A 230,214-nucleotide genomic window follows, 5' to 3' on the forward strand; every position below is an offset into this window, starting at 1 on the left:
GCGGGCAACGTGCTCCACGGCGGCACGCCGCGCGCCGAGGGCGCGACGGTGAACCTGCCCAAGTCGGTGTTCGTGCGGGTCAGCGAGGACGTGGCGCGTGAGCTCGGCGTGCTGCCGAACGTGTCGCCGAACGTGCCACCGCCCGCGTTCCCGCGGATGGCCCCGCCGAAGACGCTGGCGACCGGCGAGCCCGGCTCGCTCGGGCTGTCCACTGTGGACAAGGTGCCGGACCTGTCCGGCGTGGTGAACGACCTGATCGCGGACGTGAACCAGAAGACGTCCAAGCGCTTCGGCGACCCGCTGGTGCCGGACTCGGTCCTCGAGGACTCGATGAACAACCTCCAGCGGCTGGTCGACTTCAGCTCGCCGACCAGCGTCAAGGCGATGATCGACAGCGCCCTGGACAGCGGCGTTCCGCTGCTGGTGCACCAGCCGGGCACGTTCGGCAAGGACACGTTCCAGGTCACGCTGCGCGCGAAGACCACCGGCGACCCCCGGTTCGACCGGGTGGTCAACGACGGTGTGGACATGGAGCACACCATCGCGGCCGCGCGGAAGGTCACCGACGGCCAGGGCCGCGGCAAGGGCTGGGGCGTCGGCGTGAAGGCGCCGGGCCTGGCCCAGCCGGGCAGCGCCAACCCGAACGTGTCCGGCACGGCCGGCGTGATCGCGGCGGCGAACTTCAACCACGCGCAGAGCAGTTCGACCACCGACTCGACCACGCGGCAGTTCGGCCACCTGCGGGCGGGCGGCGGTCCGGCGGTGAAGTACACCGTGCCGGTCGAGTTCGAACTGGTGGTGGAGAAGGGCGACCAGGTCGTCTCGACGGCGACCAGCGGCCCGCAGGAGATGGGCGTCCGGCTGCACGCGGACAACCAGAAGGTCGCGGGCGGCCCGCCGCCGAACCAGCCGTACATGGCCGCGGCGATCAAGCGGGGCCCCGAGCTCGGCACGCCCACCGCCGCCCTGGCGTGGCAGCAGGCGAACACCCCGTCCGACCTGCCCGCGTCCGCGTCGGTGGAGAGCCTGCGCGGCGCGGCGGACCTGCGTGCCGCGGCGATCCGGGCGCTGGCCGACGCGGGCGCCAACCAGGGCATCACCGGCAAGGGCACCGGCCCGCTCAACACGCTGCTGTCCACGCTGAGCTCGGAGAACCTGCAGCCCAGCCTGCCCGGGATGCTGGACGGCCCCCTGGAGGTGCCCGGCCTGCACGAGGCGGCGCTCACGTTCGGCCAGGACGCGGACGTGAAGGTGTACGCCAAGCTGGTCAACCCCCGGTTGGGCGGCCTGAGCGACGGCGTGAACCTGGAGAACCCCGAGTCCACCGTGAGCACGACCAGCGGTGAGGCGAAGGTCAGCGAGAACGCCGACGTGTCGGTGGGCTTCGCGACCGGCGGCGCGGGCGTGAAGCAGCACGGCGACCCCAAGGACACAGTCAACTTCAGCACCGGCGGCGTCGAGGTGCGGCACGCGTCCAACGACGCGCAGGCGGTGTCCGGCGGTGTGACCGACAACAAGGTCAACAACCTCAAGCCGCAGGGCCGGTCCGGGCTGGTCGAGTTCGACGTCGAGTACCGGGTGGTCGCCACCATCGGCGGCAAGACCGGCGTGGTCGACCTGGCGGTGCCCGGCTCGGCCGCGGTGCGGATGCCCGCGCCGGAGGCGGAGACCGTGCTCGGCCGCGAGTTCGACGCCGCGCTCAGCGACGCGCAGAACGACGTGAAGACGACGGCGAAGGCGTGGCGGGACGCGGAGATCGCGGTCGACAAGGCCCGCAACGACGCGCAGGACACCATCAACGAGGTGGCGGCCGAACTCGCCAAGACCGACAACGCGCTGACCGACGCCCAGATCGCGTTGAACGACGCGATCGAGGCCGACGTCGCCGAGTCCGGCAAGGTCCCCGACCTGGAGACCGGCGTCGAGACCGCCACCGACGGCGTGACCGAGGCGCAGGAGACCTACAAGAACCTGACCAGCCGGGTCGCGGAGCTGGAGATCGAGGCGCAGAACGCCGACGGCGTGGTAGGCGACCGGGCACACGACGTGACGGAGAGCGCCGATGTCGTCACCGACCTGGAAGGCAGGCTGTCCGACGCCGACGCCCGCCTGACCGAGGCGGACAAGGCCGTCGACCTCGCCGAGCAGAACCTGGCCGCCCACCAATCCGCGCCCCCGCCCGCCGAGGGCGCGCCGCCGGTGGACCCGGCCGTGGCGCAGGGCCTGCAAGCCGAGATCACCGACGCCGTCGCGGTCCGGGACGGCATCAAGTCCGAGGTCGACGGCCTGACGGACGAGCTGGGCAAAGCGCGGACGCAGCACGAGACGGCCGTCAAGAACCACAAGCAGGCCGAGGACGCCGCCGCGAAGGCCCTGGAAGACCTGAACGGCGTGAAGGACGCCCAGGCCAAGGCGCGCGACAACCTGACGGACGCGGGCAAGAACCTCAAGACGGCCAAGGACGACCTCCGCGACCAGCAGAAGAGCATCCGCGACGCCCAGACGGCCCGCAACGACGCGCAGAAGCAGTACGACGGCCTGGTCAGCGCCCGCGACGCCCAGGACGCCCGCATCACCGCGGCCGAGGTGGAGCTGGACGCCAAGCGGCGCGAGGCGGACGCCCGTCAGCAGGAGTGGTGGAACGCCAAGATCGCGGTGGACCGGCAGATCGACACCTACAACACCACCGCACCCGCCCCCGCCCCTACCCCCACGCCCACCAACGGCACCCCGCCCACCAACGACACCCCACCGACCAACGGCACCCCGGAGATCGTGGTCACGCCGCCGAACCCGGCCCCGTCGACCACGAACGGCAACCCTCGCACCGCACCGCCGAACGTCCCCACCCCGGCCCTCCCCGAGCACGTCAGCGAGGCCATCCGGCACCTGAAGTTCACCACCACCGACCTCCTCCCGACCGCCCCACCACCGGCCATCGGCGGCCTGTACGCGGCCATCGGCCGGGCCACCGGCATCCCGCCGGCGACGCTGCGCCAAGAAGTGGTGACCACCGCGGGCGGCATCCCGCAGCACGTCGCGGACTTCACCGTGACGCACCCCATGCGCAAGAGCCACCTGTACGGGGCGCTGGTGGAGAACCTGAACTGGTCGCTCAAGGACGCGCCGGAGAACACCAGGGCGGGCAACGCCCGCGACCTCGCCGGGCGGCTCATCGCGACCCGGTTGGGCGCGAACCTGGTCATCCACCTCCCCGGCACACCCCAGCCGGTGTGGCTCGCACCGTTCACCGGGCAGGTCCAGCCGGAGATCCACATCGACCTCGTCATCGTCAACGGCGTGGCCACCTACCGGTCGCGCTGATCCGCAGTGGACGGCGTCGACCACTCGAAAGAGTGATCGGCGCCGCACTTCGGGCCAGGAACGACGGTGAGGAGAATCGATCCAGCGCACACCCGGTGTCTCGTCGCTCACAGAGGCGTCAGGCCGTTGGGTCGGGTGCCGCGCGCGGGTCTAGCATCCGAGGGTCAAGGTCCGAGTACACACGTACCGGAGACCAGTCCACCACTGACGCTGGAGGCCGTTGCGCATGGCCGGCACCACCGCACCCGAGCGGGCGGGCACCTCTAAAGGGGGCGGAACGCTCTACCGCGGCGACCTGGGGATGTGGTCCTGGGTCGCCCACCGCATCACCGGTGTGTTGACGTTCTTCTTCCTGTTCGCACACGTCCTGGACACCGCGCTGGTGCGGGTGTCCCCGGACGCGTACGACAAGGTCATCGAGACCTACAAGAACCCGATCGTCAACCTGTTCGAGGTCGGCCTGGTCGGCGCGGTCCTCTACCACGCGCTCAACGGCATCCGCGTGATGCTGGTCGACTTCTGGGCCAAGGGCCCGCGCTACCAGCGGCAGATGTTGTGGGCGATCCTCGGTGTCTGGGTGCTCGTCATGATCCCCGGCACCTACTTCATGATGGTCCGCACGGTGTCCGATCTGTTCGGGGGTCACTGATCATGAGCGAGCTGACCCTGGCCAGGCCGCGCACCCCGCGCCGTCCCGCCGCACGCCGCAACAACTTCGAGCTGTACAGCTGGCTGTTCATGCGCATCTCGGGTGTCGCGCTGGTCGTGCTGGTGCTCGGGCACCTGTTCATCATGAACATCCTCGACGGCGGCGTGCACCGCATCAACTTCGGCTTCGTCGCGGGCCGGTGGGCCTCGCCGTTCTGGCAGTTCTGGGACCTGGCCATGCTGTGGCTGGCCCAGATCCACGGCGGCAACGGCCTGCGCACCGTGATCAACGACTACGCCCGCAAGGACGCGACCCGGTTCTGGCTCAAGGTGCTCCTGTACTGCTCGATGGTGCTGATCATCGCCCTCGGCACGTACGTGATCTTCACCTTCGACCCGAACATCACCGACTGACCCGCCGCGGGGAGTACTAGAGCCATGCAGTTCCACAAGTACGACGTCGTCATCATCGGCGCGGGTGGCGCCGGGATGCGCGCGGCGATCGAGTCCGGCCAGCGGGCCCGCACGGCGGTGCTCACCAAGCTCTACCCGACCAGGTCCCACACGGGCGCCGCGCAGGGCGGCATGTGCGCCGCGCTGGCGAACGTGGAAGAGGACAACTGGGAGTGGCACACCTTCGACACGATCAAGGGCGGTGACTACCTGGTCGACCAGGACGCCGCCGAGATCATGGCGAAGGAGGCCATCGACGCGGTCCTCGACCTGGAGAAGATGGGCCTGCCGTTCAACCGCACGCCCGAGGGCAAGATCGACCAGCGGCGGTTCGGCGGCCACACCCGCAACCACGGCGAGGCGGCCGTGCGCCGGGCGTGCTACGCGGCCGACCGCACCGGCCACATGATCCTGCAGACGCTGTACCAGAACTGCGTCAAGCACGGCATCGAGTTCTTCAACGAGTTCTACGTGCTCGACATCTGCATGACCGAGACCGCCGACGGTCCGGTGTGCACCGGCGCGGTGGCCTACGAGCTGGCGACCGGCGAGATCCACGTGTTCCAGGCCAAGTCCGTGGTGTTCGCCACCGGCGGCTTCGGCAAGGTCTTCAAGACCACGTCCAACGCGCACACGCTGACCGGCGACGGCATGGGCATCGTGTTCCGCAAGGGCCTGCCGCTGGAGGACATGGAGTTCTACCAGTTCCACCCGACCGGTCTCGCGGGCCTGGGGATCCTCCTGACGGAGGGCGCGCGCGGTGAGGGCGCGATCCTCCGCAACGCCGCCGGCGAGCGGTTCATGGAGCGGTACGCACCCACCATCAAGGACCTCGCGCCGCGCGACATCGTGGCCCGCTCCATGGCGTTGGAGGTGCTGGAAGGCCGCGGCGCCGGTCCGAACAAGGACTACGTGCTGCTGGACTGCACGCACCTGGGCGCCGAGGTGCTGGAGAGCAAGCTCCCGGACATCACCGAGTTCGCCCGCACGTACCTCGCGGTCGACCCGGTGAAGGAGCCGGTGCCGGTCTACCCGACCGCGCACTACGCGATGGGTGGCATCCCGACCAACGTGCACGGCGAGGTGTTGCGGGACAACGACAACGTCGTGCCCGGCCTCTACGCCGCCGGTGAGTGCGCGTGCGTGTCCGTGCACGGCGCGAACCGCCTCGGCACCAACTCGCTGTTGGACATCAACGTGTTCGGCCGCCGTGCGGGCATCGCCGCCGCCGAGTACGCGTTGGCGCACGAGCACGTGGAGCTGCCGGAGAACCCGGCCGCGCAGGTCGAGGCGCAGGTGGCGCTGGTGCTGTCCGAGCACGGCCAGGAGCGCGTGGCGGACATCCGCACCGAGCTGCAGGCCACGATGGACGCGAACGCGTCGGTGTACCGCACCGAGGACACGCTCAAGACAGCGTTGCACGACGTGCAGGCGTTGAAGGAGCGGTACCAGCGGATCACCGTGCAGGACAAGGGGAAGCGGTTCAACACCGACCTCCTCGAAGCCGTCGAGCTGGGCTTCCTGTTGGAGCTGGCCGAGGTTCTGGTCGTGGGCGCGCTGGCGCGCAAGGAGTCCCGCGGCGGTCACGCGCGCGAGGACTACCCGAACCGCGACGACACGAACTTCATGCGCCACAGCATGTACTACAAGCAGGGCGACGGCTTGGCGGCCGACATCCGGCTCGACTACAAGCCCGTGACGTTCACCCGGTACCAGCCGATGGAGCGCAAGTACTGATGACCGCTACCGCTGAAGTGTCCACCGGCTCGCGCGGGAACCAGCCCCCCGTGCCGGACGGCGCGATCACCGTCACCCTGAAGATCCGCCGGTTCAACTCGGAGTTCGACGACGAACCGCGCTGGGACTCGTTCGAGATCCCGGCCCTCCCGTCGGACCGCGTGCTGAACCTGCTGCACTACGTGAAGTGGTACATCGACGGGACCCTGACGTTCCGCCGGTCGTGCGCGCACGGCATCTGCGGCTCGGACGCCATGCGCATCAACGGCGTGAACCGGCTGGCGTGCAAGGTGCTGCTGAAGGACCTGCTGGCGGGCGGTGACAAGCCGACCACGATCACCATCGAGCCCATCAAGGGGCTGCCGGTCCACAAGGACCTGCTGGTCGACATGGAGCCGTTCTTCGAGGCGTTCAAGGCGGTCAAGCCGTACCTCATCACGTACGGCAACGAGCCGACGCGTGAGCGCGTGCAGTCCATCGCCGACCGCGAGCGGTTCGACGACACCACGAAGTGCATCCTGTGCGCGGCGTGCACCACGTCGTGCCCGGTGTACTGGACCGAGGGCTCCTACTTCGGCCCCGCGGCGATCGTGAACGCGCACCGGTTCATCTTCGACAGCCGTGACGAGGGCGCCGAGGAGCGGCTGGACATCCTGAACGACATCGACGGCGTGTGGCGCTGCCGGACGACGTTCAACTGCACCGACGCCTGCCCGCGTGGCATCCAGGTCACGAAGGCCATCCAGGAGGTCAAGCGCGCCCTCCTGTTCAAGCGCGTCTGACCACCGGTCTCCACACCGCCAGAGGGCCCCTGAGCCACGCTCAGGGGCCCTCTGGCACGTCCTGAACGTTGAATTCAGGTGTTCCGAACGTAGGACTCTCGCAACGCGAACGTAGGACTCTCGCGAGAGTCCTACGTTCAGGTGCCGAGAGTCCTACATTCGCGTACCCCGAATTCAACGCTCAGACCTGCGTTTGCTGACGGGCTTGGGCGGCTGCTCGGGCTGCTCGGGCGGCCTTGGCTCGGCGGTTGCGGAGGTACATGAACATGGCGAGGACCAGGCCCAGGCCGGCCACGGCGGTGATCGGGCCGCCCACGTTGCCGAAGGCCGTGTGCATGGCCGAGGGCTGGCTGCCGTCCGGCGTCGTGTTGGCCACCTCGCCAACACCCGCGCTGGTCGGGGTGGGCTCGACGGTCTTCTTCTTCGCCTGAGGCGCGCCCTCGACCAACCGGCCGACGGGGTTGCCGGACGCCGCCGGCTCCAGGGCGAACCCGTAGTCCAGCAGGCGAGCCGCCTGGTCGGTCATCCGGAGGGGCTGCTGCTGCCCCCGCAGCAACACCACGACCAGCTTCTTCCCGTTCCGCTCCGCCGCGCCGACGTAGGTGTTCTGGGCGTCGTCGGTGAAACCGGACTTACCGCCCAGCGCACCCTGGTACGTGGTCAGCAGCCGGTTGTCGTTGACGATCGGGATGGTCCCGTTGCCGTCGGCCCTCGGGAAGTCGATGCGCTGCGTCATCACGGCCTTGACGAAGTCCGGGTACTTCATCGCCTCGCGGAAGATCAACGCCACGTCGTAGGCCGACGTCGACGTGCCCGGCGCGTCCAGCCCGGACGGCGTCACCGCCCGCGTGTCCGACGCGCCCAGCTCGGCGGCCAGCGCGTTCATCTTGCGGATCGCCGACGGCACCCCGCCCAGCCGACGGGCCAGCGCGTGCGCCACGTCGTTGCCCGACGCCATCACCAGCGCCTGGAGCAGCTGCTCGACGGTGTACTGGGCGCCGTTGCGCAGCCCGATGCAGGTGCACTCCTGCGCGATGTCCTCGGGCGTGGCCGCCACCGTCGCGTTCGGGGCCAGCTCCTTGGCCACCACCGTCGCGAGCAGCACCTTGATCACCGAGGCGGGCCGCTGCCGACCGTGCGGGTCGAGCGCCGCCAGCACGGCGCCGCTGTTCATGTCCGCCAGGAGCCAGCTCTTGGCGGTGATGCCGTCCGGCGGCACCGGCGCGTTCGGCGGCAGCACGAGGCCGCACTCGCCGAGCCTCTGTCCACCGACCGGGTTTTCCGGGACCTCGATCGGTGGAGGTGGCTTCTCACCCGGTGCCACCTGTTCGGATGTGTCGACCGCGGGTGGCGGTGACACCTTGTTCTCGCAAGCCGGCTGGGCCACCGCGACCGGCGCGGCCGCGAAGACCGCGGTGGCCATCAGCGCGCAGGCAGCCAGGACCAGGGCAACGGGCCGTCGGAACGCGGAGGAACGCACCCGCCCAGGCTATCCACCCCGGATGAGTGACCTGCACCCGCCACGTCCGATACTGCTCAGGTGAAGCTCTCCCGCGGCATGTCCGTGTTCCTGCTTGCCTTCGGGGTGTGGTCCTGGGTGATCTGGCCGACCTTCCTGCGCAACATCTGGAAGGACACCCGTTCGTGGGACAGCGGCCCGACCGCGTTCTTCACCGTTCACCTGCTGCTCGTTGTCGCGTCGCTCACATTCGGCACGGTCATCGGCGTGTTGGGCGTGCGCGGCCTGCGCGCCACCCGAAGCACCCGAAGCACCCGAAGCAAATAACCCAGCAACAACCCCACCACACCTGGAGGCTCCGCCGTGGAGTTCGTGCGCCTACTGCTGGTGTTCCTGCACCTGCTGGGCATGGGCATGCTCGTCGCGATGTTCTTCGTCCAGCGCCGGGCCGGGGCGGACGCCCCGCTGAACAAGGGTTGGCTGCACGGCAGCGCGCTCCAGCTGTTGACCGGCGTGGCCCTGGTCGGTTTGGCACCGTTGACCGACCAGGACTACAACCACCTCAAGATCGGCGTGAAACTGCTGGTCGTCGTCGTGATCGCGGGTCTGGTCGCGGTGAACCTGAGCAAGCCGAAGCCCGCCACGTGGCTCACCCCGGCGCTCGCGGGCCTGGTGGTCCTCAACACCGGCGTCGCGGTCTTCTGGACGTAAGAGCCCGCTGTCAACGCCGCCGGAACAACGACCCCAGCAGCAGCCCCGCACCGACCAGCCCGGCGGCGGTGCGGGTGCTGGGGCCCGACCGCACCTCCACCACGGGCCGGATCACGGCGGGCGGTGGTGGCGGCGGCGGGTCCTTCCGCAGGTTCTCCCGCGCCGTGGCCGTCCAGGCGGTGATGAACAGCAGGAACTGGGCCACCAGGTTCGCGAACACCAGCACACCGATGATCGGCCCGAACGCCGCGCCGGCCGGTGACGTCGTGACCGTGCTCAGGTAGATCGTCGCGACCTGCTTGAGGGTCTCGAACCCGATCGCCGCCGCCGCCGCGCCCTTGATCGCGCTGCGCCACCCCACGGGCTCGCGCGGCAGCTTCGCCAGCACCCACAGGAACACCAGCCAGTTCGCGACCAGGGCCAGCACGATCGTGCCGACCTTCAGCATCGCCTCGGCCCACCCCACGCCGTCCAGGCCCATCCACCGCAGCACCAGCTCGGCGAACCCGCTGCCGACCGCCGTGAGGCCGAACGACACCACCAGGGCCACACCGAGGCTGATGAGCGCCAGCAGGTCCTTCAGCGCCGTCTTCAGGAACGGCAGGTCGGCCTTCGCGTGGCCCCACTGCGCGGTCAACGCGTCACGCAGGTTGCTCATCCAGCCGAGACCGGAGTAGGCGGCGGTCAGCAGACCGAGCACACCCACCGTGCCCTTGGACGCGATCGCCTGCTCCACCACCTCGTTGATGGTGCTGCCGAGCGTGCCGGGCACCGCCTCGGTGATGCCCGCCTTCAGCTCGTCCAGCATCCCCGGCTGCGAGGACAGCACGAAACCGGCGATGGCGAAGCCGATCATCAGCATCGGCACCAGCGACAGCACGCTGAAGTACGTCACGGCCGCCGCGTAGTGCGCCCCGTACTGCTCGCTGTACCGCTGGGCGGCGCGGAACAGGTGGTCGAGCCACGGCCGTTCCCGACGCATCCGGTCGAGCTTCGACCCCGCACCAGCATCCCGCGCCCCAGAGCCTTGCGCCCGAGCCTTTTCCGCCACACGGAAAAGCTAGTCCGTCAAGTGATCACTCGCCAGTCGACAGGAAGCCGATCCGGTCGTACACCCTGGCCAGCGTCTTCGACGCCACCGAACGCGCCCGCTCCGCACCGCGCGCCAGCACCTTGTCCAGCTCGGCGGTGTCGTCCAGGTACTCGGCCACCCGCGCCCGCACCGGCGTGACGAACTCGGTGAACACCTCGCCGAGGTCCTTCTTCAGGTCCCCGTAGCCCTTGCCGTCGTAGTCGGCGACCAGCGACTCGACCGACCGGCCCGTCAACGCCGAGTAGATCACCAGCAGGTTGCTCACGCCGGCCTTCGCCGCCGGGTCGTACACGATCTCGCGCCCGGTGTCCGTGACCGCCGACCGGATCTTCTTGGCCGACCGCTTCGGGTCCTCCAACAGCTCCACCACGCCCGCGGGCACCGACTTCGACATCTTCGACGTCGGGTCCTGGAGGTCGTAGATCTTGGCGGTGTCCTTGACGATGTACGGCTCGGGCAGCCGGAACGTCTTGCCGTACCGGGTGTTGAACCGCTGCGCCAGGTCGCGGGTCAGCTCCAGGTGCTGGCGCTGGTCCTCGCCGACCGGCACGTGGTGCGCCTGGTACAGCAGGATGTCCGCGGCCTGCAGGATCGGGTAGGTGAACAGGCCCACGCCGACGGAGGCCTCCTGCCGCGCGGACTTGTCCTTGAACTGGGTCATCCGGCTCGCCTCGCCGAACCCGGTCAGGCACTGCATGACCCAGGCGAGCTGGGCGTGCTCGGGCACGTGCGACTGCACGAACAGCGACGCGCGGTCCGGGTCGATGCCCAGTGCGAGGAGCTGCGCGGCGGACACCCGGGTGTTCTGCCGCAGCACCTTCGGGTCCTGCTCGACGGTGATCGCGTGCAGGTCCACGACGCAGTAGAACGCGTCGTGCGTCTCCTGCAACGCCACCCACTGGCGGATCGCGCCGAGGTAGTTGCCGAGGTGGAACGAACCCGCGGTCGGCTGGATGCCGGACAACACGCGGGGACGGCTCACCGGAGCCGCGTTCTCGGCGGGCTGTCCAACGGACGCGCCCACGGCGTTCTCAGCGGAGTTTTCGACGACCACGCGGGTGATTCTCCCAGGCGGATCAGACCCCGGTGGTAGCGGGCCGCACCTCTGCCTGATTGTCGCCTGCGGCGACGGCCGTCCGGCTGTCGACTCCGCCGACTGTCGTCCGGCTGTCGACTCCGCCGACTGTCGTCCGGCTGTCGACTCCGCCGACTGTCGTCCGGCTGTCGACTCCGCCGACTGTCGTCCGATTGTCGGCTCCGCCGACGGCGATCTGATCGTCGCCTCCGCCGGCTGTCGTCCGATTTTCGGCTCCGCCGAGGGCAGGCTCGTCGGCCGCCGCCCGCACCACCGCTGCCCTGTGGCGGCGGACCAGGCCGGCCACCAGACCGACCACGCCGAAGGCCACCGCGGCGATGCCGACCGGCGCCTCGAGCGAGACCGGAGCCGCCACCGAGCTGTCGGCTGCTGCCACCGCGACACCTTCGACGACCAGGGATGACGCCGCGCCCAGGACCAGACCCAGGACCACACCGCGACCGCGCAACTGCCCAGCCTCCTCACCAACACCGTGTCACCCACGAAGGAGTGAACCTTGTTGACGGACGGCCGCGAACCTACCGAAGCTGTGGGGCTGGGGTGTTCAGTTCAGGTAAACGCGACCGGCGGCAGAGTAACGACTGACGATCACACCCCCGAGTCCAGGGGGTCAGCTGACGACGTCCACTCGCCCATACGTCGTAGTGCGCTGCCTCGCCGGCCGACCGGCCAGGGCCGCCGTCGCGTGCAGCTCCTCGGTGGTGCGCGCGGAGCCGTGTTCGGAGCCCGCCATGCGGCTGATGGTCTCCTCCATGAGCGTTCCGCCCAGGTCGTTGGCGCCGCCGCGCAGCACCTCGGCGGTGCCCTCGTCGCCGAGCTTGACCCACGAGCACTGGATGTTGTCGACCCGCCCGTGCAGGGCGAGCCGGGCGAACGCGTGCACGGCCCGGTTGTCGCGCCGCGTCGGGCCGGGACGGGCCACGCCCGCCAGGTAGATCGGCGCGTTGCGGTGCACGAACGGCAGGCCGACGAACTCGGTGAGGCCGCCCGTGCGGTCCTGGAGGGCCGCCAGCGTCCGGAAGTGCCCCAGCCAGTGGCCGGGGTGGTCGACGTGGCCGTACATCATCGTGGACGACGAGCGAATGCCCAGCTCGTGCGCGGTGCCGACCACGTCCAGCCAGGTCGCGGTGGGCAGCTTGCCCTTGGTCAGCACCCAGCGCACGTCGTCGTCGAGGATCTCGGCGGCGGTGCCGGGGATGGTGTCCAGGCCGGCGTCGCGCAGCTCGGTCAGCCACTCGCGCACGCTCACGCCCGCCTTGGCCGCCCCGCTGACGATCTCCATCGGGCTGAACGCGTGGACGTGCATGCCGGGGACCCTGGTCTTGATCCCGCGCACGACGTCCGCGTAGTAGGTGACCGGCAGCTTCGGGTCGATACCGCCCTGCATGCAGATCTCGGTGGCGCCCGCGTCCCACGCCTCCTGGGCGCGGTCGGCGACCTCCGCCACGGACAGCCGGAACGCGTCCGCGTCCCGCTCACGCTGGGCGAACGCGCAGAAGCGGCAGCCGACGTAGCAGACGTTGGAGAAGTTGATGTTGCGGTTGACCACGTAGGTGACGTCGTCGCCGACCACCTCGGCGCGCAGTTCGTCGGCGAGCCTGGTCATGGTCTCCAGGGCCGCGCCGTCGGCCGTGAGCAGCGCCATGGCGGCGTCCGTGTCGTCCAGGAGCTTGGCCGGGTCCGACGCGGCGAGCTTGAGCGCGCGTGCCGCGTCCTCGGGCAGCCTCTCGACGGCCTTCGGCACGCTCAACGACGCCCAGTCGCCGTAGACGCTGTCGAAGTCGCTACGACGGTCCTCGGTGCGCCCCTCGGTGTCGATGGCGGTGTTCAGGTCGGCCCGGCCGTAGGTGTCGAGCCCGCCGTCCGGCTCCTGCCACTCGCGGCCGACGACCGGGGCGTCCGGCTCGGCCAGCCCGTCCTCCCGCGCCAACGCGGAGACGTGCGCGGTCAGCCGGGTGTCGATCCACTGCCCGGCGGTCGCGGTCACGTACCGCGGGTAGACGGCGAGGCGTTCTCGCAGGTCGAACCCGGCTTCCCGGGTGTGCTCGGCCAACGCGTCCACCTGCGGCCACGGGCGTTCGGGGTTGACGTGGTCCGGCGTCACCGGCGACACGCCGCCCCAGTCGTCGATGCCCGCGCGCAGCATCAGGCCGAACTCGCCGCCGACCAGGTTCGGCGGCGCCTGCACGCTCGTGGACGACGGCATGACCAGCCGCGCCACCGCGATCGTGGCGGCCAGTTCGTGCAGGTCGGCGTCCGGCATACCGCGCATCGCGGTGTCCGGCTTGGCCCGGAAGTTCTGGATGATCACTTCCTGGATGTGCCCGTACTGGCGGGCGACACCGCGCATGGCCAGCAGCGACTCGGCGCGTTCGGTGATCGTCTCGCCGATGCCGATCAGGATCCCGGTGGTGAACGGCACGTTCACCCGGCCCGCGTCGGTGAGCACCCGCAGCCGGACCGCGGGCTCCTTGTCCGGGCTGCCGTAGTGCGCGCCGCCCTTCTCCGACCACAGCCGCTCGGCCGTGGTCTCCAGCATCATCCCCATGCTGGCCGCGACCGGCCGCAGCCGCTGCAACTCCTCCCAGCTCAGCACGCCGGGGTTGAGGTGCGGCAGCAGGCCGGTCTCCTCCAGCACGGCGATCGCACTGGCCCGCACGTAGTCGAGCGTCGAGGAGTAGCCGCGCGCCTCCAGCCACTCGCGCGCCTGCGGCCACCGCTCCTCGGGCCGGTCGCCCAGCGTGAAGAGGGCTTCCTTGCAGCCCTGGGCGGCGGCCTGGCGGGCGATGTCCAGCACCTCGTCCCGCTCCAGGAACGCGGCGGGCAGCTTGTGCGGGACGGTCGCGAACGTGCAGTAGTGACAGCGGTCCCGGCACAGGCGGGTCAGCGGGATGAACGCGTTGCGGCTGTAGGTGACGACGCCCGGCCGCCCCTCCGCCAGCAGGTGGGCGTCACGCACCCGGCCCGCGGCCTCCAGCAGCGCGTCCAGGTCGTCACCGCGCGCGTGCAGCAGCACGGCGGCTTCGGTGACGTCCAGCACGGCGCCGTCTGCGGCACGGCGCAACGCGCGTCGCATCGCCGACGGGCTCGGCGTCGGTTCGGGCGGGGTGATCGAGATGTCCACGGCCACGACAACGACCCTATGTGCCGAAAATTCCTGATCACGCCGGAAGTGATTTCGAGCACTGCGGGCTTTCCGGCTCACCGCCGCCGCTTCAGCGGACCGGCGCCCTCCCCGCGACGAGGAGTTCGGTGTTGCGGTCGGTCACCGCGCCGACCGCGTTCGGGTCGGCGTGCGGGTCGTTGAACGCGAACTCGCGGGCCAGTGCGGCGAGGCCGCGCGGCGAGAAGTCGTCGTAGTCGGCCTGGTAGGGCGCGTCACCCTCGACCAGGGTCGTGAACAGGGACAACGTGCCGTCGCCGTTGTCGGCCAGCTCGATGATCCGGGCGTGCTGCGGGTGGTCGACGTGCGCGGCGGTGTTGATCTCCCAGAACGCCCGGTCGCCCGTGCCGTGCGCGACGATCCGGTTCTGGTGGGTGTGGCCGTTGACCCAGGCCACCACGTTCGGGAACCGGCCGAGGAGGGTGACCAGCGCGTCGCCGTCCAGGCGCGGGTCGAGCGGGCGGCGGCGGTCCGGGAGGACGTTGCCCATGGTCCAGCTGGTGTGGTGGCTGAACAGGATGAACAGCTCGTCGGTGACGTCCTGGCGGTGCTGGAGGCCGAACACGTCGTAGTAGCGGGAGCTGCTGCGCTTCAGCGTCCGTTCCAGCCAGAGGTACTGGTGCAGGCCGATCGAGCCGTCGGCGAAGCCCGCGGTGGTCGTGGTGTCGAGGCTGACGCCGGTGACGCCGGGTGCGATGCGGAAGGTGTAGAAGACGTCGACGCCGTCGGCGTTGTCCGGGGTGAAGCCGTGGCCGTGCGGGCCGGGTCCGGTGTGGCGCGGGTCGAGGTGGGCCTGGACGAACTCGGCCGTGCTGAACGGCCGGCGGCGGGCGTCCGGGGTGACCGTGCGGACCAGCCCGCCCTGGCTGATCACCGTGGCCGCGTCCAGCACGTGGGCCGGGTCCGTCATGGCGCGGGCGACGCGCTGCGCCGCGTCGGCTTCACTGAAGCCGAAGATCTTGCGGTTCGAGGTGTAGAGGTCGTCGACCAACGGGATGCCGTCGGGCAGCGAGCCGACCACGCTGTCGTCGTGGTTGCCGAAGGTGCAGTACCAGGGGATGCGCAGGCCGGGGCTGCCGAACGGGCGGATCGCGGCGTCGAGCAGGCCGGGGACCTGCGGGAAGCCCTTGGCCTTGTAGTCGTCCGGCAGGGTGGAGTGCGGGTTCCAGTAGGCCTTGACGCCGGAGTCCTGCACGCCTTCGTACCGGCTCGGGTCGCCGGTGTTGGCGGTGATCCGGCCGCCGTTGAGGACGGTGAGGAACCAGTCCAGCTCGACCAGTTCGTGGTTGTCGGTGTTGTCGCCCGTGGTCATCATGAAGTCGATCGGACGGCCGGTGAACGGCCCGGTGCGGATGTCGTTCATCTTCTGCACGAGCGCGGTGGACGTGTGCTGGGCCAGCGTCTCGTGCGCCCGGAACGCTCCGGCGCCCAGCAACGGGTGCGTGTACTCGAAGCGGGCCGGGCTCTGCGTGTCGACCATGTGCATGTCGGTGAACTGGACGAAGCAGGCCAGCGACGTGCGCCGATCAGCCCGCCCCGCACCGGGCGTGGCCAGATCCGACCGCACCACCACCGGCCACCCGGGCCCCGCCTGAAGCCTCCGGTACCCCGCGGTGCCCGCCGCTGTCGCCGCGGTGTCCAAGGTGGTGCCGGTGGTGGCCGCCCAAGCGGGCCCACCCCACACCAACACGGCGCCCGCCGCACCCGCCGCCTGGAAGAAACGCCGCCGGCTGATCCCCATCGACCGCTCCCCGTGTCTCGGTTGGTGAAAAGTTCTCACGAACCGCGGAGCAGGTCACGAACTCGGGGTGAAGTGCGGCCGAACGAGCGAAGTCGATCGTCGTGTTGATCGGTTCCGTTGACGGGTAAGGCTTTTCAGTCGCTTTCAGTCCCCGTAGACCACGGTCACCGGCGCGTGGTCCGACCAGCGCTCGCCGTACGTGGCGGCGCGCTCGACCACGGCGGTCTTCGCGGTCTGGGCCAGACCCCCGGTCGCCACGTGGAGGTCGATCCGCCAGCCGGAGTCGTTGTCGAACGCCTTGCCCCGGTACGACCACCACGTGTACGGCCCGGTCACGTCGGGGTGCAGCGACCGCACGACATCGACGTACCGCGCCTCACCGAACACCCGGTCCATCCACGCCCGCTCCTCGGGCAGGAACCCGGACGACTTCTGGTTCGTCTTCCACGCCTTCAGGTCCTCGGGCCGGTGCGCGATGTTCCAGTCACCGCACACCAGCACCTCACGCCCGTCGGCGGCGGCCTTGTCGCGCAGTTCCACCAGGTACGGCAGGAACGCGGCCATGAACCGGTCCTTCTCGTCCTGCCGTGGCGTGCCGACGTCACCGCTGGGCAGGTAGAGCGACGCCACCACGACGTCCGCCAACTCGACCTCGACGTACCGACCGGAGTGCTCGAACTCGGCCACCCCGAACCCGATCCGGACGGCCTCCGGCGCGACCCGCGTCAGCACCGCGACCCCGTTGCGCCCCTTCACCTCGGAGTACGCGTGCGCCACGTGCCACCCCTCGGGCGACCGCACCTCGTCGGACAACTGCCCCGGCTCGGCCCGCACCTCCTGCAGGCACACGACGTCGGCGGACGTGGCGGCGAGCCACTCCAGGTAGCCCTTCTTGGCGGCCGCACGCAGCCCGTTGACGTTGATCGTCGAGACAGTCAGCACCGGCGCAGCCTATCGGCGCTCGGCGACCGCCCAGCCGTACGGGTAATCCGCGCCGCACCCGGTGCAGGACGCGTCCAGCCGCAGCATGAGCACCAACGGGCTGCTGCCTTCCGGCGACGGCACCCCGGCCACCTCGTGCCCGTCCACCGAAGAGCGCAGCCCCGGCCACTCCGGCTCGCACGCGCACGTCACCACGTCACGGCGGAACGACCGCCACAGGAAGAACATCCACCAATCACATCACGTGCAGTTGCTGTCCGACGTGGGCGTCACGAACTCGTCCTTCACCCACCGCCCGTCGGAGAGCAACCGGAACCCGTTCTCGACCCGCCGCTCGGCCTCCACCACCGCGTCGCGGCGCATGGTCGCCACGATCGGCTGGGTGTCGGCGGGCCCGGACCGCACGTTCAGGATGTCGGCGATCACCGTCACCCTGCAGTCGCGGGCGGCCATCTCCTCCACCCCCAACTTCTTCGCCTCGTTGGTGACGTACATGAACCCGGCCGCCGCCAGCACCCCGACGACAACCAGGCCGCGCGTAGGAATCCCGAACATCACGCCTCCCCGGCACCTCTTCTGAAGTGCAGATATAGCGCGCCCGGCGCCGTCGCACACCGGCCCGGACCACAATCCACTCCGCAGGGAAACCGAACGGGTGAGCCCGCTACCCAGACGGACCCGACCAGACCCGACCGGACCCCGAACGACCCTGGAAACGGATCAGGGGACCGCCCGGAAGCGGTCCCCTGATCAACCTCGGAAGAGCGGGCCTCAGCCGGCCATCTTCTTCTGGAGGTTCTCGTCCAGCGTGCCGAGGAAGTCCTCGGTGGTCAGCCAGTCCTGGTCCGGGCCGACGAGCACGGCCAGGTCCTTGGTCATCCGGCCGCTCTCGACGGTCTCGACGATGACCTGCTCCAGCGTCTCCGCGAAGCCCGTCACCTCCGGCGTGCCGTCCAGCTTGCCGCGGTGCTTCAGGCCACCCGTCCACGCGAAGATCGACGCGATCGGGTTGGTGGACGTCGGCTTGCCCGCCTGGTGCTGGCGGTAGTGCCGGGTGACGGTGCCGTGCGCGGCCTCGGCCTCGACGGTCTTGCCGTCCGGCGTCATCAGCACCGACGTCATCAGGCCCAGCGAGCCGAAGCCCTGCGCGACCGTGTCGGACTGCACGTCACCGTCGTAGTTCTTGCACGCCCAGACGTAGCCGCCCTCCCACTTCATCGCGGCGGCCACCATGTCGTCGATCAGGCGGTGCTCGTAGGTGAGGCCCGCCGCCTCGAACTGCGCCTTGAACTCCTCCTCGAACACCTTCTGGAAGATGTCCTTGAACGCACCGTCGTACGCCTTGAGGATGGTGTTCTTGGTCGACATGTACACCGGGTAGTTGCGCTGCAACCCGTAGGAGAACGAGGCGCGCGCGAAGTCCTCGATGGACTTGTTGAAGTTGTACATGCCCATCGCCACGCCGCCGTCGGCGCCGTAGTTGGCGACCACGTGCTTGATCGGCTCGGAGCCGTCCTCGGGCGTGAACGTGATGGTCAGCTGACCCGCGCCGGGGACCTTGAAGTTGGTCGCCTTGTACTGGTCGCCGTGGGCGTGACGGCCGATGATGATCGGCTTCGTCCAGCCCGGCACCAGCCGCGGGATGTTCGAGATGATGATCGGCTCGCGGAACACCACGCCGCCGAGGATGTTGCGGATCGTGCCGTTCGGCGAGACCCACATCCTCTTCAAGCCGAATTCCTCGACCCGCGCCTCGTCCGGCGTGATGGTGGCGCACTTCACGCCGACGCCGTGCTTCTTGATGGCGTGCGCGGAGTCGATCGTGACCTGGTCGTCGGTCGCGTCCCGGTGCTCGATGCCCAGGTCGTAGTACTCGAGGTTGACGTCCAGGTACGGGTGGATCAGCTTGTCCTTGATGAACTGCCAGATGATCCGGGTCATCTCGTCGCCGTCGAGTTCGACGACTGTCCCCTGAACCTTGATCTTGCCCATACTCAGGGCGCTCCTCTCGCGACAATGCAAGCAAGACAAGCGTACTGCTATGTCGGGTTGCTTGCGTCCACCTCGGCTGAAAAAGGGAACGGCGTCACACCGGCAGGACGCCGCGGACGGGGTGGCACATGTGTTCTCCCGCCCAATACAACCAGCCGTGCCGCCGGCCCGCCGCACGGGGAGGACCCCACGGCGACACTCGAACACGCGTTCGCGGGTTGCCACCGCCACCCGCGTCGGTCCGGCTAACCTCACACCCGGACGAGTGATCGAGGGGGCAGCGTTGTCGACGGGTCCGACCCACGCCATGAGCGGTCTGCTGGCCTGGGCCGCGGTGACCGCGATAGCCGAGAGCCACCCCATCGGCCAGCTCAGCCCGCAGAGCTGGGCGGTCGGCGCGGTGCTCGCCACCGGCGCCGCCCTGCTGCCGGACCTGGACCACCCGTCGTCCACGATCTCGCGCACGTTCGGGCCGGTCAGCGCGGGCGCGTCCGCCCTGATCAACACGATCAGCTCGTTCGTCTACCGCACCACCCGCACCCGGAAGGACTCGAACCGGGACGGCGGCCACCGCGGGCTCACGCACACGCTGGCGTTCGCGCTGGCCGCCGCCCTCGGCACCACGGCCGTGGTCCAGCAGTCGCAGAAGTGGGCGCTGCCGGTGCTGATGTTCGTGTTCGCGGGCCTGGCCGTGCGCGGGATCATGAACGACTGGTGCCCGCAGAAGGACGCCCTGCTGATCACCGGCGTCTCGGCCGCCATCACCGTCGCCTGCGTGGCCTGGACGGCACAGACACCGGCCAGCGCGGCGGCGTGCGGTGTGGCGGTCGGCGTCGGCTGCGTGGCCCACTACCTGGGCGACGCGATCACCGAACAGGGCTGTCCGATCCTGTGGCCGATCCCGCTGATGGGCAAGACGTGGTTCCCCGTCGCGCCGCCGAAGATCATGCGGATGAAGACCGGCGGCAAGGTCGAGATGGCGGTCGTCGGCCCGCTGATCACGATCCTGAGCGTCTGGCTGTCCGCCGCCGCGCTCCAGCACGCCGGCGCGCTGCCGTTCCTCGAAACTTTCGACCTGCTACCGATCTAGATTTCAGATGACGGCCATTCGGCGGCTACCACCCCATCACCCGATCGGACTAGCCTCCACGAAATCCCGTCCCGCGCAGACCCCCGCGTCGAGGAGGACTTCGTGCCACACCACACGCACGACAACGTTGTCGAGGCGGCCTGATGACCACCTGGCTCGGCCTGAACGCCGGTCATGAGGATCCTGTGACCGCCGACACCGTCGCGGTGTCGCTCTACGAGACGCTGCTCTTCCACGCCCAGGTCGTGTGCGTGCACGACGTGGAAGGCGGGCACGCGCTGTCGTTCCGGCTCACCGACGAGCCGTCGGAGAACACCGTGTCGACGCTGCTCGAACGCGGCTACGGCGTGGCCGTGCACAACGGCTCCCTGCAACGGCTCGCCGGACCCGAATCGCTCACCCGCGGCGCGCTGTGCGCGGCGTTGGCCCACCGCGACCGGCGTGAGGGCCGGGCCCTGCGGTTCCCCGGCCAGCGCACGCTGCGCGGTCGCTACGGCGTGTCGGACATCATCGCGTTCAGCGCGATCGAAGAGGTCCTGCCGCACGGCATCAAGAGCGTGGACGCGCGCGGCGACCTCCAGCCGAGGTTCGTCAACGGTCGCCTGGTGCTGAACTGCGGTTGACGCTGAACCGCGGTTGACGCCGGGCTGCGGTTCAACCCGGGTGCGAGCCGACGGTGTCCCTGATCTCCGCCCCGAGGCTGTCCGCGCTGCGCGCGCAGTGCGCGCAGCAGAAGAACCGGCCCTGCACCTCGACGCCGTGGCCGAGGATGCGGCAGTCGCAGTGCTCGCAGCGCGGGGCCAGGCGTTGGATCGCGCACTCGAAGCTGTCGAACGTGTACACACCACCGCCGACCGTGCGGACCTCGAAGGCCATCCAGTAGTCGTTGCCGCAGACGTCGCAAGTCGCCATGGGCGAAGCCTGCGCCTGCCGGTGGACCCCGGCAACTCGGGTTACTCCAGCAGTGCGACGAGTCGTTCCGGTGCGACCTGGCAGTAGGCGTCCCGGACGACCTCCGCGACCCCCGGGCACAGCTCCCGCAACCGCTCCAGCGATCCCATGCCACAGCACGCGCCGCAGACACGTGCCGCCGCGGACACATGCGCTGCGGACACGCCGAGCGGACCAGGCCGGACTCGAACCGGCGTACTCCCCCCACGCAGGAGGGCGCGTCAACCACTGCGCTACATGGTCCCGAGCCGGGCCGGATTCGAACCGGCGTCCTCCCCCCGTGCAGGGGGCGCGACAACCACTGCGCTACCGGGCTCTTGCCCCAACACTAACCATGACCACGGGCCCGTCGACAGTGCCGCTAAGGTCTGCCGCGTGCGCGGGGTCGACTACTACGAACTCCTCGGGGTCGGTCGCGACGCGTCCGAGGCGGAGATCAAATCCGCTTACCGCTCCCTGGCGAAGGTCATGCACCCCGACGCGGGTGGGTCCTCGGGCACCTTCCGCATGCTGCAAGAGGCATATGACACCCTGCGTGACCCCTCCCGAAGACGTGATTACGACCGGGGGTGGGGGTTCACCCGACCGGGTGCACGTCCGACGTCGCCGACCCGTCCGCCGCGCTCCGGCAGGACCGGTCGGTTGCGCAACTTCGGCGAAGATCCCGACTTCGTACCTCCGAAGCCCGCGGTCGATCTCGGGGGCCTCGCGTGGTGGCACCTGGTCGACGTGGCGCAGCGGGTCCGGTACGTGCCGGCCGTCGGTCCCGGCCACGCGCCCGCGTTGGCCGCCATGTGCGGCTGGTTCTTCCTCCTGCTGCCCGTGGTCGTGTTGGACTTCTCGCCGCTCGCGTTGGGCGTGTGGCTGCTTCTCATCGCCGCCGCGGCGGCCGTGGCGTTCCGGTTGGTGCGGCGGTACCTCTCGGCGATCCGGACCGACCGGTCGTTCACACAGGACCACGACACCGGCGTGGTGCACGGGACCACCGACGACCGGGTCTGCGAACGGCTCACCGCCGACCTGCTCAGCCAGTACCTGACCCGACTGCCCGGCGTGCGGATCTTCCACGGGCTGGCCTGGCCGGGTTCGGTGTTCGCCGACGTCGACCACGCCGTGCTGTGCGGGCGGCGGCTGGTGCTGATCGAGTCGAAGTCGTGGCTGCCGGGGCACTACGAGGCCGAGGACGACGGAACCGTGTGGCGCAACGGCCACCCGTTCCGGGGCGGCGGTATGCGGATGCCGCGCAGCCTCGCGGTGTACCGGAAACTGCTGCCCTGGCTGGACATCCGGACCGCGCTGCTGGTGTACCCGAGCCGCGCCGGTGAGGTGACCACCGAACAACCGGCGGACGCCGTCGTGCCGCCGATGACGCCCGCGCAGTTCGTCGAGGAGATCGGCGACTGGCTGGCCGAGGACCCGGCCACGGTGGACCGGGAGGCGTTGCGCCTGCTCATCGGGCAGGTCGTGCCGATCGTCCGGCAGTGACCGCCCGGCGGTGATCGCCCGGTTGCGATCAACCGTCTCGGTCAACCGAATGGCTCATGTCAGCCGGCCCGCCGGAGGGCTACGTTTCGGCGAATCCACCGGGGAGGAGCGGGGCGGATGAAGGTCGACGTCTTCAACGAGGTCCAGGACCCGCGCCCGTGGCAGGAGGGGCACCAGAACGCGCGCATCACGGAGGCGTTGGAGCAGGCGCGGCTGGCCGATTCGCTCGGCTACGGCTGCTGGTGGCAGGTCGAGCACCACGGTGCGGACGAGTTCAGCCTGTCGTCCGCGCCCGAGCTGATGCTGGCGGCGATCTCGCAGCAGACGTCCCGCATCCGGCTCGGCCACTCCGCGGTCCTCGCGCCGGCGGCGTTCAACCACCCGATCCGGGTAGCCGAGCGTGCCGCCGTGCTGGACCACCTCAGCGGCGGCAGGCTGGAGTTAGGCCTGACCAGGTCGACGGCGCCGGAGTGGCGGCTGTTCGGCATCGACCCGGCGGACGCGCGCAGGCAGACCCAGCAGGCGTTCGAGATGATCCCGCGGATGTGGACGTCGGAGCGCTTCTCGCACTCCAGCGAGGACTTCGAGATCCACGACGTGCCGATCGTGCCCAAGCCGCTCCAGAAACCCCACCCGCCGCTCTGGCAGGCCGCGGCGAGCCCGGCGTCGTTCGAGGAGGCGGGGCGCCGAGGCGTCGGTGTCCTGGGGACGACCATCTGGGAGTCCGTCGAACGCGTGCGCCGCATGATCGCCCTCTACCGCGCCGCGGCGGACGCCTGCACGTCCCCGGTCGGCTCGTACGTCAACAACCAGGTCGCGTTCTTCACGTTCGTGCACTGCGCCGAGACCGACGAGAAGGCGATCCGCAACGGCGCCGTCGCGGCGGCGGCCTGGTACACGGTCAAGGCCCTGACCTTCTTCGAGGCCGCGGACGCCTTCGTCGAGACCGTCCGACGCCAAGAGGAACTGATGAACGACCCGTCCGGCGGCGGCCTGACCGGCGAGTTCCTCCGCGAGGAAGCCTCGACCTCCACCGGCCCGAACCGCGCCCAGCTGGTCATCGGCCGAGTCCTGCAAGGCGACGACGTGGCCCCGGAGGAGATCTTCGAAGCGCTGAACGAACAGGACTCCCTGATCGTCGGCAGCCCCGAAACGTGCCGCAAGAAGCTGCGCGCCTACGCGGACCTGGGCATCGACCGCCTGATGGCCTTCCACCAAGTGGGCAGCCTGAAGCACGAGGACGTCATGCAGAGCCTCCGCCTGATCGGCGACCTGATCCCGGAGTTCGACAACTGACCGCCACCGATCCGGGTCCCTTGCTCAGAGCAGGCATCCCCCACCCGCCATGGGATGCTTCCGCCCATGACGCGGAAGGTGTGCCTGGCCCAGAACCCCGAGGCGGACGAACTGCTCGCCGAGGACATGTTCGCGCTGCTCGTCGGCATGATGCTGGACCAGCAGATCCCGATGGAGAAGGCGTTCAGCGGGCCGAAGGTGTTGGCTGACCGGCTCGGTGCGTTCTCGCCCCGGGTGATCGCGGACGCTGAGCCGGAGGCGTTCGCGGCGGTCATGGCCACGCCGCCCGCGGTGCACCGGTTTCCCGGGTCCATGGCCAAGAGGGTGCAGGCGTTGGCACAGGCGGTGGTCGAGGAGTACGACGGGGACGTTTCGCGGATCTGGGCGGACGGGGGCGACGGGGCTGTGGTGTTGAAGCGGCTCAAGGGGTTGCCCGGGTTCGGGGAGCAGAAGGCTCGGATCTTCCTCGCGTTGTTGGGCAAGCAGTTCGGGGTTCGGCCGGACGGGTGGCGGGAGGCCGCCGGGGCGTACGGGGAGGACGGGTCGCGGCGGAGTGTCGCCGATGTCGTGGACCAGAAGTCGCTGCTTGAGGTGCGGGACTTCAAGAAAGCCGCCAAAGCCGCCGCCAAGGCGTGAAGCAGGGGCGGTCACACAGGCGGTTCGGTAGACAGTGCCGGTGAGAATCAGAGGGTTCTTGATCGCACTCGCGCTGGGCCTGACAGCCGCCACCGTCGTCCCCGCCACCGCCAACGCCGCCGCATCCTGCTACGCCTCCGGCGTGCACGCCGGGTACTCGACGGCCACCTGCCACATCTACCGGACCAACCACCCGTGGTACATGTACGGCTCCGCCACCCTCAAGCTGGTGGGCAACGTCGACGGCATCCTGTACGCCGGGAACAGCTGGTTCGTCTGCCAGCGCCGCTTCGGGGTCCGGATCGACTACGGCGCCGTCGAGAACGACTGGTTCGCCTACACCCTCAGCGACAACGGCTACTGGGGCTGGGTCAGCGCCACCCACTTCTCCGCCGGTGGCAACTGGCAGCCGGTGCCGGGCCTGGCCACGTGCCCCTCCGGATTCGGCGATTCGAGCACCTACCCCGGTGACAGGCCGCGCCCGGAGTCACGGCTCGAACTGCCCGGACCCGACGGCGGGACTGTCACCATCAACTGACCTCGCACGGCTAGAGTCCCGGCGTGCAGTTGCCGGGACTCGCCGATCTCACGCCGCTGGGCCAGGGCGGTTTCGCCACGGTCTACCGCGCCCGCCAGGTCCAGCTGAACCGCGAGGTCGCGGTCAAGATCGACAACCGGGTGCTGCAGACCGAACGCGACCGGCGGCGGTTCCTGCGTGAGGCGCACGCCGCCGCTCGGCTGTCCGGGCACCCGCACGTCGTCTCCGTGCACGACGCCGACTTCACCCCGCAGGGCACGCCCTACCTGGTCATGGAACTGTGCACGGGCGGGTCGCTGGCCGACGTGATCCGGCGTGACGGGCCGCTGTCCGCGGAACGGGTGCGGCAGCTCGGCGTGCAGCTGGCGGACGCGTTGGCCGCCGCCCACGCCGAAGGCGTGCTGCACCGCGACATCAAGCCCGGCAACATCCTGCTGGACCGGTACGGCACGGCCAAGCTCGCCGACTTCGGGCTGGCGGCGCTGTTGGACGCCGAGGGCTCCAGCACGGTCACGCGTGACGCGTTGAGCCCCGGCTACGCGCCGCCCGAGGCGTTCGCGATGGCCCAGCCGACGGCCGCCGGGGATGTCTACGCGCTGGCCGCGACGCTGTACGACCTGCTCGCGGGCAAGCCGCCTCGGCCCGTGCCGTGGCCGGTCGAGTCGTTCGACCACCTGGGCGAGGTGCTGCGGTCGCCCGTGCCGCCGGTGCCCGGTGTGCCGCAGGAACTGCACGACACGTTGGTGCGGGCGCTGGAACCGGATGTCGCACGTCGTACGCCCAGCGCGGCCCGGTTGCGGCAGGAGCTGAGCCGGACACCCGGCCAGAGCGCGGCACCGCACGTCGTCCAGTCGCCACCCCGGCACGACTCGGCCCCGAGGTACAGCGATCACACGCGGCCACCCGCCAAGAAGCCGTGGGCGCTGGTGATCGGTGCGGCGGTGCTGGCGACGGTCGTCGCCGCCGGTACCTGGTGGTGGGCGACGCGCGCCCCGGGCACCCGCGTCAACGACTCGGGCACCCCCACCGACACCACCGCGCAGGACGCCGTGACGCCGCCCCGGCTGGCGGCCTGCGACACGGGCTACTGCGTCGCCGAACCCACCTGCTACCACGGCATCAACAACGTGGGCGGGCAGCCGGCGACGGCACGACGTGCCGGAGACTGCTCGATCGAGCACTACTGGGAGGCGTTCGCGGGCGGCTGGCTGTCCGGCGCCATCCCCAAGGTCGGCAGTGACGAGCTCGTGAAGGCGCCGGAAGTCGCCAACGTGTGCACGGCCGAGGCCATGACGGCCAACACGCGACCGACCGTGGACACGTCGACGTGGGAGATCACCGCCGTGGCGTTCGCGGACGGCGACCGGAACTACTTCCACTGCTTGGCGAGCGAGCCCGGGGTCGGCGAGGTCACCACCAGCGCGTTCGGGTCCTGAGGGTTCGGAAGGTCCTGAGGGGCCTGGGGCTTCAGCGCGAAGATCAGCATCACCAGCGCCACCAACGCGAGCAGCGCGGCGATCGGCGCCAACGGCAGCAGACCGACCCAGCTGATCACCAGTCCGCCGACCACGCCGGACAGGCCGACGCCGAGGTAGATCGCGGACGCGTTGAGCGACAGCAGCAGGCCGCTGTTGGCGGGCGCGAGCTCGATCAGCCAGCTCTGGATCGGCGGGTTCGACGCCCACGTCAGCGCACCCCACACGAACAGCGCGATGGCGGCCGACACCGGGGTGGCCGTGGTCAGCGGCAACGTGGCCAGCACGACGGTGAAGCAGCTGAACAGCACGACGAGCAGCTTGCGGGTGTCGAAGCGGTCGGTGAGGCGGCCCGCGGCCCAGTTGCCGACCGCGCCGCCCAGCCCGTACGCGACGAGGAGCGCACTGATCACGGCACCTTCCACGCCGGCCGTTTCGGTGAGCAGCGGCGCGATGTAGTTGAAGACGCTGAACACGGAGAGGCACGCGAGCACGGTCAGCCCGAGCACCATGAGGACGCGCCGGTCGGCGGCGGGGGCGAAGCGCTCACGCAGGCGGACGACCGCCGGAGCCTCGACGCGGGGCAGCCAGAGCCGCACGGCGACCGCCGCCAGTGCCGAGACGACCGCGATCAGCGCGAACACGCCCTGGTAGCCGAGGGGTCCGCCGAGCAGGTTGCCCGCCGGGACGCCGAAGATCAGTGACAACGTCAGCCCGCCGAACACGAGGGCGACGGCTCGGCCGCGGTGCTCCGGCGGGGTGAGGACGGTGGCGACGAGCGTCGCGCCGGGTGTGTAGACGGCCGCACCCAGAGCGCTGATGACCCGTGCGACCAGCAGCAACGGGTAGTTGGGCGCGAGCGCGGCGAGCAGGTTGCCGAAGGCGGAGACGCCGAGGGCGGTGACGAGGAGCGTGCGGCGTTCCCACCGGCCGGTGAGCGCGGCGAGCAGCGGTGACGAGATCGCGTAGGCGATGGCGAACGCGGTGAGCAGCTGTCCGGCGGTGGCGTGCGAGACGTGCAGTTCCTCGCTCACGGCGGGCAGCACGCCGGAGACGATGTACCCGCTCGTGCCGATGGCGAACGCGCCGGCAGCGAGCAGGTAGGTGCGGGCGGACATGCGCGCTCCCCCGATCGAGTGTTGATTCGACGGAGACCGTACTACGACACTCATCAAAATTCGACCGACATCGTAGTATGGGAGGTATGACGACCTTGCTCGCCCACCCGGAGCGGGAGGAGATCCGCATAACGTCGGTGCTGCACGCGCTGGCCGACCCGGTGCGGCTCCGGATCGTGCGCGCGCTCGCCGCGCACGAGGAGGGCATTTCGTGCGGCGTGCTCGACCTGGGTGTGACGGCGTCGACCCTGACGCACCACGTGCGGACGTTGCGCGAGGCGGGTGTGGTGCGCGTTCGACCGCAGGGGACGTCGCGGATCAGCTCGCTGCGGCGGGACGACCTGGACACGCTGTACCCCGGTCTGCTCGACGGAGTGCTGGCGGCGCAGCGGTGAGCGACGCCAACGACTGGGAGTGGGTCCGCGTGCTGGCGCAGGGCCGGGTGTACGACGAGGAACGGCCCGCCGCGAACCGGTTGGCGTGGGCGGCGGTGGCGCTCGCGGCCTCGCACGGCGGTGAGCGGAGCGGGGTGCGGCGGTCGCGGGCGGTCGCGGACCGGTTCGCGTTGCGGGCGCGGTTGGTGCGGTCGTTGGGGCCTTGGGCGGCGGATCCGGACGCGTTGACGGCGGAGGTGTTGGCCGAGGTGTCGGGGGAGACCGACGTTCCGGATCGATATCAGAAGCTCGTGGCACGTGCCATGGAGCCGGTTGTGCCGCACGTGCGGGACGGCGGGTTGCGGGAGCGGGCCGAACGCTGGCTGGCGGCGCGGGGGTCCGGTTCGGTTTGACCGCGCGGGTCCGGCCCCGTGACGGCGCAATTCAACACGGATAAATCGGTTGCCGCCGGTGCCTAGGGTGGGTAGACGTGCGCGCTTATGCCCGTCTAGCGCTGGCCGGATTCCGCAGGTACTCCACCTACCGACAGGCGATGGTCGCCGGAATGGCGACTAACGTCGTGTTCGGGCTGCTCAGGATGGCTGTCCTGGCCGTGGCCGTCGCGCCGGGCCCCATCGTCGGCTACGACATCGCCACCGTGGCCACGTACGTGTGGCTCGGCCAAGGGCTCATGTCCGTCGTCGTCCTCTACGCCGACAAACACCTCGCCGAGCGCATCCGCAACGGCGACGTGGTGGTCGACCTCTACCGCCCCTGGCACCTCCAACGCGCGCTGTTCGCCGACGACCTCGGCCGGACCGGGTACGCGGTGCTCGTGCGGCTCGTGCCGCCCGTGGCCTTCGGCGCGCTGTTCTTCCCCTTCCGGTGGCCGGACGTGAGCGCCGTGCCGCTGTTCGTGGTCAGCACGCTGCTCGCGGTGACGGTGAGCTTCGGCATGCGGTTCATGGTCAACGCCATCACCTTCTGGCTGCTCGACAACCGGGGCGTCCACAGCCTCTACACGGTCACCACCTGGCTGCTGTGCGGCCTGTCCGTGCCGCTCACGTTCTTCCCCGACTGGGCGAAGCCCATCCTCTGGTCCACTCCGTTCCCCGCCATGCTCCAAGCACCGATCGACGTCTTCCTCGAACACGGTTCGCCGTGGCCGATCCTGGCCAACCAGGCGTTCTGGGCCGTCACGGTCTTCGTGGCCGGCCACGTCCTGCTCGGCCGCGCCGTGCACAAGGTGGTGGTCCAGGGTGGCTGAACGCGTCTACGCCAAGCTCGTCGGCGCACGCCTGCGCGGCCAGATGTCCTACCGCACCTCGTTCGTCCTGCAGTGCGTCGCCCAAGCCGTCGCGCAGCTCACCGAACTGGTGATCATCCTCGTCCTCTTCAGCCGGATCAGCGCCCTCGGCGGCTTCTCCGTCCACGAGGTCGTGCTGATGTACGCCATCGCGGGCACCGCGTTCGGCATCGCCGACATGGTCGCGGGCCAGCTGGACGAACTGCCGACCTACATCCGCACCGGCACGTTCGACGTCCTCCTGCTCCGCCCGCTGGGCACGCTCGCCCAGATGATGGCCTCGGACCTGCACCTGCGGAAGATCGGCCGGGTCGTCGGGGGCGTCGCGGCGCTGGCGTACGCCCTGAGCCACAACGACATCGCGTGGTCGCCGTTCACCGCGCTGCTGGTCGTGGTGGCGCCGATCAGCGGCGCGGTGATCTTCGCCGCGATCTGGGTCGTGGCCAACGCGGTCTGCTTCTGGGTGGTCGACGGCCAGGAACTGGCCAACACGGTCACCTACGGCAGCAACGCGTTCACCTCCTACCCCACCACGGTCTACGGTCCGTGGCTGCGCCGCTTCTTCGCGTTCGTCATCCCCGGCGCGTTCGTCGCCTACTACCCGAGCCTCGCCCTGCTGGACCGCCCCGACCCGTTGGGCGGTCCGGCGCTGCTGGGCTGGATCTCACCGCTGGTCGCCGCGGCCGCGGCCGTGGTCGCGGGCCTCGTCTGGCGAACGGCCGTCCGGCACTACCGAGGGACTGGATCATGATCGAGGTGCGCGACCTGCGTCGCGAGTTCACGCTCACCACGAAAGTCGGCCGCTTCAAACGAAAGAAACACACCGTTCGCGCGGTGGACTCGGTGAGTTTCGACATCGCGGCGGGCGAAGCCGTCGGCTACGTCGGCCCGAACGGCGCGGGCAAGTCCACCACCATCAAGATGCTCACCGGCATCCTGGTGCCGACCTCCGGGCACGTCCGGGTGTCCGGCGTGGACCCGTCACGGGCCAGGCGGGACCTGGCCAGGCGGATCGGCGTCGTCTTCGGCCAGCGCAGCCAGCTCTGGTGGGACCTGCCGCTGCGGGACAGCTTCGACCTGCTCCGCGCCATCTACCGGGTGCCGCGGCCCGATTACGAGACCCGGCTGCGGGAGTGCGTCGACCTGCTCGAACTCGGCCCGTTCCTGGACACCCCGGTCCGCCAGCTCTCCCTCGGCCAGCGGATGCGCGGCGAGGTCACCGCGGCCCTGCTGCACGGCCCCGAGCTGCTGGTCCTGGACGAGCCAACGATCGGCCTCGACCTGGAGTCGAAGGAACGCCTGCGCGAGTTCCTGGCCGAGCTCAACACCCAGCGCGGCACCACGCTCCTGCTCACCACGCACGACCTGGACGACATCGAGCGGCTGTGCCCGCGGCTGGTGGTGATCGACCGCGGCACGGTCCTCGCCGACGGCCCCCTGGACGAACTGCGCGCCGAGGTCGCCCCGGAACGCGTCCTCGTCGTGGACCTGGAGAAGCCGACCGAGGGCCTGGACGACCTGCCCGGCGTCACCACCACCCGGACCGAGCTGAACGGCCTGCGCCACCACCTCACGTTCCGCCGCGCCGACACCACGGCGGCGGCCCTCATCTCGGCCGTCGCGGCCCGCGCCGAGGTGCACGATTTGGTGGTCGTCGAGCCTGAAATCGACGACGTGGTGCGTCGTCTGTACGCGCGTCGGTAGAGTCGGACGAAACGGTCAACGTAGAACGGGAGCTCCTCATGCGTGCAGGTCGTCCGGTAGCCACCCTCCTGCTGGCAATGGGGCTCGTCGGCGCGGTGTCCGGCTGTGAGGCCGTCCAGCAGGCCTCGGACACGGCCAACCAGGTCGGCCAGGCCGCGGACAAGGCAACGCTGTGCATCGAAGCGCTCAAGCTCGCGGGCTTCACCCCCGACGCCACCGACCCGCAGAAGGCGCTGGAAGAGACCCAGAAGAAGGCCCAGGAGCTGAACGACCTCGCGGCCAAGGCCGGCGACGCCACGCTCCAGGACGCCATCACCGGCGTCTCCGACACCATGGCCAAGGTGACGCTGGAAGACCTGAACCCGGCCAACATCGCGACCTGGTCGCAGCAGAAGTTGGACCAGGTGGCGAAGTTGTCAAGCGCCTGCGGCTGAGCGGAAACGTCAGGCTGTCGGTACCTTCGGAACAGTCCTACGCTGTGACGCACCGGAGGTGTTGCAGATGCACGCGACAGTAGGCGACCGGTTGCACGTCCACAGCCGCACGGTGGGTCTCGACGACACGATCGGCGAGATCCTCGAAGTCCGCGGTACGGAAGGTGCACCCCCATATCTGGTCCGGTTCCCCGACGGCCACGAAGGGCTGGTCTACCCCGGCCCCGACAGCCTGGTCGAGCCCCGGACCTCTTCTGAATCACCCAGCAGGACCAAGGATTCGAGCTCGACGCGGTAGAGCAGCGCCGGATCGATTCCCATCGGCCCGAACTGACCGGAAACCTCCAGGCTGAGCACCCCGTGCAGCCTGGTGAACCCGCGCAGGCCGGTGAGCAGCACGGCGGGGGGCACGCCCCCCTCGCCGCGCGAGTTCGCCCACGCCACGAGCTGAGCGTCCAGTGTGGACGGCTCAGCCGTGGCGCCCGCGCGGCCCTCGTGCGGTAGCACGCTCAGGAACGCGCTCATGGTGCGGTGCGCGGCCATGATGGTGTCGTCCGGCGCCTGGTAGCCCGGCAGCGGCGTGCCGAACAGCAGCAGGTACCGGTGCGGCTGGCCGACGGCCCACGACCGGAAACTCTCCCCGAACGCACGCACCCGATCAGGCGGTTCCGCGCCCTCCGACGCCGCGACCGCCGCCTCCACCGCGTCCGCGAGGTCGTGCCACGCGTCCCGGACGAGTTCGTTGAGCAGGTCGTCGCGCCCCTTGAAGTACCGGTAGAGCGCGGGACCCGTCACGCCCATGCGCTTGGCGATGGCGTTGACCGAGACCCCGGCGATGCCCTGCTCCGCCAACTGCTCCAGCGCGATGCGCTTGGCTTCGACCTTCGTCTCCTCGCGGAACCTCTCGCGACGAACGTTGACCACTTCCCGACCTCCTTGACAAACACACCCTAACTTGTGTTAGAACTTCTAACAGCAGTAAGAAGCTAACACGAGGAGGAGCCATGACGGTGGTCGTTCTGGGAGCGGGCCGGGGCATCGGGCGCGAGATCACCCGGCAGCTGGTGGCCGCCGGCAGAGAGGTCCGGGCTGTCACCCGATCGGGTGGAGTTCCGGAGGGTGCGCAGGACGTGCGCGGCGACCTCATGGACCGGGCGTCGACGATCAAGGCCGTCGAGGGCGCGTCGGTGATCCACCTGGCCGCGAACGTGCCGTACCCGAACTGGCAGGAGATGTTGCCGACGATGGTCGAGAACACCATCGCCGCAGCTGAGGCCGTGGGCGCCAAGATCGTGTTCGCGGACAACCTGTACGCGTACGGCCCGGTGTCAGGGCAGTTCGACGAGACCACGCCGGAACGGCCGGTCGGCCCCAAGGAGAAGCTGCGCAGCGAGCTGGGCAAGCGCTTGCGGCAGGCGTCCGTGCCGGTCACGACCTGCCGGTCGTCGGACTACTACGGGCCGGGCGGCATCGGCTCGCTGCCCGGCGAGCTGGTGATCAAGCCGATGACCCGGGGCAAGGCGGCGATGTGGTTCTGGTCGCTGGACATCCCGCACACGTTCGCCTACCTCGCCGACACCGCGCGGGCGCAGATCGTGCTGGGCGACGACGAGCGGGCCGACGGGAGGATCTGGCACACGCCGGCCGCCGAGACGCTGACCGTGCGGGAGTTCGTCGCGCTGACCGGACGGGTGCTGGGCAACGCGCGCAAGCCGATGCGGCTGCCTGCGGCGGCCGTCACCGTGACCGCGCTGTTCGACAAGAGGCTGCGCGGCGCGCGGGAGATGGACCACCAGCGGACCAGCCCGTGGGTGGTGGACCACTCCGCCTACGAGGCCACGTTCGGGCCTCTGCCGGTCACCCCGCACGAGCAGGCGATCGAGGAAACCGTGCGGTGGTACCGATCCGCGTGACCGCCGGCGCGGCGGCGTGAGCGAAACGGCAACCCGGTGACGCTCCCGCCTGCCGCAGGCAATGAGTCAGCCGAGGATCGTGCTGATCAACTCGTCGGCCAGCGCGGGCGTCGCCGCGGCGATGCCCGACCACCGGCGGGACAGGTCCAGGTCGAAGGTCAACGGCCGGCCGCGCAGGTCCAGCAGTGCTCCCCCGGCCGCGGGCACGGTCACCAGGGCGGCGATGAGGTCCATCAGCCGGTGGGTGTCCGAGCCGGGGTCCGCGAAGGCGTCCACCGAGCCCTCGGCGACCAACGCCGTCTCCAGGCACGTCGTGGACAGGATCCGGACCCGGTCGGCCTCGTTCGCCACCCGCATCCAGGCCTCCTCGGTGCCCCGCTTCGGCCGCATCATGCAGACCGAGGCGCCCTTGAGCGCGGTGCGGCCGGTCGTGCGGAACGGCGTGGGCCTGCCCGCGTGCGCCGACCACGCGCGGCCGGTGTCGAACCAGACGGTGAGGGCTTCGACCGGCTCGTCGTCGATCACCAGGGCGCCCGCGAAGCACGACAGCGGCACGCCGAGGGCGGCGTTCGCGGAACCGTCCACCGGGTCGATCACGAGCGTGGCGGCCGAACCGTTGTCGATGAACCCGGCCTCCTCGGACAGCAGGTTCGCGCCCGCCTGCGCGGCGGCCTCGGCGATCGCGGCCTCCACGATCGCGTCCACCCGCATGGTCGGCGTGCCGTCCGCGCCGTCGGCGACCTCCTCGCGCAGCTGCACGCGGGTGAACTCACGGCGTGCTCCGCCGTAGGCGCGGGAGGCGGCGAGCGCGGTGGCGGCGAGGGCGGGGTGCACGTCGGCGGGCAGGTCGGGCGTGGGCACGGGCCACTGGTTCATGACCCCAAACATGCCACGAGAGGGCCACCGGTGGCGGCCCTCTCGTGGGGTACGACTCAGATCAGGTACGGGCTCGGATCAGGTACGGCTCAGATCAGGCCGAGGGCCTTCACCGCGTCGCGCTCCTCGACCAGCTCGGCCACGGAGGCGTCGATGCGGGCGCGGGAGAAGTCGTCGATCTCCAGCCCCTGCACGATCGAGTACTTGCCGTCGGTCACGGTGACCGGGAACGACGAGATCAGGCCCTCCGGCACGCCGTAGGAGCCGTCCGACGGGATCGCCATGGAGACCCAGTCGCCCTCGGCGGTGCCGTTCACCCAGTCGTAGACGTGGTTGAGCGCCGCGTTCGCCGCCGACGCCGCCGAGGACGCGCCGCGCGCCTCGATGATCGCCGCGCCGCGCTTGGCGACGGTCGGGATGAAGTCGTTCTCCAGCCAGGCCTGGTCGTTCACGGCCTCGGCCGCGATCTGCCCGTTGACCTCGGCGTGGAACAGGTCCGGGTACTGGGTGGCCGAGTGGTTGCCCCAGATGGTCAGCTTCTTGATGTCGGTCACCGACACCCCGAGCTTCTTGGCCAGCTGCGACAGCGCCCGGTTGTGGTCGAGGCGGGTCATCGCGGTGAACCGCTCGGCGGGCACGTCGGGCGCGTGCTGCTGGGCGATGAGGGCGTTGGTGTTGGCCGGGTTGCCGACCACCAGCACGCGCACGTCGTCCGCCGCGCCCGCGTTGATCGCCTCGCCCTGGGGCTTGAAGATGCCGCCGTTGGCCTCCAGCAGGTCGCCGCGCTCCATGCCCTTCGTGCGCGGGCGGGCGCCGACCAGGAGCGCCACGTTGACGCCGTCGAAGGCGGTCTTGGCGTCGTCGGTGATGTCGATACCGGTCAGCAGCGGGAACGCGCAGTCGTCCAGCTCCATCGCGGTGCCCTCGGCGGCCTTGACGGCCTGCGGGATCTCCAGCAGGCGGAGGCGGACCGGGACATCGGCGCCGAGGAGGTGGCCGGAGGCGATGCGGAACAGGAGTGCGTAGCCGATCTGGCCGGCCGCACCGGTGACGGTGACGTTCACGGGCGTGCGGGTCATGAGCCTTCCCGAATGTTGTGGCTTCAGTCCTCGGGCACGACCACTAGGCAGGCTGACGACCTGTCAGCGGCGGTCTCTACTCCGGGACCGCGCACCGGGCGGGTTACCCGGCAGGTCGGAGGTTACCAACTGGCGAACGATGACAAGGTGTGACAGTGGACATCATCGGCGAGGACTACTCGGACGCGGTCATGTACGGGCAGAAGTGGGAGGGTCGGTCGTTCGTCGGGTGCGACTTCACCGAGGCCGACATGCGGGGGCTGGTGACGTCCGGGTGCACGTTCACCGAGTGCACGTTCGACCGGACCGACCTGGGCGAGTCCTCGCACACGGCCACCGCGTTCCGGTCGTGCCGGTTCGACCGGGCGGTGCTCGCGTCGACCAGGTTCACCTCGTGCTCGTGGCTCGGGTCGACGTTCGTGGACTGCGCGATGCGGCCGATCACGTTGGAGGAGACCGATCTCACGCTGGCCGGGCTGTCCGGCGCACGGCTGCCGAAGGCGTCGCTGCGCGGGATGCGGTTGCGCGAGGCCAACCTGCAGGACGCCGACCTGCGCGACGCGGACCTGCGCGAGGCCGACCTGACCGGCGCCCGGTTGCTGGGGTGCCGGCTGGAGGGGACCGACCTGCGCGGGGCGCGGCTGGACGCCGACGGGCTCGTCCAGGCCACCCTGCGCGGTGCGCGGGTGGACCTGGACACGGCCGTCGCCTTCGCCGCCGCGCACGGGTTGCGCGTCGAGTAGCGCCGGCGGGCTCGGGCCTCAGTGGGTCGGTGCCTCCTGGTTGGCGACCTCGACCAGCACACCGTCGGCGATCATCTCGTCGATCGTCTTCGGCATCAGGTAGGCCGTGCCGCCGCCGGGCTGCTCGAACCACGGCACCGCGACACCGGTCAGCACCTCGACCGGTCGGCGCAGGCGGTAGACGTGGTAGGGGCGGTTGACCCAGGACGGCACCAGCGAGCGCTGGGCGAACGGGGTGCCCGCCGCGTAGACGAGGTTGCCCTCGCCCTCGCCGAAGCGGTCCACCTCCATGCCCGGCGGCAGCTCCACCATCTTCTTGTGCCGGAACAGGGTGAGCGGCGGTTCGCCGTTCATCGGGCTGATCGGCCAGCTCCGCTGGGGCTTGGCCTCCTGGGTGGACGTCGCGGCGCCCGACGACTGGGCCGCCTGCACCGGGATCGGGGCCTGTGCGGGCGGTTCGACCGGCGGGCGCTGCGGCGGCGGCCCGGGACGACGCGGCGGTTCCTCGCGGAACCCGTTGTTCATCGGCGGACGCGGGCGCTGCTGGGGCGGCGGTGGTGGCATCGGGGCCGGGCGGGGTGCGCGGCGGTTGGTCAGCATCAGCTTGCCGACCAGGTAGGCGGCGGCGTCGTCGAGGCGGTCGAAGCGGACCGGGTTCGTGGGGCCGTGGTCGAACCACGACACCTCCCAGTCCTGGCCCTCGGTGCGCAGCAGCCAGGTGCGGTCGGCGGGCTCGCCGAACCGGTAGGCGGCGGGCGGCACGTCGAGTTCGTCCAGCGCGCGGCGGATGCCGGACAGCTCGCGCTCCTCGTCCGGCGTGACCTGGCGGGGCTCGACGGGCTTCGGCTGCTGGACCGGTGCCGGTGCCGGCGGCGGCGGCGGTGGTGGCGGCGGGGTCAGGCTCGGGGCCGGGGGCGGGGTCGGCGTCACGTCGTCGAACAGCTCGATCGCGGCGGCGAACTGGGTCGCCTGATCCGCGAACGGCGGCGGCACCTGCTCGACGAAATGCTGCTCGTCACGCTCGGCGCGCTCGTTGCGCTCGGCGAACTGCGACTCGTTCCGCGATTCGTCGCGGGACTCCTCGCGGGACTCGAACCTCGTCTCGTCCTGCTCACCGAACGGCGGCTCGTTCGGGTCGCCGAACGCCTGCTCGGCGTGCTCCTCGAACCGGGAGTCGGCACGGCCGTCGGCTCGCCCGTCGAACCCGGCTTCGTCCCGCTCGACCACGCCCTGCTCGGCGTGGTCACCGAACGGCGAACCGCCCGGCTCGGAGAACTGCGACTCGTTCGCCTCGCCGAAGTGCGAGGCGAAGCGGTTGTCGTCGTGCTCGGCGAACTGCTCGTCGTTCCGCCCCGCGAAGTGCGGATCGGTGTGCTCGGTGTGCTCGGCGTGCCCGGTGAACTGCGGCTCGGCGTGCTGGTCCTGCTCGGTGAAGTGCGCCTCGGCCCGTTCCGGCGCGTACATCCGGCCCTGGTCGACCTCGAACTCGGCGGTGACCTCCGCCTCGTCGGCTTCGTCGGCCTCGTGCCGCACGTCGGCCTCGGCGGCCGGTTCCTCGACCGGTTGCGGCTCGTGCTCGGCCGGCTGCTCGTACGCGGGCTGTTCGTAGGCCTGCTGTTCGTAGGCCTGCTGCTCGTGGGCCTGCTCGTGGGCCGGCTCGTCGGTGACCGCCTCGACCTCGGTGGTCTCCTCGGCGGGCTCGGTGTCCGGCTCCTCTTCGTCGAACGGGCTCCAGGTCTGGGTGTCGTTCAGCTCCCGCTCGTACGCGGCGGGTGCGAACAGGTCCATCCCGTCCACGTAGGACTCACGCCGGTACCGGTCGTCGATCACCGGGCCGTCCTCGTCGAACCGCACCCGGTACGGCGGGCCCTCCTGGGCGTACTCGATGACGTCCGGCTTCAGCTCGGCGAGGTTCGCGGTCTCCTCGACGCCCACCGGCGAGCCGTGCTCCTCGGCCGACTCCGGCGCGCTGTCCGCGGCCGGCTCCGGCAGCGGCGCGGGTACCGTCGCGCCGACCTCGACCGGAGGCTCGACCGGCGTCACGACGGGCTCGACCATCGGCAGCGGGGTGCCCTGCGGCGCGGCGGGCGCACCCAGGTTCGCCGCCGCGGCGACCCGTGCCTCCTCGGTCACCTCGGGCAGCACGAAGTCCTGCGCCTTGGCCCGCTCCACCAGCTCCGGCTCCGGCGGCACGCCGTAGATCCGCAGGTAGTAGCCGACCGCGGCGGGCCAGATCCAGTGACCGTCGGTCTGGAACGCCACCGGCACCACCGCCGGCGCGTCCGGGTTCAGCACGTCCGCGTCGAACCCGCGCCCGATCACCGCGACCGGCGCCCGGTCCAGGTAGTTCAGCAGCAGGTCGTGGTCCGCCTCGTCGACCGGCGGCCGGTTCACCGACGGACGACCACCCGGACCCGCGCCGTCGAACACCCGGGCCGTGCGGAACGCCCGCGGCGGCTGCGGCTGGTCACGGGGCGGCTGCGGCTGCGGTGACTGCTGCGGTGACTGCTGGAGGCGTCGACGCAGCCAGTCCGGCACGTTCTCGTCGGTGCGCGGGAAGAACCGCATCTCGTCCAGGTACGCCTGCTGCGGCGGTGGCGTGGTCCAGGTCGGCTCGGCGCGGTCGAAGTCCAGGTTGTAGCTGGACGGGTGGTCGAGCTGGTACCGGGCGTTGGACCAGCTGCCACGGCCCTCCCGGTACATGCCCGCGCGCAGCCGCGAGAACAAGCCGGCCACCTCGTGCGGCGGCGACCACGGGCGCATGGCGCCGTCGACCGTCCGCACCTCGGCGGCCAGCTCGAAGTACCGGCCGGTCGCGCGGTACTCCGCCGTCACGTGCCGCCACTCCTCCGGAGCGGCTCTCATCAGCGTCAGGCCGATCTGCTTGACCAGCGCATCCTGCTCGGTCGGGTTCAGCGGCTTCAGCTCGGACACGTGCAACATCTTCCCCCGCGACTCCCCGTGGCCGCACGGTACCCCGCTGCGCCGAACGGACTAATGACGCGGCGCGACGGCCACTAGACGCCCGGTTGGGGTGGCTGGACCGCCGCCGCGGGCACCTCGACCAGCGCCCCATCGGCCAACAGATCACGAACGGAGCTCGCCAGGAAGTAACCCGTACCCCCGCCGACCTGACCGAACCACGGCACCGCGACGCCCTTCAGCGCGGGCACCGGCTTCTGCACCCGGTACACGTGGTAGCGGCGGTTCAGCCAATCCGGTGGCAACGATCGGTTGCCGAACACGGTCCCGGCGGCGTAGACGAGGTTGCCCGCCTCGGCCCCGAACCGGTCCAGCTCGGTGCCGACCGGGATCACCACGTTCTCGCGGTCCCGGAACAGCGACAGCGGCGGCTCGTCGGGCAACGGCTGGATGTCCGCGACCGGCAGCACCAGGGCACCCGTGTCCGCCCGCGCCTGGTCCAGGTCCGCCCGCCACAGCAGCTCGGCCAGCAGCACCTTCGCCGCGTCCACCGCGTGCTCGTACACGCGCGGCCGACCGTGCGGGCCGCGGCTGGCGTCCCAGAACTGGACCTGCCAACCGGACCGGCCGGGCGCGGGTTCGATCACGAACGCGTCGGGCTTCGGCTCGACGATGCCGTACTGCGACTCGGGGACGCCGTAGTGGTCGAGCCGCGCCTTGAGCTGGTCGAGCGCGTGCTGGTCGGCCTCGGGGATCACCCGCGGCTGGTACTCGGGCAGCGGCGCGCCCTCGGCCTGACCGGTGGCGACGGCGGTCGCCGCGTTCTCCGCCTCCGGCGAGACCTGCGGCACGGTGTAGTTGTTGTCCCGGATGTGCTGCACGAGCTGCGGCACCGGCGGCACGTGGTGGTTGCGCAGGTAGTAGGCCACGCCGCCCGGCCACACCCAGGTGCCGTCGGTGTGGAAGGACAGCGGCACGGACGGCGTCGCGTCCGGCTTGAGCGCGTCCGGACCGTAGGACCGCGCGGACAGCACGATCGGCGCGTTCTCCAGGTAGGCGAGCACGTCGTCCAGCTCCTGCGGGTGCACGCCCGGCCGATTGTGCACCGGGTTGCCCTGCGGGTCGACCCCGTCGAACAACGGCGCCGCGAACACGCTCACCGTCGCCGGGCCCAGCCCCGCGCGTTCCCGCAGCCACGCCGGGATCACGTCGTCGTCGCGCGGGTAGGTCTCCAGCTCCTCGGCGTAGTACTGCCGAGCGGGCGGCTGCGTCCAGTCCGGCTCGTTGTCCCGGTCGAACTCCGCCGAGTACGTGTCCGGGTGCACGAGGTGGAACTTCATCGAGAACCACGTGCCGCGACCCGGCCGCGCCATGCCGTCGCGCAGCTGCACGAAGAACGGCAGCGCCTCCGGCGGCAGCTCCCAGTCGAACGACGCGCCGAACATCGTCAGCCCGGAGACCTGCGTCTCCAGGTAGCGGCCCATCATCCGGAAGTCGACGAACAGCTGCTCCCAGTCGCCCGGGAGGCGCTGCACCAGCAGGGTGGTGACGGAGCCGAGGATGGCGTTCTGGTCCTCGACGTCCAACTGCGGTGCGGTCATGCGTTCTGCTCCTCGGTGCTCGCGCTCGCGCTCGCGCTCGTGCTCGTGCTCGCCTCGACCAGCTTGGCGCGCAGCCAGTCGGGGATGTAGGCCTCGTCGCGGGGGAAGGCTTGGAGGTCACGGGCGAAGTCCGCCGCCGGCACCGGCGGGTCGAACCGCGGGTCGTGGTCGAAGTTGTAGGTGATGTCGATGCGGGCCGGCGCGTTGACCACGCACCGCGCCGAGAACCACGCGCCGCGGCCCGGCTGGTACAGCACCTGCCGCATCTCCTGGAACGCGGCGTTCAGCCCCTCCGACGGGACCACCTCGGGGGTGCTCCCGTCCGGCATGTAGACCTTCAGCGCCGCGTCCTGCACCGCCACGGTCATCCGCACCAGCAGGTCGATCCGCCGGAAGCCCTCCGGAGCAGCGTCCAGCAGCATGCCGCCGATGTGCTGGAGCAGCTCGTCGTGGCGCTGCTCAGAAGTCGGCCGGCCAGAGGGCTGCGTTGTGCTCATTCGGGTAGCTCCTGACGTAGATCTCGGTGGTGCCGTCGGCGAGCGTCACACGCCACCGCGTCTGGTAGGTGTGCGGGTGGCGTTGCAACGGGTCGCGCAGTGCGAACGTGTCGATCATCTCGACCGTACCGCCGGATTTCATGAACTTCGCGCGGTCCCGCTCCATCCGGTGCCAGGTCTCGGCGGTGACGAACGCCGGGCGCGCGTTGCCCTGGTTCTCGTCGCGCTGCTGGCTCGACTGGTTCGCCGCCTCACCGGGGCCGCCCGTCTCGTTGCCCTGGTGGTGGCCGCCGTCGGACAGCTTATTGCCGTCCGCGTCGACCTCGCCGTGGCCGCCGACCTCGACCTGCGCGCTGCCGTCACGCCGGATCGCGCCACCCGACGCGAGGTCGGGCCTGCCGGTCGTGGCGACCGTCTCGCCGTCGCCGTTCGTGCGACCGCGCCACGAGTCGTTGTCCGCGACCAGCACCGCGTTCGGCAGCGGGTTGTTCAGGTCCGGGCTGAACGGCCGGAACGTGTGGACGTGCGAGGCCGAGCCGTCGTCACCGGTCTGGAACGTGCCGTAGCCCTGCTTCTTGTGGTCGTCCAGCACGAACCGGGTGTTCGGCGGCAGGTCGGTGCGCGCGGCGAACGGGTCGGAGTTGTTGAACGGTCGCGTCACCGCGTCCCGCTGCTCCGGCGTCCAGCCGCTGGTGTCGCCGCTGACGACCTTCACCGAGTACGCGTACCCGTTGTCGGTCTTGGTGCGCTGCACGGCCAGCTGGACCTCGCCGTTGGCCGGCGTGGGCCAGTTCCGGGTGGGCTGCTCGGCGCGGCCGAGGCCGTAGAAGCCGTCGGACGTGACCTGCGCGTGCGCCGGGGCCTGGGTGATCTCGCTGTTGACCCGGCTGCGCTGGCCCGAGTGGGTGTCCTCGAACACCACGTGACCGGACTCGTCGGTGAGGAACCGGCCGCGGCGCCGGCCGTGCTCGTCGGAGACCAGGTACTCGGTGTTCGGGTCGTGCACCTGGCCGGGTCGGCTGAACGGCTCGCCCTGCCGGACGTCGTCGACCGGGGTCTGCCTGGTCGTGGTCGGCTCGGTGCGCTCGACCGCGTTCTGCGGGTGGCCCTCGGAGTTCGTGGTGAACTCCTGGTGCAGCGGGCCGCGGTCGATGTTGTAGTTCGTGCCCTGCGAGGTGTGCATGACCTCGGGGTTGCGGGTGTCGGTCGACAGGTAGTCGGGGGCGGCCACCCACTTCGGCTTGCCGTCCGCGTCGGTCTGGACCGTGCCGCGGTAGGTGCCCTCGGTGTCGTAGACCTCCATCCGCGTGTTCGGCGGCAGGTCCGTGCGGGCGGTGAACGCCTCGTTCGGCCGCGGTGCCAGCGGGTGGTCCGCGCCGATGGTCTGGCGGCCGTTCGCGGGCTCCGGGATCGGCTCGATGAGCACCGTGCGGTCGATCGGGACGACCCGGTCGCCGATCTTGATGCTGTCCTGGGTGGTCTGGCGGGTGCCGTCGGCGTTGGCCACGAACACGTCGTGGCGTTGACCGAGCTCCACCCGGTAGTGGGCGTTCGGCGCGGGGTGCCTGACCTCGGGGTTGTCGCCGTGGCGGGTGTTCGGCGCGATCGCGTCGACGTGGACCGCGCCGTTCGCGTCCACGTGCACGACGGTGCGGACGTTGCCGTCCTCGCCGCGGATGTTGATCCGGGTGTCGGCCGGCAGGTCCTGGCCGCTGCGGAAGTACGACTCGTTGTCGCGGAGCCGGACGTTCTGCTCGTGCGTGGTCTCCGGGGCCGCCCACGGCTGCTGCACCTGCGGCTCGATGTCCTGCCGGCCGCGGTGCGCCTGGTCGTCGGTGACGGCCAGGTCGCCCTTGGGCTCGTGGCCGGGCGGCATCCCGTTCTCGCCGGTCGGGGCGTGCGTGCCGTCCGGTTCGAACGCGTGCCAGCCGCCGTCCGGCGGGATCTTGGGGCCGCCCGCCTCGTTCGGCGAACTGGAGTAGACGTTGCCGTGCTGGTCGGACCAGGCCAGGTTGTCCGGCGCGATGACCCGCTGCCCGGTCTCCCGTGCCACGTGCGCGGCCAGGCTGTTCTCGCCGCCCGCGCCCGCGTCGCAGCCGACGAACACGATCGGCCGGCCCGCGAGGTCCGGGTGGTTGGTGATGAGCTCGACCAGCTCGGCGCGGGTGTAGTGCGTGTCGCCGATGCGGACGCCGTCGCCGTCGGTGTGGACGTCGAGGACGACCTGGCTGTTGCTCGGCGGGATACGGCTGGACAGGTCGCGCAACCGTTCCTCGGTGTGCAACGCGACGCCCGAGTCGGAGATGTGGCTGTTGCGGATCGCCTGGTCGACGCGCTGCGACACCTCGCCGAGCGGGACCGGGCCGGTGTGCGACACCGGGCCGAGCTCGGGGTTCGGCGTGAGGTTGGCCGGCGGGTCGGCAGGCGTGTAGTTGTCGAACGCGCCGTTCTGGGCGTCGGCCACGCTCGCGGTGTCCGGCCTGAGGACGTTGCCGTCGCGGTCGAACGTGCCGAAGTCGGGCGGCAGCACGCGGCCGTCGGCGGGTGGCACGTCGACCTCGCGCATGACGCGCATGTCGATCAGGCGTTGGACGCTCATCTGGCCGGTGGCCGGGTCGGCGAGGTCGAAGTTGAAGACGGGCTGGAGCTGGCGCGCGCCGCCGTTCTGGTCGAACGCGGGGGCGACCGGGGCGAGTTCGACGGTGAGCGGGGCGTTCAGGACGTAGACGTGGTAGCCCTTGCCGAGGCTGTCCGGCATGATCGCGCGCTCGCCGAACCCGTAGGCCTGGCCGTCCGGGCGCAGCGGTGAGAGGAAATCGCCGTTGGGGCTGCCGAACCGGTCGAGCACGGTGCCGGCGGGCAGTTCGACCACGACTCGGGGACCGTCCGCGCCCTGGTTCGGGGGCCAGGCGATGTCGCCGTTCGGCTTGGAGTGGGCGTCGCGGAAGGTCTGGTAGTCGCCGTAGGGGCCGTAGGGCTGGTAGGTCGGCTCGATGATGGCGGCGGCGCGCTGGTCGTAGGTGCCGACGGACTGGTCCGTGGGGCCGGTGCTCTCGTGGACGGAGTGGTAGGGGCCGTCTTGGGAGAAACCCTCGACGACGCCCGCGGGCAGGTTCCAGACGTTCTTCTGGGGGAACGGATCCGTGCCGGTGTCGGTGGTGGTGTCGGCCGCCGCGTCGGTGTCGGCGGGCCACTCGTGGCTGGACGCCGGGGAGTGCTCGTCGCCGGGCGCGCCGACCGTGTCAGCCGGCCCGTCGGGTGCCGTGCCGTCAGGTGTGTTGTCGGGTGTGTTGTCGGGTGCCGTGCTGTCCGGGGTGGGGCTGTCCGGCTTCGGTCCATCCGTCGCTGGCGTCGGCGCGTCGGTGGTCGGCGTCGGACGATCCGTACCGGGAGTCGGCCCGTCGGTGCCACGCGCTGCCGGGGCCGGGGCGTCGGTGCGAGGCGGAGCAGTCGACGAATCCGTGCCACGCGACGCGGGAGCCGGACCGTCCGTGCCGCGAGAGGCGGGAGCGGGCCCGTCAATGCGGGGCGGGGCAGTGGGCGACGCCGCGACGGGTCGCGCCGTGGGCTCCGGAGCACGTGCCGGGGCCGAACCTTCCGGCCGGACCGGCGCGGCCGGACCTCCGGGTTGCTGACCGGTCGGCCCGAACCCTCCGGGCTGCGGCCCGAAACCACCAGGCTGCGGTGTGGACGACGACGGCGGCGGCGTGGTCGTCGCGGGACCACGCTGTTCGGGCATCGGCACGGGCCCGGCGTCGTGCAACGGCTGAACGGGCATCCCGGTCAGCGAACTCGCGTTGACCGCATCGTTCCCACGAACGTTCTGGTCCCGCCCGGGAGAAGAGGTATCGGGCGTGAACCCACTGGCCGGCGGCGCAGCAGGCCCACGCCCACCCCCGCCACCACCAGGCGCACCACCGACCGGAGGCGCGACCCCGCCGGCCGCGCCCGCCATCGGAGCGCCGTTCCCGGAAGTCCCGGTTCCAGCAGGTGCGGACCCCGCACCAGGAGCCTGCCCACCGCCGGCGGGCGCCGGCGGAGCCGCCCCACCGGAAGGCGCGGCAGCCGTGGGCGCGGCACCAGGCGTAGGCCCACCAGTAGCCGCGGGCCCACCCGGCGTCGAGCCACCAGGCATAGCCCCGCCAAGAGGCATGCCGCCCGCGATCACACCGCCCGCAACAAGCCCACCAGTCGCCGAGCCGCCCAAGGGCGCACCACCGGGCACAGGCCCACCAGCGGTCGCCCCACCCGGCACGCCGCCAGGCATGGCCCCACCAGGCACTGCGCCACCGGGAGGCATCGACCCACCGTGAGGCATCGCCCCGCCGGGCATCGATCCACCGGGAACCGGCCCGCCAGGAGTGGCTCCACCACCAGGCATCGACCCACCCGGCACAGCACCGCCAGGCACAGGCCCACCGGGAACCGCACCACCCGGCGTCGGACCACCCGGCGTGGCACCACCGTGACCAGGCAGAGCCCCACCAGGCATACCGCCACCAGACGTGCTCCCACCGAACGACGAACCACCAGGCACAGCCCCACCAACAGCAGGACCACCCGGCATCGCACCACCCGGCATCGCACCACCCGGCATCGACCCACCAGTCGGCATCCCACCGGGCATCCGAGCAGCCGAACCACCGGGAGAAGCCGACCCACCGGGAGTAGTCCCACCAGGGGCACTCGCCGGAGCCGGACCACCGGACGGCGCAGAACCACCGGAAGGCGAACCGAGCCGGCTGCCAATAGAAGGCCCGGTCCCACCACCAGGCGACGTCGGCACCGAAGCACCACCCCGTCCGGAAGTCCCGCCAGGAGCCCCACCAAAGGCCGAAGGCGCCGGAGCACCACCGGACGAAGACCCACCGGGCGAAGAGTCCCCACCGACCGAAGGCGGCGCGCTCACCGTCGGACCGGGAGCCGGGGGCGCGGCCACCGACGACGCCGCGGTCGTCCCACCAGGCGGCCGGTTCAACCCGTCACGGTTCACCTGCGGCCCACCGGTCCCACCCGGCACACCGCCGGGCGAACCACCCGGAACACCGCCTGGAACACCGCCGGGAGTCGGCCCGAGGTTCGGCGGCCCACCGTCCGGCCCACCGGCGTTGATCCGCGGCGGCTCGACGGAGATGCCGTCCTTCGCCCCACCGATCCCACCGGACACCGCACCGGCCGACGCGCCCATCAGCACGTCCCGCGCCGAGATGTCCTGCCCCATCGCCGCCGCCGTGCCCACAGTGGACACCGCGCCCTCGACCGCACCGCGCGTTGCGCCGACGGCCATCTGCCCGGCCAGCCCGCCGCCCTCGAACTTCAGCCCACCGGAGACACCGCCGACCAACCCGGACACCGCACCCGAGACCGCCGCCTCGGTCGTCTTGCCCCAGTCCCACGACTCCCGGTCGCCGCGCGCCATCTGCACGGCCTGGATGGCCGCGTCGATGCCGACCGAGATCGCGACCTCCTTGAGGATCGCGATGATCAACTGCCGGAACGTGAACTGCACGATCAGCCGCGTGGCCTGCTGAGCGATCGGGATACCCGCCGTGGACGCGCCGAACGTGCCGAACGCCGCGGCGATCAGCGCGGCGATCTCGATCGCCAGCGCGATCAGCGACGCGATGATCGACAGCTTGGTGTACTCCACCTCCAGCGCGGTGTTGTCGCAGCTCTCCGCCAGTTGCTCGCAGATCTTCTGCAGCTTCGGCAGGTACGACTCGTCGCCGTCGGCGAACTTCTTCCAGTACTCCTCGAACTTCTGGACCGCCTCGCCGGTCTGGCTCGAGACCACGGTGGACGCCGCGCCGTTGCCCTCGTCGATGACGGACTTCACGCCTTCGGCGGCAGTGCGGTAGGCGTCGGCCATCCGCCGAAGCGCCGTCTCGTCACCCTCCGGCCAGCTCTGCCCGACCACGATCGGGAAGAGCCAGGTGACCTCGCTCGGGATCTCGATACCCACCGCAGTGCCCCTCAGTAAGTCCGGGAGATCCCGGTCGCGTTGCCCTGGTCGGACCCGTCGTACGCGTCGGCGGTCTGCTCCACGCCGACGCGGATGTCGTCAAGAGCCTTCGCGAGGTTCTTGAAGGCCTCCAACGTCGCCTGGGAGTTCGGCACGTACTCCTTGGCGAACGCCTGACCGGACTCGTCGCCACCCCAGCACTGCCCCTCGGCCTGTAACGCCGAGTTCAACGCCTGCATCACGCCGTCGAGCGAGTCGCCCGCCGTTCCGAACTGGCCCGCGCCGCGACGCAGGCCGGGCACGCTGACATCGAACCCGCTCACCAACCACTCCTGTCCATGATGCTGCCGGTGTCGTCATCGTCCGAGGGAGGAGCGGGCCGCCGCGGCTGCGCCGACGGCTGCGGCACGACGGGCGGTTTGGGGATGAGATCGGCCAGCGACGGCACGCCGGGCAGCATCTCCGACAGGTCGATGCTCGCGCCCTGCTGCGCCGGCGCCAGCACCTCGTTCAGCTCGGTCCGCGCCTTGGCGATGGCCTGCTGCACGGTCTCGGTGGCGAGCCGGGCCAGCTTGTCCGGCGTGGAGCGCTCGAAGGCGTTCGGGGAGAACTCCAGGGACGTCAACGCGCCGGCGGAGTCGACGGTGGCGCGGACGGATCCGTCCTTGGACACCGCGGTCGCCGTGATCGCCATGGCCTGGGCCTGGGTCTCGCGCAGTTCGGCGGTCTTCTTCTGCAGCTCGGCCAAGAGGGAGTCGACCTGCTCGCGCATGGCCGCGTTCCGCGCCTCCAGCTCGGCCCGTCGTCCTGTCGGATCGGTCACAGCTGTCCCCTCGTATGCGCCATCCAGAGGTGCTGACGCTAATCGAGGCCCGCGGGTTCCCGTGGATATTCGGCACCGGATTGTCGGGGGGGGTGCGGGCAGAGTGTCACCGTGCTCCGTCCGTACCGGGAACTCGCCGCGATACCCCACCTGCCCTGGCTGCTGCTGTGGTCGATGGTGGGCCGCATCCACCTGCCCGCGACGCCGTTGGCGGTGTCGTTCCTGATAGCCGGGTGGACGGGGTCGTACGCGTTGGCGGGTGTGGTCGGCGGCGCGTTGACGTTGGGCATGGGTGTGGCGGGGCCGGTGCGCGGTCGTGCCGCGGACCGCAGTCCGGCCGGGCGATTACTGCTGGTCACGGCTTCGGGTTACGGCGTGGGCATCGCGGTGTTGGGTCTGCTGCCGGCCGTGGTGCCCAGCTCGATGTGGCCGTTGGCGGCGGTGGTGGCGTTCCTGACGGGGTTGAGCACGCCACCGGTGACGGCGATGAGCAGGGCGGGTTTCCCCCGGCTGGCGACGGGTACGGCGCAGTCGGCGGTGTTCACGGTCGAGGCGTCCATGCAGGAGGTCATGTACATCGTCGGCCCGGCGTTGGCCGCGACCGTGGTGGCGGTGTGGAACGCGCAGGTCGCGCTGTGGCTGTGCGGTGCGCTGGCGGTGTTCGGCGCGATCGGGTTCGGTGGTGCGCTGCGGCGAGCGGGTCTGGACCAGCCGGTGGGGCGCACGACCAAGGGCGCCGGGCGGACGTTGCTGCGTGACGGTTCGCTGGTCCTGGCGCTGGTGACGGCGCTGTGCATGGTGGCGTCGCTGGTGTCGATCGACATGGTGATCATCGCGTGGGCGCGTGACCTGGGCACGCCCGCGATCGCCGGTGTGCTGGCGGCGGTGTGGGGCATCGGGTCGACGGTCGGCGGGCTGATCGCGGGCGGCCTCAGCGGGCCGGCCCGGTTCACCCGGCGGATGATGTTGATGGCGCTCGGTGTCGCGCCGCTGGTGCTGGTGCTGCCGCCGGTGCTGGAACCGTCGTCGGTGTGGTTGATCGGCCTGGTGCTGGGGGTGGGCGGGATGGCGATCGCGCCGGCCATCGCGGCCGGCAACCAGCGGATCAGCGGGCTCGCGCCGGACGACCGCAAGGCCGAGGCGTTCGGCTGGATGGGCACGTTCACCACGGCGGGTTCGGCGTTGGCGCTGCCGTTGGCCGGGACGCTGCTGGACCACTTCGGACCGGCCGCGGCGGCCGGTGCGAGCACGGCGGCGGCACTGCTCGGCGCGTTCCTGGCGAGTCGGGTGCGCGACCGGAAGGCTGCTCCGGTTGAGTGACGGGGTTCGGCTCTTCGGTGCGCTGATCGCGTTCGTGGGCGGGGCGTTCCTGGCCGTTCAGGGGCGGTTGAACGGCGAGCTGGGGCACGTGTTCGGTGACGGGTTCCTGGCCGCGTTGGTGTCGTTCGGCGGCGGGTTGGCCTTGTTGTTGTTGGGCGTGCCGACGACGGCTTCGGGGCGTGCGGGGCTGGCTCGGCTGCGGGCGTCGCTGCGTGCCGGGCGGATCCGCTGGTGGCAGTGCATCGGCGGGGCTTGCGGCGCGTTCTTCGTGTCCACGCAGGGGTTGACGGTCGCGGCGCTGGGCGTGGCGGTGTTCACCGTGGCCGGGGTCGGCGCGCAGGCGGTGAGCAGCCTGCTGGTGGACCGGGCGGGACTCGGTCCGGCCGGTCGGGTGACGTTGACCGTGCCGCGCGTGGCGGGTGCGGGGTTGGCCGTGGTGGCGGTCGCGGTGGCCGTGTCGGACGAGATCGGCGACCCGTCCGCGCTGTGGCTGGCGTTGCTGCCGGCCGCGGCCGGGATCGGTCTGGGCTGGCAGCAGGCGGTGAACGGGCTGGTGCGTGAGGCGGCGCAGAGCACGCGCGTGACCACGTTGGTGAACTTCAGCACCGGGACGGCCGTGCTGCTCGTCGTGTGCGCGGTGGACGTGGCGGTGCGCGGGTTGCCGTCCACTGCGCCGGCCGAACCGTGGTTCTACGCGGGCGGCGTGCTCGGGATCGTGACCATCGGCACGGCCGTGCTGGCGGTGCGCTGGCTCGGTGTGCTGCTGGTGGGGCTGTGCCAGGTGGCCGGCCAGCTGGTCGGCGCGCTCGCCGTGGACGTCGTCGCTCCCGCCGAGGGTGAGCAGCTGTCCGCGGTGACCGTGGTCGGCACGGCGTTGGCGCTGCTCGCGGTGGTGGTCGCCGCCCGTCCCCGACGACGGTGATGAGCAGCCCGGACGGCGGTGATGAGAGGATGAGGCACGTGACTGCGACGATCCTCAACGGCAGGGCCACCCGGGACGCGATCTTCGAAGACCTGCGCGCGCGTGTCGCCGCGTTGGGCGAGCGGGGGGTGACGCCGGGGCTGGCCACCGTGCTGGTCGGCGACGACCCGGGCTCGCACTCGTACGTCCGGGGCAAGCACCTGGCGTGCGCGAAGGTCGGCATCACGTCGATCCGCCGCGACCTGCCCGCGGACATCACGCAGGAACAGCTCGAAGAGGTCATCGACGAGCTGAACGCCGACCCGGCGTGCACCGCGTACATCGTGCAGCTGCCGCTGCCCAAGCACCTCGACCCGAACCCGATCCTGGAGCGCATCGACCCGCGCAAGGACGGCGACGGGCTGCACCCCGTCAACCTGGGCAAACTGGTGCTCGGTGACGAAGGCCCGCTGCCCGCCACGCCGCGCGGCGTGGTGGAGCTGCTGCGCCGCTACGACGTGCCGATCGCCGGGGCGAACGTGACCGTGGTCGGTCGCGGTGTGACGGTCGGCCGGCCGATCGGGCTGCTGCTGACCCGGCGCACCGAGAACGCCACCGTGACGTTGTGCCACACCGGCACCAAGGACCTGGCCGCCGAGGTGCGGCGGGCGGACATCGTGATCGCGGGCGCGGGCAGCCCCGGCCTGATCACGGCGGACATGGTGAAGCCCGGCGCGGCCGTGGTCGACGTCGGCATCACCCGGACCGAAGCAGGTCTGGTTGGCGACGTGCACCCGTCCGTGGCCGAGGTGGCGGGGTTCCTCGCACCCATTCCGGGTGGCGCGGGTCCGATGACCATTGCGATGCTGCTGACCAACACGGTCGAGGCAGCCGAGCGCACTGTGGCGACGGCCTGAAGGCGGAAGCGGTGGAGTTGTTGCCGGAACAGCGCTGGCGGTCCGCAGCAGGTCGACACCTGCCGTTCGCGCTGGTGCTCGGTGTCGTCGGGGTCGGCCTCCTGCGGATCGTGCAGTACCACTGGCGACAGGGCGCGGTGCTGATCGGCATCGCGCTGCTGGTCGCGGCGGTGCTGCGGGTGCTGGTGACCGACGAACAGGCAGGGCTGATCGCGATCCGCAGTCGCAGCGTGGACGCGTTGTTGTACTCGGGTTTGGGGTTCGCCGTGATCGGGGTCGCGATGACCATCATCGGCGGCCCGCTGGACCGCTAGACCCACGTAGGTCTGGGGCGGAGCGCCCCAGACCTACGCACGGTCGACCAACGCCGTGATCAAGTTCGTCATCTCCTCCTCCGGCAGCACGTCCGGCAGGGTCAGGTGCTCGACCATCAACCCGCTCATCGCCAGGTAGAGCGACACCACCGTGGTCCGGTCGCCGGGCAGGCCCGCGTCCAGGTGGAAGCGAACGTCCCTCTCCAAGTTCTCACGGATCGTCTTGGTCAACGCGGCCTGCAACTCCGGCCGCCGAGTGGCCTCCAGCCGCAGCTCCAGCAGCGCCAGGTAACCCGTCCGGTCGACCTCGAGCCGCTCCAGGAGCTCCCGCAGCAGCCGCTCCACGAGGCTCTTGTCCGGCGGCGCGGCCATCGTCTTCGCCAACCGCTGCGCACTCGGCGCGAGCCGGACGTGGATGTGCTCACCGACCTGCCGCAACAGCTCGTCACGGTTGGCGAAGTAGTTGGACGCGGTGCCGCTGGGCACCCCCGCCTCCTTGTCCACCGCGCGGAACGTCAGACCCCGGGCGCCCTCTCTCGCCAGCACTTCGATGGCCGCGTTGACCAGCGCCGTTCGCCTGGTCGGGTTACTCCTCATGATCCCTCCTTGACAACCACTCCAACCATAGTACTACAGTCAGAGTGGTCACACACAAAAGGAGATTCCGATGCGAAACCTGACCTACTTCGTCGCCACCTCGCTCGACGGCTTCATCGCCGACCCGAAGGGCGGCTTCAGCGATTTCCTGTTCGAAGGCGACCACATGACGGCCATCTTCGAGGAGTACCCCGACACCCTCCCCGCGCAGGCGCGCGAGGCCATGGGCATCGACGCACCGAACCACAACTTCGACACGATCCTGATGGGCCGCGCGACCTATCAAGTCCCAGGCGGCATACCGAGCCCCTATCCACATCTACGCCAATACGTAGTGTCGACCAGACTCAGCACCACACCGGTCGACGTCGAGGTGATCGCAGATCCCGTGGCCAAGGTCCGCGAACTGAAAGCCGAGCCAGGCCTGGGCATCTGGCTGTGCGGCGGCGGCAGACTAGCCGCCACCCTGCTACCCGAGATCGACGAACTGATCCTCAAAGTCCACCCGATCGTGTTGGGCAAGGGCATCCCCCTATTCGCCGGCGAATTCCCCACAACCCGCTTCGCCAAGGCCACAACCAGAACCTTCGACACCGGCGTCGTCTTCACCACCTACACAAAAACAGAAACCCCATAACCACCCCCTAACCACCGGTCTGCCGAACCCACCGCACGCCCACTGCCTCAAGGAATACCCGACCTAACCGCCGGCGACCGACGAGGCCACCGAACCCACCTCGCCCCACCGCAATCCGGCGGTGGCCGACGAGGCTCGATTTGACATGGGTTCGGGTGCCATAGGCTGGTCGGAGCCGGCAGGCTTGGCGGGCGCTCTTTCCGCCAAGCCTGCCGGCTGCGGCCTGCCTCCGGTGCCCGTAAGGGCCCCATGTCAAATCGAGCCGGACTGGACCCCAGGCCTAAACCACCCTGAACCCGCCCACCACCCCACAGCTCACCGGAAATCCCGGGACCGGGAAGGAATCCGCAGGTCCAGGTGTTGCAGCCGTTCCGCACGGATGCTGATCACGCCTTCCGCCGACTCGACCACCCCTCGAACCAGCAGCGCGGGACTAGTCCGGGCGACCCGGCGGTAGCGGGCCCACAGGCCCGTCGTGCACACGACGTTGACCATGCCGGTCTCGTCCTCGATGTTGAGGAACGTGACACCGCCCGCGGTGCCGGGGCGTTGGCGGTGGGTGACGGCACCACCGATCAGCACCCTGGTGCCGTTGGGCACCTCGGCCAAGTCGGCGGTGGCCAAGGCACCCAAAGCAGTAAGGCGGTCGCGCACGAACTCGGTCGGGAAGCTGTTCGGGGACAGGCCCATCGCCCAGACGTCGGCGACGGCGAGTTCGACCTCGTCCATACCGGGCAGGGCGGGGGCACCGGTGCCGACCACGGTGCCGGGCAGGCGGTCGGGGCGGATCTTCGCCACGGCTCCCGCCGACCACAGCGCGGCGCGCCGGTCCAGCCCGAAACAGCCGAGCGCGCCGGCGGTGGCCATGGCCTCGACCTGTGCGGTGGTCAGGCGGACTCGGGCGCCGAAGTCCGCCATGTCCCGGAACGGGCCGCCCGCTTCCCGTTGCGCGACAACGCTTTCGGCAACCTTCTGGCCGATGGTCCGGATACCGCCCAGGCCGATGCGCACGGCTTGGGCGCCACCCACCTCGCCGTCGACCAGTTCGAGGGTGGCGTGCGGGAGGCTGGCGTTGACATCAGGACCGAGCACGCGCACGCCGTGACGGCGGGCGTCCGCAACCAACGACTGAGGGGAGTAGAAGCCCATGGGCTGAGCACGCAGCAGCGCCGCGCAGAACGCAGCCGGGTGGTAGAGCTTGAACCAGGCGCTGACGAACACGAGGTGCGCGAAGCTGAGCGCGTGGCTTTCCGGGAAGCCGAAGTTGGCGAACGCCAACAGCTTCGCGTAGATCTTCTCGGCCAGTTCCTGACCGATGCCGTTGGCCTTGACACCTTCGTAGAAGCGATCACGGAGGCGTTCCATGCGGTACGTGGAGCGTTTGGCGCCCATGGCGCGTCGCAGTTCGTCGGCCTCGGCGGGGCTGAAGTCGGCCACGTCGACGGCGATCTGCATGAGCTGTTCTTGGAACAGCGGCACGCCGAAGGTCTTCTTGAGCGCGCCCTCCAGCAGGGGGTGGTCGTAGTCCCACTCCTCGTGACCATTACGGCGGCGGATGTAGGGGTGGACCGAGCCGCCCTGGATCGGGCCGGGGCGGATCAGGGCGACCTCGACCACCAGGTCGTAGAACGTGCTCGGCTTGAGCCGGGGCAGGGTGGCCATCTGGGCGCGGCTCTCCACCTGGAAGACACCGACGGAGTCTGCGCGCTGCAACATCTCGTAGACGCCTTCGTCAGCCAGGTCGAGGTTGCCGATGTCGACCTCGACGCCCTCGTGCTCGCGCACCAGGTCGATGGCGTAGTGCAGAGCCGAGAGCATGCCCAGACCGAGCAGGTCGAACTTGACCAACCCGATGGAGGCGCAATCGTCCTTGTCCCACTGCAACACCGTGCGGTCGGCCATCCGGCCTTTCTCGACCGGGCACACCTCGCTGACCGGCCGGTCGCAGATGACCATGCCACCGGAGTGGATGCCCAGGTGGCGCGGGAAGTTCTCCAACTCGGCGGCCAACTCCAGCACCGGGCGCGGTATACCGTCTTCGTCCACTGTGGACCGCAGTGGGCCCCAGCGGTCGATCTGCTTGCTCCACGCGTCCTGCTGGCCGACCGAGTAGCCGAGCGCCCGCGCCACGTCCCGGATCGCCGACCGGCCGCGGTAGCTGATGACGTTCGCGACCTGCGCGGCGTGCCGTCGTCCGTACTTGCGGTAGACGTACTGGATGGCCTCCTCGCGGCGGTCGGACTCGATGTCGAGGTCGATATCGGGTGGGCCGTCGCGGGCCGGGGCGATGAAACGCTCGAAGAGGAGGTCGAACCGGACCGCGTCGACGTTGGTGATGCCGAGGGCGTAGCAGACCGCGGAGTTCGCGGCCGAGCCGCGGCCCTGGCAGAGGATGTTGTTGCGGCGGCAGAAGTCCACGATGTCGTGCACGACGAGGAAGTAGCCGGGGAAGCTCAGCTCCTCGATGATCTTCAGCTCGTGCTCGATCTGCCGGTACGCCCTGGGGTTCTCGCCGATCGAGCGGTAACGGCGGGCCGCGCCGTCGTAGGTCAGCTTGCGGAGGTGGCTGTTCTCGTCCTCTCCCGGCGGCACGTCGAACGGCGGCAGTTCCGGCGCGATGAGCTTCAGGTCGAACTGGCACTGCGTGCCGAGCACGGCCGCGCGGTGCACCACGCCGGGGAACCGGGCGAACCGGCGGGCCATCTCCTCCCCCGACCGCAGGCACGCGGTGCGGCCGGGCGGCAGCCAGCCGGTCATCTCGTCCAGACTGCGCCGCGCCCGCACGGCCGCCATCGCCGCCGCCAACCGGCCGCGCGCGGGCACGGCGTAGTGCACGGCGTTCGTCGCCACGGTCGGCAACCCCAGGTCGTGGGCCATGCCCCACAGCAGGTCGTTGCGCGGGCCGTCCTCGGGATAGCCGTGGTCGGTCAGCTCCACGAACACCCGGTCCGCGCCGTACAGGTCGACCAGCCGGCGCAGCTGCGCGAACGCCGCCTCGGGCCCTTCCCGCGTCAACGCCCGGCGCACCGCGCCCTTGCGGCAGCCGGTGAGCACGACGCAGTCGTCACGGGTGTCCGCGACGACCTGGTCCAGCCGGTAGACCGGCCGTCCTTTCTCGCTGCCCTCCGCGAGCTGGCCGGTGGTGATCGTGCGGCACAACGCGTGGTAGCCGTCGGGGTTGGTGGCCAGCAGGAGCAGGTGCTCACCCTCCGGGTCGGGCTCCCCGTTCTGCGGTGCGGACAGCCCGAGGCTCAGCTCGGTGCCGAACACCGTGCGCACGCCCAGTTCCTTGGCCGCCTCGGCGAACCGCACCACGCCGTACATGCCGTCGTGGTCGGTCAACGCCACCCCGTCCAGCCCGAGCTGCTGCGCCGCCTCCACCAACTCCTCCGGGTGGCTCGCGCCGTCGAGGAAGCTGAAGTTGGAGTGGCAGTGCAGTTCGACGTACGGGACGCGGGCGCGGGTCGCGCCGAGCTCGTCCACCTTGACCGCGAAGTCGGGCGGCGTCTCGTAGCGTTCGCGCTGACGCGTCCACGCCGGGCTGTCGCCGCCGTCGGGGACCGGTGCGTCCCTCGACAACGCGCGCCCCGACAGCGCGCGCTCCAGCTCCGACCAGCGGACCGGCGGGTTGTTCCAACCCATCAGCGCAGGTCGTCCCGGAGCAAGTCGTCGCCGGCCTGCCGAGGCGCCGGGATCAGCGGCGCCGGGGGCAGTCGCGACGGGAGCCAGCCGAAGCTCACCACGTAGGCCGGTCCACCGCGCTGGTCCGGAACGTCGCAGGCCTCCAGCCAATCGGCCAGACCACGACTATCCAGACCACCGCTATCCAGGCCACCACGATCCGAGCCACCACGATCCTGCTCGGAAAAGGAAAAGTCACCGCTCATCAGTCGTACACCCCTTCCACCGCCCACTTCCCACCCGCGCGGATCAGCAGGAACGCCAGTTCCTCACCGTCCGGCGCGGTACCCAGCACTTGCAGTCGCGCCCCGCGCATCGCGGTCTCTTCGTCCCACCAGCGCTCGTCCACCGGCCACGGCCCCGACCACGCCACGACCTGCCGCGCCCGACCGGCGTGCACGATTCGGTGCGGTTGGACGACCAGCTCGGCGTAGCCGGTGACCACGACGTCCGCGCCCGACTCGTCGAGCAGCGCGACGGGCTCGGGTTCGGCGAACACCGTCGCCGGCGACGGCGCGGGCAGCTGCCCCGGCCACGGCTGGTCCGGGTCCGCCGCCGGGGTGCGTTCGTCGCCCCACGGCACCAGCCGTACCCGTTCGACCGGCCCACGCCCGCCGCCGAGCACCGGCGTGAGCACGGCGTCCGGCCCGAGCAGGCCTTGGACGTGCACCATCGCGCGCGCCGCCCGTTCCGCCGCCTCGCCCTGGTCCTGCCCGGCGCCCGGCCACAGGCCCAGTTGCAGGGCGGTGGCGTCGACCACCTCTTCGGGGTCGAGTCGGAGCTGGTGGATGCCGGAGGTGAGCCGGACGCGGGTGAGCCAGCCGTCGAGCTGCCAGCGGACCCGGTCCGCGATGCCCTGCGGGGTGAGCGGGTCGGCGCAGCGCCACACCCGGTGCAGTTCCTCGCCGTTCTCGGTGGTGGCGCGGATGCCGAGGCGGGTGCAGGCGAGGCCGCGGTCGGCGAGGCCCGTGTGCAGGCGTTCGGCGAGGCTCTTGGCCGCGAAGGCCGCCGCGTCGACCCGGTCGATCGGCGGGTCGAGGTGCCGGGTGACCGACAGCTCGGGTGGCGGCCGGCGACGTGAGCGGGGCCGTTCCTCCAGCCCGGCGGCCAGCCGGTGGGCCGGCACGGCCGCGCGGCCGAAGCGGGTGGCGACGTCCCGCTCGGGGATGGAGGCGAACGCGCCGAGGGTGCGCAGACCGAGGCGGCGCAGGAGGTCGACCAGTTCGGTCCGGTCCTCACGGTGCTCGGCGGGTTGGTCGAGTTCGTGGATACCCAGCGGCGCGAGGAATTCGGCGGCCCCACCGGGCGGCACGATCAGCCCGCGGTGTGCGGCCAGGGTCGCCGCGAACAGCCCGTCGGCGAAACCGACCTGCGCCTCGACCCCGGCGCGAACCGCGACGTGGTCGACCAGCCGTTCGGCGGCCTGCTCGGCGGACTTGTAGTACCTGACGGGTCCTTGAGCCGCGACGACCACCAGCCCGGGTCGAACCACCTCGATCCCGGGCGCGAGCTCCTCCACCGCCGCCGCGACCGGCTCGAAAAGACGGGCGTCGCGCACCTCGTCGTACTCGAAGACGGCCAACTCGGGACACTGCCCCTGAGCCGGGCGCAGACGCATCCGCCGCCGAACCCCCTCCGCCCGCGCGACCGCCGAACAGGCAACAACTTCACCCGATCTGACGACGGCAGCAGGCACGTGCGGCAGCAGCGAGGCCTCGGCGGAGGCCGCCACCACCGGCCAGTCAGGACACCAGACGGCAAGCGTGTACAGGAGATTCACCTCTTCGACGGAGTCGGCAGGTTCGGAAGGTTCAGCAGGCGTTCGTGGGTGGACAGCACCGGTCACACCGCCTCGGCCGGCGACCGGGCGGACGCCGGCGCGGGTGCCGGTAGGGGGATCAGAGTGGGACGCCGGGTCGGCGCATCGCCGGCACCCGGGAGGGGCACGCGAGCTTGCCTCGGCCTTGCGGCTGCGCCTCGGCCCGTCGCCCGGACCGTGACGGTTCTGGTGGACAGGACGCCGTGACCTGCGTTCAGGCCGGTCCACGGGCCTGGGGTCGCCGTCAGTTCCACGTCGGCGCCTGGCCACGGGACCGCGAACGGCAACAGGACCGCTTTGCGGTGGCGGGCTCTGGCGATGAGTTTGCGCGAGGTCGCACGGGTTACCGACGTGGCCACCGCGACCAGGTCGAAGCCGTCCAGGAGGGCCGCCACGGTCTTCTCGACCTCGCTCTGGCCCCTCCCAGGACGAGGGACCAGAGCGAGCCGATGGACGGCCACCCCCAGTTCGGCCGCCGCGAGTGCCCCACACCGCGGCAGGCCCACCACGGCCGCCCAGCACCCTTCCGCTGTCGCCGCGGCCAGCAGCGCGAGCAGCAACGATGTCGACCCGCGCACCGACACCGTGCTGCCCCGCCGCAGGCCGCCCCACGGGAGGAGCTCTGCCAGTTCCCCGCGAACCGGCAGAGTCCGGGCCAGTGCCGTGGTCAGCTCGCCCGCCGCGCCTACCCCGAGCGCGGTCAGCGTCGCCGTTGCCGACCTTGACACCCGCCCTCCTCCCCACTGATCCGCGCGCACCCCTGTGCGCGGATCGCCGTGGGAAGTCAGCGACCTGTCTGTCGAACGTGTGTTCGAACGACAGAGTGATCTTATCCCGAAGGAGCCACCCGGTGTCAATGCTGTCGGCGTTCCCGATCGGGTGGCCGGCAGACTGCTCCGCGCGCACCGACCGGCAACACGGGGGGGAACCGTGAACGCACCTCAGAACCCTCAGCACTGGCCCCAGCAGCCCCAGCAACAGCCGGGCTTCGGGAACCCGCAGCAGCCCGGTTATGGGCCCCCGCAAGCCGGACCGCCACAAGCCGGGCCGCCGCAAGCCGCGCCGCCCGCCGGTCCACAGCAAGCGGGGCCTCAGCACCCCGGGCAGCCGGGCGGGTACGGCCCGCCCGGTGGGTACGGCCCGCCTCAGCCCCAGCCCGCGAACCAGCAGCCCGGATTCGCGCACCCCGGCGGGTACGGGCCTCAGCAGCCGCCCAAGAAGAAGCGGACCGGGCTGGTCATCGGGGTCCTGATCGCGGTGGTCCTGCTGGTGGTGGCCAGTGTCTTCGGCAGTTTCTACCTCGAATACACCGACGACCCCGGCGGCGGTCCCGGCGCCGAGCCGATCGCCCAGTGCGAGCTGAGCGCCGAGCTGAGGTCACAGGCTCACGTCAGCAGCTTCCGCCTCATCCAGGCGCCCACCGAGGCCGAGAAGGGCATGAAGCTGAGCCATTGCGCGTGGGAGCAGACCAAGGGCAAGGACGGCCCCAACCCGCGCAGGCTCAGCTTCCTCGTCTACGACTTCACCAAGTTCAACACCAAGAACGACGTCAACCTCAGGCAGGCCGAGGGCAACTACGACAGCTTCACGTCGGAGGCCGCCGGCCAGCAGGCCAAGACCATCGACGGCCTCGGCGACGAGGCGATCATCTCCATCCCGTCCTCCCCGACCGACCTGACCGAGGTGACCCTGGTGGTCCGCAAGGGCGCGGTGGTGTGGAACATCCACTACCAGGGCCGTGACAAGGGTTTCTTCACCGACTCCGAGTTCCCGATCGCGGACGCGGAAGCCGTGGCGCGCAAGACGGCCGAAGAGCTGACCTCGAAGTAGGTCGCCGGAAAAGCAGCGTGGGGGCTCCTCGCCCGCAGGCGAAGAGCCCCCACACCGGCGAAGAACCTAGTGCGCGAAGTGCCGGGTACCGGTCAGGTACACCGTCACGCCCGCCGCCTCGGCCGCCGCGATCACCTCGGCGTCGCGGACCGACCCACCGGGCTGCACGACCGCCCGCACACCGGCCTCCAGCAGCACTTCGAGCCCGTCCGGGAACGGGAAGAACGCGTCCGACGCGGCCACCGAACCCCGCGCGCGGTCACCCGCACGGGCGACCGCCAGCCGAGCCGCGTCCACCCGGTTGACCTGCCCCATGCCCGCACCGACGGTCGCGCCGCCGGACGCCAGCAGGATCGCGTTCGACTTCACCGCCCGGCACGCCCGCCAGGCGAACGCGAGGTCGGCCAGCCCCTGCTCGTCCAACGGCTTGCCGCACGCCAACGTCCACTTGGCCGGGTCGTCGCCGTCCGCCTCGATGGTGTCCGAGGTCTGGAGCAGCAGCCCGCCCGACACGGCACGCATCTCGACGCCACCGCGCGTCGGCTCCGGCGCCACGAGGATGCGCACGTTCTTCTTGCGCGTCAGCACGTCCACCGCACCGTCGGCGTACGACGGCGCGATGACGACCTCGGTGAAGATCTCCGCGACCTGCTCGGCCATCTCCACGGTGACCTCGCGGTTCGCCGCGATCACCCCGCCGAACGCGCTCACCGGGTCGCACGCGTGCGCGTTGCGGTGCGCCTCGGCGATCGCACCGGGACCGTCCACCCGGGACACCGCGATACCGCACGGGTTGGCGTGCTTGATGATCGCCACGCACGGCAGCTCGTGGTCCCACGCCGCCCGCCACGCGGCGTCCGCGTCGACGAAGTTGTTGTAGGACATCTCCTTGCCGTGCAGCTGCGACGCCGTGGCCAGCCCGGAACGCCCGTCACCCTGCGTGTACAGCGCCGCCCGCTGGTGCGGGTTCTCGCCGTACCGCAGCACCTGCTTGCGGTTCCACGTCGCGCCGACCCAGCCGGGGAAGCCGGAGCCCTCGTCGTCCGGCGCGACCGCACTGCCCAGCCAAGACGCCACGGCCACGTCGTAGGACGCGGTGTGCCGGAACGCGTCCACGGCCAACCGCTGCCGGTCGGCCAGGGTGAACCCACCGGCCGTGACCTGCTCCAACACCCACGAGTACCGCTCCGGGTCCACCACGACGGCCACGCTGGCGTGGTTCTTCGCCGACGCCCGCACCATGGCCGGCCCGCCGATGTCGATCTGCTCCACGCACTCGTCCGCCGACGCGCCCGAAGCCACCGTCTGGGTGAACGGGTACAGGTTCACCACGAGCAGGTCGAACGGCTCGATGCCCAGCTCGCGCAGGGTCTCCAGGTGCGCCTCACGCCGGGTGTCGGCGAGCAGACCCGCGTGCACGCCGGGGTGCAGCGTCTTGACCCGGCCGTCCAGCGCCTCCGGGAACCCGGTGACCTGCTCGACCGGGGTGACCGGCACACCCGCGTCGGCCAGCGTGCGCGCCGTGCCGCCGGTGGAGACGATCTCGACTCCGGCCGCGTGCAGGCCGGTGGCCAGTTCCAGCAGCCCCGACTTGTCGGACACCCCGATCAGGGCCCGACGAACCGGTCGCCTCTCGGCAGGAGTGGTCACGGAATGCTCACCTTTCGTCCGTTCACGGTGCAGCCCTCGCGGGCCAGGCGGGCGACCACGTCGACCAGCAGCCGCCGCTCCACCACCTTGATGCGCTCGTGCAGGCTTTCGACGTCGTCGTCATCGGCGACGACGACCGCCTCCTGGGCCAGGATCGGCCCGGTGTCCACACCACCGTCCACCAGGTGCACGGTCGCACCGGTCACCTTCACGCCGTAGTCGACGGCGTCGCGGACGCCGTGCGCGCCGGGGAAGGCGGGCAGCAGCGCGGGGTGGGTGTTGACCATCCGGCCGCCGAAGCGGGCCAGGAAGGCGGGTCCGAGGATTTTCATGAACCCGGCGGAGACCACCAGGTCGGGTTTGTGCGCCTCGACGGCGTCGGCCAGCGCGGTGTCCCACGCGGTGCGGTCGGCGTGGTCGCGCAGTTTCACCGCGAAGCCGGGGACGCCGGCGCGCTCGGCGCGGCTCAGGCCCTCGATGCCGTCGCGGTCCGCGCCGACGGCGACCACCTCGACCGGGTATCCGGGGTCGGCCGCCGCGTCCAGCAACGCCTGCAGCAGGGTGCCGGAACCGGAGACGAGGACGACGACCCTGGCGGGGACGGGAAGCCGGAGTGTGGTCGCGGCGCTCAGCGTGCTCTCCTTGCTGGGGACTGTCACAGCAGCTCAAGAGCAGCCTAGGCGTTGCCTACCGGGGCTTGTCGGCCAGGTCCGGGTCGGCCTGGTCCCCTTCGTCGGAGTCGTCTCCGGACTCCGGTTCCGGCTCGTCGCCGGGGTCTTCGACCAATTCCTCTTCGAGGTCGTCGTACTCGTCGAGGTCGTGGTCGTACTCCTCCTCGTCCTCTTCTTCGGCTTCCTCTTCCAGCTCTTCGACGTCTTCCACGTCGTCTTCTTCGTACTCGGCTTCGTCGTCGTACTCGTCGTCGTCAGCCAGATCCTCGGCCGTGTCCTCGGCCACGTCCTCGTCCTCGTCCTCGGGGACGGTCTCGACCACGCGCGGCGGCCGGGGGCCGGAGAACCAGGCCACGACCGCGCCCGGCACGGTGATCCACCCGAACGTGAGCACGGCCAGCAGCCCGGCCGGGATGGTGACCGGGTTGAACACCCCACCGCCCAGCGCGCCACCGGCGATCGCGGCCAGCACCAGCGTGCCGACCCCCGCCGTGACGGCCGCGACCAGCACCGCGCGCACCCGCGACCGGGGCGTCTCGGCGGCGTCGCGCAACGACAACCCGACCAGCACGCCCACCACACCCGGCAGCACCAGCACCAGCGGCAGGTAGCTCAACTGCTCCTCGGGCAACGCCGCCAGCAGCGGCACGGCGGGCACCGGACCGCCGGTGAACTCCAGCGGGCCGACCACCACCGAGCCGATCGAGAACCCGGCGCCCACCACGTACGACAGCGCGCCGACCACCGCGTTGGGCAGGTACGCCAGGCACAGCAGCCAGATGCCGAGACCGGTGCCGATGGTGCCGCCGCTCTGGTCGAACAGCACGGCGGTGGTGGACCAGGAGAACGCCAGCCCCAACGCCAGCAGCAACGCACCCGCCGCCGTCAGCGCGAACAACGCCAGCGCACCGGCGCGCAACCCGCGCCGCGCCACCGGGTCGACGCGCTCGAACACGACCTCCACCAGGCCGCAGCGCTGCGCGACACCCGCGACCGCCGCCACCCCGGACACCGCCGCACAGCCGAAGAACGCCACCGCCGGCGTGGCGCGGACCGAGCCGTCGTCACCCATCAGGAACGCGATCATGCCGCCGACCACGGCGTGCGCACCGGCGATGCTGAACACCACCGACCGCGCCTGCAACGGCTCGAACAGCCCCAACCGGTCCGCCGCGCCCGCCGCCGCCCGGTACACCAGCAGCATCACCAGCGCCGTCGGCAGCAACGGCAGCATGCCGAGCTGCCCGCCGTCGAAGCGCAGCGGCACGTGGTGCGCGACCAGCCAGCCGGGCGCGGCTGCGGTGAGCACACCGGTGGTGGAGAACGACGCGTGCGCGGCCGTCGAGGAGATCAGCGCGAGCAGCGCGGCGACGGCGGCGTAGCCGATGACCACCGACCCGGCGGCGGTCATGGTGAGCACCCGCACCCGTTCGGCACGGGAGAACTCGGGCGGGCGGACGGAGTCCGTCACGACACCGTGCGAAGTCGTTTGCAGCACCGACATGCTCCCACTGTCTCAGTCGCACTGGGCTGTTCGGGCGAGGCTCGCCGGGTACGCGAAGAGGGGTGGCACCGCAGTTGGCGGTGCCACCCCTCTCACGACGTCGACTCAGCCCTGCTGCTGGCCGCCGAACCCGCCGGGCGGGGTGCCCTGGCCGGGCTGCTGGCCGGGCTGGCCGAACTGGCCCGGCTGCGGCATGTAGGACGTCGGCTGCGGCTGGTTGGGCTGCTGGCCCGGCTGCGGCTGCTGCATCGGCTGGCCGAACTGGCCGGACGGCGGGCCGTACTGCTGCGGCTGCGGCTGGCCCTGCTGCGGGAACGCGCCGGACTGCGGGTTCCAGCCACCGGGCTGGCCGTAGACGTTCGCCGCCTTCGGCTGGAACTTCACGATGCCGGTCTCGAGCAGCAGGCTCAGCACGACGGCCGCCGACAACAGCAGCGACACGATCAGCAGCACGATCTGCATGCCCTGGACGTCGGCCTCGCTGCTGATCAGCCCCTGGAGCAGCCCGAGCGTGGGGATCAGCGCGAACGGCACCGCCGCGTACAGCAGGCCCTTGGGCGCCTTCGGCAGCACGGACAGGCCGGCGAGGATGCCCGCCGCGTACAGGTACTCCGACGACGGCACGTCGTCGGCGAACGCGAGCAGGAACGCGATCAGCGCCAGACCGGCGGCGACCAGCGGAAGGATGAAGTTCAGGTTCACGCCAACCGCCGGCTGCGCCGGACCCGGCTGCTGCTGAGGGGCGCCGTACGGCTGGGACATGATGCGGTCTCCTCCACCTGCGGGAACTGATTTTCGGGTCAACAGAACGCTAGCCGATGCACACTCTCCGACGACGACCGGACTCCCGCGGTTCCCCCGGATGTGCGCATCGACTCATCCAGGAACGCCACGAGGGCCACCTCCCCGTGGGAGGTGGCCCTCAGTGTGTTCCACGAACGGACGAATGTCAGCCGATGGACTGCATGATCTCCCGCATCAGCCCGGCGGTCTCGCTCGGCGTCTTGCCGACCTTGACGCCGGCGGCCTCCAGGGCCTCCTTCTTCGCCTGCGCGGTGCCGGCCGAGCCGGACACGATCGCGCCCGCGTGGCCCATCGTCTTGCCCTCGGGCGCGGTGAAGCCCGCCACGTAGCCGACGACCGGCTTGGTGACGTTCTCCTTGATGTAGGCCGCGGCCCGCTCCTCGGCGTCGCCGCCGATCTCGCCGATCATCACGATCGCCGCGGTCTCCGGGTCGGCCTCGAAGGCCGCCAGCGCGTCGATGTGGGTGGTGCCGATGATCGGGTCGCCGCCGATGCCGATGGCGGTGGAGAAGCCGAAGTCACGCAGCTCGTACATCATCTGGTAGGTCAGCGTGCCGGACTTCGACACCAGACCGATCTTGCCCGCGCCGGAGATGTTGGCCGGGATGATGCCCGCGTTGGACTGCCCGGGGCTGATCAGACCGGGGCAGTTCGGGCCGATGATCCGGGTCTTGTTGCCGGTCGCGACGGCGTGCGCCCAGAACGCGGCGGTGTCGTGCACCGGGATGCCCTCGGTGATCACGACGGCCAGGCCGATGCCGGAGTCGATCGCCTCGATCACGGCCGCTTTGGCGAACGCGGGCGGGACGAAGATCACGGTGACGTCGGCGCCGGTGGCCTCGATGGCCTCGGACACCGAGCCGAACACCGGGAGCACGTTGCCGTCGAAGTCGACCTTCTCGCCGGCCTTGCGCGGGTTCACGCCGCCGACGATGTTCGTGCCGGAGGCCAGCATCCGCTTGGTGTGCTTGGTGCCCTCGGCGCCGGTCATGCCCTGGACGATGACCTTGCTGTCCTTGGTGATGAAGATAGCCATCGTCAGACCCCCGCAGCCGCGAGCTCGGCGGCCTTGTCGGCCGCGTTGTCCATAGTGTCCACCACGGTGACGAGCGGGTGGTCGGCCTCGGCGAGGATGCGCCGGCCCTCCTCCACGTTGTTGCCGTCGAGGCGGACCACGAGCGGCTTGGTGGCCTCGTCGCCCAGGATGCCCAGCGCGGCCACGATGCCGTTGGCGACCGCGTCGCACGCGGTGATGCCGCCGAAGACGTTCACGAACACGGAACGCACGTCCGGGTCGTGCAGGATGATCTCCAGGCCGTTGGCCATGACCTCGGCCGACGCGCCGCCGCCGATGTCGAGGAAGTTCGCGGGCTTGACGCCCTTGTGCTTCTCACCCGCGTACGCCACCACGTCGAGGGTGGACATCACGAGACCGGCGCCGTTGCCGATGATGCCGACCTGGCCGTCCAGCTTGACGTAGTTGAGGCCCTTGGCCTTGGCCTTGGCCTCCAGCGGGTCCTCGGCCTGCTTGTCCACCAGAGCCTCGTGCTCGGGGTGGCGGAAGCCGGCGTTCTCGTCGAGGGTGACCTTGCCGTCGAGCGCGACGACCTTGCCCTCGGGGTCGCGGACCAGCGGGTTGACCTCGACCAGCGTGGCGTCCTCGGAGACGAAGGTCTCCCAGAGCTTCACGATGACGTCGGCGACCTGGTCGGCCACCTCCGCCGGGAACTTGGCGGCGGCCACGATCTCGTCGGCCTTCGCGCGGTCCACGCCGGTGATCGCGTCGACCGGCACCTTGGCCAGGGCCTCGGGCTTGGTCGCGGCGACCTCTTCGATGTCCATGCCGCCCTCGACGCTGGCCATCGCCAGGAAGGTGCGGTTGGCGCGGTCGAGGAGGAAGGAGAAGTAGTACTCCTCCGCGATGTCGGACGCGGGCGTCACCAGCACGCGGTGAACGATGTGCCCCTTGATGTCCAGGCCGAGGATCGCCTCGGCCTTGACCTCGGTCTCGTCCGGGGTCTCGGCGAGCTTGACGCCGCCCGCCTTGCCGCGGCCGCCCGTCTTGACCTGGGCCTTGACCACGACGGTCTGGCCGAAGCGCTCGGCGATGGCCTTGGCCTCGGCGGGGGTGCTCGCCACGTCGCCCGGAAGTACCGGGACGTCGTGGGCGGCGAAGAGGTCCTTCGCCTGGTACTCGTACAGGTCCACTCGGGTCTCCTGCGACGTCGGTGTCGGACACCACGTCAGTTCGTGCGGTCCTCTGAGGTCCGGCGCTCCAGGCTGGGGCCTGGTGCCCACACGTACCAGGCATCACCTGGAACGCCGGCATAGCCGTGCGGGGACCGGCTCGACGCGGCTGCGCACGACCCTATCGACCTGCCCGGACTCCTCGTCATCCCACGCCCGTGAAGTCGGTCATAGAGGTGGTGAGGTCGATCACCACACCGATTCAGCGCGCCGTCCGGAGAGCCGCCGAGACGAGGAACGCGGCCGTCGCGGCGGCGGCGAGCCAGAGCCCCGGACCTGGTGCGGACTCGGCGGCACGGGCGGCGGTGAGCGGGTACTCGAGCGCGCGGACCGCCGTGACGAGGGCGGCACCGAGCAGCAGCGCCGCACCCCGGCCCGGCCGGGCTTTGAGCGCGATCACGGCGGCGGCCACGACGGTGACCAAGGCCACCAGGAGACCCGACGAGCCGACCCGCAGACCGAACGCGCCGATCGGCACGAGGTCCGGGGCCTGGATGACGGGGAGGCCGAACGCGCCGAACGCGAGCAGCGCGGCGATCAGGGCGGCGCCGACGAGCGGGAGCGGCGGTTGGGTCCCGGCAGTGCCCACTTCGTCCCGTTCGACCGCGCCGGCCAGGGCGGCGGTGACGGCGGCGGCCGCCGCGGCGACGACGGACCCGGCGGTGAACCAGACACCGGGGCCCGGCTGGATGGCGGCGACCCGGGTGGCGGCGAAGACGGCGTCGAGCGCGCCGCCCGCCGCCAGCGGGATCACGGCGGTGGCGACGGTGAAGGCGGGGCGGACGGCGGCCTTGGCGAGCAGTGCGGCGGCGAGGGCGGCGGTGACGATCGCGGCCGGCCAGAGCAGGCGCGCGGCGTAGTCCGTGGGCGCCGGGAGGCCGGCCGGGAGGACCAGCTGGTCGGTCGACGCGCCCGCAGCGGCTGCTGCGGCGGCGATCAGGCCCAGCGTGGCCGCGATGACGTGGAGGCGGCGCAGGCCCGGCAGTTCGACGCCGGATCGTTCGAGACCGCGCTCTTCGCTGTCCTTCTCCTCACCGGCTTTGGCGGCGCGTTGCGGCCAGGCGAGGGCGACGGCGGCGGCGAGGACGAGGAACGGGCCGACGGCGAGGCCCACTCGGTCGACGGTGAGAGCCGTGGCGATCGGCGGGAGCGCGAAGGTGAGGAGGACGGCGGCGAGGCCGAGGAGACCGCCCTTGCGGGCTTCGTTCGTGGTGGCGCTGGCCGCGAGCACGGCGAGTGCCGGTGCGGCGAGCGTGATGACGAGGCCGCCGACCATCGGGAGGGTGGGTGATTCGAACGGGCCGCGGGCGGGGATCAGGGCGTCGGTCGAGGTGAACGGCGCGGTGAAGAGGCCGATGCCGGCGACGATGCCCGCCGTGGCGGGCAGGACGAAGCTCGCGCGTTCGCTGCGGACGTCCGGTTCCTGGCCGAGGGTCGCCAACGCGCCCGCGGCGATGAGGAGGACGTGCCCGGCGATGAGCAGCCACACGCCGGCGGTGGGGGTCGGCGCGTCGAGGGTCGTGGGGCGGAACAGCTCGGGGCGTGAGGCGTCGACGGGGTCGACGGCGAGTTGGAGGTCGTTGAGGAGGCGACCCGCGGCGAACACGGCGGGTGCGACGAGAGCCGCCGCGGCGGTCAGCTCCTGGCCGCGCACCAGGAAGATCGCGGCGAGGGCCGTGGGCAGCAGGGCGAGCAGCGCCAGCAACGGCCAGGCCGTGAACGCGGGGGGCGCGGAGGCGTCGACCACCCCGACAGTCGGGGCCACCGCGGTGAGCAGCGAGCCCAGCACGGCCACCCCAACCGCCGCCCGCAGTCTCGTGGGGGCCGGTGAGACCGGTTCAGCGGTTCGGATCACCGGTTGGACGCTAGCAAAACGGGGAGGACGACGAGGGCCGGCCGGCTCCGTGTCAGGGGTGGCCGCCCAGGGCCGGGGTTCAGCGCGGGGTTCAGGGCCGGGGTTGTGAAGATCGGGCGTTGGGTACTCCTAGTTGGTGAGGGCATCACTTACCTTCAGCCTCATGGGTGGTGGTGCGCGGCGACTCGTCGAGGCCTGGGCAGGTCGGGTCGGAGCCGGTGTGGGTGCGGGGCTGGAGGTCGCCGGGGAGGTCCTCGGCGTTTCCGGGGCGGTGCTCCGCGCCGTCGCTTCACCCGGCGGGGTGCGCGGCGTCGCCGTCGAGGCCGCCTGGCTGGCGGCCCACACCGTTCTCTACCCCTGGGGCGTGCTGGAAGAGCAGCTGAAGACCGACGGGCACTTCCGCGCCTACCGCACCGACCGGCTCCCACCCCGCCAACGCGGCCTGGTGGTTTCAGCCATGGACGCCGCGGGTACCCCGATCGTGCTGGTGCACGGCATCGGGGACAACCGGTCCGCCTTCGCAGTGCTGTCGGGGGCACTGCGAAGGCGTGGCTTCGGAGTAGTTCACGCGGTGAACTACAGCGTGCTGACCGCCTTGACGGGGGACGTCAGGCGGTCAGCCGCGCTGCTGGGTGAGCACATCGAGCGGATCTGTGAGCAGACCGGATCCGACCGGGTGCACGTCGTCGGGCACTCGCTGGGCGGCCTGATCGCCCGTTATTACGTGCAGCGCCTGCGCGGGGACTCCCGGGTGCGCACGCTCGTCACCCTCGGCACCCCGCACGGCGGCACGCTGGCGGCCTACCTGCTGCCCACCTCGCTGACCAGGCAACTCCGGCCCGGTTCGGAACTGCTGTCCGAACTGGCCGAACCGTCCCGCCCTTGTCGCACGAGGTTCGTGGTGGTGTGGAGCGAGATGGACCAGGTGATCATCCCGCAGCGGAACGCCCGTTTGGAGCACCCCGCGTTGGTCGTGGAAGAGCACCAGATACGTGATTCAGGTCACCTCTCACTACCCGTGGACACCCGCACCCTTCACGCAGTGGTGACCGCCATCACACGTTTGGATGGCAACCAGAATCACCCCATAGTGCCTGTACGCGAGGGGTTTAAGTAGCTCGCACATGACGCAGCGTCACGACAGATACCCCTGACAGTCGCACTGACCCCTATTCGGCAGACGTCGTGATCGGGGATTGCCCTTAAGGGCTCCGCGCCGTTATCTTCCCCCGGTCCGTTGTCACGGTCTGGTCACAAGCAGGACGAAGAGTCGGTACCCCGACCGGCTCAACCGGGATCCCCCGCCCGGTGTCCGACCGGACTCCCCGAAGACGGAAGGCCAGGTTTTGTCTCAACACCGCTCCCCCGGCGGCCATACGAGTTCAGCTGTGCTCGAAGCGGCGGTAGACCGCGCCTCGACTCGCACGGTGAGCACGCACCGGCTTCCGCCTCCGCCTTCGGCGCTGCGCGGACGGATCGTGGTCGCCGCGGTCGCCGTAGGCGCTTTCGCCGCCGCCGGCGCAGGGCAGACGCTCCACGCGCTGGGCACCGACTCGCCGTCCGCGGCCGACGAGGTCACCCCGCTGGCGAACCCGTCCGACGGCGCCGCCGCGTTCGGCGTCGGCGGCAACGGCCCCGCGTCACCGCAGGTCCTGCCCGTCGCCAAGGTGGTCGACCCGGCGGCCGAGGCGCAGAAGCTCGTCAAGAGCCAGCAGATCACCGAGGACCGCCAGGCCGCCGAGGCCGAGGCGAAGCGCCCCAAGTTCGCCCGTCCCGCCGCCGGCGGCAGCTTCACCTCCGGTTTCGGCGGTCGCTGGGGCGAGATGCACTACGGCATCGACATCGCCGGTCCCATCGGCACGCCGCTCTACGCCGCCGCCGATGGTGTCGTGATCGAGGCCGGTCCGGCAAGCGGTTTCGGCCTGTGGGTCAAGATCGAGCACGCCGACGGCACGGTCACCGTGTACGGCCACATGGACACCTTCTCGGTCCGCAAGGGCCAGCGGGTCCAGGCGGGCGAGCAGATCGCCCGGATGGGCAACCGCGGCTTCTCCACCGGCTCGCACCTGCACTTCGAGGTCTGGAACCCGGAGGGCAAGAAGATCAACCCGCTGACCTGGCTGAACTCCAAGGGCATCAGCGTCTGACAGTCCGCAGCCAAAGGCCCTGCACCGGCGATTCCGCAGTGCAGGGCCTTTGGCGTGCCCGGAGGTGGCGTGTGCCGACATGGCGTGCGGGGACGTGGGAATGCGAAAGGCCGGGCCGCGTGAGCAGCCCGGCCTTTCCACTGTGGAACCGCCCCCCGAAGGTGATCCCCTCCTGCGGTCACCGCCCCGACACGGATCCCGCCCCACTACTTCCCTAACTTCCCCCCGTTGCCGCCAAGCGGCTCCCCGATGACCGGTTCACCCCGAATGACCCGCTCATCCCGCTTGTGACACCCCTAAAGACGCACGACGGTGATTCGGGTTGCACGGGAATCAGGACACGATCAGGTGAACGAAAACCGAATAGAACGTAAAACGACGAACTACGGCTCAGCGGCCCTCAGAGCTTCACGAGGGGCACGCCGCCGATGAGCATCAGCCGCACGGTCCCCGCGCCGCCGAAATCGATCGTGGCGGTCGCACGGGGCCCTGAGCCGTCCACGGCCACCACCCGACCGAGCCCGTACTTGTCGTGGCTCACCCGGTCGCCCACGTCCAGCTTCACCGCGGGCGTGTCCTTCCAGGCCGTGTTCGTCGGCGCCGGACGGGGTGAGGACGACCCGCGACCCCACGACGTCGGCGCGGACGGCGCGGAGCGCTTCGGCTCCACCCGCCGCCACTCGACCAGGTCGGCCGGGATCTCGTCCAGGAACCGCGACGCCGGGTTCGCCGACGGCTGGCCCCACGCCGAGCGCACCAGCGCCCGCGACAGGTACAGCCGCTGCCGGGCCCGGGTGATGCCCACGTACGCGAGCCGCCGCTCCTCGGCCAGCTCCGCCGGGTCGCCCAACGCCCGCATGTGCGGGAAGACGCCGTCCTCCCAGCCCGTGCAGAACACCACCGGGTACTCGAGCCCCTTGGCGGTGTGCAGCGTCATCAGCGTGACCACGCCGTCGGACTCCGCGTCCGGCACCGAGTCGGCGTCCGCGACCAGCGACACCCGCTCCAGGAACGCCGCCAGCGAACCCTCCGCGGGCAGGCCTTCGCCCTCGCCCTCCTCGGGCACCGGCACCGCCGAACCCAGGTCGGTGAACTCGCGGGCCACCGTGACCAGCTCGTTCAGGTTCTCCACCCTGGTGTGGTCCTGCGGGTCCTCGCTGGCCTCCAACTCGGCCCGGTAGGCGGTCTTCTCCAGCACCGCCTCCAGGATGTCGGCCACGTCGTCGCCGCGTTCGACCAGCACGCCCAGCTCGTCCATCAGCTCGACGAACCCGACGATCGCGTTGCGCGAACGCGGGTTGAGCAGCGGCACCTTGCCCGCCACCGCGTCACGCAACGCCGCCGCGAAGCCGATCCGCTCGCGCTCGGCGTACGTGGACACGCACGCCTCCGCGCGGTCGCCGATACCGCGCTTGGGCACGTTGAGGATGCGCCGCAGCGACACCGTGTCGTCCGGGTTCGACAGCGCCCGCAGGTACGCCAACGCGTCCCGCACCTCGCGCCGCTCGTAGAACCGGACGCCGCCGACCACCCGGTAGGGCAGGCCGAGGCGGATGAAGATCTCCTCGAACACGCGCGACTGGTTGTTGGTCCGGTAGAACACGGCGATCTCGCCGTTGTTCGCGTCACCGCCGTCGACCAGCCGGTCGATCTCGCCCGCGACGAACGCCGCCTCGTCGTGCTCGTTGTCCGCGACGTAGCCGACGATCTTCTCGCCCTCGCCCAGGTCGCTCCACAACCGCTTGTCGCGGCGGTCGGGGTTGCGCGAGATGACCGCGTTCGCGGCGCTCAGGATGGTCTGCGTGGACCGGTAGTTCTGCTCCAGCAGGATCGTGGTGGCCTGCGGGTAGTCGCGCTCGAACTCCACGATGTTGCGGATCGTCGCGCCGCGGAAGGCGTAGATCGACTGGTCCGCGTCGCCCACCACGCACAGCTCGCCCGGCGGCACGCCGTCCTTGCCGGTGCCGATCAGCTCGCGGACCAGCGTGTACTGCGCGTGGTTGGTGTCCTGGTACTCGTCGACCAGCACGTGCCGGAACCGGCGGTGGTAGTGCTCGGCCACGTCCGGGTGGTTCTGCAGCAGCTCGACGGTCCGCATGATCAGGTCGTCGAAGTCCAGCGAGTTCGACTCGCCGAGCCGGCGCTGGTAGCTCTCGTAGACCTCGGCGACGCGGCGCTCCAGGTCGTTCGACGCCCGGTCCTTCGCGGTGGCGGCGTCGACCAGCTCGTTCTTCAGGTTCGAGATGTGGATCGCCAGCATGCGCGCCGGGTAGCGCTTCGGGTCCAGGTCGAGGTCGCGGGCCACCAGCGTGATCAGCCTGCGGGTGTCGTCGGAGTCGTAGATCGAGAAGTTGGACGACATGCCGAGGGTCTTGGCCTCGCGGCGCATGACCCGCACGCACATGGAGTGGAACGTGGACACCCACATCGAGCGGGCCCGCGCGCCGACGAGGTCGGCCACGCGTTCCTTCATCTCGGCGGCGGCCTTGTTGGTGAAGGTGATCGCCATGACCTCGCCGGGGTGGACGTTGCGCTCGGCGAGCAGGTAGGCGATCCGTCGGGTGAGCACGCGCGTCTTGCCGGAGCCCGCACCCGCCACGACCAGCAAAGGCGCGCCCGAGTGCTCGACGGCCCGGCGCTGGGACGGGTTGAGGTCGTCGAGCAGCCGCGCGGACCGGGAGGCGGGGGGACTTGTGGGCAAGTCGAACAAGGCGCTCATCGCCTGTCCACGTTACCGGTTGCCACCGACAGTCCGTGGCTGTGGCATGATGAGCCGGTGCGCATGGCCCACTTCGAGTTTTTTTACGGGAACCGGACTCCGGCTCCCGTGGAGTGCTAGCGCCGACCAAGCCACCACGAAGCCCCGGAGTCCTCGGACCCCGGGGCTTCGCTGCTGCCAGGGCTGGGACTCCCGCCAGAGAGTCGAGAGGTCGTCACGATGAACAGCACCGAAACCGCCCCGGACATCGACGCGTTGCGCCAGGAGATCGACCACCTGGACGCCGAGCTGCTGCGGCTGGTCAAACGGCGGGTCGAGGTCTCCAAGATCATCGGCGCGGCGCGGATGGCCGCCGGCGGCACGCGGATCGTGCACAACCGCGAGATCGACGTGATCAACCGGTACAAGGAGCTCGGCCCCGAGGGCCGGGACCTGGCGATGATCCTGCTCAAGCTGGGCCGCGGCCCCCTCGGGCGGTGACATGGCCGCTGCTCCGCAGACGGCGGCTCGGTCGCCGGGCTGTGATCGAATTGCGCCGCTCCGCGGCTGGGGCAGACCGCTCGCGCCTGATTTTCCGACGATCGAAAAGCGTGATCGCCGGAAAATGAGTCGCGAACGATCGACGCGACCTCGCGGGGCGGTGGGCCTGTGCTTCGTAGACGCCAGAGCGGCGCAATCAAACACAGGCGAACTTCCAGTTGGTGGTGAGCGTGGACTTGGCACTGGCCAGGTCCACGTCCACCAGCTGGGTGTCGTCCGGCACGTAGGCCAGCGGGTCCTCCAGCAGGTCAAGGCCGAGCAGACCCTCCACCAGGGTGTGCAGGCACAACGCCGAGTAGCCGCGCAGGTAGCCGCCCTCCTGGGTGAGCACGGTCGGCAGGCCGAGTCCCGACACGGCCCGGCCGATGGCGCGGTAGCCGTCGGCGGTGAGGTTGTGCCTGCCGTTCGGGTCGAACGCGGACCCGTCGAAGCCGGAGGCGCAGACCAGGAAGTCCGCGCCGAACTCGGCCAACGCCGGGAACGCGATCTCCTCCAACGCCCGCCGGTAGGCGATGTCGCCCGCGCCCAGGGACAGCTCCACGTTGATGTTGGACGGGCCCGACTCGGCCGGCGCGCCGGTCTGGGCGTGGTTGACGCCCCACGGGCCGTGGCGCATGTGCACTGAGATGGTGAGCACGCCGTGGGTGTCGCGGAACACCTCCTGGGTGCCGTTGCCGTGGTGCACGTCCCAGTCCAGGACGGCGACCCGGCGGCCCGCGCGACGGGCCGTCTCGGCGACCAGCGCGGCGTTGTTGACCAGGCAGTACCCGTCCGGCACGGTCGGCTGGGCGTGGTGGCCGGGCGGGCGGACCAGGGCGTACGCCAGGCGCGTGCGGCCGGCCGCGACCGCCTCGTACGCCGCCAGCGCGGTGCCGGCGGCGGCGCGGATCGCGTCCCACGAGCCGGGGCCGACGACCGTGTTCACCTCGACGGCGGTGCGCTGCTCGCACGCCAGCCGAAGATCATCCAGGTAGGACCGCGCGTGGACGCGGGCCAGTTCCTCGTCGGTCGCGAACCGGCCGGTCGACCACGACAGGTGCGGTGCGACCGGTCCGTGCTCCAAGGCGTGCCGGAACGTGCGCAGCCGGGCCGCGTTCTCCGGGTGCGGTTCCGCCGCGTCGAGCCAGTCCCACCGGCCGGGCAGCTCCCACAGGCCCGTGCCGGTGTCGTGCTCGAGGCAGGCGTCGTGCCAGAAAAACTCCACCTCAGGGGGATATCAGGGCGATCACGGATGGTCCAGCGCGTTTGACCGGGTGCACACTGGTCACATGGTCATCGGTCTCATCACGGGCCTCATCGCGATACTGGGAGTGCTCGCCGCGCTGGCGCACGACGGTTACCTCGCGATGCTCGGTTCCGCCGCCAAGTCCAAGCGCGCCGCGGGCGCGCCCATAGCGCAGTACGTGCGCAGTCGGTGGACCCTCGCCGGGGTGACGACGATCATCGCGCTGGTGGGTCTGCTGATCACGGCAGGAGGCTCCGTCTCGGGCGACATCATCGGCGCGCTGATCGCCGGCGGCGCCGGTCTGGCCGCCACCAACGCGCTCCAGAGCACCCGGAAGCGGCTCGACAGCGGCAGCTAGGAGATTCACTCTTACGTGTGGCACAAGGCTGATCTCCGCAGCTCTACGTGGACCCTGCACCTACCCTGAGGTAGTTGCGGGGTCCTCGACGTCCCACCCCCACGTTCCCCCGCGCCACTCGGCCCAAACAGGGCTGAGCCCAACAGGTGAAAAGGCCGCGAGGGCCGTAAGGCCCGGGGGCGGGAGGGGTCTGCACAGCATGGACATCGCGGAACCGGAACGGTCGGGCCGGCATCGACTGGACGACGGGGCGGCGATCTGGCTGCCCATGGGCGGCGAGTTGGTGCACACGCCGCACGAACGCGTGGTGGTGCGACCGCTGCCCGCGGAACCACCCCCGCCCGACCCGTACGTCGACACCGACGCGATGGGTCTGCGCAAGTTCAACATCGGCCTGGTGCCCGCCTCGGTGACGCCGCCCCGGACGTGGAAGCGGGCCGCGTGGTTCACGGTGCTGTCCTCGGCGGGCGTCCTGGTCGGCCTGGCCATCGCGGCGGCCAAGCTGGTCGGCTCGAACCCGGTCGAGCGGATCGGGATGCCGGGCTACCCGACGGACGTGCCGCTGCTCACCGGTTTCGCCACCACCGGGCCGCCGTCGACCACCTCGGCCGCCTGGGGGACGGGCCGCCGGACGGCCGAGGTCGTGGCGGACGGCGTGATCGCACCCACCGACGACGGCACGGCCGCGGGCGGCACTTCCTCGACCGGGGACACCACCAGCGCGCCAGGCCCCTCCACGTCCGCGCACGTCACCACCGTTCTCGCGGAGTCACAGCCGGTGGTCGACGCGGAGGCGATCGCGATCAGCACGGAGCGTTTCTACGAAGAGGTGGCGGTGAACGCGGACACCGCGTTGACCATGGTCTCCGACTCGTTCCGGTCGAACGGTGAGGCGCTGCTGGCGCAGCGGTTCGCCGACGTGTCGCTGATCGAGGTGACGGAGATCAGCGTGGACCCGGCGAACGGCATCACGGTCAGCACGATGCAGGTCACGCGCAAGGACGGGACCACCACCACGGAGAAGCGCGAGCTGGTGTTCACCACCGCCGACGTCCCGTTGATCGACGACGAACGGCCGGTGGACGACGCCTAGCCCAGTCCGCGTACACCGAACCAACCCGACCAGGGCATCTTTCCGTAATCTTTCATCCGTTCGAGCGACGACATTTGACCACTGGTCGCCACGAACGAGTGAACTCCCCCGCTGAGCTGGCTTCTCGTCGGTCGACCACGGTACGAGTCTTGGCGACGACACGACGAGGGAGTCGCCAGTGCAGTGCCCTACGCCAGTACAGCGCCCCACGACGAGCGGTCGCAGGCACACCCGCGCGGGTTCGGTCTCGGTGGCCGAGCTGATCAGGAAACAGCGGACACCGGTGCGAATCCCGTACCGCGAGCAAGCGGCCACCCACGCCCTGGTGGCCGATCTGCCGGGTGAGGAGAGGGAGCCGACGGCCAGGCGACCGCCCAACCGGGTGGCGAAGTTCGCCGGTGTGGCCACCGGGGCGATCGTGCTGCTGGCGTCCGTCGTGGCCGCCTCGATCCTGGCGGGGAACCGCCCCGGCGGTCCCGACCCGGCGCGCGCCGACACGCCCGTGCCGATCAGCGGGGCGTCCGCGCTGCGGCCGGACGTGCTGTCGTCGGAACTGGGCGGCGGGCGGCTCGACCGACCTCCCGTCGCGGCGCAGCAGGCCGTGCCACCGGCCGCCGACGTGCCACCGGCCGCCGACGCGCCGCCGGCCACCGACGCGCCGCCAGCCGCCGACGTGCCGCCGGAGCCGCCCGTCCTGGTACCGCCACCCGTGCTGACCGTCGGGCCGGAACCGCAGGTGGACGTGGTGCGGCGGTTCTTCGAGCTGCTGCCCGCCAAGCCGGCCGACGCGTCCCGGCTGCTGTCACCGGAACTCCTCGGCGAGGACGCGCGCGATTTCGTCGCGTCCTGGGGCCAGGTGCAGGCGATCGCGATCGAGTCGACCACCCTCCGGCCGGACGGCGCGGTGCTCGCGGTGGTGTCGATGCAGGAGCGCACCGGTCGGTGGATGCGCGTCGAGCAGGTTTTCCGGTTGACCGACACGACCGTCCCGCACATCGTGGCCACCGAGGTCCTCTCGGCTCAACGCAGCTGACTCTCCGTAGTGATCATGCCCTGAAGCTCACCGAACGTGGACAAAGCACAGGATCACTCGGAAAACTTCGGCCAAAGGGGTTACGTAGACGGTCACGATTCGGTATCCATGATCCCGGTCAGTAGCGCAGTGCACTCCCCGGGAGAGGTGTCCATCGGTGTCGAACGACGACAAACGCCGTCGGCAGGATGGCTCGACGGCCAAGCTGTCGGTCGCGGACCTGCTAGCCAGGCGCGAGGCGGAGACGCAGCCGATCCCGCGGATCACCGAGCGGATCACCGACGACGAGGAGACCGTGCGCTTCTCGACCGCGGGCCTGGCGGCGGCGATCGAGGCGTCGAACGCGGCCGGCGCGGCGAGCGCCAAGGGCGCCACGAACCTGTCGGGCCGTGAGTTGCACATCACCGAGTTGCTGCGCCGCGAGGGGCGCGCCGGTGAGGAAGAGCGCGGCGGCGGCGGGTTCTCCGTGCCGAAGCTCGTCGCGATCGCCAGTGGTGGCGTGGTGCTCGCCGGCACCGTGGCGTTCACCGCGACGAACCTGCTGTCGTCCCCGGACGACCGACCGCCGGCCGAGGTGCGCTTCGACGCCCGTCCGGCCGCGCGGGCCACCAACACGCTCACCAAGGACCTCGGCGCCGCCGCTGCCCAGCAGCAGGCTCAGCAGCAGGCGCAGGCCGAGACCACCACGACGACGCCCGAGCAGACGACGACCCAGCGCCCGCCGCGGCCCGCCGCGCAGCAGCCGACGACCACGACGCCGCAGCAGCAGGCGCCGACCACGACGACGCCGGGCACGAGCAACCCGCAGACGACGACCCCGGCGCCGAGCACGACCACGCCGCCCGCGCCGCCGAGCGACAGCACCCCGCCGCCCTCGTCGACCGCCACGCCGCCGTCGTCCAACCCGAGCACGCCGCCGGACGAGGACGCGGGCACCGGCATCGGCCTGGAACTCGACCTGGGCGGGATCCTGAACCCGATCGGCGGGTTCGACTTCTTCGCTCCGGCCAGCTGACGGCTCGCGGACCGCACCGACCCACCCGGGACGCCCGGGTGGGGGTTTCGAGGTGGCCGGGTGCGGGACTCGGGGTGCCTGAGGGCGTGACCCACCAGGCGATTGGGCCGTTCGGCCGCAAAACTCGTGATCTTCGTGCGAACGGGTGTCCTTACGCCCCGGTATCGGGTATCCCTTCCCGGTCACCCCTCGGCTCAGGTGACCTGCGCGACGGCTCGAAAGTCGTAGTCACGGCCGGGGTAGGCTCTGCGGGCGAGCGGTGGCCTAGCCTGTTCCGCGCACCGATCCGCACGACGAGGAGCCCGAGCGTGAGACCTGCTGCCCTTGCCGCGGTCACGCAGCGCCCCAGCGAGGTGGTCCGGTGAGCAACGACGGTCGCGTCATCGCCGAGCGCTACCGGTTCTTGGACCGAATCGGCAGCGGCGCCATGGGCGTCGTGTGGCGAGCCCAGGACGAGCGCCTGGGCCGCATCGTGGCGATCAAGCAGCTGCTGCTCGCGCCGAGCCTGGACGAGCGCGAGCGGGACGAGGCGATCCAGCGCGCCATGCGCGAGGGCCGCATCGCCGCCAAGCTGCACCACCCGAACGCCATCGCGGTCTACGACGTGGTGGAGGAGAACGGCGCTCCGTGCCTGGTCATGGAGTACCTGCCGTCCTACAGCCTGGCCGACACGATGGTCGAGCACGGCCCCCTCGACCCGATCGAGGTGGCCCAGATCGGCATGCAGGCCGCCGCCGCGCTGGCCGCCGCGCACACGGCCGGGATCGTGCACCGGGACGTGAAGCCCGGCAACGTGCTGCTCGCCGACAACGGCCTGGTCAAGATCACCGACTTCGGCATCTCCCGGGCCAGCGACGACGTCACGGTCACCAAGACCGGACTGATCGCGGGCACCCCCGCCTACCTGGCGCCGGAGATCGCCCGCGGTCAGGACCCGTCGCCCGCCTCGGACGTGTTCTCGCTCGGCTCGACGCTCTACGCGGCGGTCGAGGGCGAGCCGCCGTTCGGGCTGTCGGAGAACACCCTGGGCGTGCTGCACGCCGTCGCGGCGGGCCGGATCAACCCGCCGACGGTCGACCACCCGTTGACCGACGTGCTGCTGCGGTTCCTCAGCTACGACCCGGCCGACCGGCCGACCATGGCCCAGGCCCGCGACCTGCTCAGCGCGGTCGCGCACGGCCGCAACCCGAGCCTGACGGGCCTGCTGCCGGCCAGCTCACCGGGGTTCCCGCCGGTGGCACCCGCCGGCGCCACGGCCGTCCTGGACGCCGACCGCACCCGCGTGGTGCGGCCCGGCCCGCGCACGACGGGCGCCCACCCGCCGGTCGTCGCGCCGCCGCCTTCGTCGTCGAGCAACAACCGGCCGCTGGCGATCGCCGCCGTGGTGCTGGGCTCGTTGCTGCTGCTCGGCTTCCTGCTGGTCGCGCTGGACGTGTTCGACAGGCAGAACCAGGTCACGCCGCCGGCCACCGAGTCGAGCACGTCGTCGACCAAACCGACCACGAAGACCACCACGCCTGTGATCGTGACCACGGAGGTGGTGCCGACGACGACCGAAGAGCCGGAGCCGACCACCACCACACCCCCGCCCACGACCACGACCCCGCCCCCGACCACCACGACCCCGACCACCACCTCGCCGACGCCGACGAGTTCGACGACGACGGCCCCACCGTCGGTCTCTTCGGTCCCGGGCACCACCCAGCCCGGAGGGTGACCTCGTTAAGGTGGGAGCCGAACCCGATCGGGTGACGCAACGTTCTTGTCCTAGTGGCGGCTTGCCGTTCGCCACTGAATGAAGCCCTAGCAGCTACTGGAGCACGCCGTGAGCGACGATGGCCGCCTGGTTGCCGGCCGCTACCGACTTGGCCGGCGGATCGGCAGCGGTGCGATGGGCATCGTCTGGCAGGCGCACGACGAGCGCCTGCACCGGACCGTGGCCGTCAAACAGCTGCTCCTCCAGCCGGGTCTGGCCGAGGCCGACACGGACGAGGCGAAGCGCCGCGCCATGCGCGAGGGCCGGATCGCGGCCCGCCTCCAGCACCCGCACGCGATCGCGGTGTACGACGTGGCGGAGGACGACGGCCAGCCGTGGCTGGTGATGGAGTACCTGCCGTCCAAGAGCCTGTCCACGGCCCTCTCCGAGCGCGGCACGCTGCCGCCCCGTGAGGTGGCCTCGATCGGCTCCCAGGTCGCCTCGGCGCTCGCCGCCGCGCACAACGCGGGGATCGTGCACCGCGACATCAAGCCGGGCAACATCCTGCTCGGCGACGAGGGCACGGTGAAGATCACCGACTTCGGCATCTCCCGGGCCACCGGCGACGTCACGGTCACCGCGACCGGGATGCTCGCGGGCACGCCCGCCTACCTCGCGCCCGAGGTGGCCAAGGGTTACGACCCCGGCCCGCCGTCGGACGTGTTCTCGCTGGGCTCGACGCTGTACGCGGCGATCGAGGGCGCGCCGCCGTTCGGCCTGAACGAGAACACCATCGCGCTGCTGCACCAGGTCGCGTCGGGCAAGGTGGTGCCGCCGAAGCAGGCCGGTCCGCTGACCGCGCTGCTGATGCGCCTGCTGCGCGCCGAGCCGGAGGACCGGCCGACCATGGCCGAGGCCCGCGAGGCGTTGGCCGCGGTGGCGGCGGGACGTGCCGCGCCCGAGTTCCCGGTGGCGATGCCGAAATCGCATCCGCCGTCGTGGCAGGGCGCGCCCGTGCAGGCTCCGGCGACCCGTGCGCTGAACCCGGTGCCCCCGGCCACCCCGAACAACCCGCCGCACGCCGCGACCCGCGTGGCGCCCGTACCGGCCCAGGCCCAGGCTCCGGCTCCGCAGCGGCAGATGAGCAACGGCAACCCGCCGCCGCCCGATCGCCCGTTCGGGCGATCGAGACCGATCGCCGCCAGGGGCGGACCGATCAAGAGCAAGCGGTCCGCGGCCGTCACCGCGCTCGCCATCGCGGGCGCGGCCGTCGTGGGCATCCTGCTGGCCAGCATGCTGTCCGGCGGCGACAACCCCTCGGACGACCAGGCCACCGGGCCGACCACGTCGACCACCGCGCAGGAAGCGGGTGGCGAGGCGTCGGTGACGCCGCCGAAGAAGCCGGTCAACCCGCCGTTGACGATCACCGTCGACCCGACGCCGCAACAGCAGGAACAGACGGTCCGGGACTACTTCAGCCTGCTGCCGGAGAACGTGGACGAGGGCTTCAGCCGCCTCAGCGACAAGATGAAGGCGGCGTCCGGCGGGATCGCCGGCTACAAGAGCCGGTGGGACCAGGTGAAGTCGGTGAGCCTCGACGAGGTGAGCCAGAACGCGGACTACGCGTACATCGTCGTGATCAGCTACCAGATGAAGGACGGCTCGCGCACCAGCGAGCGCAAGCTGGTCGGCCTGGCCTGGAGGGGCCAGAGCCTGTTCATCGACAAGGAAGACCCGCTGGGCCAGCCGTGACCGCTGGGCCTGCCGTGACCTAGCCGGTCGCGGACTTCAAAGCCTCCAGCAGGGTGGTGACGGCGGGTGAGCCGACGCCGTCCTCGCGGATCGCGGCGCAGATGGTCCTGGTCGGCTCCGGGTGGCGCAGTTTGCGGATCACCACGCCGGGGTGGATCACACCGAGGCTGAGCTTGGGCACGATGGTCACGCCGAGCCCTGCCGCGACGAACCCCTGGGCGGTCGGGTAGTCGTCCGCCTCCACCACGACGTTGGGCGCGAACCCCGCGCCCGCGCAGCCGTTGAGCACGATGTCCCGGCACGGTCCGGGCGGCGTCACGGCGTCCACCCACTGCTCCTCCGCCAGGTCGGCGAGGTCCAGCACCCGTTTGCGGGCCAGCTCGTGACCGCGCGGCAGCACGGCCAGGTACGGGTCGTCGAGCAGGTGCACGATCTGCACGCCGCGCGGCAACTCGCTGCCCCGGTGGTGCACCACGATGGCCACGTCGGCGCGACCCGCCGCGACCTCCACCATCGGGTCGTCCGGCTCGGTCAGCTTGAGGTCGAGCTGGACGTCGGCGTGCTTGGCCCGGAACAGGGCCACGGCGGGCGGCACGAGCGCCGCGCCCGCGGTGGCGAAGTAGCGCACCCGGAGCCGCCCGGTGCGGCCCTCGCGCAGGTCGGCGAGCGCCGACTCGGCCTCGACCAGCCGGTCGGTGATGTGCGCGGCGTGCTCGGTGAGCAGCCGGCCCGCCAAGGTCGGCCGCACGCCCCGCCCGACGCGGTCCAGCAGCGGCAGGCCCGCCTGCTTCTCCAGTGCCGAGATCTGCTGGCTGACGGCCGAGGGCGTGTACCCGAGGTTCACCGCGGCGGCGGTGATCGAACCGGTGGTCACCACGGCCCGGAGCACCTGCATGCGTCGCACGTCCAACATGACGTCACCGTACAGCGCTGCTTAAAGGTTGTGCAGTTCTATTTACTTGTGCTGATGCTTGACGTGCGCGCAAAGTGGGCTCGTGAACAAGCCCGGCACGCTGATCAGAATGGGTGTCCTCGCCCTGCTCTGGGGTTCCAGCTTCCTCTGGATCAAGATCGCCCTGACCGGCCTCTCGCCGATCCAGATCACGCTCATCCGCACCACGCTCGGCGCGCTGGTGCTGGTCGCGCTCGTCTACTGGAGCGGGCAGCGACTGCCCCGCGACAAGGCGTCCTGGCTGCACCTGGGCTTCGCCGCGATCTTCGGCGCCGCGCTCCCGTTCGCGCTGTTCGCCCTGGGTGAGCAGACCGTGGACTCCGGCGTCGCCGGTGTGCTCAACGCCACCACGCCGCTGTGGGCGCTGGGCATCGGCCTGGTACTGGGCACCGAGCAGCGGCGGAACCCGGCGCGGTTGGCGGGCCTGGTCCTCGGTTTCGTGGGCGTGCTGCTCATCTTCGCCCCCTGGGGGAAGGCGGGCCTGGCCAGTTGGGGCGCGCTCGCGTGCCTGGCCGCCGCGGCGTCGTACGCGGTCAGCTTCACCTACATCGGCCGCATGGTGTCCGGGCGCGGCCTGACCCCGATGCAGATCTCCTCGACCCAGCTGGTGGCCGCGGCGGGCATGACGGCGGTCGCGCTGCCGGTGGCCGGGCTGCAGCCGGTGCACCTGTCCTGGCAGCCGCTGGTGGCCGTGGCGATCCTGGGCGTGTTCGGCACGGGCATCGCGTTCGTGCTGAACTACCGCATCGTCGAGGACGAGGGCGCGACGAACGCCACCATGGTCGGCTACCTGCTGCCCGTGGTGTCCGTGCTGCTGGGCGCGCTGTTCCTCGGTGAAGCGCTCAACCTCCGCGTCGTCATCGGCATGGTGGTCGTGCTCGTCGGCGTCGCGCTGACCCGCAGGCAGCCCGCCGCGGCGATCGTGCCGGTGACCGCGGAGCCCGTGACTACGCTCAAGTGACCAGCGATAACGGAGTGTTACCGACCGGTACGGCCTAGTGAGACGGCGGTCCTGGGCAAACGGGTGGTCTTGAGACACAGGTCTCCCCCGATCGCGTGGTGTTCAGGCGAAGCACGTCCTGATTCGCCCTCTCGGACGTCTCCTCAGATGAGAGGGACGACTTCGGAAGGGAACCCACAGGCCATGAGCAACGAGAGCATCACCATCGCGACGACGTTCCACCTCCTGGTGCCGGGCGTGGCTCCGGCGCCGGTGGAGGCCGAACTCCACTACGAACCCGAGGACCCGTACGCGGTCGCCGTCCTGTTCCACACCGGGCAGGGCAAGGTCGAGTGGATCTTCGCCCGGGACCTGCTGGCCGACGGCCTGCTGACCCCGTCCGGCGAGGGCGACATCCTGGTCCGACCGGCCGCCGACGACCCTGAGCGGGTCCTGGTGGAGCTGAACGCCCCTACGGGCTTCGCGATCCTGTCCACCGACGCCGAGGACATCGCCGAGTTCCTGGACCTCACCTACGACGTGGTCCAGCCCGGCGAGGAGGACTTGTGGATCGACTTCGACCGCGAGCTGGCCAAGTTGGTCTCGACCAACTGACTTCATCGCCTAACCTGCTGGGCGTGGCGGAGTCCGGGGGGACGGTAGGCGGTCGGTACGCGCTGGTCGAGCGGATCGGCAGCGGCGCGATGGGCGTCGTCTGGCGGGCGCGGGACGAGTTGCTGGACCGCGAGGTGGCGGTGAAGCAGCTCCGCGGGCCGGACCTGACCTCCGAGGAGGCCGAGGTGGCCGGGGCGCGGGCGATGCGCGAGGCGCGCAACGCCGCACGGCTCCAGCACCCCAACGCCGTCGCGGTCTTCGACGTGGTGGTGGAGAACGACCGGCCGTGGCTGGTCATGGAGTACCTGCCCTCGCGCAGCCTGGCCGGGCTGCTGGCCGAGCAGGGCAGGCTGAGCCCGGCCGAGACGGCCCGGATCGGCGGTCAGGTGGCCGCCGCGCTGGCCGCGGCGCACGCGGCGGGCATCGTGCACCGGGACGTGAAGCCGTCGAACGTGCTCATCGGCCACGACGGCGCGGTCAAGCTCACCGATTTCGGCATCTCCCGGGCCACCGGCGACGGCACGCTCACCGACAGCGGCATGATCACCGGGACCCCCGCGTACCTGGCGCCCGAGGTGGCGCGCGGCGAACAGCCGGGCACGGCCTCGGACGTGTTCTCCCTGGGTGCGACGCTGTACGCGGCGACCGAGGGCCAGGCGCCGTACGGGGCCAGCGACAACAGCTTCGGCCTGCTCTACCGGGCCGCCGCGGGCCGGATCGAGCCGCCCACCGGATCGGGTGAACTCACCGGACTGCTGACCAGGATGCTCGCCACCGACCCCGAAACCCGTCCGACCGCCGCGCAGGCCGTGGAACTGCTGGCCAAGCCGCCCGTCGAGGGCAAGCCGCACGTCGAGCCGGTGGCGAAGCCGTCCGCCGAGCGCAAGCGGCGTCGGTGGCTCGTGCCCGCGGTCGTGGCGGCCGTGATGCTGCTCGTCACGGGTGTCGCCGCCGCCGTGTTCCTGCTGCCGGAGCTCAACCTCAACCTGAGCCGGAACGTCAGCACCTACCCCACGCCCGTGCCCACGCCCTCGTACACGACTGACCAGGCCGTGGAGCTGGTGCGCTCCCACTACGAAGCGCTGCCGGAGAACATGGAGGTCGCCTACGAGAACCTGGCGACCTCGTACCGGCAGCCCTTCCCCGAGTACCAGAAGTTCTGGAGTCAGTACGACGACGTCCGGGCCGGCGAGTTCGAGGCCGCGCAGGCCCACCGGACCAGGTTCATCGTCCGGGTGCGGGTGACGTTCGTGCAGGGCCCGTCCGAGGTGTCCGGGCTCTACCAGCTCGTGGTCGAGGCCGGTGACGGCCGGCTGCGGATCGCCGCGTCCCAGCCGTTGACCTAGGCGGGCGTGGTCCGTTCAGACCAGCCTGCGGTCCGACGCCCAGCGCGACAGCTCGTACCGGTTGGACAGCTGCGTCTTGCGCAGCACGCTCGACACGTGCGTCTCGACCGTCTTCACCGAGATGAACAGCTCCGACGCGATCTCCTTGTACGCGTAGCCGCGCGCCAGCAGCCGCAGCACGTCCCGCTCGCGCGGGGTCAGCAGGTCCAGCTCCGGGTCGCTGATCGGGGCCGCGCCGGGCCGGTCGGCGAACGCGTCCAGCACGAACCCGGCCAGCCGGGGGCTGAACACCGCGTCGCCCTCCGAGACCCGCACCACCGCGCGCACCAGCTCCTGGCTGGAGATGGTCTTCGTCACGTACCCGCGGGCGCCCGCGCGGATGACCGCGATGACGTCCTCGGCCGCGTCGGACACCGACAGCGCCAGGAACACCACCTCGGGCAGCGCCGTGCGGACCTGCCGCAGCACCTCCGCGCCGCCGCCGTCGGGCATGTGCACGTCCAGCAGCACCACGTCCGGGCGGTGGTGTCCGATGCCCGCGACCGCCTCACCGACCGAACCGGCCTCGCCGACGACCTCGATCTCGTCGGTGATCGAGTCCAGCTCGGCCCGCACCCCGGCGCGGAACAGCGCGTGGTCGTCCACCAGGAACACCCGAACCGTCATGCCCTGGCCCCCGTCTCTCGCTTGTCTGCGGTTTTCCTCGGCATCATCAGCTGCACCTCTGTGCCCTCACCCGACTTGGTGCGGATCCGGACTTCGCCGCCGTGCCGTTCCATCCTCCCCCCAATCGAGTCGGCGAGGCCATGCCGGTCCTCCGGGATGGCCTTCGGGTCGAACCCCTTGCCCCGGTCCCGGACGAACACCGTCACCCGTTCGGGCTCAACCTCGCCGTACACGCTGATCTCGCCGACGCCCGCGTGCTTGGCCGCGTTGACCATCGCCTCACGGGCCGCCTGCACCAGCGCGTACAGGTTCGGGTCCAGCACGCAGTCGCCGACCACGACCTGCTGCACGACCAGCGCGAAGCTGTCCTCGACCTCGCCGGAGGCCTTCGCGATCGCCGCGGACATCGTCGCGGGCTCGCTGTCGTCCTCCACGATCCGCCCGTACAGCCACTCCCGCAGCTGCCGTTCCTGGCCGCGGGCCAGGCGCTTGACCTCGCGCGGCTGCTCGGCCTGCTTCTGGATCAACGCCAACGTCTGGAGCACGGAGTCGTGCAGGTGGGCGGCGATCTCGGCGCGTTCCTCGGTGCGGATGCGGACCCGGCGCTCCTCGCCCAGGTCGTTGATCAGCTTGATCCACAGCGGCACGGTGAGCACCGCGACACCGCCCAGCGTGGCGACCACGGCCAGCAGCGCGAACCGCAGCTGGTCGATGCCGTAGCTGTTGACCAGCAGCACGCCGATGCCGATGGCGACCAGCGCGACACCCGCCAGGACCCGCACGATCGTGCTGCGGCCGGCGCCGAGGAAGCCGGACTTCGCGCCGTCGCGCCAACGGCGGCGCTGCGCCTCGTCCGCCTCGCGCCAGACCACGGCCGCGCCCACCAGGGCCACCGCGAGCGGTCCGGCGATCCAGCCGCTCACCGGTCCGGAGAACAGGCCCGCGAGCACGGCCGCCGCGATGCCCAGGGCGACCAGGCCGAGCGCCTGCTGCCGTTCCCTGGGGTTCGAGGGCTCCTCCGGTTCGCTCGCCGCGCGTTGCGGCACGAACAGCCACAGCAGGCCGTAAGCGATCACGCCGACGCCGTTGAGCGCGGTCAACGCGGCGAACGCCGCCCGCACCCAGAACACCTCGATGCCGAGGTGGTCGGCGACACCGCCGGCCACGCCCGCGACCACCCGCCCCGTCCGCCTGCGGCGCACGGGTTCGACGGCCTTCGTCTCCACACTCACCCCTTGATGGTCACACGGGGGTCGGGGCAGGTCATCAGGGTTCCACCCGATGCACGGTTCAGGGTGGGTCCCCGATGTGCCGGCGGCGCGGCTTGAGCAAGCTGGTCGACGTGAGCGGGAACATCAGCGCAGCGAACGTCGAAGAGACGTTCAAGGACTTCTGGGCCAGCAGGCCCAGGCGGCCTCACGACGGTCGCAAGATCGCCGGTGTCGCCGCCGGTATCGCCCAGCGGTACCAGATCGACCCGGTGATCGTCCGGGTTGCGTTCGTGGCCTTGGCGCTGTGCAACGGCGCCGGGCTGCTCATGTACCTGCTGGGCTGGTTGTGGCTCGCCCAGGCCGACGACGAGGTGTCGGCCGCGGAGGCGTTGCTCGGGCGTGGCCGCAGCTCGACGCCGACCGCGTTGACCGTGGTGCTCGGGCTCGCGGTGATCCCCGCGACCGGTGTCTTCATCGACGGCGGCTTCACCATGGTCGGCGGCGTGCTGCTGTCCGCCGGCGCGGTCTACCTGCTGCACCGCAACCGCGGGCAGCTCAACCGGCCGGACGCGCCGGCCTTCGCCGTGGGGGAACCGGTGCCGGCCGACGACCAGACGACCGCGCGGGTGACGCCACCGGCCTGGGACCCGCTGGGCGCGGCGCCGTTCGCGTGGGACCTGCCGGAGCCGGGGTCGGCGCCGGAACCGGTGGCCGCGGCGCCGCCGCCGGAGCGCCGCCGCAGGTCGCGGGTCGGTGTGGCGACGTTCGGGGTGGCCTTGCTCGTGCTGGCCTCGTCCCTGGTGGCGTCGTCGTACTGGGACTGGTTCGACGCGCAGCACATCCTCGGGCTGCTGGTCGCGGTGCTGGGCGCGGGGATGGTGCTCGGCGCGGTGCGCGGCAATGGGCGCGGCAGCGGGCGCGGGCTGATCTGGCTCGTCGTGCCGATGTCGGTGATCGGGGTCGGACTGACGACGGTCGACTTCGACGGCATCGACTCGGACCGGATGGGCAGCACCCAGGCCCGGCCGACCTCGGTGGAGCGGGTCGACTCCCGGTACTCGACGCGGATCGGCGAGGTGGACCTGGACCTGACCGGGCTGCCGAACTCCGGGTCCGTGACCACGGAGGTCGAGGTCGGGTTCGGGAGCACCCGGGTCAAGGTGCCCAGGGACGCGGACGTGACGGTGACGTGCCGGTCCGACCTCGGCGGGGTGAAGTGCCTCGACAAGCAGTCAGATGGCCGGAACCTGCACGAGGAGGTCACCGACAACGGCCCCGACGGGCCGGGTGGGCTGACGATCGTGCTGGATGTGCGGAGCGAATTCGGAGAGGTGGAGGTGAGTCGTGGCTGACCAGGATTCGATCGAGAAGCGTGGCGTTGACGTGGTGGGGCTGGTGTTCGGGGTCGCGGCCCTGGTCGCCGCCGCCTACATGCTCTCCGACGGTGCGTCGTGGCCGGACTTCCTCGACCTGAGGTGGGCGTTGGCCGGCGGGGCGGTGGTGATCGGGTTGGGACTGCTGGCGGGGGCCGCGCGGCGGCACCGCTAGCCGGGGGGGATGAAAAGGGGTTCGGAGAAAGCGAAAGGCCCGTCCTGGGGAGGGCGGGCCTTTCGCGTGCTCGGGGACTACTCCCACTCGATGGTGCCCGGCGGCTTGCTCGTCACGTCCAGGACCACCCGGTTGACCTCGTTCACCTCGTTGGTGATGCGGGTCGAGATGCGCTCCAGCACGTCGTACGGCAGGCGGGTCCAGTCCGCGGTCATGGCGTCCTCGCTGGACACCGGGCGCAGGACCACCGGGTGGCCGTAGGTGCGGCCGTCGCCCTGCACGCCCACGCTGCGCACGTCGGCGAGCAGGACCACCGGGCACTGCCAGATCTGGCGGTCCAGGCCGGCGCTGGTCAGCTCCTCGCGGGCGATGGCGTCGGCCTTGCGCAGGATGTCCAGGCGCTCCTGGGTGACCTCGCCGATGATCCGGATGCCCAGGCCGGGACCGGGGAACGGCTGGCGCTGGACGATCGTCTCGGGCAGGCCGAGTTCGGTGCCGACGCGGCGGACCTCGTCCTTGAACAGCGCGCGCAGCGGCTCGACCAGGGTGAACTGGAGGTCCTCCGGCAGGCCGCCGACGTTGTGGTGGCTCTTGATGTTCGCCGTGCCGGCGCCGCCGCCCGACTCGACCACGTCCGGGTAGAGCGTGCCCTGGACCAGGAACTGGTAGTCGCCCTCGGCCTTGAGATCCCGTTCGGCCTGCTCGAAGACCCGGATGAACTCGCGGCCGATGATCTTGCGCTTCTCCTCCGGGTCGGTGACGCCCGCGAGGGCGTCGAGGAAGCGCTCGCGGGCGTCGACCGTCACGAGGTTGACGCCGGTCGCGGCCACGAAATCGCGCTCCACCTGGGCGCGTTCACCTGCACGGAGGAGGCCGTGGTCGACGAACACGCAGGTCAGGCGGTCACCGATGGCGCGCTGCACGAGGGCGGCGGCCACCGCCGAGTCGACGCCGCCGGACAGGCCGCAGATGGCCTTGCCGTCGCCGACCTGTGCCCTGATGAGGGCCACCTGCTCGTCCACGATCGAGGACGTCGTCCACTGCGGCCGGATGCCCGCGATCTCGTGCAGGAACCGGCGCAGCACCTCCTGGCCGTGCGGCGAGTGCCCGACCTCGGGGTGGTACTGGACGCCCGCGAACCGGCGCTGGGTGTCCTCGAACGCGGCCACCGGCGCGCCTTCGCTGGTCGCCGTCACGGTGAAGCCCTCGGGTGCCTTCGTGACGCAGTCGCCGTGGCTCATCCACACCGGGTGGCTGGCGGGCAGCTCCTCGTGGAGGAGGCCGCCTGCTTGCCGGACGCCCAGCTCGGTGCGGCCGTACTCACGGGTGCCGGTGTGCTCGACCGTGCCGCCCAGGGCGCCCGCCATGGCCTGGAAGCCGTAGCAGATGCCGAAGACCGGGACGCCGACGTCGAACAGCTTCGGGTCGACCTGGGGCGCACCGGGCTCGTAGACGCTCGACGGGCCGCCGGACAGCACGATGGCGGCCGGGTCGCGTTCCAGCAGTTCCGCCACGGTAGTGGTGTGCGGGACGACTTCCGAGTAGACCTGCGCCTCCCGGACTCGCCGGGCGATCAGCTGCGCGTACTGCGCGCCGAAGTCGACTACCAGCACAGGGCGGTTGCTGCTCTCGGCCACTGGGGTAAAACCTCTCGTCTGGCGGATCCGCGCAGGTGAAGGATGTCATGCATGGACGAGGAAGTGCTCACCGGAGGCGGTCTCAACGAGGTCGTGCGGGTCGGGTCGACGGTGCGCAGGCCGACCGGGCCGTGGACGCCCAACGTGCACCGGTTGTTGGAACACCTTGCGCCGCTTGGCATTTCGCCGGTCGTGCACGGAGTGGACGGTCACGGGCGCGAGGTGCTGTCTTACCTGGAGGGTGAGGTGGGCCACCCGCCGTTGGGTGAGGAGTTGCGCTCCGACGAGGTGCTGGTGGCGGTGGCGCGGATGGCACGTCGGCTGCACGACGCGTCGGCCGCGCTGGCGTCCGTGGTCGACGGCTGGCAGTTCCCGGCGCTGTCACCCGTCGAGGTGATCTGCCACAACGACCTCGCGCCCTACAACATGGCGTTCCGCGACGGGCTGCCCGTGGGGGTGTTCGACTTCGACGGGGCACGGCCGGGGCCGAGGTGGTGGGACATCGCCTACACGGCCTACTGCCTGGTGCCGTTGTCGCCGGAGTTCGGGACGCCGGACGAGCAATGGCGGCGGGCGAAGTTGTTCTGCGCCGCTTACGGGATGCCGGTGGACGGTTTGGGCCGCCGGGTGCTGGCCCGGCTGGACGACATGGTGGCGATGATCCGCGAGCGGCCGGAGTTCTGGCGGCAGCGGGAGGAGGGGCACGACACCTATTACCTGAGCCATGCGGAGTACGTCCGGGCGCACTTCCAAGATCGATAGGTCCAACCACCCGGGACGGGCATACGGTGTGGGCTATGGACGCGTTCACGCCGCAGCCACGGCCCTGTTGGATCGCCGGACACGCCGAACAGGGCGTGCAAGCCATCACCGTCCACCACCCGTTCGACGGGACCGAGGTGGCCTCGGTCGCCGTGCCGGGGCCCGAACAGGTGGAGCGGGCGATCGCCGCGGCAGCGGCGGTTGCCAAGGAGTTCCGGCGCACGCCGGCGCACGTGCGGGCGACCGCGTTGCTGCACGTGTCGCAGGCGTTGGCGGAGCGGGCCGAGGAGATCGCGGAGACCATCACGGCCGAGAACGGCAAGCCGTTGAAGTGGGCCGAAGTCGAGGTGCAGCGGGCGGTGAACACGTTCCGGTTCGCGGCCGAGGAGGCGCGGCGGTTCACCGGTGACCTGCAGCGGTTGGACACCGACGCCAACGGTGAGGGCCGGTTGGCGGTGGTTCGGCGGGTGCCGCGCGGGCCGGTGTTGGCGGTGGCGCCGTTCAACTTCCCGTTGAACCTGGTCGCGCACAAGGTCGCGCCCGCGTTGGCGGTGGGTGCGCCGGTGATCGTGAAGCCCGCGTCGGCCACGCCGTTGTCGGCGTTGCTGCTGGGTGAGCTGTTGGCCGAGACGGACCTGCCGGAGGGTGCGTTCTCCGTGCTGCCGGTGCGCGGTTCGGACATGAAGGCACTGGTGACCGACGAGCGGTTGCCGATCATCTCGTTCACCGGGTCCACGTCGGTCGGCTGGTCGTTGACGGATGCGGCGCCGCGCAAGCACGTGCTGATGGAGCTGGGCTCGAACTCGGCGGCGATCGTGTGCGCGGACTGGCCGGACCTGGATTTCGCCGCCTCCCGGATCGCCACGTTCGGCAACTACCAGGGTGGCCAGTCGTGCATCGCGGTGCAGCGGGTGCTGGTGCACCGGGACGTGGCCGGGGCGTTCGTGCCGAAGCTGGTGGACGCGGTGCGCGCGTTGAAGACCGGTGACCCGCACGACCCCGAGGTCGAGGTCGGGCCGCTCATCGACGAGGACAACGCGCGGCGGGTGGAGGAGTGGGTGGCCGAAGCCGTGGCCGGCGGTGGTGTGCTGCACGTGGGCGGCGGGCGGTCCGGGACGTCGGTGGAGCCGACCGTGGTGCAGGACGTGCCGACGTCGGCCCGGCTGTGGCAGCAGGAGGTGTTCGGGCCGGTGCTGGCGGTGTCCGTGGTGGACTCGGTGGCCGACGCGTTCGAGCAGGCCAACGCCACCGACTACGGCTTGCAGGCCGGTGTGTTCACCCGGGACGTGACGGTGGCGTTCGAGGCGGCGGCCGAGTTGGAGGTCGGCGGCGTGATCATCGGCGACGTGCCGTCCTACCGCGCCGACCAGATGCCGTACGGCGGCGTGAAGGGGTCGGGCACGGGGCGGGAGGGCGTGCGGTCGGCGATGGAGGACTTCACCGAGGAGCGCACGATGGTGCTCACCGGCATCACTCTGTGACATTGCGCCGCCTCCGGCGATCGCGGCTCGGTCGCCTGGGAAGTCGGCCTCACCGGCGCGACCGGTGGTATCGGCCACGCCATTGCCCGCGCGTTCGCCGCCCGGGGGGCGAAGTTGGTGCTGACCGGCCGGAAGGTGGCCGAGCTGGAGCGACTGGCCGAGGAGACCGGCGGGCGGGCTGTCGCGGCGGACCTCGCCGATCCGGACGGCGTGCGGGAGCTGATCGAGGAGGCGGGCGCGGTGGACGTGCTGGTCGCCAACGCCGCACTGCCCGCCAACGGCCCGTTCCTGGACTTCACGCCGGAACAGGTCGGTCGGGCGCTCGCGGTGAACCTCGAAGCGCCCATCGCGTTGACGCACGCGGTGCTCCCGGCGATGGTGGCGGCCCGGCGCGGGCACGTGGTGCACGTCGGCTCGCTGTCCGGCAAGGTCGCGTCGGCGTACGCGTCGCTGTACAACGCCACCAAGTTCGGGCTGCGCGGGTTCGCGTTGGGGCTGCGCGAGGAACTGCACGGCTCCGGCGTGGGCGTGTCGATCGTGCAGCCGGGGTTCGTGCGGGACGCCGGGATGTTCGCCGACACCGGCGCGAAGCCGCCCGCCGGCATGCGGACCGTGTCACCGGAGGAGGTCGCGGCCGGTGTGCTGACCGCGATCGAGAAGGACAAGGCCGAGGTGAACGTGGCGCCGCCGGAACTGCGGGTGGTGAGCACGCTCGGTGGCGCGTTCCCGGCGTTCTCGGCAGGGTTGCAGCGCAGGCTGTCGGGTGACGAGACGCAGCGGCAGATGAGCGTGGCGAACCGGGAGAAGCGCTGATGGTGACCGCGACTACCGACTACCGACTACCGGCTGCGGGTCGCGGAGATGCTGACCTCGAAACCCGAGGGGTTCACGCTCACGCCTCGGCGGCGGTGAAGCCCTTGGCGCGGCGCAGCGCCCGGTCGAGGTCGGCCGGGGCGACGGCGGCGGTGTGGCCGTCGGGGCGGATCAGGGCGTCCCCCTCGACGGTGAAGCCCGGACCGTAACGGTGGCTTCGCGGGCGGAGTTCGCCGTCGCCGTTGGTGGTCAGCGGTGAGTCGCGGTAGGGGAAGGGCTCGAACATCCGGCCCGAGTCGATCCGGTCGGTCAGGCCGTTCTCCAGGACGTGACGGCGGTGGGCGCGTTCGGCCTCGGTCCGCGGCACCAGGAAGCGCATGGTTTCGCCGGTGACGCGCAGGTTCTCGTCGGCGGCCGCGGCGCGTTCCTGGTGGTAGGACTCCAGCAGGAGCGGGCCCGCCTCGCCGGCGCGGTCGAAGGCGATCTTCCACGCCGCGTTGTCGGCGTCGCAGATCCCGGAGTTCAGACCGCGCGCGCCGAACGGGCTCATCACGTGCGCGGCGTCGCCGGCCAGCAGGACGTTGCCCGAGCGGAAGCGGGCGGCCCGGCGCTGGTGGAAGCGGTACGTCGATTGCCACAGGACCTCGTACGGCCGGTCGCCGGTGATGGCGCGGATGTGGTCGGCGGTCAGCTCGAAACCCTCGGGGACCTGCCAGTCGATGCGGTGCACGCCGTCCGGCTGCGGGTGCACCAGGACCTGGCGGCCGGGGTGCCACGGCGGGTCGAAGTAGAAGCGGCGCTCCGGCTCGGGGTGGCCCAGGTCCACCCGGATGTCGGCGATGACGAACCGGTCGGCGAACGAGTGGCCGTCGAACGGGATGCCGAGCAGGTCGCGGACCGTGGAGCGGGCGCCGTCGGCGGCCATGCAGTGCGTGCCCTCGTACGTCCGGTCCGGTGTGTGGACCGTGACGGTGTCGGTTTGTTGTACGCGAACGACCTTCTGGCCGTAGCGGAGGTCGATCAGCGGTTCTTGACAGGCTTTTGTATGCAGTATGTGTTCAACCACGGTCTGTGGTGTGTTGACGAACGGCGGGAAGCCCTCGGCGTGCGGCAGCTCGATGGTGAGCACTTCGCGGTCGCGGTAGTAGGTCCGGCCGCGGTACCAGGTGACGCCCGCGTCGACCACGGCCTGGCCGACGCCGACGCGTTCCAGGATGTTCAGCACGTCCCGGTGCACGCAGATCGAACGGCTGCCGACGGCCTCGCGGCGTTCGGCGGCTTCCAGGACCGTCGTCGGCACGCCCGCGCGGGCCAGCAGGAGCGCGGCGGTGAGGCCCACCGGACCCGCCCCGACCACCAGCACCGGAATCATCGCCTGTCCAAGATCATTGCAGTGCCGCCCACACCTCGCGGTCCCGCTCGGCGGTCCAGATCCGGGGCCAGTCCACACCGTCGCACTCGTCCCAGTACCGCTGCACGTCGAACGGCAGGCAGTGCTCGAAGATCGGCCAACGGCCGTAGCGCGGGGCGAGGGCGGCGTGGGCGGCCTCGAACGCCTCCTTCACCGTGCCGCCGCTGACGTGCACCGTCCCGACCGTGCGGCGGAGTTCGTCCAGGAAGTGCCTGGACTGGGCGATGGCGGCGTCCACCTCGGTCCGGTCGCGGGCCGGTGCGCCACGTCCGCCGACGAGCTGTTCGGCGCCCAGGGCGGCCACCCGGTCCAGGGTCGACGTGGCCCACTCGTTGTGGAACGCGTCGCCCGTGTACAGGGCGGCCTGCGATTCGACCAGGTCACCGGCGAACAGGATGCGCTGGTGCGGCAGCCACGCCACGATGTCGCCCGCCGTGTGGCCACGTCCGCAGAAGCGCAGTTCGACGTCACCCCGATCACCGCCGAGCGGGATGGTGAGGCGGTCGGAGAACGTCAGCGTCGGCCAGGTCAGGCCGGGAATGCCCTCGGGCTCCTCGAACAACCGGGGCATCCGGCCGTACTCGCTCAGCCAGTCCGCCCGCCCGCGTTCGGCGATCAGCGTCTTGGTGTTCTCGTGCGCGATGATCTCGGCGGCGTCGAACGCGCTGGCACCCAGCGTGCGGACCGCGTGGTAGTGGCTCAGGACCAGGTAGCGGACGGGTTTGTCGGTGTGCCGGCGGAGCAGGTCGAGCCAGCGCCGGGCGGCCTTCGGCGTGGCGCGGGCTTCGACGCAGACCAGGAAGTCCTCGCCCTCGATGGCGCCGACGTTCGGATCGCCTTCGGCGGTGAGGGTGTAGACGCCGTCGGCCAACTCGACGAACTTCTCGTCCTTGGGCGCGAGGTCGGCGCTGGACGCGAACGGCTTCGTTGCCACACAACCCACCATAGGGCGATCAGCGGGACTCGACCTCCACGATCGGCAGGCGCAACGCGCCGGGTGCGTCGACCGGGACGGCGGGGTTCTTCGGCGTCACCGGGGAGATCCGCCGATAGGCGGACGCCTGGTCCGGGCGCTGGTCCGGCTCACCCTTGTTCGGCCACACCGAGAACGCGCGCTCGGCCTGCGCGGTGATGGTGAGCGACGGGTTCACGCCCAGGTTCGCCGAGATCGCCGCGCCGTCCACCACGGAGAGGCCGGGGTAGCCGTAGACCCGGTGGTACGGGTCGATCACGCCGCTCTCCGGGTCCGCGCCGATCGGGCAGCCGCCGATGAAGTGGGCGGTCAGCGGGATGTTGAACAGCTCGCCCCAGGTGCCGCCCGCGATGCCGTCGATGTGCTTCGCCGCGAGCAGGTTCGCCCGGTGCCCGGCCGGGATGAACGTCGGGTTCGGCTCGCCGTGCCCCTGCTTCGAGGTGAGCTTGCGCCCGAACAGGCCCTTCTTGGTGAACGTGGTGATGGAGTTGTCCAGGCTCTGCATCACCAGCAGGATCACCGTCCGCTCGCTCCACCGGTGCACCGACAGCAGCCGCGCCAACCGGACCGGGTGCCGCACCGCCTGGGACAGGAACTGCAGGATGCGCGGCGTCGACTTCGCGCCGTCCGTGGCCAGGGTCTGCAACAGCCCCATGGCGTTGCTGCCCTTGCCGTACCGCACCGGCTCGATGTGGGTCTGCTCGTCCGGGTGGATGGACGACGTGATCGCCACGCCCTGGCTGAAGTTGCGCTCCTCGTCCACGGTGTAGCGGCCGGCGCCGATGATGGCCTCGGAGTTCGTCCTGGTCAGCTCGCCGAGCTTCGGTGAGATCCGCGGCAACGCGCCCGAGGCCCTCATCCGGTGCAGCAGCTGCTGGGTCCCCCACGTGCCCGCGGCCAGCACGACCTGGCCCGTGGTGATCGTGCGGCGGCCCCTGCGGAGCTTGCCGCCGGTGCGCCGGGTGCCGACCGCCCACGTGCCGTCCGGCGCCTGGCGCAGATCCGTGACGGTGGTCAGCGGCAGCACCCGCGCGCCGTTGCGTTCAGCCAGGTAGAGGTAGTTCTTGACCAGGGTGTTCTTCGCGCCGACCCGGCAGCCGGACATGCACGCGCCGCACTCCGTGCAGCCGGTCCGGCTCGGGCCCGCGCCACCGAAGTACGGGTCCTCGGCGGGCTTGCCCGGCTCGCCGAAGAACACGCCGACCGGCGTCGGGTGGTAGCTGTCGGCGACGCCCATCTCCTCCGCGACCTGCCGCATCACCACGTCCGACGGCGTCGTGCTCGGGTTCTCCACCACGCCCAGCATCCGGCTCGCCTGGTCGTAGAACGGGCCCAGCTCGGCTTCCCAGTCGGTGATGTGCGCCCACTGCCGGTCCGAGTAGAACGGCTTGAGCGGCCGGTACAGGGTGTTGGCGTACACCAGCGACCCGCCGCCGACACCGGACCCGGCCAGGATCATCACGCTGCGCAGGGCGTGGATGCGCTGGATGCCGTAGCAGCCCAGCGCGGGCGCCCACAGGTATCGGCGCAGGTCCCAGGACGTCTTGGCGAACTCGTCGTCGGCGAACCGGCGGCCGGCCTCGATGACGGCCACCCGGTAGCCCTTCTCGGTGAGCCGGAGCGCGGCGACGCTGCCACCGAAGCCCGAACCCACGACCACGACGTCGAAGTCGGTGTTGTTACCGGCGAGTTCACCCATGTTGCGAGGTTAAGCGTTACCGGAAGTAACAGCGAGTCTCGATCGGTCAAGGGCCTGGACACACGACGAAGCCCCCGCCGGGAAGCAGGGGCTTCGTCGCGAAAGCCGAGTCAGCCGCGGATGGTGAGGCCGACCTTCTGGAACTCCTTGAGGTCCGAGTAGCCCGTCTTCGCCATCGCCCGGCGCAGCGAGCCGAACAGGTTCGTCACGCCGCGCGGGTCGACGGACGGGCCGAACAGCAGGCTCCGCAGGTCGACCACCTGGTCCACACCGGTGGACACGTGGCTTCGGGGCACCGACGGGTGCGCCGACGCGGCGGTCCAGTACAGGCCCTGGCCCGGCGCCTCGGACGCCGCCGCCAACGGCTCGCCCAGCATCACGGCGTCCGCGCCGCACGCGATCGACTTCGCGATGTCACCGCTGGTCAGCACGCCACCGTCGGCGATCACGTGCACGTACCGGCCACCGGTCTCGTCCAGGTAGTCCCGGCGCGCCGCGGCGGCGTCGGCGATGGCCGTGGCCATCGGGACACCGATGCCGAGCACGGAGTCCGTCGTGGTCACGCCCGGCGTGTAGCCGTAGCCGACGATCACGCCCGCCGCGCCCGTGCGCATCAGGTGCATCGCGGTCCGGTAGTCGCCGACGCCGCCCGCGATCACCGGGATGTCGAGGTCCGCGATGAACGACTTCAGGTTCAGCGGCTCACCATCGCGCGACACGTGCTCGGCCGAGATGATCGTGCCCTGCACGACCAGGATCTCGACGCCCGCCGCCAGCAGGTCCGGGGTCAGTTCGGCCGCACGCTGCGGGCTGACCCGCACGGCCACCGTCACGCCCGACTCGCGCACCGACTTGATCGCCTCGGCGATCAGGTCCATCCGCACCGGAGCCGAGTGCAGCTCCTGGAGCACCCTCACCGGCGCGCCCGGGTCGTCGGTGTCCTCCACCGCCTGCACCAGCCGGAACAGCGCCTCTTCCACGTCACCGTGCCGGGCCCACAGGCCCTCCGCGTTGAGGACGCCCAAGCCGCCCAGCTCACCGATCGCGACCGCCGTACCCGGCGACACGATGGCGTCCGTGGGGTGGGTGATCAGCGGGATCTCGAACCGGTAGGCGTCGATCTGCCACGCCGTCGAGACGTCCTTCGAGGACCGGGTCCTCCGGGACGGGATGATCTCGAGGTCGTCCAGTTCGTAGGCCCGCCTCGCGGTCCGGCCCATGCCGATCTCGACCAGATCGCGCACCTTAGTCGTCCTTCCGTGGAGCTAGCGGAACCTGCGAACCCTAGCCCAAGAGGCTGGTTCAGCGGATGGTTCAGCGGGTCGTGTAGTTCGGGGCTTCCACCGTCATCGTGATGTCGTGCGGGTGGCTCTCCTTCAGACCGGCCGACGTGATGCGCACCAGCTGCTTCTGCTGGAGGTCGGTGATCGTCTTCGAGCCGGTGTACCCCATCGCGGCCCGCAGACCGCCCGACAGCTGGTGCACCACGGTCGACAGCGGCCCGCGGAACGGCGTGCGGCCCTCGATGCCCTCCGGCACCAGCTTGTCCTCGGACAGCACGTCGTCCTGGAAGTAGCGGTCCTTCGAGTACGACTTGGCCTCGCCGCGACCCTGGAGCGCCGCCAGCGAGCCCATGCCCCGGTAGGTCTTGAACTGCTTGCCGTTGACCAGCACCAACTCGCCCGGCGCCTCGGCGGTGCCCGCGAGCAGGCTGCCCAGCATCACCGCGCTCGCACCGGCCGCGATGGCCTTCGCGATATCGCCCGAGTACTGGATGCCGCCGTCACCGATGACCGGCACACCCGCCGGTCCGCACGCCAGGCTGGCCTCGTAGATCGCGGTGATCTGCGGCACACCGACACCGGCGACGACGCGCGTGGTGCAGATCGAGCCGGGGCCGACGCCGACCTTCACGCCGTCCGCACCCGCGTCCACCAGCGCCTGGGCGCCGCCGCGGGTGGCGACGTTGCCGCCGACCACGTCGACCTCTTCGCCCAGCTCCTTCTTCACCCGCGCCACCATCTCCAGCACGTTGCGCTGGTGGCCGTGCGCGGTGTCGACCATGATCACGTCCACGCCCGCGTCGGCCAGCGCCATCGCGCGCGCGAAGCTGTCCTCGCCGGTGCCGATCGCGGCGGCGCACAGCAGCCTGCCGTCCGGGTCCTTCGAGGCGTTCGGGTACTGCTCGGTCTTGACGAAGTCCTTGACCGTGATCAGGCCGCGCAGCTTGCCCTCGCCGTCCACGATCGGCAGCTTCTCGATCTTGTGCCGGCGCAGCAGGCCGAGCGCGGCCTCCGCCGACACGCCCACCTGGGCGGTGACCAGCGGGCCCTGGGTCATGACCTCGCTGACCTTGCGCGAGTGGTCGACCTCGAACCGCATGTCGCGGTTGGTGATGATGCCGACGAGCTTGCCGTTCGCGTCCGTCACCGGCACACCGGAGATCCGGTAGCGGGCGCACAGCTCGTCGACGTGGCGGATCGTGTCGTCCGGGGTGCACGTGACGGGGTCGCTCACCATGCCCGCCTCGGACCGCTTCACCGTCTCGACCTGGCGGGCCTGCTCCTCGATCGACAGGTTGCGGTGCAGCACACCGATACCGCCCTGGCGGGCCATCGAGATGGCCATCCGGCCCTCGGTCACGGTGTCCATCGCGGCCGATGCCAGCGGAACCCGCAGCGTGATGTTGCGGGTGAGCTTGGTGCTGGTGTCCGCGCCGCTCGGGACGATCTCCGACTCGGCGGGCAGCAGCAGTACGTCGTCGAAGGTCAGTCCCAGCATGGCGAACTTGGGCGGGACTCCGTCAGCGTTGAGCTCGCTGGTCATGGCGGCTGGCTTGCCTTCCGTCGTGCGGTGATCCCGCCGCCGCGGATCGGGTTTCCACAGGCGGCGATGGGTTCAGGTCATGGTATCTGGACGTGGTCGGGGGGCCGCCCGGTACCGTGCGGGGTCGTGCCGCACGACGCGTTGCCACCAGACCCGTTCGCGGGCGACCCGGAAGACCCCGCCCGGGTCCTCGGCGAGCCCGACCACGACCACGACCACCCGCCGATGGACGACGACGAGCGGGCCGAGCTGATCGGCGACCTCAGCGACCTCGCCGTGTACCAGGCGCTGCTGGAACCCCGTGGTGTCAGGGGAATCGTGGTGGACTGCGGCGAGTGCCAGGAGCCGCACTACCACGACTGGGCGCTGCTGAGGTCGAGCCTGGAGCAGTTGCTGGCCGACGGCCGGATGCGCCCGCACGAGCCCGCGTACGACCCGGACCCCACGGCCTACGTCAGCTGGGAGTACTGCCGGGGCTACGCGGACGGCGTCACCGCGACCGAGAGCGCCCGCTGAAGGTGTGACCGATGTGACGAAGCCCGCCCCTCGCACGGGGGCGGGCTTCGTCACAAGCGTGCTCTTCGGGCCGCGGTCGCGTCAGTTGCCCGGAACGGTCTGGTTGCCGTTGGTGACGTCCGAGGGCACCTCGCCCTTGGGCTGGCCGCCGGACGGCGACTCGCCCGACGTGGGCGGTGGCGGCTGCGCCGTGCCGTCCGTGCTCGGGGACGTCTCGGTGGTGGTCGTCGTCGGCGCGGTCGTCGTGGTCGACTGCGTGGTCGTGGACACCGGTGGCGGCGAAGAGCTGGTCGACGTGGTCGGCAGCGGCGGCGTCGTGGACGGGACGTCGACGGACGGCGTGCCGGTCGGCGTGGGCACGGTGCTGGTCAGCTCTTCCAACAGCAACTCGTGCTTCTGGGTCAGGTCGTCCTTGCCGTCGTCCGGTGAGACCGACGGCAGGCTCTCGCCCGCCTTCAGCAGCGCGTCGCGCGCCTCGCTGTACCGACCGTCGCGCAGTGCCGCGCGAGCGGTGTCCAGGTCGTACCTGACCGCGACGGCGGCTTCGATCGACCGCGCGTGCTCGGAGTAGAGGACCCTGGTCAGGCCCCAGAGCGCGTCGCCGGGCTGGGCGTCGCGGGCGACCAGGCTCATCCCGGTGAAGGCGATCGCCAGCACGGCGGCGGCGCTCGCGAGGGGGATGAGGAAGCGGTGCCTGCCGCGCGGCTGGGGACGTGCCGCGGCGATCGTGGCCACCGCCGTTTCGGTGTCGACGAGCTCACCCATGGGTGGGTCGTCGACCTCGCGCCGCCAGGCCAGCAGCAGCGCGTTCAGCTCGTCGTCGACGAGCGACTCCGACTGCTCGCCGTCGCGCCCGCCCAACGCGTCGAGCAGCGCGTCGTCGGCTCGGATACCCGCGAGGTCGTCCCCGGGCTCGACCACGGTGTCATCGACCGCAGGGTCCTCGGCCAGGGTGTCATCAGACTGCGGCGGTCTCTCATCACGTCCGCGCACGACTTCTCCGTTGCCCTTCTCGTGCTGGTCAGCCACTCAGACCACCTCCTCCGCTGCCAACGTCTTGCGAAGGCGGGCCAGGGCGCGGTGTTGCGCCACCCGTACCGCGCCCGGCGTGGAGCCGACCGCGTCGGCGGTCTCTTCGGCCGACAGGCCGACGACCACTCGAAGCAACAGGATTTCCCGCTGCTTCTCCGGAAGGACCTTCAGGAGCAGCGCCATCCGCTCCGAGAGCTCGCCCTGCATGGCGCGCTGCTCGGGACCGGCCTCCGTCTCGGGGGCGTCGGGCACCTCCGGGACCGGTTCCGACCGGTTCCGGGCTGCGGAGCGATGAGCGTCGGCCACCTTGTGCGCGGCGATCCCGTAGACGAACGCCAAGAACGGCCGACCCTGGTCGCGATAGCTGGGCAGGGCCGTCAGCACCGCGAGACACACCTCCTGGGCCACGTCGTCCGCCGAAGCGAAAGACCTCTCCTGCCTTCCGACTCGGGCGCGGCAGTACCGCACCACGAGGGGCCGGATGGATGCCAGAAGCCGTTCGATCGCGTGGCGGTCGCCATCGACGGCTGCGCCCACTTCGGCGTCCAGTCCGTCCCCCAAGTTGGTCATCGCAGACAACTGCCCTGGTGTTACGCGTAGGCGTACCGACAAAGAACAGCACAGGACGATCGATGTCGCCCGTACCGGTGATGCTTACCGTACCGGTCGCACGACCGGTTGCACGGCAATGGGTCCCGAAGGGGTCTTTAGACCTCACCTGACCAGCCGACACGCCCCGGACACACGACCGGCCCGGCGACGGTGACGTCACCGGGCCGGGCCGGAGGAAGGAGTGCCGGTGTGACCCGCTCAACGGGTCCACCGAGCCTTGGCCCTCGCGAGCCGTCGTCCCACGAGCCTGAGTCCCACGAGCCCGGGTCCTCCGGGCCCTGAGCCCCACGAGCGCGAGTCAGCCCCACGAGCGCGAGTCCCACGAACCTGAGTCCTGCGAGACCTCAGTCCTGCGAGCCAGTCCTACGTGCCGGAGTCCTACGAGACGAGGCCACGCCGGAAGCCGTGCGCGACGGCCTGGGCCCGGTCACGGACGCCGAGCTTGCGGAACAAGCGCCGGGCGTGCGTCTTCACCGTGTCCTCGGACAGGTAGAGCTCGCGCCCGATCTGACCGTTGCTCTTGCCCTGGCTCATCCCGCGCAGCACCTGCAGCTCGCGCTCGGTGAGCTGCACACCCGGGTCCGACGGCTGGCGCGGCGCGGGCACGCTCGTGCTCGCGAGTGTGTGCGCCAGGGCGGCCACCAGCTCGGGACGCGAGGCGTCCCAGCGGAGGTAGCCGCGGGCTCCGCCGGCGATCGCGGCGGCGATGCTGCCCGCGTCGTCCGGTGCGCCGAAGACGATGACGTTTGCCTGCGGGTTGGCCGAGACGAGTCGCCGGGTCGCTTCGACCCCGGTCGGAACGGCGCGCTGGGTGCCAACCAGTACGACGTCGACCGGCTGCCGAGAGAACCGAGCCAACAACTCGTCACCGTGCGCTACGCAGTCGATGCGGCTAACCCCTGGGACAGCCGACATCACGCGGGTGAGACCCTCCCGCACACTGCGCCGGTCGTCGCAAATAAGGACCGTGGTCACGGGGACTCCTTCCTGCAGCCGAGTGACGTTCCACATCCCCTATCGGACGCTAGAGGCCGAACCTTGACACGATCCGGTGCTTAATCCGTCAAGAAGTTCGTCTCAGCGTCTGCGTTCGGGGGTTCCCCGGAACGGAGCAGCGATGCGGGAATCCACGGAGAGCGGGCCGCGAGGCGACGGCCGAGGGGGTCGGCTCTGCGCAACACGCAGCTCAGAGCGTTTTTTGCGCTGCCCTTCACGTTTTGGCCCTCCGCAATAGTGCGGCCTGCCTGGACGTTCGTCAGCACGAGCGCCGTCGGCCAGACCAACGAGAAAAGCCCTCTGCGGTCAGTGTGATTTAGGTCACACCGAAGGAGATCGGTCCCTCGGCCGACGCTTTCGGGTGTCCCCCACACCACCAGCGCCGCCCCCAGGACGAGGTCGGACTTGAGGATGTGTCGCGTTGCGCGGGCTTCACGGGCGGTCGCAGCGGCGACCTCGGCTGGACGCACCGCGTGCTCGGCGTGACCACCGGCCAACGCGATCTCGGCCGCCAGCCACTGGTGCCGCACCCGACTGCGCCAACCGCGCGGCTCGACCCTCGCGTGCAGTCGCCGTGCCTCGGCGAGCCGCCCGGCCCCGACGGCGTCCGCCGCCAGCCCCAGCAGCGCGTCGGCCCGAGCCCCGTCCGCGTCGACGTCGTCCACATCGCCGTCTCCCCCCGCGGGCGCCATGGCCAACGCGCGCCCGTCAAGCACCCGTGCCGCCGCATGACCACCCAGTTGCCGACGGTGGGAAGCGAGCGTGGAAGCCGCCAACGACCCGAACAGCCCACCGCCCGGGATCAACTCCCCGAGCACCGAAGCCGCCGCCGCGTAGTGCCCCTGCCCACCGAGCACCACCCCGGCCAACCACCGCTCCTCGACCCCACCCCGCAACGCACCCCACACCTCGGCCTCAGGCCGATCCCCGAACGCCGCCCGCCGCAACTCCACAGTTCCCCACCCCCTCCCGCCTTGGCCCCTCCACCCTGCTCCTCCCCAGCACCGCCCGAAACCCCAATCCGCCCCCGAACAGCACCAACCCGATCCAACCAGCCCCCACCGACACTCCACCCCCTCCCGCACCACCCACCCCACCCCCTCGCGCGCCACACACCGCGTGCCCAACCTCCACAACAAGCGTGTGTCCTACCTCCAGAGCCCGTGTGTCCTACGTTCAGACGGCGTGTGTCCAACGCTCAGAGCGGGTGTGTCCAACGCTCAGGACGGAGCGGGGGCAGACGAGGTGGGGCAGGCTCGGTGGCGGGACGGGGTCAGCAGACGGCGCGTTCGATCGTGTCCGCTGCCGTCCTCAGGTCGTTGATCCGCTCCGCCGGCTGCGGCACGACGCCGCGTTCCCAGCCTGGGCCCCCGGCGAAGACGCGGACCTGTTGGCGGGTCCTCGGCAACGCCGTTACGACACCCGGATCGGCGTAGCGCGGCAGCTGCGCCCACAGCACGACCGCTGCCGGGGCCGTCCGGCGCACGGCGGCGGCCAGCGCGTCCGACGGCAACGCCGCACCCAACTGCCTGGCACCGACACCGCGCTGCGCCAACACCGCGGCCAACGGGTACAGCGGCAGGTTGTGCCGCTCGTCCGGCATGCACGCCAGCAGCACGGGCCGGTGGTTGCGCGGGCTCGCCACGACCGGGGTCGCGCGCACGATCGCGGCCAGCACGCACTCCTCCACCAGGTGCGACACCTCGACCCCGGAGCCCGAGTACTCCCACCTCGCCGCGATCGCGGCCATCACCGGGCGGATCACCTCGTCCCACGTGGTGATCAAGCCGTCCGCCTCGATCGCGTCCGCCAGCAGCGTCTGCACCGCCGCCGAGTCCATCGCCAACGCCGCCCGCCCGACCCCCCGTGCCCGGCGGTTCTTCGCCCGCAGCTTGAGACCACGCCCACCGGCCGTCGACCTGCCGCCGTCGACCTCACCACCGGTCAACAGCGCGGACGCGGCGGCCCGCGGCGTGGTGACCGGGCTCGCGAGGGCGTACTTGGCGGCTTCGGCGGACGACGCCCCGCGCAGGAGGGCCCGCTGCATCAGCTCCAGCCGCGCCACGTCGAGTGGCGCGTACTTGCGGTGTCGCCCGGTTGTGTGATCACTGGGTCCGAGGCCGTACCGGCGGTCCCACGTGCGGAGAGTAGCCGGCGCGACGCCCAACCTGCGTGCCACGGCGGCCACCGAGAGGGTCACCGAATGCGCTGGATCGTCCTCCGCCGCAACGGTTTCCTGACCGCCTTCCGGCACGGTCCCGGTGTGGTCGGGGGGCGTCATCACGCTGACATCGTCCGTTCACCTCGCGTCACCGGCAAGTCCGGGGTGGGCGCTTGGCGATCACCCATCGAATGAATTGCCGTCAAATGCACCCGTACCCCCTTGAACAAGTTTTGGCGCGGTTCTACGGTGGATCATCGTTAAGCCGAATGGAGCAGTTCACGTCCATGGGCCAAGGAGGCGGTCTCGATGGCGGACACCCGAAGGCTTCCCGGTCCCAACGCGGATCTGTGGGACTGGCAGATGCGCGGCTCGTGCCGCGGGATGGACAGCGCGTTCTTCTTCCACCCGGACGGGGAGCGCGGACCGGCACGGGCCCGGCGGGAGGCTCGGGCGAAGGCCGTGTGCCTCTCGTGCCCGGTGTTGGAGATGTGTCGGCGGCACGCCCTGGCGGTGCAGGAGCCCTACGGGATCTGGGGTGGTCTCTCGGAATCCGAGCGGGACAGCATCATCAAGGCGCGCAAGCGGCAGTTGACGCCTGCGTGACGCCGAACGTGCGGGAGGGACGACACCTCGCGGGTGCCGCCCCTCCCGTTCGCGAACTGTGAAACCAGCCGGTCTCAGTGACCGTGGCCGTGGCCGTGGCCGTGGCCGCCCGCAGCGGCGGGCTCCTCTTCCTTCTTCTCCACGACGGCGCTCTCCGTGGTGAGCACCATGCGGGCGATGGAAGCGGCGTTGGTGACCGCGGAACGGGTCACCTTCACCGGGTCGATGATCCCGGCCTCGAGCAGGTCGCCGTAGACGAGGGTCGCGGCGTTGAGGCCGAAGCCCCACTCCTGCTCGCGCACCTTGTTCACCACGACCGCGCCTTCGAGGCCCGCGTTCGCGGCGATCCAGAACAGCGCCGAGCCCAGGGCCTCGCGGACGATCGCGACACCGGTCGCCTCGTCACCGGACAGGCCGAGGCCGCCGTCGAGCACCTTGGCCGCGTGCACCAGCGCCGAACCGCCGCCGGGCACGATGCCCTCCTCGACCGCTGCCTTCGTCGCGTTCACCGCGTCCTCGATGCGGTGCTTGCGCTCCTTCAGCTCGGTCTCGGTGGCCGCGCCGACCTTGATCACCGCGATGCCGCCGGACAGCTTGGCCAGCCGCTCCTGCAGCTTCTCGCGGTCCCAGTCGGAGTCGGTGGCCTCGATCTCGCGGCGCAGCTGCTCCGCGCGACCGGCCACGTCGGCCTTGGTGCCGCCGCCGTCGACGATCGTCGTGTTGTCCTTCGACACGACGACCCGACGGGCGGAACCCAGCACGTCCAGGCCGGACTCGGACAGCTTCAGGCCGACCTCGGCCGCGATGACCTGGGCGCCGGTGACGACCGCGAGGTCGTCCAGGAACGCCTTGCGGCGGTCGCCGAAGTACGGCGCCTTGACCGCGACCACGCGCAGCGTCTTGCGCAGGGCGTTGACCACCAGGGTGGACAGCGCCTCACCCTCGACGTCCTCGGCGATGATGACCAGCGGCTTGCCGCTCTCGGCCACCTTCTCCAGGATCGGCAGCAGGTCGGCCAGGGCCGAGATCTTCTCGCGGTGCAGCAGGATGCGGGCGTCCTCGAACACCGTCTCCTGGGCCTCGAGGTCGGTCGCGAAGTGCGCCGAGATGTAGCCCTTGTCGAACTGCACGCCCTCGGTGATCTGCAGTTCGGTGGCCATCGAGGAGGACTCCTCGACGGTGATCACACCGTCCTCGCCGACCTTCTCGATGGCTTCGCCGAGCAGGGCGCCGATGGACTCGTCACGGGACGAGACGGTGCCGACCTGGGCGATGTTGTCGCGGCCCTTGACCGGGGTGGCCTTGGCCTTGAGGGCGTCCACGACGGCCTCGGCGGCGGCCTGGATGCCGATGCCGAGCGACATCGGGTTCGCACCCGCGGCGACGTTGCGCAGACCCACCCGCACCATGGCCTGGGCCAGGACGGTCGCGGTCGTCGTGCCGTCGCCGGCCACGTCGTTGGTCTTGGTGGCGACGCTCTTGGCGAGCTGGGCGCCGAGGTTCTCGAACGCGTCGTCCAGCTCGATCTCACGGGCGATGGTCACGCCGTCGTTGGTGACGGTCGGACCGCCGAACTTCTTGTCGAGCACGACGTGCCTGCCGCGCGGACCAAGGGTCACCTTGACCGTGTCCGCGAGCTTGTTCACACCGCGCTCAAGGGCCCGACGAGCGTCCTCGTCGAAGCTGATCTGCTTGGGCATTACCTACGCCTCTCTTGATGCGAAACGCCCCGGGAGCCCCGGTGATGGGGTTCGCCGGGGCGTCTTACGTGTCAGCCGAGCGTCAGTTGATGACGGCCAGCACGTCGCGGGCGGAGAGGATGAGGTACTCCTCGCCGTTGTACTTGACCTCGGTGCCGCCGTACTTGGAGTAGATGACGACATCGCCGACAGCCACGTCCACGGGGATGCGGTTGCCCTTGTCGTCGATCCGGCCGGGGCCGACCGCGAGGACCTTGCCCTCCTGGGGCTTCTCCTTCGCGGTGTCCGGGATCACGAGGCCGGAAGCGGTCGTGGTCTCGGCCTCACTGGCCTGGACGACGATCTTGTCCTCGAGCGGCTTGATGTTCACGCTCACCGGGCTGACCTCCACGGTCGTCGAAAGCGTTGGCAGGTTGCGTTTACGGCTCCTGCCACCCCGCCGTCGCGGGGGTCGGGGCGGTTGCTGGTGCCGTGCATCTAGCACTCTACCCATGCGAGTGCCAACGCTTCAACGAGGCCCCACCACTCGATCGGGCGATCACTGCGGCCCCGTGCGCCGGCAGGGTGGTCGATGCCCTCCGTAGTACCGGAGTTCACCGGGTCGCCACCCTTGTCGGTCACGGTGGGCGGATGACCACGGTGACCCGACGTTCCCTGCTCATCGGCGGTGTGGCCCTCGCGACCGCGGGTGCGGGATTCCCGAAGCTCGAAAACCCCTTCACGTTGGGTGTCGCGTCCGGCGACCCCCGTTCCGACAGCGTCGTGCTGTGGACGCGGCTCGCGCCACGGCCGCTCGACGAGGACGGCCTCGGCGGCATGCCCGACCGGGTCGTCCCGGTGCACTGGGAGCTGGCCGAGGACGAGCGCTTCCAGCGCGTGGTGCGGCGGGGCGTGCAGCCGGCGCGGCCGGAGTCCGGGCACAGCGTGCACGTGGAGCCGTTCGGCCTGCGGCCCGGCCGCGAGTACCACTACCGGTTCCGGGTGGACGGCCACCTGTCCCCCGTCGGCCGCACCCGGACCACGCCCGAGCCGTGGGTGCTCGGGCAGGACCTGACCATGTGCTTCGCGTCGTGCGCGCACTTCGGCGAGGGCTACTTCACCGCGTACCGGCGGCTGGCCGAAGATCACCCGGACGTGGTCCTCCACCTGGGCGACTACCAGTACGAGTACGCGGCCAAGGCGGCGGACGTGCGGACGGTGCTCGGGCCGGAGACGCGGACGTTGGCCGACTACCGGCTGCGGCACGCGCAGTACAAGACGGACGCCGACTTGCAGCTGGCGCACGCCGTCGCGCCGTGGCTGGTGGTGTGGGACGACCACGAGATCGAGAACAACTGGGCCGACGACGTGCCGGAGCAGCCCGATCCCGCCTTCCCGGCCCGTCGGGCGGCGGCGTTCCAGGCGTACTACGAGAACATGCCGCTGCGCCGCGGTGCTCGGCCCAACGGTGTCGACATGCAGCTCTACCGGCGGCTCGGGTGGGGCGGGCTGGTGAACTTCCACATGCTCGACACCCGCCAGTACCGGGACGACCAGGCGTGCGGCGACGGGTGGAAGACGTGCGCGGACGCCGGTCTGCCCGGTCGTTCGATCACCGGCGCGGCGCAGGAGGAGTGGCTGCTCGACGGGTTCCGGCGGTCCCGGTCGCGGTGGGACGTGCTCGGGCAGCAGGTGTTCTTCGCCGAGCGCGACCGCAAGGACGGGCCGGAGAAGGAGACGTCCACGGACTCGTGGGACGGCTACCTGGCGTCGCGCGATCGGGTGACGCGCGGATGGGTGGACGCAGGGGTGCGCAACGCGGTCGTGCTGACCGGTGACGTGCACGCGCACTACGCGGCGGACGTGAAGCTGGACTGGAACGACCCGGCGTCGCGGACCGTGGGCACCGAGCTGGTGTGCTCGTCGGTGACGTCCGGCGGGGACGGCAACGACACGGTCGACCAGGTGCAGCTGCGGAACAACCCGCACATCAAGTTGCACAGCCGGCGGCGCGGGTACGTGCGGACCAAGTTCACCGCGCGCGAGATGCGTGCGGATTTCCGCACGTTGCCGTACGTGCGGACGGCCGGGGCTGAGGCCACGACGTTGAAGTCGTTCGTGGTCGAGGACCGCAACCCCGGCTTGCACGCCGTGTGAACGCGGTGATCAGCCGCGCATGACGTTGATCAGGGCGGTCCAGCTGTTCTTGCCGTGCCCCGCCGCGATGGCGCGGTCGTAGAGCGACTGGACCGCCCTGGGCAGCTCGGCGTCGACGCCCGCCGCCTCGCTGGCGCCGACGACGTGCGCCGCCGTGGCGCCCATCATCGCCACGTTGGCCAGGTCGCCGGGGTGCTCGCCGGAGTCGACGTGCCGCGCGGTCTGTTCCACGTACATCGACAGCGTGGAGCCCACGTCCGCGAGGTAGGGCGCGAACCGCTCGGCCGACAGGCCTGCGGACTTCACCAGAGCGATGCTGTGCAGCATGGCGGCCAGCGACGTGAGGAAAACGTCCAGTTGGGCCTGGTAGAGCAGCTGCGCCAGGGTGTGGTCCTCGCCCATGTAGTCCGGTCGGCCGATCACCGCGAGAGTGTCCGCGTGCCGGTCGAAAACCTCGCGTGGGCCGCTGTAGAACACGTACGCGTCCTTGTGCCCGACCATCTCCGCGTTGGCCATCACGCCGCCGACCAGCAGTTCGGCACCCCGTTCGGCCAGCCAGGCGGCGGCCTTGAGGGTCTTGTCCGGGGTCTCGGAGCTGAGGTTGACGATCACTCGGCCGGCGAGGTCGGCGCCGTCGAGGATGTCGTACATCGCGGCGTAGTCGGTGAGGCTGAGGATGATCAGCCGGTTCGCGGCGACGGCTTCGGCTGCCGTGGCCGCGCGGGTGGCTCCTTGGGCGACGACCGCGTCGGCACGACTCGCGGTGCGGTTCCAGACCGTGGTCGGGTGGCCGGCGTCGAGGAGGCGGGCGACCATCGCCTGCCCCATGGGGCCGAGGCCGATCAGGGTCAACGGGGTCTTGTCAGTCATGCGTTGTCTCACTCCTTCGTGTGAATTCCACGGTGGCTGAGGGCACGCACGGTTCCCTGCGGGTCCGCTGGGGGTCGGCTGGCGCGTCGGGGGTGACCGTTACGGTCCGGTCGTGAGGTTTGGGGTGTTGGGGCCGCTCGGGGTGTGGACGGCGGGCGGTGAAGTCGTCCGGGTGCCCGAGGTGAAGGTCCGGTTGTTGTTGGCGGACCTGCTCGCACACGAGGGGCGGCCCGTTTCGGCGGACCGGTTGGCGTTCGACCTGTGGGGCGACGAGCCGCCCGGCAACCCGGTGAACACGCTCCAGACCAAGGTCTCCCAGTTGCGGCGGGCGTTGGAGGCGGCCGAGCCCGGTGGGCGTGACCTGGTCGGGTACGGGCCGGCCGGGTACGCGGTCCGGGTTGATTCGTCCTCTTTGGACGTTCTGCGGTTCCGGGAGTTGGTGGCCGGAGGGCGGTTCGGTGAGGCGCTGGCCCTGTGGCGGGGTGAGCCGCTGGAGGAGTTCGCCGACGCGCCGTTCGTCGGACCGGTGGCGGCCCGGTGGACCGAGGAACGGCTGGCGGCGTTGGAGGAGTTCGCCGAGGCGGGGACGGTCGACCTGGCCGACGAGGTGGCCCGGCACCCGTTGCGCGAACGTTTGCGCGGACTGCACATGCGCGCCCTCTACCGGGCCGGACGGCAGGTCGAGGCGTTGGCCGGTTACGCCGAGCTGCGCACGCGGCTGGCCGACGAGCAGGGACTGGAGCCCGGCCCCGAGCTGGCCGCGCTGCACCGGGCGATCCTCAACCACGACCCGGCGCTCGGCCCCGTCCCGCGGCCGCGCACGAACCTGCCCGTGCCGGTCACCGACCTGGTCGGCCGGGACGAGGCCGTCGACGACCTGCGGGACGTGCTCGGCCGCTCCCGGCTGGTCACGCTCACCGGACCGGGTGGGGTCGGGAAGACGAGCCTGGCCGTGGAGGTCGCGCGGCGGGTGTCGGTCGCGGACGGGGTGTGGCTGGTCGAGTTGGCGGGTGTCGGGCGGGCCGAGCAGGTGGTGAACGCGGTGGCCGACGTGCTCGGCGTGCGCGAGGACGCACCGGGCTTCACCCGGTCCGATGACTTGCCCGACCGGGTCGTGGAGGCGTTGCGCGCACGTGAGGTGCTGCTCGTGCTGGACAACTGCGAACGGCTGGTCGAACCGGTCGCCGCGTTGGTGTCCCGGCTGCTCCGCGCCGCACCGGGCCTGCGCGTTCTCACCACCAGCCAGGAACCGCTCGGCCTGGCGTTCGAGACGGTGTGGGCCGTGCCGCCGTTGGACGTGGAAGGCGCCGTCACGTTGTTCGCAGCGCGCGCTGCCGCCGCCGCGCCCGGTTTCACGCTGACGCCGGACAACGCGTCGGTGGTCGAGGCGATCTGCCGTCGGCTCGACGGTCTGCCGCTGGCGTTGGAGCTGGCCGCGACCCGCGTGCGCGGCCTCGGCGTGACCGCCCTGCTGGACCGGTTGGACGACCGGTTCCGGCTGCTGGCCACCGGGCACCGCGACGCGCCGGCCCGCCAGCGCACCCTGCGCGCGATGATCGACTGGAGCTGGGACCTCCTCGGCGACGCCGAGCGGATCGTGCTGCGGCGGTTGTCCGTGCACGTGGACGGGTGTGCGTTGGACGCGGCCGAGGCCGTGTGCGCGGGTGGCGGTGTGGCGGCCGACGACGTGCTGGACGTGCTCACGAGTCTGGTCAACCGCTCGTTGGTGGTCGCGCCCGAGCACACCGGTGAGCCCCGGTTCCGGTTGTTGGAGTCGGTCGCCGATTACGGCCGGGAACGGCTGCGCGAGGCGGGCGAGTCGGAGGACGTGCGGCGGCGGCACGCGGCGTTCTACCTGGCGTTGGCCGAACGGGCGGACCCGGAGTTGCGTGCCGCGCGGCAGCTGGAGTGGCTGGACCGGTTGGACGCCGACACCGCGAACCTGCGTGCCGCGCACGACGCTTCGGGCCCGGACGGCGCTGCCCGGCTGGTCAGGGCGTTGACCTGGTACTGGTTCCTGCGCGGACGGCTCCGGGAGGGACGGCGGCTGATGACCGCGACCGATCCGGTGACGGTGGCGTGGCGGGCCGGGTTCGGGGTGCTGCTGGGTGAGACGGCCGAACCGTCCGCCGTGTCCGGCACCGCGGATATCGCAGATCGTCTGCAACAGGCACGCGCCCGGTGGTTCCTGGGTTATGTGTTGTCGACAGTCGGCGATATGCCGCGTGCCGTGAAGCTGACCGACCAGGCGCTGGAGGCGTTCGAGGAGCTGGGCGACGAGTGCGGAGTGGCCGCCGCGCACAGCGACCGGGTGAGCCAGGCCCTCGGCCGGGGCAGGGTCGAGGAGGCGCGGGAGTCGGCCGAACTGAGTGCCGCGCTGTTCGCCTCGCTGGGTGAGCGGTGGGGGCAGCTGAAGGCGTCGTTCGGGTTGGGGATGCTCGCGCAGCTGTCCGGGGACAACGCGCGGGCGGAGGCCGTGCACCGGGAGGGCTTGCGGGTGGCCGAGGAGCTGCGGTCGTGGCCCGAGGTGTCGTACAAGTTGTCGTGGCTGGGACGGGTCGCGTTGTCGAACGGCGATTACGCGAAGGCTCGTGACCTGCACGAACAGGCTCGGCGGGCGGCAGCTGAGCACGGGTTCTCGCCGGGTGAGGTCTACGCGGAGACCGGGTTGGCGCTGGGCGCGCGGCGGGAGGGGCGGCTGGACGCGGCCGAGGCGCACTGGGATCGGCTGCGGGCGTGGCACCGGCAGGTCGGGTTCGAGGCGGGCGCGACGCTGATGCTGGCCGAACTGGGGTTCGTGGCGGAGTTGCGCGGTGACGCGGAGCGGGCGTTGGAGTTGCAGTCGGAGGGGTTGGCGCTGGCCCGGCAGGGAGGTGACCCGCGGGCGATCGCGTTGGCGTTGGAGGGGATGGCGGGCGCGAAGGCGTCGGCCGGTGACGCGGCGGAGGCGGCCCGGCTGCTGGGTGCGGCGACGGCGGCCCGTGCGTCCGTGGGCGTGCCGCTGCCGGCCGGGGAACGCGGTGACGTGGACCGGATCGGTGCGGTGGCCCGTGACGTGCTGGGCGCGGACGCCTTCACGGCGGCGTTCTCCGCCGGGCACGCCGAAGGCCTCGACGTGCGGATCCAGGCGCAATACCAGTGACTTAAAGCTGTTTCTGCGAGAAGACCGCTACGGGCTACCGCCCCAGCCTCCTCATCGCCGGCGTCTTCCTCCGAATCGTCGCGGGTGGCGGTTCGGCCGGAGCCGGCAGGCCCGGAGATCGGCGTCCGAAGAAGGACCTGGCGACAGCAGGCGACCGGGTGCCGCGATCCCTGTTTTTGATCCTGCCAGATCGCACCGCCGAGATCGCGCCGTCAAGCCCGGTCTGCGGACAACTCGCCGGACCCGAACGCGGGACTCGGGGTCAGTGGATTTGGATGGTGCCCACCGGGAGGCCGGGGGTGGTGGAGAGGTCCAGGGAGGACGGCTTCGCGCCCGCGGCGACCAGGTGGGCGCCCAGTGCGGCGATCATCGCGCCGTTGTCCGTGCACAGGCGGGGCTTCGGGACGCGCAGTTCGATGCCGGCCTCGGCACAGCGCTCGGCGGCCAAGCCCGAGAGGCGTGAGTTGGCCGCCACGCCGCCGGAGATGACCAGGGTGTCCACGCCGAAGTCCTTGCAGGCCCGGATCGCCTTGGCGGTCAGCACGTCGGCCACCGCCTCCTGGAACGACGCGGCGACGTCCGCCAGCGGGATCTCCTCGCCCGCGCGTTCCTGCTTCTCCACCCACCGGGCCACCGAGGTCTTCAGGCCGGAGAACGAGAAGTCGTACTTGGAGTCGCGCGGCCCGGTCAGACCGCGCGGGAACGCGATCGCGCAGCCGTTGCCCTGCTTGGCGAGCTTGTCGATGGGCGGCCCGCCGGGGTAGGGCAGGTCGAGCAGCCGGGCGACCTTGTCGTACGCCTCGCCCGCCGCGTCGTCCACGGTGGACCCGATCTCGGTGATCCGCTCCGCCAGGCCCTCGACCAGCAGCAGCTGGGAGTGCCCGCCGGACACCAGCAGCGCCAGGCACCGCTTCGGCAGCGGGCCGTGCTGGAGGGTGTCGGCGGCGACGTGACCGGCGAGGTGGTTGACGCCGTAGAGCGGCTTGTCCAACGCCGCCGCGTACGCCTTGGCCGCCGACACGCCGACCAGCAGCGCACCCGCGAGCCCCGGGCCCGCGGTGACGGCGATGGAGTGCACGTCCCGCAGCTGGATGCCGGCCTGCTCCACCGCGCGGCGCATGGTCGGGACCATCGCCTCCAGGTGGGCGCGGGACGCGACCTCGGGGACCACGCCGCCGAACCGGGCGTGCTCCTCGACGCTGGACGCCACCTCGTCGGCGAGCAGTTCCATCGACCCGTCCGGGCCGAGCCGGACGATGCCGACACCGGTCTCGTCGCACGAGCTCTCGATACCGAGGATGAGTCGGTCAGTCACGGTTCGCGGGCCTTCCCATCGTGTACGCGTCGGCGCCCGACGGCTGGTAGTAGCGGCGGCGCAGGCCCAGGTGCTCGAAGCCGTGCGCCAGGTAGAGGTTGATCGCGGGCACGTTGTCCGTGCGCACCTCCAGGAACACCGGGAGGCCCGCCTCGTCGGCCTTGGCCAGCAGCGCGCGCAGCAGGGTCTTGCCCACGCCGCCGCCCTGGTGGGCGGTGACCACGGCGATCGTGTGCACGCTGGACTCGAAGTCCGTCAGGCCCAGGCCCGCGTACCCGATCAGCACGCCGTCGACGTACGCGCCGACGTAGAAGTTGCCGTTGTCCAGCTCGCTGCGGAACGCGTTCTCGCTCCACGGGTCGTCACCGGGGAACAGCTGCTGCTCGATCTGCGCGCACCGCGGCACGTCCTCGCGGCGCAGAGGGGCGATCGTGACGGTGCCCGCGCTCACGCCTTCGTCACCCGCTTCCGGCCGACCGGCTCGACGGCATCGGGCCGGCGCAGGTAGAGCGGGGTGAGAGCGGCCGGACGGGCGCCCGCGAGCAGTTCCTCGGCGGCCACCGCGACCAGGGACACCGGTGACGGGTAGCGCGCCTGCACAACCGGCAGGTTCAGCACGTCGGCGTAGATCTCGGCGCCCTCGCCGGCGGCGTCCGACACGGCGGGCAGCTTGCCGACCAGGTCGGCGGGCCGGTCCACGTGCGGGCCGTCGGTGCGCCGGCCGGCCGCGTCGTAGGCCGCCCAGTACACCTCTTTGCGGCGCGCGTCGGTGGCCACGAGCAGCGGTCTGCCGGTGGCGGCGTCCAGCGCGATCGCGTCCGGGGTCGGCACCGGGTAGACCGGCCGGTTGAGGGCCTGCCCGAGGGCGGCGGCGGTGACCAGGCCGACGCGCAGGCCGGTGAACGGCCCCGGACCCGAGCCGCACACGATGGCGTCGAGGTCGGCGAGCGTGTGCCCGGCCTCGGCCAGCGCCGCCTGGAGGTGCGGGGTGAGCAGCTCACCGTGCGCCTTCGAGTTCACCGTCACCCGCTCGGCGAGCAGGCGGGGCAGCGAGTCGGGCGTCAGTTCCACGACGCCGGCCGTGACGGCGGGCGTGGCGGTGTCCAAGGCGAGCACTAGCACAACGGAGAAGAGTATCGGGTGGTGTGGCCCACACTTGTGTTGACGTCCACCTCAAGGCAGAGGATCAGCACCGCGGTGATCGGAGAACTGGCGCGGCGGGGTGGGACCACCACCCGGGCGCTGCGCTACTACGAGTCCCTCGGCCTGCTGCCCGCGCGGCGCGGGGCCTGTGTTGGATTGCGCCGCCTCCGGCGTCGCGGGCTCGGTCGCCCGGAAGTCGACCGCTCGCGCCTGATTTCCGACGATCGAAAAGCGTGATCGCCGGAAAATGAGGCGCGAACGATCGACGCGACCTCGCGCGGTGGTCCGGTCAGTTGGGGAGCGTCCCCGGCGTGTCGAAGCGCGGCCGAAGATCCAGCTGCTGGCGTGGCTCGAACCACACTTGTGATGCGCTCGGCGGCGGGGCCGGTCACTGTTGGTGGATGCTGCTGCCAGCGCTGGCCACGCCGTCGTCCAAGATCGCTTTGCGGTTCCCCGAGCGGGAGCTGACGTACGAGCAGTTGGCCGCGGAAGCCCGTCGCGTCGCTTATGGGCTCGTGGGCAAGCGGCGGGTTGCGGTGTGGGCGCGGTCGACGCCCGAGACGTGTGTGGTGATCGTCGGCGCGTTGCTGGCGGGGGTGCCGGTCGTGCCGCTCAACCCGAAGATCGGCGAGAAGGAACTCGCGCACATCCTCACTGACAGCGCCCCTGACCTGGTTATCGACGACGATATCCCGCAGGGCCCGCCCGTCGACCTGCCCGAGCCGGACGGTGAGGCGCCCGCGCTGATCGTCTACACGAGTGGCACGACGGGGCCGCCCAAGGGCGTGGTGCTGCCGAGGCGTGCGCTCGCGACGAACCTCGACGCGTTGGCGCGGGCCTGGGAGTGGACCGAGGACGACGTGGTGGTGCACGGCCTGCCGTTGTTCCACGTGCACGGTCTGGGTGTCGGGGTGCTCGGCCCGCTGCGGCGCGGCGGGACCGTGCACCACCTCGGGTCGTTCAGCGTGGCGAAGGCCGCCGAGGCGCTGGCCGCCGGCGGCACGATGATGTTCGGCGTACCCACCATGTACCACCGGATCGCGGCCGAGCCCTGGCAGGCCGGATCACAGCACGCCGGCGCGTTCGGGAAGGCCCGGCTGCTGGTGTCGGGTTCGGCCGCGCTGCCCGCGTCCGTGCACGAGCGCATCGAGCAGCTGACCGGTCAGCGGGTGGTCGAGCGGTACGGGATGACCGAGACGTTGATGAACACGAGCGTCCGCGCGGACGGTGATCGTCGGCCGGGCACGGTCGGGCTGCCGTTGGACGGCGTGGAGGTGCGGGTCGTCGGCGACGAGCCGGGCGAGATCGAGGTGCGCGGGCCGAACCTGTTCCTGGAGTACCTGAACCGGCCGGACGCCACGCGTGAGGCGTTCCACGACGGCTGGTTCCGCACCGGTGACCTGGCCGTGGTCGAGCCGGACGGCTACCTGCGGATCGTCGGCCGCCGCGCCACGGACCTGATCAAGAGCGGCGGCTACAAGATCGGCGCGGGCGAGATCGAGAACGCGCTGCTGGAGCACCTCTCGGTGGCCGAGGTCGCGGTGACCGGCGAGCCGGACGACGACCTGGGCGAACGGGTGGTGGCGTGGGTCGTGGCGAAGGGCGAGGCGCCCGCGCCGGAGGTGTTGAGCGATCACGTGGCCCGGCTGCTCTCGCCGCACAAACGGCCGAGAGTGGTCCGGTACCTGGACGCGTTGCCGCGCAACGACATGGGCAAGGTGTTGAAGCGGGAGCTGCGGTGAACCCCCTCGGCTGGCCGGGGTACGAGGCCCAGCTGGACCGGGCGCGGGAACGGTCCGGTGGCGCCGAATCGGTCTCGTGGCGGCGGCACCGGCACGCCGTGGTGATCACGTTCGACTTCCGGTTCCTCGGCGGTTCGGTGGGCACGGCGACCGGCGCGCTGATCGAGGAGGCGTTCACCGAGGCGCGGGCCACTCACCTGCCGGTGGTGTCGGTGATCGCTACCGGTGGGAGCCGGATGCAGGAGGGGATGCTGTCGTTGCGGCAGCTCCAGCGGGTGGCGCGGCTGTGCGCGACGCACCGGGAAGTCGGTCTGCCGCACGTGTCCGTGCTGTGCGATCCGACGACCGGCGGCCTGTGGGCGTCGTTGGGCGCGGGTGCGGACGTGGTGATCGCGGTGTCCGGCGCGCAGGTCGGGTTCGCGGGGAGCAGGGTGCGGCCGGTCGACGACCCCGCTTACACCTCCGAAGGGCAGTTCGCGGCGGGGACTGTGGATTTGGTGGTGTCGCGGGACGAGGTCGACTCGACCGTGACGAGGGTTCTCGACGTGCTGACCCGTGGTGACGCGGTGCCGGCCGAGGTGCCGCGCGCTCTGGGTGCTCAAGAACTGCCCGAAAGCGGGTGGAGCGCGGTGTTGCGGGCGCGTGCTCCGGAACGTCCCCGTGCCGCCGCCTACCTGGACGACTACTTCGACGACCGCGTGCCGATCAGCGGTGACCGGGCGGGTGGGGTCGATCCGGGGATGCTGAGCGGCATCGGGCTGCGGGGTGGGCGGGCCATCGCGTTCGCCGCGCAGACCGGCACCGCGACCACCCCGGCCGGGTTCCGCACCGCGTCCCGCCTGATCCGGCTGGCCGAGCGGTTCGCGTTGCCGGTGTTGACCCTGGTGGACACGCCGGGCGCGGCCAACGACGCGGCGGCCGAACGGGCTGGTGTCGGCGCGGCCATCGCGGAACTGTTCGCCACCGTCGCCGAAGCCCGCGTGCCGATCACCACCTTGGTCATCGGGGAGGGCGGGTCCGGGGGCGCGTTGGCGCTGTCGTCACCGGAGCACACGTGGATCGCGCCGGACGCCTACTTCTCGGTGATCGCGCCGGAACTGGCGGCGGCGATCCTCAAGCGCGACGACGTGCCGCAGCTCGCCGACGACCTGCGGCTGCGGCCCCAGGACCTGGTGGAACTGGGTGTGGTGCGCGGCATCTCGGACCACCGTTAGCCCACGGAAGGCCCACCACCAACCCGCGAGGTCGCGTCGGTCGTTCGCGACTCATTTCCCGGCGATCACGCTTTTCGATCGTCGGGAAATCAGGCGCGAGCGGCCTGCCCGCCGCGGAGCGGCACTTGGGACACAGCCAGGCGACCGAGCCCGCGACGCCGGAGGCGGCGCAATTCAACGCGGTAGCTCGCGCTCGGTCCACGCGCCGTGCGGGTGCAGGTGGGCGATCCGGACGTCGTCGTCGCGCCGTTCCAGCCTGATCAACAGGTGGTCCTCGGACAGCCGTTCGGCCGCACCCTCGCCCCACTCGACGGCCACCACCGCGTCCACCAGGTCGGTGTCCAGGTCCAGGTCGTCCAACTCATCGAGGTGCCCGCCGAGCCGGTAGGCGTCGACGTGCACCAGCGGCACGCCGCGACCGTCCGGCGCGGGGTCGTGCACGCGGGCGATGACGAACGTCGGCGAGCTGACCCTGCCCGTCACGCCCAGTCCGTCGGCCAGGCCGCGCACCAGCGCCGTCTTGCCCGCGCCCAACGGGCCGGACAGCAGCAGCAGGTCACCGCCCCGCACCAAACCGCCCAGCTTGCGCCCGAACTCCTCGGTGTCCTGCACCTCGGGGAGCGTCACGCTCACGCTCGTCGCCACCACCGCCGCCTGCTTTCCGACCGTTCGACGGCACTGCGCCGAACCAGTCCGACCAGGTGCCCGGTGACCAGGTCGGGTTGTTCCAACATGAGCATGTGGCCCGCACCGGACACGCGGACCAGTTCACCGTGCGGCATCTCCTCGGCCATCCGCTCGGCGTGCGAGAACGGCGTCAGCTTGTCCGCGTCACCGCTGATCACCAGCACCTCGCAGTGCCGCAGACCGGCCAGCGCCTTGTAGCGGTTGTGCGTGCCGAGGGTTTCCAGGAACTCGGTGAGCACCTGCACGGTGGTTTTGCCGATCATTTGTTCCATCAGGTCGACCAGCGACGGGCTGACCTTGCCGGTGCCGAACGCCAACGCCCGGATGCCGCTCCAGGTGAGCGTGGACGCCCGGCGCCTGACCCACTCCACCAGGCCGGGTTGCAGGCCCGCGAGCCGGCCGACGCCCAGCGTCACCGGGTTGTAGCGGGACAGCACCGACTTCGGCAGACCCGCGCCGCCGACCGCGCCCGCCGCCGTGCCGACGAGGGCGACGCCGCGCACCCGGTCGGCGAACAGCTCGGGCTGCTGCTCGGCCAACGCCATGATCGTCATGCCGCCCATGGAGTGGCCGACCAGCACCAACGGGCCGTCTGGCGCCATCGAGCGGATCACCGCGTCCAGGTCCTTGGCGCACTGCTCGATCGTGCTGCCCTCGGCGGTGGACCGGCCGGAGCGGCCGTGGCTGCGCTGGTCGTAGAGGACCTGGCGGACGCGCAGCTCGGTCAGGGTGGCCAGGTCGCGGCGCTGGAAGTGCCAGCAGCGGCGGTCCAGCGCGAAACCGTGCACGAGGACGACCGTGACGTCGGGCTTCTCGCCGTCCCGCGGGTCGACTTCCTCCACCGACAGCGGCACGCCGTCGTCCGCCGCGACGGTGGACTCGCGGGTCGGGGTGAGGAGGCCCAGCGGTTCCGCGGCGAGCGGGTCGTCGGCCTGGCGGTCGTGCTCGACCTTCTTGTGGTTCGCGGCAACGCCGACCGCGACACCGGTCGCGGCGGCGCCGAGGATGCCGCCGGCCCAGCCGACGGCCTTCCACACCGTGTTCACCGGTGCGCCCCGGTGTGTGTCCCGGCGTGTGTCCCCGTGTACGTCCTCGTCACCCGAGGCCGGTACATGCCGGTGACGATCTCGTAGTCGATGGTGCCGGTGGTGTCGGCCCACTCGCGGGCCGTCGGCTCGCCCTTGTCGCCGGATCCGAACAGCACGACCTCGTCCCCCTCAGCCACCACGTCGTCGCCGCAGTCGACCACGATCTGGTCCATGCAGACGCGGCCGACGACCGGGCGGCGGTGTCCGGCGAGCCAGACGTGCATCCGGTTCGAGAGGCTGCGCGGCACGCCGTCGGCGTAACCGACGGGCACCAGGGCCAGGTTCGTGTCGCTCTTGGCGGTCCAACTCAGACCGTAGGACACCGATTCGCCGGCCGGAATGCGCTTGGCGAGTGCGACCGCGGAGCGGAACGTCATCACCGGGCGCAGGTCGGTCGGGACGGGGACCGGGTTGAGGCCGTAGATCGCGATGCCGGGGCGGACCAGGTCGAGGTGCAGGTCCGGGCGGGTGATGACGGCGGCCGAGTTGGCGATGTGCCGGCGCGGGTCCAGGCCGGCGGCGAGGGCTTCGCGGTAGGCGTCGTCGAAGCGCTCGGCCTGGGCGTCGGTGGCGGGGTGGCCGATCTCGTCGGCGACGGCCAGGTGCGACCAGATCGAGTGAACCTCGACGTTTCCGGTCCTGGCGGCCTGGTCGACCAGTTCGGGCCAGTCGGCGGCCGGGCAGCCGTTGCGGGACAGACCGGTGTCGATCTTGAGGTGGACGCGGGCGGTCCGGCCGGCCTTGTCCGCGGCTGCCGAGACCTCCTTGAGCTGGGTGGTCGAGGAGACGGACAGGTCGACGTCCTGCTCGACGCCGGGCGTGTAGTCGGTGCCGGCCGGGTCGAGCCAGGCCAGGATCGGCACGGTGAGCCCGGCCGCGCGCAGCGCCAGCGCTTCCGCGAGCGAACAGGAGCCGAGCCAGGTGGCGCCCGCTTCGACGGCCGCTCTCGCCACTTCCACCGCCCCGTGCCCGTACCCGTCGGCCTTGACGACGGCCATGGTGTCGGCGTTCGACGCGAGGGCGTCGAGGAGGGCGACGTTGTGCCGGAGGTTGTCGAGGTCGATCACGACCTCAGCGCGAGGAGCAGCCATAACACCGCTCATGGTGACACAGCGCCCACCACCCCCTTCGCGGTGTCCGGCCACACGCGAACGTTGAACTCACCCCACCTGAACGTAGGACTCTCGCATTCCGAACGTAGGACTCTCGCGGGGGTTAGAGGGGGCGGACGGCTCGGATGGCGTCCGGGATGGAGTTCAGGAGGGCGGTGGCTGGGATCGGGGCGCCGTCTGAGGCCAGTTCTGCTGCCAGGACGTGGACTTTTGCGGCGCAGCCGGCTGCCAGGACGGGGTCCAGGCCTGCGGCTAGTAGTGAGCCCAGGACGCCGGACAGGACGTCACCCGAACCGGCGGTTGCGGCCCACGAGGTGCGGGCTCGGTTGACCAGGACCCGGCCGTCCGGGCCGGCGACCACGGTGGCGTGACCCTTGAGAAGCACTACGGCGTTGAACTGCTCCGCCGCCTTGCGCGCAGCCGCAACGCGGTCGGTGCCGACGGGTCCGACCAGCCGCTCGAACTCGCGGTCGTGCGGCGTCAGCACCAACGGGGTGTCGGGGTCGCGCGCGTCCCACAGGTCCGGGTTGTTGGCGAGCATGGTGATGGCGTCGGCGTCCGCGCACACCGGCACGCCGGCCTCCAGCACGGTGCGGAGGACCGCCTCGGCGCCCAGGCCGGTGCCCAGACCGGGGCCGACGACCCACGCCTGCACGCGGCCCGCGTCGGTGATCGACCCGGTGCAGATGGCCTCCGGCCACCGCGCCCGAACGTCCTCGGCCGCCGCACCCGCGTACCGCACCATGCCGGACGTGGCCAGCAGCGACGCACCGGTCGCCAGCACCGCCGCACCGGGGTACGTCGCCGAACCGGCGGCGACACCCGTCACGCCCTGGGTGTACTTGTCGTCCTCCGCCCCCGGCACCGGCCACGCCAGGCCGACGTCGGCGACGTCCAGCTCGACCAGGTCCGGCCCGCCCAGCTCGCCGTCCAACCCGATGTCCACCAGCCGCACGTCACCGCAATCCGCCAGCGCGTGCACGGGCTTGAGGCAGCCGAACGTCACGGTGGTGTGCGCGCGCACGGCGGGCCCGGCGATCGCACCCGTGTCGGGGTCGATACCGCTGGGCAGGTCGACCGACAGCACGGGCGCGTCGAGGTGCGCCACGTGTTCGGCGGCGTCCGGGCGCAGCGGACCGCGAGCGGAGAGCCCCACGATCCCGTCGATCACCAGGTCGACGTCGGTCAGGCGGGCGACCACCCGACCACCGGCGCGACGGAACGCGGCCAACCCCTCGGCGTGCACACGATCAGGCGTCAGCAGAACGGCGGACACGGCGACACCGCGTTTGCGGAGGTAGTACCCCGCCCACAACGCGTCACCGCCGTTGTTGCCCGCGCCGACGAGCAGGCCGACCCGCCGCTTGCCGCCGAGCAGGTCCAGCGCCGCGGTCGCGACACCGAACGCCGCCCGCCGCATCAGCGCGCCCGGCGGCACGACCGCCATGACGCGTTCTTCCGCCGCCCTGACCCGATCCGTCGTCCACAGACCCCGCATGGGGCCAAGCCTGCCCTACTCGACCGTGACGGACTTGGCGAGGTTGCGCGGCTTGTCCACGTCGTAACCGCGGCTGCGCGCGATCTCCGCCGCCAGGACCTGCAACGGCACGGTGGAGATCAGCGGCTGGAGCAGCGTCGGCACCGCCGGGATCTCGATCAGGTGATCCGCGAACGGGCGAACCTTCTCGTCACCCTCTTCAGCGATCACGATCGTCCGCGCACCACGCGCCTGGATCTCCGAGATGTTCGACACCAGCTTCGAGTGCAGCACCGCCCGCCCCGTGGGCGACGGCATGATCACGACCACCGGCAGGCCTTCCTCGATCAACGCGATCGGGCCGTGCTTCAACTCGCCCGCCGCGAAGCCCTCGGCGTGCATGTAGGCGAGTTCCTTGAGCTTCAGCGCGCCTTCGAGCGCCACCGGGTAGCCGACGTGCCGACCGAGGAACAGCACGGCCTTCGAATCGGCCAGCTCACGGCCGAGCGCGCGGACCTGCTCGATCGTGCCCAGTACCTTCTCCACGGCGGCCGGCATGGCCTCCAGCTGGTGGAACTCCTGGGCCACCTCGTCCGGGTACTTCGTGCCGCGCGCCTGCGCGAGAGCCAGTCCGACCAGGTAGTTCGCCGCGATCTGGGCGAGGAACGCCTTGGTCGACGCGACCCCGATCTCCGGCCCGGCGTGCGTGTAGAGCACGGCGTCGGACTCGCGCGGGATCTGCGCGCCGTTCGTGTTGCACACCGCCAGCACGCGGGCCTTCTGCGCGCGGGCGTGCCGCACGGCCTCCAGCGTGTCGGCGGTCTCACCGGACTGCGACACGGCGACGACCAGCGTGTCCCGGTCCAGCACCGGGTCGCGGTAGCGGAACTCGCTGGCCAGCTCGACCTCGACGGGCAGCCGCGTCCAGTGCTCGATGGCGTACTTGGCGACCAGGCCCGAGTGGTAGGCCGAACCGCAGGCGACGACGAAGACCTTGTCCACGTCGCGCAGGTCCTGATCGGACAGCCGCTGCTCGTCCAGCACGATCCGGCCGTCGCGGAAGTGGCCGCGCAGCGTGTTCGCCAGCGCCTCCGGCTGCTCCTCGATCTCCTTGAGCATGAAGTACTCGTGGCCGCCCTTCTCGGCGGCCGACAGGTCCCAGTTGACCGTGAACGGCTTGGCGACGGCTTCCTCGCCGTGGAAGTCGGTCACGGTGTAGCCGTCGCGGTCGATCACGACGACCTGGTCCTGGCCCAGCTCGACGGCCTCGCGGGTGTGCTCGATGAACGCCGACACGTCGCTCGCGACGAACGTCTCGCCCTCGCCGACACCCACCACCAGCGGGGACGAACGGCGGGCGGCGACGATCAGGTCCGACTCCTCGGCGTGCGTGACGACGAGGGTGAACGCGCCTTCCAAGCGGCGGACCACCGCGCGGACGCTCGCCGCGAGGTCGCCCTTGGTCTCGCCCTCGTCGTACGCGCGGGCGATGAGGTGCGCGGTGGTCTCGCTGTCGGTGTCGCTGGCCATCTCGACGCCGTCGGCTTCCAGCTCGGCCCGGAGGGCGGCGAAGTTCTCGATGATGCCGTTGTGGACGACGGCCACGCGGCCGGTGACGTCGCGGTGCGGGTGGGAGTTGCGGTCGATCGGCGCGCCGTGGGTTGCCCAGCGGGTGTGGCCCATGCCGGCGGTGCCCGCGAAGGCCTCGCGGCCGACTTCGTCCAGGCGGGCCTCCAGGTTCGTCAGGCGACCGGCCTTGCGTTCGACGGCCAGGCCGCCGTCACCGTCGAGCACGGCGACGCCCGCCGAGTCGTAGCCCCGGTACTCCAGCCGCCGCAGCCCGTCGAGCACGACGTCCAGCGCCGACCGGTGGCCCACATATCCCACGATTCCGCACACACCGCACAGGGTAGCTAGACCAGGGCCGTCACCCGAAAGCGCCACTTCAGGGCGTTTGCGCTGGTCGCACCACTGATTGGTGTAGACCAATCGGGGTGTGCGTGGTGTCGGTGCGATCGACTACGGTTCGCGGGGTGAGCGGCTACTCGGCGAAGCAGGTGCTCGACCAGCTCAGCAGGCCGGGCGAGCACCCCGTGCTGCGCGGCGACCTGGCGTTGGTCGGCCTACCGGGCCTGGTCTACACGCCCGCGGTGGGGCTGGGACTGCCCGCGGTGGCCTTCGGGCACGGCTGGCTGCAGCCGGTCAACCGCTATCGGGCGTTGCTGCGGCACCTGGCGTCGTGGGGGATCGTGGCCGCCGCGCCGGGCACTCAGCGCGGCCCGCTGATGTCGTCGCGGCTGTTGGCCGGGAACCTGCGCACGACCCTCGACGTGTGCACCGGGGTTCGGCTGGGTGACGGTGGGATCAGCGTCGACGCGTCACGGCTGGCGGTGGCCGGCCACTCGATGGGCGGAGGCGCCGCCGTGCTCGCGGCGGCGGACGACTCGCGGGTGAGGGCGGTCGTGACGTTGGCCGCATCCGAGACCCGGCCGTCCGCTCTGGACGCCGCCCGGCGGGTGACGGTGCCGGGATTGCACCTGGCCGCCGGGGAGGACCGCATCGCGCCGCCGGTCGGGCACGCGGAGGCGATCGCGGAGGCCTGGCAGGGGCCGGTGCAGCTGCGGTCGTTGCCGAAGACCAGCCACCTCGGGTTCGCGGAGGGGCGGCACTGGAGTGAGCTGCTGCTCGACGGCAAGGGTGAGCGGGCGGCGCAGAAGTTGGCGCGGGCGCTGATGACGGCGTTCCTGCTGCGGATGCTCAAGGGTGAGAAGCAGTGGGACGCGCTGCTGGACGGTGACGTGAAGGGTGCCGCGCTGACCTTCCAGCGCGGCCCGCTCGTCCGCCGCTGACCTGCGCCTTCCGCCTTGGTGTCGGCGAGCTTCGGCTGAGACGCCTCCGGCCCCTCGAACGCTGTCGAGGGGCCGGAGCGCGGGTCAGGTCAACCAGCTCTGGCTGCCGAAATCGTCGTCATCGTCCACCGGCGCCCGGCGGCGCGGGGCCGGACGGGGCGGAGCCACCGGCGGCGGCGGGGGCGGCGGAGGCACAGGAGCTGCCACGGGCGGCTGGACCGGAGGCGGCGGGGCCGCCGACCAGGTGTTCGCCGGGGACGGGGTCCCGTAGGTCGGCTCCTCGTCCTCGGCCCCGAACTTGAACTCGCCGCTCTTCTTCTCGGTCGCGGCCTGCGTGCCCCAACCGCCGGCGGCCTTCTGCGCCTTCTCGGTCTCCTGGATCCGCTCGACGATCTTCTGAGCGATCTCACCCTGCTTGGAGAAGCTCTCGCCTGCCTTCTCCTTCGCCTCGCGCGAACGACGTTCCCGCAGCTCACGCCGGTCGGCGTGCTCCCGCGAGATCTCGTCCATGCGGCTCATCGCCGCGGCCAACCTGTCCGACGCGACGCTCATCGGGCCTCCTCACCCAGCACACCCTGGACCCGGCTGAGGCTGGCGTCGTCGTCGAACAGCGACCCGGTCGTGCGCCACTGCCCGGGGCTGCGCTCGGTGTCCTCACCGCCGCCGCCCTGCTGACCGCCGCCGGCCATGCCGCCGCCCATCATCCCGCCGCCCATCATGCCGCCACCGACGGCCGAACCGCCCGGCTGTCCGGCGGCGTGGGATTCCTGCATGGACGGGAGGGTGGCGGAACCCGGCTGACCGGCCTGCGACGCGTTCGTGTCCGAGGCCAGGCCCTGGTCGGCGGAGCCGGCCGGAGGGCTGCTCCACGTGTTGTCCGAACCGGACGACGACCCGCCGCCCAGCACCGAGTCCGCGCCGTTGAAGCCCGAACCGCCGCCGAGCACCGACGCGCCGGACGTCGCCGTGGTGCCCTCGGTGTTGTACTGCGCGAAACCGCTGTCGAACGACCCCGAGGGCGGCTGGAACGACGACGCCGAGAACGCCGACCCCGCCGGCGGGGTCGCGGCCGACGGTTCGGTGAAGCCACCGCCGACGGGGCCACCGCCGACGGGCGCGCCACCGCCGGCGAAGCCCGAGCCGGCGGCACCGCCTCCGAAGCCACCCGGGTCGGCCGCGGGCATCGTGGTGACCCCGCCCGGGGCACCGCCCGCGAAGCCACCGGGGTCGGTGGCGGGCATGGTGGTGAACTGCGGTTCGGTGAACCCGCCCGGAGCACCGCCGGCGAAGCCGCCCGGGTCGGCCGCGGGCATGGTGGTGACGGCGGGTTCCGGTTGGCCGATCAGCGGTTGCGCCTCGGCCGGCATGGTGGTGACGTCACCAGGGGCGAAGGGCTCGGGCGCGCCGGAGCTGGGCAGGTCGGCGCTGGGCACCTCAGCCGGCAGCGGCACGGCGTTGTCCATGCCGGGGATGCTCGGCGTCTCACCGGCACCGGAATCGGCGGTGTCCTCGCCGAACTCCACGCCGTACTGCTCTGGCGTGCCGTCGCCGTTGTCCACGCTCAGGTTGATCTCACCGGTCAGCGGGTCGACCTCGGCGGTGATCGCGAGGCCGTCCAGCTCGATCAACGCCTTGCCGTCGGCACCGGCCTCGATCGGGATCGCGCCACCCTCGGCGCCGCCGGCCTCGTTCCCACCACCGACACCGAACGCCGCACCGGCCGCACCGGGGGTGCCGGGCGTCCCGCCTGCGGCACCGGGCACGGCCCCACCCGTGGCCGACGTCGCACCGGCCAACGCGCCCGCCAACGCCGCCCCGCCGTTCTGGCCCATCAGGGCCTTCAACGCGTCGGGGTTGTTGCTGAAGTCGACGTCGTAGGTCTTCGGCTCGCTCTGCGGCGTGTCGACGGTGATCTGCACGTGGCCGTTCTCGTCCGGCTCCGTGATCTTGATCTCGTTGTCGCCGCTCTTGATGGTGACGGTCTCGGGCGGCTCTTCCTCGCCCTTCAGCCCGTCGGGCTTGCCGTCACCGTCGAGGTCGTCGGGCTTGCCGTCGCCGTCGGTGTCGCCGGGGACCTGGGGGGTGTCCGGCTTGCCGTCGCCGTCCTTGTCCAGCGGGTTCTCGGCCTTGGGCATCTCGGGCACGGACGGCATCCCGCCGCCACCACCACCGCTGCCACTCCCACCGCCGCTGCCGCTGCCGCTGCCACTCCCGTTGCCGCTGCCGTTGCCGTTCCCATTGCCGTTGCCGCCGGTCTCGTCGCCCTTCTCGGAAGCGGGCGCCGGGAACGGGTTCTCGAACTCCGCCATGTAGCCGGCGAGCGTCTCCCACTTGGCGTCCACAGAGGACTTCGTCTCGGTGCAGCACGTCTTGAACTGCTCGTACAGCTGCCAGAACTCGCGGTTGAACGAGTCGCGGATCCACTTCTTGCACTGGTTGATCGCGTAGTCGCGGTTCTCGTCGTTGAGGGTGCAGTCGTCGGAGTTGATCCGATCGGCGATGTTGCTGCCCGTCTTCGAGTCGACCCAGCCCGCGATCTCCAGCACGCGGTCCTTGGAGTAGTCGCCCTCGCCGCGCGCGAACGACACGACCTTCTCGGCCATGTACGTGTCGGCCTGGCCGATCTGCTCCCGGTACATGCCGAGGACCTCGTCGGCCTTGCTCTTGCACAGCTCGTACACACCTTTGACCGCGGTGCGGGTCAGCTTCGCCGCGCCGTTCAGCGCGTCACCCAACTCTGTGATCTTGGGAGCGATCTCGCCGGTGTAGTGCTCGTGGGACGCAGTCGCCGCCTCGCCTTCCCACTCCCCGTACAGGCCCTTCAGCTTCCCGTCCACGTCCGACTTCATCTCGTCGATCGTGGTCTTGGCGGTGCTGAGCTCGTCGGCTTCCATCAGCAGCTTGTGGAAGTTGATCCCGCGCTGCTCGTCGTACGGCTTCTGGATCTGCTCGGCGTAGTCGATCGACGTCGTGACGCCCATGCAGTCGCCGGGCCGGTTGTTCCAGATGCCCTCGAACTTCTCGAACACCTTCAGACCGGCCTTGCCGGCGTCGAACAGCTCGTCGGAGTGCTTCACGCCCGAGCCGGACGCGGTCGGCGGCTGCTTCGCGTCGAGGTCCTGCTGGCCCTCCTCGACGGCCTTGGTCTGCTCGCGCGAGTTGTAGCCCTTGGAGTCGCTCTCGGCCTTGGCCTCGTCGTAGCGGGCCTCGAGGTCGGCGGTGCCGCGATCCCAGAGACTGGTGTCCCAGCTGTCGTAGTCGTAGCGGTCCTGGTAGGTCCCCGCCTCGTCCGGGATGTTCCACGGCGCCGTGGAGGCGACGTAGTCGTGCAGCAGCGCCTTCTTGTTCTCCTCGGAGACGTTGGGGTCGTCCAGGAGGGCTTTGACGTCGTTCCAACTGGGCTCGGCCATCAGTACGTGCTCCCCAGGTCGCCGGCGTTCGTGGACTCCACGTCGCCGTAGGTCCCGGCGCCCGACGCGATCTTCCCGGCGAATCCGCCGAGCACGCTCGTCATGTTCGTGATGCCCTTGCCGAAGTTCTCGATTCCGCTCTTGTACTTTTCGAAGTGCTGTTGGTGCGCCTCACCGAAATCGCGTGCGATCGTTTCGGTCTGGCCGACCTTCTTCAGCTCGTCGGCCGTGTCCTTCGCGGCATCCGAAATGCCCTTCGAGGCTTTTTGCATCGCCTCGGTACTGGTGCCGTAACCGGCCACGGCGATCCACTCCCCTCCGTGGCGCAACGGCCACGACCCTCTCAACCGACTCGTCCGTTTCGACGCGACGCTTCGGCGCGCGGTTCCCATCGTGGCAGCCCGCAGAGCCGCCTGAAGGCCTTTCCGGCCTGGTCCTTGCAGGTGTAAACGCCAAGCCGCGGTGGTCAGCCCTGGCGTGGGGGTTGCGGCGGCTGCTGGGGCGGGTAGTGGCCCGGCGGGGGCGCCTGCGGGTACGGGTTCTGCTGAGGCGCCGGTGGTTGCTGCCCGTACGGCGACTGCTGACCAGGCGGCGGCTGCTGCCCGAACGGCGGCTGCTGGCCATACGGCTGCTGGTGGCCGAGCGGCGGCTGACCGGGCGGCGGCTGCTGCCCGTAAGGGGGCTGCTGGCCGGGTGGCTGCCCGGGTGGCCCGTACCCGGCGGGCGGGCCGTACTGCTGCGGGTTGTGCTGGTGGGGCTGCCGCGACTTCTTCGTCGATTTCACGATCACGACGACGAGCGCGACGAGCCCGACCAGCACCAGGAGCAAGAGCAGGTCCAGCACCACGGCGGTGTCCCCCGAACGGTCTGCGGGTCGGTGCGACCCCAAGGATCAGTGCAACCCCAAGGATCAGTGCACCGAGGAAACCACACCGGCCAACCGCTGTGCGGCGGACTCGGCCAGCTCGGGCGTGGCCGCCTCCACCATGACCCGCACCAACTGCTCGGTGCCGGACGGTCGCAGCAGCACGCGGCCGGTGTCGCCCAGCTCCGCCGACACCGCGGCGACCGCCTCGTTGACCGCCGTGTCCTTCGCCACCGCCACCTTGTCCGCGACGACGACGTTGATCAGCACCTGCGGCAGCCTGCGCATCACGCCCGCCAGCTCGGCCAGCGGCTTGCCGGTCTCGGCCATCCGCGCCATCAGCCGCAACGCGGTCAGCAGGCCGTCACCGGTGGTGGCGTGCGCCGGGAGGATCACGTGCCCGGACTGCTCGCCGCCCAGCGCGAACCCGCCCGCGCGCAGCTCCTCCAGCACGTAGCGGTCACCGACCGCGGTGGTCTTGAGGTCGATGCCGTGCTCGCGCATCGCGATGTGCAGGCCGAGGTTGCTCATCACGGTGGCGACCAGCGTGTTGTCGGTCAGCTCGCCGGATTCCTTCATGCCCAGCGCCAGCACGGCCATCACCTGGTCGCCGTCGATGTCGTTGCCGTCGGCGTCGACCGCCACGCAGCGGTCCGCGTCACCGTCGTGCGCGATGCCCAGGTCGGCGCCGTGCTCGACCACCGCGGCACGCAGCAGTCCGACGTGGTTCGAGCCGCAGCCGTCGTTGATGTTCAGCCCGTCGGGCGAGGTGTGGATCTCGACGACCTCGGCGCCCGCCCGGCGGTAGGCGTCCGGCGCGGCGATCGACGCGGCGCCGTTCGCGCAGTCCACCACGACCTTCAGGCCCTCCAGGCGGTGCGGCGTCACCTTCAGCAGGTGCTGCACGTACTGGCCTTCGGCGTCCTCGACCTCGCGCACCCGGCCGATGCCCGCGCCGGTGGGGCGGTGGTCGCGGGTGTCGAGCTTCTGCTCGATCTCGTCCTCGACCGCGTCGGGCAGCTTGTGCCCGCCCGCGGCGAAGAGCTTGATGCCGTTGTCGGGCATCGGGTTGTGCGAGGCGGAGATCATCACGCCCAGGTCCGCGCCGAGCGCGGCGACCAGGTAGGCCACGGCCGGCGTGGGCAGCACGCCCGCGCGCAGCACGTCCGCGCCCGCCGACGTGAGCCCCGCCACCACGGCCGCCTCCAGCATCTCGCCGCTGGCGCGCGGGTCACGCCCGACGACGGCGACCGGGCGGTGGGAGCGGTCGTGCTCGGCCAGCACGCGGGCCGCCGCGGCGGCGATGGACAGCGCCAGTTCCGGGGTCAGGTCCGCGTTGGCGAGACCGCGCACGCCGTCAGTGCCGAACAGCCGAGCCATGATCGCCGAGACCTCCTGTGAACCACACAACATCGGGCGGAAAGCACTGCGGGAGCAGCAGTTCGGTGAAGAACTGACTGCTCCCGCAGGGTGGTGCTCGCTTGACCTGGTGAAAAGGTCAGCGCTTGCTGTACTGAGGCGCCTTGCGGGCCTTCTTGAGACCGTACTTCTTCCGCTCCTTGACCCGGGGGTCACGGGTGAGGAAGCCGGCCTTCTTCAGCACCGGGCGGTCCTCGGAGTCGACGGCGATCAGCGCACGCGCGATCGCGAGGCGCAGCGCACCGGCCTGGCCGGTGGTGCCGCCGCCGCGCAGGTTCGCGATGACGTCGAACGTCTCCGGCTTCTCGGTCGTCACCAGGGGCTCACGGATGAGCTGCTGGTGCACCTTGTTCGGGAAGTAGTCGTCCATCGACTTCCCGTTCAGGGTGAACTTGCCGGTGCCGGGGAGGAGCCGCACGCGGACGATCGCCTGCTTGCGGCGGCCGACGGTCTGCGCGAGGTGGTGCGCACCCGCGTTCAGGGTGTGCCGCACGACGGGCGTGGGCTCGGCCTCGACGGCCTCGGCCTCGGTGGCCTCGGTCGTGTCAGCTTCGGTGGCCTCCGCTTCGGTGGCCTCCGCGTCGGTCGCCTCCGCCTCGACGGCTTCGGTCTCGACGACGTCGGCCTCGACGGTGTCGAGTTCGGCCTCAGGGGTCACGTCGATGTCCTCGGTCTGCTGCTCGGTCACTGGGCGACCTTCTTGATCTCGAACGGCTGCGGCTGCTGCGCAGCGTGCGGGTGGTTCGGGCCCGTGTAGACCTTGAGCTTGCCCGCGATCGCGCGGCCGAGGCGGTTCTTGGGCAGCATGCCCTTGATCGCCTTCTCGACCAGCCGGTCGGCGCGGGTGTCGAGCACCTCGCCGAACGAGCGCTGGCTCAGGCCGCCCGGAAAACCGGAGTGCCGGTACACGAACTCCTGGTCACGCTTCTTGCCGGTCAACGCCACCTTGTCCGCGTTGATGACGATGACGAAGTCACCGGTGTCAACGTGAGGTGCGTAAGTCGGCTTGTGCTTGCCGCGCAGCAGCGTCGCGGCCTGGGTGGCGAGCCGACCGAGCACCACGTCCTGGGCGTCGATCACGTGCCAGGTTCGGGTCACCTCGCCGGGCTTCGGGCTGTACGTGCGCACGGGTCTACCTCGTCGTCACTTGCGTCTGGGGTCATTGCGGCGGCTGCTCAGGCCAGAGACCCCAGGTGGGCAGAGGACCAGAACACGAGGCACGCATAGTGCGCACCGAGTACCGCACAACAACGTAGGAAGATACCGGTTGAGGTCGGTGCGGGTCAAAACGACCCCTCCGAAACCGGCTCGAACCGGCTGGAACTGCCCTGGAACCGGCTGGAACACGTACGCGGGCCCCGAATCCTCGAGGATTCCGGGGCCCGCAGGGGTCACACGTGGGTGACGATGGTCACCAACGACCGGTGTTCTTCCGCTCGGCGGCCTGGTAGGCCTCGGTGGCCGACGCGACGGCGGTACCGATGGTGGCGAGCACCTGCTGGAGGTCGGCGGCCGACTTGTCCCACTGCTCCTGCGCGGCGCGGTAGGCCTCCTGCGTGCCACCTTCCCACTGCGCGAGGACGGGGGCGATGCGGGCCTTGAGGTTCTCCAGCTCGGACTCGACCTTGTTGGCCTGGCCGGAGATGTCGCCGGCGGCGCTGGCGAGCTGGTTGAAGTCAACCTTGATCTGGTCGTTCATTTTCTCCCCTTGGAGGTTGAGTCAAAAGAGGCAGTGCGAAGAGTGGGTGAAGCGCGAGCAATCCGGAAATGAATTCCCGAACCGATCAGGCACCGCCACCGAGGCGGCCGGCGATCTGGGACATCTCCTGCGACTGCGCCTCTTCCTCCTGGACGTAGGTCGTCGCGGTCTCGTCCATCTGCTCGGCGATGGCGAGCAGCGCGTCCTGCAGCTTCTTCGCGTCCTCGTCGAAGCGCTGGATCAGCTTGTTGAACGCGTCCGCGGCGCTACCGACCCACGCGCTCGACAGACCGTCCACGGTGTTCCGGAGCTGCGCGAGGATGTTCTGCACGCCCTCGTTGGTGCTGACGATGTCCTTCGCAGCCTGGAACAGCTCGGGACTTCCGGTCTGGTAACCAGCCATTGGGTGTGACCCCCTAGGTCGATGAGATCAGGTGCACTTCGTTCGTACGCCTCTTACGACGCAGACCCTCCCACGGTCGGTTCCACGCTGTCCCGACTTCCCCGGAAGTAGTTGCGGTTGTAAACGCATCGGGTGACGGAACACACTCAGTAGAGGATTCGCGCTTGCGAAAAGTCCTCGTCATCGCCCCGTTCGGGGGGAAGTTGACCACTCGGACCGGCCGCCGCGCGAGAACCGAGCACCGGCCGCGGCGGAACTGCATTTGCATTCGCGTCCGTTTGCTCTCGCGATTTCTCCGGTGTGAGCAGTTCGGCGCCCGAAGGCAACTCCTCGACGGGCAGCCCGCGGTGGTGCCGGAACCCGGTGGCGACCCGCTGGACGTCAGGTGACGTGGCCGCGTGCCGGTCGGGCTGGACCTGCCGCGCCTTGGCCTGCTCGGCCAACTGCCGGTTCCGGTCGCGCTGGGCCGCGCTCTTCGCGCCCGCGGCGGTCGCCGCGCGCCTGCCTCTGGTCACCGCGGCGTCGAGGTCCGAGCGGAACCGGGCGAAGGCCTCCGGGATGCCGGTCATCACAAATCCCCACAAGTCAGCTGGTCACGGTCAGCGTGCGGACGACCTGCTCGCACGCGGGACGGACCCGGTCGATCCCGTCCGGCGGGTACTGGCACCCGACGCTGACCTGGACCTCGTCCTGGAACAGCACGTACCAGTCGATGATGACCGAATCCGTCTCTTCCCGGTAGTAAACGACATCCTTGTCCGCGAAGCGGGCGGAAGCGTCGAAACCGGACACCTTCTGGCGCTGGTCGTACTGGCCGCGCAATTCGGTCTCGGCCCGGGTCCGGTCCTCGGTGGCGTTGTAGTTCAGTTTCTGCTCCTCCACCGCGATGACGTCCAGGTTCGACACCGGCGATTCGGGTTTCAGCAGCACCTTGCGGGTCTCGACCTGCCCTCCGGTCTGATGCCAACCGGTCGGCGCGAGGAAGCTGTAGTCGTACTGCGCGATGGGCCTGCCCTCGGCCGTGCCCGACGCGGTGGTGGCGGGCGTGGTGCCGGACGTGGTCTGCCCGCCCGTCCCGGCGTTGCCGTTGATCAGCGCGAACGCCACCGAGGCGCCGACGACCGCGACCACGGCGACGACGATGGTCACGATCAGCGGCACCCGGCTCTTGCGCGACGGCGTGGGCGGAGGCTGCGGGAAGTACGAGGGCTGAGGGAACCCGGCGGGCGGTGACGGCGGCGTGATCCGCCGGGTGATCTTCCTGGTCCGGTCGTCGGTGATCTTCTGGGTGACGTCGCCCTGGCCCTGCGCCTGCGGCAGCGCGCCGGTGCGCAACGGGTCCACGCTCACCGCGCGCAACGCGCCGCGGGCCACCACGGTCTCCGGCTGGTCGATGCTCGTCGGCACCACACCGGACTGCTCCAGCACCAGCCGCGCCACCAGCGGGATGCGGCTCGACCCGCCGACCAGGAACACGCCGGCGAGCCCGCGCGGGTCCAGCCCGGCGTCCCGCACGGCCGTCACGACCAGCGCGGCGGCACGCGTGAGCGGCGTGCTGATCAGGCGTTCCAGGTCGGTCCTGGTGACGTGCGCGTCGGGGAACGGCGGCGGCATCGGCACGTCGGTGTAGGCGTGCCGGGACAGCGTCTCCTTCGCGCCGCGCACGTCCTGGCGCAGCACCCGGCGCTTGCGCCGGTCGGCCATCTCACGGCCCTCGACGAGCTGCCGCCACGCGTCCGGGTCGCCCGGTGAGACCAGCGAGCCGACGTGCTCCAGCAGCGCCTGGTCGACGTCCGCGCCGCCGAAGCCGGGATCGCCCTTGGTGGCCAGCACGCGGAACGTGCCGCCCTGGCGGGCCACCACGCTGGCGTCGACCGTGCCGCCGCCGAGGTCGAGCACGGCCAGCGCCGCACCGTCCGGGATGGCGTGGGTCGCCGAGTGGAACACCGCCGCCGCGACCGGTTCGGGCACCAGCCGGACCTCCTGGCCGAGCCCGCGGGCGGCCTGCAGCAGCACGCGGGTGCGGATCGCGCCCCAGTCGGCCGGGTGGGTGAGCACCAGCAGGTCGACCCGCGCGCCGCCGGCCACGTGCCGCGCCTCGTCGACGGCCCTGGTCAGCACGGCCCGCACGACGTCCACCACCGGCAGCACGCTGGTGCCGAGCAGCAACTCGCCCTCGTCGATGCGGCGCTTGGGGTGCGGCTCGTAGCGGGCCGGGTCCACGGCGGCCTGGCGTTCCGCCTCCTGGCCGACGAACAGCGTGCCGTCCGCCGCGGCGAACACCGCCGAGGGCACGATCGGCTGGCCGTCGACCACGACGACCTGGGGTTCGCGGCCGTGCAGGGACATGGCGACGCAGGTGCTGGACGTGCCGAAGTCCACCGCCACGCGCAAGCTCATCCGTCATCCCCTCGTCGGCCGGGGCGGGCCTGCATATGCATACCTCACGAGGCCGCCGGCGCGTCGGCTGGTCGTGCGATCGCCCGGTGCGGCGAGTCCGACTCGAGCACGTTGAACCGGACTACAACTCCGCCAACCGTGCGCGAATGCGGCTCGCGGCCGCGGACGTCTCCGGGATCAACGTCAGCGCCGTCGTCCAACTCTCCCGAGCCCCCGCCACATCGCCCATCGCCGACAACGTCCGGGCCAGGTTGTCCAGCACCGCGCCCTCGGTCGTGTGGTCACGCGCCTCCACGGCCTGGGCGCGGGCACGTCGGTACGCCTCCAGGGCGTCGTCCACCCGGCCGGCCGCCGCGAGCGCGTTGCCGTAGTTGTCCAGGAGACGGCCGTTGACGACCGGGTCCCTGATGTCCTCCACCAGGCGCAACGCCTCCAGGCTGACCGCGACCGCCTCGTCGGCACGCCCCATGCCGACCAACGCACCGGACAGCGTGTTCAGCGTGATCGCCTCGCCGTACTGCTCACCGATCTCGACCAGGATGCGCCGCGACTCCTCCAGCATCTCGATCGCCCGCTCGGACTCCTGCCGGCGGAGGAGGCAGATGGCCAGTGCGTTCAAGGCCATCCCCTCACCTCGCCGGTCACCCGCCCTCCGGCGGGCATCTAGGGCGTGCCCGTAGGCGGCGATCGCATCGTCGTACCGCTCGGCATCGCTGTACGTCATGGCCAACGCCTGAGGCGCCAGCGACGCTGCCGTCAGGTCCTCGACGGAGCGCGCGGCGGCGACGGCGATCTCCAGGGCGGGGATGGATTCCGTGAACCGCTTGGCGAGGTCGAAGAAAGCCCACTGCGCGACCGGCAACCGCCACGCGTACTCGGTGAACCCGGATTCCGCCGCCCACCTCGTGGCGGCGGCCAGGTTCGCCTGTTCGACCTCGCACCACTCGAGCGCCTGCCGGCGATCGGTGAACCCGAGGGCCCGCTCGCGCGAGGTCCCGGTGCTGACGTCGGGACGAAGGCGCCGGAGCAACGCCGTCCCGTTCAGCGCGGTGTCGGTGTAGAAGTCCAGCAACCGACGCATCGCGTCGCGCCGGGTCACCTCGTCGTCCTCGGCCGACGCCTTGGCCGCGGCGTACTCCCGCAGCAGGTCGTGCAGCGCGAACCGGCCCGCCGCCTGTTCCAGGACCAGGTTGGCCGCGGACAACGAGCGGAGCAGCCGCCGGGCGTCGCGCACCTCGCCGCCGAGCAGCGCCGCCGCCGCCGCGATGGAGATGTCGTCACCCGGCACCAGGCCCAGCAACCGGAAAGCGGCACGTGCCTCGGCGTCCAAACCCACGTACGACAGGTCGAACGCGGCGCGCATGGCCAGCTTCTCGTCGCCTTCGATGGCCAACGCGTCGAGGCGGTCCTCGCGCCGCAGTTCGTCCACGTACCCGGCGAGGTCGAGGGCCGGCCTGCCGGCCAGGTGCGCGCCCGCGATCCGCAACGCGAGCGGCCAGTGCGCGCAGGTCTCGGCCAGTTCCGCCGCCGCGGCGGGTTCCGCGTCGAGCACGTCGACGCCGAGCACCCCGCGCAGCAGCGCCAACGACTCGTGCCGCCGCAACGGCTCGATCACGAACGGTCGGGCGCCGTGCGCGGCGATGAGCCCCGGCAGGACTTCGCGGCTGGTCACCACCACCGCGCAGCCGGACTGCCCCGGCAACAGCGGCCGCACGTCCTCGGCTCCGCGCACGTTGTCCAGCAGCACCAGCACCCGGCGATCGGCCAACAGCGACCGGTACAGCGACGCCTGCTCGTCAGGGTCGCCCGGAACGTCCTCGGGTGCGATTCCGAGTGCCCTGAGGAAGCGCGGCAGGACGACCGAGGCGGTGACGGCCGACGACGGCGAGTGGCCGCGGAGGTCCGCGAAGAGCTGCCCGTCGGGGAAGTCGTCCCGCAGCACGCGCGCGACGTGCACCGCCAACGCCGTCTTGCCTATGCCCGGCGCGCCGGAGATCAACGCGACCGGGAGGCGGGCACTGTCCGCCGTGGACAGCAGGGCGGTCAACTCCGCCACCACGTCGGCGCGCCCGACGAACTCGGCCGCGGGCGGCAGTTGCCGCGGCACCACCACGGCGTTCGCCCGCTCCGGCGCCACGTGGCCCGCCAGCACCTTGGCGTGCAGCTCGCGCAGGGCACGACCGGGGTCGATGCCGAGCTCGTCGGCCAACCGGACCCGCACCGCCTCGAACGCCGCCAGTGCCTCGGCCTGCCGATCGGCTTCGTGCAGCGCCCGCACCAGCTGACCCCAGAACCGCTCGCGCAACGGGTACCGGCTGGTCAGCAACCGCAGTTCCGCGACCAGCTCACGCGCTCGACCCGCATCGAGGTCGGCGTCGATGCGCTGCTCGGTCACCGCGAGGTGTTCCTCCAGCAACGGCGCGACCTCGTCGCGGTGCAGCGAGTCCGACAGCACGTCCGACAGCGGCTCGCCGCGCCACAACTCCAGCGCCTCGGCGTACCGCCGCTGCTCCACCAACGCCCGGTAGCGGTGCAGGTCCAGGCTTCCCGGTGGCACGTCGGCGATGTACCCGCCGGCCACCGTGCGCACGATGTTCACCGGCCCCAGCGCCTGCCGCAACCGCCGCACCACCATGTGCAGCGTGGCCTTGGCCCGCGAGACGGTGGGCGGCGTGCCGTCCCACAGCCAGTCGACCAGGTTGTCTACCGGGACGACCTGGTTGGCGCGCAGCAGCAGTGCGGCGAGCAGGACGCGGGCACGCCCCGCCGGGATCGGCACCGCGCGGTTGTCGAACCGCACTTCGAGCGGCCCGAGAACACCGAGCTCGACCGACACAAGTCTCCCCACTCCCGCCGCCGAATGGAGCATAGGCGAGCCCACCGACATCGTGACAGCGCCGCGTGAGCCGACTGTGAGCGCCGCCGTGCACAGTGGACACGTTCACCGCCGCAACCCCTTGGGGGAGCGCGGGACCTGTTGCCCGATCAAGGGGGGAACACCGGTCCCGGCAGCCGGTGGGTCGTCGGGGGGCGACGCGCCGGAACCGCAGGCGGTGACGCCCGGACCCGCGGGTGTCCTCGACTCCTCCCCGTCGAGGCCCCGCGGTGCCGGGGACGGAAATCGCCGGCCGACGCCCCGGTGGGTCGGGCTCAGCGAGTCGGCACGGCGTCAAGGCAGGCCGGCCACTTTCGCCCGCACGGCCTCGGCGGTGCCGTGTCCCAGGTCGTCCAGGATGGCCAGCGCCTCGTGCCAGACCTCGCGGGCCGCGTCGTGGTCGCCGGCCAGCACGTGCGTGTCGCCGAGCCGTTGGAGCGTCGCGGCCTCCTCGTACCGGTCACCGCTCTCCCGGTACAGCGGCAACGCGGCCCGGTAACAGCGGACGGCCTCGTCCAGATCGCGCAGCAGGTGGTGGATGTAGCCGAGGCTGTCCAACGTCGCCGCTTCCGCCAGCACGTCGTTGGCCTCGCGGACCAGCACCAGCGCCCGGCCGCAGTCCGCCAACGCCCGGTGCAGGTCCTCGCCGAGCATCGCGCGGGCCCAGCCGACCGCGTTCAGCGCGCGGGCCGTGCCGGCACGGTCGCCCAGCGCCTCGAACACCGCCAACGCCTGCTCCGCGTGGTGCAGGGTGTCGTGGAGCCGCCCCCACGCCTCGTACAGCCCGCCGAGGTGGTGGTGGATGTGCGCCTGGCTCTGCCGGTCGCCCAGCTCCCGGACCAGGTTCAACGCCGCGGTCAGGTGGACCTCGGCCTCGGTGAAGCGGCGCGGCGCGATGAGGATCCGGCCGAGGCCGCGGTGCGTCAAGGCCAGCGCGTCCCGGTCGCCCAGCCGCTGTGCGGCGGCCAACGCGATCTCCAGGCACCTCGTCTGCTCCGGCCAGAACGACCGCAGCCGGGCGAACGCCGTGGTCGTCCAGGCCAACTGCCAGGCGTGCTCGTCGAACCCGTGCCCGGCGGCGTGCCCGACCGCGGCGAACAGCGACCCGCACTCGATGAAGAACCAGGCCAGCGCGTCGGCGTGGTCGGTCAGTTCCGTCACCACCGCGCCCGGCGCCGGTTCCGCGAACGCGATCTCCTCGCGTTGCGAGTACAGCAGCCGGTTGGCGGTGTTCGCGGTGTGCAGGTAGTGGTCGAGCACCCGCCTCAGGGCGTCACGCAGAGCGCCCCGGTCCTCCTCCGCCGCGGCCAGGTCACGCGCGCACGCGTGCGCCAGGTCGTGCAGCGTGAACCGGCCGGGCACCGGCTCCGCGATCAGGTGCATCCGGCTCAGCTCGCCCATGGTCTTCCGCGCGACGCGCGGCGGCACACCCGCCAGGCTCGCCGCCGCCGGGATCGACACCTCCGGACCGGCGTGCATCCCCAACAGCAGGAACATCCGGGCGGCGGCCGGGCTCAACCGGTCGTACGACCAGGAGAACACCGTCCTGACGCTGGTCGTCGCCTCACCCGTGTCGAGCGCCTCCAGCCGGGTCCGCTCGTCGGCCAGCTCGCCCGCCAACGCCCGCAGCGTGAAGTCCGGGTGCGCCGCCGCCCGCGCCGCGACCACGGACAACGCCAACGGCAGCCCCGCGCAGTGCCCGATCAGGTCGCGCACCGCGTCCGGCTCCGCCGCCACCCGGTCCGCGCCGAGCTGCCGCACCAGCAGTGCGGTCGCCTCGTCGTCAGACAGCAGACCCAGGGGCAACGGCCGCGCGCCCTCGCGCACCACCAGCCCGTCCAGCTGGTTGCGGCTGGTCACCAGCGCCAGGCAGCCCGAACCGCTCGGCAGCAGCGGGCGGACCTGCTCGCTGTCGGCGGCGTTGTCCAGCACCACCAGCACCCGGCGCTCGGCCAGCAGGCTCCGGTACAGGCCGACCTGCTCGTCCAACCCGGACGGGATCCGCTCCTGCGGCACGCCCAACGCGCCGAGGAACCCGCGCAACGCCCCGTCCGGGCTCATCGGCACACCCGTCGGGTCGAACCCGCGCAGGTTCACGTACAGCTGGCCGTCCGGGAACCGGTGCCCGCTCTGGCTCGCCCAGTGCAGCGCCAACGTCGTCTTGCCTACGCCCGCCGTGCCGTTGATCGCCGAGATCACCACCGTGCCGGTCGCCGCACCCCCCGCCGCCGCGTCGAGCAGTCCCCACAGCACCTTCAGCTCGTGCTCGCGCCCGACGAAGAACCGGGTGTGCATCGGCAGCTGCCGCGGCGCGGGCGTCGCCGGCGGGCTCGGCGTGGCGGACGCGCGCACGGTGACGTCCGGCGCGCCGGTGAGGATCCGCTGGTGCAGCTCCTGCAACCGCGGCCCGGGGTCCACGCCCAACTGGTCGGCCAGCAGATCGCTCACCGAGCGGTAGGCGGCCAGCGCCTCGGCCTGCCGGTCCGACCGGGACAGCGCCTCCATCAGCTGACCCCAGAACCGCTCCCGCAACGGGTGCTCGCGGGTCAACGACCGCAGCTCGGTGACCACCTCCGCGGCCCGACCCTCGGCCAGGTCCGCGTCGAGCCGCCGTTCCAGCGCGTCGAGGCGTTCCTCCAGCAGCGGGGCCACGTCCTCGCCGTGCAGCGTGTCCGACGACACGTCCGTCAGCGGCGCGCCCCGCCACAGGTCGAGGGCCTCGGTGAACCGGTCCCGCTCGACCAGGTCGCGGAACCGGTGCAGGTCCAGCGCTCCCGGCGGCACGTCCGCCGCGTACCCGCCGGTGGCGGTGCGCACCACGTTCGCCTCACCCAACGACTGCCGCAGCCGCGTCACCACCATGTGCAGGGTCGCCTTGGTGCGGGCCGGGTTCACCGACCGGCCGTCCCACAGGCGGTCGACCAGGACGTCCATCGGCACCACGCTGCCCGCGCGGAGCAGCAGGCTGGCCAGCAGCACCCGTGCCTTGCCCATCGGCACCGCGACCTGCCTGCCCCCGTGCCAGACCTCGAGAGGCCCGAGCACCTTGAACTCGGTCTCCACGTGCCTCCCCTCGAACCAGTGCCGCGGCGAACCTCGTGAGGCCGCCGTGACGTGTCTGTGGGCCGCACTGGATCGTTCCCTACGAGCCCCGCCCGGGAGAACTGCATAAAGCACCAGGACACGCGAAGGGCCCCGCCGAAGCGGGGCCCCTCGTCGTCTGCCCAGCGAGTCGAGCCCGGTCAGTCCGGGTCGATCCACGCCACCTGGATGCGCTGCTGGCCCAGCTTGCGGGTGACCAGCGTGCCCCGGCCGGGAGGCTGCGGCGACGGCTTGAGGTTGCCCACGATCGCGCCCTCCTCCTTCGAACCGGAACCCACCATGACCGGCGCCGAGATCTCCTTCAGCTTGCCGAGGATCGGGTCGTACATCGCCCGCGACGCACCACCCATGCGGCGCACCGCGACGATGTGCAGACCGACGTCCTTCGCCTGCGGGATGAACTCCGCCAACGGCTGCAACGGGTTCTGCCCGCCCTGCGGTGCGACCAGGTCGTAGTCGTCCACCACCACGAACAGCTCCGGTCCCTTCCACCAGGAGCGGTTCTTCAACTGCTCCTGCGTGACGTCCGGACCGGGCAGGCGGCCCATCATCGAGCCCCGGACGTCCTTGATCATGTCCGTCAGCTGTGCCGACGACACCGCGTAGGACAGCAGGTGGTCGGTCTCGATGTAGCCGAGCATCGTGCGCCGGTAGTCGACCAGCATGATCAGCGCCTCGTTCGAGGTGTAGCCGGTCATGATGCCGCGCACGATGGCGCGCAGCAGGGCGGTCTTGCCCGACTCGCCGTCGGCCAGCGCCATGAAGTGCGGGTCGGCGTCGAAGTCCAGGTACACCGGCGCCAACTCGTCCTCGTTGACACCGATCGGCACCAGGTGACCCCGGTTCGGCCGCATCTGCTGCACCTGGGCCATGAAGTCGTTGTACGGCAGCACGTCCGGCAGCAGGCGGACCTGCGGCGCGCGCCTGCCGCGCCAGGCGCCGTTGACCTTGGCGATCATGTCCTGCACGCCCGCCGCCACGTTCTCCGCGTCCGACGACGCGTCGATGCGCGGCAGCGCGGTCAGGAAGTGCAGCTTCTGCGGCGACAGACCGCGACCGGGACGACCCGCGGGGATGTTGACCGCGACCTTCCGGTCCACTTCGGACTCGCTCGGGTCACCGAGACGCAGCTCGAACCGCGTGCCGAGCAGGTCCTTCATCGCGGGCCGGATCTCCGCCCACCGGTTCGCCGCCACGACCACGTGCACGCCGTAGGACAGACCCTGCGCCGCCAGCGCCTGGACCATCGGCTCCAGCGCCTCGAACTCCTGCCGGAAGTTCATCCAGCCGTCCACGACCAGGAACGCGTCACCGAAGTTGTCGTCCCGGATCTCACCGCGCCGCTTCCGGTTGCGGAACTCGACCATCGAGTCGATGCCCTGCGCCCGGAACCGCTGCTCGCGCTCGGAGATCAGGCCCGACAGCTCGGCCACCATCCGGCGCGCCTTGTCCACGTCCAACCGGCTGGCGAAACCACCCACGTGCGGCAGGTTCTCCAGCGCGGCCAGCGTGCCGCCACCGAGGTCGAGGCAGTAGAACTGCACTTCCTCGGGCGTGTGCGTCAACGCCATCGACGTGATCAGACCACGCAGCATCATCGACTTGCCGGACTGCGGACCACCGACGATCGCGCCGTGACCGGCGGCACCGGAGAAGTCCGCCCACAGCAGGTCGCGCCGCTGCTCGAACGGCTTGTCCACCACGCCCAGCGGCACCTGCAGCTTGCCGTTGGAGAAGAACCCGGGCGCGGTCAGACCGCGGTCCTCGGTCGCCTGCAACGGCGGCAGCAGGGTGTCCAGCGACGGCGGCTCGTTCAGCGGCGGCAGCCACACCTCGTGCGCCGGCGGACCCTGCCCGACCAGGCGCTCGACGATGACTTCCAGCTCGGACGGCTCGTTGCTGTCGTCTTCCTTCTTCTCCTGCTTGACCGGTTCGAGCGGCTTGACCGGTTCCTTGGGGATCTCGATGTAGTCCGGCACGAAGTACCGCGGCCGCTTGTCGCTGGTCACCGGCGCGGACGGGCCCGCGACCTGCAACCCGGCGGGCCGGTACGGGCCGGACACGTACAGCGCCTTGAACCGGGTCAGCGGCGAGCCCTGCACGCCCAGGTAACCCGAACCGGGGATGGGCGGCAGCTCGTAGGCGTCCGGCACACCGATCGCGGCACGCGACTCGGCGGCGGAGAACGTCTTCAGACCGATCCGGTAGGACAGGAACGTGTCCAGACCGCGCAGCTTGCCCTCCTCCAGGCGCTGCGAGGCCAGCAGCATGTGCATCTGGAGCGACCGGCCGACACGACCGATCTGGAGGAAGATGTCGATGAAGTCCGGCTTCGCCGTCAGCATCTCGGAGAACTCGTCGATGCAGATGAACAACGCCGGCAGCGGGTCGAGGTCGGCGCCGTTCTCGCGCGCCTTCTCGTAGTCCCACACGTTCTTGTAGTTGCCCTTGGCCAGCACTTCCTGGCGCCGGGACACCTCACCCGCGATGGCGTCCTTCATGCGGTCGACCAGGGTGAGGTCGCCCGCCAGGTTGGTGATCGTCGCGGCGACGTGCGGCGCCTTGTCCAGGCCCAGGAACGTCGCACCACCCTTGAAGTCGACCAGGATCATGTTGAGCGAGGTCGACGAGTGGGTCGCCAACATGCCCAGCACGAGCGTGCGCAGGAACTCGGACTTACCGGAACCGGTCGCGCCGATGCACAGGCCGTGCGGGCCCATGCCCTCCATGGCCGCTTCCTTGATGTCCAGCTCGACCTGCTGACCGAACTCACCGATGCCGAACGGCACCCGGTAGCGGTCGCGCACCGGCCGGGGCCGCCACGCGCCCTGCACGTCGAAGGTCATCGGGTCGCCGGGGATGCCGAGGAACTCCAGCAGCGGCGGGTTGTTGCTCATCGACAGCGGGTCCTCGTCGGTACCGCCCGCGTCCACGCCGCCGACCCGGTACGGCGACAGCCGCCGGGCCAGCGCCTCGGCCTCGACCACGCTCAGCCAGTCCGGCGCGCCGAACCACTCGACACCGCTCGCGCTGCGCGCGCCGAGCTTGCCGTCCTCGATCACCAGCCGCAGACCGCGGCGGGCGGTCAGGTTGCCCAGCGACTCGGACAGGTCCAGCAGGGTGACGCCGACCAGACCCTCTTCCAGGATGATCTGCTCTTCCCGCGTGACATCGCCGTCGTCGATCAGGATCACGACGTGCGGCTGGTCGGCGGGCGGCGGCGCGTTGCGGGTGAACCGCTGCCGGTCGCGCAGCTGCTCGTCCAGCATCTGCTCGACCTCGGCCAGCGAACCGGCCATCATCCGCATCTGGCCGATGCCGTCCACGATCTGCGGGTGCTGCACGTGCGGCAGCCACTTCATCCACTCCCACTCGGCCTTGGTGCGGCCGGTGGTGACGACCGCGATCAGCAGGTCGTCCGGGGAGTGGAAGGTCGCCATCTGGGCCAGCAGGGCACGGGCCAGGCCGCGCTTCTCGTTGATCTCGCCGAGCAGGCCCACGGCGGCGAAACCGCGCAGGGCGATGGAGATCGGCAGGTCGGGCACCAGCGAGTGGGCGCGCACGAACCGGCGCAGCGCCAGCGTCGCGATCGGCTCCAGCTCCTCGACCGGACCGGTCTGCGGCGGCACGAGCCGGGTCGCCAGCCGCTGCGAGCCGCGGCCCGCGCGCAGGTGGCAGAAGTCGGGGTCGTTCTGCCGGCGCTCCCACATGCGCCGGGTGGTGGCCAGGGACCACAGCATCTGCGGGTCGGGGTGGACCCACTCGCGCTCGGCGCGCTGTTCGTTCGCGGCCTCGCGGGCGCGGTCGCGCATCTGGCCCAGGTACCGCAGGTAGTCCTTGCGGTCCTCGTTCATCTCGGCCTTCTTCTGGCCCCTGCCGCTGCCCATGCCGCCGGCCATCATGCCGATGGTCGACACCAGCATCATGCCCGGCATGATCATCGCCGCCGGGCTTCGATTGCTGTACTGGAACATCAGCAGCATCATCCCGACGGACGACACGATCATGACGACGGGCATCGCCTTCATCATGATGTTGCCGGGGATGACGCGTGGCACCTCGGGTGGCGGTTCGAGGTGGACCTCACCGCCGGGCGGGCGGGGAGCAGCGAGGCGTGCCGTGCGCTTGAACTGCAGCGTGCTCACCTAACAGGCACCTCTTCAAATCGATCGAACACCCCTTGTGGCGCGTGTGGGCACGCCACAACCAGTTGCAACGACACTATGGCGCATCGGAACCCCGCACGACGGGGGGTCGGGGAAATCCGCGACCAACGTGTTGCGCGGAACAGCCCTGCCGCGGCGTCCGGTGCGTCCATACTGGGGCCGGCCGAAGCACGTCCGACCGGACCAATAGGGTCGGGGCGGAACCACAAGCACACACTCATCAGGACTTAGGGGGCGCTGGTGGCGACCGGTACGACGGTGTTCAGCAGGGTGACGGTGGTTGCGCCGCGTACGCGTATCGACGTCGCGCTGCCCGCCGACGTCGCGGTGGCCGACCTGCTGCCGATGCTGCTGGACATGGCCAAGGAGGCCACTCCGGACGGTGGCGTGCGGCACGGTGGGTGGGCGTTGGCCAAGCTGGGCGACAGCCCGCTGGACCCCAGCCGCACGCTGGCCTCGCTCGGCGTGGTCGACGGCGAACTGCTCCAACTGCGCAAGCGCAACGAGAACCCGCCGCCCCCGCTGTACGACGACGTGGTCGACGCGATCGCGGAGTCCGATCCGGACAGCTTCCGCCCGTGGACCAAGGACACGGCGCGGCGCTACGGCCACCTCGCGGGCGCGTTGGCGCTGATCACGGCCGCGATCGCGGTGCTGATGGCCGGTCCGCTCTCGGGCGGCGGCAACCTGGCGCCGGCGATCTGCGCGGGCGTGGTGGCCATCGCGGCGCTGGCCGCGGGCGCGGTCGTGGCGCGGGCCTACAACGCGACCGGCACGGGCGTGCTGATCGCCGCGGCGGGCGGACTGCCCATGGCGTACGTCGCGGGCCTCCACATCGTGCCCGGCCCGCTCGGCCGGCCGAGCCTGCTGCTGGCCAGCGTCCTGGTGCTGATCTTCGCCTCGGCCGCGATCATGCTGATCGGCCGCGGCATCACGGTGTTCATCGCCGCCGCCACGGCGGGCGCGTTGAGCGCCATCGCGTTCTTCATCGGCATCTTCGTCGACCACCCGCTGCACGGCATCGCGGCGGCCACCGCGGCCGTCTCGCTGGCGATGCTGTCCGCGCTGCCCCGGTTGACGATCCAGCTGGCCAAGCTGCCGCTGCCGACCGTGCCGGGCAGCGCCGAGGACCTGAAGGAGGACACCGGTTTCCCGGAGTACTCCGTGATCGAGCGGCGCACGGCGAACGCGCACGAGTACCTGACCGGCATGATCATCGGCTGCGGCGGCACCGCCGCGCTGTTCTCCGTGATCGCGTCCGGCAACGGCAGCATCTGGGGCCCGCTGCTGGCGATCGTGGTCACGCTGGTCCTGCTGCTGCGCGGCCGGGCCTACGCCAACGGCGCGCAGGCGGTGGCGCTGCTGGCCAGCGGCATGGTCGCGGGCGCGGGCGTGCTGCTCGGGTGGCTGGTGCAGTCCTCGGCCGGTGACCGGCTGCTGTTCGTGTTCGGCACGCTCGTGGTGATCGGCGCGGGTGCGCTCGTGCTCGGTGTGATCTTCCCCAACCAGAAGTTCTCCCCGGTGCTGCGTCGCACGGTCGACGTGATGGAGGCCATCCTGATCGCCGCGGTCCTGCCGCTGGCGCTCGCCGTGATGGACCTCTACGTGGCCATGCGCCAGCTCATCCCCGCGTGAGGCCGTGATGCGCATCCGCAAGATCGCCGCGCTGGCCGCGGTGGCGGTCACCCTCGTGACCGCGCCCGGCGCGCAGGCACAGCCGACCACGACCGCGAACTCCCCTACCCGACCGAACTCGCAGCCGCCTGCGGTCGACCGGAGCTTCCTCAAGGCGCCCGCACCGCCCCAGGAAGACGTCAACTACACGCAGAAGACGCAGTGCGTCACCTCGGGCACGGGCAACCGCCCCATCCCGAACAAGCCGTGGGGCCAGATGCAGCTCCGGCTGGAAGAGGCGCACCGCTTCGCCACCGGCAAGGGCGTGACGCTCGCGATCATCGACACCGGTGTCAACGCCAACCACCCGCGGCTGGCCGGCCGGGTCACCGAGGGCGGCGACTACGTCGAGACCGAGAAGAAGGGGATCTCCGACTGCGACGGTCACGGCACCGAGGTCGCGGGCGTGGCGGCGGCCAGCCGGGACGCCGAGACCGGGTTCGTCGGCGCCGCGCCCGACGTGAAGGTGCTGGCGTACCGGCAGACCAGCAACAACTTCGAGTTCAAGGACCCGGCGGGGACCAACAACCGGCCGTCCGCGGGCAAGGTCGACACGCTGGCGCAGGCCATCATCGCCGCCGCGGACAGGGGCGTCGACGTCATCAACATCTCGCTGACCTCGTGCGCCGCGCCGCGCGAGCCCAGCAGGCAGGAACGCGAGTTGCAGGCCGCGGTGGACTGGGCGGTGAAAGAGAAGGACGTGGTGATCGTCACCGCGGCGGGCAACATCGATCCCAAGAGCGGCTGCGAGCTGCAGAACGACAAGCAGGACCCGAACAACGTCAACGTGGTCGCGTCGCCGCCGTGGTACGCCGACAACGTGCTGTCCGTGGCGTCGGTCAACGTCGAGGGCGAGGTGTCGTCGTTCTCGGTGTGGGGCCCGTGGGTCAGCGTGGCCGCGCCGGGTGAGAACATCGTCACGCTCGACCCGGCCGGTCAGGGCCTGACCGACGCGAACGTCGTGGACCAGCGGCCCACCCCGATCCAGGGCACCAGCTTCGCCTCGCCGTACGTGGCGGGTGTGGCCGCGCTGGTGCGCGAGCGGTTCCCGAACCTGACCGCGAAGCAGGTCATGGACCGGATCAAGGCGACCGCGAAGCACCCGGGCAACCCCAACGGGCGGGATCACAAGGTCGGCTACGGGATCATCAACCCGGTGGCCGCGCTGACCGCCGAGCTGCCGTCCGAGCGTCCGGGCGCGAAGCAGACGACGCCTCCGGAAATGCTCACCACGCTGGACCCGCTGAACCCGCCGGACAACACGCCGATGATCGTGGCGCTGTCCGGCACCGGCGCGGGCGTTGGCCTGCTGCTGTTGACGCTGTTCATCGTGCACACCGTCAACCGCAACCGCGCCAGGCGCGCGACCGTCCCGCTGAAACGCTCGACAATCTGAACAACCTGAACCTCAACGGAAAAGGGCCGCCCCGACCAGGGCGGCCCTTTTCCGTTCACACGCTCAGCGATCAATCCTCGCCCAGGACCGGCGGGGCGGACTTCTTGGGCTTGCCGAAGACCTGCTCGGTCGAGCCCGCCAGCTGGACCTTCGACTTGTGGTCCTTGTCGCCGCCCTGCTGGCCGCCTGCGCCCATGCCGCCCATCATGCCGCCGCCCATCATCCCCGCACCGCCCGCGACAGCCGGACCGGACGGACCCGCGGCCGCCGCGGCCGGACGAGCACCGGGCTCAACGGGATGCGGCTCGGACACGGCCGTCGACCCACCCTGCTGCATCCGCTCCGGCGACTCGCCTCCAGGCAGGCCACCGGGCACGCCGCCACCACCACCGGGCACGCCGCCACCGGAACCGGAACCCGCGCCACCACCGGCGGCGGCGGGCTTGGTCTCGGCGGGCGGGCCGGCCGGGGGCTGCGTGCCCGAAGAAGGTGGCACGGTCGGCTTCGCCGGCTCCGTGAACGTCCAGTTCTGCTCGGGGTACTTGTGCTCCATCTTCACGTCGGCGAAGTCCTCCGACCCGGACACGCCGTCACAGAGCCGCAGGAACGCCTCCAGCACGTCGCGCACCGACTCGTGCAGCTCCTTCGCCGGGTCGTGCAGTTCGTCCAACGCCTCGACCACGCGCCGGTCGCCGTCCACCGGCAACGCCGCCGCACCGGACACCGTGTCGGCCGCCTCGGCGAACACCCGGGACATGTCCTCCACGATGCCGCGGATGCCCTCGGCGGTCTGGTCCAGCGCCTCGCCCATCGCGTGCATCGCGTCGGACATGTCGTGCCCGGCCAAGCCGACCTTCTGCATGTGCTCCACGAACGAGTCCGCGTCCCTGCCCTGCCACGCCGAGTCGAGCTTGCCCAGCGGCTTGGTCAGGTCACGCGTCACGTGCTCGGCGACGAGCCCGGCCTTGCGCCAGCGCTCCGCCTCCTCGTGCAGGTCGTTCCAGTCGCCCACGACGGGCGTGAAGTACTCCGCCACGAGATCGCGCACGCCGAGCCGCCTGCTGATCCCCGACAGGTAGTCCAGCTCCGGCCCGACCTCGGCGGCGATCTGCCTGCCGTCCTTGCCCCGCATCAGCTCAACCCCGCCCGGCGTTCGACGGCCTTGAGCGACGCGATCGCCTCGTCGTCCTGGGCGCTGTAGTGCTCGGCCACCTCGTGCAGCCCCTTCGCCGCGGACGTCAGCACCTCGCACGCCCGGTCGAGCTGCTGGTTCAGCATCCCGGCGGCCCGGCTGTACGCCTCGGCGCTGCGCAACGTCCGACCCAACTCGCCGAAGCTCTGGGCGCGCACCGGCGCCTCCCGCAGCTCGGCGCGCGCGCGGGTCAGCTCCTCGGCCGCCTCCTCGACGCGCTCGGCGTACAGCTCCAGCCAGCGCGGGTCGACCGCCACCTGCCCGGTGCGCGCCGCGACCGCGGGCCCGCGTGTGACCTCGTTCACCCCGACACCTCCTGCACCCTATGACGGGAACCGGCCCACGCCGGTTCCGCCAAAGGGCTCAGCAATAGGGGCCGCGACAGCGACAACCGTGCTCAGCCGCCCTGCTTCTTCGCCGCCTGCTCCTCGGGCAACAGGCTGTTGCTCTTCGGCACCGGGATCGAGTCCCAGCTGCGGATGGCGTCGTTGCGGTTGAGCTGCGGCCCGTTGGGCAGCAGCCGCAGGATCGACTCCGGTCCGGGCGCGAACCCGTCCGCGCCCAACCCGAGCCCGCCGGCGGTGACCCCGTCCGGGATGCCGTACTTCACGCCACGTCCGGTGATCAGGTGGATCGGGCCGCTCTTGAAGTCCTCAGTGGACGTCGCACTGCGCACCACGGCCGACTTGCCCGGCGCCATCACGAACTGGCTGACGACCTCGCCGGTCGCACCCACCTGGTTGATGTCCACCGGCGCCACGCCGCTCGGGATCGGCAGCGACGGCGCGATGGTCACCTTGGTGTGCTGCGACTTGTTGTCCGACGTCACGTTCTGCGCCTGCCAGCCCAGGCAGATCACCCGGTTGTTCTGGTTGGGATCCAGGATCTCCGGCACGTCGGCCGGGTAGTCGTCGAAGTCGAGCTGTTCGGTGGTCGGCGCGTCGTTGATCCGCGCGATGTCCACCAGCTTCGGCTCGCCCTGCGCGTAGGTGGCGCGGATCAGGTCGCCCGCCGCGCGGGTGATGTCCTGCAGGCCGTCCTTCAGCGCCACGTAGAACGTGGGACCGGCGCCGGTGCGGCGGACCTCGATCACGTCGCCGACCTTCAGGTTCTGACCGGTGACGTACGTCACCGCCTGGCCGCGGCCCGGGATCTCGGGCGCCACCAACGGCTTCGCCTCGGGGATCGCGTTGAGCAGACCGGTGCTGACCGCACGCGGCTTCTTCTGGCTCAGGTTCAACGCGGTGCGGACCTCGGACTTGTCGAGGTCGACCTTGGCGCGCACCGTGGACGTCGAGGTGATCTTCGAGTCCTGCGGCGCCTTGTAGATCAGGTACGCCTGCTTGTCGTCGGTGCCCGCCCGCACCAGCAGCGCGCGGTTGCCGTCGAGCAGTTCACCGCCGCCGCTGTAGCCCGCGAGGACCGTGGTGGTGAACTTGCCCGGCGCCGACGGGTCGTTCAGCGACTCGTCCAACGTCAGCGTGTCGCACACGGACCAGTCCGAGCCGATCCGGTCCTCCGGCTTCGGCAGCACGTCCGGCCCGTCGGGGATGCCGGTCAACCGGCCCTTGGGCAGCTTCGACAACGCCTTCTCGCTGACCAGCTTCGGCTCGCCGCCCGCGACCTGCGGCCCCTGGTTGACCTGACCGGCCGGCGCGTCGCTACCCGCGACCGAGGCCTGTCCGGCGTCCGGCTGTTGCCGCTGCAACAGCAGCAGCCGCGCGGACGCGAGGTTCGTCATCGGGATCAACGTCCTGGGATTGCCCTCGCGGACCACGTAGACCTGGCCGGTCTCCTTGGAGATGGCGATCTGCGTCTGGCCGTCGACCTGCGGGTCCGGCGAGAAGAAGCCGAAGATCAGGAACCCGATCATGCCGATGATGCCCAGCAGAACGCCCACCGCGGTGGCACGCGAGTGCGTGCGCATCGGGTCGTGCAGCATCACCGCGTCTCTGCGCACCAGAGCGGACTGCATCCTGCGCAGCACGAAGCGGTAGGCCTGGACCTGTGACTTGGTGGTGGGTGTTGATGCCATTCTCGGCTCGCTGCTCTCCCAGTCGCGGTACGGTCTGCACGATAGCCGGACGGCGGGTGGTCCGTGTGCGGGTTGGTCAGACCCGGTCGGTCCACCCGGCGCACGCCGAGGGAAAGAGAACCAGATCGGATGTCCGTGACCACCCCACATCCGGGTCCACCCAACCCCGCCATGGCGCGCGCGCAGGCAGCAGGGGGCGCCGTCCGCGCCGCACTGCTCCGGGCGCGTCGCCGCACCGCAGGTGCGAGCCTGGGCGCGCTGCCGGTCACCAACCTGGTTGTGCTGGAGGTCGGCGTCGCCATCGGCCTGGTCCTGCTGGCGATCGGCGCCACCGGTGACGGTGTGCAGCCCGTGCCGATGTACATCGCGGCCGGCATCGTGCTGATCGCGCTGATCCTCGCGTTCACCAGGTCCCGGGGTCGCTGGTTGACCCAGTGGATCGGTCTCGTGGTGCGCTACAGCTTCCGCTCGCACTCCCGCACGGCCAAGCGCAGCGGCCCGGTGGAGATGAAGCCCCCGTCCGAGGAGGAGTCCACGGTCATCGGCTCGGACGACCCGCGGGTGGCGTTGCTGCGCCTCGCGGTGCCGGACCTGGTGGTGGCCAGGGGCGTCGACCACGAGCGCCGTCCGCTGGGCATGGCCTGGCACCAGGGCGCGTGGACCGCCGTGCTGCTGGTCGACCCGGCGCCGGGCCTGATCACCGCGGTGGGCAGCGCGCCGTCGCTGCCGCTGGGCGCGCTCGCGCCGACGCTGGAGGACCGCGGTGTGGTGCTGGACGCGATCTCGGTGATCTGGCACTGCTACCCGGGCAGCGCGGCGCTGCCGGTGAACTCGCCCGCGCTCAACTCGTACATGGAAGTGCTCGGCCCGTTGCCCGCCGCGGCACGCCGGACCACGTGGATCGCGGTGCGGCTGGACCCGCGGCGGTGCGCGGCGGCGATCCGGGAACGCGGCGGCGGCGTCGTGGGCGCGCACCGCGCGTTGATCGGCGCGCTGTCCCGCGTGCGCAACGCGTTGGAGTCGACGGGCGTGTCGATCCGGCCGCTCGACCCCGACGAGCTGATCCGGGCGGGCATCTCGGCGGCCGAGCTGACCTCGGTGGCCGGGTCCAACAACTCGGTGTCGTTGCGGGAGAAGTGGTCCGGTGTGACGGCGGGTGGCGTTGGTCACTCCAGCTACGCGATCACCGGCTGGCCGGCCAAGGGCATGCGCAACAACCTGAACGCGCTGACCGGCGTCCGGGCGCTGTCCTCGACGTTGTCCATGACGATCTCGCCGAGCAGCGAGCAGGGCCAGGTCGGCCTGCGCGGCATGGTGCGGGTGAGCGCGCGGACTCCGTCCGAATTGGACCGCGCGGACGACCGGCTCAAGGCGTTGTCCGACAAGCTCGACATCACGCTGACCCCGTTGAACGGCCTGCAGGTCGCCGGGCTGGCCGCGACGCTGCCGCTGGGAGGTGTGGCGTGAGCAACTCCCGGTTGATGGACTCGCAGGGCAAGGGCGTGGCGCCGGAGTTCCTGGTGTCGCCGCAGATGCTGGACGTGGTGAGCCCGTCTGGCGACCGCGGCGGCATGGTGCTCGGCTCGGGTCTGCAGGGCGAGCCGCTGACGATCTCGGTGCTGCGGTCCGCGCCGACCCGCATGGTCGTGGTCGGCGGGCTGTACCTGGCCAGGCAGATCGCGTTGCGGGCGATGGCGACGGGCGCGTGGATCACCATCGCGACCGGCCGCCCGGCGGCCTGGCAGCCGGTGGTGCGCGCGGCGGGCGCGGGCTCGGACGGGCGTCCCTCGCCGCTGGTGCAGCTGCGCCGGTTGAGCCCGGTGGAGCTGCCGCGGCCGTCGGAGGACAGCCCGCTGCTGGTCGTGCACGACGGCGGCCACGTGCCGCAGGAACTGTTCCCGCCGCGGTCGCCGTGGCAGACCACGATGTACGTATTGCCGTATTTGCACCCGCAGGCGGCGAACACCGCGAATTCCGCGGACCTGGTGCTGCTCCAGCGGTTGCCGGTCGGGCAGGCGCAGTTGGCGAGCCAGATCTGGCGGCTGCCGCCGCAGATGGCGCACCAGCTCACCACGCTCAAGGACGACCAGGTGATCGCGCTCGGCACGAACCTGTGGCGGCCGTTGCGCCTGGTCACCACGCCCGGTGAGCAGCAGATCCTGGGCGCGGTCCGGCGCGGCGATTGACCTGTTCGGCAGTACCGGTACGACCGATGTGCCCCTGGACAATGTCCGGGGGCATATTTTTTGATCCGGGTCCAGTCACTCTCCGCAGCAATTCGTTCACAGCGCGAATAGAACTGTGGACGAGCCGTTCGCCGGTTGTTACCGGCAAATCGTTGCGCCTCACCCGCAGGGCGAACTAGGAACAACTCAACGTGTTCGGGCGGTATCGCAGGCGGCACCGTTCGGGCACTCACCCTGCGAAGAGGAGACCCCCTGCCATGGGAGACGTTCGCGCGTCCTGGACGAAACGGCTGGCCGCTGTCGGGCTGGCCACGGGCACGGCGTTCGCGGTCACGGCCGCACTGACCACCTTCACCTCCGCGGCGGCGGAAGGCATCGTCCTCGGGTTGGGTGCGCCCAACGCGGTCAAGGACAGCTACATCGTCGTGCTCAAGGACGCGAGCGCGGGCAACGTGGACACGTTGAGCAACAAGTACGAGGCGAACGTCAAGCACACGTACTCCAGCGCGCTGCGCGGCTTCTCGGCCACCATGAGCGAGGCGCAGGCCCGCAAGCTGGCCGCCGACCCGTCGGTGTCGTACGTGCAGCAGGACGGCGAGGTGACGATCTCCGGCACGCAGGCGCCGACCCCGTCGTGGGGCCTGGACAGGGTCGACCAGGCCGCGCTGCCGCTGGACAACTCCTACACCTACCCGAACGAGGGTGAGGGCGTCACCGCCTACATCATCGACACGGGCATCCGGTTCTCGCACAGCGACTTCGGCGGGCGGGCGACCACCGGTCGCGACACCGTCGACAACGACAACGACGCCACCGACTGCAACGGCCACGGCACGCACGTGGCGGGCACCGTCGGCGGCACCCAGTACGGCTTGGCGAAGAAGGCCAAGCTCGTCGGCGTGCGGGTGCTGAACTGCGCGGGTTCCGGCACGTACGCGGGCGTCATCGCGGGTATCGACTGGGTGACCGCCAACGCGGTCAAGCCGGCGGTCGCGAACATGTCGCTCGGCGGCGGCGCGGACGCCACGGTCGACCAGGCCGTGCGCAACTCCATCGCGGCTGGCGTCACCTACGGCATCGCGGCGGGCAACAGCAACGGCGCGGACGCGTGCAACTACTCCCCCGCCCGCACTCCCGAGGCGATCACGGTCGGCTCCACGACCAACACCGACGCCCGGTCGTCGTTCTCGAACATCGGCACCTGCCTGGACATCTTCGCACCGGGCTCGTCCATCACGTCGGCCTGGTACACCAACGACACGGCCACCAACACGATCAGCGGCACGTCCATGGCGACGCCGCACGTGGTCGGCGCGGCGGCCGTCTACCTGGCCGCGAACCCCACCGCGACCCCGCTGCAGGTGCGCGACGCCCTGGTGAACGGCGCGACGAACGGCGTGGTCGGCAGCGCGGGCGCCGGTTCGCCGAACAAGCTGCTGCGCGTCGTCGGCGCCGCCACCCCGCCGCCCGGCGGCTGCCCGGCCAAGACCAACGCGACCGACGTGGCCGTGCCGGACCTGGGCGTCGCGTCCAGCCCGATCGCGGTGGCCGACTGCGGTGGCAAGGCGGCCTCGGCGGCCACGGTCGAGGTGCACGTCAAGCACACGTACCGGGGTGACCTGGTGATCGACCTGATCACGCCGAGCGGTGCGGTCAAGCAGCTCAAGGTGCAGTCCGGTTCGGACGGTGCGGACAACGTCGACGCCACGTACCCGCTGAACCTGTCGGCGGAGGACGCCAACGGCACCTGGCAGCTCCGCGTGCGCGACGTCTTCGGCCAGGACACCGGCTACATCGACACCTGGACCCTCGACCTCTGAAGGCCACCACGACCAGTCGCACCGCAGCGGCCCCGCACCACTTCCACCGGTGCGGGGCCGCTCCACGTTTCACCTGGTCGGGGACGGTGTCGCCCCCGTGGGACTGTGGCAGGGTCATAATCGAGTCGATCCCGGAGGTGGAGCGTGTCCGCAGCCCTGCAAGACCCAATGATCGGCCCACACACCATTGAGGACTGGCTGGACCTGCCCCCCTCGGAGGACGGGTCGCGCACCGAGCTGATCTTTGGATACTTCTACGTGACTCCGCCGCCATCGGGTGAACATCAAGTGGTCGCTTTCAATCTCGCCGTGACCATCCGCGATGCGCTGCGCGCCGCCGAACGCCGGGAACTTCACGTCGTCCCGGGGGTCGGGGTGAAGATTTCCTCGACGATGCGCACCGCATTGATCCCTGACGTGGTTGTCCTGGATCGGCGACCGGTAGGGGCGAGCTTCCCACCGGAGGCGTTGATCATGGCGGTCGAGATCTGGTCGCCGGGCAACAAGCGCGCCGAGCGGGAGGCGAAGATGGCTGCTTACGCCTCGGCGGGAGTGCCGTTCGTGTGGACGATCGAGCAGCGGGCTGAACTGAACCTGACCTCGTACCGACTCGTGCAGGACCACTACGTCGCGGAGAACACAGTCCGAGAAGCGGGTCCGACAACCATCACCGCCGCACCGGTCCCGGTCACGGTGGACTTGGACGCCGTCCTCGACTCGTAGCCCTCACACCCGCGCCGAGCAGTCGCGCAGCGCTTCCAGCACGCGTGGCCAGGTGCAGTGGGTCGGTTCGGTCCCCCGGTTGTGCTCGGCGATCCGGAAGCGCTCCTCCCGGTTCGCCACCAGGCGGGTGATGCCGGCGGCCAGGTCGTCGGTCAGCAGGCCCTCCACGCCGTCGCGCACGAAATCCGCCACCCCCGTCCCCGGCCGCGCGATCACCGGCACACCCGCCGTCCGCGCCTCCAACGCCGCCAGGCCGAACGCCTCCTGCGCCGCCGGGTTGACGAACAAGTCCGCACCCGCCAGCAGGTGGCCCACACCCTGCCGGTCCAGCCGACCGGGCAGGCTGACCCACTTCATGCCGTGCCGCTCGACGTACCGCCGCAGCGCCGCCCACTCCGGCCCCGCACCGGCGAGCGTGGCCCGCAACGGGACATCCGTGGACACCGCGCGCAACGCCTTCAACAACGCCATCGGCTCCTTCCGCGCCGCGAGCCGACCCACCGACACCACGTGCACCGCGTCGTCCGGCCGCTGCGTCGGAATCCCCCGCCACTGCTCCGGCGCGATCCCGTTCGGCACCACCCCCACCGAGATCCCCGGCACCGCCGCCCGCATCCGGTCCGCCGCCGCACGGCTCACCGCCGCCAACGCCACCTGCCCCGAACTCCACGAGGCGAGCCGGTCCAGCACCCGGTAGCACCGCTGCACCACCGGGTCCCACATGCTGTGCACCACGACCACCGCGGGCAAGCCCAGCCGCAACGCCGACCGCACCCCCGACCACGCGAACGGCGAGATCGCGCCGACGTGCACGTACACGACCGACGGCGACAGCGCCAAGATCACCCGGTCGAGATGCGAACCGGCCCGCGGGTGCACCGGCAGGTCCCACGGCAGCCGCACCGCGATCCGGTGCACCGAGTACCCGACGCCGGGCGACGCGAGCCTGGTCGCGGTCACCACGTGCACGTTCTCCCCGTTCGAAGCCTGCGCCCGCGCCAAGCCGGCGACCTGCACCTCGATCCCGCCCAGGCGCGGCAGGAAGCAGTCGGTGACGTGGATGATCGACAAGTGCACTCCCGTCAAGCCGCCGAACGGACCAACTGACACTCTTGCACCCGTGAGCCGAACGTGCGTGTTCTTCCACGCCCACCCCGACGATGAAGCCCTGTTGACCGGCGGCACGATGGCGCGCCTCGCGCAGGAAGGTCACCGCGTGGTGCTGGTCGTCGCCACCGCCGGTGAACTGGGGCTGAGCGCACGCCAAACCGACCTCGGCGCGGTCCGGACCAGGGAGGCCCACGCGTCGGCCCGCGTGCTCGGGTGCGCGCGGGTCGAGTTCCTGGGCTACCGGGACTCCGGCCTGGAGGGACGGCGTCGGCACGGGTTCGCCCGTGCCGACGTGGGCGAAGCCGCCGAACGGCTGGCCGAGCTGCTGCACGAGGAACGCGCCGACCTGCTGACCACCTACGACCCCAACGGCGGCTACGGGCACCCCGACCACGTCCAGGTGCACCGGGTCGGCACGCTGGCCGCCGAACTCGCCGGCACGCCCCGCGTGTGGGAGGCGACGGTCGACCGCACCCGGCTCCTGCGCGGCCTGCGCCTGGCCCGCCTGATCCGCAGGTTCGACCTGACCCCGTTCGAGAAGACCTACACCGCACACCACGAGATCACCCACTCGGTGGACGTCCGCCAGTACGCGCACGTGAAGCGGGCGGCGATGGCGGCGCACGCCACGCAGACCACCGGCGGCGAGTCGACCCGCACCCTCGCCGCGCTGCTCAAACTGCCGCCCCCGCTGTTCAGGCTGATACTGGGCACCGAGTGGTACGTGGAGCGCAAACGATTGCGGGCGTGAATGAGGCGGTGGTTCCGGATCGCGGCGTCGCTGGCCTCGCTCGGCTTGGCGGCGTGGCTGCTGGTCGCGCTGGTGCCCGCCGTCGGCGGGGTGGCGTGGACTGCCGTCGGCGAGCAGCTGCGGACCATCGGCGCAGGCACCGCCCTCGGGCTGACGGCGCTGTGGCTGGCCGGGCTCTGGGCCTACACCTACGTGCTCACCGGGTCGCTGCCCAACCTGCGCAACACCCAGGCGTTCGGCCTGAACGCGGCGGGCAGCGCGATCAGCAACGTGCTCCCGTTCGGCGGCGCGGCCGGGGTGGCGGTGACCGCCGTGATGGCGTCGAGCTGGGGCCACTCCGCGCGGGCGATCACCACGTCGACGATCGTCAGCGGCCTGTGGAACGCCCTGTCCCGCGCGGTGCTGCCGGTGCTGGCGCTGGCCGTGCAGGGCGCGGTCGTGCTGGGCAACGGGGTCCTGGTCGCGACGATCAGCGCGGCCGGCGGCCTGCTGGCGGCCGTGGTCGTGCTGCTGCGCCTGCGCTGGCTCGGAGGGCTGCTCGGCGGCCGGGCCACCCGGTTCCTGCTGCGGGTGCGCCGGCAGACCAACCAGGTGGTCCGGGACGGCTGGCGGCAGATGACCCTGGGCATGCTCGCCTACCTGCTGCTCCAGGGCGTGCTGCTGTGGTGGTGCCTGGCCGCCGCCGGCGTCCACCTCGGCCTGGGCCCGACGGTCGCGGCGTACGCGGTGAGCAGGCTGCTCACCCTGGCCGTGATCACGCCCGGCGGGGTCGGCGTCACCGAAAGCGGCACCATCGCGCTGCTCGTCAGCCTCGGCACGCCCGCCGCACCGGCCGTCGCGGGCGTGCTGCTGTTCGCCTTCTTCACCTACCTGATGGAGATACCGCTGGGCGGGGTGGTGTGGCTCAGCTGGTCGGCACGCCGCGCACGTTCCGGGTGACCGCGGCCCGCGCGGCGAGCTCGTCGTCCGCCGGGTAGTCGACCCGGACCAGCGACAACCCGTGCGGCGGCGCCACCGTGACCTCGCTGGACCGCGCGGTCAGCGACAGCAGCGACGCGGGCCAGCCCACCGGCTTGCGCCCCTCACCCACCGCGAGCAGCGCCCCGACCAGGCTTCGCACCATCGAGTGACAGAACGCGTCCGCGGACACGTGCGCGGTCAGCACGGCGCCGTCCCGCACCCACTCCAGGCGTTGCAGCTCACGGATCGTGGTAGCGCCCTCACGTCGACGGCAGAACGCGCAGAAGTCCCGCTCACCCAGCATCAACGCCGACGCCTCGTTCAACGCGTCGAGGTCCAGCGGACGCGGCCACGCCAGGGTGTCCAGGCGCCGCAGCGGGTGCGCCCCGAACGCGGCATCCGTGACCCGGTACTCGTAGTGCCGGCGCAACGCGGCGAACCGCGCGTCGAACGCGGCCGGCACGACCCGCGCCGAGAACACCCGCACATCCGCCGGCAGAGCGCGTGCCAACCGTTTGGGCAACCCGGCGACGTCCGCACCGGACGGCAGGTCGACGTGCGCCACCTGCCCGGACGCGTGCACGCCCGCATCCGTCCGACCCGCCACGGTCAGCTGCACGTCCTCGCGCAGCACCGTGGACATCGTGTCCTCCAGCACCCCGCACACCGTGCGGCGGTCGGGCTGACGCGCCCACCCGGAGAAGTCCGTGCCGTCGTAGGCCAGGTCCAGTCGCACACGAACGAGCCCGTCGTCCCCAGCGGGAACGACGGGCTCGTCGGTGAAGTGCGCGTCCGTCAGGACTCGTCCTTCTTGTCCTCGGCCTTCGGAGCCTCGTCGGCGCCCTCGGCGGGCTCCTCGGTGGCGTCCTTGGTCGCCGACTCGGGCGCGTCAGCGTCCTGGTCGGTGCCCTCGGCGGTGGTGTCCTCGACCTCGGTCTCCTCGGTCGAGGCAGCCTTGGCGGCCTCGTCCTTGGCGAACCGGGTCTTGCGGGCGCGCTCCGCCTCGGAGGTGACGGTCTGCTCCGCGACCAGCTCGATCACGGCCATGGGGGCGTTGTCGCCCTTGCGCGGCAGCGTCTTGGTGATGCGGGTGTAGCCACCGGGGCGGTCGGCGAACTGCGGGCCGATCTCGGCGAACAGCTTGTGCACGATGTCCTTGTCGCGGATCACCTTCAGGATCTCGCGACGGTTGTGCAGGTCACCGACCTTCGCCTTGCTGATCAGCTTCTCGGCGTACGGCCGGAGCCGCTTCGCCTTCGCCTCAGTGGTCGTGATCCGACCGTGGGTGAACAGGGACGTGGCCAGGTTGGCCAGCATCAGCCGCTCGTGGGCCGGCGAGCCCCCGAGACGGGGTCCCTTGGTGGGGGTGGGCATCGAATTGCTCCTCGGATTTCTTTCTGATCCTCTGCTCCGGCCCGGCCGCTAAGCGACCTCAGAGCTGCTCGGTCTCCGCGTAGTCCTGGCCGTCGTCGTGGTTGTCCACGGCGGTGTCCGTGCCCCAGCCTTCGGCGGGGTAGTCGGACGCGGCGGCCGACGGGTCGAACCCAGGAGGGCTGTCCTTCAGCGCGAGGCCGAGACCGACGAGCTTCATCTTGACCTCGTCGATCGACTTCGCACCGAAGTTGCGGATGTCCAGCAGGTCCGCCTCGCTGCGCGAGACCAGCTCGCCCACGGTGTGGATGCCCTCGCGCTTGAGGCAGTTGTAGGACCGGACGGTGAGGTCCAGGTCCTCGATCGGCATCGCGAACGCCGCGATGGTGTCCGCCTCGGCGGGCGAGGGGCCGATCTCGATGCCCTCGGCGTCGACGTTCAGCTCGCGCGCGAGACCGAACAGCTCCACCAGCGTCTTGCCCGCGGACGCGACGGCGTCGCGCGGCGTGATGGAGGGCTTGGTCTCGACGTCGAGGATCAGCTTGTCGAAGTCGGTCCGCTGCTCGACACGGGTGGCCTCGACCTTGTAGGTCACCTTCATGACGGGCGAGTAGATCGAGTCGACCGGGATGCGGCCGATCTCGGCACCGGCCTGCTTGTTCTGCACGGCGGGGACGTAACCGCGACCGCGCTCGACCACGAGCTCGATCTCCAGCTTGCCCTTGCCGTTCAGGGTGGCGATGTGCAGGTCGGGGTTGTGCACGGTGACACCGGCCGGAGGCACGATGTCGCCCGCGGTCACCGCACCAGGCCCCTGCTTGCGCAGGTACATGGTCACCGGCTCGTCCTCCTCGGAGCTGACGACCAGCTCCTTGAGGTTCAGGATGATGTCGGTGACGTCTTCCTTCACACCGGGGACGGTCGTGAACTCGTGCAGCACACCGTCGATGCGGATGCTGGTCACGGCCGCGCCGGGGATGGACGACAGCAGGGTGCGGCGAATCGAGTTGCCGAGGGTGTAGCCGAAGCCCGGCTCCAGCGGCTCGATGACGAACCGGGAGCGGGTCTCGTTGACCGCTTCCTCGCTGAGCGAGGGGCGCTGGGAAATCAGCACTGGGTTCTTCCTCTCTAACCCCGACGCCCGCTATTTGACGTCGTGGGAACCGGTCGCGGAGACCGGCAAACGCATGCGGCACACCATTCCGTGCCGCCGCGGGACCCGACTGGAGGGCATTCGACCCGATCGGGTCGAATGCCCTCCAGGAGGATCACTTCGAGTAGAGCTCGACGATGAGCTGTTCGGTGACGGGCGTGTCGATCTGCGCCCGCTCCGGGAGCTGGTGCACCAGGATCCGCAGGGTCGAGGGGACGACCTGCAGCCACGCCGGGATCGGCCGGTCACCGAAGGAAGCACGCGCGGCCTCGAAGGGCAGCGTGGGCAGCGACTTCGGCTTCACGTCGATGATGTCGAACTTCGACACCCGGTAGCTCGGGATGTTCACCTTGTGGCCGTTCACGATGAAGTGACCGTGGCTGACCAGCTGGCGGGCCTGACGACGGGTGCGCGCGAGACCCGCGCGGTACACCACGTTGTCGAGACGGGACTCCAGGATCTGCAGCAGGTTCTCACCGGTCTTGCCGGTGCGGCGAACCGCTTCCTCGTAGTAGCGGCGGAACTGCTTCTCCAGCACGCCGTACGTGTAGCGGGCCTTCTGCTTCTCCTGGAGCTGGAGCAGGTACTCCGACTCCTTGATCCGACCGCGACCGTGCTGGCCGGGCGGGTAAGGACGACGCTCGAACGCCTGGTCTCCGCCGACGAGGTCGACCTTGAGACGGCGCGAGATGCGAGTGGCCGGTCCGGTGTAGCGAGCCATGTTGTCTTACTCCTCCCCGTGCCTCAGACCCGGCGCCGCTTGGGCGGGCGGCAGCCGTTGTGGGGCTGCGGGGTCACGTCCTGGATGGTGCCGACCTCGAGGCCGGCGGCCTGCAGCGAACGGATCGCGGTCTCGCGGCCGGAGCCGGGACCCTTCACGAACACGTCCACCTTGCGCATGCCGTGCTCGGCGGCCTTGCGGGCGGCGTTCTCGGCGGCCATCTGCGCGGCGAACGGCGTGGACTTGCGGGAGCCCTTGAAGCCGACGTGGCCGGCGGACGCCCAGCTGATCACGTTGCCCAGCGGGTCCGTGATGGACACGATGGTGTTGTTGAACGTGCTCTTGATGTGCGCCTGGCCGTGCGAGACGTTCTTCTTTTCCTTGCGCCGGACCTTCTTGACCCCGGCGCCCGTACGGGACTTGGGTGGCATGTCTGGGTGAACTCCTACTTGCTAGAGACGCGAGGTCTTACTTCTTTCCGGCCTTCTTCTTGCCGGCGACGGTCTTCTTCGGACCCTTACGAGTGCGCGCGTTCGTCTTGGTGCGCTGCCCGCGGACGGGCAGGTTGCGACGGTGGCGCAGCCCCTCGTAGCAGCCGATTTCCATCTTCCGGCGGATGTCGGCCTGAACCTCGCGGCGGAGGTCACCCTCGACCTTGAAGTGGTTCTCGATGTATTCCCGCAGCTTGGCGAGGTCGTCGTCGCCGAGGTCCTTCACCCGGAGGTCCGGGGAGATCTCGGTGGCGGTCAGCAGCTCCTTCGAGCGCGTGCGACCAATGCCGAAGATGTAGGTGAGCGCGATCTCCAACCGCTTTTCGCGGGGGAGGTCGACGCCAGCGAGTCGTGCCATACGGCGCTTGCTCCTAACAGTGGTGTCGCTCCAGGTCTGCTCCTCGCCCGATCCCGGGACTGACTCGCTGTGTCAGTTCCGGTCGCTCTCGCGACCGGTGTCCCGGCCCCGGCCTGGAGTCCGGGGGTGTGCCGCACGGGTGCTGCTCGTGCGGCAGGTGCGAGGAGGCTTACTCGGTGTCGCGTCCGTGAAGACTCGACTCGTGCTCGACGGCTCTGGTCAGCCCTGGCGCTGCTTGTGGCGCAGGTTCTCGCAGATGACCATGACCCGGCCGTGGCGGCGGATCACCTTGCACTTGTCGCAGATCTTCTTGACGCTCGGCTGGACCTTCACGCCTGAGCTTCTCCTGCGTCAGCCGGCGCGCCCCTGCTGGAGCGCACCGAGGTCACTTGTAGCGGTAGACGATGCGCCCGCGGGACAGGTCGTAGGGCGAGAGCTCCACGACAACCCGGTCCTCAGGGAGGATGCGGATGTAGTGCTGACGCATCTTGCCGCTGATGTGTGCCAGGACCTTGTGACCGTTCTCCAACTCGACGCGGAACATCGCGTTGGGAAGCGGTTCGACTACGCGGCCCTCGACCTCAATGGCCCCGTCCTTCTTGCCCATGTCCTCCGCGTTTCGTGACGGTGGGTGTTACTTCTGGAGTGCGGGCACGCGGCACCCCGACTCCTCCAGGCCCTTGCGAACCCTGCCACCTCCGGGAAGAAGATCCCCGGGCATGACGGAACCGGCGCGACGTATGCGCCACCTGTCCATAGTACGCGGGTCAGCGCGAACGCCCAAATCGGGCCGGGTGACGGCCGGCAGGACCAGGCCCCACGGTCCCGCGCCCCAGGTCCACCAGGGGTGGAGGGCTTCGCCGACGGAGAGGCTGATGACGCCCCGGACGGGGAAGTTGATCGAGCTCGCGGCGAACCACGCGCTGGTGATGACCTTAGCCGCGGTACGGGTCCGGCGTTTCACCGGTCCGGGTGCTTCACGGGGCAGGTCGCGTGCTCCTGCTCGCGCTCATGCCCGTGCTCAACCAAATGGCCCCGAGCACCGCCCCTGCCGGCACGGAGACCCAGAGGAACCACGGGTGCACGAACCCTTCGCCGCCGAGGAGGCCGACGAGGAGCCAGAGGGCGAAGTTGAGCGCGCTGACGCTCATCCAGATGGTGGTGAGCACCCGCAACGCCTTACGGCCGCCACTGGATTTCACCGGTTCGGGTGTCGGCACGACCACCACGGCGGACTGCACGGGCGTGCTCGGCAGGTCGGCCGTGAGCGCGGCCAGCTCACCGCGGGTCTTGGCCTGCCAGGTGCGCACGAGGCGGGCGTCGAACTCGGCGAGGTCGAGGCTGCCGTCGCCGTGGGCGCGTTGCAGCCACTGCTGGACCAGTTCGCGTTCGGTGTCGGAGGCCCGGATGTCCTCAGGCCGCACAGGCTGGGTCACCCACCCATCGTGACCGGGCGAACCAGCCCGCGAAAAGGGGGCTAGCCCCCGCTTCGCCGCCTCCGAATGTCCCACTCGCGGGCTCCGAACGCCGGACCCGCGCAACCTGAACGTAGAACTCACCGGTCCTGAGCGTTCGACTCACGCCGCTTGAGCGTTCGACTCACGCGACCTGTGGCTGAAACCCGAGGGGATCGGTCAGGACTCGAGGGCGGTGAGGACCCAGGGGCCGTCGTCGGTGATGGCCACCGAGTGCTCCCAGTGGGCGGCGCGCGAGCCGTCCGCCGTGATGACGGTCCAGCCGTCGTCCAGCTCGACCGTGCGCTCGGTGCCCAGCGTGAGCATCGGCTCGATGGCGATCGCCATGCCGGCCTTCAGGCGCGGCCCCTTGCCGGGCTTGCCGTAGTTCGGCAGGAACGGGTCCATGTGCATCTTCGTGCCGATGCCGTGGCCGCCGTAGCCCTCCACGATGCCGTACTCGACGCCGTGCTCCTCGCCGGCCAGGATCGTGGCCGACTCGATCGCGAACGAGATGTCGCTCAACCGCCCACCGGGCACCGCCGCGTCGATGCCCGCGAGCATCGACGCACGGGTCGCGTCGGACAGCTTCAGCTCCGCCTCGGTCACGTCACCGACCGCCAGCGTGATGGCCGAGTCGCCGTGCCAGCCGTCCAGGATGGCGCCGCAGTCGATCGAGATCAGGTCACCCTGCGCCAGCACCTGCGTGCGGTTGGGGATGCCGTGGACGACCTGCTCGTTCACCGACGCGCAGATCGACGCCGGGAACCCGTGGTAGCCCTTGAACGACGGGATGGCGCCGGCGTCGCGGATGGTCTGCTCGGCCAGCTCGTCCAGCTCGGCGGTGCTGACCCCGGCCTTGGTGTGCGAGGCCAGCAGCGCCAACGTCCGCGCCACGACCAGCCCGGCGGCCCTCATGGCCTCGAGCTGACCGCGGCTCTTGATCTCGATCATGCGATCCCGACCGGGAACGACCCGACGCAACGCATCGACAAGTCCACCGCTCACTTCAGGGCGCGCAACGCGCGGAGGGCGCGCTCGCTGATCTCTTCGACGTCACCGACGGCGTCGATGGTCACGACGATGTCGGCGTAGTAGTCGAGCAGCGGCGCGGTCTCCGTCCGGTACACCTGCTGGCGGTGCCGGATCACGTCTTCCTTGTCGTCCGTGCGACCGCGGGCGAGCAACCGCTCGACCACGACGTCCTCGTCGATCCGGAATTCCAGCACCGCGTCCAACGCGTGGCCGTCGGCGGCCAGCATCCGACTCAGCACACCCGCCTGGGCGGTGTTGCGCGGGAAGCCGTCGAGCAGGAAGCCGTTGACGGCGTCCCCCTGCGCGAGCCGGGCCCGCACCATCTCGTTGGTGACCTCGTCCGGCACCAGCTCACCGGCGTCCAGGTACTCCTGCACTTCTTTGCCCAGATCGGTCTGCTGGCTGATGTGGGCGCGGAAGAGGTCCCCGGTGGAGATGTGCGGCACGCCGAGCTTGTTGCTGAGGATTTCGGCCTGGGTGCCCTTGCCCGCTCCGGGCGGGCCGACGAGAACGAGTCGCACTAGCGGAGGAACCCTTCGTAGTTGCGCTGCATGAGCTGGCTCTCGATCTGCTTAACGGTGTCGAGGCCGACACCGACCATGATCAGCACCGCGGTGCCGCCGAACGGGAAGTTCTGGTTCTGGCCCTGACCGGTCAGGTCGAGGAACAGGTTCGGCAGGATGGCGACGATGCCCAGGTAGAGCGAGCCCGGCAGCGTGATCCGCCCCAACACGAAGCGGAGGTACTCGGCGGTGGGACGGCCCGGCCGGATGCCCGGGATGAACCCACCGAACTTCTTCATCTCGTCCGCACGCTCGTCCGGGTTGAACGTGATGCCGACGTAGAAGTACGTGAAGAAGACGATCAGCAGGAAGTAGAGCGCGATGTGCACCGGGCTGGACTGGCTCACCAGGTGCGTCGCGACGAAGCTCTCCCACCAGTTCGGCGTGGACCCGTCGGTGGACTGGGTCAGCCGCGAGATCAGGTCGGGCAGGTACAGCAGCGACGAGGCGAAGATGACCGGGATGACACCGGCCTGGTTCACCTTGAGCGGCAGGTAGGTCGACGTGCCGCCGTACATCCGGCGACCGATCATGCGCTTGGCGTACTGGACCGGGATGCGGCGCTGGGCCTGCTCCACGTAGATGACGCTGGCGATGATCAGCAGAGCCGCGACGCAGACCAGGAAGAAGGTCAGGCCACCGCGGTCGAGGATGATCTTGCCCTCGATCGGGATGCGGGCCGCGATGCCGGTGAAGATCAGCAGCGACATGCCGTTGCCGATCCCCTTCTCGGTGATGATCTCACCGAGCCACATGATCACGCTGGTGCCCGCGGTCATCACGACCACGAGGACGACCAGGTTGAAGATGCTCTCGTCCGGGATGACGGGGACGTCACAGCCCTGGAACAGCTGGTCGCGCACGGCCAGGGCGATGATGCCCGTGGACTGGAGGACCGCCAGCGCGATGGTCAGGTAGCGGGTGTACTGGGTCAGCTTGCCCTGACCCGCCTGCCCTTCCTTCTTCAGCTGCTCGAACCGCGGGATCACCACGGTGAGCAACTGGACGATGATGCTCGCGGTGATGTAAGGCATGATGCCGAGCGCGAAGATCGACAAGTTCAGCAGCGCGCCGCCGCTGAACAGGTTGATCAGGGAGTAGATCCCCTGCTGGTCAACCGACTCGACGCACTGTTTGACGTTCTTGAAGGAGACGCCCGGCGCGGGCATGGTCGCGCCCAACCGGTACACCACGACGATCCCCAGTGTGAACAGGATCTTCTTGCGTAGGTCCGGCGTCGCGAGAGCCGAGCGGAATGCGCCGAGCACGCGAACCTCCATCAGCGTTGCCGCCCCACTGGGGTCGGCATCCTGCGGTGCCGGCTGTGTTGCCGGCACAGTCTTGCGGACATGCCGTCGACCATGTGCCGACGGTGGCGGAAGCGACGGGTAGCCGCGACCGACCCGGAGGGCATCCGGGTTCAGCCCGCGACTTTAACAGCCGCTTGGCCGGTAGCCGTAGCCAGTCGCCCTTCACACTTCGTACCTGATCGACTACGGCGGCCGGCAAGCCGCCGAATGGATCAAGTTCGACTCGTCGCGAGCACACCGGCCATGCTCAGTAGAACAGCTGCGGTGCCCTTGTCCAGCCTGGCTTTGGCGCGCTTGGTGAGTCCTGCCTTGCGGATGCCCGCGCCCACGGTGACGTAAGCGGTTCCGGCCAGCGCTTCGGCCGCCAGGTAGACCGCGCCGAGGGTGGCGAGCTGGAGCGGGATGGGGCCGCGGGCGGGGTCGACGAACTGGGGCACGAAGGCGGTGAAGATCAGCAGCGCCTTGGGGTTGGTGATCGCCACCAGGAACTCCTTGCGCAGCGGAGTGCCCCTCCTGGCTGGGGTTTTGTCGGTTTTCTCGGTCATCAGGATGCGCACGGCGAGGTAGACGAGGTAGGCCACGCCCGCCCACTTGATGACGGTCAGGGCGGTGTGGCTGGCGGCCAGGACGGGGCCGAGACCGGCGACGACCGCCGTCACCATGAGGGAGAAGGCCGCAAGACGGCCCAGGAGCGCCGTAGCGGCCTTGAGGGGGCCGTGGTGGACCGCGTGGTGCATGCCCAGGAGGTTGTTGGCGCCAGGGGTCAACGCGACCAGGACCGAGGCGCCGAAGAAAACCGCAAGCCACATGCCCGCACGCTAACCCCGCCGCCAATCTCTTTTACGCCCTGCGCGAACGTCCGTCTCACCACCCTCAATCCCCCGCACGCCTGCCGGCGAGACACCCCACAACAGCCGGCAACCGTCAAAAACCCCCAACCCAAACCCCCCACTTCCCGTGCGAGTCGAACCCTCAGAACGCGTGAGTCCTACGTTCGCGTTCGGTGTGTCCTACGTTCAGAGCGCGTGAGTCCTACGTTCGGGATGCGTGTGTCCTACGTTCAGGACCCCCGAGTTGAACGCTCAGGACGGCGCGAGTCGCGGGCTCAGGCACTGAGAGTCGTTGAGTCGCTCCGGTGCGTGCCGGCTTCGGAGTCGGCGGACCGAGGTCTGCTGCCTGGCAGCGGTGAGCAGTTATCCACAGGCGCGGCTGGGCAGGGCTGGATTGTCGGTCCCGGCCGGCAGGATCAAAAACAGGGATCCCCTGGGCGGGGACCCCTGCGGAGCATCGCCGTCGGGTCTGCTGCGGGGCAGTTGCCGGGGCAGTTGCGGGGCGGTTGTGGTGCACAGCGAACGGCCCCCGGAGCGGGAGGCTCCGGGGGCCGTTCGGCAGTGCGTTGTGCGTCTTAGAGCACGGTGGTGGTGCCACCGGCGGCGGCGATCTTCTCGACCGCGCTGCCGGAGAACTTGTTCGCCACGACGTCCAGCTTGACGCCGTCCAGGTCACCGTTGCCGAGGACCTTGACGAGCTCGTTCTTGCGCACCAGGCCCGCGTGGACGAGGGCGTCCACGTCCACCCGACCGCCGTCCGGGAACACCCGGGCGAGGTCGCCCACGTTCACCACCTGGTACTCGGTGCGGAACGGGTTGCGGAAGCCCTTCAGCTTGGGCAGGCGCATGTGCAGCGGCATCTGGCCACCTTCGAAGCGCGGGGAAACGTTCTTCCGCGCGCCGGTGCCCTTCGTACCGCGACCGGCCGTCTTGCCCTTGGAGCCCTCACCGCGACCGACACGGGTCTTCGCGGTCTTGGCGCCGGGGGCCGGACGCAGGTCATGGATCTTGATGGTCACGACTGGACCTCCTCGACGACCACCAGGTGGCGCACGGCGTGGATCAGGCCGCGAACCTGCGGCGTGTCCTCGCGGACCACCGACTGGCGGATCTTGCGCAACCCCAGGGTCCGGAGGGACTCACGGTGGTTGTGCTTGGTACCGATGCTGCTCTTGACCTGGGTCACCTTGAGCTGGGCCATGGTCACACCGCCCCTGCACGGGCACGGAGCATGCCGGCGGGAGCCACATCCTCGAGCGGCAGACCGCGGCGGGCGGCCACCTCCTCGGGACGCTGGAGACCCTTCAGGGCCGCCACCGTGGCGTGCACGATGTTGATCGCGTTGTCGGAGCCCAGCGACTTGCTCAGCACGTCGTGGACACCGGCGCACTCCAGCACCGCGCGAACCGCGCCACCGGCGATGACACCGGTACCGGCCGACGCCGGGCGCAGCAGCACGACACCGGCCGCCTTCTCGCCCTGCACCGGGTGAGGGATCGTGCCCGCGATGCGAGGGACGCGGAAGAAGTTCTTCTTCGCCTCCTCGACACCCTTGGCGATCGCCGCCGGAACTTCCTTGGCCTTGCCGTAGCCGACACCGACCATGCCGTCACCGTCGCCGACCACGACCAGCGCGGTGAAGCTGAAGCGACGACCACCCTTCACGACCTTGGAGACGCGGTTGATCGCAACCACGCGCTCCAGGTGCGGGGTCTTCTCCTGGGCCGCGCCGCCGCGGCCGCCGTCACGACGGTCGCGACGCTCTCCGCGCTCGCCCCCGCCGCCTTCGCGACGCGTGCGTCCTGGCATCAGGCGTCCCTCTCTGTTCCAGTGATCTGCCCAAAAATTAGGGTCATTGTCAGAACTCCAGCCCCGCCTCACGAGCGGCATCGGCCAGAGCGGCGATCCGTCCGTGGTACGCGTTGCCGCCGCGGTCGAAGACGACCTTGGTGATCCCGGCGTCCTTGGCACGGGCGGCGGCCAGCTGGCCGACCTTCGCCGCACGGGCCTTCTTGTCGCCGTCGATCGCCCGGACGTCCGCCTCCACGGAGGAGGCCGCCGCCAGGGTGTGGCCGGCGAGGTCGTCGATGATCTGCACGGTGATGTGCTTCGACGACCGGTGCACGACCAGGCGCGGGCGCTCCGCCGTGCCGCTGACCTTCTTGCGGAGGCGGAAGTGACGGCGGGTCTTGGCGATGCGGCGAGTGGTCGAGATGTCCTTGCCCACCGGCTTGCGCTTCGTTGCAGTCTCGCTCATGTCACTTACCCGTCTTTCCGACCTTGCGGCGGATCTTCTCGCCCGCGTAGCGCACACCCTTGCCCTTGTACGGGTCGGGCTTGCGAAGCTTGCGGATGTTGGCGGCGACCTCGCCCACGAGCTGCTTGTCGATGCCGGACACGGAGAACCGGGTCGGGGTCTCCACCGCGAAGGTGATGCCCGCGGGGGCCTCCACCTTCACCGGGTGGCTGAAGCCCAGCGCGAACTCCAGGTCGGAACCCTTCAGCGCCACGCGGTAACCGACGCCGTGGATTTCCATCTTCTTCTCGTAGCCCTGCGTCACGCCGACGACCATGTTCTGCACCAGGGTGCGCGACAGGCCGTGCAGCGAGCGGCTGCGACGCTCGTCGTTCGGGCGCTTCACCTCGAGGGTGCCGTCGTCGGCCTTCTCGATGATGATCGGCTCAGCGATGGTCAGCGACAGGGCACCCTTGGGGCCCTTGACGCTCACAGCCTGGCCGTCGATGTTCACGTCGACCCCGGAGGGGACGGTGATCGGCAGTTTTCCGATGCGCGACATTGCCTAGTCCCCCTTCCTCACCAGACGTAGGCGAGGACTTCTCCGCCCACGCCTGACTTGTTGGCCTGGCGGTCGGTCATCAGACCGCCAGAGGTCGAAATGATCGCGACGCCCAGACCGCCCAGCACCTTCGGCAGGTTGGTCGACTTCGCGTACACGCGCAGGCCCGGCTTCGACACACGGCGCAGGCCGGCGATGCTGCGCTCCCGGTTCGGGCCGTACTTCAGCTCGATGACCAGGTTCTTCGCCACATCGCCCTGCTCATCGCGGTAGCTCGCGATGTAGCCCTCGCGCTTGAGGATCTCGGCGATGTTGGCCTTCAACTTCGAGTGCGGCATCACGACCTTGTCGTGGTAAGCCGAGTTCGCGTTCCGCAGACGCGTCAACATGTCTGCGATCGGGTCGGTCATCGTCATGGTGACCTGGTCAACCTTTCTCGCTGCGGTTCCCCAGCCAGGGTCCGAGCCGGCCGAGTGGGCCGGCTGGTCGTGGACGGGCCTACAGCGAAGTGATGAGTCTTAGAAAACCTGCCGCCGAGCCGGACTTACCAGCTGGACTTGCTCACACCGGGCAGCTCGCCCCGGTGCGCCATCTCGCGGAGGCAGATCCGGCACAGGCCGAACTTGCGGAACACCGAGTGCGGGCGACCGCAACGCTGGCAACGGGTGTAACCCCGCACCTTGAACTTCGGCTTGGCCGCGGCCTTGTTGATCAGCGCCTTCTTGGCCATCTGTCAGTTCTCCTTGAACGGGAAGCCCAGGAGCTTCAGCAGCGCCCGGCCCTCGTCGTCGTTGGTCGCGGTCGTCACCACGGTGATGTCCATACCGCGGGGACGGTCGATCGCGTCCGGGTCGATCTCGTGGAACATCGACTGCTCGTTGAGGCCGAACGTGTAGTTCCCGTTGCCGTCGAACTGCTTGCCCGAGAGGCCGCGGAAGTCGCGGATACGCGGCAGCGCGATCGTCAGCAGGCGGTCCAGGAACTCCCACATGCGGTCGCCGCGCAGCGTGACGCGCGCGCCGATCGGCATGCCCTCGCGCAGCTTGAACTGCGCGATGGACTTGCGGGCCCGACGGACCTCGGGACGCTGGCCCGTGATGATCGACAGGTCCTTGACGGCGCCCTCGATCAGCTTGCCGTCGCGGGCGGCGTCGCCGACACCCATGTTGACGACGACCTTCACCACGCCCGGGATCTGCATGACGTTGGCGTACTCGAACTGCTCGCGCAGCGCGACGACGATCTCTTCGCGGTAGCGAGCCTTCAGCCGCGGAATGGTCTTCTCAACGGTGGTCATCAGATGTCCTTCCCGTTACGACGGGAAATGCGGACCCGCTTGCCCTCGTCGTTCGTCCGGTAGCCCACACGGGTCGGCTTGCCGTCCGAGTCGACCACCATCACGTTGGACACGTGGATGGGGGCCTCCTGGGTCACGATGCCGCCCGACTGCGCGCCGCGCTGGGTCTGCGTGATCCGGGTGTGCTTCTTGATGCGGTTGACGCCCTCGACCAGGACGCGGTTCTCAGCGGGGTAGGCCATGATGACCTTGCCGCGAGCACCCTTGTCCTTGCCGGCGATAACCACGACGGTGTCGCCCTTCTTCACCTTCATGGTCAGAGCACCTCCGGAGCCAACGAGATGATCTTCATGAACTTCTTGTCGCGCAGCTCACGACCGACCGGGCCGAAGATGCGGGTGCCCCGCGGCTCGTTGTCGTTCTTGATGAGCACCGCGGCGTTCTCGTCGAACCGGATGTAAGAGCCGTCTGGACGGCGCTTCTCCTTGACGGTGCGGACGATGACCGCCTTGACGACGTCACCCTTCTTGACGCCGGCGCCGGGGATGGCCTGCTTCACCGTCGCGACGATGATGTCCCCGATGCCCGCGTAGCGGCGGCCCGAGCCACCGAGAACACGGATGCAGAGGATTTCCTTCGCACCGGTGTTGTCGGCGACGCGCAGCCGCGACTCCTGCTGGATCACTTACCTACTCCTTGACCATTCCTGGCCCGCCAGATTTCCGACCTGACGGGCTCGGTCCGACTGGCTACTTGGCCTTTTCGAGGATCTCGACGAGGCGCCAGCGCTTGGTGGCCGACAGCGGCCGGGTCTCCATCAGGAGGACGCGGTCGCCGATACCGGCGGTGTTCTGCTCGTCGTGCGCCTTCACCTTGGTGGTGGAACGCAGGACCTTCGAGTACCGGCGGTGCTTCTTCCGGTCCTCCAGTGCGACCACGATCGTCTTGTCCATCTTGTCGGACACGACGTAGCCCTCGCGGACCTTGCGGTCGTTGCGAACCTCAGTAGTCACTTCGTTGCTCTCGCTCATGCCGCACCCTCACCAGTGGAAACCGCGTCGGGGGAGGCCGAGAGGCCCAGCTCCCGCTCCCGCATCACGGTGTAGATCCGGGCGATCTCATGCCGGACCGTGCGCAGGCGGCGGTTGTTGTCGAGCTGCCCGGTGGCCATCTGGAAGCGGAGGTTGAACAGCTCCTCCTTCGCCTCCCTCAGGCGCAGCACGAGCTCTTCCTCGGTGAGCTCACGCAGCTCGGAAGCGGTGGTACCCGCTGCCATCAGAACTCACCACCCTCACGCGTAACGATGCGGCACTTCATCGGGAGCTTGTGGATCGCGCGACGCAGCGCCTCGCGGGCCACAGCCTCGTTCGGGAAGCTCATCTCGAAGAGCACCCGACCCGGCTTGACGTTGGCCACCCACCACTCCGGCGAACCCTTACCGGAACCCATGCGGGTCTCGGCGGGCTTCTTGGTCAGCGGGCGGTCCGGGAAGATGTTGATCCAGACCTTGCCACCACGGCGGATGTGCCGGGTGATGGCGATACGAGCCGACTCGATCTGCCGGTTGGTCACGTAGGCGGGCTCCAGAGCCTGGATGCCGTACTCGCCGAAGGTGACCCTCGTGCCGCCCTTGGCAGCACCGGACCGTCCGGGGTGGTGCTGCTTGCGGTGCTTAACCCTGCGCGGGATGAGCACGACTCAGCCCTCCGTCTTCTCTTCGGTCGCGGTCGGCGCGGCGGTCTGATCGCCCGCAGCGGCCCGACCGGCCTCGGTGCTGGTCGCGGTGGTGCCGCTGGCACCGGAACGACGCGCCCGGTTCGGGCGTTCGTTGCGGTCGCGGCGCGGCGCGCGGTCGGCCGCCGGAGCGGCGTCACGCTCGCGCTTGGCGCTGATGCCACCGACGATGTCGCCCTTGTAGATCCACACCTTCACGCCGATACGGCCGAACGTGGTGCGGGCCTCGAAGAAGCCGTAGTCGATGTCAGCGCGCAGCGTGTGCAGCGGCACACGGCCATCGCGGTAGTGCTCGGAACGGGACATCTCGGCACCGCCGAGACGACCGCCGCACTGCACGCGGATGCCCTTGACCTGAGGCGAACGCATGGCCGACTGGATGGCCTTGCGCATCGCGCGGCGGAAGGCGACGCGGTTGGACAGCTGCTCCGCCACGCCCTGCGCGACGAGCTGCGCGTCCGACTCGGGGCTCTTCACCTCGAGGATGTTGAGCTGCACCTGCTTCTTGGTGAGCTTCTCCAGCTCACCGCGGATGCGGTCGGCCTCCGCGCCGCGACGGCCGATGACGATGCCCGGCCGGGCGGTGTGGATGTCGACGCGAACCCGGTCACGGGTGCGCTCGATCTCCACCTTCGAGATGCCGGCGCGCTCCATGCCCTTCGAGAGCAGCTTGCGGATCTTGACATCCTCAGCCACGTACTCGGCGTACTGCTTGTCGGCGTACCAGCGGGACTTCCAGTCCGTGGTGATACCAAGTCGGAAGCCGTGCGGGTTGATTTTCTGGCCCACTACCGAGCCCCCTTCCTGTCAGCGCCGGCCTTCGCGCTGGTCTTCTTCGGACGGCTCTCCACCTCGACGGTGATGTGGCTCGTCCGCTTGCGGATCCGGTACGCACGGCCCTGGGCACGCGGGCGGAACCGCTTGAGGGTCGGACCCTCGTCCACGTAGACCTTCGACACCCACAGGGTGTCGGGGTCGAGGGACAGGTTGTTCTCGGCGTTGGCCACGGCGCTCTGCAGCACCTTGCGGACCGGCTCACTTGCCGCCTGCGGCGCGAACTGGAGCACGGCCAGGGCCTCGCTGGCGCTACGACCCCTGATGAGCTCGACGACGCGACGCACCTTCATGGGCGTGTCACGGACGTAGCGAGCCCGAGCCACGGCGCGCGGGAGCTCCGGCGCTTCGGCTTCGTTACGGGCGTTCATCGCTGCTTCCCCTTGCTCTTCCTCTAGTTCGTCGCCTAGCGACGGCGCGACTTCCGGTCGTCCTTGATGTGGCCCTTGAACGTGCGGGTCGGGGCGAATTCGCCGAGCTTGTGCCCGACCATCGCCTCCGTGACGAACACCGGCACGTGCTTGCGGCCGTCGTGCACCGCGATCGTGTGGCCCAGCATGTCGGGGATGATCGTCGACCGGCGGGACCAGGTCTTGATCACGGTCTTCTTGCCCGACTCGTTGAGGACGTCCACCTTCTTGAGCAGGTGGTCGTCCACGAAGGGGCCCTTCTTAAGGCTGCGAGGCATCCTTCACTCCCTCCCTGCTCAGCGCTTCTTACCGGTGCGACGACGCCGGACGATGAGCTTGTCGCTTGGCCTGTTGCGGCGGCGGGTGCGCCCCTCGGGCTTACCGGCCGGGTTCACCGGGTGGCGACCACCGGAGGTCTTGCCCTCACCACCACCGTGCGGGTGGTCGACCGGGTTCATGGCGACACCGCGGACGGTGGGCTTCTTGCCCTTCCACCGCATGCGGCCGGCCTTGCCCCAGTTGATGTTCTGGTGCTCGGCGTTGCCGACCTCGCCGACCGTGGCGCGGCACCGGACGTCCACGTTGCGGATTTCGCCCGAGGGCATCCGCAGCTGGGCGTAGGGGCCGTCCTTGGCGACGAGCTGCACGCTGGCGCCCGCCGACCGGGCGATCTTCGCGCCGCCGCCGGGGCGGAGCTCGATCGCGTGGATCACGGTGCCGACCGGGATGTTGCGCAGCGGCAGGTTGTTGCCCGGCTTGATGTCAGCCTTCGGGCCGTTCTCCACCATGTCGCCCTGCGACAACTTCGACGGGGCGATGATGTAGCGCTTCTCGCCGTCGAGGTAGTGCAGCAGCGCGATGCGCGCGGTGCGGTTGGGGTCGTACTCGATGTGCGCGACCTTGGCCGGCACGCCGTCCTTGTCAGTGCGGCGGAAGTCGATGAGGCGGTACGCCCGCTTGTGGCCACCACCCTTGTGCCGCGTCGTGATCTTGCCCGAAGCGTTGCGGCCACCACGGCCGTGCAGCGGGCGGACCAGCGACTTCTCCGGCGTCGTCCGAGTGATCTCGGCGAAGTCGGAGACGCTCGCACCGCGACGACCGGGGGTCGTCGGCTTGTACTTGCGAATGCCCATCTCTACGCAGTCCTCGTCGTCATCAGGCGGCCGGGCCGCCGAAGATCTCGATCGGCTTGCTCTCGGCGGACAGCGTCACGATGGCGCGCTTGGTGTCCTTGCGCTTGCCGTATCCCGTCCGGGTGCGCTTGCGCTTGCCCTGGCGGTTGATCGTGTTGACGCTGACGACCTTGACGCCGAAGACCTTCTCCACGGCAATCTTGATCTGGGTCTTGTTCGAGCCGGGAGCCACCACGAAGGTGTACTTGTTCTCCTCGAGCAGCCCGTAGGACTTCTCGGAGATGACCGGCGCGAGCAGGATGTCCCGGTGGTCGGGGATCACTTCGCGGCCTCCTCGTCGGACTCCGACGACTCGGCGATGGCCTCGGCGGAGCCCTGCCCGTGCTGGGCCTTGCTCGCCAGGAACACGTCGAGCGCGTCCTTGGTGAACACCACGTCGTCGTTGACCAGCACGTCGTAGGTGTTGAGCTGGTCCGGCGCGATGATGTGCACGTGCGGCAGGTTGCGCAGGCTGACCCACGAAACCTCGTCCGTGCGCAGCAGCACGGCCAGCACGCGGCGGGCCTCGGTCACCGTCTCCAGCACCTTGCGGGCCGCCTTGGTCGACGGAGCGTCGCCCTCGACGAAACCGCTCACCACGTGCACCTGGCCGGCACGCGCCCGGTCGGAGAGGGCGCCACGCAGGGCAGCGGCCTTCATCTTCTTGGGGGTGCGCTGGGTGTAGTCACGCGGCTGGGGGCCGTGGACGACGCCACCACCGGCGAACTGCGGCGCGCGGGTCGAGCCCTGACGGGCGCGGCCGGTGCCCTTCTGCCGGTACGGCTTCTTGCCACCACCGCGAACTTCACCGCGGGTCTTCGTGGCGTGCGTGCCCTGGCGGGCCGCGGCCAACTGGGCCACGACGACCTGGTGCAGCAGAGCCACGTTCGCCTGCGCGTCGAAGATCGCGGCGGGCAGCTCGACGGAGCCGTCGGTCGCGCCTGCCGGGGTGCGGATCTCAACGGAAGTCATGATCAGGCACCACCCTTCGCAGCGGTCTTGATGAACACGGTGCCGCCCTTGGGGCCGGGAACGGCGCCCTTGATGAGCAGCAGGCCGGACTCGGCGTCCACGCGGTGCACCTTGAGGTTCTGGGTGGTCACCCGCACGTTGCCCATGCGACCCGCCATGCGCAGGCCCTTGAACACGCGGCCGGGCGTGGCGCAGCCGCCGATGGAACCGGGCGAGCGGTGCTTGCGCTGCGTGCCGTGGCTCGCGCCGAGGCCGTGGAAGCCGTGTCGCTTCATGACACCCGCGGTGCCCTTGCCCTTGCTGGTGCCGACCACGTCGACCACCGCGCCGGCCTCGAAGACCTCGGCGGTGACTTCCTGGCCGACCGTGTACTCGGACGCATCCGTGGTGCGCAGCTCCGCCAGGTGGCGGCGGGGCGTGACGCCCGCCTTGGCGTAGTGGCCCGCGACGGGCTTGTTGACCTTGCGCGGGTCGATCGCGCCGAAGGCCAGCTGCACGGCCGAGTAGCCGTCGTTCTCCTGGGTCCGAACCTGGGTGACCACGTTCGGCTCGGCCTTGACGACGGTAACCGGAACGATCCGGTTGTTCTCGTCGAAGACCTGAGTCATGCCGAGCTTGGTGCCCAGGAGGCCCTTAACCTGCCTGTCAGACATGGGTCTCGTTACTCTCCGCCCCAAATGGGATCAACACTGCCGCGTCCAACGCTTACTGGATGTTGACGTCGACGCTCGCCGGCAGGTCGATGCGCATGAGCGCGTCCACCGTCTTCGGCGTCGGGTCGAGGATGTCGATCAGACGCTTGTGCGTGCGCATCTCGAAGTGCTCGCGCGAGTCCTTGTACTTGTGCGGCGAGCGGATGACGCAGTAAACGTTCTTCTCAGTGGGCAGCGGCACAGGCCCGACGACCCGAGCGCCGGTGCGCGTCACGGTCTCGACGATCTTGCGCGCGGACGCGTCGATCGCCTCGTGGTCGTAGGCCTTGAGCCGGATGCGGATCTTCTGTCCCGCCATGATGGCTTGCCGTTCCTCTGCTTCTAGTACCGCTGCGGTGCGGGCACCTTGCACGAGGTCACGGGACCTCCGGCGCGCTCCGCCCCCTATTCAGGATTGACACCGAGCGGTGTCACGGTGCCCGGTCCACGCGGTCGGGCGTGTCGCGCCCCAACGCATAGACCGGTCCCACTGATAAAGCCTGTGGGATTGTCTTACTCGATCGAACCCCACTCGTGGCGGGGCGGCCGAGTCCAGAACTCGAACCGGCCGCCCCGACGAGCAACCCGTCAATGGTTGCACACGTGAGTGCCCAGACCAAATCGGGGGGTGTAGTTAGACCCAGATCACTTGATGATCTTGGTGACCGAGCCCGCACCCACGGTGCGACCACCCTCGCGGATGGCGAACCGCAGACCCTCGTCCATGGCGATCGGCTGGATCAGCTTCACGGCCATCGACGTGGTGTCGCCCGGCATGACCATCTCGGTGCCCTCGGGGAGGGTCACGACGCCGGTCACGTCGGTGGTGCGGAAGTAGAACTGCGGGCGGTAGTTGTTGAAGAACGGCGTGTGCCGGCCGCCCTCGTCCTTCGACAGGATGTAGACCTGCGCGTCGAACTCGGTGTGCGGGGTGGTGGTGCCCGGCTTCACGATCACCATGCCGCGCTCCACCTCCTCGCGCTTGATGCCGCGGAGCAGCAGAGCGGCGTTGTCGCCGGCGCGACCCTCGTCGAGGAACTTCTTGAACATCTCGATCGAGGTGACCGTCGTCTTCTTCGAGGTCTCCTTGATGCCGACGATCTCGACCTCTTCGTTGACCTTGATGATGCCGCGCTCGATACGACCGGTCACCACGGTGCCACGACCGGTGATGGTGAACACGTCCTCGACCGGCATCAGGAACGGCCGGTCGACCTCGCGCTCGGGCTCCGGGATGTTCTCGTCCACGGCGTCCATGAGGCCGATGAGCTTCTCGCCCCACTCGGCGTCGCCCTCCAGCGCCTTCAGCGCGGAGACGCGGACGACCGGCAGGTCGTCACCGGGGAACTCGTACTCGGACAGCAGCTCGCGGACCTCGAGCTCGACGAGCTCCAGGATCTCCTCGTCGTCCACCATGTCGGCCTTGTTCAGGGCCACCACGATGTAGGGCACACCGACCTGGCGGGCCAGGAGCACGTGCTCCTTGGTCTGCGGCATCGGGCCGTCGGTCGCCGCGACCACCAGGATGGCGCCGTCCATCTGCGCCGCACCGGTGATCATGTTCTTGATGTAGTCGGCGTGACCGGGGCAGTCGACGTGCGCGTAGTGCCGGTTCGCGGTCTGGTACTCGATGTGGGCGATCGAGATGGTGATACCGCGCTGCTTCTCCTCCGGCGCCTTGTCGATCTGGTCGAACGGCGTGAAGGGGTTCAGGTCCGGGAACTTGTCGTGCAGGACCTTGGAGATCGCCGCGGTCAGCGTCGTCTTGCCGTGGTCGATGTGACCGATGGTGCCGATGTTGACGTGCGGCTTCGTCCGCTCGAACTTCGCCTTCGCCACTGGATTGTCCTCCTGGACTTCTATTGCTTAGCCCGGCGGGCGGATTGCTGCCCGCCGGGCGTCACGTCAGGGTCGGTTGTGCGGACCCCGGGGCGGTCCCCGGAGAGCCCGCGTGGTGCTGCGGTGCTCCGGTTGGGGTTACTCGCCCGTCGCCTTCGCGATGATCTCCTTCGCGACGTTCGCGGGAACCTCGGCGTAGGAGTCAAAGGTCATCGAGTAGTTCGCACGACCCTGGGTCCTGGACCTCAGGTCGCCGACATACCCGAACATCTCCGACAGCGGGACCAGCGCCTTGACGACACGGGCACCACTGCGTTCTTCCATGGCCTGGATCTGGCCACGGCGGGAGTTCAAGTCGCCGATCACGTCGCCCATGTAGTCCTCGGGCGTGGTGACCTCGACGGCCATCAACGGTTCGAGGATGGCCGGGCTCGCCAGGCGGGCGGCTTCCTTGAGCGCCATGGAGCCCGCGATCTTGAACGCCATTTCCGACGAGTCGACCTCGTGGTAGGCGCCGTCGACCAGCGTCAGCTTGACGCCCACCAGCGGGTAGCCCGCCAGCACGCCGTACTGCATCGCGTCCTGCGCGCCCGCGTCCACCGACGGGATGTACTCCCGGGGGATGCGACCGCCGGTGACCCCGTTGACGAACTCGTAGAGAGCGCCGTCCTCGGTCTTCTCCAGCGGCTCCAGGTCGATGAGGACCTTCGCGAACTGGCCCGAACCACCGGTCTGCTTCTTGTGGGTGTAGGAGTACTTCTCCACCTTGCGGCGGATCGTCTCCCGGTACGCCACCTGGGGCTTGCCGATGTTGGCCTCGACCTTGAACTCGCGGCGCATGCGGTCCACCAGGATGTCCAGGTGGAGCTCGCCCATGCCGGCGATGATGGTCTGACCGGTCTCCTGGTCGAGGTTGACCCGGAACGTCGGGTCCTCCTCGGCCAGCTTCTGGATCGCGGTGCCCAGCTTCTCCTGGTCGGCCTTCGTCTTGGGCTCGATCGCCACCTGGATGACCGGCTCGGGGAAGGTCATGGACTCCAGCACGATGGGCGCCTGCGGGTCGCAGAGCGTCTCACCGGTGGTGGTGTCCTTCAGACCGATGACCGCGTAGATGTGGCCGGCCATGGCCTCGTCGACCGGGTTCTCCTTGTTGGCGTGCATCTGGAAGATCTTCCCGATGCGCTCCTTGCGGTCCTTGGTCGAGTTGATGACCTGGGTGCCCGCGGCGACCTTGCCCGAGTAGACCCGGATGTAGGTCAGCTTGCCGAAGAAGGGGTGCGCGGCGATCTTGAACGCGAGCGCGGCGAACGGCTCGTCGGTGTTCGGCGCGCGGAAGGCCGGCGTCTCGCCGTCCTGGAGCGTGCCCTCGACCGGCGGGAGGTCCAGCGGGGCCGGCAGGTAGTCGATCACCGCGTCGAGCATGGGCTGGACGCCCTTGTTCTTGAACGCCGAGCCGCACAGCACCGGGTACCCGGAGCGGTTCTTGACGATCGCGCGGATGCCCGTCTTGACCTGCTCGACGGTGAGTTCCTCGCCGGCGAGGTAGGCCTCCATGAGGTCGTCGTCGGTCTCGGCGACGGCCTCGATCAGCTGCTCGCGGTACTCGGCGGCCCGGTCGGCGAGGTCGGCCGGGATCTCCTCGACCGTGTAGTCCTCACCCTTCTGGACCTCGCCACGCCAGGTCAGCGCGCGCATCTCGACCAGGTCGACCACGCCGATGAAGTCGCTCTCCGACCCGATCGGGAGCTGGATCGGCAGCGGCTTCGCGCCGAGGCGCTCCTGGATGGTGCGGACGGTGAAGTAGAAGTCCGCGCCGAGCTTGTCCATCTTGTTGACGAAGCAGATGCGCGGGACGTCGTACTTGGTCGCCTGGCGCCAGACCTGCTCGGACTGGGGCTCGACGCCTTCCTTGCCGTCGAACACGGCAACGGCACCGTCGAGGACGCGGAGGTTGCGCTCCACCTCGACGGTGAAGTCGACGTGGCCCGGCGTGTCGATGATGTTGATCTGGTGGTTCTTCCAGAAGCAGGTCGTCGCGGCCGACGTGATCGTGATGCCGCGCTCCTGCTCCTGCTCCATCCAGTCCATCACCGCGGCGCCGTCGTGGACCTCGCCGATCTTGTAGCTGATCCCGGTGTAGAACAGGATCCGCTCGGTCGTCGTGGTCTTGCCCGCGTCGATGTGGGCCATGATCCCGATGTTGCGGACCTTGGCCAGGTCGGTGAGCACGTCCTGTGCCACGGGTGTCTTCCCCTGTCTTGAGCTAGCTGGTAGCAGGCTCACTAGGGCTGGGAGGCGCCAGGCGGGGTGGCTCGGGGCTGCCCCGCCTGGCGTCACGTCACCAGCGGTAGTGGGCGAAGGCCTTGTTCGACTCGGCCATCTTGTGCGTGTCCTCGCGGCGCTTGACGCTCGCGCCCAGGCCGTTGCTCGCGTCGAGCAGCTCGTTCATCAGGCGCTCGATCATGGTCTTCTCACGGCGCTGCCGGGAGAAGGTGATCAGCCAGCGCAGCGCGAGCGTGGTCGAGCGGCCCGGCTTCACCTCGACCGGCACCTGGTAGGTGGCGCCACCGACGCGGCGGGACTTCACCTCGAGCGCGGGCTTGACGTTGTCCAGAGCGCGCTTGAGCGTGACGACCGGGTCGGTGCCCGTCTTGTCGCGGGCGCCTTCGAGGGCGCCGTACACGATCCGCTCGGCCACGGAGCGCTTGCCGTCGACCAGCACCTTGTTGATGAGCTGGGTCACCAGCGGAGAGCTGTAGACCGGGTCGGAGATCAGCGGCCGCTTCGGGGCCGGTCCCTTGCGGGGCATCAGCTCTTCTCCTTCTTCGCGCCGTACCGGCTGCGAGCCTGCTTGCGGTTCTTCACGCCCTGCGTGTCGAGGGAACCGCGGATGATCTTGTAGCGGACGCCGGGGAGGTCCTTCACACGACCACCGCGCACGAGCACCATCGAGTGCTCCTGGAGGTTGTGACCCTCACCGGGGATGTAAGCCGTGACCTCGATACCGCTGGTCAGCTTCACGCGGGCGACCTTGCGCAGCGCCGAGTTCGGCTTCTTGGGCGTGGTCGTGTAGACGCGGGTGCACACACCGCGCCGCTGCGGGCTGCCCTTGAGCGCCGCGGTCTTCTGCTTGGCGACCTTGTCCTGCCGGCCCTTGCGGACCAGCTGCTGGATCGTTGGCATACGCCGGCTGCTTCTTCCGTTTGCGTGCCCGCCGCGTGGGCGACGAGCGCTGTTTACTTGGTCCCTCTCTGCACCCGAGGTCGGGCGTGTCGTGCCCCCTCGGCGGAACCGAAAGCGCAACACCCTGTCCCAGGTCCGCAGGCAACATCCCAGGATGCCCCTACGCGTGGAGGTCACCGCGGCCGGCTTTCCAGCACCACTGGCGCGTAGGCACGCGGAGCGGCCCGACATGGGTCGGGCACGAGTACCAAAGATACCCCGCTAGGTTCCCACGGGTCAAAACGGATCCGAGACCGGGCCTGATCGAGTAAACAAAAACACGCACGCCGACGAACTACACGGGGGGGTGGTCCGTGCCGGACCCCAGCGCCCGCTCGCTCGAAGAGGCCGGCCGCAAGGCCGAAGAGCGACTCGCGGGTTATCAGAACATGAAAGAGCGGATGACGCAGCTTCGCGTGACCGCGGTTCACCCGATCGGGTGGTGAGCGTGGTCGCTGGACCGGGTGGATCCATCCTCGACATCCAGCTCCAACCCGATGCCCAGCGCATCCCGGCGCACGCGCTGTCCCGCACGATCATGAGCACGCTCCAGCAGGCAGTGGCCGATTCGGCGCGCCGGTCGGCGGAGGTCGTGCAGGAATTCGCGGGCGACCAGATCGACATCGTGGCGCGGGTCAACAAGGTGCAGGAGGACGTGTTCGGCATCAACCCGGCCGAGCAGGCGCCGCCGCCACCTCCCCCGAACGCGCCCGGCGCGTCGTTCCTCCAGCAGGCCAACGTGCGCCCGGCCATGCCGCCGATGCCGCCACCGCCGCCGCGTGCCCAGCCGCCGCACGTGCAGCCGCCGCACGTCCAGCCGCCGCCCGGTCGGCCGCCGGCGACCCAGCCGCCCGCACCGCCGCGTCGTCCCGCGCCGCCACCGCCGCGCAACGACGACCCGGACGAGGGCTTCGGCCCGATCCTGCGCTGACAGCCGACAAGGGACCACATGTCATTCGGAGTGGACGCCGAGGCGATCATCGCCTGCGGCAAGACCGTCGACGGCCTCTCGCAGGAGGCCGAGAAGATCAAGGAAGCCGCCCGGGCCGCGATCGTGCCCGAGATCTCCTGGGGCCTGCTCGGGCAGGCGTTGACGTACAGCGACTACGTGGAGCTGACGGACGCCTTCATGGACCACATGGGGAAGATGACCGAGAACCTGGGCAAGCTCGGCGATCAGCTGTCGCTGACCGGTGAGCACTACCGCGACGTCAACAAGGCCGTCGCGGACGCGTTGGACGACATCGGCAGGCAACTGGGCCAGGGGTCGAAGCCACCGTCGGTCGGATCGGGGGCATGACGTGGCCGAGGTAGCGGCGCCGGAGGCGGTCAGCACCGAGCAGGAAGTCCGCGACGAGAACTACTGGACCAGCGAGGACGGCGACTTCTTCAAGCCGATCGGCGAGAGCGGCACGGTCGAGGCAGGCGCCAAGGCGTGGGACGCCCTCGGTGGTCTGACCAGCGGAAACCCGATGGAGGTGCAGGCCGCCGTCGGCGACATCCAGGCGTTCCTCGGCGAGTTCCCGACCGCCGCGGAGATCATCGCCGACCCGTTGCACTCGCTGCTCACGTTCGGCCTCGGCTTCCTCATCGACCTGATCAAGCCGTTGGACGACGCGCTGAAGCTGGTCACCGGCGACGAGGAACAGCTGACGCTGGCGGCGCAGCACTTCGAGAAGGTCGCCACCGACCTGAAGGCGCTGTCCGAGAAGTTCGCCGGGACGGTGGAGAGCGGGCTGTCGACCTGGCAGGGCGAGGCGGCCGGTGCGACCGCCGTGCAGGTCGGGGTCACCGTCAGCCGGGTCTCGCGGATCGTCCAGCGGGTCACCGCGGTGCTGCAGAAGATCGGCCGGGTCTTCAAGATCCTCACCGGTCGGCTCGCCGGGCCCAAGTGGTGGCGGAACACGGCGGAGCAGTTCGCCGGCAAGGACGCCATGCAGACGTTCCTGGGCAAGGACGGCGCCGGGAACATCATCGGGCCGGGTGGCTGGAAGGGTTCAGCGCAGGTGTTCGGCAAGGATGCCGCGAGCGCCGCGGGCGCCACGCTGGCCGGAGCCGCGATGGAGAGCGGCAAGGACGTCTACGACATGGCCACCGACGAACCGCCCAACGCCGCGGACGTCGACCAGAAGCTCTCCATCTGAGGGGAATCCAGTGAGCGCTTTCATCTCCCGGGATCCGGCTTTCCAGGAGCAGATGCGGACACCGCCCAACAAGCGCCGCAAGGTCACCAAGCTCGGACTGGTCGTGCTGGCGGTGTTCGTGCTCGGGATCGGCGCGGTGGTCTACTTCGTCTCGCGGACCTCGCCCGGCGAGGGCGACTGCGCGGAGCCCAGGGGCAAGGCCCGCGAGCGGGTGGAGATGGTCAAGGTCGACTGCGGCTCCGCCCAGGCGGTGTACCGGGTGGCGATCTCCGCCTCCGCTCTCTCGGCGGACTGCCCGGAGGGCACCTACTACGAAGACCGCGGCAGTCGTTCGCGCAAGACCAAGCGCACGAACTACAAGTGCTTCATGTTGCACGTGAAGGAAGGCGACTGCCTGAAGGCGAACGAGTACACCGGGGCGAGCCTCTACACGAAGGTCGCGTGCGGCGCGGGCACGACCAAGGTCGACAAGGTCGTGGCGGCCAAGGCCGACGCGAAGCTGTGCGCCGAGACCGCCAGGGCCCACGTCTACACCCAGCCGGCGACGACCGTCTGCCTGAGCGGTAGCTGAGGCCCGGCACACTGGTCGGGTGAACTCCGATCTCATCGCGGGCATGGCGGCGCTGGTGGCCGCCGACGCCTCGCCCGAGGTGCTCGCGGTGCGCGGTGACGTCGTGGTGGTCCGGGTCGCGGACGTGGTGCTCAAGGCGCACGAACGCGGCACGGACCTCGCGGTGCTCACCGCGCGGCTCCGGTTGGCCGCCGACCCACGTCTGGGTGAACTCTTGCTGTCGCCCCGGACGGGGCCGGCGGTGGTGCTCGGGCGGGTCGTCACGGTGTGGCCGATGGGCACGCCGGTGCCGCAGAGCGAGCCGGAGGACCTGCCCATGGAGGCCGCCGGGCGGATGCTGGCGGCCTTGCACCGGTTCACCGCGGCGGACTTCGCGCCGCCCGTGCCCCTCGCCGGCGCCCACCCCCGGATGGAACGGGCGGTGCGCGATCTGACGTTGGACACGCCCGCCGCGCGGTTGGTGCGGCGGGCGTTCGCGACGTTGCCGGAGTTCGGGGCGGACGGGACCACGCTGATCCACGGCGACTGGCACCTGGGCCAACTGGTGTGGCGGGACGGCTACCGGCTGATCGACGTGGACGACCTCGGCGTCGGCGATCCGGCGTGGGACCTGGCCCGGCCGGCCGCTTTGCACGCGGCGGGCGTGCTCGACGCGGAGGCGTGGGGACGGCTGCTCGGGTCGTACCTCGACGCCGGTGGTGCGGGCGTGCCGCGGGACGACCCGTGGTCGGTGCTGGAGCCGCCGGCGCGTGCCCTGGTCGTCCAGATGGCGGCGCGTGCTCTTTCCGCTGCACAGCGCGACGAGAAGGAGTTGACCGACGCGCAGGAAGCACTGATCGAGGCGTGTGCCCGGATCGTGTCGACACACGAACCCATTCCGCGCGGCTAATATCGGATTTATCGCGTCAAGAGCAGGAGGCTCACACGATGCAGTGTCCCAAGTGTCATGCGAACATGCGCACCTTCGACCGCATGGGCGTGCACATCGAGCAGTGTGATGGCTGCCGCGGGGTCTTCCTCGATTACGGCGAGCTCGAGGCCATCACCCGCTTGGAGCAGCAGATGGCTCCGCCGCCCCCGCCGCCCGTCGCCCCGCAGCCGGCGCAGGTGCACTACGTCCAGCAGCCGGTCCAGCCGGGTTGGGGCGCCGCGCCGGGTTACGGCGGCCACTACGGCCACCGGAAGCACCGCGGTCTGGGTGGCTTGTTCTTCTCGTCCTGATCTTCGCCTTCGGTGGCCCCGTGCGTGTGTGCGGGGCCACCGTTGCCACTACCGAAAAACAGGGTGATAATCGGTAGTGACCGGAGGAGGTCCGTCATGTCCGTCGCCACCGAGGCCGCGCAGATCCGTGACCTGTTCGACCAGATCGAGGAGATCGAAGAGGTCGCGTCGAGCTTGTCGGAGGACGACGAGCGGCGGCGCAAGCTGCACGGCGTGGTGGCGAAGGCCCTGCGCACGGCCCCGCCGGTGCGGCCGGTGGTGGCCGGTGAGCTGCTGGAACTGACCGAGAAGACGGTCAAGGCGTGGGCCCGCGAGGGTGTGCTCGCCATCCACAGCCGGGAACCCCGGATGCTGTTGGACGCCGTGCGGCTGCACGAGGTGCTGCACGTCGTGTCGGAGCTGAGGCGGGCCGGCAAGAGCCGCGCGCTGCTGGACGAGGTGCACCGGCGGTTGAGCGATTCGGCGCTGTTGGAGCGCGAGGACCTGGCCGACAGCCTGGCGCAGATGCACCGCGGTGAAGGACGCGTGGTGCGCTGATCAAGGTCGTCGAGACGCCGGTCGCCAGTCATCAGGCGGCGGGCCTGCGCGGCGCCGCGCGCGTGGCGTACGACAGGTTCCTGGACGAGCTGTCCCACAGCGGCTGCGCGTCCCTCGGGTACCGCGTGACGGGCCCGGAACCCCTGCCCAGGCTGTGCGTGAAACACCTCCGCGGCACCGACCGCGTCGTAGTCGCATTCCCCTCGCCGCGGACCGCGTGGATATTGCTGGTCGGCCCCCACGACGACGATCCCGGCCGGGACCTTTACGAGACTTTGTACGAACTCGCCGGCGTCCGCCCGAAACTGACGGAAAAGCGCACCAAACCACCGTGCTGCTCGGACGCCGCGCCCCCGATCGCCGACGCGGACCTGGTGGACGACCTGGTCGCCCGCGCCCGCTCCCTGGCCAAGTCCCGCCGCCGCCCCGGCTAGTCCGACGACGGCCCTGGTTCCAGCGACCCCGCGGTCCGCGGACCTGCGACATGCGACATGCGAAAGGCCCCCGGAGCGGGAGGCTCCGGGGGCCTTTCGGTTCAACTGGCTACTTCGGTCAGCGGTAGTCGCGGCCGAAGTCGTAGTCGTCCAGCGGGACCGCCGCGCCCGTGCCCGTGCCGAAGACGTCCGGCGTGTAGTAGCCGTCGTCGTAGCTCGGGATGGCGTACGCCGCCGCGCGGGCTTCCTCGGTGGGCTGCACCTGGATGTTCCGGTACCGGTTGATGCCGGTGCCGGCCGGGATCAGCTTGCCGATGATCACGTTCTCCTTCAGGCCGATCAGCTTGTCCGACCGGCCGTTGATCGCGGCGTCGGTCAGGACACGCGTGGTCTCCTGGAAGGAGGCCGCCGACAGCCACGAGTCCGTGGCCAGCGACGCCTTCGTGATACCCATCAGCACCGGACGACCGGCAGCGGGCTCGCCGCCCTCGGCCACCACGGCCCGGTTGCCCGACTCGAACTCCGCGCGCTCGACCAGCGAGCCCGGCAGGAACTCGGTCGCACCCGAGTCGATGATCGTCACCCGGCGCAGCATCTGCCGGACGATGACCTCGATGTGCTTGTCGTGGATCGCCACACCCTGGGCCCGGTAGACCTTCTGGACCTCCTGCACCAGGTGCAGCTGGGCCTCGCGCGGCCCCATCACGCGCAGCACCTCGTGCGGGTCGGGCGTGCCTTCCAGCAGCTGCTGGCCGACGTGCACGTGGTCGCCGTCCTGGAGCGGGCCGGTGGCCGTGTTCGCGAGCCGCTGACGCTTGGACAGCTTCTCGAAGAGGATCTCCTCGGACCCGTCGTCCGGGATGAGGGTGATCTTCCAGAACCGGTCGCCGTCCTCGATGCGCACCCGACCGTCGACGTCCGCGATGGGCGCCTTGCCCTTCGGCACACGAGCCTCGAAGAGCTCCTGCACACGGGGCAGACCGGTCGTGATGTCGTCACCGGCGACACCACCCTGGTGGAAGGTACGCATCGTCAGCTGCGTGCCGGGCTCACCGATGGACTGCGCGGCCACGATGCCGACGGCCTCGCCGACGTCGACCAGCTTGCCGGTCGCCATCGAACGGCCGTAGCAGGACGCGCACACACCGACCGCGGACTCGCAGGTCAGCACCGAGCGCACCTTGACCCTGGTCACGCCCGCCTCGACGAGCGTCGCCAGCGCCGGGTCGCCCAGGTCGTCACCGCGGTTGAGCACGATGTTGCCCTGGCCGTCGGTGATGTCCTCGGCGATGGTCCGCGCGTACACGCTGGTCTGCGCGAACTCGGCCAGCACGACCTTGTCGCCCAGCCGCTCGCCGACCGTCATGTTCACGCCGCGCGTGGTGCCGCAGTCGACCTCGCGGATGATGACGTCCTGCGAGACGTCCACCAGACGACGGGTCAGGTAACCCGAGTCGGCGGTGCGCAGCGCGGTGTCGGCCAGACCCTTGCGGGCGCCGTGCGTGGCGATGAAGTACTCCAGCACCGACAAGCCCTCGCGGAACGAGTTCTTGATCGGCCGCGGGATGTACTCGCCCTTCGGGTTGGTCACCAGACCACGCATACCCGCCAGCGAGCGGACCTGGGTCATGTTGCCCGCCGCCCCGGACATCACGATCATGCGGATCGAGTTGTCCTCGGGGAAGTTGGCCTCCATGACCTCGGCGACCTCTTCGGTGGCCTTGGTCCACACCTTGACCAGCTCGTTGTTGCGCTCCGTGTGGGAGAGCTGACCGCGCTGGTAGCGCTTCTCGACCGCGTCAGCGAGCTTCTCGTACTCGTCCAGGATGCCCTGCTTGGCTTCCGGCACGAGCACGTCGGAGATCGCGACCGTGACACCCGACCGGGTGGCCCAGTAGAAACCGGCGTCCTTCAGCTTGTCCAGCGTCCGGGCGACGGTGACCATCGGGTACCGCTCGGCGAGGTCGTTGATGATCGTGGCCTGCCGCTTCTTGGGCATGACCTCGTTGATGAACGCGTAGTCCTGCGGCAGGACCTCGTTGAACAGCACGCGACCGAGGGTGGTGTGGGCCAGCCACGGCTGACCGGGCTCCCAGCCCTCCGGCTCCTGGCCCTTCGGCGGGTTCTTGTCCGTGATCCGGATCTTGACCATGGACTGCAGGCCCAGGACCTTGCGGTCGAACGCCATCAGCGCCTCGGCGGGCGAGGAGTAGGCCTGGCCTTCGCCGAGGTCGCCCTCCTTGTGCCGGGTCAGGTGGTACAGGCCGGTCACCATGTCCAGACGCGGCATGGCCAGCGGCTTGCCCGACGCGGGCGAGAGGATGTTGTTCGACGACAGCATCAGCACGCGCGCCTCGGCCTGCGCCTCGGCGGACAGCGGCAGGTGGACCGCCATCTGGTCACCGTCGAAGTCGGCGTTGAACGCCTCACAGACCAGCGGGTGGAGCTGGATGGCCTTGCCCTCGACCAGCTGCGGCTCGAAGGCCTGGATGCCCAGGCGGTGCAGCGTGGGCGCCCGGTTCAGCAGCACGGGGTGCTCGGTGATGACCTCTTCCAGCACGTCCCACACGGCGGGGCGCGCGCGCTCCACCATCCGCTTCGCGGACTTGATGTTCTGCGCGTGGTTGAGGTCGACCAGCCGCTTCATCACGAACGGCTTGAACAGCTCCAGCGCCATCTGCTTGGGCAGACCGCACTGGTGCAGCTTCAGCTGCGGGCCGACCACGATGACCGAACGGCCCGAGTAGTCGACGCGCTTGCCGAGCAGGTTCTGGCGGAACCGGCCCTGCTTGCCCTTGAGCAGGTCGGACAGCGACTTGAGCGGCCGGTTGCCCGGACCCGTCACCGGCCGGCCACGGCGGCCGTTGTCGAACAGCGCGTCGACGGCCTCCTGCAGCATCCGCTTCTCGTTGTTGACGATGATCTCGGGCGCGCCGAGGTCGATCAGTCGCTTGAGGCGGTTGTTGCGGTTGATGACGCGGCGGTACAGGTCGTTCAGGTCGGACGTGGCGAAGCGGCCACCGTCGAGCTGCACCATCGGGCGCAGGTCCGGCGGGATGACCGGGACGCAGTCCAGGACCATGCCCTGCGGGTTGTTGCGGGTCGCCTGGAAGGCGGCCACGACCTTGAGGCGCTTGAGGGCGCGCAGCTTCTTCTGGCCCTTGCCGCTGCGAATGGTCTCGCGCAGCACGTCGGCCTCGGCGTCCACGTCGTAGTCACCCAGGAGCTTCTGGATGGCCTCGGCGCCCATGGCGCCGGTGAAGTAGTCGCCGTAGCGGTCGTACAACTCGCGGTACAGCAGCTCGTCCGCGATCAGCTGGGCGCGCTCGAGCTTGGTGAACGTCGACCAGATCTCGTCGAGCCGGTCCAGCTCGCGCTGGGCGCGGTCGCGGAGCTGGCGCATCTCGCGCTCGCCGCCCTCCTTGACCTTGCGGCGGACGTCGGACTTGGCGCCCTCCGCCTCCAGCTCGGCCAGGTCGGCTTCCAGCTTCTGCGCACGGGCCTCGACGTCGGCGTCACGCCGGTTCTCGACCCGCTTGCGCTCGACCTGCATCTCGTTCTCGAGCGTGGGCAGGTCGTTGTGGCGCAGCTCGGTGTTCACGCCCACGATCACGTAGGCCGCGAAGTAGATGATCTTCTCGAGGTCCTTGGGGGCCAGGTCGAGCAGGTAGCCCAACCGGCTGGGGACGCCCTTGAAGTACCAGATGTGCGTGACGGGCGCGGCCAGCTCGATGTGGCCCATCCGCTCACGGCGCACCTTGGCGCGGGTCACCTCGACGCCGCAGCGCTCACAGATGATGCCCTTGAAGCGGACGCGCTTGTACTTGCCGCAGTAGCACTCCCAGTCCCGGGTGGGACCGAAGATCTTCTCGCAGAACAAGCCGTCCTTCTCGGGCTTGAGCGTGCGGTAGTTGATGGTCTCGGGCTTCTTGACCTCGCCGAAGGACCACTGGCGGATGTCGTCCGCGGTCGCGAGACCGATGCGGAGCTCATCGAAGAAGTTGACGTCTAGCACGTCTACTCTCTTCCCCTTTTTGATTTCGGTACTGCGTGGGAGCTGGCGGTTCGGTCACCGGGAGGCCTGCCCTTGATCTCTCGGGCAGGCGCCCCCGGTGACCGGCGAGGGTCAGTTGACGACGTCGTCCACGGACGGCGACTCGGACCTCGACAGGTTGATGCCGAGGTTCGCGGCCGCACGCTCGAGGTCTTCGTCGTCGCCGTCGCGCATCTCGATCGCGGCGCCGTCCGAAGACAGCACCTCGACGTTGAGGCACAGCGACTGGAGCTCCTTGAGCAGCACCTTGAAGGACTCCGGGATACCCGGCTCCGGGATGTTCTCGCCCTTGACGATGGCCTCGTAGACCTTCACGCGGCCGAGCACGTCGTCGGACTTGATCGTGAGCAGTTCCTGGAGCGTGTAGGCGGCGCCGTACGCCTGCATCGCCCAGCACTCCATCTCACCGAACCGCTGACCACCGAACTGCGCCTTACCACCCAGCGGCTGCTGCGTGATCATCGAGTACGGGCCGGTCGAACGGGCGTGGATCTTGTCGTCGACCAGGTGCAGCAGCTTCAGGATGTACATGTAGCCGACCGACACCGGGAAGGGGTACGGCTCGCCGCTGCGCCCGTCGAGGAGCACCGCCTTGCCGTTCTCCTTGACCATCCGCTCGCCGTCGCGGTTCGGGATCGTCGAGCCGAGCAGGCCCGTGATCTCGTCCTCGCGAGCGCCGTCGAAGACCGGGGTCGCGGTCTTCGTGCCCGGCTCGACGTCGTACAGCTCCGCCGGCAGGTTCTTCGCCCAGTCCGGGTCGCCGTTGATGCTCCAGCCCTGCTTGGCGATCCACCCGAGGTGGGTCTCCAGGACCTGGCCGATGTTCATACGACGCGGCACGCCGTGCGTGTTCAGCACGATGTCGACCGGGGTGCCGTCCTCGAGGAACGGCATGTCCTCGACCGGGAGGATCTTGCCGATGACGCCCTTGTTGCCGTGGCGGCCGGCGAGCTTGTCGCCGTCCTGGATCTTGCGCTTCTGGGCGACGTAGACCCGGACCAGCTCGTTCACGCCGGGGGGCAGCTCGTCGTCGTCCTCGCGGCTGAACACGCGGATGCCGATGACCTTGCCGTACTCGCCGTGCGGCACCTTCAGCGACGTGTCGCGCACCTCGCGCGCCTTCTCGCCGAAGATCGCGCGGAGCAGGCGCTCCTCCGGGGTCAGCTCGGTCTCGCCCTTGGGCGTGACCTTGCCGACCAGGATGTCGCCGGGCTGGACCTCGGCGCCGATGCGGATGATGCCGCGCTCGTCCAGGTCCGCCAGGACCTCCTCGGAGACGTTCGGGATGTCCCGGGTGATCTCCTCGGCGCCCAGCTTGGTGTCCCGCGCGTCGATCTCGTGCTCCTCGATGTGGATCGAGGTCAGGACGTCGTCCTGCACGAGGCGCTGCGACAGGATGATCGCGTCCTCGTAGTTGTGGCCCTCCCACGGCATGATCGCGACGAGCAGGTTCTTGCCCAGCGCCATCTCGCCGTTCTCGGTGCACGGACCGTCCGCCAGGACCTGGCCCTCCTGCACCCGGTCGCCCTCGTTCACGATGGGCTTCTGGTTGATGCAGGTGCCCTGGTTCGAGCGGCGGAACTTGTGCAGGCCGTAGGTCTGCCGCGAGCCGTCGTCGGCCATGACCGTGACGTAGTCGGCGGAGATCTCCTCGACCGCACCGGTCTTCTTGGCCACCACGACGTCACCGGCGTCGACCGCGGCGCGCAACTCCATGCCGGTGCCGACCAGCGGGGACTCGCTGCGCAGCAGCGGCACCGCCTGGCGCTGCATGTTCGCGCCCATCAGGGCGCGGTTCGCGTCGTCGTGCTCGAGGAACGGGATCATCGCGGTCGCGGCGGACACCATCTGCCGCGGCGAGACGTCCATGTAGTCCACGTCGGACGGGTCGATCTGCTCGACCTCGCCGCCCTTCTTGCGGACCAGGACCTTCTCTTCGAGGAAGTTGCCCTCGTCGTCGATCTTGGCGTTCGCCTGGGCCTTGACGTAGCGGTCTTCCTCGTCGGCCGTCAGGTAGTCGATCTGGTCGGTGACCCGGCCGTCGACGACCTTGCGGTACGGCGTCTCGATGAAGCCGAACGGGTTGACCCGGCCGTACGAGGACAGCGAGCCGATCAGGCCGATGTTCGGGCCTTCCGGCGTCTCGATCGGGCACATGCGGCCGTAGTGCGACGGGTGGACGTCGCGGACCTCCATGCCGGCCCGCTCACGGGACAGACCACCCGGACCCAGCGCCGACAGGCGGCGCTTGTGGGTCAGGCCCGCGAGCGGGTTCGTCTGGTCCATGAACTGCGACAGCTGCGAGGTGCCGAAGAACTCCTTGATCGCCGCCACCACCGGGCGGATGTTGATCAGGGTCTGCGGCGTGATGGCCTCGACGTCCTGCGTCGTCATGCGCTCGCGCACGACGCGCTCCATGCGGGACAGGCCGACCCGGATCTGGTTCTGGATCAGCTCGCCGACGGTGCGCAGGCGGCGGTTGCCGAAGTGGTCGATGTCGTCGACCTCGACGGGCACCTCGGTCTCGCCCGGCTTCATCGACGTCTCACCGGCGTGCAGGCGGACCAGGTACTCGATCGTCGTGACGATGTCGTCCTCGGTCAGCACACCCGTGGAGATCGGGGAGGCCAGGCCCAGCTTCTTGTTGATCTTGTAGCGGCCGACCTTCGCCAGGTCGTAGCGCTTGTCCTTGAAGAACAAGTTCTCCAGCAGCGCCTGCGCGGACTCCTTCGTCGGCGGCTCGCCCGGACGCAGCTTGCGGTAGATGTCGAGCAACGCCTCGTCGGTGCCCGCGGTGTGGTCCTTCTCCAGCGTCGTCAGCAGCGTCTCGCTGAACGAGAAGCGCTCGCGGATCTGCTCGGTGGTCCAACCCAACGCCTTCAGCAGCACGGTCACCGGCTGACGACGCTTGCGGTCGATGCGGACACCGACGGTGTCGCGCTTGTCGACGTCGAACTCCAGCCAGGCACCCCGGGACGGGATGATCTTGACGCTGAAGACGTCCTTGTCGGTCGTCTTGTCGATCGCGGTGTCGTAGTAGACACCCGGCGAGCGGACGAGCTGGGAAACCACGACCCGCTCGGTGCCGTTGATGATGAACGTGCCCTTGTCGGTCATCATCGGGAAGTCACCCATGAACACCGTCTGGCTCTTGATCTCGCCAGTGGTGTGGTTGGTGAACTCCGCCGTGACGAACAACGGGGCGGCGTACGTCATGTCCTTGTCCTTGCACTCCTCGGTCGAGGCCTTGACCTCGTCGAAGCGCGGGTCGGAGAAGGAGAGCGACATCGAGCCGGAGAAGTCTTCGATCGGGGAGATCTCGTTCAAGACCTCCTCGAGGCCGCCCGTCGGCGCCTCGTCACCTTCGTCGACGCGGCGCTGGAACCACGCCTCGTCGCCGGTGAGCCATTCGAACGACTGGATCTGCAGGTCGAGCAGGTTGGGCGTCTGAAGCGGTTCGTGGATCTTCGCGAAAGAGACTCGCTTCGGCGCTCCGGGAATCCCCGACGTGGAGTTGGTCGCAGCAGTGGCCTTGGTCGCGCGAGAGATCGCCAAGATGCGTCCTTCCAGGGACAGGTAGCTGGCTAGTCAGCGGAACTAGCACGGCTGTCAAGGGTGCGGCGATGCCCGGCAATCCAGCTCTCGGCGAAGGGCAAACGGAAAGAGGGCAGCGCAAAGGAGCAGTCTAGCCACGCGCGCGGCAACTGTCGAGAGGCACCTGGAAGGACCTTTCTCGTGCTCACCGACAGAGTGACCCCGCCGACGCCCACAGTCAAGATGCCACGCGGCGATCACCCCACTGGCGCAAGGCGCGATAACGCGGAGTTACCGCTGTGACCTGCGAAAATACATGGACGTGAGCAAGCGTGAACCTTTGGCGGGTGTTCAGACCCCGAAGGGAGATGGTGGCGATCTCGTTCAGTCACCGACCAAAAAGTGTGGTGCAGATCACGTTGTGCTTACGTGAAAGAAGGGCACGCAAGTCCTGAGTGGACGTCTGAGCAGCCGTTCGGCTGCTCAGCGTCAGCACTTGGCGGTCTCGGCGGCCTGGTCGCCGGTCTGGCCGAACATCTCCATGTTGTCGACCTTCCACCGGCCGTCGACCTTCTGCGCGCCGACCCGCATCATGGCGATGCCGCCGCCGCTCTGGTTGTCGGTGGTGCGGGTGGTGACCTGGTCGAGGAACAGCAGCACGGTGGCGCGGTCGCCGTCGAGCGAGGTCACGCCGCTGGACACGGCCTTCACCGTGACCACGAGCTTCTGCTCGGGCGCGAGCGTGCGGACCGGGCCGAAGATCGCGTTGTACTGGCACTTGGCCTTGCCGACCAGCAGTTCGTTGGCGGCCTTCTCGGTCGCGGAGACGTCGGCGAAGTTGTAGGAGAACGCCTTCTCCACCGCTTCGCGGGTCTGACCGGCGACCTCGGTGGTGCCGGCGCTGTCCACCAGGGCCTGGTCGTAGCGGACGTCGCCCGCCTGGTCCTGGAACCACACGCCCAGCCCGACCAGCAGGCCGGCCAGCACGACCAGCGCGATCGGCAGCACCAGGCCGTTGCGGGCGGCGGAGGCGGCGCGGACGTCGGCCGCGCGGTACCGGGCGGCCCAGGCGGCCTGCTCGGCGATGTCGGCACCCGGCTTGGTGTGCTTCGACGGGACGTCGTCGAGCACGCTCGGGGCGACCGCCTCGCCGGTGCGCTTGCGCCGTCCGGTCGGCCGGGGGCGGGGCGCGGGGTCCGCGACGTCGCCCTCGGCCAGGTCGTCCTCCGCGTCCTCGCGGGGCTCGATCAGACCCAGGGGCTCGGTCGAGCCGGCTTTGCGGGCCTCGACGCCGTTGGCAGGGGTGTCCTCGACCCGGGTGTCTTCAACCTGGGTGTCTTCAACCTGGGCGTCCTCGGCCTGCGAGCGACCGACCTGGGTGTCCTCGACCGACGTCACCTCGACGTCAACCCCGGCGTCGGCCTCGGGCTTGGCGGGCGCGGTGCCCGGCTCGGGGCGTTTGCGCAGGCCGGCGACGCGCGGCCGGACGGTCGGCGTGGTCGGGACGGGGCGGCGGCGGGACGGTGGCACTGACGTCATCTCCTCGGGTCACGCGCCGCCGGCCGCGACCGGCCCCAGCGCGCTGAGCTTCCAACCGGCATCGGTGCGGGTCAGGTCCGTCTGGTACCGGTTGACCTTCTTCACCGCCTGCCCGCCCTCCGGCGTCACGGTGGTCTCCACGACGGCGATCAGGTGCGCCTTGCCCGCCCGCGAGTCGAGTTCGGTCACGGCCGCGTCGAGCACCCGGCTCACGGTCACCGTCCTGGCGTCCTCGATCTGCTTCCTGCGGCTGTCCCGACCGCTCTCGATCTCGGTGCGCAGCTCGCCGGTGGACGAGTCGAGCCACCGGTCGAGGTCGTCGTCGACCTTCTTGTAGTCGAGGGTGGTGAAGTTCGCGATCCCGACCTGCCCGACCCGCAGCACCTCTTCCCGCTCCCGCGAGAACGCCACCGAGTCGTTGGCCGACGCGTTCCACCACGACACCCCGGCCCACACCGCGTAACCGGCGGCCAACACCGCAAGCACGGCCGCGACCGGGAGCACCCAACGTCGAACGTCCATCCGTCCCTCCTCAGCCCGGCAGACCGAGCAACTGCCCCAGGCTGGTCAGCACCGGCGCCTCGGCGGCCTCACCCGAAGGCGACGCCGGTTCCCGCCCCGGCTGCGACGTCGCGTCACCGGTGGGCGTGGTCGGGGTGCCACCGTAAGGCGCGTTCTGCGCGCCACGCACGCTGGTCGCACTCCCCCGCGCCAACGCGCAGTAAGCCTGCGTGTTCAGCTCGGCCGGGGTGGTGTCGGTGCCCTGCCGGATCTTCGTGGCCTCGTAGCCGACGGTGCACGGCGGCGGGTCGAACACGTTCAGGGCCAGCCCGAAGTGCGCGCCCGTCCCGTCACCCTTCGCCACGGAGAACCCGCCGCCGACCGCGATCGGGTAGGTGACGGCGATCTGCTCCAGCCCGTCCAGCCGCGTGACCAGGATGTTCCCCGTGGTCAGCAGGTTGGCGAACACGACGCCCAGGTTGGGCCCGGTCTCCCGGAGCAGCGCCGACACCTGCTCGGCGGCCTGCGGCGACACCCCGATGAGCCGCCGGATGTCGGTGTCGGAGTTCTTCAGCTGCTCGGCCAGCGCGCGCAGGTCGGTGGAGAACGACCTGATCGCGCTGCCCTGCGCGGCCTGCGTGTTCAGCACGACCAACCCGTCATTGATCAACGCCTTGGTCTGCGGCAGGTGCTCGGTCGCGGCCTGGGTGAACACCCTGGTGTTGTCCAGCAGCACCTGCAGGTCCGGCCCGGTGCCGCTGAACGCCAGGTCCAGCTCGTCCACCACGGTCCGCAGCGATTCCGTCGGCACCGACTTGGCGAACTCGTCGAGGTTCGTCAACAGCGCGTCGACCGGCGGTGGCGTCTTGGTCGCCGTGCGCGGGATGACCGACCCGGCCTCCAGGTACGGCCCGTCCTCACCACGCGGCCTCAGGTCGACGAACTGCTCGCCCACCGCGGACCGGTTGGCGACGACGGCCTCCAGGTCGGCGGGGATGGCGGGCGCGCTGGGGTCGATGTCGAGGTCGACCTCCAGCCCGTCGGCGGTCAGCCGCATCTGCCCGACCCGGCCGACGGCCACGCCGCGGTAGGTGACCTCGGCGTTGGTGAACACGCCGCCGGAGTCGGCGAGCTGCATCGTCACCACGTACCCGGACGCGCCGAACAGCCGGCCGAGACCGACGTACCGGGCGCCGACGTAGCTCACGCCGAGCAGCGCGATCAGCACGAACGCCACGATCTGGACCTTGGTCCGGCCGGGGATCACCGCCCACCTCCGAGCAGTCCGCCGAGCAGGTCGCCCAGCCCGGACGTGCCCGAGATCCCGGGCAGGGGCAGGTTGGGCAGCGGCAACGGCAGGGACGGCGCGTGGCCGTCCAGCCCCGGGAGGGTGGCCACCGGCGACTGCCGCGACCGGCCCAGGTTGTCCACGATCGTGCCCAGGTTCAGGTCGAGGTCCGCGTACAGGTTCGTGTAGTCGCCCCTGATGCCGTCCACCGCCGAGTCCGGGAACGGGTAGGTCAGCAGCAGCTCGAAGCCGTTGGGCAGGTTCGTCCCCGCCTCGGCGAGCTTCTGCAACGTGGGCGTCAACGCCTTGAGGTCGGCCACGATGTCGTCCTTGGACTTGTTCACCGTGTCGACCGCGACGTCGGACAGCGTGTCCAACGACTGGAGCAGGGTGACCAGCTGGGTCCGCTGGTCGCTGAGCACCTTCAGGCCCGGTTCCAGCCCGTCCAGCACCCCGGCGATCTGGTCGCGCTGGGCGTTCAGCGTGCCGCCGAGGCGGTTGAGGCCGTCCAACGCGCGGGTGATCTCGCCCTTGTGCGCGTCGAGGTCCCCGACCAGCGTGTTCAGGTTGTGCAGCAGCGACCGGATCTGCGGCTCGTTGCCCTCCAGAGCCGCGTTCAGCTCCCGGCTGATGTCCTGGATCTGGGCGATGCCGCCGCCGTTGAGCAGCATGGACAGCGCGCCGAAGACCTCTTCGACCTCGGGGTTGCGGTTGGTCCGCTCGACCGGGATGACCGAGCCGTCGCCCAGGGCGCCCTCTTCACGCCCCTCGGCCGGTCCGGCCAGCTCCACGTACTTCTCGCCGAGCAGCGCGGACTGGCGCAGCCGGGCGACCGCGTTGCCGGGCAGCCGCACGTCGCCGTTGACCAGCACGGTCACCTCGGCGGTCCAGCCGTCCGAGCCGAGGTCGATCCGGTCCACCCGGCCGACCGGCACGTCGTTGACCTTCACGCCCGCCTGCGGCACCAGGTCCAGCACGTCCTTGAACTGGACCTTCACCTGGTACGGCCGGTCGCCGACGTCCGCGCCGCCGGGCAGCGGCATGTTGTAGACGCCGTCGAAACCGCCCGAGCCGCAACCGGTCAGCACCAGCGCGCTCGCCAGGAGCACCACCAAAGGCCTCACTGGGGCACCCCCGCGAGCGGCAAGGGCAGCGGCACTTTGCCCTGGGACAGGTCGGACAGCACTTCGGCGGGCGTCTTCAACGGCACCGCGCCGCTCAGGATCGGCTCCAACTGGCGGCACGCCTCGGCGAGCACACCCGGCACGCGCCCCGGTTCGACACCCTGGATGAGCTTGCAGACCAGCACGATCGGCGGCTGGTTCAGCTCGTTGATGTCGGCACGGGTGTCGAGCGTGCCGGAGGCCGCGTTGTAGGCGTTCTGGAGGTTGCCCAGGGCCAGCGGCGCGACGTCCAGCGTCTCGGCGAGCGCGGCGCGCTGGTCCACCAGCACCTGCGTGATGCCGGCGAGCTTGTCGACGTTCGACTTGAGCACGGCCCGGTTGTCCTGGATGAAGCCCTGCACCTGGCCGAGCGCGGTGGCCAGCTCGTTCAGCGCGCCGCCCAGGTTCTCCCGCTCGTCGGCGAGGAACCCGGCGACCTCGGCCAGCTGCTTGTTGAAGTCGCTCACCTGGCTGTCGTTCGCGGCCAGCATGCCGGTGAACTTCTGCAGGTTGTCCACGGTGCCGAACAGGTCGTCCTTCGAGCCGGACAACGTGCGGGTGGCGTCACCGAGCTGCTTGATGGTGTCGCCGAGCGCCTGGCCGTTGCCCTGGAGGTTGCCCGCCGCCGAGTCCAGCAGCTCGGACAGCGCGCCGTCCTTGTTCGCGCCGTTGGGCCCGAGCGCGGTGGTGAGCTTGTTCAGGCTCGCGTACAGCTCGTCCAGCTCGACCGGGGTGGCGGTGCGCTCACGCGGGATGGTCGCGTTGTCGTCCATCACCACGCCGCCGGTGTAGGCGGGCGCGAGCTGCACGTACCGGTCGCTGACCACGCTGGGCGCGACCACGACCGCCTGCGCGTCCGCGGGCACCTTCACCGTGCGGTCGAGCGACATCACGACCTTCACCGTCGTGCCCTGCGGCTCGACCTCGTCGATGGTGCCGATCCGGACGCCGAGCACCCGCACGTCCGAGCCGGGGTACACGCCGACGGCCGCGCCGAACACGGCGGTCACCCGGCGGCTGTTGACGCCCGTGAACACCCACCACATCGCCGCCGCCGCCACGATCGCGAGCACGCACGCGATCGCCACGGCACGGGTCAGGTCGCGGCCGATCCTGGTGGTCGTCATGTCAGTTCCCTCCCCCAGCAGGAGCCGAGCGCTGCACGCCGGGCGGGAGACAGCCCTCTTCGTTGAAGCCGACCACGCCGAGGTTCACCGACGGCGGCAGCAGGCCGCAGATGTAGACGTCGAACCAGCGGCCGTTGCCCAGGACGTTCGCGAACACCCGGTAGAACGGCGCCATCAGCGCCAGGCTGCGGTCGATCGTGTCCTGGTTGCGCTGCAACATCGTGGCGACCCGGTCCAGCTGCTCCAGCGCGGGCCGCAGCTGGGCGGAGTTGTCGGCGACCAGGCCGGACAGCTCCTTCGACAGCTCACGGGTGCCGTTGAGCAGCGCCACGATCGCGTCCCGCCGCTTGCGCAGCTCCCCCAGCAGCAGGTTGCCGTCCGCGAGCAGCTTCTCGAACTGCTCGTTGCGGTCGGACAGGGTCTTGCTGATCTGGTTGGTGTTGGCCAGCAGCCGCGCCAGCTGCTCGTCGCGCGACGAGATCGTCTTCGACAGCGCGGACAGGCCGTCCAACGCGCCGCGGACGTGCTCCGCCGAGCCCCGGAACGTCTCCGACAGCACCTGGAAGCTGTCCGCGAGCTGCTTGGTGTCGATCTGGCCGACCGTGGACGCCAGGCCGTTGAACGCCTCCTGCACGTCGTACGGCGACAGGGTGCGCTCGCGCGGGATCGGGTCGCCCGGGTTCAGCGGCTCCGAACCCTGCGGGTCCAGGGCCAGGAACTTCTGCCCGAGCAGGGTCTTGATCCGGATCGTCGCGGTGGTGCGGTCGCCCACCCACGCGTCCTTGACCTTGAACGACACCTTCACCTTGTCGCCGTCCAGCTCGACCTTGGTCACCTTGCCGACCTTCACGCCCGCCACGCGCACCTCGTTCGCCGGTACCAGGCCGGCGGCCTCGGTGAACTCGGCCGAGTACGTGGTGCCGCCGCCGATGATCGGCAGGTCGTCCGAGTAGAACGCGGCGAGCAGCAGCAACGCGATCACGGTCAGGCTCACCGCGCCGACCGTCACCGGGTTGCGCCGGGTAGCACTACCTGGGGTTTTCACGGGCGACACCTCGGCTGCGTGACCGGCAGAGCGGTGATCGGGACGGGGTCGTTGACGATCGGCGGCACGGTGACGCTGCCGGAGCCCTCGCACAGGAAGAAGTTGAACCAGGACCCGTAGGACGCGGTCCGGGACAGCGCCTCCAGCTTGTTGGGCAGGCGCTGGATGACGCCCTCGACGACCGCCTCGTTGTCGGCCAGCGTCTGCGCCACCAGGCCGAGGTTCGCGATGTCGTCCTTCAACGGCTGCCGCGACTCGTTGAGCAGGCCCGCCGTGGTCGAGGTCAGGTCGCCCAGGGCGCTGATCGCCTCACCGATCGGCTGGTGGTCGCGCGCCAGGCCCGTCGTCAGCTCCTGGAGCGTCGCGACCAGCGTGGACACCTGCTCGGTGCGCGAGTTGACGGTGTCCAGCACGGCGTTGAGGTTGGTGATGACCTCGCCGATCACCTGGTCGCGGCTCGCCAGCGTGGACGTCAGCGACGCGGTGTGGCGCAGCAGGCCGTCGATCGTGCCGCCCTCGCCCTGGAGCACCTGGATGATCTCGTTCGACAGCTGGTTCACGTCGTCCGGGTTGAGCGCCTGGAACAGCGGCTTGAACCCGTTGAACAGCACGGTCAGGTCGAGCGCGGGCTTGGTGCGCTCCAGCGGGATCACGTCACCCGGCTTGAGCGCGGAGGCGTCGCCCACGCCGTGCTCCAGCGAGATGTACCGCTGGCCGACGAGGTTGCGGTACTTGATCGTCGCGGTGACCGACGCGGGCAGCGTGCGGTCGCCCTCCAGCGAGAACTCCACCTCCGCCAGCCGCCGGTCGACCACGCGGATCTCGTCCACCTGGCCGACCCGGACGCCCGCGATGCGGATGTCGTCGCCCTCGTTGAGCGCCGTGACGTCGGTGAACCGGGCCGTGTAGCCGGTGGCGCCGTTGAAGTTCACGTTCGAGATGGTCACCGCGAGCAGCGTGGTCGCCAGGATCGTGATCGCGGCGAACACGGCCAGCTTGACCAGCGGCGCGGCCAGGGACCTCATGCCGTCACCTCCGCGCCCCGGTACAGGGGGCCGAGCAGCAACGCGGTGAAGCTCGGCATCTGGTCGCGTTCCAGGCCGAACTGCGGCGCGAGCAGCGCGGCCAGGAAGTCCTGCTCCTCAGGCGAGTTGGCCAGGGTCGGCACGCCGTGGAACGACGACGGCGACGTGGTGCCGCCGCTCGTGCCCGTGGCGGGCGGCAGCACGCCGTCGTTCGCCCCGCGGGCGGGCGGCGGGGACGACGAACCGTCCTTGACCGGGCCGTCCGGCGGGTACTGCGGGAACGGGTCCGGCCGCGGCACGACGTCGTAGCAGCGGGGGCCGCGCTTGTCGGCGTACTCCGGCTCGTCCTTGCCCGGCTCGTACTTGCCGCGGTCGGCGGTGATCTCCAGCGTGATGTGCAGGCCCGGCTCGTTCGTGCCCTTGCCGAACACCTGGTCCATGATCGGCTTGAACTCGGCCAGGCCCTTGAGCAGGCACGGGTACTCGGGCGCGTACTTCGCCAGCAGCTCCAGCGTCGGTCGGCTGACGTCGGAGAGCTGGATCAGGTTGTTCTTGTTCACGGCGAGGAAGCTGTTCAGGTCCAGCGAGGTGGTGGTCAGCGTGCCGTACATGGCCAGCAGGTTGTCCCGCTGCTCGACCAGCGTGCGGCTGGTGACCGTGGCGTCGCTGAGGGCTTGCACCAGGTCCGGCGCGGCGTCCGCGTAGACGTTCGAGACGTCCGCGAGGCGGCTGATGCCCTGCTTGAGCGCGGGCAGCTGCGGGTTGAACTCGCCCAGGTACGAGTCGAGCCGGACCAGCGTGTCGCCCAGCGGCCTGCCCCGGTTCTCCAACGCCTGCGACATCGCGGTCAGCGTGGTGGCCAGCTTCTCCGGCTGCACCGCCTGGAGCACCGGCATGAGGTCGTCGAGCACGCGTTCCAGCTCGACCGCGCTGCTGGAGCGGTCCTGCTCGATGACATCGCCCTCGGCCAACGGCTGCTCGGACTGCTTCGGCAGCACCAGGTTCACGTACCGCTCGCCGAACAGGGTCTTCGGCAGCAGTCGCGCGGAGACGTTGCCGGGGATGTGCCGGACCTGCTCGGGGTCCAGCGCCAGGTCCAGCTCGGCGCCGTCACCGGCGGTCCGGATCGCCTTGACCTCACCGACGATCATGCCGCGGACCTTCACGTCCGAGGCGACCTGCAACTGGTTGCCGACCCGGTCGGTCTTCAACGTCACCCGCACCACCTGGGTGAACGCGTCGTTGTAGAGCGCCACCGTGAAGGTGAGGAAGAGTGCGATGACGACGAGGAACACGACGCCAAGGAGTCGTCGCTTGATCATCCGGCGATCCTCACCGTCGTCGTCGTGCCCCAGATGGCCATGCTGAGGAAGAAGTCGAGCAGGCTCGTCGTGACGATCGCCGTGCGCACCGCGCGGCCGACCGCGACACCCACGCCCGCCGGGCCGCCGCTGGCGCGGTAGCCGTAGTAGCAGTGCGTCATGATGATCACCACGGCGAAGACGAGGACCTTGCCGAACGACCAGAGCACGTCGATCGGCGGTAGGAACAGGTTGAAGTAGTGGTCGTAGGTGCCCGCCGACTGCCCGTAGAACTCGACGGTGATGAATCTCGCCGCCAGGTACGAGGTGAGCAGGCCGATCACGTACAGCGGGATGATCGCGATGAAACCCGCGATGATCCGCGTGGTGACCAGGTACGGCAGGCTGGGGATGCCCATGACCTCCAGCGCGTCGATCTCCTCCGAGATCCGCATCGCGCCCAGCTGCGCGGTGAAACCCGAGCCGACCGTTGCGCTGAGGGCCAGGCCCGCGACCAGGGGCGCGATCTCACGGGTGTTGAAGTACGCGGACACGAAGCCCGCGAACGCCGACGTTCCGATCTGGTTGAGCGCGGTGAAGCCCTGCAGGCCGACGACCGTGCCGGTGAACACCGACATGCCGATCATCACGCCGATCGTGCCGCCGATGACCGCCAGCGCGCCGGAACCGAAGCTCACCTCGGCCAGCAGCCGCAGCGTCTCGCGCAGGTAGCGGCTCAGCGTGCGCGGCGTCCAGGCGAGCGCGCGGAGGTAGAACCACAGCTGGTCGCCGAAGGTGTCCAGCATGGCCAGCGGCGCGTTCGCCACCTTGCGGAACCGGTCGTTGATCGTGGCCATCTCAGCTCCCCTTCGCCGGGACGACCTGGAGGTAGATCGTGGTGAGCACGAAGTTCACGAAGAACAGCAGCAGGAACGTGATGACCACGGCCTGGTTGACCGCGTCGCCGACGCCCTTCGGGCCGCCCGCCGGGTTCAGGCCGCGGTAGGCGGCCACGATGCCCGCGATGAACCCGAAGATCAGCGCCTTGATCTCGGAGATCCACAGGTCCGGCAGCTGGGCCAGGGCGCTGAAGCTCGCCAGGTACGCGCCGGGCGTGCCGTCCTGCAGGATCACGTTGAAGAAGTAGCCGCCCATCACGCCGACGACGCTCACCATGCCGTTGAGCAGCACGCTGACCAGCATCGCGGCCAGCACGCGCGGCACGACCAGGCGCTGGATCGGCGAGACGCCCAGCACCTCCATGGCGTCGATCTCCTCGCGGATCTTGCGGCTGCCCAGGTCGGCGCAGATGGCCGAACCACCAGCGCCCGCGATGAGCAGGGCGGTCACGATCGGGCTGGCCTGCTGGATGATCGCCAGCACGCTCGCCGCGCCGGTGAACGACTGGGCGCCGATCTGCCGGGTCAACGAGCCGATCTGGAGCGCGATGACCGCGCCGAACGGGATCGAGACCAGGGCCGTCGGCAGCACCGTCACGCTCACCACGAACCAGCACTGCTGGATGAACTCGCGGACCTGGAACGGGCGGCGGAACGTGCTGCGGACCACGTCGATGCCGAGCGCGAACATCCGCCCCGTCTCGCGCAGCGCGCCGACGCCGGGGAACGCCGCCGGTGCGCTCACAGCACGCCCCCTCGCCGCGGCCACGGGCTGGGCGTCATCGGGCTCGTCCGATCCACACCGGCCATGACCTGGTAGTGGCGCTGCTCGTCCGGCGTGAGGCTGGCGATGATGCTCTGCTGGGCCTCGGGCGGCAGCGTGTGCAGGATGCTCATCACCCGGTCCTTGCGACGCCGCACCGCACCGCGCGGCGGGAGTCCGGGCGTCGGTTCCAGCTGCGGCACCACGCCGCGCACGTCCTCGTCCGGTGAGCCGTCCGAGTGGCCCGCGTCGCGGTGCGCCAGCTCGGCGGCCATCGTCGCCTGGTCCTTCTCCTCGGACATGCCGATCGGGCCGATGCGGCGGCCGTTGAGGAACTGCTCGACCACCGGTTCGTCGCTGGTGAGCAGGACTTCGCGGGGACCGAACATGACCAGCTCGCGGCGGAACAGCATGCCCAGGTTGTCCGGGACCGTGCGGGCCACGGTGATGTTGTGCGTGACGATGAGGATCGTGGCGTCGATCTGCGAGTTCAGGTCGATGAGGAGCTGGCTCAGGTAGGCCGTGCGGACCGGGTCGAGGCCGGAGTCCGGCTCGTCGCAGAGGATGATCTCGGGGTCCAGCACCAGGGCCCGCGCCAGGCCGGCGCGCTTGCGCATACCGCCGGAGATCTCGCCGGGGAGCTTCTTCTCCGCGCCGACGAGGCCGACCATCTCCATCTTCTCCAGCACGATCCGCCGGACCTCGGCCTCCGTTTTGCGGGTGTGCTCGCGGAGCGGGAAGGCGACGTTGTCGAAGAGGTTCATCGAGCCGAACAGCGCGCCGTCCTGGAACAGGACGCCGAAGAGCTTCCGGATCTCGTAGAGCTTGTGCTCGGAGCAGCGGACCAGGTCCGTGCCGTTGATGAGGATCTTCCCGCGCTCTGGTTTCAGCAGGCCCACCAGGGACTTCAGGAAGACCGATTTGCCCGTGCCCGACGGTCCGAGCATCACGCTGACCTCGCCCGGTGGGAGGGTGAGCGTGACGTCCCGCCAGATGGTCTGCTTGCCGAAGGACTTGGTCAGGCCCTCGACGACCACCTCGACGCCCATCGCACCTCCTGGTCAGCGGCACCAACGCCGGACGCCGGCCGGGCCGGCGTCATACCGGTGCAACGAGGCCGCCGCGTCGTAGTTACTCACCAGTTGGGCTAACGCGGTCTCGGATGGGTAACGGCGTGACCTCGCTCAACCCGTCAGCCCCGCACCGGCGAGGCGTGGCCCCCGATGGTGGGCCACATTCGGGGACGTGGTCAAGATCACCCGATTGAGCTAATCGGGTGTCAGCCGGCAACTCTTCGTGCCCACCGACCCCTTGAACAGCACGAGGGCGGGCACCCGGTGTGGGTGCCCGCCCTCGTAGCGGCGTCGAGCGTCAGATCACTTGAGCGAGATCTTGGCGCCGGCGGCCTCGAGCTTCTCCTTGGCGGCGTCGGCGACGTCCTTCGCCACGTTCTCCAGGATGGCCTTCGGAGCGGACTCGACCAGCTCCTTGGCCTCCTTCAGGCCCAGGCCCGAGACGACCTCGCGGACGACCTTGATGACCTGGATCTTCTTGTCGCCGGCGCCCTCGAGGACGACGGTGAACTCGTCCTTCTCCTCCTCGGCGGGAGCGGCAGCGGCGGCCGGGCCGGCAGCGGCAACGGCGACCGGCGCGGCGGCGGTGACCTCGAAGGTCTCCTCGAACTGCTTCACGAAGGCCGACAGCTCCAGGAGGGTCATCTCCTTGAACGCGTCGAGCAGCTCGTCGGTGCTGAGCTTCGCCATGATGGCGGTCCTTTCTCTTTCAACGCCCGAACTGCGGCCGGGACGCGGAGTGTCTGGGTGTGATCAGCTTTCGGCCGGAGCGTCGGCCTCGGCGGCGGCAGGCGCCTCCGCGGCCTTCTTCTCCTGGAGGGCAGCAGCCAGGCGAGCGACCTGGGAAGCCGGGGCGTTGAACAGACCCGCGGCCTTGGCCAGGTTGCCCTTCATCGCGCCCGCCAGCTTGGCGAGCAGCACCTCGCGGGTCTCGAGGTCCGCGATCGCGGAAACCTCGTCGACCGAGAGGGGACGGCCATCCATGTAGCCGCCCTTGATGACCAGGGCCTTGTTGTCCTTCGCGAAGTCGCGCAGGGCCTTCGCCGCGTCGACCGGCTCGCCTTCGACGAAGGCGATGGCGGTCGGACCGACGAGCAGGGCCTCGAGGCCCTGGACGCCCGCGTCCTCAGCGGCACGCTTGACCAGCGTGTTCTTCGCAACGGTGTACGTGGTGCCCGCGCCGAGAGCGCGACGCAGCGTGGTGAGCTGCGCCATGGAGAGGCCGCGGTACTCGGTCACGACAGCGGCCGAGCTTCCACGGAACTTGTCCGTGAGCTCGGCGACGGCCGAAACCTTGCTGGGCTTCGCCATGATCGCCTCCTCTCTGGGCTAGGTGACGCACCGGTCGAGCCGAGAGGGCCGCGCAAAACAAAAACGCCCCAGCGCAGCAGCACGGGGGCGTGACGGGCGCGTGAGCGCCTGTGACTTCCTCGTTCTCCTGCGCGGGCCGCCCGCTTCGCGGGACCTTCGTTCCATGTCAACCAAGACAGAGACGACCAGCGGTCTTTGGTGAACCGTTGTCAAGAGTACGGGACGTGTCCTCGCGGCTCCAAATCGGCATGATGTGACCCGTGACCGAAGAGCCCCCGAGGAACCCGCCGCCGCCGGACATCGACCCGGAACAGCTCCGGCAGTTCCAGGAGTTCCAACGGTTCCAGGAGTTCCAGCGCTTCCAGCAGACCCAGGGCACCGGCCTCCCCCCGGCCCTGCCCCCCGGCACCCAACAGGGCCAACCACCGGCTCTCCCACCCGGCGTCCCACCGGCCGTGCCACCACCGATCGCGCCACCGCCCGCCGCGCCACCACCGGCCGCACCACCGCGCAAGCCGCTGTGGAAGATCCTGCTGGGCAGCAAGCTCTTCCGGCGCCTGGTGTACCTGGTGGTCGTGCTGCTCGTGCTGTCGTACTTCTACGAGCAGTACTTCGGCGGGGACGACCCCGGCGACGTGGCGGTCGACAGCGGCGGCGTCGAGAACAACGTCACCGCGCCGCAGACCCCGTACGGCAACAACGGCACGATCGCCCTGTTCTACAAGCACGTCGGCACCGGCGACGGTGGCCAGGCCTGTTCGTACTTCAAGGACGACGGGCCGGAGAAGGCGTTCGCGGAGGCCTTCGGCGAGTCCGACTGCAAGGCCGCGGTGGCGAAGCTGAAGAGCCAGGTCACCGATGTGACCACCTACCGCCAGCTCGGCTTCCCGAGCACCATGCGCACCGCGCCCGCGTCGGGGTCGGTCGAGGTGAGCTCCTGCGAGCTCACCGTCCGCAACGGTCCCAAGCTGGGCAAGTTCACCCTCACCAAGCAGCCCAGTTCGAGCTGGGCGATCACCGGCTACCAGGCCGAACCGGCCTGCCCGTGACCCCGCGGACCCGGTAACGCCGAAGCGCCCCTCGGCGGGAGGCCGAGGGGCGCTTCGGAGTGCTTGAGACGAACGAGGTCAGACGGTGACCTCGTCGACGAGCAGGTTCCGGGTCCGGTTCGGGTCGACCGGGATGCCGGGGCCCATCGTGGTCGAGACGGTGATCTTCTTCAGATACCGGCCCTTAGCCGCGGACGGCTTGGCGCGCAGGATCTCGTCCAGCGCGGCGGCGTAGTTCTCGACCAGCTTCTCCGGGTCGAACGACACCTTGCCGATCACGAGGTGCAGGTTGGCCTGCTTGTCGACACGGAAGTTGATCTTACCGCCCTTGATGTCGACGATGGCCTTCGTGACGTCGGGCGTCACGGTGCCGGTCTTCGGGTTCGGCATCAGGCCACGCGGGCCGAGGATGCGGGCGATGCGACCGACCTTCGCCATCTGGTCGGGCGTGGCGATCGCGGCGTCGAAATCGAGCCAGCCACCCTGGATGCGCTCGATCAGGTCCTCGGAGCCGACCGCGTCGGCACCGGCGGCCTCGGCCTCGGCGGCCTTGTCACCGGTGGCGAAGACGATCACGCGGGCGGTCTTGCCCGTACCGTGCGGCAGGTTCACGGTGCCGCGGACCATCTGGTCGGCCTTGCGGGGGTCGACGCCGAGCCGGATGGCGACCTCGACGGTCGCGTCCAGCTTCACCTTAGACGTTTCCTTGGCGAGCTTGGCTGCCTCCAGCGGCGAGTAGAGCCGCTCCCGGTCAACCAGCTCAGCAGCGTTCTTGTACGCCTTGCTGCGCTTCATGCTTCTGTCCTTAAAGTGGATCAGTTGTGGTGACGAGCCAGCGCGTGGCTCTCCCACTGCCTAAAAGGGGACTCAGTCGAAAGGGAAAAGGTCAGCCTTCGACGGTGATGCCCATGGAACGGGCGGTGCCGGCGATGATCTTCGCCGCCTGGTCCACGTCGTTGGCGTTGAGGTCGACCATCTTGTTCGCGGCGATCTCGCGCACCTGCTCCATGGTCACCTTGGCGACCTTGAGGCGGTGCGGCTCGCCCGAGCCCTTCTCCACACCGGCGGCCTTGAGCAGCAGCTTCGCGGCCGGCGGGGTCTTGAGCTTGAAGTCGAACGAGCGGTCTTCGTACACGGAGATCTCGACCGGCACGACAGTGCCGCGCTGCGACTCGGTCGCGGCGTTGTACTGCTTGCAGAACTCCATGATGTTGACGCCGTGCTGACCCAGCGCGGGGCCGACGGGCGGCGCGGGGTTCGCGGCCCCGGCCTTGATCTGCAGCTTGATGACCGCTGCGAGCTTCTTCTTCTTGGGTGGCATGTCAATGCTTCCTGTTATTGCGGTGTCCGCGCGCGGCCCTGCCAGCCGCAGCGTGGCTGCCGGCGCCCGTCCGTCCAGAGGGGCACCGGAGATTTTGTTGTCCTGGCTAGATCTTGGAGACCTGGCTGAACGACAGCTCGACCGGGGTCTCGCGGCCGAAGATCGACACCAGGACCTTCAGCTTCTGGCCGTCCGCGTTGACCTCGCTGATCGTGGCGGGCAGCGTGGCGAACGGGCCGTCCATCACGGTGACCGACTCGCCGACCTCGAAGTCCACCTCGACGGTCGACTTCGCGGGGCTCGCGGCGGCCTTCTTGCCGGCGGCGGGCTGCTGCTCGACCTTGGGCAGCAGGAACTTCAGCACCTCGTCGATGGTCAGCGGCGACGGCTTCGACGTCGCGCCGACGAAACCCGTCACGCCCGGCGTGTTGCGCACCGCGCTCCACGACGCGTCGTTGAGCTCCATCCGGACCAGGATGTAGCCGGGCAGCACCTTGCGCTGCACCTGCTTGCGCTGGCCGTTCTTGATCTCGGTGACTTCCTCGGTCGGCACCTCGACCTGGAAGATGTAGTCCTCCATGTCGAGCGTCTGGATGCGCGTCTCGAGGTTGGTCTTGACCTTGTTCTCGTAACCGGCGTACGAGTGCACGACGTACCAGTCGCCGGGCGCGCGCCGCAGTGCTTCGCGCATCTCCTCGGCGGGGTCCGCGGGCTCGGCGTCGATGTCGACGACGGCGGCCTCGACGTCACCGCCGGATTCGACATCACCGCCCGACTCGACGTCGCCGCCCGACTCGACGTCGCCGCCGGACTCGGACTCGACGTCCTCGGCGGTATCGACGGGGGCGGACTCCTCGGTGTCCTCCGACGCCTCCGCCTGCTCGACGTCCTCGACGCCACCGTCGAAGTCCTGCTCGTCGGTCAGGTCGTTCAGCTCCTTGGCGTCAACGCCGCCGTTCTCGGAGGTCACTGTGGGTCTCGCTTCCTCTCATGCATCACATGTCCGCCGCCACCGGGGGCGGCAGGTGATCGGCTCAGCCGAACACCCTGAACATGCCCCAGGCGAAGGCCGAATCCAGGCCGAACACCAACGCCACCATGAAGGCCACGAAGACCAACACGACTCCGGTGTAGGTGACCATCTGCTTGCGGGTCGGCCAGATGACCTTCCGCAGCTCGCTGACCACCTCGCGGACGTACCGGACGATCCGGGCGAAGAAACCGACCCGCTTCTCCGAATCCGTCCGCGAGCGCGTGGGGCGCCCCTTCTTGGTCTCCTCGGCGTCGGAGTCGGCCTCGGCCGACTTCTTCACCTCCGCGGAGTCCTTGCGGCCCGCCGGGCGCGCGGAGCCACGACGCTCGCGCCGCGCTGCGGCGGTAACCGGCCGGGACGCGCTCTCGCGCTCGTCCGGCTGGTCCTGCTCGCGGCCCTCGCTCATGCCGTCCTCCGCTCACCATCGCGCTTCGACGCAGGGGCGACAGGACTTGAACCTGCAACCTGCGGTTTTGGAGACCGCTGCTCTGCCAGTTGAGCTACACCCCTTTGGAGCCCCGGTGTTCCGGGAACCCCCTGGCTGGAGACGTCCCACACCCTCCTCACGTGGCCCGTGAGGCAGCGACTGGACGTTCCAAGACCGGAAGCATACGGCACCATGGGGCCCTCCTTCCAACTGCCCCGGTCAGAGGGGGTGCCGGCGGCTGACCCGGTTGTGCGATCTGCCACGATTGGGGCCATGGGCACGCCTGAGACGACCACCGGAACCAGTACCTCCGAGCACCCGCGCATCTCCAAGCGGATCGGCGGCATCGCCGAGTCCGCCACCCTCGCGGTCGACGCGAAGGCGAAGGCGCTCAAGGCGGCGGGACGACCGGTGATCGGCTTCGGTGCGGGCGAGCCCGACTTCCCGACCCCCGGGGCCATCGTGTCCGCAGCTCAGGCCGCGTGCGCGGACCCGAAGAACCACCGCTACACGCCCGCCGCCGGCCTGCCGGAGCTGCGGGAAGCCGTAGCCGCGAAGACCAAGCGCGACTCGGGCTACGAGGTGACCGCCGCGCAGGTGCTGATCACCAACGGCGGCAAGCAGGCCGTCTACCAGGCGTTCGCGACGATCGTGGACCCGGGCGACGAGGTCCTGCTCCCCGCGCCGTACTGGACCACCTACCCCGAGGCCATCACGCTCGCGGGCGGCGTGCCGGTGCAGGTCACGGCGGACGAGTCGACCGACTACCTGGTGACGGTGGAGCAGCTCGAGGCGGCGCGCACGCCGAAGACCAAGGTGCTGCTGCTGTGCTCGCCGTCGAACCCGACCGGCTCGGTCTACACCCGCGAGCAGATCACCGCGATCGGCGAGTGGGCGCTCGAGCACGGCCTGTGGGTGATCACCGACGAGATCTACGAGCACCTGGTGTACGACGGCGCCGAGTCGGTGTCGCTGCCGGTGGCCGTGCCCGCGATGGCGGACCGGACGATCGTGCTCAACGGCGTGGCGAAGACGTACGCGATGACGGGTTGGCGGGTCGGCTGGCTGATCGGCCCGACGGACGTGGTGAAGGCCGCCGCGAACCTCCAGTCGCACCTGACCTCGAACGTGGCGAACGTGTCGCAGCGGGCCGCGCTGGAGGCCGTGTCCGGGCCGTTGGACGCGGCGCACGAGATGCGCGAGGCGTTCGACCGGCGGCGGCGCACGATCGTCGACCTGCTGTCCGCGATCCCCGGCGTGGAGTGCCCGACCCCGAAGGGCGCGTTCTACGTGTACCCGTCGGTGAAGGCGCTGATCGGCAAGGAACTGCGCGGTGTGACGATCGCCGACACGGTGCAGCTGGCGGCGCTGATCCTGGAGCACGCCGAGGTGGCCGTGGTGCCCGGTGAGGCGTTCGGCACGCCCGGCTACCTGCGGCTCTCGTACGCGTTGGGCGACGACGACCTGAAGACCGGCGTGACCCGGATGGCCGAGCTGCTGGCCGAGGTGAAGTAGCAAACACCCACTGCAGGTGGCGAAAGGCATCCCGATCGGGATGCCTTTCGTTGCATCTGGACACAGTTCGATTACGTCCGGTAACTACGACGCGGATCGAAACGATCTTCACGAGGTCCGGCTCACGCCACGAGCCGCCCGCACGAGGAGATCCCATGTCCTACCCCCAGCCGCCGATGACGCGGCAGTACCCGCCGCCCGTGCCGACGCCGCCCCGGAACGGCCTCGGCACCGCCGGGTTCGTGCTCGGCCTCGTGGGTCTGCTCTTCAGCTTCATCCCGCTCGTCGGCGTCATCGCGTGGCCGCTGGTCGTCCTCGGCCTGGTCCTCGGCGGGCTGGGGCTGGCCAAGGCCGCCCGCGGCCAGGCGAACGACAAGGGGCTCGCCGTCGCGGGCATCGCGCTGTCCGCCGTCGGTCTCGTCATCTGCATCCTGTGGGCGGCGGTGTTCGGCAAGGCCGCATCCGAGGCCTCCGACGCGCTCGACAACCTGGAGGCCGGGGCCGGCAGGGAGTCCGTGCTGGTGTACGAGGTCACCAGCGACGCCCCGGTCGCGACCGTCTCCTACACCACGTTCAGCGACAGCGGCTCCGCCACCAGCGACGAGGAGCTGACCTCGTTCCCGTGGACCAAGGAGTTCAAGGTCGAGGGCTTCCTCAGCGGCGGGACGCTGACCGTGATGACCGGCGCCGAGGGTGGGACCGTGACGTGCAAGATCACCGTGGACGGCGTCGAGAAGAAGACCGCCACCGGCACCGGTGAGTACGCCACCGTGAACTGCTCGGACTTCTAACCCTCCGTAACCCCTTTGGGTGATCCGAGTAACCGTCGGTAGAACTACACCGATGGACCATTCAGTCGTACGGATCTTCACCCGAGGAGCGCAGCGCATGACGGAGTCCGACCTGCCCGAGCGTCCGGGCCGCAGGTGGCTCGTGATCGTGGCCTCGGTGGCGCTCGTGGTGGGCGCGCTCGCGCTCGTCCTGTGGACCACGGCCCCGGAGCCACCGGTCCGGGTCGTCTACCAGGTCACCGGCACGGCGGCGCGAGCCACCGTGACCTACTCGACCTTCCACGGCGAAGAGCTGCGCCAGGAGCAGCTGACGTCACTCCCGTGGCGAGTGGAGTTCGTCGCTCCGGGGAACCCGATCACGGTGTGCTCACCGTGACCATCGGGCCGGAGGGCGGTGACGTGGCGTGCGAGGTGAGCGTGGCCGAAGCGGTACGCCGCTCGGCCACGGCCACCGGCGCGCACACCAGCGCCCTGTGCGGGTTCTGAGGGCGGGTTCTGAGGGCGCTGAGGACGGTTCCGGGGGCGGGTGCTCCAGGCCCCTAGGGCAGCCGGACTCGGGCGGACGCGCCGCCGAGCACGGACTTGCCCTCGAACGAGGCCGTCACGTTGACCTTGAACGTCCCGTCCTCCAGGACCTTGGTCACCTTCCCGGTGACCTCCACCAACGCGCCCTCGTCGTCGTCAGGCACCGGAACGGGCCTGCCGAACCGCACGCCGTACTCCACGACGGCGCCGGGGTCGCCCGCCCACTCGGTGACGATCCGGCCGGCCATGCCCATGGTGAGCATCCCGTGCGCGATCACGCCGGGCAGGCCGACCTCGTGGGCGAACCGCTCGCTCCAGTGGATCGGGTTGAAATCGCCGGACGCGCCCGCGTACCGGACCAGGTCGGCGCGGGTGATGCGCAGCGACAGCGGCGGCAGCTCGTCGCCGACGGAGACCTCCGATGCGCGGATCACGCGTCCTCCCCCCGCACCACGAGCGTGCAACGCCCGGTCGTCACCTGCTCACCGTCCTCGGTGCTCACCTCGGCCCGGATCGCCAGCATGTCGTTGCCCATTCGCGACGTGATGCCGTCCACGTGCAGCACCACGGTGAGCCGGTCGCCCGCCGTGATCGGGCGGTGGTGGACGAACGTCTGGTCGCCGTGCACCACGCGGCTGTAGTCCAGGCCCAGGTCGGGGTCCTCGATCAGCACGTCGTTCGCCTTCAGGGACACGATGATCGCGAACGTGGGTGGCGCGATGACGTCCTTGTACCCGGCCGCGCGGGCGGCCTCGGGGTCGCGGTGCACCGGGCTGGTCTCACCGACCGCGTCGGCGAACTCGCGGATCTTCTCGCGGCCGACTTCGTAGGGCGGTGAGGGTGGGTACGTACGTCCGATGTACGACTGGTCGAGAGGCACGGTGAGCAGGTTATACGCGACGAGGCCCGCCCCGGGTTCCGGGACGGGCCTCGTCGGACGACTGCGCGTGCTGTGCTCGAACTACCGGCTCAGCGGGTTTCCTTGTGCGCCCGGTGGGTCTTGCAGTTCGGGCAGAACTTCTTGATCTCCAGGCGGTCCGGGTCGTTGCGCCGGTTCTTCCTGGTGATGTAGTTCCGGTGCTTGCACTCCTCGCACGCGAGGGTGATCTTGGGGCGTACGTCGGTTGCAGCCACGGTCCTTGCCTTTCTAGAGCTCGTTTGCCCCGATTCCCCAGTGCGGGCTTACCGCCTGGCGGGGATCTAGCTGAGTAGCGGTGGCCGGACTTGAACCGGCGACACAGCGATTATGAGCCGCTTGCTCTACCAACTGAGCTACACCGCTTAGACAACGCAGCCGCGATGCATGAGCACCGCGGCCAGTTGTTGAGCCCCTTTACGGAATCGAACCGTAGACCTTCTCCTTACCATGGAGACGCTCTGCCGACTGAGCTAAAGGGGCCTTGCTGTTGCTCTTGCAGCGAGGAGAACTCTACAACAGAGCCGCCACGGGATGGAAATCGGGGTGCCCCCTCAGTGGACCAAGGTGAGCACCGTCTCATCGCGAGCACCCCTGACCTGCACGGTCCGTGCCCGCAGCCACGCCTCGAAGCGGTCCTCGGACAGCGGCCGGGAGATCAGGTAGCCCTGCGCCACGTCGCAGCCCATGCCGACGAGTTGATCGCGCGCGGCGTCGTCCTCGACACCCTCGGCGACGACCGTGAGCCCCAACGAGTGGCCGAGTTCCACGATCGAGCGAACCACCGCCATGTCGCCGAGATCGGTGCCCATGCCGAGCACGAAGCTCTTGTCGATCTTGACCTCGTCCACGGGCAGCTGCCTGAGGTAGGCCAGCGACGAGTAGCCGGTGCCGAAGTCGTCCACGGCGAGCACGACGCCCATCGCGTGCAGCCGCCGCAGCACGGGTAGCGCGCGCTCCGGGTCGGCCATCACGCCGGACTCGGTCAGCTCGAACGTGAGGAGCTCCGGCGGCACCTCGTGGCGTGCCAGCGCGGCCGCCACCCGGTCCGGGAACTCCTCGTCGGCCAGCGTCCGCACGGACAGGTTCACCGCGATGGACATCCGCAGCCCGCGGTCGATCCAGCGGCGCACCCGTTCCAGCGCCTTTTCCATGACGAAGTCGGTGAGCACGTCGACCAGACCGGTGGCCTCCACGGCGGGCACGAACTCGTCCGGGGTCACCCGGCCGAACTCGGGGTGCTTCCAGCGCACCAACGCCTCCGCGCCGACCACCTGGCGGCTCGGCAGCGCGACCTTCGGCTGGTAGTGCACCGAGATCTGGCCGTTCTCCAACGCCGACCGGAACTGGGTGACCAGCTGGAAGCGGCGCAGGAAGATCTGGCCCATGCTCGGCGCGTACTGGCGCAGCGGCTCGTTCTCGCTGGTCGCGCGGACCGCCACGTCGGCGCGCTGCAGCAGCCCGTCGGGGTCGGGCTCCTCGATCTCGCAGTCGGCCGTGGTGGCCCAGCCGACGACCGCGCCCGCCTCGACGGTGAGCCGGTCGACCGGGTACGGCACGGACAGCGCGGCGCGCAGCCGTTCGGCGATCTCCTGGATCCGCTCGGCCTGCCGGTCCAGCAGCAGCGCGGCGAACGCGCCGCCCTCCAGCCGGGCCAGCGGCACCTCGGGCCCGAGTTCGTCGCGCAGCCGCCGTCCGGCGGCGACCACCATCCGGTTGCCCCACGCCTGGCCGAGCGCGTCGGAGACGGTGGACAGCACGTCGAGGTCGATGCGGACCACCACGGCCGTGTCGGCCTGGCGCATCGGCTCGCTCGCGGCCTCGCGGAAGCCGGGCCGGTTGAGCAGGCCGGTCAGCGGGTCGTGGTAGGCGTCGTGGCGCAGCCGGGCGAGCAGCCGCCGGTTGTCCACCGCCGTGGACAGGTGGCTCGCCAGGGTGCGCAGGAGCTGGATGTCGGCCTTGCCGAAGCCGCGCCACCGGCTGAGCCGGTCGTGCACCTCGACCGCGCCGAGCAGCTGGGTCGCCCCGCGCAGCGGCACGACCAGCGCTTCCTGCGCGTCACGGCGGGACAGGGCCTCGGAGACCTCTTCGCCCGCGTCCACGATGCGGAAGTACCGCACCTGCGCGCCGGGCAGTTGGAGCATGGCGTCCTCGCGCAGCACGCGCGGGTCGTCGCGGCGCATGCCCGGCGGCAGCGGCTCGCCCGCGACCAGCGTGCGCATCGGCGCCTGCGGGTCGGTGCGCAGCCGCAGCACGACGCGGTTGGCGTTGAGCTGCTCGCGGATGCGTTCGGCGATGAGCTGCCACTCGTCGTCCTCGGCGCCGGTGTCCTCGTCGTCCGGGGTGGTGCCGCGCGGTCCGGTGGCGTGCCTGCCGGACCGCGCCACGCGCAACGAGACCTCGCTCAACGCCTCCAGGTCGCGCTGCTCGCGCAGGAGGCCCGAGTAGGCCAGGTAGATGGCGGTGATGCCGAGGAAGACCAGGCCGATCAGCAGGCCGCCCCACGGCGCCTTGTCGGCGATCTCGTAGCCGGCCAGGCCCGCGGAGGTGTTCAGCAGGGCCACCACGAGGGTCTGGAGCACCAGGCGCAGGCTCGGCGCGACCCGCATGCCCTTGCCCATGATCCGCAGCGCGGTCAGGCCGAGCACGCTGGCCAGCAGCGGCACCGCGATGGTGCCGACGAACGCGCCCGCCCAGAACGGGCCTTGCGAGCCCAGGAACCGCTTGACCCACTCGGCGACCGCGAAGGCCACCGAGATCTCCATGAACATCAGGCCCGCGTTGTAGACGGCGCGGTCGAGCACGCGGCGGCCGAGCAGGGTGCCGACGCCGGCGACCACGTGCGCGGCCAGCACGACCTCGAACGGCGCCACGAGCAGACCGAGCACGAGCGGGATCTCGGTGAACGAGATGGTCCAGGCCACTCCGCTGCGCACGTCGACGTTGATGGCCAGTTGCTCGGCGAGCAGGAACCCGACCACGAGCAGCGGTCCGGTCCACAGCAGTCCGGCGTCCGCTTCGGTGTCGGGCAGCCACGAGCCGACGAGGAACGCGGACAGGCCGCCCGCGGCGAGGAGCAGGTACGCGAACACGCTGAACGCGCGGTTCGTGGACCGGGTCGGCGCGTTGGGCACCGTGGCCGACGCGTGGTCGGACATCCAGCCTCCTCGTCGGCCGTGTCGCGGTGGGCCGGGTCGCGGCCTACGGGCTCCTGGCGTGACTGAGGGGTCCCGAACAGCAACCAGGACCCCTTCCAAGGGTGCCAATGTACCCCGGTCGGGCGATGAAATGGCAGGTCGTGTAGCGGATTGCCACCAGAAGTAACAGATCGGCTCACACGATCAGGCGTCCGCGGATCACCGTCACGGCCTGCCCGGCGAGGCGTACCCGATCTTGGTCGAGAGTGGTCCGGACCAGCCCGCCACGGGCCGAGGCCTGCTCGGCCAGCAGGTCGGCGCGGCCGAGCCGGGGCGTCCACCAGGAGGCGATCGTGCAGTGCGCGGAACCGGTTACGGGATCCTCCGGGACTCCGTAGGTGGGGTAGAAGCACCGGCTCACCACGTCGAGTCCGGGACGGTCGCCGGGTGCGGTGACGATCACACCGCGTCCGGGCACCTCGGCCAGCGCGTCGAAGTCCGGGCGGAGATCGCGGACCTCGTCGGCGGAGGCGGCCTCGACCAGGACGTCGGACACGCCCTGTGCGACGGCCCGCACCGTCACACCCGGAAGACCCGCGCGCAACGTCGTCGTCATCCCGATCGGCTCCGCCGGGTCGGCCGGGAAGTCCATCTCCACCCAGCCGTCCTCGGCCGTGCAGGTGAGCACGCCGCTGCGGGTGCCGAAGCCGCGGCTGCCGCCGAGCACGTGCGCGGTGGCCAGGGTGGCGTGGCCGCACAGGTCGACCTCCGCGACCGGGGTGAACCAGCGCAGCGGCAGCGGGTCCGGGCAGTCGACCCGCACGAACGCGGTCTCGGCGTGCTTCATCTCGGCCGCGACGGCCTGCATCCAGGCGTCGTCCACCGGCCCGTCCAGCAGCACCACCCCCGCCGGGTTGCCCGCGAACGCCCGGTCCGTGAACGCGTCGACCACGTACAGCTCCACGGCGGGCAATGTACGTTCCGATCGGGTTAAGTTCGGTTGTGGACTCGTTGCTGCCCGAATTCCCGCGCGTGAACGACCCGTACTCGTTTTCGGAGCTGTCCGAGGACGCCTTGAACGCCACGTGGGGCGCGTTGCGCACGCACTCCCTGAAGTGGCACCCCGACGCCGACCTGGACAGCCAGTTGCGCCACTGGGCGTTGACCGGCACCGGCGACCACGAGACCGCCGCGCTGGTGACCGTGCCCAGCCGTGCCGTCGAGGCCGCCGACACGCTGGTGCGGCACGGTTTCGCGCCGCTGCTGGTAACCGCCGCCCGGCTGCCCGGACGTGGGCACGACGGCGGTTCGACGGTGAAGATCCGACCGCTGACGTCGGCCGATCTCGACGTCGCGGTGCAACTGAACCTGGAGACGGTGCGGTTCGACAGCCGGTTCGGCATGGTCAACCCCCGGCCGTCCAGTGCGGAGCGGCTGCGTGAGCACATCGCCGAGTTGCTCGACCGCGCGGAGCCGTGCGCGTGGCTGGCGGAGAGCGAGGGCGAGGTCGTCGGGTTCCTGTACTACGACCTGCCGGGGCACTCGGACTGGATCGCCGGGCGGACGCGCGTGCGGCCGGTGGCCTACATCGGGCTGCTCGGCGTGCGGGAGGACGCGCGTGGCGGCGGTATCGGGGCGGCGTTGGCCGATCACGCGCACGATCTGCTGGACGCGGCGGGCGTCGGCGTGACGCTGTTGCACCACGCCCTGCCCAACCCGCTGTCCACGCCGTTCTGGTACTCCCACGGCTACCGGCCACTGTGGACGACCTGGCAACGCCGCCCGGCCCGCTAGCCGTGGGGCTCTGGCGCTCTCAGACGTGGACGAGTTCCTCGCGGGACGTCCGCGCCTCGTGGCGGCCCCGACGAACGGGCGGCAGCGGGCCGATCGGAGCGCCGACCGGTCACGGGTAGTTCGGTTGGGCTGAACAGCGCAACCGGTCGGCGTGGCGTCGTGGTCCGAACAGGTCCTAAGAGGAGAGTGGGAGCGACGTCGTCCACCCGAGTGAAGTCGCCGCGGCGGGGTACTCAAGGTGCGGGTCGAGACCTCCTACAAGACGAGGGAAGCAGGGATGGGAAGGACGGGCGAGGGGGTCGCCATGACCGTTGTCAGGGAGCTGTCCGGTCGCGCCAAAGCCATGCTCCGCGCCGTTGCGGCTGGTCGGGGTCAACTGTCCGGGGGACGCGAGCCGGACCTGTACGTCGACGGGTTGCCGTGCTGCGACCAGACGGTCACGCACGACCTGGTGCGCGCGGGACTGTTGCGGGCTCGCCGAGCGGTGGGTCTGGACGAGCGCACGGACGCGGAGCTGACCGAAGCGGGAAGAGCCGCGATCACTTAACCCTCGAACAGACGTTCGATATGGGTTATGCTGCATCGCGAGGCCGACACGCAAGCGAGAGGAAGCGCTTGCGCGTCGGCCTCACCTACGTCACAGGCCACGGGACCACGCCCTACCGCAGTCACGCACCCGCGCGCCGCTCAAACCCACTCCTCCCCCCGAGACCCAACGATGCGCGACAGCGCGAGGTGACCACTTACGAACGGGGGTCCGGGGGCAGAGCCCTCCGGGCGGGGTCTGGGGGGTCGCACCCCCAGGGGACACAACGCGAAACCCCTGCTCGCGCATTCTGCGAGCAGGGGTTTGCGTTTCGTGTGGCGGGTAGAGGATTCGAACCTCTGTAGCTTTCGCGACGGATTTACAGAGTCCCACGAGGACTACTCCTGACCAGTGCTTACAGCTCTCGGCACGGCCACTTCGGTACACACTCGGTACAGGCACCGCCTGGAACCCCTTCCCAGCAAGCCGACCGGGCCGGCTGGCGCACGTGGGAACGGAGCCACGTAGACCCGCGATGATTCGGACATGCCCGAGGACCGTTCCACTCCCGCGCCGTTACCCCGTCCCACACCCGGCGACCAGTCCGCTGTTCGCTCACCCGTACCGCTGCCGGCGCCGACCGCGTCACGCGCACCGTTGGAGCCGATGCCGCGCAGGGTGATCGCGACCGTGGCCGTCCTGATCGCCACAGCCACGATCGGCCTGGTGGTGGTGCTGTGGTGGGCCGGCACCGCAGGCCTGTCCGGCGCGGAGCTGGTGAACGCGCGGTTCAACGCCTTGCGCACCGGGTTGAGCATCGGGGTCGGAGGCGGTGGCATCTTCGCGCTGTACCTTGCGTGGCGACGCCAGCACGCCACCGAAATCGGACTGGTGCAGAAGGAACGCGACCAAGCTGACGTAGCCCGCGCCTACGAATTACAACGCGAGACCGCCGAGCACGCCCGTCAGCACGCCGAACGCGTCGCGGCCACGACCGAACGCGACGCCGAGGCCCGCCGGATCACCGACCTGTACGCCAAGTCGGTGGAGCAGCTCGGGTCGGACAAGGCCCCCGTCCGTCACGGTGGCCTGTACGCCCTGGAACGCCTCGCACAGGACCACCCCGATAACCGCATCCTGCGCCAGACCGTGGTCAACATGCTCTGCGCCTACCTCCGCGCCCCCTTCGAACTCCCCGGCGACCCCCCAGACGCCAACACCGACCGGGCCGTACGCGACGAGCACCGCGAACAAGTCCAGGAACGCGAGGTCCGGCTAACCGCCCAACGCATCCTCACCACCCATCTAAGCCCCGGCGATGATGCCGACCACCCCGTGACGACCTTCTGGACAGACATCGACCTTGATCTCACCGCGGCAGTCCTTATCGACTGGGATATGGAGGGCTGCCTACTACACAATGCGACGTTCCACCAGGCAACCTTCACTGGGCACGCAGGGTTTGACGGGGTGATATTCACTGGGCACGCCCGGTTCAACGGAGCGAAATTCACTCGGTATGCAGGGTTCAACGGAGCGACTTTCGCCGAGGAGGCCCGGTTCGAGGGAGCGAAATTCGCCGCAAACGCAGGGTTCCGCGACGCGACATTCACGGGGTACGCAGAGTTCGACAACGCGACGTTCAAGGGGGACGCTTGGTTTAACGGAGCGAAATTCGCCGCAAACGCAGAGTTCGACGACGTGACATTCACGGGAGACGCAGGATTCGACAACGCGACATTTACCGGAAAAGCCCGGTTCAAGGAAGCGATATTCCGTCATTCTCCGAGCATGTCGTCATTATCGTTATGGCCCGCCGGGTGGAGATCCTCTTTTGAGCACACAGCCATCGAAGGTCGCGAGGGTACTTGGCACCGCATTTTGATTTTTGACGGAGGATCCGAATCCTTTGACGACCCAAATTCTGAACCTGCTGGCGACTGATCCCCAGAGTCCCGTACGAACCGCTCTGACCAGCGCTTACGACTCTCGGCATCGTCATTTCGGTACGTATCCGGCACAGACGGCCCTCAGCGACTCCCCGGGCCACGCCACGGGCACCTGACAGCGCGCTACGGGCCGCCGTTCACTCCACCCCGCCGTGTTCGCCCGTCTGCGACCCACTGAGGGCACGCTGAGAAGCCCGCTGCCGTAGCCGCACGTGGCCGTCTCCGAGATCGGTAACTTCGGTAACTGCGGTAACCATGCAGGTCAGAGGCGTGGCAAAAGGTAACCGACCAAGATCAGGTTACCGATCAAAAGGTAACCGGGCCGCCTGGGCGCTGTCCGCGGTGCGAAGCCAGCCGACCGACACGAGGCACAGGCGAAAGCAGACCAATCTCGGCAGTCGGTCACGTCCGCCACTGCCCTCTTCGGACATCGGTAACTTCGGTAACTGCGGTAACCGCGCAGTTCGAAGGCTTGCGAAAAGGTAACCGAGCAAGACCAGGTTACCGATGGAACGGTAACCAGCCGACGCAGCTGACGCCACCTACTGGACCAATGCTCTACGCAAACAGAAGTGCAGGAAGGTCTCCACAGCCGACAGCAAAGCGCTACGGCCAGGAGGACGAGACGATGTCGCATCGCTGCCGCAGACCCGCCGGGTTACCACTCAATCGGTAACCTGATCTTGGTCGGTTACCTTTCGGCAAGCCCCTGACCTGCACGGTTACCAAGGTTACCAAAGTTACCGATTCCAGAGACGGCCACAGGCGTGCCGCCTCAACGCGTGTCGCCCGCGGCTCCAGCGGAGTGTCGTCACGGTCTACTCGGATGCGCAATCGCGCCGCCCGAACGGCGACCGCGTCCACTTCCCGTTCGACCACCGAACTGGCCTCCGCGCCGATCCTCGGTTACCTTTCGATCGGTAACCTGATCTTGGTTGGTTACCGATCCACAAGCCTCTGACCAGCGCGGTTACCGAAGTTACCGAAGTTACCGGTCCCAGAGACGGCTAGCCGCCAGTGCGTGTCGCCTGCCGAACTAGCTCGGAGACGCCTACTGTCGTCCGATGCTCGACATGGCCCCACCGAGGCGTGTATGACACGACGCCGCCCGAGTCGGCAAAGGATCAGGACGACGCCCCAGAGCGGAAACCTGAGACGAGATGCCGCTGGTCGCACCGTTGGAGCAGTCGGCGACCTGCTAACGAGCGGGCCTCTCGATTGCAAGCCTCTTAACCTCACGGGTGCTCCGTTCACAGGTCACCCGTGTCCTCGCCTCACTCGACTTCGAGCACCTGCACTCTCATAGCAAGCGAACCCACCGTGAGGAGAGAACGATTGCGACGGAAGCAGAATTCAAGCAAAGCTAGTACCCCTGATAAGATTCAACTTAGACCACTGCGCTGGTGGTGGGTTGCCTCCTCAGGGGCAGTAGTAATCCTCGCAGGAATTAGTACCGGTGTCTGGCTTTGGCATCAGGCACGCACCCTACCAGATCTTGAGCGAATCAAGACGCAAGCAGAATCTACCCGAATTGCGTTGACCGCCGCAGGAGGCGTAGGAGCAGCCCTTGCTCTACTATTGGCATTTCGACGCCAACGTTCAACGGAGGCATCCAATCAAGACGTTCAGCACGATGCGACAGAAAAACGCGTCACCGAACTCTACACTAAAGCCATTGAACAACTTGGTAGCGACAAAGCCGCCGTACGTCTGGGCGGCCTATACGCCCTGAAAAGATTGGCCCAAGACTCCCCTGGCCAGCGAGCGACAGTCATCGAGGTTGTATGCGCGTACTTGCGAATGTCAACTTCAAGCGACGTTGTCCTCGAATCTAGCGAAACCGAAGGAAAAGGAGAAGCTGAACCACTACCCGAACGATCGCAAGCAGAAGAGCACCAAGTTCGCCTGGCCGCCCAAAGCATCCTTTCAACGCATTTGGATGCCAGTCGGATCGAGACGTACTGGGGACCACTACAGGTAAACCTGACGGGAGCAAGGCTTGCCGATTTTGACCTTACCAACTGCGTGATTGGCCCCATAGATCTATCATTCGCCACCCTTGTCGGCAACACCGATGCAAGGGAATGCACGTTTACGAAATCAGCAGACTTCACTAGAGCAAATTTTCAGCAAAGTGTCAGATTTGACAAATCCGACTTTCAAGGAGAAAGCACCTTCGAAGGTGCGACCTTCAAAGGATTCGCAGACTTCGAAGAGGTCATCATGCAAAGATCGACTTCATTTTTGGATGCAAGCTTCGACGATATTTCGACATTTCGAAAAGCCCACTTTCAAGACGAGATTACTTTCACATCGACAAAGTTCGCTAGAGAAGTAAACTTTTCGACGGCCACTTTTGGCGGACGAGCTGAATTCATCGAAACAAACTTTTCAGGATCTGCCACCTTCGCAAAGAGCACCTTCATCAACGAAGTCGTCTTCTACGAAGCAAAATTCCTAGGGTCAGCCCACTTCTGGAATACTACATTCGCACGCGATAGCATATTTTCTAGGGCCATGTTCCGCGCCGGAACATCGTTTGTTGCCTGCGCTTTTATGAATGACACGCTCTTCAAGCAAGCCGAGTTTTGGCGCACAGCAGACTTCAGCTCCTCATCCTTTCCAGGTAAAGCAATCTTCGAAGGCGCAAAATTTATCAGGGGTGCACTTTTCAACAGGGCGGAGTTTTGGGACGCGATAACATTCCGATCAGCGCAGTTTTTGGGAGCATTGCGACGTCTCGAACCAAACTCTATCGACCGGGCAAACTTCACTGACTGCATCATTGCAATGAGCGCTCTATCGCAGCACGAGTTCTGGTGGTCACCACAATTTGCACTAGCGGGCATTCAGTTGCTCGGTGAGGACTGGGGAACCCTCGTGCACGCGGATAGTCTACCGGCCATCGAGGCACGCTAGGAGAACATCATCAATACCCGTTGAGTGCCCTGCATTGCAAGGTTAGGAAATAACCCTGATACGAGAAGCACTTTCCGATACAACTCTATACCCACTCATGTCGATTTCCCTGGCACAGCATTGAGCGGAACACGACCACCGAGGAAATCGGCAACTTGCTCAAGGGCGACCGTGTAGCAGAGAACGTTAACACCTGGGACCGTTCGGGCAGAGTGAGGACTAATTATTACACCAGGACTGCTCCACAACGGATGCCCCGCCGGAAGAGGCTCAGGATCGGTAACATCTAGAGCGGCACGCAACCGCCCACTCTGGAGCTCGAAGACCAGGGCCATGGTATCCACTATTTGCCCGCGACCTGCGTTTACAACCAATGCGCCATCGTCCATGCGTGCGAGAAACTCAGCATTTACGAGGCCGCGGGTTCTATCGGTGAGCGGAGCAGTGATCACCACTACATGTTGGCCCCGGACCAGACTCGGAAGCTCTACAGCTCCGTGTATGCCTTCGCGAGCGACACTAGCAACGAGCGTGCAACTTGCATTGAACGTTTCCAGCCTACGAGCGACGGCCAGTCCGATGCTGCCAGCACCTACGATCAGAACGCGTTTGCCATCAAGTGTGTCCGCGGCAAATCGTCGGTGCGCCCACACTTCCGCATCCTGAAACCTTACCAATGCCGGCCACTGTCGATATTGTGCGAGAATTGCCGACAGCACCCACTCAGATACCGGGCCAGCATGGGCACCGCGAGCACTCGACAAGATCACATG

Annotated in this window: 218 protein-coding genes, 5 tRNA genes and 2 pseudogenes (2 of these 225 only partly in view); 79 read left to right on the forward strand and 146 right to left on the reverse strand. The window is 70.1% G+C overall.

Annotation, left to right across the window (positions count from 1 at the left end; translation table 11 throughout):
* The 5 genes from FM051_RS18085 to FM051_RS18105 all read left to right on the forward strand — a co-directional run.
* Positions 1-3,324: the 3' end of a hypothetical protein gene (locus FM051_RS18085; RefSeq protein ID WP_158844492.1), read on the forward strand. It extends 15,075 nt beyond the left edge of the window; 3,324 of the gene's 18,399 nt are visible here — the last part of the coding sequence; the start codon falls outside the window, past its left edge; its stop codon occupies positions 3,322-3,324.
* A 226-nt stretch (positions 3,325-3,550) separates the two neighbouring features.
* Entirely contained in the window at positions 3,551-3,973 is a 423-nt protein-coding gene (sdhC, locus tag FM051_RS18090) for a succinate dehydrogenase, cytochrome b556 subunit (protein ID WP_158844495.1), read from the forward strand.
* Between the two features lie 2 nt (positions 3,974-3,975).
* On the forward strand, positions 3,976-4,386 hold the full coding sequence (locus FM051_RS18095) for a succinate dehydrogenase hydrophobic membrane anchor subunit (protein ID WP_158844498.1): 411 nt from the start codon (positions 3,976-3,978) through the stop codon (positions 4,384-4,386).
* 24 nt (positions 4,387-4,410) lie between these two features.
* Positions 4,411-6,162 (forward strand): succinate dehydrogenase flavoprotein subunit, encoded by a 1,752-nt coding sequence (sdhA, locus tag FM051_RS18100; RefSeq protein ID WP_158844501.1) that lies wholly within the window; start codon positions 4,411-4,413, stop codon positions 6,160-6,162.
* Positions 6,162-6,944, forward strand: a complete 783-nt coding sequence (locus FM051_RS18105; RefSeq protein WP_158844504.1) for a succinate dehydrogenase iron-sulfur subunit — start codon at positions 6,162-6,164, stop codon at positions 6,942-6,944. The genes sdhA and FM051_RS18105 overlap by 1 nt, the downstream gene beginning before the upstream one ends.
* A gap of 181 nt (positions 6,945-7,125) precedes the next feature.
* Here the strand turns inward: FM051_RS18105 and FM051_RS18110 are convergent, their stop codons facing one another.
* Entirely contained in the window at positions 7,126-8,424 is a 1,299-nt protein-coding gene (locus tag FM051_RS18110; protein WP_158844507.1) for a D-alanyl-D-alanine carboxypeptidase family protein, read from the reverse strand.
* Between the two features lie 60 nt (positions 8,425-8,484).
* On the opposite strand from FM051_RS18110, the gene FM051_RS18115 reads away from it, so the two are divergent.
* Together FM051_RS18115 and FM051_RS18120 are read left to right on the forward strand one after the other, a co-directional pair.
* Positions 8,485-8,730, forward strand: a complete 246-nt coding sequence (locus tag FM051_RS18115; RefSeq protein WP_158844509.1) for an SCO4848 family membrane protein — start codon at positions 8,485-8,487, stop codon at positions 8,728-8,730.
* A gap of 36 nt (positions 8,731-8,766) precedes the next feature.
* Positions 8,767-9,114: a hypothetical protein gene (locus FM051_RS18120; RefSeq protein WP_158844512.1), complete on the forward strand. Its 348-nt coding sequence runs from the start codon at positions 8,767-8,769 to the stop codon at positions 9,112-9,114.
* Between the two features lie 10 nt (positions 9,115-9,124).
* On the opposite strand, the gene yhjD is transcribed toward FM051_RS18120, so the two are convergent.
* The 9 genes from yhjD to FM051_RS18165 form a co-directional block, all read right to left on the reverse strand.
* Positions 9,125-10,096, reverse strand: coding sequence for an inner membrane protein YhjD (gene yhjD, locus FM051_RS18125; protein ID WP_158844515.1), 972 nt, complete (start codon positions 10,094-10,096; stop codon positions 9,125-9,127).
* A gap of 94 nt (positions 10,097-10,190) precedes the next feature.
* The gene (gene trpS / locus FM051_RS18130) at positions 10,191-11,231 is read right to left on the reverse strand and encodes a tryptophan--tRNA ligase (RefSeq protein WP_202918917.1); all 1,041 of its coding nucleotides are present in this window, start codon (positions 11,229-11,231) and stop codon (positions 10,191-10,193) included.
* A 52-nt stretch (positions 11,232-11,283) separates the two neighbouring features.
* Complete coding sequence (locus FM051_RS18135) at positions 11,284-11,736, reverse strand: hypothetical protein (RefSeq protein WP_158844518.1); 453 nt, start codon at positions 11,734-11,736, stop codon at positions 11,284-11,286.
* A 177-nt stretch (positions 11,737-11,913) separates the two neighbouring features.
* Positions 11,914-14,433 (reverse strand): bifunctional FO biosynthesis protein CofGH, encoded by a 2,520-nt coding sequence (locus tag FM051_RS18140; protein WP_158844521.1) that lies wholly within the window; start codon positions 14,431-14,433, stop codon positions 11,914-11,916.
* A gap of 85 nt (positions 14,434-14,518) precedes the next feature.
* The gene (locus FM051_RS18145) at positions 14,519-16,207 is read right to left on the reverse strand and encodes a TIGR03767 family metallophosphoesterase (RefSeq protein WP_158844526.1); all 1,689 of its coding nucleotides are present in this window, start codon (positions 16,205-16,207) and stop codon (positions 14,519-14,521) included.
* A 144-nt stretch (positions 16,208-16,351) separates the two neighbouring features.
* Entirely contained in the window at positions 16,352-17,149 is a 798-nt protein-coding gene (locus FM051_RS18150) for an exodeoxyribonuclease III (protein ID WP_158844529.1), read from the reverse strand.
* A gap of 9 nt (positions 17,150-17,158) precedes the next feature.
* Complete coding sequence (locus tag FM051_RS18155; protein ID WP_158844532.1) at positions 17,159-17,377, reverse strand: hypothetical protein; 219 nt, start codon at positions 17,375-17,377, stop codon at positions 17,159-17,161.
* A gap of 12 nt (positions 17,378-17,389) precedes the next feature.
* The gene (locus FM051_RS18160; RefSeq protein ID WP_158844535.1) at positions 17,390-17,704 is read right to left on the reverse strand and encodes an SH3 domain-containing protein; all 315 of its coding nucleotides are present in this window, start codon (positions 17,702-17,704) and stop codon (positions 17,390-17,392) included.
* A 216-nt stretch (positions 17,705-17,920) separates the two neighbouring features.
* A complete protein-coding gene (locus tag FM051_RS18165; RefSeq protein ID WP_158844538.1) occupies positions 17,921-19,141 on the reverse strand; it encodes an NADP-dependent isocitrate dehydrogenase in 1,221 nt (406 codons plus the stop codon).
* 283 nt (positions 19,142-19,424) lie between these two features.
* Between FM051_RS18165 and FM051_RS18170 the strand changes: the two genes are divergently transcribed.
* Complete coding sequence (locus tag FM051_RS18170; protein ID WP_158845322.1) at positions 19,425-20,231, forward strand: metal-dependent hydrolase; 807 nt, start codon at positions 19,425-19,427, stop codon at positions 20,229-20,231.
* 143 nt (positions 20,232-20,374) lie between these two features.
* A complete protein-coding gene (locus FM051_RS18175) occupies positions 20,375-20,854 on the forward strand; it encodes a hypothetical protein (RefSeq protein WP_158844541.1) in 480 nt (159 codons plus the stop codon).
* Positions 20,855-20,885: 31 nt separating this feature from the next.
* Here the strand turns inward: FM051_RS18175 and FM051_RS18180 are convergent, their stop codons facing one another.
* From FM051_RS18180 to FM051_RS18190, 3 genes are all read right to left on the reverse strand, one after another.
* Complete coding sequence (locus FM051_RS18180) at positions 20,886-21,143, reverse strand: Prokaryotic metallothionein (RefSeq protein ID WP_158844544.1); 258 nt, start codon at positions 21,141-21,143, stop codon at positions 20,886-20,888.
* Positions 21,144-21,352: 209 nt separating this feature from the next.
* Positions 21,353-21,426 (reverse strand) — tRNA-Arg (locus FM051_RS18185).
* Positions 21,427-21,499: transfer RNA gene (locus tag FM051_RS18190), tRNA-Cys, on the reverse strand.
* A 58-nt stretch (positions 21,500-21,557) separates the two neighbouring features.
* Here FM051_RS18190 and FM051_RS18195 point away from each other — a divergent pair.
* From FM051_RS18195 to FM051_RS18215, 5 genes are all read left to right on the forward strand, one after another.
* Positions 21,558-22,667 carry a J domain-containing protein gene (locus FM051_RS18195; protein WP_158844547.1) on the forward strand — a complete coding sequence of 370 codons (1,110 nt, stop codon included), beginning with the start codon at positions 21,558-21,560 and terminating at the stop codon, positions 22,665-22,667.
* A 117-nt stretch (positions 22,668-22,784) separates the two neighbouring features.
* Complete coding sequence (locus tag FM051_RS18200; RefSeq protein ID WP_158844550.1) at positions 22,785-23,963, forward strand: LLM class flavin-dependent oxidoreductase; 1,179 nt, start codon at positions 22,785-22,787, stop codon at positions 23,961-23,963.
* Between the two features lie 66 nt (positions 23,964-24,029).
* Entirely contained in the window at positions 24,030-24,599 is a 570-nt protein-coding gene (locus tag FM051_RS18205; protein WP_202918901.1) for an HhH-GPD-type base excision DNA repair protein, read from the forward strand.
* A 40-nt stretch (positions 24,600-24,639) separates the two neighbouring features.
* Positions 24,640-25,137: a hypothetical protein gene (locus FM051_RS18210; protein ID WP_158844556.1), complete on the forward strand. Its 498-nt coding sequence runs from the start codon at positions 24,640-24,642 to the stop codon at positions 25,135-25,137.
* 23 nt (positions 25,138-25,160) lie between these two features.
* The gene (locus FM051_RS18215) at positions 25,161-26,573 is read left to right on the forward strand and encodes a serine/threonine-protein kinase (RefSeq protein WP_158844559.1); all 1,413 of its coding nucleotides are present in this window, start codon (positions 25,161-25,163) and stop codon (positions 26,571-26,573) included.
* Here FM051_RS18215 and FM051_RS18220 read toward each other — a convergent pair.
* Complete coding sequence (locus tag FM051_RS18220) at positions 26,507-27,730, reverse strand: MFS transporter (RefSeq protein WP_158844562.1); 1,224 nt, start codon at positions 27,728-27,730, stop codon at positions 26,507-26,509. The two genes, FM051_RS18215 and FM051_RS18220, sit on opposite strands and share 67 nt — an antisense overlap.
* Positions 27,731-27,807: 77 nt before the next feature.
* Here FM051_RS18220 and FM051_RS18225 point away from each other — a divergent pair, with 77 nt between their 5' ends.
* The 7 genes from FM051_RS18225 (at position 27,808) to FM051_RS18255 (ending at position 31,846) form a co-directional block, all read left to right on the forward strand.
* On the forward strand, positions 27,808-28,125 hold the full coding sequence (locus FM051_RS18225) for an ArsR/SmtB family transcription factor (protein ID WP_420803604.1): 318 nt from the start codon (positions 27,808-27,810) through the stop codon (positions 28,123-28,125).
* A complete protein-coding gene (locus FM051_RS18230) occupies positions 28,122-28,517 on the forward strand; it encodes a hypothetical protein (RefSeq protein ID WP_158844567.1) in 396 nt (131 codons plus the stop codon). Before FM051_RS18225 ends, FM051_RS18230 begins: the two co-directional genes overlap by 4 nt.
* A gap of 152 nt (positions 28,518-28,669) precedes the next feature.
* Positions 28,670-29,371, forward strand: a complete 702-nt coding sequence (locus tag FM051_RS18235) for an ABC transporter permease (protein WP_238412470.1) — start codon at positions 28,670-28,672, stop codon at positions 29,369-29,371.
* Complete coding sequence (locus tag FM051_RS18240; RefSeq protein ID WP_158844572.1) at positions 29,364-30,161, forward strand: ABC transporter permease; 798 nt, start codon at positions 29,364-29,366, stop codon at positions 30,159-30,161. Before FM051_RS18235 ends, FM051_RS18240 begins: the two co-directional genes overlap by 8 nt.
* Positions 30,158-31,114 carry an ABC transporter ATP-binding protein gene (locus tag FM051_RS18245; protein ID WP_158844575.1) on the forward strand — a complete coding sequence of 319 codons (957 nt, stop codon included), beginning with the start codon at positions 30,158-30,160 and terminating at the stop codon, positions 31,112-31,114. Before FM051_RS18240 ends, FM051_RS18245 begins: the two co-directional genes overlap by 4 nt.
* Before the next feature lie 38 nt (positions 31,115-31,152).
* Complete coding sequence (locus FM051_RS18250; protein WP_158844578.1) at positions 31,153-31,548, forward strand: bacteriophage spanin2 family protein; 396 nt, start codon at positions 31,153-31,155, stop codon at positions 31,546-31,548.
* 67 nt (positions 31,549-31,615) lie between these two features.
* Positions 31,616-31,846 (forward strand): DUF1918 domain-containing protein, encoded by a 231-nt coding sequence (locus FM051_RS18255; RefSeq protein WP_158844581.1) that lies wholly within the window; start codon positions 31,616-31,618, stop codon positions 31,844-31,846.
* Here FM051_RS18255 and FM051_RS18260 read toward each other — a convergent pair.
* Positions 31,762-32,472, reverse strand: coding sequence for a TetR/AcrR family transcriptional regulator (locus FM051_RS18260; protein WP_158844584.1), 711 nt, complete (start codon positions 32,470-32,472; stop codon positions 31,762-31,764). The two genes, FM051_RS18255 and FM051_RS18260, sit on opposite strands and share 85 nt — an antisense overlap.
* A gap of 80 nt (positions 32,473-32,552) precedes the next feature.
* On the opposite strand from FM051_RS18260, the gene FM051_RS18265 reads away from it, so the two are divergent.
* Complete coding sequence (locus FM051_RS18265; RefSeq protein ID WP_158844587.1) at positions 32,553-33,461, forward strand: NAD-dependent epimerase/dehydratase family protein; 909 nt, start codon at positions 32,553-32,555, stop codon at positions 33,459-33,461.
* Between the two features lie 66 nt (positions 33,462-33,527).
* Here the strand turns inward: FM051_RS18265 and FM051_RS18270 are convergent, their stop codons facing one another.
* Both FM051_RS18270 and FM051_RS18275 read right to left on the reverse strand, forming a co-directional pair.
* A complete protein-coding gene (locus tag FM051_RS18270) occupies positions 33,528-34,337 on the reverse strand; it encodes an inositol monophosphatase family protein (protein ID WP_202918902.1) in 810 nt (269 codons plus the stop codon).
* Between the two features lie 89 nt (positions 34,338-34,426).
* The gene (locus FM051_RS18275) at positions 34,427-35,416 is read right to left on the reverse strand and encodes a malate dehydrogenase (RefSeq protein ID WP_158844593.1); all 990 of its coding nucleotides are present in this window, start codon (positions 35,414-35,416) and stop codon (positions 34,427-34,429) included.
* 191 nt (positions 35,417-35,607) lie between these two features.
* Here FM051_RS18275 and FM051_RS18280 point away from each other — a divergent pair, with 191 nt between their 5' ends.
* Positions 35,608-36,159 carry a pentapeptide repeat-containing protein gene (locus FM051_RS18280; protein WP_158845325.1) on the forward strand — a complete coding sequence of 184 codons (552 nt, stop codon included), beginning with the start codon at positions 35,608-35,610 and terminating at the stop codon, positions 36,157-36,159.
* A gap of 18 nt (positions 36,160-36,177) precedes the next feature.
* Here FM051_RS18280 and FM051_RS50555 read toward each other — a convergent pair whose 3' ends face one another.
* From FM051_RS50555 to FM051_RS18310, 6 genes are all read right to left on the reverse strand, one after another.
* Positions 36,178-39,093, reverse strand: coding sequence for a TNT domain-containing protein (locus tag FM051_RS50555; RefSeq protein WP_238412472.1), 2,916 nt, complete (start codon positions 39,091-39,093; stop codon positions 36,178-36,180).
* A gap of 83 nt (positions 39,094-39,176) precedes the next feature.
* On the reverse strand, positions 39,177-40,682 hold the full coding sequence (locus tag FM051_RS18290; RefSeq protein ID WP_158844596.1) for a TNT domain-containing protein: 1,506 nt from the start codon (positions 40,680-40,682) through the stop codon (positions 39,177-39,179).
* Complete coding sequence (locus tag FM051_RS18295) at positions 40,679-41,179, reverse strand: hypothetical protein (protein WP_158844599.1); 501 nt, start codon at positions 41,177-41,179, stop codon at positions 40,679-40,681. The genes FM051_RS18290 and FM051_RS18295 overlap by 4 nt, the downstream gene beginning before the upstream one ends.
* Positions 41,142-47,141 (reverse strand): WXG100-like domain-containing protein, encoded by a 6,000-nt coding sequence (locus tag FM051_RS53185; protein ID WP_158844602.1) that lies wholly within the window; start codon positions 47,139-47,141, stop codon positions 41,142-41,144. The genes FM051_RS18295 and FM051_RS53185 overlap by 38 nt, the downstream gene beginning before the upstream one ends.
* Positions 47,142-47,152: 11 nt before the next feature.
* Positions 47,153-47,464, reverse strand: a complete 312-nt coding sequence (locus FM051_RS18305) for a WXG100 family type VII secretion target (protein WP_238412473.1) — start codon at positions 47,462-47,464, stop codon at positions 47,153-47,155.
* On the reverse strand, positions 47,461-47,964 hold the full coding sequence (locus FM051_RS18310) for a YbaB/EbfC family nucleoid-associated protein (RefSeq protein ID WP_158844606.1): 504 nt from the start codon (positions 47,962-47,964) through the stop codon (positions 47,461-47,463). The genes FM051_RS18305 and FM051_RS18310 overlap by 4 nt, the downstream gene beginning before the upstream one ends.
* A gap of 111 nt (positions 47,965-48,075) precedes the next feature.
* On the opposite strand from FM051_RS18310, the gene FM051_RS18315 reads away from it, so the two are divergent.
* From FM051_RS18315 to FM051_RS18330, 4 genes are read left to right on the forward strand one after another with little or no spacing between them, the layout of a single operon-like run.
* A complete protein-coding gene (locus FM051_RS18315; RefSeq protein ID WP_238412474.1) occupies positions 48,076-49,284 on the forward strand; it encodes an MFS transporter in 1,209 nt (402 codons plus the stop codon).
* The gene (locus FM051_RS18320) at positions 49,277-50,206 is read left to right on the forward strand and encodes a DMT family transporter (RefSeq protein ID WP_238412475.1); all 930 of its coding nucleotides are present in this window, start codon (positions 49,277-49,279) and stop codon (positions 50,204-50,206) included. Before FM051_RS18315 ends, FM051_RS18320 begins: the two co-directional genes overlap by 8 nt.
* A gap of 38 nt (positions 50,207-50,244) precedes the next feature.
* On the forward strand, positions 50,245-51,102 hold the full coding sequence (locus FM051_RS18325) for a bifunctional methylenetetrahydrofolate dehydrogenase/methenyltetrahydrofolate cyclohydrolase (RefSeq protein ID WP_202918903.1): 858 nt from the start codon (positions 50,245-50,247) through the stop codon (positions 51,100-51,102).
* Between the two features lie 20 nt (positions 51,103-51,122).
* The gene (locus FM051_RS18330) at positions 51,123-51,416 is read left to right on the forward strand and encodes a DUF3017 domain-containing protein (protein ID WP_158845341.1); all 294 of its coding nucleotides are present in this window, start codon (positions 51,123-51,125) and stop codon (positions 51,414-51,416) included.
* 33 nt (positions 51,417-51,449) lie between these two features.
* Here FM051_RS18330 and FM051_RS18335 read toward each other — a convergent pair whose 3' ends face one another.
* The gene (locus FM051_RS18335) at positions 51,450-52,013 is read right to left on the reverse strand and encodes a TetR/AcrR family transcriptional regulator (RefSeq protein WP_158844612.1); all 564 of its coding nucleotides are present in this window, start codon (positions 52,011-52,013) and stop codon (positions 51,450-51,452) included.
* Positions 52,014-52,083: 70 nt separating this feature from the next.
* Here FM051_RS18335 and FM051_RS18340 point away from each other — a divergent pair, with 70 nt between their 5' ends.
* Positions 52,084-52,650, forward strand: a complete 567-nt coding sequence (locus FM051_RS18340) for a dihydrofolate reductase family protein (RefSeq protein WP_158844614.1) — start codon at positions 52,084-52,086, stop codon at positions 52,648-52,650.
* Between the two features lie 315 nt (positions 52,651-52,965).
* Here FM051_RS18340 and FM051_RS18345 read toward each other — a convergent pair whose 3' ends face one another.
* The 4 genes from FM051_RS18345 to FM051_RS18360 form a co-directional block, all read right to left on the reverse strand.
* A complete protein-coding gene (locus FM051_RS18345) occupies positions 52,966-56,292 on the reverse strand; it encodes an error-prone DNA polymerase (protein ID WP_158844617.1) in 3,327 nt (1,108 codons plus the stop codon).
* On the reverse strand, positions 56,292-56,537 hold the full coding sequence (locus FM051_RS18350) for a hypothetical protein (RefSeq protein ID WP_238412476.1): 246 nt from the start codon (positions 56,535-56,537) through the stop codon (positions 56,292-56,294). Before FM051_RS18350 ends, FM051_RS18345 begins: the two co-directional genes overlap by 1 nt.
* On the reverse strand, positions 56,537-58,111 hold the full coding sequence (locus tag FM051_RS18355) for a DNA polymerase Y family protein (RefSeq protein WP_158844620.1): 1,575 nt from the start codon (positions 58,109-58,111) through the stop codon (positions 56,537-56,539). Before FM051_RS18355 ends, FM051_RS18350 begins: the two co-directional genes overlap by 1 nt.
* Positions 58,112-58,173: 62 nt before the next feature.
* Positions 58,174-58,878 carry a hypothetical protein gene (locus FM051_RS18360; RefSeq protein WP_158844623.1) on the reverse strand — a complete coding sequence of 235 codons (705 nt, stop codon included), beginning with the start codon at positions 58,876-58,878 and terminating at the stop codon, positions 58,174-58,176.
* Between the two features lie 202 nt (positions 58,879-59,080).
* On the opposite strand from FM051_RS18360, the gene FM051_RS18365 reads away from it, so the two are divergent.
* A complete protein-coding gene (locus FM051_RS18365) occupies positions 59,081-59,980 on the forward strand; it encodes a hypothetical protein (protein ID WP_158844626.1) in 900 nt (299 codons plus the stop codon).
* A gap of 66 nt (positions 59,981-60,046) precedes the next feature.
* Here the strand turns inward: FM051_RS18365 and purH are convergent, their stop codons facing one another.
* The 7 genes from purH to FM051_RS18400 form a co-directional block, all read right to left on the reverse strand.
* Entirely contained in the window at positions 60,047-61,630 is a 1,584-nt protein-coding gene (purH, locus tag FM051_RS18370; protein WP_158844629.1) for a bifunctional phosphoribosylaminoimidazolecarboxamide formyltransferase/IMP cyclohydrolase, read from the reverse strand.
* The gene (purN, locus tag FM051_RS18375) at positions 61,627-62,262 is read right to left on the reverse strand and encodes a phosphoribosylglycinamide formyltransferase (RefSeq protein WP_158845346.1); all 636 of its coding nucleotides are present in this window, start codon (positions 62,260-62,262) and stop codon (positions 61,627-61,629) included. Before purN ends, purH begins: the two co-directional genes overlap by 4 nt.
* Positions 62,263-62,317: 55 nt before the next feature.
* Positions 62,318-63,805, reverse strand: coding sequence for a cell division protein PerM (locus FM051_RS18380; RefSeq protein ID WP_158844632.1), 1,488 nt, complete (start codon positions 63,803-63,805; stop codon positions 62,318-62,320).
* Between the two features lie 105 nt (positions 63,806-63,910).
* Positions 63,911-64,567, reverse strand: coding sequence for a DUF5336 domain-containing protein (locus FM051_RS18385; protein ID WP_158844635.1), 657 nt, complete (start codon positions 64,565-64,567; stop codon positions 63,911-63,913).
* Between the two features lie 187 nt (positions 64,568-64,754).
* Positions 64,755-65,645, reverse strand: coding sequence for a succinate--CoA ligase subunit alpha (sucD, locus tag FM051_RS18390; RefSeq protein ID WP_158844637.1), 891 nt, complete (start codon positions 65,643-65,645; stop codon positions 64,755-64,757).
* 2 nt (positions 65,646-65,647) lie between these two features.
* Positions 65,648-66,817 (reverse strand): ADP-forming succinate--CoA ligase subunit beta, encoded by a 1,170-nt coding sequence (gene sucC, locus FM051_RS18395; RefSeq protein ID WP_158844640.1) that lies wholly within the window; start codon positions 66,815-66,817, stop codon positions 65,648-65,650.
* Positions 66,818-67,058: 241 nt separating this feature from the next.
* Positions 67,059-68,711 (reverse strand): hypothetical protein, encoded by a 1,653-nt coding sequence (locus tag FM051_RS18400; RefSeq protein WP_158844643.1) that lies wholly within the window; start codon positions 68,709-68,711, stop codon positions 67,059-67,061.
* 163 nt (positions 68,712-68,874) lie between these two features.
* Here FM051_RS18400 and FM051_RS18405 point away from each other — a divergent pair, with 163 nt between their 5' ends.
* Together FM051_RS18405 and FM051_RS18410 are read left to right on the forward strand one after the other, a co-directional pair.
* Positions 68,875-69,828 carry an alpha/beta fold hydrolase gene (locus FM051_RS18405; protein ID WP_158844646.1) on the forward strand — a complete coding sequence of 318 codons (954 nt, stop codon included), beginning with the start codon at positions 68,875-68,877 and terminating at the stop codon, positions 69,826-69,828.
* A 310-nt stretch (positions 69,829-70,138) separates the two neighbouring features.
* Positions 70,139-70,858 (forward strand): M23 family metallopeptidase, encoded by a 720-nt coding sequence (locus tag FM051_RS18410; protein WP_238412478.1) that lies wholly within the window; start codon positions 70,139-70,141, stop codon positions 70,856-70,858.
* 400 nt (positions 70,859-71,258) lie between these two features.
* Here the strand turns inward: FM051_RS18410 and pcrA are convergent, their stop codons facing one another.
* Complete coding sequence (pcrA, locus tag FM051_RS18415) at positions 71,259-73,577, reverse strand: DNA helicase PcrA (RefSeq protein ID WP_158844651.1); 2,319 nt, start codon at positions 73,575-73,577, stop codon at positions 71,259-71,261.
* Positions 73,578-73,796: 219 nt separating this feature from the next.
* Here pcrA and FM051_RS18420 point away from each other — a divergent pair, with 219 nt between their 5' ends.
* Positions 73,797-74,057 carry a chorismate mutase gene (locus FM051_RS18420; protein ID WP_158844654.1) on the forward strand — a complete coding sequence of 87 codons (261 nt, stop codon included), beginning with the start codon at positions 73,797-73,799 and terminating at the stop codon, positions 74,055-74,057.
* A gap of 196 nt (positions 74,058-74,253) precedes the next feature.
* Here the strand turns inward: FM051_RS18420 and FM051_RS18425 are convergent, their stop codons facing one another.
* A complete protein-coding gene (locus FM051_RS18425) occupies positions 74,254-75,321 on the reverse strand; it encodes an arginase family protein (RefSeq protein ID WP_158844658.1) in 1,068 nt (355 codons plus the stop codon).
* A gap of 64 nt (positions 75,322-75,385) precedes the next feature.
* Between FM051_RS18425 and FM051_RS18430 the strand changes: the two genes are divergently transcribed.
* From FM051_RS18430 to FM051_RS18455, 6 genes are all read left to right on the forward strand, one after another.
* Positions 75,386-75,700 carry a hypothetical protein gene (locus FM051_RS18430; protein WP_158844661.1) on the forward strand — a complete coding sequence of 105 codons (315 nt, stop codon included), beginning with the start codon at positions 75,386-75,388 and terminating at the stop codon, positions 75,698-75,700.
* 199 nt (positions 75,701-75,899) lie between these two features.
* A complete protein-coding gene (locus FM051_RS18435; protein WP_158844664.1) occupies positions 75,900-76,793 on the forward strand; it encodes a hypothetical protein in 894 nt (297 codons plus the stop codon).
* 250 nt (positions 76,794-77,043) lie between these two features.
* Complete coding sequence (locus FM051_RS18440) at positions 77,044-77,826, forward strand: hypothetical protein (protein WP_158844667.1); 783 nt, start codon at positions 77,044-77,046, stop codon at positions 77,824-77,826.
* A gap of 157 nt (positions 77,827-77,983) precedes the next feature.
* Entirely contained in the window at positions 77,984-78,841 is an 858-nt protein-coding gene (locus FM051_RS18445; protein ID WP_158844670.1) for a hypothetical protein, read from the forward strand.
* Positions 78,842-79,202: 361 nt separating this feature from the next.
* Entirely contained in the window at positions 79,203-80,558 is a 1,356-nt protein-coding gene (locus FM051_RS18450) for a serine/threonine-protein kinase (RefSeq protein WP_158844673.1), read from the forward strand.
* Between the two features lie 108 nt (positions 80,559-80,666).
* Positions 80,667-82,289 carry a serine/threonine-protein kinase gene (locus FM051_RS18455; RefSeq protein ID WP_158844676.1) on the forward strand — a complete coding sequence of 541 codons (1,623 nt, stop codon included), beginning with the start codon at positions 80,667-80,669 and terminating at the stop codon, positions 82,287-82,289.
* A gap of 19 nt (positions 82,290-82,308) precedes the next feature.
* Here FM051_RS18455 and FM051_RS18460 read toward each other — a convergent pair whose 3' ends face one another.
* Complete coding sequence (locus FM051_RS18460) at positions 82,309-83,202, reverse strand: LysR family transcriptional regulator (protein WP_158844679.1); 894 nt, start codon at positions 83,200-83,202, stop codon at positions 82,309-82,311.
* Between the two features lie 109 nt (positions 83,203-83,311).
* On the opposite strand from FM051_RS18460, the gene FM051_RS18465 reads away from it, so the two are divergent.
* The 3 genes from FM051_RS18465 (at position 83,312) to FM051_RS50560 (ending at position 86,142) form a co-directional block, all read left to right on the forward strand.
* Complete coding sequence (locus tag FM051_RS18465) at positions 83,312-84,202, forward strand: DMT family transporter (RefSeq protein ID WP_158845349.1); 891 nt, start codon at positions 83,312-83,314, stop codon at positions 84,200-84,202.
* 183 nt (positions 84,203-84,385) lie between these two features.
* Positions 84,386-84,796 (forward strand): SsgA family sporulation/cell division regulator, encoded by a 411-nt coding sequence (locus FM051_RS18470; protein ID WP_158844682.1) that lies wholly within the window; start codon positions 84,386-84,388, stop codon positions 84,794-84,796.
* A gap of 23 nt (positions 84,797-84,819) precedes the next feature.
* A complete protein-coding gene (locus FM051_RS50560) occupies positions 84,820-86,142 on the forward strand; it encodes a serine/threonine-protein kinase (protein ID WP_238412479.1) in 1,323 nt (440 codons plus the stop codon).
* A gap of 15 nt (positions 86,143-86,157) precedes the next feature.
* Here FM051_RS50560 and FM051_RS18480 read toward each other — a convergent pair whose 3' ends face one another.
* Positions 86,158-86,808, reverse strand: a complete 651-nt coding sequence (locus FM051_RS18480; protein WP_053721568.1) for a response regulator — start codon at positions 86,806-86,808, stop codon at positions 86,158-86,160.
* Positions 86,805-88,070 (reverse strand): ATP-binding protein, encoded by a 1,266-nt coding sequence (locus tag FM051_RS18485; protein WP_420803607.1) that lies wholly within the window; start codon positions 88,068-88,070, stop codon positions 86,805-86,807. The genes FM051_RS18480 and FM051_RS18485 overlap by 4 nt, the downstream gene beginning before the upstream one ends.
* 44 nt (positions 88,071-88,114) lie before the next feature.
* Here FM051_RS18485 and FM051_RS18490 point away from each other — a divergent pair, with 44 nt between their 5' ends.
* Positions 88,115-89,371, forward strand: a complete 1,257-nt coding sequence (locus FM051_RS18490; RefSeq protein WP_158844684.1) for a PspC domain-containing protein — start codon at positions 88,115-88,117, stop codon at positions 89,369-89,371.
* Positions 89,364-89,567: a hypothetical protein gene (locus FM051_RS18495; RefSeq protein WP_158844688.1), complete on the forward strand. Its 204-nt coding sequence runs from the start codon at positions 89,364-89,366 to the stop codon at positions 89,565-89,567. The genes FM051_RS18490 and FM051_RS18495 overlap by 8 nt, the downstream gene beginning before the upstream one ends.
* 77 nt (positions 89,568-89,644) lie before the next feature.
* Here the strand turns inward: FM051_RS18495 and guaA are convergent, their stop codons facing one another.
* Positions 89,645-91,204, reverse strand: a complete 1,560-nt coding sequence (gene guaA, locus FM051_RS18500) for a glutamine-hydrolyzing GMP synthase (RefSeq protein ID WP_158844691.1) — start codon at positions 91,202-91,204, stop codon at positions 89,645-89,647.
* 51 nt (positions 91,205-91,255) lie between these two features.
* On the opposite strand from guaA, the gene FM051_RS18505 reads away from it, so the two are divergent.
* The 3 genes and pseudogenes from FM051_RS18505 to FM051_RS18515 all read left to right on the forward strand — a co-directional run.
* Positions 91,256-91,966, forward strand: coding sequence for a phosphotransferase (locus FM051_RS18505; protein WP_158844694.1), 711 nt, complete (start codon positions 91,256-91,258; stop codon positions 91,964-91,966).
* A 35-nt stretch (positions 91,967-92,001) separates the two neighbouring features.
* A complete protein-coding gene (locus FM051_RS18510; RefSeq protein WP_158844697.1) occupies positions 92,002-93,447 on the forward strand; it encodes an aldehyde dehydrogenase family protein in 1,446 nt (481 codons plus the stop codon).
* A 60-nt stretch (positions 93,448-93,507) separates the two neighbouring features.
* Positions 93,508-94,260, forward strand: a pseudogene (locus FM051_RS18515) (SDR family NAD(P)-dependent oxidoreductase); the annotation flags it as partial.
* A 79-nt stretch (positions 94,261-94,339) separates the two neighbouring features.
* Here FM051_RS18515 and FM051_RS18520 read toward each other — a convergent pair.
* From FM051_RS18520 to guaB, 5 genes are all read right to left on the reverse strand, one after another.
* Complete coding sequence (locus FM051_RS18520) at positions 94,340-95,632, reverse strand: FAD-dependent monooxygenase (RefSeq protein WP_158844699.1); 1,293 nt, start codon at positions 95,630-95,632, stop codon at positions 94,340-94,342.
* A gap of 13 nt (positions 95,633-95,645) precedes the next feature.
* Entirely contained in the window at positions 95,646-96,605 is a 960-nt protein-coding gene (locus FM051_RS18525) for an MBL fold metallo-hydrolase (RefSeq protein WP_158844702.1), read from the reverse strand.
* Positions 96,606-96,624: 19 nt separating this feature from the next.
* Positions 96,625-98,343: an FAD-dependent oxidoreductase gene (locus FM051_RS18530; protein ID WP_158844707.1), complete on the reverse strand. Its 1,719-nt coding sequence runs from the start codon at positions 98,341-98,343 to the stop codon at positions 96,625-96,627.
* 110 nt (positions 98,344-98,453) lie between these two features.
* Complete coding sequence (locus FM051_RS18535) at positions 98,454-99,587, reverse strand: GuaB3 family IMP dehydrogenase-related protein (protein ID WP_158844710.1); 1,134 nt, start codon at positions 99,585-99,587, stop codon at positions 98,454-98,456.
* A gap of 70 nt (positions 99,588-99,657) precedes the next feature.
* Positions 99,658-101,169, reverse strand: a complete 1,512-nt coding sequence (guaB, locus tag FM051_RS18540; protein ID WP_158844713.1) for an IMP dehydrogenase — start codon at positions 101,167-101,169, stop codon at positions 99,658-99,660.
* Between the two features lie 66 nt (positions 101,170-101,235).
* On the opposite strand from guaB, the gene FM051_RS18545 reads away from it, so the two are divergent.
* A complete protein-coding gene (locus tag FM051_RS18545; RefSeq protein ID WP_158844716.1) occupies positions 101,236-101,685 on the forward strand; it encodes a DUF5319 domain-containing protein in 450 nt (149 codons plus the stop codon).
* Between the two features lie 81 nt (positions 101,686-101,766).
* Here the strand turns inward: FM051_RS18545 and FM051_RS18550 are convergent, their stop codons facing one another.
* The 5 genes from FM051_RS18550 to FM051_RS18565 form a co-directional block, all read right to left on the reverse strand.
* Positions 101,767-102,714 (reverse strand): anti-sigma-D factor RsdA, encoded by a 948-nt coding sequence (locus tag FM051_RS18550; protein ID WP_158844719.1) that lies wholly within the window; start codon positions 102,712-102,714, stop codon positions 101,767-101,769.
* A complete protein-coding gene (locus FM051_RS18555) occupies positions 102,715-103,287 on the reverse strand; it encodes a sigma-70 family RNA polymerase sigma factor (protein WP_158844722.1) in 573 nt (190 codons plus the stop codon).
* Positions 103,288-103,707: 420 nt separating this feature from the next.
* Positions 103,708-104,304 carry a response regulator transcription factor gene (locus FM051_RS18560; protein WP_015805222.1) on the reverse strand — a complete coding sequence of 199 codons (597 nt, stop codon included), beginning with the start codon at positions 104,302-104,304 and terminating at the stop codon, positions 103,708-103,710.
* Positions 104,305-104,384: 80 nt separating this feature from the next.
* Positions 104,385-105,278 (reverse strand): hypothetical protein, encoded by an 894-nt coding sequence (locus tag FM051_RS50110; protein WP_202918904.1) that lies wholly within the window; start codon positions 105,276-105,278, stop codon positions 104,385-104,387.
* A gap of 320 nt (positions 105,279-105,598) precedes the next feature.
* Positions 105,599-106,606 (reverse strand): MerR family transcriptional regulator, encoded by a 1,008-nt coding sequence (locus FM051_RS18565; protein ID WP_158845357.1) that lies wholly within the window; start codon positions 106,604-106,606, stop codon positions 105,599-105,601.
* 189 nt (positions 106,607-106,795) lie between these two features.
* Here FM051_RS18565 and FM051_RS18570 point away from each other — a divergent pair, with 189 nt between their 5' ends.
* Complete coding sequence (locus FM051_RS18570) at positions 106,796-107,092, forward strand: WhiB family transcriptional regulator (RefSeq protein ID WP_033428626.1); 297 nt, start codon at positions 106,796-106,798, stop codon at positions 107,090-107,092.
* 74 nt (positions 107,093-107,166) lie between these two features.
* Here the strand turns inward: FM051_RS18570 and groL are convergent, their stop codons facing one another.
* Positions 107,167-108,792, reverse strand: coding sequence for a chaperonin GroEL (gene groL / locus FM051_RS18575; protein ID WP_158844725.1), 1,626 nt, complete (start codon positions 108,790-108,792; stop codon positions 107,167-107,169).
* An 82-nt stretch (positions 108,793-108,874) separates the two neighbouring features.
* Positions 108,875-109,168, reverse strand: coding sequence for a co-chaperone GroES (gene groES / locus FM051_RS18580; RefSeq protein ID WP_158844728.1), 294 nt, complete (start codon positions 109,166-109,168; stop codon positions 108,875-108,877).
* A 254-nt stretch (positions 109,169-109,422) separates the two neighbouring features.
* Here groES and FM051_RS18585 point away from each other — a divergent pair, with 254 nt between their 5' ends.
* Positions 109,423-110,928: an alkaline phosphatase D family protein gene (locus FM051_RS18585; RefSeq protein ID WP_158844731.1), complete on the forward strand. Its 1,506-nt coding sequence runs from the start codon at positions 109,423-109,425 to the stop codon at positions 110,926-110,928.
* A gap of 9 nt (positions 110,929-110,937) precedes the next feature.
* Here the strand turns inward: FM051_RS18585 and FM051_RS18590 are convergent, their stop codons facing one another.
* Positions 110,938-111,798, reverse strand: a complete 861-nt coding sequence (locus tag FM051_RS18590) for an NAD(P)-dependent oxidoreductase (protein ID WP_158844734.1) — start codon at positions 111,796-111,798, stop codon at positions 110,938-110,940.
* Positions 111,799-111,910: 112 nt separating this feature from the next.
* On the opposite strand from FM051_RS18590, the gene FM051_RS18595 reads away from it, so the two are divergent.
* Positions 111,911-114,940 carry an AfsR/SARP family transcriptional regulator gene (locus FM051_RS18595; RefSeq protein ID WP_158844736.1) on the forward strand — a complete coding sequence of 1,010 codons (3,030 nt, stop codon included), beginning with the start codon at positions 111,911-111,913 and terminating at the stop codon, positions 114,938-114,940.
* Between the two features lie 262 nt (positions 114,941-115,202).
* On the opposite strand, the gene tsaD is transcribed toward FM051_RS18595, so the two are convergent.
* The 3 genes from tsaD to tsaB are packed head-to-tail and all read right to left on the reverse strand — an operon-like array spanning position 115,203 to position 117,377.
* Positions 115,203-116,255: a tRNA (adenosine(37)-N6)-threonylcarbamoyltransferase complex transferase subunit TsaD gene (tsaD, locus tag FM051_RS18600; protein WP_158844739.1), complete on the reverse strand. Its 1,053-nt coding sequence runs from the start codon at positions 116,253-116,255 to the stop codon at positions 115,203-115,205.
* Positions 116,248-116,706, reverse strand: a complete 459-nt coding sequence (rimI, locus tag FM051_RS18605) for a ribosomal protein S18-alanine N-acetyltransferase (RefSeq protein ID WP_158844742.1) — start codon at positions 116,704-116,706, stop codon at positions 116,248-116,250. The genes tsaD and rimI overlap by 8 nt, the downstream gene beginning before the upstream one ends.
* Positions 116,703-117,377: a tRNA (adenosine(37)-N6)-threonylcarbamoyltransferase complex dimerization subunit type 1 TsaB gene (gene tsaB / locus FM051_RS18610; protein ID WP_158844745.1), complete on the reverse strand. Its 675-nt coding sequence runs from the start codon at positions 117,375-117,377 to the stop codon at positions 116,703-116,705. Before tsaB ends, rimI begins: the two co-directional genes overlap by 4 nt.
* A gap of 75 nt (positions 117,378-117,452) precedes the next feature.
* Between tsaB and FM051_RS18615 the strand changes: the two are divergent.
* The 3 genes and pseudogenes from FM051_RS18615 to FM051_RS18625 form a co-directional block, all read left to right on the forward strand.
* Positions 117,453-117,545: pseudogene (locus FM051_RS18615) on the forward strand (MerR family DNA-binding transcriptional regulator); the annotation flags it as partial.
* Between the two features lie 254 nt (positions 117,546-117,799).
* Entirely contained in the window at positions 117,800-119,140 is a 1,341-nt protein-coding gene (locus tag FM051_RS18620; RefSeq protein WP_158844748.1) for an acyl-CoA synthetase, read from the forward strand.
* On the forward strand, positions 119,137-120,354 hold the full coding sequence (locus tag FM051_RS18625; protein WP_158844752.1) for a carboxyl transferase domain-containing protein: 1,218 nt from the start codon (positions 119,137-119,139) through the stop codon (positions 120,352-120,354). The genes FM051_RS18620 and FM051_RS18625 overlap by 4 nt, the downstream gene beginning before the upstream one ends.
* A gap of 174 nt (positions 120,355-120,528) precedes the next feature.
* On the opposite strand, the gene tsaE is transcribed toward FM051_RS18625, so the two are convergent.
* From tsaE to glmS, 5 genes are all read right to left on the reverse strand, one after another.
* Positions 120,529-120,987, reverse strand: a complete 459-nt coding sequence (tsaE, locus tag FM051_RS18630) for a tRNA (adenosine(37)-N6)-threonylcarbamoyltransferase complex ATPase subunit type 1 TsaE (protein WP_238412481.1) — start codon at positions 120,985-120,987, stop codon at positions 120,529-120,531.
* The gene (locus FM051_RS18635; protein ID WP_162470723.1) at positions 120,984-122,087 is read right to left on the reverse strand and encodes an alpha/beta fold hydrolase; all 1,104 of its coding nucleotides are present in this window, start codon (positions 122,085-122,087) and stop codon (positions 120,984-120,986) included. Before FM051_RS18635 ends, tsaE begins: the two co-directional genes overlap by 4 nt.
* Entirely contained in the window at positions 122,084-123,220 is a 1,137-nt protein-coding gene (gene alr, locus FM051_RS18640; RefSeq protein ID WP_202918905.1) for an alanine racemase, read from the reverse strand. Before alr ends, FM051_RS18635 begins: the two co-directional genes overlap by 4 nt.
* Before the next feature lie 124 nt (positions 123,221-123,344).
* Entirely contained in the window at positions 123,345-124,739 is a 1,395-nt protein-coding gene (locus tag FM051_RS18645; RefSeq protein WP_158844761.1) for an NAD(P)H-hydrate dehydratase, read from the reverse strand.
* 15 nt (positions 124,740-124,754) lie between these two features.
* A complete protein-coding gene (gene glmS, locus FM051_RS18650; RefSeq protein ID WP_158844764.1) occupies positions 124,755-126,617 on the reverse strand; it encodes a glutamine--fructose-6-phosphate transaminase (isomerizing) in 1,863 nt (620 codons plus the stop codon).
* Between the two features lie 134 nt (positions 126,618-126,751).
* On the opposite strand from glmS, the gene FM051_RS18655 reads away from it, so the two are divergent.
* Positions 126,752-127,567, forward strand: coding sequence for a dienelactone hydrolase family protein (locus FM051_RS18655; RefSeq protein WP_158844767.1), 816 nt, complete (start codon positions 126,752-126,754; stop codon positions 127,565-127,567).
* Between the two features lie 84 nt (positions 127,568-127,651).
* Here the strand turns inward: FM051_RS18655 and FM051_RS18660 are convergent, their stop codons facing one another.
* From FM051_RS18660 to eccCa, 14 genes are all read right to left on the reverse strand, one after another.
* Complete coding sequence (locus tag FM051_RS18660; protein WP_158844770.1) at positions 127,652-128,119, reverse strand: hypothetical protein; 468 nt, start codon at positions 128,117-128,119, stop codon at positions 127,652-127,654.
* Complete coding sequence (locus FM051_RS53190) at positions 128,116-130,977, reverse strand: WXG100 family type VII secretion target (RefSeq protein WP_158844774.1); 2,862 nt, start codon at positions 130,975-130,977, stop codon at positions 128,116-128,118. Before FM051_RS53190 ends, FM051_RS18660 begins: the two co-directional genes overlap by 4 nt.
* Complete coding sequence (locus FM051_RS18670; protein ID WP_158844777.1) at positions 130,977-131,279, reverse strand: hypothetical protein; 303 nt, start codon at positions 131,277-131,279, stop codon at positions 130,977-130,979. The genes FM051_RS53190 and FM051_RS18670 overlap by 1 nt, the downstream gene beginning before the upstream one ends.
* A gap of 164 nt (positions 131,280-131,443) precedes the next feature.
* Positions 131,444-131,824 carry a hypothetical protein gene (locus FM051_RS18675; protein ID WP_202918906.1) on the reverse strand — a complete coding sequence of 127 codons (381 nt, stop codon included), beginning with the start codon at positions 131,822-131,824 and terminating at the stop codon, positions 131,444-131,446.
* 63 nt (positions 131,825-131,887) lie between these two features.
* Positions 131,888-133,222, reverse strand: coding sequence for a phosphoglucosamine mutase (gene glmM / locus FM051_RS18680; protein ID WP_158844780.1), 1,335 nt, complete (start codon positions 133,220-133,222; stop codon positions 131,888-131,890).
* Between the two features lie 118 nt (positions 133,223-133,340).
* Positions 133,341-133,949 carry a 30S ribosomal protein S9 gene (gene rpsI / locus FM051_RS18685; RefSeq protein WP_238412482.1) on the reverse strand — a complete coding sequence of 203 codons (609 nt, stop codon included), beginning with the start codon at positions 133,947-133,949 and terminating at the stop codon, positions 133,341-133,343.
* On the reverse strand, positions 133,946-134,389 hold the full coding sequence (gene rplM, locus FM051_RS18690; RefSeq protein WP_033436749.1) for a 50S ribosomal protein L13: 444 nt from the start codon (positions 134,387-134,389) through the stop codon (positions 133,946-133,948). The genes rpsI and rplM overlap by 4 nt, the downstream gene beginning before the upstream one ends.
* 283 nt (positions 134,390-134,672) lie before the next feature.
* Positions 134,673-134,960: a WXG100 family type VII secretion target gene (locus FM051_RS18695; RefSeq protein ID WP_158844783.1), complete on the reverse strand. Its 288-nt coding sequence runs from the start codon at positions 134,958-134,960 to the stop codon at positions 134,673-134,675.
* An 85-nt stretch (positions 134,961-135,045) separates the two neighbouring features.
* Entirely contained in the window at positions 135,046-135,363 is a 318-nt protein-coding gene (locus tag FM051_RS18700; RefSeq protein ID WP_158844786.1) for a WXG100 family type VII secretion target, read from the reverse strand.
* 146 nt (positions 135,364-135,509) lie between these two features.
* Positions 135,510-135,932, reverse strand: coding sequence for a hypothetical protein (locus FM051_RS18705; protein WP_158844788.1), 423 nt, complete (start codon positions 135,930-135,932; stop codon positions 135,510-135,512).
* Between the two features lie 16 nt (positions 135,933-135,948).
* Entirely contained in the window at positions 135,949-137,763 is a 1,815-nt protein-coding gene (locus FM051_RS18710; protein ID WP_158844791.1) for a type VII secretion-associated protein, read from the reverse strand.
* A gap of 121 nt (positions 137,764-137,884) precedes the next feature.
* Positions 137,885-140,599 carry an AfsR/SARP family transcriptional regulator gene (locus FM051_RS18715; RefSeq protein WP_158844794.1) on the reverse strand — a complete coding sequence of 905 codons (2,715 nt, stop codon included), beginning with the start codon at positions 140,597-140,599 and terminating at the stop codon, positions 137,885-137,887.
* Between the two features lie 333 nt (positions 140,600-140,932).
* Entirely contained in the window at positions 140,933-143,701 is a 2,769-nt protein-coding gene (locus tag FM051_RS18720) for an AfsR/SARP family transcriptional regulator (RefSeq protein WP_238412483.1), read from the reverse strand.
* A gap of 179 nt (positions 143,702-143,880) precedes the next feature.
* On the reverse strand, positions 143,881-147,885 hold the full coding sequence (eccCa, locus tag FM051_RS18725) for a type VII secretion protein EccCa (protein ID WP_158844797.1): 4,005 nt from the start codon (positions 147,883-147,885) through the stop codon (positions 143,881-143,883).
* A gap of 261 nt (positions 147,886-148,146) precedes the next feature.
* Here eccCa and eccD point away from each other — a divergent pair, with 261 nt between their 5' ends.
* Positions 148,147-149,541, forward strand: coding sequence for a type VII secretion integral membrane protein EccD (eccD, locus tag FM051_RS18730; protein ID WP_158844799.1), 1,395 nt, complete (start codon positions 148,147-148,149; stop codon positions 149,539-149,541).
* 7 nt (positions 149,542-149,548) lie between these two features.
* A complete protein-coding gene (gene mycP, locus FM051_RS18735) occupies positions 149,549-150,976 on the forward strand; it encodes a type VII secretion-associated serine protease mycosin (RefSeq protein WP_158844802.1) in 1,428 nt (475 codons plus the stop codon).
* Positions 150,977-151,046: 70 nt separating this feature from the next.
* Here mycP and FM051_RS18740 read toward each other — a convergent pair whose 3' ends face one another.
* The 3 genes from FM051_RS18740 to eccB all read right to left on the reverse strand — a co-directional run bounded on the left by FM051_RS18740 (position 151,047) and on the right by eccB (position 154,203).
* Positions 151,047-152,108 carry a WXG100 family type VII secretion target gene (locus FM051_RS18740; RefSeq protein ID WP_158844804.1) on the reverse strand — a complete coding sequence of 354 codons (1,062 nt, stop codon included), beginning with the start codon at positions 152,106-152,108 and terminating at the stop codon, positions 151,047-151,049.
* The gene (locus tag FM051_RS18745; protein WP_158844807.1) at positions 152,108-152,473 is read right to left on the reverse strand and encodes a hypothetical protein; all 366 of its coding nucleotides are present in this window, start codon (positions 152,471-152,473) and stop codon (positions 152,108-152,110) included. Before FM051_RS18745 ends, FM051_RS18740 begins: the two co-directional genes overlap by 1 nt.
* A 92-nt stretch (positions 152,474-152,565) precedes the next feature.
* Positions 152,566-154,203, reverse strand: a complete 1,638-nt coding sequence (gene eccB / locus FM051_RS18750; RefSeq protein WP_158844810.1) for a type VII secretion protein EccB — start codon at positions 154,201-154,203, stop codon at positions 152,566-152,568.
* Positions 154,204-154,374: 171 nt separating this feature from the next.
* Here eccB and eccE point away from each other — a divergent pair, with 171 nt between their 5' ends.
* The 4 genes from eccE (at position 154,375) to FM051_RS18770 (ending at position 158,932) form a co-directional block, all read left to right on the forward strand.
* A complete protein-coding gene (eccE, locus tag FM051_RS18755) occupies positions 154,375-155,670 on the forward strand; it encodes a type VII secretion protein EccE (RefSeq protein ID WP_162470724.1) in 1,296 nt (431 codons plus the stop codon).
* A gap of 14 nt (positions 155,671-155,684) precedes the next feature.
* Positions 155,685-156,389 (forward strand): hypothetical protein, encoded by a 705-nt coding sequence (locus FM051_RS18760; protein ID WP_158845365.1) that lies wholly within the window; start codon positions 155,685-155,687, stop codon positions 156,387-156,389.
* 257 nt (positions 156,390-156,646) lie between these two features.
* Positions 156,647-158,209 carry a S8 family peptidase gene (locus tag FM051_RS18765; RefSeq protein ID WP_158844816.1) on the forward strand — a complete coding sequence of 521 codons (1,563 nt, stop codon included), beginning with the start codon at positions 156,647-156,649 and terminating at the stop codon, positions 158,207-158,209.
* Between the two features lie 144 nt (positions 158,210-158,353).
* The gene (locus FM051_RS18770) at positions 158,354-158,932 is read left to right on the forward strand and encodes a Uma2 family endonuclease (RefSeq protein WP_158844819.1); all 579 of its coding nucleotides are present in this window, start codon (positions 158,354-158,356) and stop codon (positions 158,930-158,932) included.
* 3 nt (positions 158,933-158,935) lie between these two features.
* Here FM051_RS18770 and FM051_RS18775 read toward each other — a convergent pair whose 3' ends face one another.
* Positions 158,936-160,009 (reverse strand): glycosyltransferase family 4 protein, encoded by a 1,074-nt coding sequence (locus FM051_RS18775; protein WP_238412497.1) that lies wholly within the window; start codon positions 160,007-160,009, stop codon positions 158,936-158,938.
* A gap of 43 nt (positions 160,010-160,052) precedes the next feature.
* Between FM051_RS18775 and FM051_RS18780 the strand changes: the two genes are divergently transcribed.
* On the forward strand, positions 160,053-160,793 hold the full coding sequence (locus tag FM051_RS18780; protein WP_158844821.1) for a PIG-L deacetylase family protein: 741 nt from the start codon (positions 160,053-160,055) through the stop codon (positions 160,791-160,793).
* Positions 160,794-161,732: a lysylphosphatidylglycerol synthase transmembrane domain-containing protein gene (locus tag FM051_RS18785; RefSeq protein WP_158844824.1), complete on the forward strand. Its 939-nt coding sequence runs from the start codon at positions 160,794-160,796 to the stop codon at positions 161,730-161,732.
* Here the strand turns inward: FM051_RS18785 and truA are convergent.
* The 38 genes from truA to rpsL form a co-directional block, all read right to left on the reverse strand.
* Complete coding sequence (truA, locus tag FM051_RS18790; protein ID WP_238412484.1) at positions 161,698-162,489, reverse strand: tRNA pseudouridine(38-40) synthase TruA; 792 nt, start codon at positions 162,487-162,489, stop codon at positions 161,698-161,700. The genes FM051_RS18785 and truA overlap by 35 nt on opposite strands.
* 59 nt (positions 162,490-162,548) lie before the next feature.
* A complete protein-coding gene (gene rplQ, locus FM051_RS18795) occupies positions 162,549-163,127 on the reverse strand; it encodes a 50S ribosomal protein L17 (RefSeq protein ID WP_158844826.1) in 579 nt (192 codons plus the stop codon).
* Between the two features lie 58 nt (positions 163,128-163,185).
* On the reverse strand, positions 163,186-164,238 hold the full coding sequence (locus FM051_RS18800) for a DNA-directed RNA polymerase subunit alpha (RefSeq protein WP_033436734.1): 1,053 nt from the start codon (positions 164,236-164,238) through the stop codon (positions 163,186-163,188).
* 154 nt (positions 164,239-164,392) lie between these two features.
* Entirely contained in the window at positions 164,393-164,998 is a 606-nt protein-coding gene (gene rpsD, locus FM051_RS18805; RefSeq protein WP_158844829.1) for a 30S ribosomal protein S4, read from the reverse strand.
* A 23-nt stretch (positions 164,999-165,021) separates the two neighbouring features.
* The gene (gene rpsK, locus FM051_RS18810; RefSeq protein ID WP_015105236.1) at positions 165,022-165,429 is read right to left on the reverse strand and encodes a 30S ribosomal protein S11; all 408 of its coding nucleotides are present in this window, start codon (positions 165,427-165,429) and stop codon (positions 165,022-165,024) included.
* Between the two features lie 37 nt (positions 165,430-165,466).
* Positions 165,467-165,847 carry a 30S ribosomal protein S13 gene (gene rpsM, locus FM051_RS18815; protein WP_158844832.1) on the reverse strand — a complete coding sequence of 127 codons (381 nt, stop codon included), beginning with the start codon at positions 165,845-165,847 and terminating at the stop codon, positions 165,467-165,469.
* A gap of 219 nt (positions 165,848-166,066) precedes the next feature.
* Positions 166,067-166,180 (reverse strand): 50S ribosomal protein L36, encoded by a 114-nt coding sequence (gene rpmJ / locus FM051_RS18820; protein WP_010148647.1) that lies wholly within the window; start codon positions 166,178-166,180, stop codon positions 166,067-166,069.
* 52 nt (positions 166,181-166,232) lie between these two features.
* A complete protein-coding gene (gene infA / locus FM051_RS18825; protein ID WP_005166804.1) occupies positions 166,233-166,454 on the reverse strand; it encodes a translation initiation factor IF-1 in 222 nt (73 codons plus the stop codon).
* Between the two features lie 370 nt (positions 166,455-166,824).
* Complete coding sequence (locus tag FM051_RS18830; RefSeq protein ID WP_158844834.1) at positions 166,825-167,283, reverse strand: DUF1707 SHOCT-like domain-containing protein; 459 nt, start codon at positions 167,281-167,283, stop codon at positions 166,825-166,827.
* A gap of 198 nt (positions 167,284-167,481) precedes the next feature.
* Entirely contained in the window at positions 167,482-168,255 is a 774-nt protein-coding gene (map, locus tag FM051_RS18835; protein WP_158844837.1) for a type I methionyl aminopeptidase, read from the reverse strand.
* A 50-nt stretch (positions 168,256-168,305) separates the two neighbouring features.
* Positions 168,306-168,857 carry an adenylate kinase gene (locus FM051_RS18840; RefSeq protein WP_158844840.1) on the reverse strand — a complete coding sequence of 184 codons (552 nt, stop codon included), beginning with the start codon at positions 168,855-168,857 and terminating at the stop codon, positions 168,306-168,308.
* Positions 168,857-170,167 (reverse strand): preprotein translocase subunit SecY, encoded by a 1,311-nt coding sequence (secY, locus tag FM051_RS18845; protein ID WP_158844843.1) that lies wholly within the window; start codon positions 170,165-170,167, stop codon positions 168,857-168,859. The genes FM051_RS18840 and secY overlap by 1 nt, the downstream gene beginning before the upstream one ends.
* Positions 170,168-170,421: 254 nt before the next feature.
* On the reverse strand, positions 170,422-171,018 hold the full coding sequence (locus tag FM051_RS18850; RefSeq protein WP_158844846.1) for a LysE family translocator: 597 nt from the start codon (positions 171,016-171,018) through the stop codon (positions 170,422-170,424).
* A gap of 596 nt (positions 171,019-171,614) precedes the next feature.
* Positions 171,615-172,058: a 50S ribosomal protein L15 gene (rplO, locus tag FM051_RS18855; RefSeq protein ID WP_077011044.1), complete on the reverse strand. Its 444-nt coding sequence runs from the start codon at positions 172,056-172,058 to the stop codon at positions 171,615-171,617.
* Entirely contained in the window at positions 172,055-172,240 is a 186-nt protein-coding gene (gene rpmD / locus FM051_RS18860) for a 50S ribosomal protein L30 (RefSeq protein ID WP_033428588.1), read from the reverse strand. Before rpmD ends, rplO begins: the two co-directional genes overlap by 4 nt.
* A 2-nt stretch (positions 172,241-172,242) precedes the next feature.
* Complete coding sequence (gene rpsE / locus FM051_RS18865; protein WP_015105247.1) at positions 172,243-172,848, reverse strand: 30S ribosomal protein S5; 606 nt, start codon at positions 172,846-172,848, stop codon at positions 172,243-172,245.
* 49 nt (positions 172,849-172,897) lie between these two features.
* Positions 172,898-173,296, reverse strand: a complete 399-nt coding sequence (gene rplR / locus FM051_RS18870; protein WP_158844849.1) for a 50S ribosomal protein L18 — start codon at positions 173,294-173,296, stop codon at positions 172,898-172,900.
* Between the two features lies 1 nt (position 173,297).
* A complete protein-coding gene (gene rplF / locus FM051_RS18875) occupies positions 173,298-173,837 on the reverse strand; it encodes a 50S ribosomal protein L6 (protein WP_158844852.1) in 540 nt (179 codons plus the stop codon).
* A gap of 17 nt (positions 173,838-173,854) precedes the next feature.
* Positions 173,855-174,253, reverse strand: coding sequence for a 30S ribosomal protein S8 (rpsH, locus tag FM051_RS18880; RefSeq protein ID WP_033428586.1), 399 nt, complete (start codon positions 174,251-174,253; stop codon positions 173,855-173,857).
* Between the two features lie 128 nt (positions 174,254-174,381).
* Complete coding sequence (locus FM051_RS18885; protein ID WP_053715226.1) at positions 174,382-174,567, reverse strand: type Z 30S ribosomal protein S14; 186 nt, start codon at positions 174,565-174,567, stop codon at positions 174,382-174,384.
* Between the two features lie 3 nt (positions 174,568-174,570).
* The gene (gene rplE, locus FM051_RS18890; RefSeq protein WP_158844855.1) at positions 174,571-175,134 is read right to left on the reverse strand and encodes a 50S ribosomal protein L5; all 564 of its coding nucleotides are present in this window, start codon (positions 175,132-175,134) and stop codon (positions 174,571-174,573) included.
* Entirely contained in the window at positions 175,134-175,448 is a 315-nt protein-coding gene (gene rplX, locus FM051_RS18895; protein WP_033436722.1) for a 50S ribosomal protein L24, read from the reverse strand. The genes rplE and rplX overlap by 1 nt, the downstream gene beginning before the upstream one ends.
* Positions 175,449-175,450: 2 nt before the next feature.
* The gene (rplN, locus tag FM051_RS18900; protein ID WP_033436721.1) at positions 175,451-175,819 is read right to left on the reverse strand and encodes a 50S ribosomal protein L14; all 369 of its coding nucleotides are present in this window, start codon (positions 175,817-175,819) and stop codon (positions 175,451-175,453) included.
* A 64-nt stretch (positions 175,820-175,883) separates the two neighbouring features.
* Complete coding sequence (gene rpsQ / locus FM051_RS18905; RefSeq protein ID WP_158844858.1) at positions 175,884-176,165, reverse strand: 30S ribosomal protein S17; 282 nt, start codon at positions 176,163-176,165, stop codon at positions 175,884-175,886.
* The gene (gene rpmC, locus FM051_RS18910) at positions 176,162-176,410 is read right to left on the reverse strand and encodes a 50S ribosomal protein L29 (RefSeq protein ID WP_033428581.1); all 249 of its coding nucleotides are present in this window, start codon (positions 176,408-176,410) and stop codon (positions 176,162-176,164) included. Before rpmC ends, rpsQ begins: the two co-directional genes overlap by 4 nt.
* Positions 176,410-176,829, reverse strand: coding sequence for a 50S ribosomal protein L16 (gene rplP, locus FM051_RS18915; protein WP_121224908.1), 420 nt, complete (start codon positions 176,827-176,829; stop codon positions 176,410-176,412). Before rplP ends, rpmC begins: the two co-directional genes overlap by 1 nt.
* A 3-nt stretch (positions 176,830-176,832) precedes the next feature.
* Complete coding sequence (gene rpsC, locus FM051_RS18920; RefSeq protein ID WP_077011037.1) at positions 176,833-177,657, reverse strand: 30S ribosomal protein S3; 825 nt, start codon at positions 177,655-177,657, stop codon at positions 176,833-176,835.
* A complete protein-coding gene (rplV, locus tag FM051_RS18925) occupies positions 177,657-178,073 on the reverse strand; it encodes a 50S ribosomal protein L22 (RefSeq protein ID WP_158844861.1) in 417 nt (138 codons plus the stop codon). The genes rpsC and rplV overlap by 1 nt, the downstream gene beginning before the upstream one ends.
* Before the next feature lie 35 nt (positions 178,074-178,108).
* Positions 178,109-178,390 (reverse strand): 30S ribosomal protein S19, encoded by a 282-nt coding sequence (gene rpsS, locus FM051_RS18930; RefSeq protein ID WP_015105260.1) that lies wholly within the window; start codon positions 178,388-178,390, stop codon positions 178,109-178,111.
* Between the two features lie 18 nt (positions 178,391-178,408).
* Positions 178,409-179,245 (reverse strand): 50S ribosomal protein L2, encoded by an 837-nt coding sequence (rplB, locus tag FM051_RS18935; RefSeq protein WP_158844864.1) that lies wholly within the window; start codon positions 179,243-179,245, stop codon positions 178,409-178,411.
* Positions 179,246-179,267: 22 nt separating this feature from the next.
* Positions 179,268-179,567, reverse strand: a complete 300-nt coding sequence (rplW, locus tag FM051_RS18940; protein WP_073885918.1) for a 50S ribosomal protein L23 — start codon at positions 179,565-179,567, stop codon at positions 179,268-179,270.
* Positions 179,564-180,256, reverse strand: coding sequence for a 50S ribosomal protein L4 (gene rplD / locus FM051_RS18945; RefSeq protein ID WP_158844866.1), 693 nt, complete (start codon positions 180,254-180,256; stop codon positions 179,564-179,566). Before rplD ends, rplW begins: the two co-directional genes overlap by 4 nt.
* A 2-nt stretch (positions 180,257-180,258) precedes the next feature.
* Positions 180,259-180,909, reverse strand: a complete 651-nt coding sequence (gene rplC / locus FM051_RS18950) for a 50S ribosomal protein L3 (RefSeq protein ID WP_158844868.1) — start codon at positions 180,907-180,909, stop codon at positions 180,259-180,261.
* Positions 180,910-180,961: 52 nt separating this feature from the next.
* Positions 180,962-181,267 (reverse strand): 30S ribosomal protein S10, encoded by a 306-nt coding sequence (gene rpsJ, locus FM051_RS18955; protein ID WP_003938093.1) that lies wholly within the window; start codon positions 181,265-181,267, stop codon positions 180,962-180,964.
* A gap of 326 nt (positions 181,268-181,593) precedes the next feature.
* Positions 181,594-182,787, reverse strand: a complete 1,194-nt coding sequence (gene tuf, locus FM051_RS18960; RefSeq protein WP_158844870.1) for an elongation factor Tu — start codon at positions 182,785-182,787, stop codon at positions 181,594-181,596.
* A 138-nt stretch (positions 182,788-182,925) separates the two neighbouring features.
* A complete protein-coding gene (fusA, locus tag FM051_RS18965; protein ID WP_158844871.1) occupies positions 182,926-185,028 on the reverse strand; it encodes an elongation factor G in 2,103 nt (700 codons plus the stop codon).
* Between the two features lie 97 nt (positions 185,029-185,125).
* Positions 185,126-185,596, reverse strand: a complete 471-nt coding sequence (gene rpsG, locus FM051_RS18970; protein ID WP_053715239.1) for a 30S ribosomal protein S7 — start codon at positions 185,594-185,596, stop codon at positions 185,126-185,128.
* A complete protein-coding gene (rpsL, locus tag FM051_RS18975; protein ID WP_030473471.1) occupies positions 185,596-185,970 on the reverse strand; it encodes a 30S ribosomal protein S12 in 375 nt (124 codons plus the stop codon). The genes rpsG and rpsL overlap by 1 nt, the downstream gene beginning before the upstream one ends.
* 353 nt (positions 185,971-186,323) lie before the next feature.
* Between rpsL and FM051_RS53195 the strand changes: the two genes are divergently transcribed.
* From FM051_RS53195 to FM051_RS19015, 9 genes are all read left to right on the forward strand, one after another.
* Positions 186,324-186,455 carry a hypothetical protein gene (locus FM051_RS53195; protein ID WP_274383626.1) on the forward strand — a complete coding sequence of 44 codons (132 nt, stop codon included), beginning with the start codon at positions 186,324-186,326 and terminating at the stop codon, positions 186,453-186,455.
* 2 nt (positions 186,456-186,457) lie between these two features.
* Positions 186,458-186,940: a hypothetical protein gene (locus tag FM051_RS18980; RefSeq protein ID WP_158844873.1), complete on the forward strand. Its 483-nt coding sequence runs from the start codon at positions 186,458-186,460 to the stop codon at positions 186,938-186,940.
* 18 nt (positions 186,941-186,958) lie between these two features.
* Positions 186,959-187,309 carry a hypothetical protein gene (locus FM051_RS18985; RefSeq protein ID WP_158844875.1) on the forward strand — a complete coding sequence of 117 codons (351 nt, stop codon included), beginning with the start codon at positions 186,959-186,961 and terminating at the stop codon, positions 187,307-187,309.
* Between the two features lies 1 nt (position 187,310).
* Entirely contained in the window at positions 187,311-188,153 is an 843-nt protein-coding gene (locus tag FM051_RS18990) for a hypothetical protein (RefSeq protein WP_158844878.1), read from the forward strand.
* Positions 188,154-188,163: 10 nt separating this feature from the next.
* On the forward strand, positions 188,164-188,724 hold the full coding sequence (locus FM051_RS18995) for an LppU/SCO3897 family protein (protein WP_158844881.1): 561 nt from the start codon (positions 188,164-188,166) through the stop codon (positions 188,722-188,724).
* A gap of 19 nt (positions 188,725-188,743) precedes the next feature.
* Positions 188,744-189,613: a phosphotransferase gene (locus FM051_RS19000; RefSeq protein ID WP_158844884.1), complete on the forward strand. Its 870-nt coding sequence runs from the start codon at positions 188,744-188,746 to the stop codon at positions 189,611-189,613.
* A 38-nt stretch (positions 189,614-189,651) separates the two neighbouring features.
* Complete coding sequence (locus FM051_RS19005; protein WP_158844887.1) at positions 189,652-189,945, forward strand: TFIIB-type zinc ribbon-containing protein; 294 nt, start codon at positions 189,652-189,654, stop codon at positions 189,943-189,945.
* A gap of 96 nt (positions 189,946-190,041) precedes the next feature.
* Positions 190,042-190,482 (forward strand): hypothetical protein, encoded by a 441-nt coding sequence (locus tag FM051_RS19010; RefSeq protein ID WP_158844890.1) that lies wholly within the window; start codon positions 190,042-190,044, stop codon positions 190,480-190,482.
* Between the two features lie 62 nt (positions 190,483-190,544).
* The gene (locus FM051_RS19015; RefSeq protein ID WP_158844892.1) at positions 190,545-190,916 is read left to right on the forward strand and encodes a hypothetical protein; all 372 of its coding nucleotides are present in this window, start codon (positions 190,545-190,547) and stop codon (positions 190,914-190,916) included.
* 118 nt (positions 190,917-191,034) lie between these two features.
* On the opposite strand, the gene FM051_RS19020 is transcribed toward FM051_RS19015, so the two are convergent.
* The 15 genes from FM051_RS19020 to rplJ all read right to left on the reverse strand — a co-directional run bounded on the left by FM051_RS19020 (position 191,035) and on the right by rplJ (position 211,539).
* Positions 191,035-194,931: a DNA-directed RNA polymerase subunit beta' gene (locus tag FM051_RS19020; protein ID WP_158844895.1), complete on the reverse strand. Its 3,897-nt coding sequence runs from the start codon at positions 194,929-194,931 to the stop codon at positions 191,035-191,037.
* Between the two features lie 111 nt (positions 194,932-195,042).
* Positions 195,043-198,525, reverse strand: a complete 3,483-nt coding sequence (rpoB, locus tag FM051_RS19025) for a DNA-directed RNA polymerase subunit beta (protein WP_158844898.1) — start codon at positions 198,523-198,525, stop codon at positions 195,043-195,045.
* Between the two features lie 468 nt (positions 198,526-198,993).
* On the reverse strand, positions 198,994-200,043 hold the full coding sequence (locus tag FM051_RS19030; protein ID WP_158844900.1) for a hypothetical protein: 1,050 nt from the start codon (positions 200,041-200,043) through the stop codon (positions 198,994-198,996).
* A gap of 9 nt (positions 200,044-200,052) precedes the next feature.
* Positions 200,053-200,565 carry a nuclear transport factor 2 family protein gene (locus tag FM051_RS19035; RefSeq protein ID WP_158844903.1) on the reverse strand — a complete coding sequence of 171 codons (513 nt, stop codon included), beginning with the start codon at positions 200,563-200,565 and terminating at the stop codon, positions 200,053-200,055.
* Between the two features lie 10 nt (positions 200,566-200,575).
* Complete coding sequence (locus tag FM051_RS19040; protein WP_158844906.1) at positions 200,576-201,811, reverse strand: MCE family protein; 1,236 nt, start codon at positions 201,809-201,811, stop codon at positions 200,576-200,578.
* Complete coding sequence (locus FM051_RS19045; protein ID WP_158844909.1) at positions 201,808-202,956, reverse strand: MCE family protein; 1,149 nt, start codon at positions 202,954-202,956, stop codon at positions 201,808-201,810. The genes FM051_RS19040 and FM051_RS19045 overlap by 4 nt, the downstream gene beginning before the upstream one ends.
* Positions 202,953-204,122, reverse strand: coding sequence for an MCE family protein (locus FM051_RS19050; protein ID WP_158844912.1), 1,170 nt, complete (start codon positions 204,120-204,122; stop codon positions 202,953-202,955). Before FM051_RS19050 ends, FM051_RS19045 begins: the two co-directional genes overlap by 4 nt.
* A 1-nt stretch (position 204,123) precedes the next feature.
* Complete coding sequence (locus FM051_RS19055) at positions 204,124-205,167, reverse strand: MCE family protein (RefSeq protein ID WP_158844915.1); 1,044 nt, start codon at positions 205,165-205,167, stop codon at positions 204,124-204,126.
* On the reverse strand, positions 205,164-206,192 hold the full coding sequence (locus FM051_RS19060; protein ID WP_158844919.1) for an MCE family protein: 1,029 nt from the start codon (positions 206,190-206,192) through the stop codon (positions 205,164-205,166). The genes FM051_RS19055 and FM051_RS19060 overlap by 4 nt, the downstream gene beginning before the upstream one ends.
* A complete protein-coding gene (locus FM051_RS19065; protein ID WP_158844922.1) occupies positions 206,189-207,514 on the reverse strand; it encodes an MCE family protein in 1,326 nt (441 codons plus the stop codon). Before FM051_RS19065 ends, FM051_RS19060 begins: the two co-directional genes overlap by 4 nt.
* Complete coding sequence (locus FM051_RS19070; RefSeq protein ID WP_158844925.1) at positions 207,511-208,350, reverse strand: MlaE family ABC transporter permease; 840 nt, start codon at positions 208,348-208,350, stop codon at positions 207,511-207,513. The genes FM051_RS19065 and FM051_RS19070 overlap by 4 nt, the downstream gene beginning before the upstream one ends.
* Before the next feature lies 1 nt (position 208,351).
* Positions 208,352-209,083, reverse strand: coding sequence for an MlaE family ABC transporter permease (locus FM051_RS19075; protein WP_238412498.1), 732 nt, complete (start codon positions 209,081-209,083; stop codon positions 208,352-208,354).
* Between the two features lie 50 nt (positions 209,084-209,133).
* A complete protein-coding gene (locus FM051_RS19080) occupies positions 209,134-210,204 on the reverse strand; it encodes an ABC transporter ATP-binding protein (protein WP_158844930.1) in 1,071 nt (356 codons plus the stop codon).
* Positions 210,205-210,531: 327 nt separating this feature from the next.
* Positions 210,532-210,918 carry a 50S ribosomal protein L7/L12 gene (gene rplL / locus FM051_RS19085; RefSeq protein WP_158844933.1) on the reverse strand — a complete coding sequence of 129 codons (387 nt, stop codon included), beginning with the start codon at positions 210,916-210,918 and terminating at the stop codon, positions 210,532-210,534.
* A gap of 63 nt (positions 210,919-210,981) precedes the next feature.
* A complete protein-coding gene (gene rplJ, locus FM051_RS19090; protein WP_158844936.1) occupies positions 210,982-211,539 on the reverse strand; it encodes a 50S ribosomal protein L10 in 558 nt (185 codons plus the stop codon).
* 260 nt (positions 211,540-211,799) lie between these two features.
* Here rplJ and FM051_RS19095 point away from each other — a divergent pair, with 260 nt between their 5' ends.
* On the forward strand, positions 211,800-212,588 hold the full coding sequence (locus tag FM051_RS19095) for a hypothetical protein (RefSeq protein ID WP_158844939.1): 789 nt from the start codon (positions 211,800-211,802) through the stop codon (positions 212,586-212,588).
* Between the two features lie 78 nt (positions 212,589-212,666).
* Here FM051_RS19095 and rplA read toward each other — a convergent pair whose 3' ends face one another.
* The 5 genes from rplA to FM051_RS19120 form a co-directional block, all read right to left on the reverse strand.
* Positions 212,667-213,383, reverse strand: a complete 717-nt coding sequence (gene rplA / locus FM051_RS19100) for a 50S ribosomal protein L1 (protein WP_158844942.1) — start codon at positions 213,381-213,383, stop codon at positions 212,667-212,669.
* Between the two features lie 91 nt (positions 213,384-213,474).
* A complete protein-coding gene (rplK, locus tag FM051_RS19105; RefSeq protein WP_158844945.1) occupies positions 213,475-213,909 on the reverse strand; it encodes a 50S ribosomal protein L11 in 435 nt (144 codons plus the stop codon).
* Positions 213,910-214,015: 106 nt separating this feature from the next.
* The gene (nusG, locus tag FM051_RS19110) at positions 214,016-214,879 is read right to left on the reverse strand and encodes a transcription termination/antitermination protein NusG (protein ID WP_158844948.1); all 864 of its coding nucleotides are present in this window, start codon (positions 214,877-214,879) and stop codon (positions 214,016-214,018) included.
* A 64-nt stretch (positions 214,880-214,943) separates the two neighbouring features.
* Complete coding sequence (secE, locus tag FM051_RS19115) at positions 214,944-215,348, reverse strand: preprotein translocase subunit SecE (protein ID WP_158844951.1); 405 nt, start codon at positions 215,346-215,348, stop codon at positions 214,944-214,946.
* Between the two features lie 31 nt (positions 215,349-215,379).
* A tRNA-Trp gene (locus tag FM051_RS19120) sits at positions 215,380-215,452 on the reverse strand.
* Positions 215,453-215,642: 190 nt separating this feature from the next.
* Here FM051_RS19120 and FM051_RS19125 point away from each other — a divergent pair.
* From FM051_RS19125 to FM051_RS19135, 3 genes are all read left to right on the forward strand, one after another.
* Entirely contained in the window at positions 215,643-216,884 is a 1,242-nt protein-coding gene (locus FM051_RS19125; protein ID WP_158844953.1) for a pyridoxal phosphate-dependent aminotransferase, read from the forward strand.
* A 155-nt stretch (positions 216,885-217,039) separates the two neighbouring features.
* Entirely contained in the window at positions 217,040-217,675 is a 636-nt protein-coding gene (locus tag FM051_RS19130; protein ID WP_158844956.1) for an MmpS family transport accessory protein, read from the forward strand.
* Positions 217,676-217,772: 97 nt separating this feature from the next.
* Positions 217,773-218,051: a hypothetical protein gene (locus FM051_RS19135; protein WP_158844958.1), complete on the forward strand. Its 279-nt coding sequence runs from the start codon at positions 217,773-217,775 to the stop codon at positions 218,049-218,051.
* A 163-nt stretch (positions 218,052-218,214) separates the two neighbouring features.
* Here the strand turns inward: FM051_RS19135 and FM051_RS19140 are convergent, their stop codons facing one another.
* From FM051_RS19140 to FM051_RS19170, 7 genes are all read right to left on the reverse strand, one after another.
* Positions 218,215-218,634 (reverse strand): MaoC family dehydratase, encoded by a 420-nt coding sequence (locus tag FM051_RS19140; protein ID WP_158844962.1) that lies wholly within the window; start codon positions 218,632-218,634, stop codon positions 218,215-218,217.
* Positions 218,631-219,080: a MaoC family dehydratase N-terminal domain-containing protein gene (locus FM051_RS19145; RefSeq protein WP_158844965.1), complete on the reverse strand. Its 450-nt coding sequence runs from the start codon at positions 219,078-219,080 to the stop codon at positions 218,631-218,633. Before FM051_RS19145 ends, FM051_RS19140 begins: the two co-directional genes overlap by 4 nt.
* Positions 219,081-219,169: 89 nt before the next feature.
* A complete protein-coding gene (gene rpmG, locus FM051_RS19150) occupies positions 219,170-219,334 on the reverse strand; it encodes a 50S ribosomal protein L33 (RefSeq protein ID WP_015105301.1) in 165 nt (54 codons plus the stop codon).
* Between the two features lie 75 nt (positions 219,335-219,409).
* A tRNA-Met gene (locus FM051_RS19155) sits at positions 219,410-219,482 on the reverse strand.
* 44 nt (positions 219,483-219,526) lie between these two features.
* Positions 219,527-219,599: transfer RNA gene (locus tag FM051_RS19160), tRNA-Thr, on the reverse strand.
* Between the two features lie 71 nt (positions 219,600-219,670).
* Complete coding sequence (locus FM051_RS19165) at positions 219,671-222,274, reverse strand: putative bifunctional diguanylate cyclase/phosphodiesterase (protein WP_158844968.1); 2,604 nt, start codon at positions 222,272-222,274, stop codon at positions 219,671-219,673.
* 175 nt (positions 222,275-222,449) lie between these two features.
* Entirely contained in the window at positions 222,450-223,217 is a 768-nt protein-coding gene (locus FM051_RS19170; protein ID WP_158844971.1) for a PhzF family phenazine biosynthesis protein, read from the reverse strand.
* A gap of 38 nt (positions 223,218-223,255) precedes the next feature.
* Here FM051_RS19170 and FM051_RS19175 point away from each other — a divergent pair, with 38 nt between their 5' ends.
* The 4 genes from FM051_RS19175 to FM051_RS19190 all read left to right on the forward strand — a co-directional run bounded on the left by FM051_RS19175 (position 223,256) and on the right by FM051_RS19190 (position 229,441).
* Positions 223,256-224,047 (forward strand): GNAT family N-acetyltransferase, encoded by a 792-nt coding sequence (locus tag FM051_RS19175; protein ID WP_158844974.1) that lies wholly within the window; start codon positions 223,256-223,258, stop codon positions 224,045-224,047.
* Positions 224,048-224,351: 304 nt separating this feature from the next.
* Positions 224,352-224,594 (forward strand): hypothetical protein, encoded by a 243-nt coding sequence (locus FM051_RS19180; protein WP_158844977.1) that lies wholly within the window; start codon positions 224,352-224,354, stop codon positions 224,592-224,594.
* Between the two features lie 645 nt (positions 224,595-225,239).
* Positions 225,240-226,517 (forward strand): pentapeptide repeat-containing protein, encoded by a 1,278-nt coding sequence (locus FM051_RS19185; RefSeq protein WP_158844980.1) that lies wholly within the window; start codon positions 225,240-225,242, stop codon positions 226,515-226,517.
* A 1,340-nt stretch (positions 226,518-227,857) separates the two neighbouring features.
* The gene (locus FM051_RS19190) at positions 227,858-229,441 is read left to right on the forward strand and encodes a pentapeptide repeat-containing protein (RefSeq protein WP_158844983.1); all 1,584 of its coding nucleotides are present in this window, start codon (positions 227,858-227,860) and stop codon (positions 229,439-229,441) included.
* Positions 229,442-229,536: 95 nt separating this feature from the next.
* On the opposite strand, the gene FM051_RS19195 is transcribed toward FM051_RS19190, so the two are convergent.
* Positions 229,537-230,214, reverse strand: the 3' portion of a protein-coding gene (locus FM051_RS19195) for an NAD(P)-dependent oxidoreductase (protein WP_238412486.1). The gene runs 255 nt beyond the window's last position; the window shows 678 of its 933 coding nt (coding positions 256-933); the start codon falls outside the window, past its right edge — the gene reads right to left on this strand; its stop codon occupies positions 229,537-229,539.

It is taken from the genome of Saccharothrix deserti (assembly GCF_009769385.1).
Taxonomy (GTDB): Bacteria; Actinomycetota; Actinomycetes; order Mycobacteriales; family Pseudonocardiaceae; genus Actinosynnema; species Actinosynnema deserti.

Bases quoted from the DNA above. Each gene is read 5' to 3' on its own strand.
- FM051_RS19070 (WP_158844925.1), bottom strand. From the start codon at position 208,350: ATGGCCACGATCAACGACCGGTTCCGCAAGGTGGCGAACGCGCCGCTG.
- rplC (WP_158844868.1), bottom strand. From the start codon at position 180,909: ATGTCTGACAGGCAGGTTAAGGGCCTCCTGGGCACCAAGCTCGGCATG.
- FM051_RS18295 (WP_158844599.1), bottom strand. From the start codon at position 41,179: ATGAGCACAACGCAGCCCTCTGGCCGGCCGACTTCTGAGCAGCGCCAC.
- rplF (WP_158844852.1), bottom strand. From the start codon at position 173,837: ATGTCGCGCATCGGAAAACTGCCGATCACCGTCCCCTCCGGGGTCGAC.
- rplQ (WP_158844826.1), bottom strand. From the start codon at position 163,127: ATGCCCACCCCCACCAAGGGACCCCGTCTCGGGGGCTCGCCGGCCCAC.
- FM051_RS18430 (WP_158844661.1), top strand. From the start codon at position 75,386: ATGGTCATCGGTCTCATCACGGGCCTCATCGCGATACTGGGAGTGCTC.
- rpsH (WP_033428586.1), bottom strand. From the start codon at position 174,253: ATGACGATGACCGACCCGATCGCAGACATGTTGACGCGTCTGCGGAAC.
- rplB (WP_158844864.1), bottom strand. From the start codon at position 179,245: ATGGGCATTCGCAAGTACAAGCCGACGACCCCCGGTCGTCGCGGTGCG.
- FM051_RS18435 (WP_158844664.1), top strand. From the start codon at position 75,900: ATGGACATCGCGGAACCGGAACGGTCGGGCCGGCATCGACTGGACGAC.
- FM051_RS18885 (WP_053715226.1), bottom strand. From the start codon at position 174,567: ATGGCCAAGAAGGCGCTGATCAACAAGGCCGCGGCCAAGCCGAAGTTC.
- guaB (WP_158844713.1), bottom strand. From the start codon at position 101,169: ATGACCAGCGAGCTCAACGCTGACGGAGTCCCGCCCAAGTTCGCCATG.
- rplA (WP_158844942.1), bottom strand. From the start codon at position 213,383: ATGAAGCGCAGCAAGGCGTACAAGAACGCTGCTGAGCTGGTTGACCGG.
- FM051_RS19165 (WP_158844968.1), bottom strand. From the start codon at position 222,274: ATGTCCGACCACGCGTCGGCCACGGTGCCCAACGCGCCGACCCGGTCC.
- FM051_RS18480 (WP_053721568.1), bottom strand. From the start codon at position 86,808: ATGACGGTTCGGGTGTTCCTGGTGGACGACCACGCGCTGTTCCGCGCC.
- yhjD (WP_158844515.1), bottom strand. From the start codon at position 10,096: ATGCGTCGGGAACGGCCGTGGCTCGACCACCTGTTCCGCGCCGCCCAG.
- FM051_RS19125 (WP_158844953.1), top strand. From the start codon at position 215,643: ATGGGCACGCCTGAGACGACCACCGGAACCAGTACCTCCGAGCACCCG.
- FM051_RS18380 (WP_158844632.1), bottom strand. From the start codon at position 63,805: ATGTCGGTGCTGCAAACGACTTCGCACGGTGTCGTGACGGACTCCGTC.
- FM051_RS18490 (WP_158844684.1), top strand. From the start codon at position 88,115: ATGTGCCGGCGGCGCGGCTTGAGCAAGCTGGTCGACGTGAGCGGGAAC.
- FM051_RS18570 (WP_033428626.1), top strand. From the start codon at position 106,796: ATGGCGGACACCCGAAGGCTTCCCGGTCCCAACGCGGATCTGTGGGAC.
- rplK (WP_158844945.1), bottom strand. From the start codon at position 213,909: ATGCCACCCAAGAAGAAGAAGCTCGCAGCGGTCATCAAGCTGCAGATC.
- rpsJ (WP_003938093.1), bottom strand. From the start codon at position 181,267: ATGGCGGGACAGAAGATCCGCATCCGGCTCAAGGCCTACGACCACGAG.
- rpsE (WP_015105247.1), bottom strand. From the start codon at position 172,848: ATGCCAGGACGCACGCGTCGCGAAGGCGGCGGGGGCGAGCGCGGAGAG.
- FM051_RS18510 (WP_158844697.1), top strand. From the start codon at position 92,002: ATGGACGCGTTCACGCCGCAGCCACGGCCCTGTTGGATCGCCGGACAC.
- FM051_RS19135 (WP_158844958.1), top strand. From the start codon at position 217,773: ATGACGGAGTCCGACCTGCCCGAGCGTCCGGGCCGCAGGTGGCTCGTG.
- FM051_RS19035 (WP_158844903.1), bottom strand. From the start codon at position 200,565: ATGGACGTTCGACGTTGGGTGCTCCCGGTCGCGGCCGTGCTTGCGGTG.
- sucD (WP_158844637.1), bottom strand. From the start codon at position 65,645: ATGGCTATCTTCATCACCAAGGACAGCAAGGTCATCGTCCAGGGCATG.
- FM051_RS19010 (WP_158844890.1), top strand. From the start codon at position 190,042: ATGTCCGTCGCCACCGAGGCCGCGCAGATCCGTGACCTGTTCGACCAG.
- FM051_RS18205 (WP_202918901.1), top strand. From the start codon at position 24,030: ATGACGCGGAAGGTGTGCCTGGCCCAGAACCCCGAGGCGGACGAACTG.
- FM051_RS18620 (WP_158844748.1), top strand. From the start codon at position 117,800: ATGCTGCTGCCAGCGCTGGCCACGCCGTCGTCCAAGATCGCTTTGCGG.
- rplD (WP_158844866.1), bottom strand. From the start codon at position 180,256: ATGACTTCCGTTGAGATCCGCACCCCGGCAGGCGCGACCGACGGCTCC.
- FM051_RS18340 (WP_158844614.1), top strand. From the start codon at position 52,084: ATGCGAAACCTGACCTACTTCGTCGCCACCTCGCTCGACGGCTTCATC.
- groL (WP_158844725.1), bottom strand. From the start codon at position 108,792: ATGCCCAAGCAGATCAGCTTCGACGAGGACGCTCGTCGGGCCCTTGAG.
- eccB (WP_158844810.1), bottom strand. From the start codon at position 154,203: ATGGCATCAACACCCACCACCAAGTCACAGGTCCAGGCCTACCGCTTC.
- FM051_RS18765 (WP_158844816.1), top strand. From the start codon at position 156,647: ATGGGAGACGTTCGCGCGTCCTGGACGAAACGGCTGGCCGCTGTCGGG.
- FM051_RS19030 (WP_158844900.1), bottom strand. From the start codon at position 200,043: ATGACGTCAGTGCCACCGTCCCGCCGCCGCCCCGTCCCGACCACGCCG.
- FM051_RS18275 (WP_158844593.1), bottom strand. From the start codon at position 35,416: ATGACCCGCACGCCCGTGAACGTCACCGTCACCGGTGCGGCCGGCCAG.
- FM051_RS18850 (WP_158844846.1), bottom strand. From the start codon at position 171,018: ATGTGGCTTGCGGTTTTCTTCGGCGCCTCGGTCCTGGTCGCGTTGACC.
- rplX (WP_033436722.1), bottom strand. From the start codon at position 175,448: ATGAAGGTGAAGAAGGGCGACACCGTCGTGGTTATCGCCGGCAAGGAC.
- FM051_RS18460 (WP_158844679.1), bottom strand. From the start codon at position 83,202: ATGTTGGACGTGCGACGCATGCAGGTGCTCCGGGCCGTGGTGACCACC.
- rpsD (WP_158844829.1), bottom strand. From the start codon at position 164,998: ATGGCTCGCTACACCGGACCGGCCACTCGCATCTCGCGCCGTCTCAAG.
- FM051_RS18565 (WP_158845357.1), bottom strand. From the start codon at position 106,606: ATGACGCCCCCCGACCACACCGGGACCGTGCCGGAAGGCGGTCAGGAA.
- FM051_RS18270 (WP_202918902.1), bottom strand. From the start codon at position 34,337: ATGAACCAGTGGCCCGTGCCCACGCCCGACCTGCCCGCCGACGTGCAC.
- FM051_RS19080 (WP_158844930.1), bottom strand. From the start codon at position 210,204: ATGGGCGTCGAGGTGGTCGTCGAGGGCCTGACCAAGTCCTTCGGCAAG.
- FM051_RS18740 (WP_158844804.1), bottom strand. From the start codon at position 152,108: ATGCGGGGCAAGGACGGCAGGCAGATCGCCGCCGAGGTCGGGCCGGAG.
- FM051_RS18385 (WP_158844635.1), bottom strand. From the start codon at position 64,567: ATGTCCCAGCCGTACGGCGCCCCTCAGCAGCAGCCGGGTCCGGCGCAG.
- FM051_RS19050 (WP_158844912.1), bottom strand. From the start codon at position 204,122: ATGACGACCACCAGGATCGGCCGCGACCTGACCCGTGCCGTGGCGATC.
- FM051_RS18095 (WP_158844498.1), top strand. From the start codon at position 3,976: ATGAGCGAGCTGACCCTGGCCAGGCCGCGCACCCCGCGCCGTCCCGCC.
- FM051_RS18645 (WP_158844761.1), bottom strand. From the start codon at position 124,739: ATGCGGGGTCTGTGGACGACGGATCGGGTCAGGGCGGCGGAAGAACGC.
- FM051_RS18245 (WP_158844575.1), top strand. From the start codon at position 30,158: ATGATCGAGGTGCGCGACCTGCGTCGCGAGTTCACGCTCACCACGAAA.
- FM051_RS18710 (WP_158844791.1), bottom strand. From the start codon at position 137,763: ATGAGCTTGCGCGTGGCGGTGGACTTCGGCACGTCCAGCACCTGCGTC.
- rpsM (WP_158844832.1), bottom strand. From the start codon at position 165,847: ATGGCACGACTCGCTGGCGTCGACCTCCCCCGCGAAAAGCGGTTGGAG.
- FM051_RS19060 (WP_158844919.1), bottom strand. From the start codon at position 206,192: ATGAGGTCCCTGGCCGCGCCGCTGGTCAAGCTGGCCGTGTTCGCCGCG.
- FM051_RS18165 (WP_158844538.1), bottom strand. From the start codon at position 19,141: ATGGGCAAGATCAAGGTTCAGGGGACAGTCGTCGAACTCGACGGCGAC.
- FM051_RS19075 (WP_238412498.1), bottom strand. From the start codon at position 209,083: ATGTTCGCGCTCGGCATCGACGTGGTCCGCAGCACGTTCCGCCGCCCG.
- FM051_RS18405 (WP_158844646.1), top strand. From the start codon at position 68,875: ATGGGTGGTGGTGCGCGGCGACTCGTCGAGGCCTGGGCAGGTCGGGTC.
- rpsK (WP_015105236.1), bottom strand. From the start codon at position 165,429: ATGCCACCCAAGTCCCGTACGGGCGCCGGGGTCAAGAAGGTCCGGCGC.
- FM051_RS18105 (WP_158844504.1), top strand. From the start codon at position 6,162: ATGACCGCTACCGCTGAAGTGTCCACCGGCTCGCGCGGGAACCAGCCC.
- FM051_RS18700 (WP_158844786.1), bottom strand. From the start codon at position 135,363: ATGGCTGGTTACCAGACCGGAAGTCCCGAGCTGTTCCAGGCTGCGAAG.
- FM051_RS18265 (WP_158844587.1), top strand. From the start codon at position 32,553: ATGACGGTGGTCGTTCTGGGAGCGGGCCGGGGCATCGGGCGCGAGATC.
- FM051_RS18175 (WP_158844541.1), top strand. From the start codon at position 20,375: ATGACCACCTGGCTCGGCCTGAACGCCGGTCATGAGGATCCTGTGACC.
- FM051_RS18255 (WP_158844581.1), top strand. From the start codon at position 31,616: ATGCACGCGACAGTAGGCGACCGGTTGCACGTCCACAGCCGCACGGTG.
- FM051_RS18200 (WP_158844550.1), top strand. From the start codon at position 22,785: ATGAAGGTCGACGTCTTCAACGAGGTCCAGGACCCGCGCCCGTGGCAG.
- rpsQ (WP_158844858.1), bottom strand. From the start codon at position 176,165: ATGAGCGAGAGCAACGAAGTGACTACTGAGGTTCGCAACGACCGCAAG.
- FM051_RS18235 (WP_238412470.1), top strand. From the start codon at position 28,670: ATGGCGACTAACGTCGTGTTCGGGCTGCTCAGGATGGCTGTCCTGGCC.
- map (WP_158844837.1), bottom strand. From the start codon at position 168,255: ATGATCGAGATCAAGAGCCGCGGTCAGCTCGAGGCCATGAGGGCCGCC.
- FM051_RS19005 (WP_158844887.1), top strand. From the start codon at position 189,652: ATGCAGTGTCCCAAGTGTCATGCGAACATGCGCACCTTCGACCGCATG.
- FM051_RS18590 (WP_158844734.1), bottom strand. From the start codon at position 111,798: ATGACTGACAAGACCCCGTTGACCCTGATCGGCCTCGGCCCCATGGGG.
- FM051_RS18705 (WP_158844788.1), bottom strand. From the start codon at position 135,932: ATGACCGGCATCCCGGAGGCCTTCGCCCGGTTCCGCTCGGACCTCGAC.
- FM051_RS18695 (WP_158844783.1), bottom strand. From the start codon at position 134,960: ATGAACGACCAGATCAAGGTTGACTTCAACCAGCTCGCCAGCGCCGCC.
- FM051_RS18505 (WP_158844694.1), top strand. From the start codon at position 91,256: ATGGACGAGGAAGTGCTCACCGGAGGCGGTCTCAACGAGGTCGTGCGG.
- FM051_RS18160 (WP_158844535.1), bottom strand. From the start codon at position 17,704: ATGTTCGGGATTCCTACGCGCGGCCTGGTTGTCGTCGGGGTGCTGGCG.
- FM051_RS18420 (WP_158844654.1), top strand. From the start codon at position 73,797: ATGAACAGCACCGAAACCGCCCCGGACATCGACGCGTTGCGCCAGGAG.
- FM051_RS53190 (WP_158844774.1), bottom strand. From the start codon at position 130,977: ATGGCCGAGCCCAGTTGGAACGACGTCAAAGCCCTCCTGGACGACCCC.
- FM051_RS18985 (WP_158844875.1), top strand. From the start codon at position 186,959: ATGTCATTCGGAGTGGACGCCGAGGCGATCATCGCCTGCGGCAAGACC.
- FM051_RS18335 (WP_158844612.1), bottom strand. From the start codon at position 52,013: ATGAGGAGTAACCCGACCAGGCGAACGGCGCTGGTCAACGCGGCCATC.
- rpmC (WP_033428581.1), bottom strand. From the start codon at position 176,410: ATGGCAGCGGGTACCACCGCTTCCGAGCTGCGTGAGCTCACCGAGGAA.
- FM051_RS18585 (WP_158844731.1), top strand. From the start codon at position 109,423: ATGACCACGGTGACCCGACGTTCCCTGCTCATCGGCGGTGTGGCCCTC.
- FM051_RS18280 (WP_158845325.1), top strand. From the start codon at position 35,608: ATGTACGGGCAGAAGTGGGAGGGTCGGTCGTTCGTCGGGTGCGACTTC.
- FM051_RS18520 (WP_158844699.1), bottom strand. From the start codon at position 95,632: ATGATTCCGGTGCTGGTGGTCGGGGCGGGTCCGGTGGGCCTCACCGCC.
- FM051_RS18470 (WP_158844682.1), top strand. From the start codon at position 84,386: ATGAGCAACGAGAGCATCACCATCGCGACGACGTTCCACCTCCTGGTG.
- FM051_RS18545 (WP_158844716.1), top strand. From the start codon at position 101,236: ATGGGTTCAGGTCATGGTATCTGGACGTGGTCGGGGGGCCGCCCGGTA.
- rplL (WP_158844933.1), bottom strand. From the start codon at position 210,918: ATGGCGAAGCTCAGCACCGACGAGCTGCTCGACGCGTTCAAGGAGATG.
- pcrA (WP_158844651.1), bottom strand. From the start codon at position 73,577: ATGAGCGCCTTGTTCGACTTGCCCACAAGTCCCCCCGCCTCCCGGTCC.
- rpmD (WP_033428588.1), bottom strand. From the start codon at position 172,240: ATGGCCCAGCTCAAGGTGACCCAGGTCAAGAGCAGCATCGGTACCAAG.
- FM051_RS18155 (WP_158844532.1), bottom strand. From the start codon at position 17,377: ATGTTCTTCCTGTGGCGGTCGTTCCGCCGTGACGTGGTGACGTGCGCG.
- FM051_RS18465 (WP_158845349.1), top strand. From the start codon at position 83,312: ATGGGTGTCCTCGCCCTGCTCTGGGGTTCCAGCTTCCTCTGGATCAAG.
- eccE (WP_162470724.1), top strand. From the start codon at position 154,375: ATGGCGCGCGCGCAGGCAGCAGGGGGCGCCGTCCGCGCCGCACTGCTC.
- rplE (WP_158844855.1), bottom strand. From the start codon at position 175,134: ATGACCACCGTTGAGAAGACCATTCCGCGGCTGAAGGCTCGCTACCGC.
- FM051_RS18530 (WP_158844707.1), bottom strand. From the start codon at position 98,343: ATGGGTGAACTCGCCGGTAACAACACCGACTTCGACGTCGTGGTCGTG.
- FM051_RS18760 (WP_158845365.1), top strand. From the start codon at position 155,685: ATGGACTCGCAGGGCAAGGGCGTGGCGCCGGAGTTCCTGGTGTCGCCG.
- FM051_RS18345 (WP_158844617.1), bottom strand. From the start codon at position 56,292: ATGGGTTGGAACAACCCGCCGGTCCGCTGGTCGGAGCTGGAGCGCGCG.
- rpsS (WP_015105260.1), bottom strand. From the start codon at position 178,390: ATGCCTCGCAGCCTTAAGAAGGGCCCCTTCGTGGACGACCACCTGCTC.
- FM051_RS18350 (WP_238412476.1), bottom strand. From the start codon at position 56,537: ATGAGCGGTGACTTTTCCTTTTCCGAGCAGGATCGTGGTGGCTCGGAT.
- rplJ (WP_158844936.1), bottom strand. From the start codon at position 211,539: ATGGCGAAGCCCAGCAAGGTTTCGGCCGTCGCCGAGCTCACGGACAAG.
- rpsL (WP_030473471.1), bottom strand. From the start codon at position 185,970: ATGCCAACGATCCAGCAGCTGGTCCGCAAGGGCCGGCAGGACAAGGTC.
- FM051_RS18555 (WP_158844722.1), bottom strand. From the start codon at position 103,287: ATGACCAACTTGGGGGACGGACTGGACGCCGAAGTGGGCGCAGCCGTC.
- FM051_RS18180 (WP_158844544.1), bottom strand. From the start codon at position 21,143: ATGGCGACTTGCGACGTCTGCGGCAACGACTACTGGATGGCCTTCGAG.
- FM051_RS18785 (WP_158844824.1), top strand. From the start codon at position 160,794: ATGAGGCGGTGGTTCCGGATCGCGGCGTCGCTGGCCTCGCTCGGCTTG.
- rpsG (WP_053715239.1), bottom strand. From the start codon at position 185,596: ATGCCCCGCAAGGGACCGGCCCCGAAGCGGCCGCTGATCTCCGACCCG.
- infA (WP_005166804.1), bottom strand. From the start codon at position 166,454: ATGGGCAAGAAGGACGGGGCCATTGAGGTCGAGGGCCGCGTAGTCGAA.
- glmM (WP_158844780.1), bottom strand. From the start codon at position 133,222: ATGGCTCGGCTGTTCGGCACTGACGGCGTGCGCGGTCTCGCCAACGCG.
- rplV (WP_158844861.1), bottom strand. From the start codon at position 178,073: ATGAACGCCCGTAACGAAGCCGAAGCGCCGGAGCTCCCGCGCGCCGTG.
- FM051_RS18290 (WP_158844596.1), bottom strand. From the start codon at position 40,682: ATGACCGCACCGCAGTTGGACGTCGAGGACCAGAACGCCATCCTCGGC.
- FM051_RS19065 (WP_158844922.1), bottom strand. From the start codon at position 207,514: ATGATCAAGCGACGACTCCTTGGCGTCGTGTTCCTCGTCGTCATCGCA.
- FM051_RS18225 (WP_420803604.1), top strand. From the start codon at position 27,808: ATGGGAGGTATGACGACCTTGCTCGCCCACCCGGAGCGGGAGGAGATC.
- mycP (WP_158844802.1), top strand. From the start codon at position 149,549: ATGCGCATCCGCAAGATCGCCGCGCTGGCCGCGGTGGCGGTCACCCTC.
- rplR (WP_158844849.1), bottom strand. From the start codon at position 173,296: ATGAGCGAGACTGCAACGAAGCGCAAGCCGGTGGGCAAGGACATCTCG.
- sdhA (WP_158844501.1), top strand. From the start codon at position 4,411: ATGCAGTTCCACAAGTACGACGTCGTCATCATCGGCGCGGGTGGCGCC.
- FM051_RS19130 (WP_158844956.1), top strand. From the start codon at position 217,040: ATGTCCTACCCCCAGCCGCCGATGACGCGGCAGTACCCGCCGCCCGTG.
- FM051_RS18250 (WP_158844578.1), top strand. From the start codon at position 31,153: ATGCGTGCAGGTCGTCCGGTAGCCACCCTCCTGCTGGCAATGGGGCTC.
- FM051_RS19185 (WP_158844980.1), top strand. From the start codon at position 225,240: ATGCCGCGCAGGGTGATCGCGACCGTGGCCGTCCTGATCGCCACAGCC.
- secE (WP_158844951.1), bottom strand. From the start codon at position 215,348: ATGAGCGAGGGCCGCGAGCAGGACCAGCCGGACGAGCGCGAGAGCGCG.
- alr (WP_202918905.1), bottom strand. From the start codon at position 123,220: ATGGCTGCTCCTCGCGCTGAGGTCGTGATCGACCTCGACAACCTCCGG.
- FM051_RS18220 (WP_158844562.1), bottom strand. From the start codon at position 27,730: ATGTCCGCCCGCACCTACCTGCTCGCTGCCGGCGCGTTCGCCATCGGC.
- sdhC (WP_158844495.1), top strand. From the start codon at position 3,551: ATGGCCGGCACCACCGCACCCGAGCGGGCGGGCACCTCTAAAGGGGGC.
- FM051_RS18145 (WP_158844526.1), bottom strand. From the start codon at position 16,207: ATGGGGATCAGCCGGCGGCGTTTCTTCCAGGCGGCGGGTGCGGCGGGC.
- FM051_RS19180 (WP_158844977.1), top strand. From the start codon at position 224,352: ATGACCGTTGTCAGGGAGCTGTCCGGTCGCGCCAAAGCCATGCTCCGC.
- FM051_RS18660 (WP_158844770.1), bottom strand. From the start codon at position 128,119: ATGAGCGTCGCGTCGGACAGGTTGGCCGCGGCGATGAGCCGCATGGAC.